This is a genomic window from Campylobacter sp. P091 (genome assembly GCF_002138935.1).
GTDB classification, from domain to species: Bacteria; Campylobacterota; Campylobacteria; order Campylobacterales; family Campylobacteraceae; genus Campylobacter; species Campylobacter devanensis.
Genome location: NZ_MJKZ01000001.1, coordinates 57672 through 288357 on the forward strand (window position 1 = coordinate 57672; position 230686 = coordinate 288357).

The 230686-nt window shown below is 33.8% G+C and carries 222 protein-coding genes, 11 tRNA genes and 5 pseudogenes (2 of these 238 only partly in view); 97 read left to right on the plus strand and 141 right to left on the minus strand.

Annotated elements, in window-relative coordinates:
• Both recG and CIGNP91_RS00310 read left to right on the plus strand, forming a co-directional pair.
• On the plus strand, positions 1 to 1183 hold the 3' portion of the coding sequence (gene recG / locus CIGNP91_RS00305) for an ATP-dependent DNA helicase RecG (RefSeq protein ID WP_236848349.1). Its footprint begins 617 nt before the window's first position; the window shows 1183 of its 1800 coding nt (coding positions 618-1800); its start codon lies beyond the left edge, outside the window; its stop codon occupies positions 1181 to 1183.
• A 55-nt stretch (positions 1184 to 1238) separates the two neighbouring features.
• Positions 1239 to 2513, plus strand: coding sequence for an aminotransferase class V-fold PLP-dependent enzyme (locus tag CIGNP91_RS00310; protein ID WP_086253059.1), 1275 nt, complete (start codon positions 1239 to 1241; stop codon positions 2511 to 2513).
• Between the two features lie 48 nt (positions 2514 to 2561).
• Here the strand turns inward: CIGNP91_RS00310 and CIGNP91_RS00315 are convergent, their stop codons facing one another.
• Positions 2562 to 5126, minus strand: coding sequence for a hypothetical protein (locus CIGNP91_RS00315; RefSeq protein ID WP_086253060.1), 2565 nt, complete (start codon positions 5124 to 5126; stop codon positions 2562 to 2564).
• 233 nt (positions 5127 to 5359) lie between these two features.
• Between CIGNP91_RS00315 and groES the strand changes: the two genes are divergently transcribed.
• Positions 5360 to 5623, plus strand: a complete 264-nt coding sequence (groES, locus tag CIGNP91_RS00320) for a co-chaperone GroES (protein WP_086227752.1) — start codon at positions 5360 to 5362, stop codon at positions 5621 to 5623.
• Positions 5624 to 5638: 15 nt separating this feature from the next.
• Positions 5639 to 7276: a chaperonin GroEL gene (gene groL, locus CIGNP91_RS00325; RefSeq protein WP_086232376.1), complete on the plus strand. Its 1638-nt coding sequence runs from the start codon at positions 5639 to 5641 to the stop codon at positions 7274 to 7276.
• 919 nt (positions 7277 to 8195) lie between these two features.
• Here the strand turns inward: groL and CIGNP91_RS00330 are convergent.
• From CIGNP91_RS00330 to CIGNP91_RS00390, 13 genes and pseudogenes are all read right to left on the minus strand, one after another.
• On the minus strand, positions 8196 to 8735 hold the full coding sequence (locus tag CIGNP91_RS00330; protein ID WP_086253061.1) for a GNAT family N-acetyltransferase: 540 nt from the start codon (positions 8733 to 8735) through the stop codon (positions 8196 to 8198).
• A complete protein-coding gene (locus tag CIGNP91_RS00335) occupies positions 8728 to 8940 on the minus strand; it encodes a hypothetical protein (RefSeq protein WP_086253062.1) in 213 nt (70 codons plus the stop codon). Before CIGNP91_RS00335 ends, CIGNP91_RS00330 begins: the two co-directional genes overlap by 8 nt.
• Before the next feature lie 10 nt (positions 8941 to 8950).
• Positions 8951 to 9916 (minus strand): ketoacyl-ACP synthase III, encoded by a 966-nt coding sequence (locus CIGNP91_RS00340; protein WP_086253063.1) that lies wholly within the window; start codon positions 9914 to 9916, stop codon positions 8951 to 8953.
• Positions 9917 to 9960: 44 nt separating this feature from the next.
• Positions 9961 to 10719, minus strand: a complete 759-nt coding sequence (locus tag CIGNP91_RS00345) for an SDR family NAD(P)-dependent oxidoreductase (RefSeq protein ID WP_086253064.1) — start codon at positions 10717 to 10719, stop codon at positions 9961 to 9963.
• Positions 10709 to 11410, minus strand: coding sequence for a CDP-alcohol phosphatidyltransferase family protein (locus CIGNP91_RS00350; protein ID WP_086227762.1), 702 nt, complete (start codon positions 11408 to 11410; stop codon positions 10709 to 10711). The genes CIGNP91_RS00345 and CIGNP91_RS00350 overlap by 11 nt, the downstream gene beginning before the upstream one ends.
• Entirely contained in the window at positions 11407 to 12132 is a 726-nt protein-coding gene (locus CIGNP91_RS00355; protein WP_086253065.1) for a hypothetical protein, read from the minus strand. Before CIGNP91_RS00355 ends, CIGNP91_RS00350 begins: the two co-directional genes overlap by 4 nt.
• Before the next feature lies 1 nt (position 12133).
• Positions 12134 to 12361 (minus strand): phosphopantetheine-binding protein, encoded by a 228-nt coding sequence (locus CIGNP91_RS00360; protein WP_086224063.1) that lies wholly within the window; start codon positions 12359 to 12361, stop codon positions 12134 to 12136.
• Positions 12354 to 13826, minus strand: coding sequence for an amino acid adenylation domain-containing protein (locus CIGNP91_RS00365; RefSeq protein WP_086253066.1), 1473 nt, complete (start codon positions 13824 to 13826; stop codon positions 12354 to 12356). The genes CIGNP91_RS00360 and CIGNP91_RS00365 overlap by 8 nt, the downstream gene beginning before the upstream one ends.
• A gap of 101 nt (positions 13827 to 13927) precedes the next feature.
• On the minus strand, positions 13928 to 15790 hold the full coding sequence (gene rpoD, locus CIGNP91_RS00370; RefSeq protein WP_086240202.1) for an RNA polymerase sigma factor RpoD: 1863 nt from the start codon (positions 15788 to 15790) through the stop codon (positions 13928 to 13930).
• Positions 15791 to 15948: 158 nt separating this feature from the next.
• A complete protein-coding gene (prpD, locus tag CIGNP91_RS00375; protein ID WP_086253067.1) occupies positions 15949 to 17403 on the minus strand; it encodes a 2-methylcitrate dehydratase in 1455 nt (484 codons plus the stop codon).
• A 9-nt stretch (positions 17404 to 17412) separates the two neighbouring features.
• A complete protein-coding gene (locus CIGNP91_RS00380; protein WP_086241118.1) occupies positions 17413 to 18540 on the minus strand; it encodes a citrate/2-methylcitrate synthase in 1128 nt (375 codons plus the stop codon).
• The gene (prpB, locus tag CIGNP91_RS00385; RefSeq protein ID WP_086227768.1) at positions 18537 to 19421 is read right to left on the minus strand and encodes a methylisocitrate lyase; all 885 of its coding nucleotides are present in this window, start codon (positions 19419 to 19421) and stop codon (positions 18537 to 18539) included. The genes CIGNP91_RS00380 and prpB overlap by 4 nt, the downstream gene beginning before the upstream one ends.
• Positions 19422 to 21328, minus strand: a pseudogene (locus CIGNP91_RS00390) (propionyl-CoA synthetase); the annotation flags it as partial. It abuts the gene before it with no gap.
• 242 nt (positions 21329 to 21570) lie between these two features.
• Here CIGNP91_RS00390 and CIGNP91_RS00395 point away from each other — a divergent pair.
• The 12 genes and pseudogenes from CIGNP91_RS00395 (at position 21571) to CIGNP91_RS00450 (ending at position 32357) form a co-directional block, all read left to right on the plus strand.
• Positions 21571 to 22494, plus strand: coding sequence for a hypothetical protein (locus CIGNP91_RS00395; RefSeq protein WP_086224070.1), 924 nt, complete (start codon positions 21571 to 21573; stop codon positions 22492 to 22494).
• Between the two features lie 205 nt (positions 22495 to 22699).
• Entirely contained in the window at positions 22700 to 23956 is a 1257-nt protein-coding gene (locus tag CIGNP91_RS00400) for a major outer membrane protein (RefSeq protein ID WP_086253069.1), read from the plus strand.
• Positions 23957 to 24166: 210 nt separating this feature from the next.
• Complete coding sequence (locus tag CIGNP91_RS00405; protein WP_086224072.1) at positions 24167 to 24739, plus strand: c-type cytochrome; 573 nt, start codon at positions 24167 to 24169, stop codon at positions 24737 to 24739.
• A gap of 15 nt (positions 24740 to 24754) precedes the next feature.
• A pseudogene (locus CIGNP91_RS00410) lies at positions 24755 to 24889 on the plus strand (major outer membrane protein); the annotation flags it as partial.
• A gap of 132 nt (positions 24890 to 25021) precedes the next feature.
• The gene (locus CIGNP91_RS00415) at positions 25022 to 26140 is read left to right on the plus strand and encodes an ABC transporter substrate-binding protein (protein ID WP_086224073.1); all 1119 of its coding nucleotides are present in this window, start codon (positions 25022 to 25024) and stop codon (positions 26138 to 26140) included.
• A gap of 236 nt (positions 26141 to 26376) precedes the next feature.
• Positions 26377 to 27426, plus strand: a complete 1050-nt coding sequence (locus CIGNP91_RS00420) for a flagellar basal body P-ring protein FlgI (RefSeq protein ID WP_086238560.1) — start codon at positions 26377 to 26379, stop codon at positions 27424 to 27426.
• Positions 27426 to 27719 (plus strand): rod-binding protein, encoded by a 294-nt coding sequence (locus tag CIGNP91_RS00425; protein ID WP_179186957.1) that lies wholly within the window; start codon positions 27426 to 27428, stop codon positions 27717 to 27719. The genes CIGNP91_RS00420 and CIGNP91_RS00425 overlap by 1 nt, the downstream gene beginning before the upstream one ends.
• Positions 27720 to 27779: 60 nt before the next feature.
• Positions 27780 to 27980: a flagellar biosynthesis anti-sigma factor FlgM gene (locus tag CIGNP91_RS00430; protein WP_086253070.1), complete on the plus strand. Its 201-nt coding sequence runs from the start codon at positions 27780 to 27782 to the stop codon at positions 27978 to 27980.
• Between the two features lie 37 nt (positions 27981 to 28017).
• Positions 28018 to 28461 carry a flagellar export chaperone FlgN gene (flgN, locus tag CIGNP91_RS00435; RefSeq protein WP_086224077.1) on the plus strand — a complete coding sequence of 148 codons (444 nt, stop codon included), beginning with the start codon at positions 28018 to 28020 and terminating at the stop codon, positions 28459 to 28461.
• 1 nt (position 28462) lies between these two features.
• Positions 28463 to 30319: a flagellar hook-associated protein FlgK gene (flgK, locus tag CIGNP91_RS00440; RefSeq protein WP_086224078.1), complete on the plus strand. Its 1857-nt coding sequence runs from the start codon at positions 28463 to 28465 to the stop codon at positions 30317 to 30319.
• A complete protein-coding gene (locus CIGNP91_RS00445; RefSeq protein WP_086224079.1) occupies positions 30319 to 31092 on the plus strand; it encodes a TIGR02757 family protein in 774 nt (257 codons plus the stop codon). Before flgK ends, CIGNP91_RS00445 begins: the two co-directional genes overlap by 1 nt.
• A gap of 50 nt (positions 31093 to 31142) precedes the next feature.
• Positions 31143 to 32357 (plus strand): glutamate-5-semialdehyde dehydrogenase, encoded by a 1215-nt coding sequence (locus tag CIGNP91_RS00450; RefSeq protein WP_086241122.1) that lies wholly within the window; start codon positions 31143 to 31145, stop codon positions 32355 to 32357.
• Here the strand turns inward: CIGNP91_RS00450 and CIGNP91_RS00455 are convergent, their stop codons facing one another.
• The 17 genes from CIGNP91_RS00455 to CIGNP91_RS00535 form a co-directional block, all read right to left on the minus strand.
• Positions 32358 to 34724, minus strand: a complete 2367-nt coding sequence (locus CIGNP91_RS00455; RefSeq protein WP_086253071.1) for a tetratricopeptide repeat protein — start codon at positions 34722 to 34724, stop codon at positions 32358 to 32360. It lies immediately after the preceding gene.
• A gap of 11 nt (positions 34725 to 34735) precedes the next feature.
• Entirely contained in the window at positions 34736 to 35980 is a 1245-nt protein-coding gene (gene serS, locus CIGNP91_RS00460) for a serine--tRNA ligase (protein ID WP_086253072.1), read from the minus strand.
• 9 nt (positions 35981 to 35989) lie between these two features.
• Entirely contained in the window at positions 35990 to 36958 is a 969-nt protein-coding gene (gene trpS, locus CIGNP91_RS00465) for a tryptophan--tRNA ligase (RefSeq protein WP_086224083.1), read from the minus strand.
• Positions 36959 to 36961: 3 nt separating this feature from the next.
• The gene (locus tag CIGNP91_RS00470; protein ID WP_272888518.1) at positions 36962 to 37498 is read right to left on the minus strand and encodes a shikimate kinase; all 537 of its coding nucleotides are present in this window, start codon (positions 37496 to 37498) and stop codon (positions 36962 to 36964) included.
• A complete protein-coding gene (gene der / locus CIGNP91_RS00475) occupies positions 37482 to 38867 on the minus strand; it encodes a ribosome biogenesis GTPase Der (RefSeq protein WP_086253073.1) in 1386 nt (461 codons plus the stop codon). Before der ends, CIGNP91_RS00470 begins: the two co-directional genes overlap by 17 nt.
• A gap of 475 nt (positions 38868 to 39342) precedes the next feature.
• Positions 39343 to 39419 (minus strand) — tRNA-Asp (locus CIGNP91_RS00480).
• A gap of 19 nt (positions 39420 to 39438) precedes the next feature.
• Positions 39439 to 39514: transfer RNA gene (locus CIGNP91_RS00485), tRNA-Val, on the minus strand.
• Positions 39515 to 39520: 6 nt separating this feature from the next.
• A tRNA-Glu gene (locus tag CIGNP91_RS00490) sits at positions 39521 to 39597 on the minus strand.
• A 10-nt stretch (positions 39598 to 39607) separates the two neighbouring features.
• Positions 39608 to 39683, minus strand: a tRNA-Lys gene (locus tag CIGNP91_RS00495).
• A 5-nt stretch (positions 39684 to 39688) separates the two neighbouring features.
• Positions 39689 to 39765, minus strand: a tRNA-Asp gene (locus CIGNP91_RS00500).
• Positions 39766 to 39784: 19 nt separating this feature from the next.
• A tRNA-Val gene (locus tag CIGNP91_RS00505) sits at positions 39785 to 39860 on the minus strand.
• A 4-nt stretch (positions 39861 to 39864) separates the two neighbouring features.
• A tRNA-Lys gene (locus CIGNP91_RS00510) sits at positions 39865 to 39940 on the minus strand.
• Positions 39941 to 40089: 149 nt separating this feature from the next.
• Positions 40090 to 40431, minus strand: a complete 342-nt coding sequence (locus CIGNP91_RS00515; protein ID WP_180383189.1) for a helix-hairpin-helix domain-containing protein — start codon at positions 40429 to 40431, stop codon at positions 40090 to 40092.
• 278 nt (positions 40432 to 40709) lie between these two features.
• Complete coding sequence (gene argH, locus CIGNP91_RS00520) at positions 40710 to 42101, minus strand: argininosuccinate lyase (RefSeq protein ID WP_086253074.1); 1392 nt, start codon at positions 42099 to 42101, stop codon at positions 40710 to 40712.
• 65 nt (positions 42102 to 42166) lie between these two features.
• Positions 42167 to 43741, minus strand: a complete 1575-nt coding sequence (gene pckA, locus CIGNP91_RS00525) for a phosphoenolpyruvate carboxykinase (ATP) (protein WP_086253225.1) — start codon at positions 43739 to 43741, stop codon at positions 42167 to 42169.
• 150 nt (positions 43742 to 43891) lie between these two features.
• Complete coding sequence (locus CIGNP91_RS00530) at positions 43892 to 45691, minus strand: biotin/lipoyl-containing protein (protein ID WP_086253075.1); 1800 nt, start codon at positions 45689 to 45691, stop codon at positions 43892 to 43894.
• A gap of 13 nt (positions 45692 to 45704) precedes the next feature.
• On the minus strand, positions 45705 to 47078 hold the full coding sequence (locus CIGNP91_RS00535) for a sodium-dependent transporter (protein WP_086253076.1): 1374 nt from the start codon (positions 47076 to 47078) through the stop codon (positions 45705 to 45707).
• Positions 47079 to 47253: 175 nt separating this feature from the next.
• On the opposite strand from CIGNP91_RS00535, the gene CIGNP91_RS00540 reads away from it, so the two are divergent.
• From CIGNP91_RS00540 to hemH, 7 genes are all read left to right on the plus strand, one after another.
• The gene (locus tag CIGNP91_RS00540) at positions 47254 to 47550 is read left to right on the plus strand and encodes a TFIIB-type zinc ribbon-containing protein (RefSeq protein WP_086227778.1); all 297 of its coding nucleotides are present in this window, start codon (positions 47254 to 47256) and stop codon (positions 47548 to 47550) included.
• 91 nt (positions 47551 to 47641) lie between these two features.
• Entirely contained in the window at positions 47642 to 47860 is a 219-nt protein-coding gene (locus CIGNP91_RS08885; protein WP_086243130.1) for a glycosyltransferase, read from the plus strand.
• Positions 47861 to 48319: 459 nt separating this feature from the next.
• Positions 48320 to 50131: an invasion protein CiaB gene (ciaB, locus tag CIGNP91_RS00550; RefSeq protein ID WP_086253077.1), complete on the plus strand. Its 1812-nt coding sequence runs from the start codon at positions 48320 to 48322 to the stop codon at positions 50129 to 50131.
• 99 nt (positions 50132 to 50230) lie between these two features.
• A complete protein-coding gene (locus tag CIGNP91_RS00555) occupies positions 50231 to 50533 on the plus strand; it encodes a F0F1 ATP synthase subunit C (RefSeq protein ID WP_086224097.1) in 303 nt (100 codons plus the stop codon).
• Positions 50534 to 50571: 38 nt separating this feature from the next.
• Positions 50572 to 50656: transfer RNA gene (locus CIGNP91_RS00560), tRNA-Leu, on the plus strand.
• A 153-nt stretch (positions 50657 to 50809) separates the two neighbouring features.
• Entirely contained in the window at positions 50810 to 52822 is a 2013-nt protein-coding gene (locus tag CIGNP91_RS00565) for a hypothetical protein (RefSeq protein ID WP_086253078.1), read from the plus strand.
• Positions 52823 to 52876: 54 nt separating this feature from the next.
• Complete coding sequence (hemH, locus tag CIGNP91_RS00570) at positions 52877 to 53812, plus strand: ferrochelatase (protein ID WP_086253079.1); 936 nt, start codon at positions 52877 to 52879, stop codon at positions 53810 to 53812.
• Positions 53813 to 53814: 2 nt separating this feature from the next.
• Here the strand turns inward: hemH and CIGNP91_RS00575 are convergent, their stop codons facing one another.
• From CIGNP91_RS00575 to CIGNP91_RS00610, 8 genes are all read right to left on the minus strand, one after another.
• Positions 53815 to 54903 carry a CinA family protein gene (locus CIGNP91_RS00575; protein ID WP_086229501.1) on the minus strand — a complete coding sequence of 363 codons (1089 nt, stop codon included), beginning with the start codon at positions 54901 to 54903 and terminating at the stop codon, positions 53815 to 53817.
• A gap of 10 nt (positions 54904 to 54913) precedes the next feature.
• Positions 54914 to 55507, minus strand: coding sequence for a hypothetical protein (locus CIGNP91_RS00580; protein ID WP_086253080.1), 594 nt, complete (start codon positions 55505 to 55507; stop codon positions 54914 to 54916).
• A gap of 85 nt (positions 55508 to 55592) precedes the next feature.
• Positions 55593 to 56687, minus strand: coding sequence for a methyl-accepting chemotaxis protein (locus tag CIGNP91_RS08810; RefSeq protein ID WP_086229499.1), 1095 nt, complete (start codon positions 56685 to 56687; stop codon positions 55593 to 55595).
• 212 nt (positions 56688 to 56899) lie between these two features.
• Entirely contained in the window at positions 56900 to 57130 is a 231-nt protein-coding gene (locus CIGNP91_RS00590) for a YdcH family protein (RefSeq protein WP_086224103.1), read from the minus strand.
• 62 nt (positions 57131 to 57192) lie between these two features.
• A complete protein-coding gene (argJ, locus tag CIGNP91_RS00595; protein WP_086253081.1) occupies positions 57193 to 58380 on the minus strand; it encodes a bifunctional glutamate N-acetyltransferase/amino-acid acetyltransferase ArgJ in 1188 nt (395 codons plus the stop codon).
• On the minus strand, positions 58373 to 59503 hold the full coding sequence (locus CIGNP91_RS00600) for a potassium channel family protein (RefSeq protein WP_086226492.1): 1131 nt from the start codon (positions 59501 to 59503) through the stop codon (positions 58373 to 58375). The genes argJ and CIGNP91_RS00600 overlap by 8 nt, the downstream gene beginning before the upstream one ends.
• A gap of 20 nt (positions 59504 to 59523) precedes the next feature.
• Complete coding sequence (gene rpmB, locus CIGNP91_RS00605; protein WP_086224106.1) at positions 59524 to 59715, minus strand: 50S ribosomal protein L28; 192 nt, start codon at positions 59713 to 59715, stop codon at positions 59524 to 59526.
• 80 nt (positions 59716 to 59795) lie between these two features.
• A complete protein-coding gene (locus CIGNP91_RS00610; protein ID WP_086253082.1) occupies positions 59796 to 60569 on the minus strand; it encodes a MetQ/NlpA family ABC transporter substrate-binding protein in 774 nt (257 codons plus the stop codon).
• Positions 60570 to 60648: 79 nt separating this feature from the next.
• On the opposite strand from CIGNP91_RS00610, the gene thiD reads away from it, so the two are divergent.
• Positions 60649 to 61431, plus strand: coding sequence for a bifunctional hydroxymethylpyrimidine kinase/phosphomethylpyrimidine kinase (thiD, locus tag CIGNP91_RS00615; protein WP_086226490.1), 783 nt, complete (start codon positions 60649 to 60651; stop codon positions 61429 to 61431).
• Between the two features lie 218 nt (positions 61432 to 61649).
• Here the strand turns inward: thiD and fumC are convergent, their stop codons facing one another.
• Positions 61650 to 63047: a class II fumarate hydratase gene (fumC, locus tag CIGNP91_RS00620; RefSeq protein WP_086253083.1), complete on the minus strand. Its 1398-nt coding sequence runs from the start codon at positions 63045 to 63047 to the stop codon at positions 61650 to 61652.
• Positions 63048 to 63182: 135 nt separating this feature from the next.
• On the opposite strand from fumC, the gene CIGNP91_RS00625 reads away from it, so the two are divergent.
• The 19 genes from CIGNP91_RS00625 to hypA all read left to right on the plus strand — a co-directional run bounded on the left by CIGNP91_RS00625 (position 63183) and on the right by hypA (position 82562).
• Positions 63183 to 65804 (plus strand): valine--tRNA ligase, encoded by a 2622-nt coding sequence (locus CIGNP91_RS00625; RefSeq protein ID WP_086253084.1) that lies wholly within the window; start codon positions 63183 to 63185, stop codon positions 65802 to 65804.
• 4 nt (positions 65805 to 65808) lie between these two features.
• Positions 65809 to 66315: a hypothetical protein gene (locus CIGNP91_RS00630; protein WP_086234311.1), complete on the plus strand. Its 507-nt coding sequence runs from the start codon at positions 65809 to 65811 to the stop codon at positions 66313 to 66315.
• The gene (locus CIGNP91_RS00635; RefSeq protein ID WP_086253085.1) at positions 66305 to 67120 is read left to right on the plus strand and encodes a hypothetical protein; all 816 of its coding nucleotides are present in this window, start codon (positions 66305 to 66307) and stop codon (positions 67118 to 67120) included. The genes CIGNP91_RS00630 and CIGNP91_RS00635 overlap by 11 nt, the downstream gene beginning before the upstream one ends.
• Entirely contained in the window at positions 67121 to 68089 is a 969-nt protein-coding gene (locus CIGNP91_RS00640; RefSeq protein ID WP_086253086.1) for a methionine ABC transporter ATP-binding protein, read from the plus strand.
• Complete coding sequence (locus CIGNP91_RS00645) at positions 68086 to 68727, plus strand: methionine ABC transporter permease (protein WP_086253087.1); 642 nt, start codon at positions 68086 to 68088, stop codon at positions 68725 to 68727. The genes CIGNP91_RS00640 and CIGNP91_RS00645 overlap by 4 nt, the downstream gene beginning before the upstream one ends.
• A 54-nt stretch (positions 68728 to 68781) precedes the next feature.
• The gene (locus CIGNP91_RS00650) at positions 68782 to 69009 is read left to right on the plus strand and encodes a hypothetical protein (RefSeq protein ID WP_086224115.1); all 228 of its coding nucleotides are present in this window, start codon (positions 68782 to 68784) and stop codon (positions 69007 to 69009) included.
• Between the two features lie 535 nt (positions 69010 to 69544).
• Positions 69545 to 70696, plus strand: a complete 1152-nt coding sequence (locus CIGNP91_RS00655; RefSeq protein WP_086253088.1) for a hydrogenase small subunit — start codon at positions 69545 to 69547, stop codon at positions 70694 to 70696.
• Between the two features lie 3 nt (positions 70697 to 70699).
• Positions 70700 to 72421 (plus strand): nickel-dependent hydrogenase large subunit, encoded by a 1722-nt coding sequence (locus CIGNP91_RS00660; RefSeq protein WP_086243031.1) that lies wholly within the window; start codon positions 70700 to 70702, stop codon positions 72419 to 72421.
• 9 nt (positions 72422 to 72430) lie between these two features.
• Positions 72431 to 73108 (plus strand): Ni/Fe-hydrogenase, b-type cytochrome subunit, encoded by a 678-nt coding sequence (cybH, locus tag CIGNP91_RS00665; protein ID WP_086238582.1) that lies wholly within the window; start codon positions 72431 to 72433, stop codon positions 73106 to 73108.
• A complete protein-coding gene (locus CIGNP91_RS00670; protein WP_086253089.1) occupies positions 73109 to 73648 on the plus strand; it encodes a HyaD/HybD family hydrogenase maturation endopeptidase in 540 nt (179 codons plus the stop codon).
• Positions 73645 to 75084: a hypothetical protein gene (locus CIGNP91_RS00675; RefSeq protein ID WP_086253090.1), complete on the plus strand. Its 1440-nt coding sequence runs from the start codon at positions 73645 to 73647 to the stop codon at positions 75082 to 75084. Before CIGNP91_RS00670 ends, CIGNP91_RS00675 begins: the two co-directional genes overlap by 4 nt.
• Positions 75071 to 77293, plus strand: coding sequence for a carbamoyltransferase HypF (hypF, locus tag CIGNP91_RS00680; protein WP_086253091.1), 2223 nt, complete (start codon positions 75071 to 75073; stop codon positions 77291 to 77293). Before CIGNP91_RS00675 ends, hypF begins: the two co-directional genes overlap by 14 nt.
• Positions 77294 to 77333: 40 nt before the next feature.
• Positions 77334 to 78089 carry a hydrogenase nickel incorporation protein HypB gene (gene hypB / locus CIGNP91_RS00685; RefSeq protein WP_086224122.1) on the plus strand — a complete coding sequence of 252 codons (756 nt, stop codon included), beginning with the start codon at positions 77334 to 77336 and terminating at the stop codon, positions 78087 to 78089.
• Positions 78089 to 78367 (plus strand): HypC/HybG/HupF family hydrogenase formation chaperone, encoded by a 279-nt coding sequence (locus CIGNP91_RS00690; protein WP_086253226.1) that lies wholly within the window; start codon positions 78089 to 78091, stop codon positions 78365 to 78367. The genes hypB and CIGNP91_RS00690 overlap by 1 nt, the downstream gene beginning before the upstream one ends.
• Before the next feature lie 6 nt (positions 78368 to 78373).
• Positions 78374 to 79402, plus strand: a complete 1029-nt coding sequence (locus CIGNP91_RS00695; protein ID WP_086253092.1) for a DNA cytosine methyltransferase — start codon at positions 78374 to 78376, stop codon at positions 79400 to 79402.
• Complete coding sequence (locus CIGNP91_RS00700) at positions 79381 to 80136, plus strand: Eco47II family restriction endonuclease (RefSeq protein ID WP_086253093.1); 756 nt, start codon at positions 79381 to 79383, stop codon at positions 80134 to 80136. The genes CIGNP91_RS00695 and CIGNP91_RS00700 overlap by 22 nt, the downstream gene beginning before the upstream one ends.
• Positions 80136 to 81224 carry a hydrogenase formation protein HypD gene (hypD, locus tag CIGNP91_RS00705; RefSeq protein ID WP_086224128.1) on the plus strand — a complete coding sequence of 363 codons (1089 nt, stop codon included), beginning with the start codon at positions 80136 to 80138 and terminating at the stop codon, positions 81222 to 81224. Before CIGNP91_RS00700 ends, hypD begins: the two co-directional genes overlap by 1 nt.
• Positions 81225 to 82208, plus strand: coding sequence for a hydrogenase expression/formation protein HypE (gene hypE / locus CIGNP91_RS00710; RefSeq protein WP_086253094.1), 984 nt, complete (start codon positions 81225 to 81227; stop codon positions 82206 to 82208). It abuts the gene before it with no gap.
• Between the two features lie 12 nt (positions 82209 to 82220).
• Positions 82221 to 82562 carry a hydrogenase maturation nickel metallochaperone HypA gene (gene hypA, locus CIGNP91_RS00715; protein ID WP_086224132.1) on the plus strand — a complete coding sequence of 114 codons (342 nt, stop codon included), beginning with the start codon at positions 82221 to 82223 and terminating at the stop codon, positions 82560 to 82562.
• Here hypA and CIGNP91_RS00720 read toward each other — a convergent pair whose 3' ends face one another.
• The 5 genes from CIGNP91_RS00720 to rpsO form a co-directional block, all read right to left on the minus strand.
• Positions 82563 to 83585, minus strand: coding sequence for a hypothetical protein (locus CIGNP91_RS00720; RefSeq protein ID WP_086253095.1), 1023 nt, complete (start codon positions 83583 to 83585; stop codon positions 82563 to 82565).
• Complete coding sequence (gene queA, locus CIGNP91_RS00725) at positions 83585 to 84604, minus strand: tRNA preQ1(34) S-adenosylmethionine ribosyltransferase-isomerase QueA (protein WP_439097821.1); 1020 nt, start codon at positions 84602 to 84604, stop codon at positions 83585 to 83587. Before queA ends, CIGNP91_RS00720 begins: the two co-directional genes overlap by 1 nt.
• Positions 84594 to 85346, minus strand: a complete 753-nt coding sequence (gene tatC / locus CIGNP91_RS00730; protein WP_086253096.1) for a twin-arginine translocase subunit TatC — start codon at positions 85344 to 85346, stop codon at positions 84594 to 84596. Before tatC ends, queA begins: the two co-directional genes overlap by 11 nt.
• The gene (tatB, locus tag CIGNP91_RS00735; RefSeq protein ID WP_086226472.1) at positions 85346 to 85894 is read right to left on the minus strand and encodes a Sec-independent protein translocase protein TatB; all 549 of its coding nucleotides are present in this window, start codon (positions 85892 to 85894) and stop codon (positions 85346 to 85348) included. Before tatB ends, tatC begins: the two co-directional genes overlap by 1 nt.
• 107 nt (positions 85895 to 86001) lie before the next feature.
• Positions 86002 to 86274, minus strand: coding sequence for a 30S ribosomal protein S15 (gene rpsO, locus CIGNP91_RS00740; RefSeq protein ID WP_086224655.1), 273 nt, complete (start codon positions 86272 to 86274; stop codon positions 86002 to 86004).
• A gap of 194 nt (positions 86275 to 86468) precedes the next feature.
• Between rpsO and ileS the strand changes: the two genes are divergently transcribed.
• The 9 genes from ileS to CIGNP91_RS00785 all read left to right on the plus strand — a co-directional run bounded on the left by ileS (position 86469) and on the right by CIGNP91_RS00785 (position 96850).
• A complete protein-coding gene (ileS, locus tag CIGNP91_RS00745; RefSeq protein WP_086253097.1) occupies positions 86469 to 89222 on the plus strand; it encodes an isoleucine--tRNA ligase in 2754 nt (917 codons plus the stop codon).
• 96 nt (positions 89223 to 89318) lie between these two features.
• Positions 89319 to 90680, plus strand: a complete 1362-nt coding sequence (gene gatA, locus CIGNP91_RS00750; protein ID WP_086253098.1) for an Asp-tRNA(Asn)/Glu-tRNA(Gln) amidotransferase subunit GatA — start codon at positions 89319 to 89321, stop codon at positions 90678 to 90680.
• Position 90681: 1 nt separating this feature from the next.
• The gene (gene guaB, locus CIGNP91_RS00755; RefSeq protein WP_086253099.1) at positions 90682 to 92133 is read left to right on the plus strand and encodes an IMP dehydrogenase; all 1452 of its coding nucleotides are present in this window, start codon (positions 90682 to 90684) and stop codon (positions 92131 to 92133) included.
• Positions 92133 to 93236 carry a homoserine O-acetyltransferase MetX gene (metX, locus tag CIGNP91_RS00760; protein ID WP_086235786.1) on the plus strand — a complete coding sequence of 368 codons (1104 nt, stop codon included), beginning with the start codon at positions 92133 to 92135 and terminating at the stop codon, positions 93234 to 93236. Before guaB ends, metX begins: the two co-directional genes overlap by 1 nt.
• Positions 93229 to 93417: an exodeoxyribonuclease VII small subunit gene (xseB, locus tag CIGNP91_RS00765; RefSeq protein ID WP_086253100.1), complete on the plus strand. Its 189-nt coding sequence runs from the start codon at positions 93229 to 93231 to the stop codon at positions 93415 to 93417. The genes metX and xseB overlap by 8 nt, the downstream gene beginning before the upstream one ends.
• Entirely contained in the window at positions 93410 to 94210 is an 801-nt protein-coding gene (locus CIGNP91_RS00770; protein WP_086251394.1) for a carbon-nitrogen hydrolase family protein, read from the plus strand. Before xseB ends, CIGNP91_RS00770 begins: the two co-directional genes overlap by 8 nt.
• Positions 94207 to 95505: a UDP-N-acetylmuramate--L-alanine ligase gene (murC, locus tag CIGNP91_RS00775; RefSeq protein WP_086253101.1), complete on the plus strand. Its 1299-nt coding sequence runs from the start codon at positions 94207 to 94209 to the stop codon at positions 95503 to 95505. The genes CIGNP91_RS00770 and murC overlap by 4 nt, the downstream gene beginning before the upstream one ends.
• A complete protein-coding gene (locus tag CIGNP91_RS00780; protein WP_086226465.1) occupies positions 95502 to 95834 on the plus strand; it encodes a hypothetical protein in 333 nt (110 codons plus the stop codon). Before murC ends, CIGNP91_RS00780 begins: the two co-directional genes overlap by 4 nt.
• On the plus strand, positions 95834 to 96850 hold the full coding sequence (locus tag CIGNP91_RS00785) for an oxidoreductase (RefSeq protein ID WP_086253102.1): 1017 nt from the start codon (positions 95834 to 95836) through the stop codon (positions 96848 to 96850). Before CIGNP91_RS00780 ends, CIGNP91_RS00785 begins: the two co-directional genes overlap by 1 nt.
• Positions 96851 to 96945: 95 nt before the next feature.
• Here the strand turns inward: CIGNP91_RS00785 and CIGNP91_RS00790 are convergent, their stop codons facing one another.
• The 5 genes and pseudogenes from CIGNP91_RS00790 to CIGNP91_RS00810 form a co-directional block, all read right to left on the minus strand.
• Positions 96946 to 97446 carry a hypothetical protein gene (locus CIGNP91_RS00790; protein WP_086229476.1) on the minus strand — a complete coding sequence of 167 codons (501 nt, stop codon included), beginning with the start codon at positions 97444 to 97446 and terminating at the stop codon, positions 96946 to 96948.
• A gap of 10 nt (positions 97447 to 97456) precedes the next feature.
• The gene (locus CIGNP91_RS00795) at positions 97457 to 97924 is read right to left on the minus strand and encodes a tetratricopeptide repeat protein (RefSeq protein WP_086253103.1); all 468 of its coding nucleotides are present in this window, start codon (positions 97922 to 97924) and stop codon (positions 97457 to 97459) included.
• A 266-nt stretch (positions 97925 to 98190) separates the two neighbouring features.
• Complete coding sequence (locus CIGNP91_RS00800) at positions 98191 to 98910, minus strand: fumarate reductase iron-sulfur subunit (protein ID WP_086233341.1); 720 nt, start codon at positions 98908 to 98910, stop codon at positions 98191 to 98193.
• Entirely contained in the window at positions 98903 to 100891 is a 1989-nt protein-coding gene (locus CIGNP91_RS00805; RefSeq protein ID WP_086227825.1) for a fumarate reductase flavoprotein subunit, read from the minus strand. The genes CIGNP91_RS00800 and CIGNP91_RS00805 overlap by 8 nt, the downstream gene beginning before the upstream one ends.
• Before the next feature lie 21 nt (positions 100892 to 100912).
• A pseudogene (locus tag CIGNP91_RS00810) lies at positions 100913 to 101626 on the minus strand (fumarate reductase cytochrome b subunit); the annotation flags it as partial.
• A gap of 259 nt (positions 101627 to 101885) precedes the next feature.
• On the opposite strand from CIGNP91_RS00810, the gene CIGNP91_RS00815 reads away from it, so the two are divergent.
• A complete protein-coding gene (locus tag CIGNP91_RS00815; protein ID WP_086253104.1) occupies positions 101886 to 103967 on the plus strand; it encodes a TonB-dependent receptor domain-containing protein in 2082 nt (693 codons plus the stop codon).
• Between the two features lie 22 nt (positions 103968 to 103989).
• Here the strand turns inward: CIGNP91_RS00815 and ybeY are convergent, their stop codons facing one another.
• From ybeY to aspS, 4 genes are all read right to left on the minus strand, one after another.
• Positions 103990 to 104397 carry an rRNA maturation RNase YbeY gene (gene ybeY / locus CIGNP91_RS00820; RefSeq protein WP_086226456.1) on the minus strand — a complete coding sequence of 136 codons (408 nt, stop codon included), beginning with the start codon at positions 104395 to 104397 and terminating at the stop codon, positions 103990 to 103992.
• A 61-nt stretch (positions 104398 to 104458) separates the two neighbouring features.
• Positions 104459 to 104977: an inorganic diphosphatase gene (ppa, locus tag CIGNP91_RS00825; RefSeq protein WP_086227828.1), complete on the minus strand. Its 519-nt coding sequence runs from the start codon at positions 104975 to 104977 to the stop codon at positions 104459 to 104461.
• A 3-nt stretch (positions 104978 to 104980) separates the two neighbouring features.
• Complete coding sequence (locus tag CIGNP91_RS00830; protein WP_086224167.1) at positions 104981 to 105556, minus strand: adenylate kinase; 576 nt, start codon at positions 105554 to 105556, stop codon at positions 104981 to 104983.
• On the minus strand, positions 105556 to 107352 hold the full coding sequence (gene aspS / locus CIGNP91_RS00835) for an aspartate--tRNA ligase (RefSeq protein WP_086243829.1): 1797 nt from the start codon (positions 107350 to 107352) through the stop codon (positions 105556 to 105558). The genes CIGNP91_RS00830 and aspS overlap by 1 nt, the downstream gene beginning before the upstream one ends.
• Positions 107353 to 107511: 159 nt before the next feature.
• Here aspS and CIGNP91_RS00840 point away from each other — a divergent pair, with 159 nt between their 5' ends.
• The 16 genes from CIGNP91_RS00840 (at position 107512) to CIGNP91_RS00915 (ending at position 120979) form a co-directional block, all read left to right on the plus strand.
• Positions 107512 to 108369, plus strand: coding sequence for an NAD(+) kinase (locus tag CIGNP91_RS00840; protein ID WP_086253105.1), 858 nt, complete (start codon positions 107512 to 107514; stop codon positions 108367 to 108369).
• Positions 108366 to 109886, plus strand: coding sequence for an AAA family ATPase (locus CIGNP91_RS00845; protein ID WP_086253106.1), 1521 nt, complete (start codon positions 108366 to 108368; stop codon positions 109884 to 109886). Before CIGNP91_RS00840 ends, CIGNP91_RS00845 begins: the two co-directional genes overlap by 4 nt.
• Positions 109887 to 109950: 64 nt before the next feature.
• Positions 109951 to 111174, plus strand: a complete 1224-nt coding sequence (locus tag CIGNP91_RS00850) for a GGDEF domain-containing response regulator (protein WP_086253107.1) — start codon at positions 109951 to 109953, stop codon at positions 111172 to 111174.
• On the plus strand, positions 111171 to 111932 hold the full coding sequence (locus CIGNP91_RS00855) for a TatD family hydrolase (protein ID WP_086243825.1): 762 nt from the start codon (positions 111171 to 111173) through the stop codon (positions 111930 to 111932). Before CIGNP91_RS00850 ends, CIGNP91_RS00855 begins: the two co-directional genes overlap by 4 nt.
• 8 nt (positions 111933 to 111940) lie before the next feature.
• The gene (locus tag CIGNP91_RS00860) at positions 111941 to 113137 is read left to right on the plus strand and encodes a lytic transglycosylase domain-containing protein (RefSeq protein ID WP_086253108.1); all 1197 of its coding nucleotides are present in this window, start codon (positions 111941 to 111943) and stop codon (positions 113135 to 113137) included.
• Positions 113121 to 113948, plus strand: a complete 828-nt coding sequence (locus CIGNP91_RS00865) for a septal ring lytic transglycosylase RlpA family protein (protein ID WP_236845412.1) — start codon at positions 113121 to 113123, stop codon at positions 113946 to 113948. The genes CIGNP91_RS00860 and CIGNP91_RS00865 overlap by 17 nt, the downstream gene beginning before the upstream one ends.
• A gap of 8 nt (positions 113949 to 113956) precedes the next feature.
• On the plus strand, positions 113957 to 114529 hold the full coding sequence (gene hisB / locus CIGNP91_RS00870; RefSeq protein WP_086224186.1) for an imidazoleglycerol-phosphate dehydratase HisB: 573 nt from the start codon (positions 113957 to 113959) through the stop codon (positions 114527 to 114529).
• Positions 114526 to 115014: a KdsC family phosphatase gene (locus CIGNP91_RS00875; RefSeq protein WP_086224188.1), complete on the plus strand. Its 489-nt coding sequence runs from the start codon at positions 114526 to 114528 to the stop codon at positions 115012 to 115014. The genes hisB and CIGNP91_RS00875 overlap by 4 nt, the downstream gene beginning before the upstream one ends.
• Positions 115005 to 115520, plus strand: a complete 516-nt coding sequence (locus CIGNP91_RS00880) for a hypothetical protein (RefSeq protein WP_086253109.1) — start codon at positions 115005 to 115007, stop codon at positions 115518 to 115520. The genes CIGNP91_RS00875 and CIGNP91_RS00880 overlap by 10 nt, the downstream gene beginning before the upstream one ends.
• A complete protein-coding gene (locus tag CIGNP91_RS00885; RefSeq protein ID WP_236844743.1) occupies positions 115505 to 115978 on the plus strand; it encodes an LptA/OstA family protein in 474 nt (157 codons plus the stop codon). The genes CIGNP91_RS00880 and CIGNP91_RS00885 overlap by 16 nt, the downstream gene beginning before the upstream one ends.
• Positions 115975 to 116571 (plus strand): ribosome biogenesis GTP-binding protein YihA/YsxC, encoded by a 597-nt coding sequence (yihA, locus tag CIGNP91_RS00890; RefSeq protein WP_086226441.1) that lies wholly within the window; start codon positions 115975 to 115977, stop codon positions 116569 to 116571. Before CIGNP91_RS00885 ends, yihA begins: the two co-directional genes overlap by 4 nt.
• The gene (locus CIGNP91_RS00895; RefSeq protein WP_086224192.1) at positions 116568 to 117026 is read left to right on the plus strand and encodes an N-acetyltransferase; all 459 of its coding nucleotides are present in this window, start codon (positions 116568 to 116570) and stop codon (positions 117024 to 117026) included. Before yihA ends, CIGNP91_RS00895 begins: the two co-directional genes overlap by 4 nt.
• On the plus strand, positions 116993 to 117481 hold the full coding sequence (locus CIGNP91_RS00900; RefSeq protein ID WP_236845044.1) for a hypothetical protein: 489 nt from the start codon (positions 116993 to 116995) through the stop codon (positions 117479 to 117481). The genes CIGNP91_RS00895 and CIGNP91_RS00900 overlap by 34 nt, the downstream gene beginning before the upstream one ends.
• On the plus strand, positions 117478 to 119289 hold the full coding sequence (mrdA, locus tag CIGNP91_RS00905; RefSeq protein ID WP_086253110.1) for a penicillin-binding protein 2: 1812 nt from the start codon (positions 117478 to 117480) through the stop codon (positions 119287 to 119289). The genes CIGNP91_RS00900 and mrdA overlap by 4 nt, the downstream gene beginning before the upstream one ends.
• Before the next feature lie 9 nt (positions 119290 to 119298).
• The gene (gene putP, locus CIGNP91_RS00910; RefSeq protein ID WP_086253111.1) at positions 119299 to 120810 is read left to right on the plus strand and encodes a sodium/proline symporter PutP; all 1512 of its coding nucleotides are present in this window, start codon (positions 119299 to 119301) and stop codon (positions 120808 to 120810) included.
• Between the two features lie 92 nt (positions 120811 to 120902).
• Positions 120903 to 120979: transfer RNA gene (locus CIGNP91_RS00915), tRNA-Ile, on the plus strand.
• A 329-nt stretch (positions 120980 to 121308) separates the two neighbouring features.
• On the opposite strand, the gene CIGNP91_RS00920 is transcribed toward CIGNP91_RS00915, so the two are convergent.
• From CIGNP91_RS00920 to CIGNP91_RS00935, 4 genes are all read right to left on the minus strand, one after another.
• Positions 121309 to 122160, minus strand: coding sequence for a hypothetical protein (locus CIGNP91_RS00920; protein ID WP_086229456.1), 852 nt, complete (start codon positions 122158 to 122160; stop codon positions 121309 to 121311).
• A gap of 13 nt (positions 122161 to 122173) precedes the next feature.
• Positions 122174 to 124018: a site-specific DNA-methyltransferase gene (locus CIGNP91_RS00925; RefSeq protein ID WP_086253112.1), complete on the minus strand. Its 1845-nt coding sequence runs from the start codon at positions 124016 to 124018 to the stop codon at positions 122174 to 122176.
• The gene (locus CIGNP91_RS00930) at positions 124008 to 126896 is read right to left on the minus strand and encodes a restriction endonuclease (RefSeq protein ID WP_086253113.1); all 2889 of its coding nucleotides are present in this window, start codon (positions 126894 to 126896) and stop codon (positions 124008 to 124010) included. Before CIGNP91_RS00930 ends, CIGNP91_RS00925 begins: the two co-directional genes overlap by 11 nt.
• 263 nt (positions 126897 to 127159) lie before the next feature.
• On the minus strand, positions 127160 to 128377 hold the full coding sequence (locus CIGNP91_RS00935; protein WP_086253114.1) for an ammonium transporter: 1218 nt from the start codon (positions 128375 to 128377) through the stop codon (positions 127160 to 127162).
• Between the two features lie 235 nt (positions 128378 to 128612).
• Between CIGNP91_RS00935 and CIGNP91_RS00940 the strand changes: the two genes are divergently transcribed.
• Positions 128613 to 130190 carry a flagellin B gene (locus CIGNP91_RS00940; protein ID WP_086240294.1) on the plus strand — a complete coding sequence of 526 codons (1578 nt, stop codon included), beginning with the start codon at positions 128613 to 128615 and terminating at the stop codon, positions 130188 to 130190.
• Between the two features lie 223 nt (positions 130191 to 130413).
• Entirely contained in the window at positions 130414 to 131586 is a 1173-nt protein-coding gene (locus tag CIGNP91_RS00945; RefSeq protein ID WP_086253115.1) for a UDP-N-acetylglucosamine 4,6-dehydratase, read from the plus strand.
• Between the two features lie 282 nt (positions 131587 to 131868).
• Here the strand turns inward: CIGNP91_RS00945 and CIGNP91_RS00950 are convergent, their stop codons facing one another.
• The 20 genes and pseudogenes from CIGNP91_RS00950 to CIGNP91_RS01040 form a co-directional block, all read right to left on the minus strand.
• Complete coding sequence (locus CIGNP91_RS00950; protein ID WP_086253116.1) at positions 131869 to 133440, minus strand: flagellin B; 1572 nt, start codon at positions 133438 to 133440, stop codon at positions 131869 to 131871.
• Positions 133441 to 133844: 404 nt separating this feature from the next.
• Positions 133845 to 134858 (minus strand): annotated as a pseudogene (locus CIGNP91_RS08890) (methyl-accepting chemotaxis protein); the annotation flags it as partial.
• 441 nt (positions 134859 to 135299) lie between these two features.
• Positions 135300 to 135905: pseudogene (locus CIGNP91_RS08895) on the minus strand (cache domain-containing protein); the annotation flags it as partial.
• A gap of 130 nt (positions 135906 to 136035) precedes the next feature.
• On the minus strand, positions 136036 to 136569 hold the full coding sequence (locus CIGNP91_RS00960; RefSeq protein ID WP_086228270.1) for a DUF2393 family protein: 534 nt from the start codon (positions 136567 to 136569) through the stop codon (positions 136036 to 136038).
• A complete protein-coding gene (locus tag CIGNP91_RS00965) occupies positions 136569 to 137093 on the minus strand; it encodes a DUF2393 family protein (RefSeq protein WP_086232332.1) in 525 nt (174 codons plus the stop codon). The genes CIGNP91_RS00960 and CIGNP91_RS00965 overlap by 1 nt, the downstream gene beginning before the upstream one ends.
• Entirely contained in the window at positions 137083 to 137820 is a 738-nt protein-coding gene (gene hisIE / locus CIGNP91_RS00970; RefSeq protein WP_086233388.1) for a bifunctional phosphoribosyl-AMP cyclohydrolase/phosphoribosyl-ATP diphosphatase HisIE, read from the minus strand. The genes CIGNP91_RS00965 and hisIE overlap by 11 nt, the downstream gene beginning before the upstream one ends.
• Before the next feature lie 10 nt (positions 137821 to 137830).
• Complete coding sequence (locus tag CIGNP91_RS00975) at positions 137831 to 138916, minus strand: SPFH domain-containing protein (protein ID WP_086232331.1); 1086 nt, start codon at positions 138914 to 138916, stop codon at positions 137831 to 137833.
• 10 nt (positions 138917 to 138926) lie between these two features.
• Complete coding sequence (locus tag CIGNP91_RS00980; RefSeq protein ID WP_086253117.1) at positions 138927 to 139850, minus strand: branched-chain amino acid transaminase; 924 nt, start codon at positions 139848 to 139850, stop codon at positions 138927 to 138929.
• A gap of 209 nt (positions 139851 to 140059) precedes the next feature.
• On the minus strand, positions 140060 to 141076 hold the full coding sequence (gene mnmA / locus CIGNP91_RS00985) for a tRNA 2-thiouridine(34) synthase MnmA (RefSeq protein WP_086253118.1): 1017 nt from the start codon (positions 141074 to 141076) through the stop codon (positions 140060 to 140062).
• Positions 141077 to 141353: 277 nt separating this feature from the next.
• The gene (locus CIGNP91_RS00990; RefSeq protein ID WP_086229432.1) at positions 141354 to 141872 is read right to left on the minus strand and encodes a TIGR00730 family Rossman fold protein; all 519 of its coding nucleotides are present in this window, start codon (positions 141870 to 141872) and stop codon (positions 141354 to 141356) included.
• A complete protein-coding gene (gene ribD, locus CIGNP91_RS00995; protein WP_086253119.1) occupies positions 141869 to 142891 on the minus strand; it encodes a bifunctional diaminohydroxyphosphoribosylaminopyrimidine deaminase/5-amino-6-(5-phosphoribosylamino)uracil reductase RibD in 1023 nt (340 codons plus the stop codon). The genes CIGNP91_RS00990 and ribD overlap by 4 nt, the downstream gene beginning before the upstream one ends.
• A 2-nt stretch (positions 142892 to 142893) precedes the next feature.
• Complete coding sequence (gene rimP / locus CIGNP91_RS01000; protein WP_086225371.1) at positions 142894 to 143319, minus strand: ribosome maturation factor RimP; 426 nt, start codon at positions 143317 to 143319, stop codon at positions 142894 to 142896.
• On the minus strand, positions 143316 to 143684 hold the full coding sequence (gene rbfA, locus CIGNP91_RS01005) for a 30S ribosome-binding factor RbfA (protein WP_086227221.1): 369 nt from the start codon (positions 143682 to 143684) through the stop codon (positions 143316 to 143318). The genes rimP and rbfA overlap by 4 nt, the downstream gene beginning before the upstream one ends.
• Positions 143681 to 146230 carry a translation initiation factor IF-2 gene (infB, locus tag CIGNP91_RS01010; RefSeq protein ID WP_086253120.1) on the minus strand — a complete coding sequence of 850 codons (2550 nt, stop codon included), beginning with the start codon at positions 146228 to 146230 and terminating at the stop codon, positions 143681 to 143683. The genes rbfA and infB overlap by 4 nt, the downstream gene beginning before the upstream one ends.
• Positions 146217 to 146459 (minus strand): hypothetical protein, encoded by a 243-nt coding sequence (locus CIGNP91_RS01015; protein ID WP_236848350.1) that lies wholly within the window; start codon positions 146457 to 146459, stop codon positions 146217 to 146219. The genes infB and CIGNP91_RS01015 overlap by 14 nt, the downstream gene beginning before the upstream one ends.
• 25 nt (positions 146460 to 146484) lie before the next feature.
• On the minus strand, positions 146485 to 147366 hold the full coding sequence (thrB, locus tag CIGNP91_RS01020; RefSeq protein WP_086253121.1) for a homoserine kinase: 882 nt from the start codon (positions 147364 to 147366) through the stop codon (positions 146485 to 146487).
• Between the two features lie 9 nt (positions 147367 to 147375).
• Positions 147376 to 147774, minus strand: a complete 399-nt coding sequence (locus CIGNP91_RS01025; protein WP_236844772.1) for a glycoprotease — start codon at positions 147772 to 147774, stop codon at positions 147376 to 147378.
• A 44-nt stretch (positions 147775 to 147818) separates the two neighbouring features.
• Positions 147819 to 148703 carry a UDP-3-O-acyl-N-acetylglucosamine deacetylase gene (lpxC, locus tag CIGNP91_RS01030; protein ID WP_086228281.1) on the minus strand — a complete coding sequence of 295 codons (885 nt, stop codon included), beginning with the start codon at positions 148701 to 148703 and terminating at the stop codon, positions 147819 to 147821.
• 58 nt (positions 148704 to 148761) lie between these two features.
• Positions 148762 to 150111, minus strand: a complete 1350-nt coding sequence (locus CIGNP91_RS01035; protein ID WP_236848351.1) for a M23 family metallopeptidase — start codon at positions 150109 to 150111, stop codon at positions 148762 to 148764.
• 60 nt (positions 150112 to 150171) lie between these two features.
• The gene (locus CIGNP91_RS01040) at positions 150172 to 151002 is read right to left on the minus strand and encodes a prephenate dehydrogenase (RefSeq protein WP_086233394.1); all 831 of its coding nucleotides are present in this window, start codon (positions 151000 to 151002) and stop codon (positions 150172 to 150174) included.
• Between the two features lie 119 nt (positions 151003 to 151121).
• Between CIGNP91_RS01040 and bamA the strand changes: the two genes are divergently transcribed.
• Positions 151122 to 153392: an outer membrane protein assembly factor BamA gene (gene bamA, locus CIGNP91_RS01045; protein WP_086253122.1), complete on the plus strand. Its 2271-nt coding sequence runs from the start codon at positions 151122 to 151124 to the stop codon at positions 153390 to 153392.
• Positions 153393 to 153428: 36 nt separating this feature from the next.
• Here the strand turns inward: bamA and CIGNP91_RS01050 are convergent, their stop codons facing one another.
• The 24 genes from CIGNP91_RS01050 to mqnP all read right to left on the minus strand — a co-directional run bounded on the left by CIGNP91_RS01050 (position 153429) and on the right by mqnP (position 171147).
• Positions 153429 to 154907 carry a Ppx/GppA phosphatase family protein gene (locus tag CIGNP91_RS01050; RefSeq protein WP_086234920.1) on the minus strand — a complete coding sequence of 493 codons (1479 nt, stop codon included), beginning with the start codon at positions 154905 to 154907 and terminating at the stop codon, positions 153429 to 153431.
• Positions 154908 to 154923: 16 nt separating this feature from the next.
• Positions 154924 to 156135 (minus strand): sensor histidine kinase, encoded by a 1212-nt coding sequence (locus CIGNP91_RS01055; protein WP_180383190.1) that lies wholly within the window; start codon positions 156133 to 156135, stop codon positions 154924 to 154926.
• Between the two features lie 38 nt (positions 156136 to 156173).
• Positions 156174 to 156845, minus strand: a complete 672-nt coding sequence (gene hsrA / locus CIGNP91_RS01060; protein ID WP_086225363.1) for a homeostatic response regulator transcription factor HsrA — start codon at positions 156843 to 156845, stop codon at positions 156174 to 156176.
• Positions 156846 to 156926: 81 nt separating this feature from the next.
• The gene (locus CIGNP91_RS01065; RefSeq protein ID WP_086245376.1) at positions 156927 to 157244 is read right to left on the minus strand and encodes a dihydroneopterin aldolase; all 318 of its coding nucleotides are present in this window, start codon (positions 157242 to 157244) and stop codon (positions 156927 to 156929) included.
• Positions 157241 to 157858 carry a glycerol-3-phosphate 1-O-acyltransferase PlsY gene (gene plsY, locus CIGNP91_RS01070; protein WP_086225361.1) on the minus strand — a complete coding sequence of 206 codons (618 nt, stop codon included), beginning with the start codon at positions 157856 to 157858 and terminating at the stop codon, positions 157241 to 157243. Before plsY ends, CIGNP91_RS01065 begins: the two co-directional genes overlap by 4 nt.
• Before the next feature lie 5 nt (positions 157859 to 157863).
• Positions 157864 to 158850, minus strand: coding sequence for a beta-ketoacyl-ACP synthase III (locus CIGNP91_RS01075; protein WP_086253123.1), 987 nt, complete (start codon positions 158848 to 158850; stop codon positions 157864 to 157866).
• A complete protein-coding gene (gene plsX / locus CIGNP91_RS01080; RefSeq protein WP_086225359.1) occupies positions 158847 to 159839 on the minus strand; it encodes a phosphate acyltransferase PlsX in 993 nt (330 codons plus the stop codon). Before plsX ends, CIGNP91_RS01075 begins: the two co-directional genes overlap by 4 nt.
• Before the next feature lie 8 nt (positions 159840 to 159847).
• Positions 159848 to 159994, minus strand: a complete 147-nt coding sequence (rpmF, locus tag CIGNP91_RS01085) for a 50S ribosomal protein L32 (RefSeq protein WP_086225358.1) — start codon at positions 159992 to 159994, stop codon at positions 159848 to 159850.
• Between the two features lies 1 nt (position 159995).
• Positions 159996 to 160361 carry a hypothetical protein gene (locus CIGNP91_RS01090; RefSeq protein WP_086225357.1) on the minus strand — a complete coding sequence of 122 codons (366 nt, stop codon included), beginning with the start codon at positions 160359 to 160361 and terminating at the stop codon, positions 159996 to 159998.
• A gap of 10 nt (positions 160362 to 160371) precedes the next feature.
• The gene (gene ndk / locus CIGNP91_RS01095; protein WP_086228287.1) at positions 160372 to 160785 is read right to left on the minus strand and encodes a nucleoside-diphosphate kinase; all 414 of its coding nucleotides are present in this window, start codon (positions 160783 to 160785) and stop codon (positions 160372 to 160374) included.
• An 89-nt stretch (positions 160786 to 160874) separates the two neighbouring features.
• Positions 160875 to 161159, minus strand: coding sequence for a 4Fe-4S dicluster domain-containing protein (locus tag CIGNP91_RS01100; RefSeq protein WP_086225355.1), 285 nt, complete (start codon positions 161157 to 161159; stop codon positions 160875 to 160877).
• A gap of 82 nt (positions 161160 to 161241) precedes the next feature.
• A complete protein-coding gene (gene motB / locus CIGNP91_RS01105; protein WP_086227235.1) occupies positions 161242 to 161958 on the minus strand; it encodes a flagellar motor protein MotB in 717 nt (238 codons plus the stop codon).
• Positions 161959 to 161966: 8 nt separating this feature from the next.
• Complete coding sequence (gene motA / locus CIGNP91_RS01110; RefSeq protein WP_086225353.1) at positions 161967 to 162737, minus strand: flagellar motor stator protein MotA; 771 nt, start codon at positions 162735 to 162737, stop codon at positions 161967 to 161969.
• Between the two features lie 69 nt (positions 162738 to 162806).
• A complete protein-coding gene (gene polA / locus CIGNP91_RS01115) occupies positions 162807 to 165431 on the minus strand; it encodes a DNA polymerase I (RefSeq protein WP_086253124.1) in 2625 nt (874 codons plus the stop codon).
• Positions 165409 to 165717, minus strand: coding sequence for a hypothetical protein (locus tag CIGNP91_RS01120; protein WP_086228291.1), 309 nt, complete (start codon positions 165715 to 165717; stop codon positions 165409 to 165411). Before CIGNP91_RS01120 ends, polA begins: the two co-directional genes overlap by 23 nt.
• 24 nt (positions 165718 to 165741) lie before the next feature.
• Positions 165742 to 166398, minus strand: a complete 657-nt coding sequence (locus CIGNP91_RS01125; RefSeq protein ID WP_086253125.1) for a 16S rRNA (uracil(1498)-N(3))-methyltransferase — start codon at positions 166396 to 166398, stop codon at positions 165742 to 165744.
• Positions 166395 to 166802 (minus strand): hypothetical protein, encoded by a 408-nt coding sequence (locus CIGNP91_RS01130; RefSeq protein WP_086253126.1) that lies wholly within the window; start codon positions 166800 to 166802, stop codon positions 166395 to 166397. Before CIGNP91_RS01130 ends, CIGNP91_RS01125 begins: the two co-directional genes overlap by 4 nt.
• Complete coding sequence (locus CIGNP91_RS01135) at positions 166799 to 166978, minus strand: hypothetical protein (protein WP_086225348.1); 180 nt, start codon at positions 166976 to 166978, stop codon at positions 166799 to 166801. Before CIGNP91_RS01135 ends, CIGNP91_RS01130 begins: the two co-directional genes overlap by 4 nt.
• Positions 166978 to 167559 (minus strand): 6-pyruvoyl trahydropterin synthase family protein, encoded by a 582-nt coding sequence (locus tag CIGNP91_RS01140; protein ID WP_086227239.1) that lies wholly within the window; start codon positions 167557 to 167559, stop codon positions 166978 to 166980. The genes CIGNP91_RS01135 and CIGNP91_RS01140 overlap by 1 nt, the downstream gene beginning before the upstream one ends.
• Before the next feature lie 3 nt (positions 167560 to 167562).
• Positions 167563 to 168372 (minus strand): 7-carboxy-7-deazaguanine synthase QueE, encoded by an 810-nt coding sequence (locus tag CIGNP91_RS01145; RefSeq protein WP_236848352.1) that lies wholly within the window; start codon positions 168370 to 168372, stop codon positions 167563 to 167565.
• The gene (moaA, locus tag CIGNP91_RS01150; protein ID WP_086225346.1) at positions 168290 to 169261 is read right to left on the minus strand and encodes a GTP 3',8-cyclase MoaA; all 972 of its coding nucleotides are present in this window, start codon (positions 169259 to 169261) and stop codon (positions 168290 to 168292) included. The genes CIGNP91_RS01145 and moaA overlap by 83 nt, the downstream gene beginning before the upstream one ends.
• Positions 169261 to 169788, minus strand: coding sequence for a DUF6115 domain-containing protein (locus CIGNP91_RS01155; protein ID WP_086227240.1), 528 nt, complete (start codon positions 169786 to 169788; stop codon positions 169261 to 169263). The genes moaA and CIGNP91_RS01155 overlap by 1 nt, the downstream gene beginning before the upstream one ends.
• Positions 169778 to 170284, minus strand: a complete 507-nt coding sequence (locus CIGNP91_RS01160; protein ID WP_086253127.1) for a hypothetical protein — start codon at positions 170282 to 170284, stop codon at positions 169778 to 169780. Before CIGNP91_RS01160 ends, CIGNP91_RS01155 begins: the two co-directional genes overlap by 11 nt.
• Positions 170278 to 171147 carry a menaquinone biosynthesis prenyltransferase MqnP gene (gene mqnP, locus CIGNP91_RS01165; protein WP_086253128.1) on the minus strand — a complete coding sequence of 290 codons (870 nt, stop codon included), beginning with the start codon at positions 171145 to 171147 and terminating at the stop codon, positions 170278 to 170280. The genes CIGNP91_RS01160 and mqnP overlap by 7 nt, the downstream gene beginning before the upstream one ends.
• A gap of 118 nt (positions 171148 to 171265) precedes the next feature.
• Between mqnP and miaA the strand changes: the two genes are divergently transcribed.
• A complete protein-coding gene (miaA, locus tag CIGNP91_RS01170; protein ID WP_086253129.1) occupies positions 171266 to 172153 on the plus strand; it encodes a tRNA (adenosine(37)-N6)-dimethylallyltransferase MiaA in 888 nt (295 codons plus the stop codon).
• Here miaA and CIGNP91_RS01175 read toward each other — a convergent pair.
• From CIGNP91_RS01175 to CIGNP91_RS01205, 7 genes are read right to left on the minus strand one after another with little or no spacing between them, the layout of a single operon-like run.
• Positions 172136 to 174511, minus strand: coding sequence for a tetratricopeptide repeat protein (locus tag CIGNP91_RS01175; protein WP_086253130.1), 2376 nt, complete (start codon positions 174509 to 174511; stop codon positions 172136 to 172138). The two genes, miaA and CIGNP91_RS01175, sit on opposite strands and share 18 nt — an antisense overlap.
• A 12-nt stretch (positions 174512 to 174523) precedes the next feature.
• A complete protein-coding gene (gene tsaD / locus CIGNP91_RS01180) occupies positions 174524 to 175528 on the minus strand; it encodes a tRNA (adenosine(37)-N6)-threonylcarbamoyltransferase complex transferase subunit TsaD (RefSeq protein ID WP_086252235.1) in 1005 nt (334 codons plus the stop codon).
• Positions 175525 to 176817, minus strand: coding sequence for a M99 family carboxypeptidase catalytic domain-containing protein (locus tag CIGNP91_RS01185; protein ID WP_236848353.1), 1293 nt, complete (start codon positions 176815 to 176817; stop codon positions 175525 to 175527). Before CIGNP91_RS01185 ends, tsaD begins: the two co-directional genes overlap by 4 nt.
• 56 nt (positions 176818 to 176873) lie before the next feature.
• Positions 176874 to 177965: a 1-deoxy-D-xylulose-5-phosphate reductoisomerase gene (gene dxr / locus CIGNP91_RS01190; RefSeq protein WP_086253131.1), complete on the minus strand. Its 1092-nt coding sequence runs from the start codon at positions 177963 to 177965 to the stop codon at positions 176874 to 176876.
• Positions 177962 to 178705: a phosphatidate cytidylyltransferase gene (locus CIGNP91_RS01195; RefSeq protein WP_086253132.1), complete on the minus strand. Its 744-nt coding sequence runs from the start codon at positions 178703 to 178705 to the stop codon at positions 177962 to 177964. Before CIGNP91_RS01195 ends, dxr begins: the two co-directional genes overlap by 4 nt.
• A 55-nt stretch (positions 178706 to 178760) precedes the next feature.
• A complete protein-coding gene (locus tag CIGNP91_RS01200; RefSeq protein WP_086233410.1) occupies positions 178761 to 179072 on the minus strand; it encodes a hypothetical protein in 312 nt (103 codons plus the stop codon).
• Position 179073: 1 nt separating this feature from the next.
• Positions 179074 to 179427 (minus strand): hypothetical protein, encoded by a 354-nt coding sequence (locus tag CIGNP91_RS01205; protein ID WP_086228304.1) that lies wholly within the window; start codon positions 179425 to 179427, stop codon positions 179074 to 179076.
• A gap of 128 nt (positions 179428 to 179555) precedes the next feature.
• Between CIGNP91_RS01205 and CIGNP91_RS01210 the strand changes: the two genes are divergently transcribed.
• The 4 genes from CIGNP91_RS01210 (at position 179556) to CIGNP91_RS01225 (ending at position 183049) form a co-directional block, all read left to right on the plus strand.
• The gene (locus CIGNP91_RS01210; RefSeq protein ID WP_086253133.1) at positions 179556 to 180488 is read left to right on the plus strand and encodes a D-2-hydroxyacid dehydrogenase; all 933 of its coding nucleotides are present in this window, start codon (positions 179556 to 179558) and stop codon (positions 180486 to 180488) included.
• 2 nt (positions 180489 to 180490) lie between these two features.
• Entirely contained in the window at positions 180491 to 180988 is a 498-nt protein-coding gene (locus CIGNP91_RS01215; RefSeq protein ID WP_086229409.1) for a YajQ family cyclic di-GMP-binding protein, read from the plus strand.
• A gap of 10 nt (positions 180989 to 180998) precedes the next feature.
• The gene (locus CIGNP91_RS01220) at positions 180999 to 181664 is read left to right on the plus strand and encodes a disulfide isomerase (protein ID WP_086253134.1); all 666 of its coding nucleotides are present in this window, start codon (positions 180999 to 181001) and stop codon (positions 181662 to 181664) included.
• A 74-nt stretch (positions 181665 to 181738) separates the two neighbouring features.
• Complete coding sequence (locus CIGNP91_RS01225) at positions 181739 to 183049, plus strand: coproporphyrinogen III oxidase family protein (RefSeq protein ID WP_086253135.1); 1311 nt, start codon at positions 181739 to 181741, stop codon at positions 183047 to 183049.
• 1 nt (position 183050) lies between these two features.
• On the opposite strand, the gene CIGNP91_RS01230 is transcribed toward CIGNP91_RS01225, so the two are convergent.
• Positions 183051 to 183878: a peptidylprolyl isomerase gene (locus CIGNP91_RS01230; protein ID WP_179187010.1), complete on the minus strand. Its 828-nt coding sequence runs from the start codon at positions 183876 to 183878 to the stop codon at positions 183051 to 183053.
• A 71-nt stretch (positions 183879 to 183949) separates the two neighbouring features.
• On the opposite strand from CIGNP91_RS01230, the gene gltX reads away from it, so the two are divergent.
• Together gltX and CIGNP91_RS01240 are read left to right on the plus strand one after the other, a co-directional pair.
• Positions 183950 to 185329 carry a glutamate--tRNA ligase gene (gene gltX, locus CIGNP91_RS01235; protein ID WP_086229406.1) on the plus strand — a complete coding sequence of 460 codons (1380 nt, stop codon included), beginning with the start codon at positions 183950 to 183952 and terminating at the stop codon, positions 185327 to 185329.
• 190 nt (positions 185330 to 185519) lie between these two features.
• On the plus strand, positions 185520 to 186767 hold the full coding sequence (locus tag CIGNP91_RS01240; protein WP_086253136.1) for a malic enzyme-like NAD(P)-binding protein: 1248 nt from the start codon (positions 185520 to 185522) through the stop codon (positions 186765 to 186767).
• A gap of 130 nt (positions 186768 to 186897) precedes the next feature.
• Here CIGNP91_RS01240 and CIGNP91_RS01245 read toward each other — a convergent pair whose 3' ends face one another.
• Complete coding sequence (locus tag CIGNP91_RS01245) at positions 186898 to 187338, minus strand: DUF411 domain-containing protein (protein WP_147499070.1); 441 nt, start codon at positions 187336 to 187338, stop codon at positions 186898 to 186900.
• Between the two features lie 62 nt (positions 187339 to 187400).
• Entirely contained in the window at positions 187401 to 189170 is a 1770-nt protein-coding gene (locus CIGNP91_RS01250; RefSeq protein WP_086253137.1) for a hypothetical protein, read from the minus strand.
• 385 nt (positions 189171 to 189555) lie between these two features.
• Between CIGNP91_RS01250 and CIGNP91_RS01255 the strand changes: the two genes are divergently transcribed.
• Complete coding sequence (locus tag CIGNP91_RS01255) at positions 189556 to 190230, plus strand: MqnA/MqnD/SBP family protein (protein ID WP_086253138.1); 675 nt, start codon at positions 189556 to 189558, stop codon at positions 190228 to 190230.
• A gap of 118 nt (positions 190231 to 190348) precedes the next feature.
• Complete coding sequence (gene gdhA / locus CIGNP91_RS01260; RefSeq protein ID WP_086225327.1) at positions 190349 to 191713, plus strand: NADP-specific glutamate dehydrogenase; 1365 nt, start codon at positions 190349 to 190351, stop codon at positions 191711 to 191713.
• Positions 191714 to 191955: 242 nt separating this feature from the next.
• Here gdhA and CIGNP91_RS01265 read toward each other — a convergent pair whose 3' ends face one another.
• From CIGNP91_RS01265 to CIGNP91_RS01275, 3 genes are read right to left on the minus strand one after another with little or no spacing between them, the layout of a single operon-like run.
• Entirely contained in the window at positions 191956 to 192960 is a 1005-nt protein-coding gene (locus tag CIGNP91_RS01265) for an alanine racemase (RefSeq protein ID WP_086243159.1), read from the minus strand.
• A complete protein-coding gene (gene cmeU, locus CIGNP91_RS01270) occupies positions 192953 to 193195 on the minus strand; it encodes a CmeU family protein (protein WP_086225325.1) in 243 nt (80 codons plus the stop codon). Before cmeU ends, CIGNP91_RS01265 begins: the two co-directional genes overlap by 8 nt.
• 2 nt (positions 193196 to 193197) lie before the next feature.
• Positions 193198 to 194163, minus strand: a complete 966-nt coding sequence (locus CIGNP91_RS01275) for a L,D-transpeptidase family protein (RefSeq protein WP_086253139.1) — start codon at positions 194161 to 194163, stop codon at positions 193198 to 193200.
• A 120-nt stretch (positions 194164 to 194283) separates the two neighbouring features.
• Between CIGNP91_RS01275 and CIGNP91_RS01280 the strand changes: the two genes are divergently transcribed.
• Both CIGNP91_RS01280 and pseB read left to right on the plus strand, forming a co-directional pair.
• Entirely contained in the window at positions 194284 to 194715 is a 432-nt protein-coding gene (locus CIGNP91_RS01280) for a copper chaperone PCu(A)C (protein WP_086229400.1), read from the plus strand.
• 15 nt (positions 194716 to 194730) lie between these two features.
• Positions 194731 to 195726: a UDP-N-acetylglucosamine 4,6-dehydratase (inverting) gene (pseB, locus tag CIGNP91_RS01285; RefSeq protein ID WP_086227258.1), complete on the plus strand. Its 996-nt coding sequence runs from the start codon at positions 194731 to 194733 to the stop codon at positions 195724 to 195726.
• On the opposite strand, the gene CIGNP91_RS01290 is transcribed toward pseB, so the two are convergent.
• The 3 genes from CIGNP91_RS01290 to CIGNP91_RS01300 are packed head-to-tail and all read right to left on the minus strand — an operon-like array spanning position 195727 to position 198142.
• Complete coding sequence (locus CIGNP91_RS01290) at positions 195727 to 196497, minus strand: metal ABC transporter permease (RefSeq protein WP_086232344.1); 771 nt, start codon at positions 196495 to 196497, stop codon at positions 195727 to 195729.
• Positions 196498 to 196523: 26 nt separating this feature from the next.
• Entirely contained in the window at positions 196524 to 197285 is a 762-nt protein-coding gene (locus CIGNP91_RS01295) for a metal ABC transporter ATP-binding protein (protein ID WP_086228315.1), read from the minus strand.
• Entirely contained in the window at positions 197282 to 198142 is an 861-nt protein-coding gene (locus CIGNP91_RS01300) for a metal ABC transporter solute-binding protein, Zn/Mn family (protein ID WP_086253140.1), read from the minus strand. The genes CIGNP91_RS01295 and CIGNP91_RS01300 overlap by 4 nt, the downstream gene beginning before the upstream one ends.
• A 101-nt stretch (positions 198143 to 198243) precedes the next feature.
• Here CIGNP91_RS01300 and CIGNP91_RS01305 point away from each other — a divergent pair, with 101 nt between their 5' ends.
• The 5 genes from CIGNP91_RS01305 to CIGNP91_RS08550 are packed head-to-tail and all read left to right on the plus strand — an operon-like array spanning position 198244 to position 204006.
• The gene (locus CIGNP91_RS01305; protein WP_086253141.1) at positions 198244 to 198960 is read left to right on the plus strand and encodes a class I SAM-dependent methyltransferase; all 717 of its coding nucleotides are present in this window, start codon (positions 198244 to 198246) and stop codon (positions 198958 to 198960) included.
• A 38-nt stretch (positions 198961 to 198998) separates the two neighbouring features.
• Entirely contained in the window at positions 198999 to 201386 is a 2388-nt protein-coding gene (locus tag CIGNP91_RS01310; RefSeq protein WP_180383191.1) for a sensor domain-containing phosphodiesterase, read from the plus strand.
• A 47-nt stretch (positions 201387 to 201433) separates the two neighbouring features.
• Positions 201434 to 202069: a carbonic anhydrase gene (locus CIGNP91_RS01315; RefSeq protein ID WP_086225428.1), complete on the plus strand. Its 636-nt coding sequence runs from the start codon at positions 201434 to 201436 to the stop codon at positions 202067 to 202069.
• Positions 202032 to 203870 carry a mechanosensitive ion channel family protein gene (locus CIGNP91_RS01320; RefSeq protein WP_086253142.1) on the plus strand — a complete coding sequence of 613 codons (1839 nt, stop codon included), beginning with the start codon at positions 202032 to 202034 and terminating at the stop codon, positions 203868 to 203870. Before CIGNP91_RS01315 ends, CIGNP91_RS01320 begins: the two co-directional genes overlap by 38 nt.
• Positions 203854 to 204006: a hypothetical protein gene (locus CIGNP91_RS08550; RefSeq protein WP_179187280.1), complete on the plus strand. Its 153-nt coding sequence runs from the start codon at positions 203854 to 203856 to the stop codon at positions 204004 to 204006. The genes CIGNP91_RS01320 and CIGNP91_RS08550 overlap by 17 nt, the downstream gene beginning before the upstream one ends.
• 106 nt (positions 204007 to 204112) lie before the next feature.
• Here the strand turns inward: CIGNP91_RS08550 and CIGNP91_RS01325 are convergent, their stop codons facing one another.
• Both CIGNP91_RS01325 and CIGNP91_RS01330 read right to left on the minus strand, forming a co-directional pair.
• Positions 204113 to 204613, minus strand: coding sequence for an isochorismatase family protein (locus CIGNP91_RS01325; protein WP_086253143.1), 501 nt, complete (start codon positions 204611 to 204613; stop codon positions 204113 to 204115).
• A 9-nt stretch (positions 204614 to 204622) separates the two neighbouring features.
• Positions 204623 to 205381 (minus strand): exodeoxyribonuclease III, encoded by a 759-nt coding sequence (locus CIGNP91_RS01330; RefSeq protein WP_086253144.1) that lies wholly within the window; start codon positions 205379 to 205381, stop codon positions 204623 to 204625.
• Positions 205382 to 205522: 141 nt separating this feature from the next.
• Here CIGNP91_RS01330 and CIGNP91_RS01335 point away from each other — a divergent pair, with 141 nt between their 5' ends.
• On the plus strand, positions 205523 to 207043 hold the full coding sequence (locus tag CIGNP91_RS01335) for a phosphoethanolamine transferase (protein WP_236848354.1): 1521 nt from the start codon (positions 205523 to 205525) through the stop codon (positions 207041 to 207043).
• 11 nt (positions 207044 to 207054) lie between these two features.
• Positions 207055 to 207294 carry a replication/maintenance protein RepL gene (locus tag CIGNP91_RS01340; RefSeq protein WP_179186995.1) on the plus strand — a complete coding sequence of 80 codons (240 nt, stop codon included), beginning with the start codon at positions 207055 to 207057 and terminating at the stop codon, positions 207292 to 207294.
• Here the strand turns inward: CIGNP91_RS01340 and CIGNP91_RS01345 are convergent.
• From CIGNP91_RS01345 to rpsT, 3 genes are read right to left on the minus strand one after another with little or no spacing between them, the layout of a single operon-like run.
• On the minus strand, positions 207283 to 207840 hold the full coding sequence (locus tag CIGNP91_RS01345; protein ID WP_086253146.1) for a manganese efflux pump MntP: 558 nt from the start codon (positions 207838 to 207840) through the stop codon (positions 207283 to 207285). The genes CIGNP91_RS01340 and CIGNP91_RS01345 overlap by 12 nt on opposite strands.
• Positions 207840 to 208907 carry a peptide chain release factor 1 gene (gene prfA / locus CIGNP91_RS01350; RefSeq protein ID WP_086225313.1) on the minus strand — a complete coding sequence of 356 codons (1068 nt, stop codon included), beginning with the start codon at positions 208905 to 208907 and terminating at the stop codon, positions 207840 to 207842. The genes CIGNP91_RS01345 and prfA overlap by 1 nt, the downstream gene beginning before the upstream one ends.
• Before the next feature lie 8 nt (positions 208908 to 208915).
• Complete coding sequence (gene rpsT / locus CIGNP91_RS01355; RefSeq protein WP_086225312.1) at positions 208916 to 209182, minus strand: 30S ribosomal protein S20; 267 nt, start codon at positions 209180 to 209182, stop codon at positions 208916 to 208918.
• Positions 209183 to 209350: 168 nt separating this feature from the next.
• Here rpsT and glmM point away from each other — a divergent pair, with 168 nt between their 5' ends.
• The 6 genes from glmM to CIGNP91_RS01385 all read left to right on the plus strand — a co-directional run bounded on the left by glmM (position 209351) and on the right by CIGNP91_RS01385 (position 212235).
• Positions 209351 to 210691, plus strand: a complete 1341-nt coding sequence (gene glmM, locus CIGNP91_RS01360) for a phosphoglucosamine mutase (RefSeq protein WP_086227268.1) — start codon at positions 209351 to 209353, stop codon at positions 210689 to 210691.
• Entirely contained in the window at positions 210684 to 211130 is a 447-nt protein-coding gene (gene lspA, locus CIGNP91_RS01365) for a signal peptidase II (RefSeq protein WP_086253147.1), read from the plus strand. The genes glmM and lspA overlap by 8 nt, the downstream gene beginning before the upstream one ends.
• Entirely contained in the window at positions 211130 to 211498 is a 369-nt protein-coding gene (locus CIGNP91_RS01370) for an NINE protein (RefSeq protein ID WP_086253148.1), read from the plus strand. The genes lspA and CIGNP91_RS01370 overlap by 1 nt, the downstream gene beginning before the upstream one ends.
• A 50-nt stretch (positions 211499 to 211548) precedes the next feature.
• Complete coding sequence (locus CIGNP91_RS01375; protein WP_086229387.1) at positions 211549 to 211995, plus strand: CopD family protein; 447 nt, start codon at positions 211549 to 211551, stop codon at positions 211993 to 211995.
• Positions 211996 to 212071: 76 nt separating this feature from the next.
• A tRNA-Val gene (locus CIGNP91_RS01380) sits at positions 212072 to 212147 on the plus strand.
• Positions 212148 to 212158: 11 nt separating this feature from the next.
• Positions 212159 to 212235, plus strand: a tRNA-Met gene (locus CIGNP91_RS01385).
• 392 nt (positions 212236 to 212627) lie between these two features.
• Here CIGNP91_RS01385 and CIGNP91_RS01390 read toward each other — a convergent pair.
• The 5 genes from CIGNP91_RS01390 to CIGNP91_RS01410 form a co-directional block, all read right to left on the minus strand.
• Complete coding sequence (locus tag CIGNP91_RS01390) at positions 212628 to 214166, minus strand: DUF2779 domain-containing protein (RefSeq protein WP_086253149.1); 1539 nt, start codon at positions 214164 to 214166, stop codon at positions 212628 to 212630.
• Between the two features lie 97 nt (positions 214167 to 214263).
• Positions 214264 to 215097, minus strand: coding sequence for a BspA family leucine-rich repeat surface protein (locus CIGNP91_RS01395; protein WP_086253150.1), 834 nt, complete (start codon positions 215095 to 215097; stop codon positions 214264 to 214266).
• Positions 215098 to 215099: 2 nt separating this feature from the next.
• Positions 215100 to 216845, minus strand: a complete 1746-nt coding sequence (locus CIGNP91_RS01400) for a DUF262 domain-containing protein (RefSeq protein ID WP_086224912.1) — start codon at positions 216843 to 216845, stop codon at positions 215100 to 215102.
• Positions 216846 to 216971: 126 nt separating this feature from the next.
• Positions 216972 to 217481, minus strand: a complete 510-nt coding sequence (locus CIGNP91_RS01405; RefSeq protein ID WP_180380941.1) for a WYL domain-containing protein — start codon at positions 217479 to 217481, stop codon at positions 216972 to 216974.
• Between the two features lie 65 nt (positions 217482 to 217546).
• Positions 217547 to 217846, minus strand: a complete 300-nt coding sequence (locus tag CIGNP91_RS01410) for an HTH domain-containing protein (protein ID WP_086253152.1) — start codon at positions 217844 to 217846, stop codon at positions 217547 to 217549.
• A gap of 300 nt (positions 217847 to 218146) precedes the next feature.
• On the opposite strand from CIGNP91_RS01410, the gene CIGNP91_RS01415 reads away from it, so the two are divergent.
• Positions 218147 to 218887 (plus strand): SIMPL domain-containing protein, encoded by a 741-nt coding sequence (locus CIGNP91_RS01415; protein WP_086253153.1) that lies wholly within the window; start codon positions 218147 to 218149, stop codon positions 218885 to 218887.
• Between the two features lie 28 nt (positions 218888 to 218915).
• Here the strand turns inward: CIGNP91_RS01415 and CIGNP91_RS01420 are convergent, their stop codons facing one another.
• From CIGNP91_RS01420 to CIGNP91_RS01480, 13 genes are all read right to left on the minus strand, one after another.
• On the minus strand, positions 218916 to 219359 hold the full coding sequence (locus tag CIGNP91_RS01420; RefSeq protein WP_086253154.1) for a GatB/YqeY domain-containing protein: 444 nt from the start codon (positions 219357 to 219359) through the stop codon (positions 218916 to 218918).
• A complete protein-coding gene (locus CIGNP91_RS01425; RefSeq protein ID WP_086253155.1) occupies positions 219356 to 220201 on the minus strand; it encodes a Ppx/GppA phosphatase family protein in 846 nt (281 codons plus the stop codon). The genes CIGNP91_RS01420 and CIGNP91_RS01425 overlap by 4 nt, the downstream gene beginning before the upstream one ends.
• Positions 220188 to 221282, minus strand: a complete 1095-nt coding sequence (locus CIGNP91_RS01430) for a CCA tRNA nucleotidyltransferase (RefSeq protein ID WP_086253156.1) — start codon at positions 221280 to 221282, stop codon at positions 220188 to 220190. Before CIGNP91_RS01430 ends, CIGNP91_RS01425 begins: the two co-directional genes overlap by 14 nt.
• A complete protein-coding gene (locus tag CIGNP91_RS01435; RefSeq protein ID WP_086228332.1) occupies positions 221242 to 221778 on the minus strand; it encodes a CiaD-like domain-containing protein in 537 nt (178 codons plus the stop codon). Before CIGNP91_RS01435 ends, CIGNP91_RS01430 begins: the two co-directional genes overlap by 41 nt.
• Entirely contained in the window at positions 221775 to 222026 is a 252-nt protein-coding gene (locus CIGNP91_RS01440; RefSeq protein WP_086224919.1) for a hypothetical protein, read from the minus strand. The genes CIGNP91_RS01435 and CIGNP91_RS01440 overlap by 4 nt, the downstream gene beginning before the upstream one ends.
• Complete coding sequence (gene leuB, locus CIGNP91_RS01445; RefSeq protein WP_086224920.1) at positions 222023 to 223093, minus strand: 3-isopropylmalate dehydrogenase; 1071 nt, start codon at positions 223091 to 223093, stop codon at positions 222023 to 222025. Before leuB ends, CIGNP91_RS01440 begins: the two co-directional genes overlap by 4 nt.
• Positions 223094 to 223101: 8 nt before the next feature.
• Positions 223102 to 223578, minus strand: a complete 477-nt coding sequence (locus CIGNP91_RS01450) for a 3-isopropylmalate dehydratase small subunit (protein ID WP_086228333.1) — start codon at positions 223576 to 223578, stop codon at positions 223102 to 223104.
• Positions 223579 to 223623: 45 nt separating this feature from the next.
• Positions 223624 to 224448, minus strand: coding sequence for a polyphosphate kinase 2 (gene ppk2 / locus CIGNP91_RS01455; RefSeq protein ID WP_180380602.1), 825 nt, complete (start codon positions 224446 to 224448; stop codon positions 223624 to 223626).
• 121 nt (positions 224449 to 224569) lie between these two features.
• On the minus strand, positions 224570 to 225115 hold the full coding sequence (locus CIGNP91_RS01460) for a DJ-1 family glyoxalase III (protein WP_086253157.1): 546 nt from the start codon (positions 225113 to 225115) through the stop codon (positions 224570 to 224572).
• A 13-nt stretch (positions 225116 to 225128) separates the two neighbouring features.
• Entirely contained in the window at positions 225129 to 225908 is a 780-nt protein-coding gene (locus CIGNP91_RS01465) for an ABC transporter ATP-binding protein (protein WP_236846926.1), read from the minus strand.
• A complete protein-coding gene (locus tag CIGNP91_RS01470; protein WP_086253158.1) occupies positions 225889 to 226890 on the minus strand; it encodes a FecCD family ABC transporter permease in 1002 nt (333 codons plus the stop codon). Before CIGNP91_RS01470 ends, CIGNP91_RS01465 begins: the two co-directional genes overlap by 20 nt.
• Positions 226887 to 228026 (minus strand): ABC transporter substrate-binding protein, encoded by a 1140-nt coding sequence (locus CIGNP91_RS01475; protein ID WP_236846176.1) that lies wholly within the window; start codon positions 228024 to 228026, stop codon positions 226887 to 226889. The genes CIGNP91_RS01470 and CIGNP91_RS01475 overlap by 4 nt, the downstream gene beginning before the upstream one ends.
• A gap of 86 nt (positions 228027 to 228112) precedes the next feature.
• Positions 228113 to 230686, minus strand: partial view of a S8 family serine peptidase gene (locus CIGNP91_RS01480; protein WP_086253159.1) — the 3' portion only. The gene runs 897 nt beyond the window's last position; only the last 2574 of its 3471 coding nucleotides appear in the window; its start codon lies beyond the right edge, outside the window — the gene reads right to left on this strand; its stop codon occupies positions 228113 to 228115.

The following is a 230686-nucleotide window of genomic DNA, read 5'->3' on the forward strand; positions in this document are numbered from 1 at the left end:
CTATAATATCACGCATTGGCTTAGCTCATTGCCTTTCATTCCTACAAGCGATCAGATAAAAGCATTAGAAGATATTAAGGAAGATTTAGCTAAAAGTATAGCAGCAAAGCGTGTAGTAATGGGTGATGTAGGAAGTGGTAAGACTTTGGTAATCTTGGGCGCAGCACTACTTAATTATCCAAACCGCTCGATTTTGATGGCACCTACAACTATTTTAGCTACACAGCTTTATAGCGAGGCTATGAGGCTTTTGCCTAATTTTGTGAGAGTAAAATATCTACAAAAAGGGGCAAAAAATGTAAATTTAAATGACGCAGATTTGATCATTGGTACTCATGCTTTACTATATCAAGAGCTTCCAAAAAGTACTCTTATAATGATTGATGAGCAGCATAGATTTGGTTCTATTCAAAGACAAAAAATAGATGAATTAACGCGCGATGAGAGCTTAAGGGCGCATTTTTTACAGTTTAGCGCCACACCAATTCCTAGAACGCTTTCACTCATTGAGTCTGAATTAGTAAGCTTTAGCTTTTTAAAAGAGATTCCATTTGCTAAGCAAATTAGCACACATATTATTCAAAATAGTGGATTTGGCGCACTTTTAGAACATATCAAAGAGCAAATATCACAAAATAAACAGACGATCATTGTTTATCCGCTAGTAGAAGAGAGCGAGGTAAGCAATTATCAAAGTCTAAGTGTAGCTGCACCATTTTGGTTAAATAAATTTCAAAAAGTCTATGTAACACATGGTAAAGATAAGCAAAAAGATGATATCTTAGAACAGTTTGCAAATGATGGAAATATTTTATTAGCTACGACTATTGTTGAGGTTGGAATCTCTCTTCCACGGCTTTCAACTATCGTCATTGTAGGTCCTGAAAAGTTAGGACTTGCTTCACTTCATCAGCTGCGTGGTAGGGTTGGTAGAAATGGTGGGCGAGGTTGGTGTTATTTGTATACTAAGCTCGCAAGTATTCCAAGTAGATTAAATGAATTTGCTCAGACGCTTGATGGATTTGTTGTAGCTAAAATTGATTTAAAAAACCGTCAAGCTGGTGATATTTTAGATGGAACAATGCAGCATGGAGCTACATTTGAATACTATGATATGGACGAGTTAATAACTCAACGAGCTAAAAAACGACTAGCAGATTTTAAAGCTCAAAATGTAGTATAAATTTATATTTGGTAAAAATTTAGTATAATAAGATAAAAAATCTAGGAAAAAGCCATTGAATATCGATAAAATTCGCCAAAATATCATATTAAAAGATGGGATTTATTATTTTGACTGGACAGCTAGTGGGCTTGGGTATATACCAATTGAAGATGAAATTAGGCGAATGCTTCAAACCTATGCTAATACACATAGCGAGTGCAGTGAATGTTCTAATATTACTACAAACTACTATGAAAATGCACGTACTGGAATAAAAAGATTACTAAGATTACAAAGTGATTTTTTGCTTTTACCATGCGGGCAAGGTAGTAGTGCTGCGATTAAAAAATTTCAAGAGATAATGGGAATTTATATCCCACCAGCAACTAAAATGGCTTTAAATATTGATTTTGATAGTATTAAAAAATCTTTACCACTTGTGATTGTAGGACCTTATGAACATCATAGTAATGAGATTAGTTATAGAACTGGGATGTGTGAGGTAGTTCGTATTCCATTGGCTAGAGATGGTGGGCTTCACTGGGGTGAGCTTGATAAAATTTTAAAAATTAATGCTAATAGAAAAATCATAATTAGCATAAGCGCTGCTTCAAATGTAACTGGTATAAAGACAAATTTGGCTATGCTAAATGCAGCTGCTAAGCGATATGGCGTTATAATTGCTGTAGATGCCTCAAGTCTTATTGCTTATGAAAATGTAGATAGCTCGCTTTGCGATGCGATATTTATCTCGCCACATAAGCTGCTTGGCGGTGTTGGGAGTTGTGGTATTTTAGCAATTAGAAAGTCGCTATTTAGCTCAAATTTACCGACATTTTCAGCTGGTGGAACAGTAGGCTATGTCAGTAAAAAAAGTATTCATTATCTAGAAGATATAGAGAAAATTGAAGATGCTGGAACCCCAGCGATCACTCAGTTAGTTAGAGCATATTTAGCATTTGAGCTTAGAAATAGGGTTGGTTTAGAGTTTATAAATGAGCAAAAGACTTTGCTTATGGATAAATTTGAGCTAGGGCTTTCTAATATAAAAGGTGTGATAGATTATGTGCCTAAAAATTTAGAAAGGCTAGCTATTTTTGCTTTTAATATTAAAGGTATTTCACCTTTTGATTTAGCTCAGGTTTTAAGTAAAAAATTTGGAATTCAAAGTCGTGCTGGATGTTCATGTGCTGGGCCATATGGTCATGATTTATTGGGATTAAAAGATGATGAACCTTTAAGTTTTAAGCCAGGCTGGTTGCGTGTGAGTTTGCATTGGTCTCATAGTTTAGATGATGTGGATTATTTGCTTAATGCTATTGGGCAAGCTAGAAAAGATTTGATTTAAAATTTAGTATTAATTTGAGACTTGTATTTAAGTCTCAAATTAATGATTTTAATTAAATAGATTTTGCAAGCCATTTATCAGCTCTTTAGCGCCTTGACTTTTTTCCTTATCGTTATCAAAAAGTTTATCTATCCCTTTGCTAATTTCTTCATTTATTTTCTCTTTGATATAGTTTGAGCTGATAGAATATTTTGGTTCATCGCTTGTGCCAGTTATCTTTATATCGATATCTGTTTTTTCTATATTGGCTGTTATTGGAATATTGATAGCTTTTGTAGCAGTATCTAAACTACCATTAGCTATACTGATATTTGCCTTTTGCGAGTTAAGCTGAGTTATAAAATTTATTAAATTTAGATCAATTGTTCCTTTTAAATAGCCATCTTTAAATACTTCTTTTGTGATATCTTTTTGAATTGCTGTGCTTATTAGCGTAGTTAACCCACTTCTTGCTAATTGACCTTTGGCTATATCGGCATTAAAATCTCCTTTGGCGCTATCTAGATTATAGTTAGCATTTAGCGTAGCTTGACCCTCGTAAAATGGCATAAAATCTAAAAATTCAAGCAATTTTGCAATCTCAAATGTTGATAGATTTAAATTTGCTTTATTATCTTTGATATCAATTTTTAGTTTTGAGCCTATAAAATCGCTATTTAATGTGGCGTTTACACTCTCATTGATTGATATTTTTCCGCTTGGATTTAGTGCGCCATTTAACTTCATTCCAGTTAAAAACTCAAGTTTTGCAAGGCTTGGTATATCTGCGCTATATAGTGCTTCTAGGCTATTTTTATTAATATCGTAGCTTCCATCAAATTTATTTATTGTAGCTAAATTTGAATTAATTATGGAGGCAAAATGCACGGTTGAGTTGGTAAATGTTGGTTTGATATGTGCGTTTAGTGTTGTATTTTGCGGAAATTCTTTATTAGTTAGTTCTTTTAAATTAGCCGCATTTAATACACCATTTTCAAGCTTTATATCGCCTTTTCCATTTAGATTTGCTATATCAATGCTATCTAAATTTAGTTCACCATTTAGTTCACCATTTAAAAGTGGTTTTTGTCCAATCATCAAGAATATATTTTGAACTAGGATATTTTGAATTTTAGCCTTTAGTTTTCCATTATCAAGATTTGCTGTGATTATGCCATCCATTGCTTTAATATCTACATTGGCGCTTTTTAGTGGTGATTTTTGATTATTTAAATTGGCATCTATATCTGCATTTAGAGCGATTTGGCCAGATAGTTTTGCGCCTGAGATATTGCCAAACTTAGCTAAATCTGGTACTAGTGCTTGGGCATTTGCTTTGGCAGTATTTTGGGCTAGATTGTAGCTAGCATCTAGATTGTTTAGGTTTAAAATCTCAGATATTAAATTTGCTTTAAGTTCTGCATTATCACCTTTTAGTGCGGCTTGAATATCTGAATTAAAGCTTACATTTTTAGGTAGGCTTGCACCTATCATTTTATTTAATTCATTAGCATTAATTATTCCACCATTTATATTTATACTTACATTTCCAGCTCTTTTGTTTGGATCATTTAGTGCGGTAATTAAAGCAGCCCCATTAATATTGCCATTTAAAATTGCTGGCATTGAAACTAGCTTTAAAAGCTCATTTAGTTTTATCTTTTTGATATCAGCGTTTATTTTATTATCTGCCATTTTAGCAGTTATAACCCCACCTAATCCGCTTATATCAGCATCTAAAAACTCTAAATTTCCATTAGATATTTTTGTATTGGCTTTGGCTGTAATTTCTCCGCTTAGTTTTTGGCCAATTATTGGCTCTAGCTTGGCTAAGTTTGGGATATTTAAATTCAGATCACTATTTAATACATTTTCATCTATATTGTATATAGAATTTAGAGCTGCTGCAACAGCAATTGGTGTGGTAATTATACTTTTAGCTTTAGCTGTGCGACCTTCTAGATTTAGATTTGAATCAGCCTTTATAGTAAAATTATTTGGTAAATTAATTCCATAATCAGTTGCAATTAACTCATTATTTGTTATAGCTTTTGGTATATTTAGGCTAGCTGTTCCACTATATAGTGTGTCCTTGCTAGTGATATCAGCTTGGATATTCATATTGCCTGTTATGTATGGTTTGCCTAGAGCAATAGCTGTGATTTGAGCTAAATTTAATGATTTAGCATCTAGCTTTATCTCAAGTGGAGCAAAGTCCTTGATTCTAGCTGCAAAACGTAAATTTGATCCAACAATCTTGCCGCTACCATCGGCGATGAAGTTGCTAAGTTTACCAATGACCTTACCTTTTAGGTTAATATCATCTTTTATAGCTATTCCAAGGTTGCTCAAATCGCTTGTAGCTGCGGTATAATTAAGGTCAAGCGCTTGACTAAATAGGCTATAATTACCATAAACTCTAGCTTTTAAGGCGTTATTGACATTAGCAGTTATATCAAGATTGCTAATACCAAGCTTAAATTCGTCAAGTCTAATATCCATTCCACTTTTTTCAGAAGCGATTTTTTCTATATATGGCTTTATAATGCTATTGCCAATGCTAGTAAAAAGCAGTGTATAAATAGCAGCCAAAACCACCACCAAAATACCTAAAATCCAATATACAACTCTCATTTAAATTCCTTAAAAAAAATTATTTAATTATACTCAAATCAAGCTTAATAAATTAAATTTTTAAGTTATGGATAAATTTTATTAAACTTGAGTGGCTTAGACTAAATGTTTTTGATAAATTCTATTTAAATTTGCTCAAAATTTATTGACATATATATAAAATTATGATATATTTTCATCACTCAAATATATAGAGTGCTAATTTTTAAATCAGATTACATGAAAGGATCAAAATGAATTTTTTACCATTAGGTAAGCGTGTGCTTATAGAAAGAGAGGAGGAGCTTAAAACTACAGCTTCAGGTATTATCATCCCAGATAATGCGTCCAAAGAAAAACCAAGCGAAGGCAAAGTTATTGCTGTTAGCAAAGAAGTAGAAGGAATTAGCGAAGGCGATAGAGTTGTATTTGCGAAATATAGCGGTAGCGAAATTACGCTTGATAACAAAAAATATTTAGTATTAAATACAGATGATATCTTAGGTATCATAAAATAATAAAAAGGATAGAAAATGGCAAAAGAGATTATATTTGCAGATGATGCTAGAAATAGATTATATAATGGCGTTAAAAAATTAAGCGATGCGGTTAAAGTAACAATGGGTCCAAGAGGTCGCAATGTGCTTTTACAAAAAAGTTTTGGTGCGCCAACAATAACAAAAGATGGCGTTAGCGTGGCTAAAGAGATTGAACTAGCTGATACTATAGAAAATATGGGCGCAGGCCTAGTAAGAGAAGTAGCTAGCAAAACCAACGATGAAGCCGGCGATGGCACTACTACAGCTACTGTTTTGGCTCATGCTATATTTAAAGAAGGTTTAAGAAATATCACAGCTGGAGCAAATCCAATCGAAGTAAAAAGAGGTATGGATAAATTCGCTACTGCGGTGATAAACGAGCTTAAAAACGCATCTAAAAAAGTAGAAGGCAAAAAAGAAATCGCTCAAGTAGCTACAATCTCAGCTAATAGCGACACAAGCGTTGGTGATCTAATAGCCGAAGCTATGGAAAAAGTAGGCAAAGATGGAGTTATCACAGTTGAAGAGGCTAAATCAATCAATGATGAGTTAAATGTAGTTGAGGGTATGCAGTTTGATAGAGGCTATCTAAGCCCATATTTCATCACAAATGCAGAGAAAATGCAAGTTGAGCTAAGTAGCCCATTTATACTATTATTTGATAAAAAAATATCAAATTTAAAAGATCTTTTACCAGTTTTAGAACAAATCCAAAAAACAGGCAAACCTCTACTAATCATCGCCGAAGATATAGAGGGTGAGGCTTTAGCAACTTTAGTTGTCAATAAACTTCGTGGTGTGCTAAATATCTCAGCAGTTAAAGCGCCTGGCTTTGGTGATAGAAGAAAAGCTATGCTAGAAGATATCGCTATTTTAACTGGTGGTGAAGTAATTAGCGAAGAGCTAGGTAGAACTTTGGAGAGTGCTAGCTTAAATGATCTAGGTCAAGCTGATAGAGTAGTAATCGACAAAGACAACACTACAATCGTAAATGGCGCCGGCTCAAAAGAGGCGATAGACGCTAGAATCAGCCAAATCAAAGCTCAAATAGCTGAAACTACAAGCGACTATGACAAAGAAAAACTTCAAGAAAGATTGGCTAAATTAAGTGGTGGTGTAGCAGTTATCAAAGTAGGAGCCGCTACTGAAACTGAAATGAAAGAGAAAAAAGATAGAGTAGATGATGCTCTAAACGCTACTAAAGCAGCAGTAGAAGAGGGCATCGTGATAGGCGGCGGTGCTGCTTTGATTAAGGCTGGAAATAAAGTAGATTTGAATTTAAAAGGCGATGAGCTAATCGGCGCTGATATCGTCAAGCGTGCTTTATTTGCTCCACTTCGCCAAATAGCTGAAAATGCTGGATTTGATGCTGGTGTGGTAGCTCACGCAGTAAGCAGTGCTGATAAGGCAAATTACGGATTTAACGCTGCTAGCGGAGAGTATGTAGATATGTTTGAAGCTGGTATTATAGATCCTGTTAAAGTAGAACGCATAGCACTTCAAAATGCTGTTAGCGTAGCTAGCTTGCTACTTACTACAGAAGCTACAGTAAGCGAAATCAAAGAGGATAAACCAGCTATGCCAGCAATGCCTGATATGGGCGGTATGGGTGGAATGGGCGGTATGATGTAAGCCCTTAAAATATAGAATTTTATAATTCTAACCTCAAAGCTTGGGAATTTTAATTTCCAAGCTTTGATTGCGTGAGATTTGAACTATTTTAAGTTATGTGATTTATATATTATTGATGATTCTTTTAAAATTTAGAATTTAACATAAAAATATTTTATCTATTTCAATTTTTCTATTATTATCCTATATTCTTTATAACTTTTATTGTAAATTTGATAATTAATCATAAAATAAATAAAGTAATAATTAATATTAGCAGTGAGCATTTCTTATGCTTTTTATCATAGATAAATTAGAATATTATATGCTATAATTTTGTTATGGGGATATGCCATAGGGCTGGACCCCTACGGCAAATTCTGTCTCCATAGAAAGGAGAAAGAATAAAATGCTAAAATTTGTATTTGCGATAATTATACTACTTTGTATAATTGTTGTCAAGGCTTATTAGCCTTGCCCCACGAAAGTGGGGAAATACAACCCCCTATGGCTTTAGACAAAACTTCATCTTTTTATGATTTTAGATAAAATCTAAATTTTGATTATCCATAGTAACTTTAATAAACACTAAAACAACGCTAAATTTAAGATAAATTAGAAGATCATAATGCTATAATTTTGTTATGGGGATATGCCATAGGGCTGGAACCCCTACGGCAAATTCTGTCTCCATAGAAAGGAGAATAGTATTTTGTTAAATATTGCATACTTACACATAATTATACTACTTTGTATAATTGTTGTCAAGGCTCATTAGCCTTGCCCCACGAAAGTGGGGATGCAATCCCCCTATGGCTTTATACAAAACTTCGTCTTTTTAGGATTTTGAATATATGGATTATTACTATAAGATTTTTAATCAAAATATATAGCATTTAAAAGCGTAAAAATTATAAGATTAATCCCACGCCATTCCCAATCATGATAAGCCAAGTTTAGCTATCAGGCTATCTCGCATTTGGTAGTAATCATCTTTGTCAAGCTCAAAATATACGCATTGATTATCTGTGTGAGTGGTTTGGAAATTTAGCAATCTTGCCATACGGATGGCCCGTTTGTTTTCTAGTTTGCAATATGCTTTTAACTTTTTAAAACCTAAATTTTCAAAGCCCATATCATAAATAGCGCAGTATGCTCCAAGCGTGATTCTAGCTTCGTCTAGGTGCTGTGGTATGGAGATGATTTCGCCTGGTATTGCTGTGTGAGCTTGCCAATCAATTTGCTGAAAACAAAAATACCCAATAGCTACGCCACCCACAAAAGCCATGTAATATAGTGAATTTGGCTGATTTTGGATAGAGTTAAACCATTTTAATTGCTCTTCTTTGGTTATGTGTGTGCCATTTTGGTTTAGCATTAATTTAGCGATTTTTGGGTCATTTCTCCAATTACGCAAAATCTCTATATCTTTTAGCTTTAATTTTTCGATTTTGACGCCATATCTATTAAATTCACTCATTCATCAAATCCAAAATATCACCAACAATACTTAGTTTTTTTAACTCATCAAATGTAAGTGTATAACCATAATCACCAGCCAACATTACAATTGTACTAATCTTACCCATTGAGTCCCACTCGGCTATGGAGTCTAGCGGGGTTTGCGGTGTTAGAGTCTCATCACATTCTATTACATCTTGAAATTTTGCTATTTTTGTATCCATTTTTATCCTTTTAGATCTCTATTACTGTAGCACTCCATGCAAGCCCAATGCCAAAACCAGCTATTAATACCTTAAAACCTGGTTTTATAGTGCCATTTTCTATGGCTCTTTTTAGGGCAATTGGCACACTTGATGATGATGTGTTACCTATATTTTCTATATCAAAAATTACCTTTGAGCGCTCAAGTTTAAGCGATTTAGTAATGGCTTCTAAAATTAATAAATTTGCTTGATGAAAGACAAAAAAGTCAATATCATCACTGTTTAAATTATTTGCTTTTAGAGTTTGCCTAACTAAATTTGGTACCTCTCTAATAGTGAATAAAAAAACCTCAGGGCCATTCATTGTTAGGGCTATATCTTTTGGATCTTGCCCATTAAATGGACTAGCATAACCTCCATGGTGTTTATACATACTAAAAAATCCACTCCCATCTGTACCGCTAATCACCTGAGCAATTTTATGAGCGTTACTCTCATCAATTATCGTAGCACTAGCTCCATCACCAAAGAGTATCCTTTGAGCCATATCGCTATGCTCAAACATTTTAAAACACATATCAGCTGTACATAGTAGTACTTTTTTAGCGCTATTAGATAGTATTAATGATTTAGCCACTAATAGACCATGAATGTAGCCACTACACGCTATATTTATCTCCATAGCGTTTGTTGTTTTAGGTAAATTTAGCTTATGATGAAGTAGATAGACAGTTGCTGGTTGTAGAAACTCAGGAGATTGAGTGCAAAGCAATAGCGTATCTATATCGCTAAGGTCTATATCATACTCTTTACTTAAATTCAAAGCAGCTTTAGCAGCTAGGTCGCTAGTTAGCTCATCATTAGCAGATTTTTGGCGGCTTAAGATACCAGATTTTTTATAAATTTGTTCGCAGCTCCACTCATCGCTATTAGCTAAGGTTGCAAAATATTCATTATCTACACGCTCATTTGGTAGATAGTATGCAATTTTCATATATTGCTTTCCTTTTTAACACTCAAATTTAGAATTACCAAAGCCTAAATCCCCCCCCCTGAGCTGATTTTAAGACACTCTCCAGTAATTCTACTAGCTTTAGAACTAAGCAAAAACAAAACCGAATCAGCCACCTCTTTAGGTTCAATCAACCCAAGTGGCATTATCTCTTTTAATCGTTCATTTTGAGTTTCTTGAGATATAAATTCGCTAGTAAAGCTCTCATACATTGGTGTATTGACAAATAATGGCGCTACAGCATTTATGCGAACTCCTTTTTTAGAATACTCTTTAGCCAAACTTCGTACAGCTGAATTTAGTGCAGCCTTACTAGCGCTATATACGCTTAGACCAGGCTCAGCACCAAATGCAGCCATAGAGCTAATAGCTACTATACTAGTGTCACCCTTGATATATCTGCTATGCTTTAGTGCAGATTTTGCAAGCGCAAAAAATGTTAATAGATTTATATTTATCAACTCATGCATTTTGGCTAAATTTAGATCACGCAGTAGCATTGGATTGAGAGCTCCAGCGCTATGAATAAAGCCATTTAATTTAAATTTGCTAGCAAATTCAGCCACGGCGCTCTCAATACTATCTAAATTATTAGAGTCAAAAACTGCTACATTATGACTGGTTTGACTTATTAAGCTTAGTTCATTTTTGAGTGAATTTAATCTTTTAATATCCCTACCAAGCAATAAGAGTCTAGCGCCCTTTTTAGCTAGAGTACGAGCTATACATCTACCTATACCTGATGTGGCACCAGTTATGATATAGGTTTTGTCTTTAAAGTCCATCTACCCCCCCCCCTAATTTTTTTTGTATTTTGAAATTCAAATTTAACTCAAAAAGTCTATAAATGATATCTGAAATATATATCATCCCAAGGATATAAAAGCAAATTTCAAACTCACCACTAAATATCCCAAATGCTAAAATCCACGCTAATAAACTCGCATCAATCCCAAGTAAAAACCCACGCTCTAAAAGCCACTTTTTTAACCCAAATCGGTGGATATTTTTAAGCTTTTTTAGACGAGGATGGATAAAATGCTTACAAAATTGCTGATGAAAAAGTAAAATAACACATATAAAGCTCACTAAAAAAGCATTAATATCATATAAATATCCAGCCAAAACTATTAAACCAAACCACGCTATATAATCACTAGCATAGTCCATATAATGACCCAAAGTGCTACTTTGTCCCCTAAGCCTAGCAAGCATTCCATCTGTATGATCAGCTAAGCTATAAATAATATAAAAAATTCCACTAAGAACATTATATCCGTTATAAAGCAAAGCAAAGCTTAGCAAAGTGCAAGCCATACCAAAGATTGTAATTAAATTTGGCGTAATAGCTGTATGCAAGAGTGAAGGCAAGATAAATCTTTGGATTATCAAAACTCGCCAAATATACTCAGTTATATAGTAAGTCGGACGACTCTCTAGGCGCTCAGATTTTTTTAGTTTTTCATCTAAATTCATGGTTCAATTGGTAAAAACTCACCCCAAATTTGGGCTACGCTTTTATATGTTTTTTCTATATCAAAGGCAAATTCATGCGTATTCCACGCATGTCTAAGCACCATTGCCATCTCTACTTCATTCCAAAACTCAGCTAACTTATTAGGCGCTATATCATCAATGATATATGTGCCAAATTTAGCTTTTATATAGTTTTGCAAATGCTCTACTGCGATATTTGCTACCATAAATATAAATATATAATTTGGATCTTTTAAAAGATCTTTTAAATTGGCTTTTAGCATATCTTGAGTTTCTTGTCTATTTTCTCTTATAAGAGTACAAGGATGAGATTTATCACTAAAGAATAGATCAAAAATCGTACCATTAAAAAATCCTAAAATCTCACCATTTGGGCTAACTTTAGGTAAGATCGGGTATAACTTGCAAACTAATGGACGATTGGCGTGAGGATTACAAAGCCCCTTTTTATCGCAGTGAAGCCAGTGTAGGATTATTGTTTGTCCGCCTTTTAATTTAAATTTTTCACTCTTTTTGGCTACTTCCATGCCATTTATAGCACCTGCTTTTAGATACTCTTGATACTCTATATCAAAAAGTGGTAAAGCGATGAAATTTGAGCGAATTAGCTTAAAATTTGGATTAGTAAATCCAGCACAGCAATACCCAGCGCAACTCTCATAGCACTTTGGGGCGTAAATATACTCTTTTTCATAATTCATTTTATACTCCATATGCCTCTTTTATCATCTTATCTAATGCAGCGATACTTTGGAAATTCTCTGCACTTAAAAATTTTGCATCTAAATCCTTCCCATATCGTGCCGCCATAGCAGCAACTAAGGATATAATATCAATGCTATCAATTAGCCCACAATCTAATAAATTTGAGCTATCATCATTAATATCATCTCTACCAATCTCATTTAATAAAATTTTAGCTTCACTCATTTTTTAGTGCTTCCTTGTCAATTTTTCCATTTTGATTTAGTTTGAATTTATTTTTATAGATAAATTTGCGTGGAATCATATACTCTTGGAGTTTTGATTTTAAAAATTCTTTTAAATTTGTAATCACATTAGCACTCTCATAAAATGCAATGATTTGATAATCTTTAAAAATGCACGCAACTCTATAAATATCAGGATGTGCTCCAAGTACTGTCTCAATCTCGCCAAGTTCAATTCTAAAGCCGTTAAGTTTAATTTGCGAATCTTGTCTACCATAATATATCAAATCACCATGTTCATCATATGCTACGATATCGCCAGTTTTATAGATTGGCTCAGCGTAGCTACTTTGTAAAGGATTTTGAATAAAAGCCTTAGCTGTCTTAACTGGGTCGTTATAGTAGCCATAGCTTAGCCCTGAACCTCTAATGTATAGTTCACCTTTTATATTTGGTTTAGTAATAAGTTTCATATCTTCATCAAAGACTAAAAGTTCAGTATTACTAAAAGCCTTGCCAATTGGTAAAATTTCATCATCTCTAAGCTCTCTATTAACCATATAGTATGAGCTTGCTAGAGTTGTTTCAGTAGGGCCATACATATTATAAAATTTAGCATTTTTAATGGATTTTATCCAGTAATTTAGCTGTTTTGTAGGCATCATCTCGCCGCAAGATATTATCATTTTAAGGGATAAATTCGCTCCATTTAGGGCATTAGAATTAGCAAAATATACTAACACACTTGGCACCCAAAGAATGGTAGTAACGCTATTTGTGATTAGATACTCAACTACTTTAAGCGGAAAAGCAAAAATAGAGCTTGGTAAAATATGAGTAGTAGCACCAACAAATGTATTAACATAGATATCAAAAACGCTTAAATCAAAATAAAATGGCGCTTGATTGGCGATTATATGACTATCATCGATTGCTAAATCATTCACACAAGCAATGGTAAAATCTATTAGGCTTTTATGGCTGATACTAACGCCCTTTGGCTCGCCAGTGCTTCCGCTAGTAAATAGCGTATAGGCTAAATCTGTATCAATAATTTTAACACTATTTAGAATGGTTTGATCAGGTTTAAAACCTGGTAAGTCATCAATAAAAATGGTTAATAAATCCAAATTTAGCGCTAAATCCTTGCTAGTAATAAGCAAAGCAGGGCAGAGTGTGCGAATTATTTTATCAATTCTCTTAAGTGGCATATTTTCATCTATTATAGTATAAAAATTACCACTTTTTAACACTCCAAAAAAGCTAATAATAGCCTCAATTCCCTTTGGTAGAATTATTAAAATTGGTGATTTATTGATATTTAAATTTAAAATTTGTGTAGCTAGGGCGCTACTTTTCTCATCTAGGCTAATATAAGTTATAGAGTCACTAGGGGTGATAAATGCTAGTTTTTGCGGCATGGCCTTAGCGCTTTGGCTTAGTATTTTGTGAGCTGAGTTTAGCATATTTTCCCCTTAAAATTCAGAAAATAGGGGGGGGGTAGAGCCTTTAAATTTAATTTTTTGGCATAGTGATTTAAATTTCAAAGCACATAACCCTTGCAAATTTACCCCTCAATATAGTTTTTTAGTTTGCGACCAACTTTTGGGTGTTTTAGCTTTTTGATTGCTGAGCTTTCAATCTGTCTGACACGCTCTCTAGTTACATTTAATTCCTTGCCAATCTCTTCAAGAGTTCTATCGCTCTCATCATCTAATAGACCAAATCTCATTCTAATTACAGCTTTTTCTCTATCATTTAACTGGTCTAAAACTTCATCAATTTGCTCTTTTAAATCAGCTTTTAATATTGCTTCCATCGGGCTTAATGCGCTTCTATCCTCTACAAAATCACCATATTTACCATCATCTTCGCTACCTATTGGAGCTTCTAGGCTGATAGGTTCTTTTGTGATTTTTATAACTTGTTTGACCTTGTCAACACTTAGGCCAACCTCTTTAGCAATAATTGAAACATCTGGCTCTTTGCCTTCTTCTTGGACATATTTTCTATTGATTTTATTAATGCGATTTATGGTTTCTATCATGTGAATTGGAATTCTAATAGTCCTAGCTTGATCGGCGATAGCTCTGCTGATAGCTTGTCTTATCCACCATGTGGCGTATGTGGAGAATTTAAATCCCTTTTTATACTCGAATTTATCCACAGCTTTCATAAGGCCTATATTACCCTCTTGGATAAGGTCTAAAAACGGCAGCCCACGATTAGTATATTTTTTGGCTATGCTGACAACTAGGCGTAAATTTGATTTTGCCATTTTGGCTTTAGCATCATCGCTGATATTTTTGCCTTTTTTGATCTGATTTAAGATATTTTTTAAATCTTTTGGATCTAGGTTAAAGCCGGTTTTGCTCGCTTCTTTGGTTTGAAATAGCTTTTTGATCTCCATATATGTAGATACCATTGTAGCTTCTGGGACTCTAGCTGTTACATCTTCTTTGCTTAGTTTGGTGATATCTTTTAAGATTTGTTGGTGATTTTTTCTTAGTTCAGCGCTAAACATCGGAAGTCTATACTCAAGTCTTTTAAGCTCTTTATCAAAGTCAGTATCGCTTTTTAAAGCAGTTTCAATAGACTTTACAATCTCATTTATTAGCTTGCTTGTTGGGCCTAAATCCATTAATTTATCTTTTAAGACCTTTTTTTTGAATGTTAAATTTAGTTTTGCACTTAGATCAACTTCGTTTTCTATAGAGATATTTTGTTTTGAAGCGATTTTTAGCCAATCTTTTTTAGCTTTTTCAAGTGCTTTAAAGCTCTCTATTACCTTTTCAGCTCTTTTATCAAGCTTTTTAGGCTGTTTTTGTGTCTCATTTGACTCATCATCTTCTATGTAATCCTCTTCGATATCATCGTCATTTTCTTCATCAGTTTCTTCCTCATCAAAGCTTCTAAATAGCTCTTTAACTCGGCGCTCTCTATTGATTAATGGCTCTTTATAGTCTAAGATAAAATCAATTAGATATGGAACAGAGCAAAATGCATCAATGATAATATCTTCGCCTAGTTCGATTTTTTTACTAATTTCAATTTCCTCTTCTTTGCTAAGAAGTGGGATCTGTCCCATCTCGCGCAGATACATACGAACAGGGCTATCTGAGCGACTCCACTCAAGTAGATCGCTCTCGCTACTTAGGTCAAATTCATCCTCTAAATTAGCTTCACTAGCTTTTTGCGGGTCGGTTATAGCGGATTTTTTTGCTTCTTGAATGGTCTTTTGCTTAGCAGCTTCTACAGCGCTTATAAGCTGAATTTTGTGTAATTCAGCTAGGGATTCTATCTTTTTGATCAGTCCTGCGGTTGGGGCTTTGTCAAATAGTCTTACTAACTGCTCAAATGTTACATAGCTTTTTGCATTTTCACGAAATAGCTCTTCAATTTGCGCAAACATCTCTTTGGCTGCACTCATCAAAATATCCTTTGTATAGGCAAAATAAAATTAAGGATTATACCCAAAAATTGATTAAATAAATTTGAAATTAATAAAATAAAATATAAATAAGGTTATAGGATGGATTTTGCGAATTTGGCTTAAATTTAGCCTAGGATTGCTCCTAGGCCTTTAGATTATCCTAGCCAAAATAGATCGCTAAATTCATTGAAATTATAGCTTTCTAAAAGCTTTTGATTATTTACTAAATTCTCTATTATTTGGCAAGTTTTTGGGCTAAATCTTGTAGCTAGATTGGCTTTAAATTTAGCTTTTAATAGTGGAATTCCCTCATCTCTTCTTCTTTTGTGGCCGATAGGGTATTCTACTTCTACTTTTTTGGATTTTGTGCCATCTTTGTAGTAGATTTCAACTGCGTTTGCGATACTTCTTTTATCGCTATCTAGATACTCTTTTGTGTATCTTGGATCTACTTCTACTACCATTTTATCTCTTAGGGCATCGATGCGTGGATCTTTGGCTACGCTATCTTCATAATCATCAGCCACTAATCTACCAAATATCAAAGGCACAGCCACCATATATTGGATACAATGGTCACGATCGGCAGGATTGGCTAATTCGCCGGTTTTATTGATGATTCTATGGCCTGATTCTTGAGTGGTGATAACGATTTTTTCTATCTCATCTAGGCGATCTTTGACCTCATTATGAAGTGCCATAGCACACTCAACTGCTGTTTGAGCGTGGAATTCAGCTGGGAAGCTAATTTTAAATAGCACATTTTCCATTACATACGAGCCAAATTCTTGTGGAATTACTAGCTTTTGACCTCTCATTTTGACATCTTCAAAGCCCCAGAATTTCGCACTTAAAGCTGATGGATAGCCCATTTCACCTGTTTTGGCTTTTAGTGCTAGATCCACCCCACGACTAGATGCATCGCCAGCAGCCCAGCTCTTGCGACTACCTGTATTTGGTGCGTGGCGATAGGTTCTTAAGGCTCCCCCATCTATGAAGGCATTTGATACTGCATTGCGAATTTCATCATAGTTACATCCTAAAAGCTTAGCCGCAACCGCAGTAGAGGCGATACGAACTAATAAAACATGATCTAGTCCAACTTTATTAAAGCAGTTTTCAAGTGCTAAGATACCTTGAATTTCGTGTGCTTTTATCATAGCTTCTAAGACGCTTTTGACCTTTAATGGGGCTTTGCCTTGAGATAAATTTTTGCGACTTACATAATCAGCCACCGCCCAAATAGCACCTAGATTATCGCTTGGATGTCCCCATTCAGCCGCTAGCCAAGTATCATTATAGTCTAGCCATCTTACCATAGCTCCTACATTAAAGGCCGCACGAATCGGCTCAAGTTGATATGAAGTGCCTGGAATTTTGCTACCTAATGGGCGAAATTCCGCCCCTTCAACACTTGGTCCAAGCAGTTTAGCGCAAGCTGGATATTTAAGGGCCAAAATCCCACATCCCAAAGCATCAATCATAGTATATTTAGCCGTTTCATACGCTAACTCACTAGTAATCTCAAAGCTATCAGCATACTTTGCGATTTTACTTAGCAACTCATCAAATTCAGGGCGTTTAGCCTCTAATATTCCCATATTACTCATTTTCTCTCCTTATCTTTGGTGTATTTGTATAAATTTCATTGGCTCAGGCCCTATGTAGTTGCTACTTGGGCGAATGAGCTTGTTATTGGCTCTTTGTTCTTTTATGTGAGCGCACCATCCACTTACTCTACTCATTATAAATATAGGGGTGAAATACTCAGTTGGTATCCCCATAAAGTGATATGCTGACGCACTATAAAAATCCGCATTTGGTGGCAAACTAGGGCGTTTTTCTTTCATTACACCCTCAATGGCTTCACTAATAGCAAATAGCTTGTGATTATTGCTTAGGGCTTTTGACCATTTTTTGATAACGGCGTTTCTAGGATCACCGCCAACTCCATAAACCCTATGCCCAAATCCCATTAATAGCTCTTTATTAGCTAGTTTTTGATTTACTCCATTTATAGCATCTTCTACATTATCAAAGCTAGAAATTAGCCCAAACGCCGCCTCATTAGCCCCACCATGAAGTGGCCCACGAAGAGCACCTATAGCACCAGCAACGGCCGAAAAAATATCGCTTTTTGTAGAAGCACAAATCCTAGCTGTAAATGTAGATGCGTTAAATTCATGCTCAGCATATAAAATTAGTGAGCAATGCATAGCTTTTACAAATTCAGCCGGTGGCGTTTTTTGGTGTAATTTTTCTAAGAAATATCCAGCTATTGTATCTTCTTTACTCTCAAAATCTATCTCTTTACCGCTATTTATATAGTTATGCCAAAAGCAAATAACGCTAGGAAGAACTCCAAGAAGGCGGATAATCTTATCATCTTGATCGCTAAAATCATCTTTTTCAGCTTCTAAAGTCCCAAGCAAAGCAACCGCACTTTGACATACATTCATCGGATGAACGCCTTTTGGTATGAGCTTTAGCATAGCTTTAAGCTCAACGCTAAGAGGGCGAGAGGCTATAATTTTGCTCTTATAATCTTTTAACTCATTTGCGTTTGGAAGTTTAGCATATTGTAATAAATATGCAACCTCTTCAAATTCACAATGCTCTGCTAAATCTTCAATAGCATAACCATAATAATTCAACCCATTGCCAGTCCCGCAAGTACATATCGCACTCTCACCAGCTATAACTCCGGCTAATCCGCCTTGTTTTTTTGATGCTTCGCTGATACTCATTTTTTATCCTTTGCAAATAGTTGGTCTAATTTATTTTCAAATTCATAATAATCTAACATTTGATATAGCTCTTCACGAGTTTGCATGATATCTAAGACATCTTTTTGATGGCCGTTTTTGATAATGCTATTAAAGACTTCAACGGCGGCTTTATTCATCGCTCTATTAGCTGAAAGTGGATATAGCACCAGTTTTATACCTACACTTGCTAGCTCACTTTGGGTAAAATATGGAGTTTTGCCAAATTCAGTTATATTAGCTAAAACAGGCACTTTAAGAGCCTTTGTATACTCTTTATACTCTTCTAAGGTATGGACAGCCTCAGCAAATATCATATCAGCCCCAGTAGCTTCATATGCTAAGGCTCTCTCTAGAGCTTTTTGCTGACCCTCCATAGCGTGTGCGTCTGTTCTAGCCATGATTACGAAATTCTCATCAGTTCTAGCATCTAGGGCAGCTTTTAATCTATCTGTCATTTCAGATATGCTTACAAGCTCTTTATTTGGTCTGTGCCCACAACGCTTTTGAGCTACTTGATCTTCTATATGGCAAGCGGCCGCTTCGGCTTTTATAAGCTCTTTTATTGTCCTAGCTATATTAAAAGCACCACCAAATCCAGTATCAACATCCACCAAAAGCGGAGTATCTACTCTTGAAGTTATGCGTCTTACATCGATTAAGACATCTTCAAGGCCTACAATCCCAAGATCAGGCAGACCATAGCTAGCACTAGCTACGCCACTACCTGATAGATATATAGCTTTTGCTCCAAGCTTTGTAGCTTGAAGGGCGCTATAAGCATTTATAACACCTAATACCGCAAGTGGGTTATTTGAATTTACAGCTTCTCTAAAGCTTTTTCCTGGACTTTTTATACTCATTTTTTCTCCTTTATTATTGGGTAACCTAATGTCGCAATCACCTCTTTACAATGATCTAAGACGCTAGGATCTTCTATTGTTGCTGGAATTTTACATTCAACGCCATCTGCTAACTCTTTTAAGTTTTTGCGCAAAATCTTGCCACTTCTAGTTTTTGGCAAGGCATTAACCACGCAAGCTAATTTAAAACTAGCAACCGCACCGATCTCTTGGCGAATTAGAGCTATGGCTCCATCTACTATTCCTCTATGATCTCTTTCAATTCCTTGTTTTAAGACTATAAATCCCATAGGAACTTCACCCTTTAAATCATCATTTACACCAATTACGGCGCACTCTGCGATATCAGGATGCTTAGATATGATCTCCTCCATCTCGCCAGTAGATAGCCTATGACCTGCTACATTGATGATCCCATCCATCCTACCTAAGACATATACATAACCATCTTTATCTATATAGCCTGTATCGCCTGTGAGATAGTAACCTTTGAAGTGATCTAAATATCCTTTTCTATATCTCTCATCATTTTCCCAAATTCCCATTAAACAAGCCGGCGGAAGTGGTAATTTAAGGCATAAGGCTCCTTTTTTACCAGCTCCTAACTCTTTGCCATTTTCATCAAGGACTTTTAGATTAAATCCCGGCATTGGCTTTGTAGGGCTACCTGGCTTTATAGGCATCTCTTCTAATCCTAATGGATTAGCGGCAATAGCCCAGCCGGTTTCGGTTTGCCACCAGTTATCTACTACTATCTTTTTGGTAACTTTCATTATCCACTTTAGTGTATCACTATCACATCTCTCACCGGCTACGAAGATTGCTCTAAGGCTATCTAAATTATAATTTTTTATTAACTCGCCCTTAGAATCTTCTCGCCTAATAGCACGAAATGCAGTAGGCGCTGAGAACAATACATTTACCTTATACTCATCTACAATTCGCCAAAACGCAGCTGGATTTGGCGTGCGAACTGGTTTGCCCTCATATACTATAGTGGTACAACCATTCATAAGTGGCCCATAAACTATATATGAGTGGCCAACAACCCAACCCACATCACTAGCAGCGAAGAATACATCGCCAGGTTTGGCATTATAGATATTATCCATTGACCACTTCATAGCTACGCTATGACCGCCATTTGATCTTATAACTCCTTTTGGTGAGCCTGTGGTGCCTGAAGTGTATAAAATATATAGCGGATCAGTAGCTAGCACCGGCACACAATCCACGCCTTTGGTTTTCTCTTCTTCGCTCTCCCAATCGATATCACGCCATGGGAGCATATTTGCTCTATATTGTGGTCTTTGCCAAATCAGACAAGTTGTAGGCTTATGCGATGATTGCTTGATGGCTTCATCTAAGATTGGTTTATATGGTATTATGTTGCTTACTTCGATACCGCAACTAGCACTTATCACAACTCTAGGCTTAGCATCTTCGATTCTAGTAGCAAGCTCATGAGCAGCAAACCCACCAAATACCACGCTATGGATAGCGCCTATCCTAGCACACGCTAGCATCGCAATTACAGCTTCAGCCATCATCGGCATATATATCACAACTCTATCGCCTTTGACAACGCCTTTATTTGTTAAGATTCCAGCGACTTTGGCGACTCTATCTCGAAGTTGTCTATATGTATATTTCTTCTTAGTATCAGTAACAGGTGAATCATATATTAAAGCGAGTTGATCCCCTCTGTTATTGTGTATATGCAAATCTAGGGCGTTATAGCATGTATTCATACACCCGCCAACAAACCATTTATAGTGATCCCCACTATCATCTAAAACTTTATCCCATTCATTATACCAATGAACTTTTTGAGCGGCTAATGCCCAAAAATTTTCTGGCTCATTAATGGAGAGATCATAAGACTCTTGATAAGGGCTAGAACTCATAGTAATCCTTTCTTGTTTTGTTAGTGCAATTATAAGGGTTTAAAAAATAAATTAAAATGTTAAATTTTGTTACAATTTGTAAATTTATGCTCATAAAATTTGAAAATTGCATAAAATTTATACAAAATTTAGTTAAAATGTTGCATAATTTAGCAAGAATTTTGAGATAAAATTTGCGTAAAATTTGATTAAATTTTTTAGTATGTTACGATTAGTAACATTTAATAAATATGGAGGTTAAAATGCTAAATGCGATGGAGAGATTTATAATAATATTTGAAAAATCTAAGTTATCAATGAGTAAATTTGCAACAATTTTAGGGAAAGATCGCCGAACTTTACTCTCATGGATAGAAAATAGCGATAAAAAATCCCCAAGCGATGAGGTAAAGTCGCTTATTTGTAGCCATTTTCGTTATAGTAAAGATATTTGGGAGTGCGATGAGAGCGAATTTTATCGCTATATTGATGGGCTTGATGATGGAGATTTACGCCTTATTGATGATGGTTATGAGAATTTACTAAAGTATATTTATGAAAATGAAAATGAAGGCTCGCTGATTTTACACCCTACATTTCCAAATCCAGCATATAGAGATTTTGTAACTAGTAGCGTTTATAAAGATTTTGATAGCGATGAAGCTGCACAATATCGCAAAAAGCGTGGCCTAAAAATGCGTGCATATAGTTTTGGGGCGGCTGAGTGGTATAGTATTAAGTCTTTGTTGGAATTTTGCTTTGCAAATATTGGAAATTTCTATACAAAAGAGCAGAAAATTCAAATTCTAGAGTTGATGATTGTTACTTTTCGTGACAATCTTAATAAATCTATATATTTTTTTGATTCATATGATAAGAAAATTTATGGCCTTGATATGTTTTATCTATCGGTAAATCCTAAAGAAAAACGAATGTTTTTAAAACTTCCTCTTGAGACTGCAATTGTTGAGATTAAAAATAGCGATCTTGTTACTAAAATACACACTCACTACACACACGCTAAAAAATGCCCCACTCATATCGATCCAAAAGATGCAGTTATGATTATGGAGTTGATTTTAAATTCTTTAAAAGATGATGAGAGTTTAGAACAAACCTGCGATAAAATAGATAAATTTAGCCCTTATGGAGCGATTTTTAAAAAGGCAATTAGTAGAAAAGTTTAAAAATTAGTAGATTGATTGTATATAGTATAATTGCGTTATGGGGATATGCTAACACCCATATTTTATAATCAGCCTACTTACTGCTTAAATCGCTATAAAAGAGTAAAATTTGGTAAATAGTCGGTAATAATTTGGCAAAAATTCAGTAAACATTAAGTAAAAAATCATTACAATTCTCAATCCAATATTTTAATAAGGAGATAAAATGAAATTATTTAAACTAAGCTTAGCTGCAATCGTAGCTGCAGGTGCTTTAACAAGCGTAGCGAGTGCTGCATCACTTGAAGAAGCTATTAAAAATGTAGATGTATCAGGTTATGCAAGATATAGATTTGATAGCAGAAACACTACAACTGTTGCAGGACAAAATACTGCAAACGCTCACAGATTTACATCTGATATAGATTTCAAAGCTGCACTAGATGATAACTTCTTTGGTGTTATCGGATTTAGATATGATAGCGTTGATGTGTCTGGTGAGAGAGCTGGCGCTCAAACCAATGTAGGCGTTAATGATAATGGCTTTGGTGAATATGGTCAAACATTCAATGTTCGCCAATTCTACCTAGGATATACAGCGGGTAACACAACTGTCCAAGCTGGTCGCCAAGTCCTAGGTACATTCTTCACTGATGATATGGTAGGTACTGGTATCAAAGTTCTTAATAGCGATATCAGCGGTCTGACTCTAGCTGCTATAGCATTTGATAACCTACAAGGCAATGATGGTGATATGGGTACAAGAAATTTATTTATCGGTTCAAATGGCTCTAATGAGCATGTATATGATAGAAACCTATATGGTGTAGCTGCTATCGGCTCATATGATCCAGTAAGCTTCCAAGCATGGTATGCAGCTCTAGATAGCGTAGCTCAACTATACGCTCTTGATGTAACACTAGGAGCTAACCTAGGTGGCGCTGACCTAAGCCTACAAGCTCAATATGCTGGCTCAAGCGTATGGAGTAATAATGTTAGAACTTCACAAGCTGTACCAGGTTTGACACCATCATTGACACCAGGCGCTGTAGTAGAACTAGATGATGCTCAATTCTTAGCTGTTAAAGCTGGTGCTAAAGCATTTGGCTTTGATGGTAGCGTAGGATATGTAAATATCAATACTCAAGGCAGTGGTGCTTCTCTAATCTCACTTGAAGACCAAGGTGCCTTCATCACAGCTGGTGAGGATCTACTAGACTATACATTGATCGGTGCTGATCAAAGTATCTACTTCGTAACTGCTGGCTATACATTTGCTGATAAAGTAAGAGTAGGTGCTGACTATGTAGGTTCTAGAGCTGAGGAAAGAGGTAATTATGTAGATGCATACGAAGCAGTAGCTAGAGTAGATTATAAATACAGCAAAAAACTTAACTTCAAAACTTGGTATTCATACATTGATAGAGACAACAATGAAGCTGATGCTAAACACCTAAGATTTGAAGCTAGATATAACTTCTAATATAATTAGGGTTTAAATCTCTTGGGGAGCCTAGCTATCTAGGCTCCCTTTTTTATACTTTTTATCCATTAAGTTCAATCACAAATTCAAATTTCTTAAAGTCAAATTTAGATAAAATCATACCTTATAGTTGCTAATTAAAATTTTGCAATGTCTTATAATTGTAGTAATAGTAAATTGATAATAGCATATTAAAACAAAAGGAAAAAAATGAAAATAACAAAATGGGCGATACCATTACTAATAGCCTCAAACCTAATAGCTGCAAATGATAGCTATATAATAGAAGCTGATGGAGAGTTTGGCAAGGAGTTAAAAGCCCTAGTAGAAAAACACGCCAAAGATAATAATCTAAGCGTAAAAGTATATGAAAATAGCAATAAGCAATCATCTAAATTTGATGATGATGAAGATGATAGATTTATAAATATCGGTATAAATAAAAATGCTAATTATAACAGTGATAAAGGTAAAGAGCTATATGAGAAAAACTGCAAATCCTGCCACGGCGAAAAAGGCACTAAAAGGGCTATGTCAGTTTCAGAAAGATTAAGCGATATGAGCGGAGATGATATAGCTGACTCAATGGCTGGATATAGAGGTGATGCTCAGTATGGTGGTAGATTAAAGTATATAATGAGACCTATTGCAATTAGGATGAGTCTAAAAGATTTAGGCCATATAATAGCATATTTAAAAGGTGATAATGCCTTTGCCGTAGATGAGGATGAAAATGATGATATCAAAACTACCCCAACTACTCAAGGTAGCTATTTAGAGTAAATTAATACAAAGGTAATAAAATTAGTTAAACTAAGCTTAGCTGCTATTGTAGCTGCAGGTGCTTTAACAAGTGTAGCAAACGCTACATCACTTGAAGAAGCTATTAAAAATATAGATGTATCGGATTATGCAAGATATAGATTTGATAGTTAAAATGCAAAACTAGCATCTTTTGAAGATGCAGATAAACATAATCATAAATTCAAATTTATTAAAGTCAAATTTAGATAAAATCTTGCTTTATCAATCGAAATTTTGTAGTAAAATATATAAAGGATACAAATGAAAAAGCTTTCATTAATTGCTTTGGCTGCTGCGGTGGCTATTAGCTCAGCTGCTGCTAAAGAGATTAAAATCGGTGTAGTTTTACCTATTACTGGTGCTGTAGCAGCATATGGTCAAACAGCATGGGCTGGTATTAAACTAGCTAATAAATTAGAACCAACACTAAAAAATGGAGATACTATCACTCTAGTCTTAGTAGATAATAAAGGCGATAAAGTAGAGACAGCTACAGCTACTACAAGACTAGTAAGCGAAGATAAAGTAAGCGGTCTAATCGGTGCAATGGTTACTGGTAACACTCAACAAGTATTACAAATCGCAGATGAAAAAAAGGTGCCTATGATAGCTCCAGCCGCCACAGCTGATAAGCTACTAGATCGTGCTAAATACGGTGCTAGAGTTACATTTATGGATTCATTCCAAGGGACTAGTTTTGCTTCATGGGCAGTAAGTCAAAATATGAAAACAGCTGTGTTAGTAGTAGATCAATCTACATCATATTCAATCGGTCTAGCAAGAGCCTTTAAAAAAGAGTTTGAAAAACAAGGTGGCAAGCTACTAAAAGAGTTAAAAATTAGTAGTGGTGATAAGGATTTTAAAGCGATAGTATCACAAATAAATAGTTTAAATCCTGATTTAGTATATATGCCATTTTATCATCCAGAAGCTGCGCTACTAGTACGCCAAGCTAGACAAATAGGGGTAAAATCGCAATTTGCTAGTGGTGATGGTGTATCAAATGACACATTTATCGAGCTTGCTAGCGATGCATCAAATGGATATCTATATACAGATGCATTTGATAGCTCAAACCCACCAACAGCTAAATCAAAAGCCTTTGTAGAAGCATATGCAAAAGAAAATGGAGATAACAATGTCCCTGGATTTACAGCACTTGGTGCTGACTCATACTATTTAATGATAGATGCGATGAATAGATGTGCTGATGGGGCTGATAGAGAGTGCGTAAATAAAGAGATCAAAAATAGCAAAAACTTTGAAGGCGTATCAGGTATAATCAATATAGATAAAAAAGGCAACGCAGAACGCTCAATAGTAATCAAAGAGATTGCTGGTGGCAAAGCGATGTATAAAGATACTGTAAATCCTAAGTAATACTTTGAACTTTTACATAAATTGGTGGGGCTAAAGCCTTTATTCTCGCAACAAAGCCAGCGATAGTTAGTATCGCTGTGCCTTTATGTTGCTCGGGTTCTTTAGTGGCGACTTTGTTGCCACGCTAAAAGAACATTAAAATAAATTTTTATATAAGATAATCAACCTTATTAAATTTGGAATAAAAATTGCTTTACATACAAGAAATTATTTGAATTTACAAATAAAGGACTTGTATGAAAGCGATTAAAATATTACTTCTAGCATTATTTATGGCACTTAGTGCACAGGCTGCTATGATTAAAGAGTTAGCTAGTGTTGTAGGTGTTCGTGATAACCAACTAATCGGTTATGGATTGGTTGTTGGTTTAAATGGCACAGGCGATGGTAGTAGTAGTGAATTTACCATTCAATCGCTATCAAATATGCTTCAAACGGTCAATGTCAAAGTCGATCCAAATGATATCAAATCTAAAAATACAGCTGCTGTTATGGTTACAGCAAAGCTTCCTCCTTTTGCTCGTCAAGGTGATAATCTAGATGTTACAGTTAGTTCCATTGGTGATGCTAAAAATTTAATTGGCGGAACGCTTTTGCTTACAGCACTTAAGGGTGTTGATGGTGATATTTACGCTCTAGCTCAAGGCGCTTTAACGCTTGGTGGCTCAACTGCAAAAGGCGGAAATCATCCAACGGTTGCAACTATAATGGATGGTGCTTTGGTTGAAAAAGAGGTAGTATATGATATCTATAATAAACCAAATGCAAATTTAAGTCTAAAAAATTCAAGCTTTCAAACTGCAATAGATATGCAAAATACTATCATATCTAAATTTGGTGCTGGTTCGGCAATGGCGCTTGATCCTAGAACCATTACTTTAACTAAGCCATCTGGTATTAGTATGGTGGAGTTTTTAGCTAGTGTGCTAGAGACTGATATGAACTATAAGGCTGAAGAGAAGATTATAATCGATGAGCGTACAGGTACGGTAATAAGCGGCATAAATATCAAGGTTGAGCCTGTTATAATCTCTCATGGCGCTATTACAATTCAGATTGATGGAAGCGGATTTGATCCGGCTGCACCTGCTGCTGGTGATGTAGATATCGGTAATGTAGCGATTAATACTAATACAAACACAATTAAAATGAATCAAGGAAATGTCACAGTAGCTAATATCACAAGGGCTTTAAATAAGCTAGGTGCAACACCAAAAGAGATTATAGCAATTATTGAGAATTTAAAACGAGCTGGAGCGATCCAAGCTGGCGTGGAGGTGATATGATGAGAGTAGATACTAGCGCAGCACTTAGTGCGTATAATGCTGCAAGTACGCAAAATATAGGCAATACAAAACCTGTTGATGATGTAGCGCTTAGAGAGCAAACTGATGCTTTTGAGGCATTTTTGGTTAAGGAGGTTTTAGATATTGCATTAAAAAATGAAAATCCGCTATTTCCAGAAGATCCAGGCGATAAGATTTATAACTCTATGTATAATGATGCAATGAGTAAGGCGCTAAGTGGTGGATTTGGATTTTCTGAGTTGTTATATAATTTTTTAAAAGAGAGAGCCTAAATAAAAGTTGAATTTTTCCGATTTAGCTTAAATAAAATAATTAGCTAAAAAGGATTTACGATGATAGGTTCTATAAAAGCAGGTGCTATTTATAATAGCATTGTAACACCAAAAAACGAAGAGAAAAAAAACGAACAATTAACACAAACTCAAAGTAGTGGTAACTCTAAGATAAAAGAGCTAACTGCGATGATACAAAAAGGCGAGTATAAAGTAGATATAGACGTCCTTTCTAAAAAAATCGCAGACTCTTTGATCTAAATTTAACTGCTTCTTTGAGTAATCAAAGGAGCAAAATATGGTAAAACACTATCTAGACGAGGCTATATCGGAGCTTGGTGAATTAATAGCAATCACTAAGCAAGATATAGAAAATATTCAAAAAGCTGACCACTCACATGTAGATGACCACAGCAAGAAAAAAACCGAATTAGTCCGAAAATTTGAAAAAACTAAATCTCAGCTTGATAATGAATTAGTCAAACTAGCTCAAGCTAATGCTGGTACAGATTTAGCTAGTATATTATCTGATGAGATAAAAGATAGATTAGCTCAATTAAGAGACTCATTAGAAACTCTCCAAAAATTTAATAAAGAGTATGCTAAATCAGTAGTTGTGGTCAAAGAATTCTATGACTCACTACTAAAGACAATGCTAGGCGCACAAAATCCAAGCTCATATGGAGATGGGACAAAATCTAGCCTAGCAGATGCTGAAAAACTACTAAAATTAAGGATTTGATATGGGAATTTTTGATTCTTTATACACAGGCGTGAGCGGTCTAAATGCAGCTCAAATTCAAATTCAAGTAACAGGGCAAAATATCACCAATGTAAATAGTGATTACTATACTCGCCAAAGGGTGGTTCAATCAGCTGCTAATCCGCTTCATGCAACTCCTGGCGATATTGGGCTTGGAACTAGAGTTGATACGATTGTAAGGATTCATGATGAATTTACCTTTACTAAACTAAAAACTGCATCATCAAATAAAGAGTGTACATCTTATAAAGAGGATATTTTAAAAGAGATTACTCAAAGATTTCCAGATTTGCAAGATACAGGGTTGCTAAATGATATCCAAAACTACTATCAAGCGTGGAATAATTTTGCTTCTCACTCATATGAATCTAGTCAAAAAGAAAATTTGCTAAATATTACAAATACGCTAACTCATAGAGTAAATGATACTGCGCTTCAGCTACAGACTATACATAAAAGTATAAATGATGATATCGTAATAGCAGTAGAGGAGATAAATCGCTTAGGTCAGCAAATAGCAGATATAAATAGGCAAATTCAATCAGTTGAGGGTAAAAGTGGCTCAGTTAATGCTAATGATCTAAGAGATAAAAGAGACCAGCTAGAATCTACAATGGCAAATTTAGTTAATATCTCAACATTTAAAAATGATATTATGTCTGATAGTAGATATGGTGGTGCAATGACTGACCAAGGCAAAGATTATACTCTAGCAATTGATGGTATAACGCTTGTTGAAGGGGTAAATTTTCACCCATTAAAGCTAGATACGCAAGCTTCTAAAGATGGATTTGCTACTATATACTATGAGTTAAATGATGAAACTAGAGTAGAAATGAGTAATAAAATCACTAATGGCAAACTAGGTGCTATGCTTGATTTGCGTGGTAGAAATGTAGATGAGCATGGTGAATTTATGGATGGAACTATTACTGATTTTAGAAATAACCTTGATACATTTGCTCAAACTATGATTGTTCATACTAATAATATCTATGCGTTATCAGCTCAAGATAAGATGCATAGTATAGATTTAAAAGATATGGATAAGGATATGACGCTACAAAACTATAGCTCATATATACAAAGTGGGAGCTTTGATGTAGTTGTCTATAATGCTTCAGGCAAAGAGGTCGCTAGAAAATCTATAAATATCGATGCATCAACTACTATGAATGATACAACACAAGGAACATCAATCGTTTCGCAGTTTAATTCAAATGTCGATGGTAATGGCAATAATAATACAAATGATGATTTAGATGATTATTTTGAGGCGATTTATACATTTGACCCAAAAATAGGAATGGGAAAACTAGGCTTTATTCCAAAAGGTGCTGAGGGTGAATATACAATCTCAATTGAAGATAATGGGACAAATTTTGCTGGTGTTTTTGGTATGAGTCAGTTCTTTGAAGGAACTAAAGCATCAAATATGCAAGTTGAACAAAGTCTAAGAGCTGATAGTTCTAAAATACAAGGTAGCAAAGCTCCAATAGATGGCGATAATACTATGGCAAATGAGATGGTATTGCTACAAACTAAACAAGTAGATTTTATCAATAAAGATGGTAGTATAAAAAATGAAACAATCAGCGGATATTATCGTTACTTAACATCAGATATCGCTGGTAGAACTGAATCAGTAATTGCACTAAACTCAACTAATCAATCTCTATATGCTAGTGTATATGCTGAGCATCAAAGCATTAGCGGGGTAAATATTGATGAAGAGTTATCAAATTTAATTCGTTTTCAAAGTAGCTATGGCGCAGCAGCAAAGATCATAACTACAGTCGATCAGATGTTAAATACGCTCCTATCTACAAAACAATAATGAATAGACTAAAACTCGCCCTAGATGATGAACTCTCTAGGGCAAATACTACAAATGGCCTTTATAGTGCTGCTGATCCACTTCAAATCGCTACTAAATTTAAAACCGATCCAGTAATAACGCTTATTTGTGCGCTTTTTGCTTATGGTAATGCTAGGGCAATTGTGAAGTTTTTAAGTGGATTGGATTTTAATATTTTAAGCTTAAGCGATAAGGATATTTTAGATATTACTTTGGAGAAAAAATATATCTATAGATTTCAAAATAGCTTAGATGTGGCGCAAATTTTTGTAACGATGGCAAGAGCTAAAAGGGAGTTAGATTTAGAAAATATAATACAAAAAGGTTCTCAAGATAGTGCTATTATTTATGGTATAAATATGCTTATTAATGAAATTTATAGGCTTAATGAGTACCGCTCAAGTGGGTATGAGTTTTTCTTTGGTAAAGAGTTTAAAACTGAACCTAAAAGCCCATATAAACGCTATAATATGTGGCTTAGATGGATGGTAAGAGATAGTGATATTGATCTTGGATTATTTAAAAATATTAATAAATCAAATTTAATCTTACCGCTTGATACACACACTCACAAAGTAGCTCAAGCAATTGGCCTATGTAGCCGCAAAAGCTATGATTATAAAGCAGCTAAGCAGATTACTGATAATTTAACTCTATTTGATCCAAATGATCCAATTAAATATGATTTTGCTTTATATCGCATAGGTCAAAGCGGTAATTTACAAAAATTTTTAGAACGCATAAAAGGGTAAATTTAATAAAAACTTGCTAATATAATAGCTAAAAATTAAGCGAGTAAAATATGGAAAATAGACTAAAAGAGTTAAAAAAAGCTACTAAAAAATTACAAATTTTAAATCAAAACCAAAGAGCAAATTTAATACAAAAAATAGCTGATGTAATAGAAAATAATATAGCTAAAATTATGGAAGCTAACGCAATAGATTTACAAAATGCTAAGGATTTAAGTCCAGCTTTGCAAGATAGATTAAAGCTAGATGAAGTGCGTATAAAGTCTCTTGCAGATGGGATTAGAGATATAGCAATGTTAAAAGATCCAATTGGTAAAATTCACGATGGCTGGAGTGCTAAAAGTGGATTAAAGATAGAAAAGATTAGCGTTCCACTTGGCGTGATTGCTATGATATACGAATCTAGACCAAATGTCACAGCTGAAGTAGCTGCTCTTGCTATTAAAAGTGCTAATGGCTGTGCATTAAAGGGTGGCAAAGAGGCTATAAACTCAAATTTAGCCCTTGCAAGTATAATCAAAAATAGCCTAGGTGAGTATGGTGGCTGTATAGAGTATTTTGATATTAGCAGAGATGAGGTGCTAGAGTTTATTAGAATGGATAGATATATAGATTTAGTAGTTCCTAGAGGAGGGGAGGGGCTGGTAAAATTTGTAAGTGCTAACTCCTCTATACCTGTATTAAAGCATGATAAGGGAGTCTGTCATATCTATGTTCATAAGGCTGCAAATATTCAAAAAGCATTAGATATCTGCGTAAATGCCAAATGCTCTCGTCCAGGTGTTTGCAATGCTGCTGAGTGTGTGCTAGTTGATGAGAGTATTGCTGCTGATTTCTTGCCACTATTAAAAGCCAGACTTGATAAATTTAGTGTAAAAATTCACGGCTGTCAAAAGAGTGTTAATATAATAAATTGCTTTGAAGCTACAGACAAAAGCTATTATAATGAGTATTTAGATTTTGAGCTGAATTTAAAAATTGTAGGTAGTTTGTATGAGGCGCTAGATCATATTGATGAATATAGTAGCGGACATAGTGAAGCGATTATAAGCGATGATTATGCTGCTTGTGAGGAATTTTTAAGCCGTGTTGATAGTGCGTGTGTCTATGCAAATGCTTCAACTAGATTTAGCGATGGGGGAGAGTTTGGCTTTGGTGCAGAGGTTGGTATTAGCACTTGCAAAATGCATGCTCGTGGTCCTGTAGGCGTAGATGAACTAACGACTTACAAATATATTATTAGAGGTCAAGGCCAGATTAGATAACTACTCTAGCCTAAAGGTGAAAAATTGGCTGTGATATTTGCTATCACCTAATCCACTATACTGTGTGATGGCTGCGTCAATATTTCCAACTTCTTGATATAAAAATCCAAGTGCTAGCCTAGCCTCGCTATAGGTTGGGTTAGTAAGTTTAGCAAGTTCAAGATAAGCTATGGCACTATCAGGATGATTTGCCCCAATACTTGCAACGCTGGCTAAAAATAGCGTGTTTGCATCCTCTTCTTTTTCAGTATTTACTAGCTCATTATAGATAGTATAGGCCTCTTCATAGTGTCCTGTAAATAGGCTTAAATATGCTAATGTGTGTAAAATATCCTTAGTATTATCAGATGAGATTTTTAAGTCTTTAATAATACTTTCACGCTCTATATTTAGCAATCCTGCGATTTGTAAAAGTTTAATATATTCAGTTTTGATAATGGTTGCACCGCCATAGAGAGTACCTTTATCTAGTTTGGTTGTTAGGAATTTAACTTGGATATCTTTAGCGTAGTTTTTGATATTTTTTACATCAAAACGAGTAACTGAGTAGATTATATTAGTTAGTACATCGTTTGGTAGCTTTTGGTTTAGCTTATCAGTAGCTAAGATTACAATATCATTTCTATCTGTAATATAGGCACATATAATGTTAAATACGATATTTAACACGCTTTCATTATAGTTTTTATCTAGCCAATCATTTAGTGCGCCTTGATTTCCTTGGGTTAGCTGAATCATTGCTTTATAGATATTATCTTGGTCTAGATTTGTATCTGTATCCATTGTATCCATTACTTCTTTTGTAAGGCGCTTAGCATCTCTACCTATCATTTTAGCAGCCATTATAGCGTATGCGCCAGCTATGTAGTTAGATGGGTCTAGGTGATAGCTAGTTACAAAGTGCTTATATGCTTGGGCAAAATCGCCTAACTGAGCAAATGTAAGAGCTAGATTAAACTGAACAATTGAGTGGTTTGGATATAGTTTTGTAATCTCTAAAAAGTCGCTATTAGCTTCTCTTAGTTTATTATTTAGTGCTTTAAAAATCGCTTGAGATAGCATTACATTAGCTTTAGATACTATACCACTAGTCTCTAGATACTCATCAGCTATACTACTTTCATCAACAAATAGGCTCAAGCCACCTTTTCTTATATATTCGATTGTTTGCTTAGGATTAAAGGCCTTGTATGGAGTGAAATAAAATAGAATTTGATAAAGGCTATTTTGGTCAAAAAATTTAGTTAAATCATAGTTATTTTGGGCTAAATTTATATCAAAAAGCTCTGGATTTAAAACTGTCTTAATAGGATATGTATCACGTACAAAAGTGGAGTTAAAATCATTTAACATTTTTAAAGTTTTAGCTGCTGAGCCAAATTCTCCTGTTTTTAAATCAATTAGAGATATGGCTAGATATGTTGATGGAGCATTTTTTTCATCAACTAGCGCTTTATTTAGATACTTTTTAGCCTCTTTATACTCTCCAAGTCGTGCATGAAGAAGTCCAAGAGGCAGGCTAATATCATAATCTTCAACTGCTTTAATAGCTTGAATAGCCTCTTGATCTTCGTGTAGGTAGCTTAGAATTTTTGATCTAAGATACTCTTTTTGACTGGTATAGTATTTTGAATTTGATAAATCTAAAGCATGTAAAGCTTCTATATAGTAGCCTCTATAGTAGTTTACAAGGGCATTATAAAACTCATATAAATTGACATCACTATCTCTATTTATAAAGGCATTAGCTAAATCAATATAGTATTCAAAAAGCCTTTCATCATTAATTTCTAGTGCGCAAACGGCTACATTTATAGCACTTACGGCTATATTTTCATTATTAGCAATAGCATCTTTAAATGAATTAATCGCATCTTTAAATAGCCCTTGATTCATCTTTGATACGCCTAAGTTGTAGTTTGATAGAGATTCGTTATAAACAGCAATATTTTCATATATTTTTAGAGCTTCGGCTTTGTTCCCGCTCTCGTAGAGTTTGTTAGCTTTAATTAACATACTATCTATTTTTGAGCTTTGGAATTTTTGAGTTATGGTTGGCGGTGTGATAAGTTTTGGCTCTTCTAACTCTATAACTTGCGATTCTGGTTCATCTGAGCCAGAAAATGCCGCAATTAAAGCAGTAATGAGTAGAATAAAAATTAAAATGCTAGCGCCAATTAGCATTAAAAGCTTTTTGGTTAGTTTGAATTTAGATTTAGCCCCCTCAGACTCTTGAGGTGTCTCCTCCTTTGTCTCTTGCTTTTGCTCCTTGGCTCTCTCATCAGAAGACTCTATTGGAATTATATCTTCATTTGGGTCTTTTTCTTGGATTACTACTTCTTGTTGTTCTTTTAACTCATCTGCCATTTAAATTCCTATTAGAAATATTTTTTGAGCACTTCTGGAATTGTTATGCTACCATCGCTATTTTGATAATTCTCCATTATAGCAATTAGCGTCCTACCAACTGCTAGGCTAGAGCCATTTAGCGTATGTGCTAAGATATTTTTCTTATCATCTTTGTATCTGATTTTGGCTCGTCTAGCTTGAAAATCACGAGTATTTGAAATAGAGCTAATCTCTCTATATTTGCCCTGACCTGGTAGCCAAACCTCTAAATCAATTGTCTTAGCCGCACTAAAACCCAAATCCCCACTACACAACATCATATGGCGGTGCGGTAAACCAAGAGCACTTAGCATATCACTAGCACAACTTACCATCTCATCTAGCATAGCTTCGCTACTATCAGCTTTGGTGATTGCTACTAGCTCTACTTTTTCAAATTGATGCTGTCTTATCATCCCCCTAGTATCACGACCCGCACTTCCGGCCTCTTGTCTAAAGCAAGATGAGTAGCAAGTCATCTTAATAGGCAATTTTTCAGCAGGAATAATCTCATCATTATAGATATTAGTTACAGGCACTTCGCTAGTAGGGATTAAATAGAGATCTTCTCCATCTACTTTATATAAATCATCAGCAAATTTAGGTAACTGTCCAGTACCATATAGTGTGTTAGAATTAACCAAAAATGGCACATTAACAAGCTCAAATCCACGGCTCATATTAAAATCAATCATAAAATTTACAAGCGCTCTTGATAGCCTAGCCCCATCACCCCTAAGAACTGTAAATCTACTCCCTGATATCTTAGCCCCAGTAGCAAAATCTAGCCAACCAAGCGCTTCACCTAATTCATGATGCTCTTTTGGCTTAAAGTCAAATTCCCTAGGACTCAAAACGCTTAAAATACAGACATTATCATCTTCATCCTTGCCTAATGGGACATCATCATCAATGATATTTGGCACACTTTTGGCAATTTTTTCTAAATTTAATTCTAGCTCATTGACTATATTTGATAGAGTTTGAAGCTCTTTTTTATTGATCTCTAGCTGAGCTTTTAGCTCGCTTACATCTTCTTTATTTTTAGCTTTTATGCCAAGTTCTTTACTCTTTGCATTTTGTATGGCTTGGATATTTTCAAGCTCAAGCCTTTTGGATTTAAGGTTATTGTAAGCTTCTAAAAGCTTAGCTAGCACCCCATCATCTACTTTTTTGGCTTTTAATTTGGCATTTAATTCATCATAATTTGTCTCGATTAATCTTAAATTTATCATCTTTTTTCCTTAATAAATTCCTACAGCATCTCTTACTTTTGCCATAATCTCATCAGAGGTTTTTTTGGCCTTTTTAGCACCGTGATGTAGTATATCTATAATCTCATTTTGATTATTCATATAGTATTGAAATTTCTCTCTAGCAGGTGCGAAATAGTTCCATGTAAGCTCATTTAAATACATTTTAAAATGGCCATAACCTTCACCGCCTTTACTATATCTATCTTGTAAATTTGCTTGTTCTTGTTCATTTAAAAATAGTTTGGCAATTGCGTAAATATTGCAGTTTTGCCAATCTTTTGGCTCTTCTAAAGGAGTACTATCAGTTACAATTGAGCTACACTGCTTTTTTAGTGTTTTAGCGTCGCTGAATATATCAATTGTATTTTTATAGCTTTTACTCATTTTAGCTCCATCTGTACCTGGTACGGTAGCTACATTTTGAGCAACTTGTGCTTCAGGTAGAGTAAAAATTTCCCCATAAGCATTATTGAATTTAAGTGCTAAATCTCTAGCTATCTCTACATGCTGAATTTGATCTTTGCCTACTGGAACTTTTTGAGCATTAAATAATAATATATCAGCAGCCATTAATACTGGATAACTAAACAGCCCGTGATGAGCCTCTAATCCTTTGGCAACCTTATCTTTATATGCGTGTGCTCTCTCTAATAATCCCATTGGAGTAAGCTGAGATAGTATCCAGTAAAGTTCTAATACATCTTTGATATCACTTTGCACCCAAAATGTAGAACGCTGCGGATCTATCCCTAAAGATAAAAAGGCAGCCGCAGCTTCTAATGTATTGGCTTTTAGGCTTTTTGCATCGCTTAGAGATGTCATTGCGTGGTAATTAGCTACAAATATAAACATCTCATCATCGCTATTATTTTGTTTTTCAATCATAGGTTTAATGCTAGCAAAGTAGTTGCCTAGATGAAGTTTGCCAGAGGGCTGAAGTCCTGTTAGAGTTCTCAAATTTTATCCTTTTAGATGTTTGCGATTTAGTAGTTTAATGATTTTAGCAGCTACTTGCTGTGGAGTTTTATCCTCTACATTTATGATAAGATCAGCTTTTTTAGCATATGCTTCATCTCGCTCTTTATGCAAGGCTTTGGCTCTATTTAAGTCGCTTAGAAGTGGTCTTTTGGCTAGTTTTTTATCTGCATTTGGAGCATTTAAAATACGCTCCATTATCTTATCAAAACTTGATTTTAGGTAGATTACCGTGCCTATTTTGTTTAAATTTTTAACCTTATAAAATCCACCACCAGTAGAAATTACTACTCCATTTACCGATTTTTCTAGAAATTTAGCTAAATTTTTCTCTATCTTTCTAAACTCAGCCTCACCATCTTCTTCAAAAATTTTTTTAATTTTTTTATTAGCAAAGCTCTCTATTAAATCATCTCCATCAATAGCAAAAACTCCCATTTTGCGTGCTAAAACTCTAGCTACGCTACCTTTGCCAACACCCATAAATCCTATTAATATTATATTTTTATATGTCTGTCTCACTTTTACCCTTATTTTTTGGTATTAGAACTACTGGAGTCCCATTTAGATTAAATCTCTCTCTAAGCTTATTTAACAAGTATCGCTTATAACTAAAGTGTAAAGATCTTGGTTTATTCATTACCAATGCAATTTTAGGAGGCGCAAACCCAAATTGAGCCGCATAAAAAATCTTGACAATCTTACCATGATCTCTAGGAATTGGGTGAGTTCGCACAGCCTCTTCTATTAATGCGTTTAGTTCAGAGGTTTTAATCCTTTGTGTGTAGTTTTGATATATCTCTTGGATTAAAGGGTAGAGCTTGTGGATTCTTTTGCCACCAAGGGCTGAAACGCTTATAATTGGAGCGTAAGCTAGGAATTTAAATCTATCTCTAATCTCAAAGGCTACCTTATCAAACTCACCATGATCCTTATCCCATTTATTTAGTACAATGATTACGCCAAGCTCAAATTTGCCAACTAATCCAGCTATTCTCTCATCAAGCTCAGTAAATGGCTCACTAGCATCTAAAACTAATAGCGCTATATCTGCTACTTCTAAAATCTTTTGAGTGCGATTTAGAGCGTATTTTTCTATACCTTCTATCTTTCCGCGCTTTCTAATGCCAGCAGTATCGACAAACTCAAAAACTCTATCATTATATACAAAGCTCTCATTTACCGGATCAATTGTTGTGCCAGCAATACTACTAACTACGGAGCGATTATCATTGACAAGTGCGTTTAATAGGCTTGATTTACCTACATTTACACGACCTACGATACCGACTTTGATGTTTTTATTTTCATAATCTATGGCTTTATTATCAAGGTCTAGTTCGCCTTGTTCATTAAAATCTTCTAAAAACTCATCAAAATCATCAGTATCGGATTTTAAATTTGCTTGTGGTAGCTGCTTGTAAATCCACTCGCACAGCTCATCAACCCCACTAGCGTGGCTTACAGAGATATTAAATACTACGCTAGCACCAAATTCATTAAATTCCCAACTACGCTCTTCATCTTTTTTGCTATCTACTTTATTTATTACTAGCGCTATTGGCTTATTTAGCTTTAATAAACTATAAAATAATTTTTTATCTGCATCATCTGGTAGCATCTTTCCATCTACCATAAATATTATTATATCAGCACATTTTGCAGCATTTAGAGTATTGTTTTTGACATTGATAAAAAGCTCATTACTATCATCTATTCCACCGCTATCTATGAGTATGCAGCTTTTATCATCGATTTGAATTTGAGTTTTATTTGTATCTCTGGTAGTGCCGCTAACATCGCTAGTTATGGCAATTCTTTGCTTTGCTAGACGATTAAAAAGCGAGCTTTTGCCGACATTTGGACGGCCTACTAGTATCACTTCCTTCATAAGTTTCCTTGAAAATTATTGGGATAGATTATATCTAAAAGCGTATTAAGCATTTATAAAATTGGAATTTGAGAGTGCAATTTTTAGACATTTATGCAGAAAATCAAAATGATTTTTTATAAATTTCATATAATAGATTTTAAAATATTGCATATTATAACAAATTTAGTTGTTATAAAATAGGCTTTATATAAGTATTATTAGTAACTGTAATAAGTATGGCAATTTATATTAATTTACTTTTTAAATCAACAGTAATTGCAAATTTAATACTATAAAATACTGATTAAATGAATAGAGCTTAAATTTTGTAAATTAATATTTATTAAAGATCACTATAATTGTTAAATCAATAATATTTTTTGTAGTAATGATTAATTTGATAGATTAGAGTAAAAAAAATTATCATTTAAAATTTATATAACGAATAACTTACTAAAACAACCAAGACATTTTAAATTTTGAATGAAAAAGATGGCGCGGCGGACGGGGCTCGAACCCGCGACCTCCGGCGTGACAGGCCGATATTCTAACCAGCTGAACTACCGCCGCACCTAAATTTAAGAATAAATGGTGGTCGCTATAAGACTCGAACTTATGACATCCACCTTGTAAGGGTGGCGCTCTACCAACTGAGCTAAGCGACCTTGCAATGGCGACCCTTGCAAGATTTGAACTGGCGTTTTTGCACAGAGAATGCAATGTCCTGAGCCGACTAGACGAAAGGGTCTAATAAAAAGTGGTGTCCTGTGTTGGATTCGAACCAACGGCCACCTCCTTAAAAGGGAGATGCTCTACCGGCTGAGCTAACAAGACACGAATGGCGCGGCGGACGGGGCTCGAACCCGCGACCTCCGGCGTGACAGGCCGATATTCTAACCAGCTGAACTACCGCCGCACCTAAATTTAAGAATAAATGGTGGTCGCTATAAGACTCGAACTTATGACATCCACCTTGTAAGGGTGGCGCTCTACCAACTGAGCTAAGCGACCAAAGTGGTGTCCTGTGTTGGATTCGAACCAACGGCCACCTCCTTAAAAGGGAGATGCTCTACCGGCTGAGCTAACAAGACACTTAAAAAATGAAGTTGAATTATACAAAAAATATTTCTATTTGTCAAGGCATAAAAGCAAATTTTAGCTAAAATTTGTTAATTTTTTTATTTTAGCTAAAATTTGGATACAAAAGTAGTCAAAATCACTACAACTATGTCAAATTTAACTATTTTTTTGTTAAATTATTATCTTTGTTGACTTTGTTGTTGTCTTTTTTAGTTAGTTTTTTATTTTCTTTGTTTAGACTTTTTAAATTTGTTGTATTAGTTGCACCACTTGTAATTAGATCTATTTTGATATTTTCGTAAATTTTATCACCTATTCCAGAGACATTTTTAATCTCATCAATACTATTAAATTTGCTTTTTTGTCTGTATGATATAATCGCTTCGGCCTTGCTTTCGCCAATACCTGGAAGCTCCATTAGCTCATTTTTACTGGCTGTATTAATATTTATGGCTGCCCACATCATACTTGCACTAATTGCAACTATAGCTAACGCTTTCATTAACTCTCCTTAAAGTAAAATAACTTTATTATATCAAATTTTTATTATTTTTGTGAAAAAAATTAATTAAAATTAGATAAAATTTAACTAATTTTTTACCATATTTATTTTTTGGTTTAAGTTTATATTTTAAATTATTAAATTTTTAATAAAAAGCTTCAGTTGAAATTATAATTTAACGTCATAATATTTCAAATTAAAAGATTATTATGCTACGCCCATGATGATAAAATTTGATAAAAAGATATTTTGTAGCAAAATAGGGCGTAGCAAAGTTGTTATATTTCTTGTGATTTTATAAATTTATCAATTAGCTCAAGCTGGATATCTACACTATAATCACTTGTTCCTCCAAGGCTTTTTCTAGCCTCTTTAGAACTTTCTAGCGTTAAAAGTTCTAAAACATCGGTACTAATATTAGGCTCTATACTTTGTAACTCATTTAGACTTAACTCACTTAAATCTTTGCCAAGACTTTCAGCTAGGGCAACACATTTACCAGTTATAAAGTGTGCTTGACGGAATGGAATAAACTTTTTCTTGACCAAATAATCAGCTAAATCAGTAGCGCTTAGGTGTCCAATTTTAGTTGCTTTTAACATATTTTCTTTATTAAATTTAACTTCTTCTATCATCGCATTTAGTATAATTAGTGAGTTCTTGGCATTTTTTACGCTATCAAATACACACTCTTTATCCTCTTGCATATCTTTATTATAAGCTAGTGGTAGAGATTTCATAGTAGTTAGTAAAGATATTAAATTACCATAAATTCTACCAGTCTTACCTCTAATTAACTCAGCCACATCTGGGTTTTTTTTCTGTGGCATTATGCTTGAACCAGTGCTAAATTTATCACTAATTGTAATATATCCAAACTCACTGCTACTCCATAAGATTAATTCTTCGCACAATCTAGAGGTGTGGGTAAATACTACGCTAAGATTAAATAATAACTCTAATGCAAAATCTCTATCACTTACACTATCCATCGCATTTGGCGTAATACCATTAAAGCCTAATTCATTAGCAACCATCTCGCGGTCAATTGGGTGTGGTGTTCCAGCCATTGCACATGATCCAAGTGGGCTTAGATTGTTGCGTTTGTGGCTACTAATAAGCCTATCATAATCCCTACTAAACATAAATGCATAGGCTAGTAAATGATATGCTAGACTAACGGGTTGAGCGTGTTGGAGATGCGTAAAGCCTGGCATTAGGGTAGATTTATGTTCTTTAGCGATACTATTTATAGTTTTAATAAGATTTAAAAGTAGTTTAGCTAGATCTAAATTTGCTTCTAAAACAAAGAGTCTAAAATCAAGAGCTACTTGATCGTTTCTACTTCTTGCAGTATGTAATTTACCGCCAAATTCAGCTCCAATAATTTGGCTAAGTCTTTTTTCAACTGCCATATGTATATCTTCATCGGCTATGTTGAATTTAAATTCTCCATTTTCTATCTCAGATTTTACTTGATCTAAACCTTCTAAGATTTTATTTACAGCCTCATCTTCAATGATTTTGCATTTACCTAGCATCTTTGCGTGAGCTTTTGAACCAGCAATATCTTGAGCATACAGCTCTTTATCAAATTCAATCGATGCGTTAAAAGCTTCTAATAGCTCACTACTAGCCTCGCTAAATCTACCTTGCCACATTTTTTGCATGAAAAGAATCCTTAATAAAATAATAAAAATAGTAGAAGAATCCGCCCAAAATAGGGCGGAGTAGGTTAGTTTATAGGGCCAGCCTTGGCAAATTGTACGCCTTCAGCTACATCCTCATAACGTTTAAAGTTACTAATAAACATATTAGCTAGATTATCCCTTGCAGCGATATATTCATTTTTATCAGCCCATGTGTTGATAGGATTTAGCAGATTAGTTTCAACACCATCAAGTGATTTTGGTATAGCTAGATTGAATTTTTCAAAGTTTTCAAATTCGCATTTTTGAATACTACCATCTAAAATAGCGTTGATACAAGCACGGGTAGCTTTTATACTCATTCTTTTGCCAATACCGTAAGCACCGCCACTCCAGCCGGTATTTACTAGATAGACATTTACTTCGTGTTTGTCTATTTTTTCGCCCAATAGTCTTGCATATACGGTTGGATGAAGCGGCATAAATGGTTCTCCAAAGCATGCTGAAAATGTTGCTTGAGGTTCAGTAATGCCACGCTCGGTGCCAGCAACTTTTGCTGTATAACCACTTAAGAAGTAATACATAGCTTGTTCTTTTGTGAGTTTTGAAACTGGTGGAAGTATCCCAAAAGCATCAGCTGTAAGGAATATAATATTTCTTGGGTGGCCGGCTTTTAGGCTTGGTTCATGATTTGGAATGTGTTCTATTGGATAGCTTACACGAGTATTTTCTGTTTTTGAATCATCGCTGTAATCTACTATACCATTTTCATCTATACAGACATTTTCTAATAGCGCATTGCGTTTGATAGCAGCATAAATTTCAGGTTCGCTTTTAGGATCTAGGTTGATACATTTTGCATAGCATCCACCTTCAAAGTTAAATACCCCTTCATCATCCCAGCCATGCTCATCATCGCCTATTAAGGCTCTATTTGGGTCTGTGGATAGAGTTGTTTTACCTGTTCCGCTTAATCCAAAAAATAGAGCGGTATCGCCATCTTTGCCGACATTTGCACTACAGTGCATAGATAGTTTATTTTCTAGTGGTAGCCAGTAGTTCATCATAGAAAATATTCCTTTTTTCATCTCGCCACCATACCATGTACCGCCGATAACTGCGATATTATCTTCTATATTAAATATTACGAAAACTTCTGAGTTTAATCCATCTTTTTTATACTCATCATTTACGCATTTGCAAGCGTTATATACCACAAAATCAGGAGTGAAATCAGCAAGTTCAGACTCGCTTGGGCGGATAAACATATTTTTGACAAAGTGCGCCTGCCATGCTACTTCAGTTACAAATCTTACGCTTTTGCGACTTGCTAGGCTAGAGCCACAATATGCATCTTGGATATAGATATTTTTACCACTTAGTTGGGATTTTGCTTTAGCAAGGAGTTTATCAAATGTCTCTTTTGCCATAGGTTGATTAACTTTACCCCATGCTAGATATTTATTACTTGGATCTTGATTTACAAAATATTTATCTTTAGGACTGCGACCTGTGAAAATTCCAGTATCCACACTAAAGGTTCCATTATCTGTGACATAACCTTCATTGTTTGCTTTCTCATGAGCAAAAAGCTCATCATAGCTTAGATTATGATAAATCTCTTTGATATCACTTAAGCCTAGCTTATCTAAATCCTTTATCATATTTTTACCTTTTTATAGAATTAAATTTAATGTTCAATTTTAGTATTTTTTAGCTTAATCTTTGGTTTGATTTTGTAAAAGATTTGTAAATTTTAATAATAAATTTTATAATTTAGTAAAAGTCGCCAAATTTTGGCGACTTTTGGATTATTTTAGCTTGACTAATAGCTGGCCATCTTCTACGGTTTGGCCTTGTGAAATTAGAATTTCCTCAACCTCTCCATCGCATCCAGCCTCAATTGGAATTTCCATTTTCATTGCTTCTAAAATTACTACTGTTTGACCTGCTTTTACGCTATCGCCAATATTTACTAGGATTTTAAATACTCCAGCTGACATTGTAGCTGTAATTTCATTTGATGCTCCAGTAGAGCTTACTGCTTTTGGCTCATCTTTTGGTTGACTAGATTCTTTAGCAGGAGTAATAGATTTTAAAGTAAAATTATCAAATCCATCTGCAACTTCAACATTATAATTATGGCCATTTACTGTAACACTAAATTGATTTGAACCAGATTTTGTAGCTGGTTTTATAATATCGCTATTTTTGCGTACCATTACTTTGCCTTCGCCTTTTAGATATGCGATACCTTTTTCTTTACAAGCTGCTGCAATAAAGATATTTTCTTCTGTTGCTTCAATACCTTCTTTTTCTAATATAGCTTTAGTATAGGCGATTGATTTTGTCTCATCTTGGTCTGCAATATCTATAGCTGGTGCAGTAGTAGGCTCTAAATTTAGCTGTTTAGCAGCAAGTTCTACAATATCAGCACTTGGAGTTACAGGAGTTTTGCCAAAGTAGCCTAAAACCATTTTACCATAGCCTTCAGCTATCTTTTTCCATGGGCCAAACATTACATTATTAAATGCTTGTTGGAAGTAGAATTGACTAACAGGGGTTACACTTGTTCCATATCCACCTTTTTCTACTACTTCTCTCATAGCTTTGATAACGGCTGGGAATTTATCTAGGATATTATTATCTCTCATCATTTGTGTATTAGCTGTTAATGCACCACCTGGCATTGGTGAAAATGGAATTAATGGGCTTACTTGAGTAGCTTCAGGTGGCATAAAATAGTCTTTTAAGCAATCGTGCAATACATCTTCATATTTTAAAATTTTATCAACTTCTAATCCACCTAGATCATAATCTTTACCTTTTACAGCGTGAAGCATTGTAAGAATATCTGGCTGACTAGTTCCACCACTTACTGGACTAGCAGCTAGATCTATACCGTCTGCACCAGCCTCAAGAGCCGCTAAATAACAAGCTATGCTAACACCAGCTGTTTCGTGAGTATGTAGTCTTAGATGCACATTATCACCTAGTAAGCGTCTTGCCATTTTGATTGTTCGATAGACTTTTTCTGGGCTACTTGTACCGCTTGCATCTTTAAAACAAACGCTATCAAATTCAATTCCACTATCTAGAATTTCTCTTAAACATTTTTCATAAAATTCAGCATCGTGAGCGCCAACGCAGTTTGGAGGTAGATCCATCATTGTTACTACAACTTCGTGTTTTAGGCCGTGGTGCTTGATTCTTTGAGCGCTATATTCTAAATTTTTAACATCATTTAGGGCATCAAAGTTGCGGATTGTTGTAGTTCCATGTTTTGCAAATAACTTTGCGTGCATATCTATTAATTCTCTACTACCAGTATCTAAAGTTACAGTATTTACGCCACGAGATAGAGTTTGTAAGTTTGCATCTTGACCAGCAGCTTCTCTGAATTTATCCATCATTGTAAATGCATCTTCGTTTAAGTAGAAGTATAGGCTTTGAAATCTAGCACCACCGCCAAATTCAAAGTGATTAATTCCAGCTTCTTTAGCTGCACTTACAGCAGGTAAAAAATCATTCATTAATACTCTTGCACCAAATACAGACTGGAAACCATCTCTAAAAGTGGTATCCATTATATCTATAAATTTCTTTGCCATATTTTTCCTTTTATTAAATTTTACTTATAATTTTATAAGCCCCAGTAGACAAAATTGCGAGCGGGGCAACATAACGGAGTGTAAAATACCAAATTTCAAACCATCTCCTAGACATAAAACCTGAAAATATAGTGAATAATCCTTCCTTTTTAATAATATATCCAGCAAAAATGCTAAATGTCAAAGCACCAAGTGGCATTAAGATATTTGAAGTTAGCAAGTCTAATATATCAAAAAACGCTATTGGTTTTTCATTGCTTATAGCTAATGCTGGAATGCTAAAATAGCTACTTGTAACCTCATAGTGTGATAAAATACAAAATATACCTAAAATATATACAAATATTCCAATTATAAATATAGCTCTATTTCTACTTAATTTAAATTTATTTATCAAATATAAAGTAAAAGGTTCTATCATTGAAACAGCTGAGGTAATCCCCGCAAAAAGCAGTGAAGTAAAAAATGCAATTGCAAGAATATTTCCCGCTGCTCCCATTTGAGCAAATAAAGATGTAAGTGATATAAATATAAGCCCAGGCCCATCACTAACGGGTTGATCATCAATTATAGGTATAAATGAGAATACCACAAGTCCCATCATAATGCCTATTAATACATTGATAAAGACAATTGATAGTGTAGATTTAACCAAATTTGTATCATCTGATAAACTAGCAGCATAAGTAGCTACATTCCCAACACCCATTGACATAGAGAAAAATGCCAAGCCTAGGGCTTGTAGTATTAACTCAGCATTTAAAAGTTTGCTAAAATCAGGGATAAATATAAAGATTAAAGCTTGAGTAAAGTTACTACTAGCAAATATTGCATATAATAAAAGCCCTATAAGAAGAATAAATAGTGATGGCATCATCCATATATTTAGTCTTTCAATTCCACTTTTAATCCCTTTAGAAACTACATAAAACACAGTTAAAAAGACTATACTAAAACAGATAAATACACTTGAAAAATCCCCTTCAACAAGACCGCCAAACATAGCTCCAGCTTCTTGTGCCGTGCTTGGCAGGGTGCCAAATGATAGGAATATATATTTTAAAATCCAACCAATAACAATCATATAAAATGAGGCTATTAAAATTGCTGTAAGCATAAAAAATCCAGCAAATCCCCAAGCGCGTTTATTTTTTGGTGCTAGATTTTTGAGTGAATTTACAATGTCAGTTCCGCCAAGCCTACCAATTGCAAGCTCTGCTAAAAAGACCACTACAGCTACTCCAAGAGTAAGTATAATATATAATAAGATAAAGGCTGAACCGCCGTTATTGCCGACCATTGTAGGAAATTTCCATGCATTGCCTAGACCTACAGCACATCCAGCCATTGCTAGAATAAATCCAATTTTTGAAAATTTTTCTACCATATTCCACCTAAATACAAAATACGCTAAGTTTATCAAATTTTTTCTTTTTCTATACTTTTATTTTATAATTTTTTTTAATAACTTAGATTTTTTTTAGTTTGTGTAACTTTTTGAAATTTAGTATTAATTTTTTTTGGTTAGAATTTTGTCAAATTTAATTAAAAAGAGGTGCAATATGAGATGTCCAGTGTGTAAAGATGTAGATTTGGTAATGAGTGAAAGAAGCGGAGTTGAGATAGATTACTGTCCTAGTTGTCGTGGTGTTTGGCTAGATCGTGGAGAGTTAGATAAGATTATAGAAAGATCGGCATCAAATTCAAGACAAAATGAGTATTTTGGTAGCAAAAGAGAGTATGAACCACGCAAAGATGATAGAAGATATGATGATAAGAGATATTATGACGATGGCTATCACAATGGATATCGCAAAAAGAAAAGAGAGAGCTTTTTATCTGAACTTTTTGATTTTTAGAGTTTGTATTAAGCATAAAATCTAAAATTTAGGAGAAAATTGTGGAAAATATTATTAAAAAAATGGGGGGGGGGTAGATCTATCTTTTGTAGTGCCTTGCTACAATGAAAGTTTAAATTTAGATAATTTTTACTTAGAAATTTTAAATCAAATTAATATTATAAATGAACAAAATTCTAAGCAAATTAATTGCGAATTTATATTTATAAATGATGGTAGCATGGATAATACTTTAGAGATTTTAAAAAAATTAGCATTAAAAGATAATAGGGTTAAAATTTTAAATTTTTCAAGAAATTTTGTTTGCTAAATACTTTGTAGTGATTTTACGAGTTTATTGGAGTTTTTTGATATATTATTTTTTGGATAAAATCACTACTTTAACCAAGCATTAAATCCTAATTATTCAGATATATTTGTTATTTTTCTCATCTTTTTTTATTTTTTAAAATGATATAAATTTAAGTTTTATCACTGGATTATAGCTATCTTATTCTATTGTCATTGCTATGATTTTTGCAAAACATATCTATGTTAGTGTAGTATTTATTTTAATATTATTAATGATAAAAAATTGGTTTTAAAAGATAAATTTTTACTATCTTTTTGTTCTATTTTTGCTTTGGATTTTTATGAAAATTGTGTTTTTTAGACCTACTCAATGTTTATCTGGTGTAATATATACTATTATTGGATTTATACTTTGTAGATATTTTGTTTTTTTAAAATAGATATAATTTGCTTTTTTAAATACAATATAAGGTCAAATATGAGTTACAAAAGATTAAATGAGATATCAAAATCCTTTAAAAATGAGTTAAATCAGCTATATAAAGATATGGATAATCCTATAATTTTACAAGGATTAAAGATAACAAATTTAGCAAATAACAGCCAAACTAAAATAGCTATAACAGATAGAATAGTCTCGCTTAGAACCACAAGTGTAGAAAATGAGTTAAAGAGATTGGGCTTAGATAAAGGCCAAATTAGAGAAGTTAGTTCAAATTTATATGATTTTGTAAGCAAATTTTATATAGATAGATTTGCTAAAATGCTTAATCTTGTGAGCCAAGAGGGGCTTTTGAGCGAATTTGAAATGGAGCTTTTATGGAGTGTGCATAGAGTTGGGATCGTGATTACAAATATGCATAAAGTCTGGCAAAGCCATATAATTGATGGGATAAATAATGAGTTTGAAACTAAATTTGATAATATCGCTCAAGCTATGAAATTTATCAATGATAATGGATTGTATCAGCTTAGCGATGGTCTAAAATGCGATAGAGTTTATGGTGCTGTAATAAAAGATATAGATGGATACAAAATGACCCCTTATATCCTAGCATTTCCTAGTGAGTGCGCAGCGGTGGTGAGTGAATTTCAAAACTCTATAAATTCGCTAAAATCTCTAGCCAAAAGCGATCAAGATATGGCATATATAGAGTATTTTGAGGCTTTGAAACTTGCTTTTAGTGAGTGTGAAAATGATAGAGTAATATCAAAATGGCAAGATGCTGAGAGAGCCTGGATGCAAACCCGCTCGGCTATACAGATCGGCCATCCTTTGGAGTATTATGAAGATGCTTATACTCACGCTGTAGCCTTAGAGTGGGATGTGAGATTGAGCGATCAAAGTGGGATTGATGAGGGTGAATTGAAAAATCAGATAAAAGATAGCTTTGATCAAATTTACTCTCAAATAGAGCCTAAAAACTCAAATATGGCTAGTTTAGTCCATTCTAATATTGATAAAACTCAGCTTTATATCAGCATTCCTATGCTCTATTATGGAGCGGAGTTTAATGGGCTTTTTTCGGCTCAAGTGGTGCCAAATGATGAGATAGTAAGTGGCGAGTGTGGTAAGAAGATTTTTGCTTTTGTGGATTTTGTCTATCAAAGCTCTAAGGCTAAGCCTTTTATGAAGTTAGCAAGTGAGATTTTTGATAAAGAATTTTTAGATTATGGTCGTGAAATTTTGTTTAATAATGAGAAAATTTGGAAGCAAGTTTATGAAATTTCCACAATTGGGCATGAATTTGGGCATATATTATTTATGGATAGTGATAGTGAAAATTTGATGAATATTGGCGGGGAATTTAAATTTATAGAAGAGTATAAGGCCACAACGGGTGGGCTAGTTAATTTCTTTTTACATGAAAAAAATGAGCTAATTTTGCCTGTTTTTGCTGAGCTTATTAAGCGAAGTGTAGGGTTAATAGCGTGGCAAAAGGTGGTTGAGACTAGGGCGTATTATTGTGAGGGTTTGATACATTTGACGCTGCTATTTAGGGCTGGGGTGCTTGGGTTTGATGGAGAGAGATTAAGATTAAGCTTTAATAAGCAAAGTTATGAGAAATTCAAAAGCTTAACTTTGGAAAATTATATCGATCTAGCGAGTTACTATACCAAAAAGATAAATGCTAGTGAATTTTTGGCTAAATTTGCATATTTTGATGGAGAAATTTACCTGCCAAATGATGCTGAGGTGGCGAATTTTGTGAAATATTATTATAATAGATATGAGATGATCGGCAATGAAATTGACGAGAGTGGCGAGTGGCAAAAGTGGCAAAATTAATGAAAAATTAAAAGAAAATTATGTATAATTTTGCGTTTTGAATTCTAAGTAGGGAATTTATCCGAACTAATTCAAACAATATTTTTTTAAGGAACTACTATGAAAAAGATTCTTTTTCTTCTTGTGGCTTTAACAGGCTTAGCATTTGGTGCTGATGGCGAACAGATTAAAGCATTTTCAGTTGTAGCTGCTGGTATCGGTCTTGGTGTGGCTGCTCTTGGTGGTGCTATCGGTATGGGTCATACTGCTGCTGCTACTATCTTAGGTACAGCTAGAAACCCAGGTCTTGGCGGCAAACTACTTACTACAATGTTTATCGCTCTTGCGATGATCGAAGCACAAGTTATTTACGCACTTGTTATCGCTCTTATCGCACTTTATGCTAACCCATTTTTAGGTTAATCTTTAGCCCCGTTTTGGGGCTTTTTGAATTTACTTTTGCGATCATGGTGGAATGGTAGACACGCTATCTTGAGGGGGTAGTGCCGCTACGGTGTGCGAGTTCAAGTCTCGCTGATCGCACCATTTTTATTAAGTTTAGATAAATCTTAAAAAATTTTTAAATAATATTTATAAATAACGCTATTTAAATTCTCATAATTATTAAAAAGCTTAAAAATTAATTATTATAAGTTAAATTTAGTATTTTTGGATATAATTTTAGATATTAGGATGGTTATGAGAGTTCTATTTTTACTTATATTTTTGGTAGTTTCTTTGGTGGCAGATTGCGATATATCTAGTGTTGTGCGTTTAGAGCGTGATGGGATAAGCCTTAGAGATAAGAGCATTGTAAATCAAAATATACAAGAGTACTATAAAATCAAAACTAGCAAAATCGAATCAAATAAGCAAGTTGTAATATCGATAACGGCGCAATTTGATACCTTAGTTAGCGTGAGTTTCACTAGTGCTACAATGGCGAAATTTGATTATAAAATCTCAAATTCCATCCAAAATAGCCATCTTATTTGTAATAATACTTATCAAAATGATGGCTATAAATCTCAAGATATTATATTAAAAAGTGGAGAAAATCTCTTAATAACCTTTGGTGTGGCTGATATAGGGCTAAGCGATTATGAGTTTGAGTCTGAAATAGCACTAAATATGCTAAGCCCAAGTCAAAACTCAAATAGTTATGAGAGTTTCGGTGAAATTTATACACAGATTATAGGGCGAGAGTTTGAAGTGGAATTTCAGACTACTAGCGTTGTGAGTGATTTTGAAATTTGGCTTAATAATAGATATAAAATTTATCAATCTAACACTTTTAGCGGTGGTAAAATCCCACTTATGATTCCAAATTTGCCAACGATAGATTATAAAAATTTATATCTCATAGCCAAATACAAAGACCAAAAAGCCAACTCAAAGCAGATTCAATCATCTAAATTTAATGCTCGAGTGGCTAAATTTAAGCTAGAAAATATCCCACAAAATCCAAAAGGCGGAGTGAAATATAGAGATTTTAAGCTTATAGCCTTGGACTATAATGGCAATGTAGTAACTGGATATAATGGCCATTATAGCGGTGATTTTATAGGCCATATCTTGGAAAATTGCGTGGCAAATCTCTCATCTGAGACTATCGAATTTAAAGATGGGGTAGGGGTGATTAGTACGGATAAAGATGGATTTATTTATCCTGATATTGGTGTGGCTAGGATTGAGTTTATAGATAGGCAAAATAGCGATAAAATTCATCAAGGTTGCTTGATAAATAGCTTTACAAATGTTCCAAATGAGCTTGGTTTGATAGGTTGCGATGCTGGAATTTCTAAGGATATCGCATATTTTGACTATGATAAAATCGTTCATACAAATACTATTTTTGGCTCCAAATTTGGATTATTTGGGGTTACGGATGAGAATTTAAGCCTTAGTCAATATAGTGATTTTATGGGTGTTAGTGCGAATTTGGAATTTCAGGTTCGCCTAAGCGATAATAGCGTAGCTAAGCTTTTTAGCGCTGGATGCTATGGGGATGATGTGAGTTTTGGTAATTCTAGTAGGCTATCTTTACACGCTTTAAGTGAGTCAAATGATGATCACATATATAAAAGTAGTGAAAATAGCTATATAATTAGCAAAAATAGCTTTAAAAATGGTATTGCTAAAGCTTGGTTGAAGGTATCTTTGCCACGAGAAAAACCGCAAAATCCATATAAAATTCTATCAAGCGATATTGATTTGAATTTAACTCAAAAGCCAAATTTATCGCAAGATTATAGCTATTTATACTATGCTAAGGCTTATGGGGATAAACTTAGTCAAGCGGTGAATTATCCATATATTGCTAAGATATATTTCGCTATTTTTTGTGATAATGAGTGTCAAAATATAGCTAAAAATAGTAGTGAGTATAGTCCGGTTTTGGATGAAAATATGAGTGGGGTATCTGAGTTAAGGGATTATTTTGTCTTTAAAAATTTTAATGCTTCAAAAGATATTGTGAAATTTAATTCTACTCTAAATTCTAGCGATGTGATTGATGGCGTGATGGAAATTGAGATTAATAGCGAGCAAAAGAGCGAATTTGAGATTAAAAATACTCATTTTTATGGGAGTGATTTTGTTTGGGTGAGGTTGTTTAAGGATAGCTCTTGGGTAGGCGTGGGGGATTTTGGCGAGGTGATGGGGATACAAAATGGTCAAAATATCCGCTATAATCATACTATTGAGTGGTAGAAAATATTAAGTTTTTTTAAATACAATTAGTCAAATTTAGCCAAGAGGTAAAAAATGAAAAGAGTAGTTATACTGCTAAATATGGGCGGAGTAGATAATCTAAGTCAAGTTAGGGTATTTTTAACTAATATGTTTAATGATCCATATATTTTAGGAATTAAAAATAGATATTTAAGAGCTTTTGTAGCGTGGATTATAACAATGATGAGATTAAAGCCAGCCACTCAAAACTATATTCAACTAGGCGGCAAGTCCGCTTTAGGCGATATAACACGCTCTTTGGTAGCTAAACTAAATACCAAATTTGGCTTTGATAATCTAATCTTTGATTATGCTATGAACTATACACTGCCATTTGCGTCTGATACTCTTGCAAAATATAAAGATGCTGATGAAATAATACTTTTTCCACTATATCCTCATCATTCAGTTACTACAATTACATCAAGCTTAGATTCTGCTAAAAAGGCTATAGATGAGCTCGAAATTGGCGCTAAAATAAGTATTATAGATTATTTTTATAATAATGATAAATTTAATGATATTATTATTGCTGATATTATTAAAAGCCTTGGAGATACTAATGCTAGGCAGATTGATTTGATATTTTCAGCTCACTCTCTTCCGCAAAAAGTAATTGATAAAGGCGATTTATATGAGCGTCATCTAAAAGATCATTTAGAGATTTTAAAATCCAAATTAAGTATTGCTAAATTAGAGTTTAATAGCATAACTTTAGCCTATCAATCTCGTCTTGGGCCAGTAAAGTGGCTAGGACCAAATTTAAGCGAAGTACTTCCAAATTTACCAAGTAAAAAAGCATTAATATATCCAATTAGCTTTTGTATTGATAATTCCGAGACTGATTTTGAGCTAGCGATTGAGTATAAGCATATTGCTGATGAGAATAAATTTGAGTATTATAAGGTGGTAAAAGCACCAAATGATAGCGATGAATTTGCTCAATTCATCGCCAAAAGCGTCATTTAGCACTATTTGCAAAGTTCAGGATATTGGCGAAGTAGCAAAGTAAAAGCGTGTAGAACACTTTGTGTTCTTATATAGTTGCGATCGCCACTTAAAAGCAGTCTTAGTGAGGCTACATTATTTGCAGATGCAACTGCTATAAATACTGTACCTACTGGCTTTTGCGTGCTTCCGCCATCTGGGCCAGCTATTCCGCTAATAGCTATAGCATAATCAGCCACTCCTAATCCTAGCGCTCCGCTAGCCATAGCCTCAGCACACTGTGCGCTAACAGCACCAAAACTATCTAAAATATCTTTATCAACACCTATCCAGCTATTTTTAATCTCATTAGAGTATGTTACTAGCGAACCACTAAAGGCTACGCTCACGCCTGGTATATTGCCAAGTGCTGCAGCACACATTCCTGCGGTACAAGATTCTGCAAAGGTTATCTTTTTATCATTTTGAATGAGCTTTTTAGCTGTAAATTCGATAATATCATCAGCTGGAATTATTTTACCAATAAATAAATTAGCAACGCTATCAATAAAGCTATCGATATGTCCATATCTACTAGTGCTAACTTTGACCTTGGTTAGGCCATCAATTATTGTAGTTAGAGTAATATTTACATTATAGCTAGCAGTGAGTGGCTCAAGTAAAATTTGTGCGCTCTCTTTGTCAATATCGATAATATGAAAGATTTTAGATTGTTGGTCATCTTGAGTTAAAATCTCAGGTAGTTCTTTGATTGGTTCGGCTTTGATTAAATTTATTTGAGAGTTATTTAGGGATATTAAAAAACTATTTTTACTAAATTTAATCACTTGAGACGGCATAAGTGTTTCAAATTTAAGCTCAATCGTATCAGTTGTAAGTGTAGCTAAAATCTTACTAAGCGTATTAAATCCATTTTCATTAGCACAAATAGTAATATTATCATACTCTTTGGTAAAATTTTCTATATAAAATGGTAGTTCCTTATCATTGTTTTGAATATAATAAACTGAAGCAAGAGCACCAAATTTTTCTTTATAAGATGTAAAAAAATAGTCTAAAAATGGGCGATTTATCTGCAAATCCTCACCCAGGATTATGATTAAATTTTTCATATTTAAGCCTTTAGTAATTAAGTGTAAATTTAGTATAAAAACTATTTGTACTTTGAGTATTATAAAATGACAAATCTAGATATAAATTCTTATAAATTTTAGTATTTATATAGTAGCTTGTATTATACTGCTTGGTCTCATCTTGATAAAGCATAGTTCCGATTTTTGTGTTTTTAAGCAGCTTAGCACTAAGGTTTGTAGAGTGCATATAGGCTGTTGGAATATCAAGTGAGTCATCATAGGTAGTATTTAGAGAGTTTGTTAGTTTAAAAATATCTAAATTTAAATCATGTGATGCAGTATAAATACCATAAAAGTTATAATTTTTTGTATGAGTATTTACAGCTTGAAATATATTTATACTAAAATCCCTAGTTGTCCAGTGGTCAAATTTAATCGCTTCTATATTGATTAAATCAATACTATTTAAAATCTGGGTATTACCATGAAGCTCTTTATAATGTGATGTTAGTAGCTTACAAGTTTGAATATCAAATGAGCCTTTTGATAGCTTTGATGCTAGATTGACTGGAGTATTCTTCTGTGCAGCCTCAAAACCATTTAGCATCAAGCAAAGCAAAGAAACTAAAATAATTAGCCTCAAATTTGATCCTTAATTTTTGTAATTTTACCAAGTTTTAAATTTGATTTTGATTAAAAGAGTAGAGTGAGAGCCAAAGCTCTCAGGTTTATTGCATCGATTTTGCTTTAGCAAGCACCATCGAATCAAATATTTCAAACAATCTAACAGAATATTCTTCAGAAGTTTTAAATTCTTTAATGATTACTGGAGAGTTATTTAAGAAATCTTTACTTGCAAGGTCGATTGCAGAATTGACATATTTATGCACCATACTATGCGGTTCAAGAATTTGATTAAACTCAGCAGTATCACCAAATATAGCTTTACCACTATCTTCACACCATTTACCAAGACGGCACATTGTATGGTCTGGCATCTGTTCGAAGTTTTTAGTGTAAATTTGATTATAGCCATTTGTTTTAAATAGCATATGATCGATCTTAACAAGGCTTGTAAAGATATCATAAGAGATAAGTTTTGCGTTATGTTCTATATCTTTAGTATTGTTTACTAATAGATCAAATTTAGCGATAAAGCCTTCAATATGTTTATTTGATTCAATTGAGATAGTCTCAACTTCTTCACTTTGAGCAAACATATCGCTAGCATTTTGTTTTAATAGATTGATATTCATCTCTACTTCTGCAGTTGCTTTTTGAGTTCTTTCAGCTAGTTTCCTAACCTCATCAGCAACAACGGCAAATCCACGACCATGCTCACCAGCACGAGCCGCCTCTATAGCGGCATTTAGCGCTAGAAGGTTTGTTTGATCTGAGATATCTTTGATTAGATTTATTACATTAGTAATCTCATCAACACTTTTGTGTAGGTTTTCAGCTGCTGTGCGAGTTTTGTTGCTTGAGCTTGTGATCTCATTTAGAGAATCTATCAATTTGTTGCTAGAATGGCTTAATTCGGCAATGTTATTTAGATTGAAATCAATTTTATCTATAGATGCACGAGATAGCTCCAGATTTTTCTCTATACCTGATTGGATATTTCTTGAATTTGCTTTTACGCCTTCAATCATATTTTGAGCTATTTCGGTTATTATTTCGCACTGTTTTAGATTGGTTTGAGAAGCCATAAGCTTTTGTAACTCAGCTCGAAGCTTGCTATTTTCAGCATTTTTTGCTTCTAGCTCTTTTTTTAGAGCGACGATTTGTTCTTCATATTGAGCGATTTTTTTTGAACCAAACATATTTTTCCTTTTAATTTTTTAACTCTTTAAACTTGTTAAAGCCACAAGCTATTTAATTATAGAGCTATTAGAACTATGGTATATTGTATAATAAAAATATTTAAATTTCGATAAAATATAAAAAAGAATTATTATTATAATAAACTGATAAAGTATATTTTTTATTAATGATTGTCAATCGAAGTAAATTTGGGCAAAAAGCCCAAATTTACTTAGCTATTTGCTTTAGATTTTTTATATTCCATTAAGATATGGTAAGCTTCATCTTTTAGTCTTAATTTCTCTTTTTTAAGAGTTTCTAACTCAAATTGATCCATATGTTCACGACCTTCTTCTGCATCTAGAATTCTTTGGTCTAGTTCATTGTGTTTGTTAAATACAGCATCAAAATGTGCATTTTTGCCCTTTAATTCTGTGATTAAATCTCTATATTCGTGTAGCATTTATACTCCTTTTAAATTTAAAATCTCGACATTATACAAAAAAGATACTTAAACCAAGCCAATTATGATCTATAATCGGCATTGATTTTAACATAAGTATGCCCTAGATCGCATCCATATGCAGTAAATTTACCATTTGCAATACCTAAATCACAAATGATACGATAACTATCCTTTTTCATTACTGTGTGCGCTTTTTGCTCTCTTGCTTCATCTAGCTCAGGGTGATCTTTATCATATACTAGTACATCATCATAGTATATAGCTAATTTAGTGCTATCGCATTCTATGCCGCTAGCGCCGATTGTGGAGGCTATCCTACCCCAGTTTGGATCCTCTCCAAAAATAGCTGTTTTGACTAAAAGCGAATTTGAGAGCGCCTTAGCTGCTTTGCTAGCTTCATCATCGCTAGCAGCACCTTTTACTTCAAAGGCGACAACTTTGGTGCTTCCTTCACCATCTTTGACTAAATTTAGAGCCATTTCTAATGTGATTTTATCTAAGGCAAATTTAAAAGCTTCTTTATCATATACGCCACTTTTGCCTGAACTAAGTAGCATTAGTGTATCATTAGTACTAGTATCTCCATCTACGCTTACAGCATCAAAGCTATATTTTGTCGTCTCTTTTAGTAGTTCATCCATATCGCTTTGCAGTATAGCTGCATCAGTAAGAATAAAGCAAAGCATAGTGGCAAATGCTGGATTTATCATACCTGCACCTTTGCAAATGGCTGCAATATTAAAGCTTTTGCCATTTTCAAGCTCAACTCTAAAAGCTATCTCTTTTTTAAAGCTATCAGTAGTCATAATTGCCCTTGCTACAGAGTCACTGCTTTTTTGATTAAGATCAAATTTATCAAATCCAGATCTGATTTTTTCTTGATTTAATCTATATCCAATCACTCCAGTAGAGCTCATAATTGGATTTATTAGCGGGGTTTTTTGATTTAAAATCTTAAAAAGTTCATCAATATCATCTACGCCGCTTTGCCCTGTCATTGCATTGGCATTTTTTGAATTTAGTAGTAAGAAATTTGATTTAAATCCTTTTTCATAACGTTTAAAATGGACAATAGGTGCAGCTTGAAATTTATTTGATGTAAATTTAGCTGAAATCATAAATGGCTCATCGGCTCTGATAAATCCAAGGTCGTTATCACCATTTGGTTTAAGCCCAGTGCTAACGCCACCAAAGAAAAATCCATCTACATTTTCAAGGCCGTTTTTAAGACTGATTAGGTTAAACATATTTTAGCTCCTCTGGTTTGTATTTGCTAAAAATTAGCCGTTTTGTTGCTCTGATGCTCTCAGCAGTTCCAATTACTAATAGCTTTGAGCTAGTGCCAATTAAAGTATCGCCATTTGGCATTGGATTGAACTTACCATTTTGGTCTGTGATACCGACGATATCAGCATTTGTAAGTTTTCTTAAATGAGTCTCTTTTATTCTTTTAAATCTCATCCATGAAGCCTCTGGGACTCTAATCTCCTCCATATCTATAGGAGAATCTTTTTTGTATAAAAATTGCTCTAGGATGTTTTCCATATCAGGGCGTACACTCATAGCTGAGATTCTTTGAGCGACTAGCTTTGATGGGCTTACTACTGAGTCTGCGCCTAGTTTTATTAGCTTTTGGGTGTCATTATCATTATCTGAGTTAGTCATAATAAAATATGGTTTAATCCTACCAAGCTCTTTTTCGTATAATCTAACTGTAGCAATAAGGGCGATATTATCGGCTATGTGCGGGCTTAGAGTGATTAGGCCTTTAGCGCTAGAGAGGTGTGATTTTAAGATAGCTGATTGGGTATGAGGTTCATCTATTATATAGTATGGATATTTATATGTTTCAGCTATTTGAGCTAAATCTTCTCTGCTATCAATAACTACAAATGGAATGTGGTTTTCTCTAAATTGCCTTGAAAGCTCGATAGTATAGAGATTATGATAGCAGATTACGAAGTGATTTTTAAGTCTTGCGATCTTATATATCATGCTTCTTTCCTTTAAAATCCTAGTTAAGACACCTTTTTTAATAATCTCGATAACAAGACCCATAGAAAATGTAAACAAACAAAATCCTATAAGTATAAAAACGATGGTAAAAAGACGTCCAGTGGTAGTGATTTGTGAGACTTCGGTAAATCCAACAGTTGTAAATGTCATTCCGGCTTGATATATCGCATCTATTAGTGTAAAACCGCTAGTAATCATATATCCTAATGTACCAAATAACATCATTAGTACGACAAATATTAATGGAAGTCGGAAGGCTTTTAACTGTTGATAAAGTTCAGTATTTAGATCATATTCGGGTTTGGACTCATCAGTCCAGTGGAGGAACTTTTTAATCTTTTTAATCAAAGACATAAATTCCTCTTTTTAAATGGTTATTTTGATTGTTTTTTCATTGTTCTTAATGTAGAAGCTGCAACTCTGATTTTTCTAGTTGTTCCATCTTCTAATGTTACACGCACTGTGCGAAGGTTTGGCATAAATCTTCTTTTTGTTCTGTTGTTAGCGTGGCTTACATTGTTTCCAACCATAGGGCCTTTGCCTGTAATTGCACATCTTTTTGACATTTTATATCCTTAATTTATAAAAATTTGGGGTTAATTATATCTAAAATAACCCCAAAATTAGCTTAAAAATGATTTTAAATTTAGAAAGCTGGAACTATAGAGCCTTTATATTTTTCAGTTATGAAATCCTTAATAGCTTGAGTTTGCAATGCTTTATTAAGAGCTTTTATACCATCTTTATTTTGATTTCCATCTTTTACAACTACAATATTTACATATGGACTCTCTTTAGATTCGATTACTAGAGCATCTTTTGTAGGGTTTAGGTTTGCATTCATTGCAAAATTTGTGTTAATAACTGCAATATCTACATCATCTAAAGTACGTGGCAAAGTAGCTGCTTCTATCTCTTTAAATTTGAGATTTTTAGGGTTTTTAGTAATATCTAAAGGAGTGCGTAGCTTTACATTTGTATCAATTTCTATTAATTTAGCAGATACTAGTACATCAAGCGCACGGCTTTCGTTTGTAGGGTCATTTGGAATGCTTACTATTGCACCATTTTTTAACTCGCTTAAAGATTTAATTTTTTTACTATAAACACCCATTGGTTCTAAATGGACACCAACAGTTTTAACTAGGTGAGTGCCTTTATTTTTATTAAATTCGTCTAAATATGGTATATGCTGGAAAAAATTAGCATCTAAATCACCATCTTCAACTGCAATATTTGGGATTACATAGTCGTTAAATACTTTTATCTCCAAATTTATACCTGATTTTTTCAACTCTGGAGCTATAAATTCAAGTATTTCAGCGTGAGGAACCGGAGTGGCGCCAACTTTTAGAGTTGTAGCAAGTGCAGAGCTTACAAGGCTTGCAGCAACAAGGCTTAAAGCTAGTAGTTTTTTCATTGTTTTATCCTTAAATGTTAAATTTGACTTGCTATTATACAAAACTGATTATAAATTTCAGTTAATATAAAGGAAAAATATGAAAAAAGTACTATCTATAGCAGGTTCAGATCCATCAGGCGGGGCAGGGATTCAAGCTGATATAAAAACAATTACAGCTCATAAGCACTACGCAATGGCAGTAATAGTCTCGCTAACTGCACAAAATACTACAGCAGTTAGTGGAGTTTTGAACTGTTCGCCTGAGTTTGTAGAGGCACAAATAGATTCAGTTTTAAGTGATATAACTCCAGATGCAATAAAATTAGGAATGCTCTCAAATGCAGATATTATGCGTTCGGTTGCTAAAATGCTTAAAAAATATAACTGTACAAATATAATTTTAGACCCTGTGATGGTGGCAACAACTGGAGGAAGATTAATGGATGAGAGTGCTCTAGAAGTTTATACTAAAGAGCTTTTTAATCTTGCAAGTGTAGTAACGCCAAATTTACCTGAAGCAAGTGTATTAAGCGGTATGGAGATAAAAAATATGGATGATATGAAAGCTGCAGCTATTAAAATTAGTAATTATGGCTGTAAAAGTGTATTAATAAAGGGTGGTCATTTAAGAGAAGATGCTGCAGTTGATTTGCTCTATGAAAATGGTGAATTTAGCCAATTTTGTGTTCCTAAAGTAGATACTAATAATACTCATGGTACAGGTTGCACTCTATCTTCTGCTATTGCGTGTAATATCGCTAGTGGGTCAAGTATTAATCAATCAGTAAAAAATGCTAAAGAGTATGTAACAAACGCACTCAAAAGCGGTCTGGTTATTGGTCATGGAAATGGGCCAATTAATCATTGTTGGAACTTGTAGTAAATTTAAATATAGATTTTTACATCTTCTTTAAATCTTTTAGAGTTAATTTTAATAGATGGTATTTTTACTTAGGATTACTTTGTATTGAATGCTGCTTTATGAATTAAAATAAATTTAAAAGATCTGTTTGGAAGTTGCAAGCAACTTCCTTGCAATGACATATAGGGTAGTAAATTCATAACTAATTTTATGTCATTGCAAAATTAAATCCACCTCTATTTCTTAGGAGCGGTCATATCTTCAGGTTTTACCCACTCATCAAACTGAGCAGCTGTCAAAAGACCTAAATTTATAGCTTCTTCTTTTAAGGTTGTGCCATTTTTGTGAGCTGTTTTAGCTATTTTAGCAGCATTTTCATATCCAATATGTGGATTTAGAGCAGTTACAAGCATAAGGCTTTCGTGAAGAAGTTTATCGATTTTAGCTTCATTTGCGGTAATTCCGATAGCGCAATGGTCATTAAAGCTAACCATAGAATCGCTTAACAATCTAATGCTCTCTAAAATATTGTGAGCAATTACAGGCTTAAATACATTTAACTCAAAATTACCTTGAGATGCGCCCATTGCTACACTTACATGATTGCCTGCTACTTGGACTGCTACCATGGTCACGGCCTCACATTGAGTAGGATTGACTTTACCTGGCATGATAGAGCTTCCTGGCTCGTTTTCAGGGATATTTATTTCGCCGATACCGCATCTTGGGCCACTTGCTAACCATCTGATATCATTTGCGATTTTCATTAAATTTGCCCCAAGACCATTTAAAGCACCACTTAAAAATACTTCAGCATCGTGGCTTGTAAGGCCGTGAAATTTATTTGGATGAGATTTAAATTTAAACTCAGTTTTAGTTATCTCATTTAAAACTTCACTCACCATAGGACTAAAATCTGGATGGCTATTTAGCCCTGTTCCCACCGCTGTTCCACCAATAGCAAGCTCTTCTAAAAATGGAATAGTAGCTAGAATTTGATCTTTACTAGCTTTTAGCATGTGAACATATCCACTAAACTCTTGACCTAAGGTTAAAGGTGTGGCATCTTGTAAGTGAGTTCTACCGATTTTAACAATATTAGCAAACTCTTTGCTCTTTGCTTCAAGTGTAGCTAAAAGCTTATCAATAGCTGGGAAAAGCTGTTTTTGAAGCTCTAAAACAAAAGCAATTCTCATAGCTGTCGGATAAGTATCATTTGAGCTTTGACCTTTATTTACATCATCATTTGGATGGATTAATTTTTTAACTCTAAAATCCTCACCCAAAATCTCAGTAGAGCGGTTAGCGATAACTTCGTTTAAATTCATATTTGATTGAGTTCCGCTACCTGTTTGCCATACTACAAGCGGGAAATTGCCATCTAATTTACCGGCTAGTACCTCATCGCAAGCTTGAGAAATAGCCTTTGTTTTAGCATCATCTAAGCGGCCAAGTTTGTTATTTACGATAGCGCAAGCCTTTTTAAGATAGGCAAAACCTTCTATAACCTCACTTGGCATTGTGCCTTTACCGATTTTAAAATTTTCTAAACTTCTCTCGGTTTGAGCTCCCCAATATTTGTCATTAGGCACCTTGATCTCACCCATTGTGTCTTTTTCAATGCGAAAATCCATCTTAATCCTTTCATAATTTAAAATTCCAAAGTTGCTATTATCCATTAAAATGGCTTATAGCTTCATAAATTTTATTATTTATTTATATAAATTTAGCTAAAATCGCACATTTTTATCTATCACTAAAGGCAAAAAATGGCTGAATTTTATGATCCAAAAACAATAGAAGAGAAATTTTATAAAATCTGCGAAGAGCGTGGATATTTTGAGATTGATGGGAATAAAAATATTCAAGAAGATAATAAAACTTTTTGTATCATGATGCCACCGCCAAATGTCACAGGAGTCCTACATATAGGGCATGCGCTTACCTTTACTTTACAAGATATAATTACAAGATACAAAAGGATGGATGGCTATAAAACCCTTTGGCAGCCAGGACTTGACCACGCTGGGATAGCTACTCAAAATGTAGTTGAAAAGCAACTTCTAGCTAGTGGGGTTACAAAAGAGCAAATCGGTAGAGAAGAATTCCTTAAAAAAACCTGGGAATGGAAAGAAAAAAGCGGCGGTCAAATCGTCTATCAAATGCGTCGCCTTGGGATAACGCCTGCTTGGAGTAGAGAGAGATTTACTATGGATGAAGGGCTTAAAAATGCTGTGAGAAAAGCCTTTGTAAGCTTGTATAATAAAGGGCTTATAATCCGTGGAAATTATATGGTAAATTGGTGTACGCACGATGGAGCTTTAAGCGATGTAGAAGTCGAGCATAAAGCAAATAAAGGCAAATTATACCACTTAAAATATCCATTAGCCGATGAAAAATCTAAATTTGTAGTAGTTGCTACAACTAGACCAGAAACATATTTTGGCGACACTGCTGTAATGGTAAATCCAAATGATGAAAGATATAGAAATTTAATAGGCAAAGAGCTGATTTTACCACTAATTGAGCGTAAAATCAAAATTATAGCCGATAATCATGTAGATATGAGCTTTGGTACTGGCGTAGTCAAAGTAACTCCGGCGCACGATACAAACGACTATGAAGTAGGCAAAAGGCATAATTTGGAGTTTATAACAATCTTTGATGAAAAGGGAATTTTAAATGATTATTGTGCTAAATTCAAAGGCTTAGAAAGACTTGAAGCTAGAGATATGGTAGTAGCCGAGCTAGAGAGCAAGGGCTTTGTAGAAAAGATTGAGGATTATGAAAACCAAGTTGGGTATTGCTACCGCTGTAAAAATGTAGTTGAGCCATATATCTCTAAACAATGGTTTGTCAAATCCGCTATCGCCGATGAAGCTATCAAAAGTGTAAATGAAGGCAGAGCAAAATTCTACCCATCACATTGGATAAATAGCTTTAATGCTTGGATGAGAGAGTTAAAAGATTGGTGTATAAGCCGTCAATTATGGTGGGGGCATCGAATTCCTGTATTTTACTGCGAGTGCGGACATGAGTGGGCAGATGAAGATGAAAAACCACTCAAATGCCCAAAATGTGGTGGAGATAAATTCACCCAAGACCCCGATGTGCTTGATACTTGGTTTTCTAGTGGGCTTTGGCCTTTTAGCACGCTTGGCTGGGGAAATGGTAATGCGCTTAAAAATGAGAAGTGGCTTGAGAGTGATTTAAGCGAATTTTATCCAAATTCCATGCTAATTACCGGATTTGATATACTATTTTTCTGGGTGGCTAGAATGATGTTTCAAAGCAACAACGCCTTAGGAGAGCTACCTTTTAAAGATATATATCTACACGCTCTTGTCAAAGACAAAGATGGCAAAAAGATGAGCAAATCAAGTGGAAATATAATAGACCCACTAGATATGATCGATGAGTATTCAGCCGATATACTTCGCTTTACGCTAACTATCTTATGCGCTCAAGGTCGTGATGTCAGAATGAGCGATGAGCAGATGGTTTTAAGCCGAAATTTCACCAACAAATTATATAACGCTACCAAATTCTTGCGTATGAATGTAGATAAATTCAGCGATCTTGATGAAAATGCCGTGCATACAGAGCTTGGCAAATATATACTAAATCGCTTTAAAATCGCTATAAACGAAACAAGAAAAGCACTTGATAGCTATAGATTTAATGACGCAGCAGATAGGGTGTATAAATTCCTATGGGATGAATTTTGTGATTGGGGGATTGAGCTATCAAAAGCCGATAAGAGCGCAATTAGCGAGCTTGGCTCTATTTTCAAAGAGAGTATGAAATTATTAAGCCCATTTATGCCTTTTATCAGCGAGTATCTATATCACGAATTAAGTGGCACAAATTTAGAAAATTCTACCTCCATAATGATCTCTAAATACCCAAAAGCTAGCAAAATAGATGAAGCTATCATATCTAAATTTGAGCTAATAATCGAAGCCATAATAAGCATTCGCCGTGCTAAAGCAACGATAGACCAAGGCAACGCCAAAATCTCAAAAGTCTTTATAAAATTAAATAGCAATCTTGATATCGCTAGCTACCTAAACTTTATCAAACTACTTGCTAAATGTGAAAATGTAGAGATAACAAAAGATATTATCCCTAATTCCGCTAGAGATGTGAGCGAGAATTTAGAGAGCTTTATACCGCTTGCTGGCGTGGATACAACGGCCATTATAGCACGACTAAACTCACAAAAATCAAAGCTTGAAAAAGAGATAGCTAAACTTGAAAATATGCTAAATAATGAAAAATTCGTAGCCAACGCACCTGAAAGTGTGCTTAAAACCAATCAAGAAGGTCTAGCCACCGCAAAAGCTAAATTTGAAAAAGTATGTAGTGAGCTTGGAAATTTAGGGGAGTAAATTTTTGTATTATATTTATGTTTTGTTATCTTTGACGCCTATGTTGATTATTTTTTTGCTAAAAAGCGATTTAGCTTATTGGCTTTGGGCTTTATTAATTTGCATAGCTGGATATGGATTTTCTAATTTTTATATATATTTACAAACCAAAAAAACTAATGATGAACACGCAAATATAGAATCAATAGAAATAGCAGAACCGAAATATATACCAATTTATATAGCGTATTTTGTAATTTCGTTAAGCATAAATGATATTATATTATTTTTTATAGTGTATGTTATAGTTTTTTTATTTGTTATAAAAGGTAAATTTTCATATTTCAATCCGTATCTTTTGCTATGCTATAATTTCTATGAAGCTGAGATTAAAAATAATAAATCCGCAAATTATAAAATATTTTTAATCTCAAAAAATATAATCAAAAATGTCAATAAGCAAACTAATTTAATAAGATTAAATGATTTTGTATTTTTAGAACATTATGAAAAGGAGAGAAATGAAAATTAGTTTATTTGGAAAAACAAAAGATAAATTTATAAAAATTTTGGACATTGATAACAAACTTTGGGATCAAAATATTATTGAAAACACAGAGGAAAAAAAGTTTGATGCTAAATGTAAATTATTAGAAGAAAATCAAGTTTTTTTTATAAATTATGAAAATGAAGATATAGATGATGGCTTTATAAATACTACAAATACTAAGTCAATTAAAGAAGATGATTTTTTAAATTTAAAAGTCATCTATTATAAACTTGGCGATCTTATATATTTTCAAAGAATCTTACCATCTGCTTTAATAACCTCTTCTTGGCTAACCTTTGATACCTTGGACAAAGGTCAAAAAGGTGTAAAAGTAGAAACAGATCAAAAAAAAAGAATAAAATTTGAAAATAGAACAGATATTATTTTAGATGCAAAAAATAAAAAGATTTATTTCAAAGTTTTTAATGATTTAGAAAAAGTATTTCCAAATTTTTCTAAATATTATAGGGAAGCTAGTGAAAAAGAGTTTGACAAATTTAAAACTAATGAATTATTAAAAGTCAATTTAGATTTTAAAGATTTAGGAAAAAGACAACTTATAAAAATAGCTCAAATCATGAAGAAAGAGGAAAATAAAATAGGTTATTTTCAAACAAATATTGAAGCTTATAAAAAATATGCAAAAGACTATGATATAACTTTTGAAATAAATACAAAAGATCAGATTGATGAATTTCATGCTTTAGTTTTTGAAAATTTTTACAAAACCCCCATAAGTCATGTAAAAAGAATGTCAAACTCTAATATAAAAGTTAAAGATAAATAGATGATACAAATACAAAATTTAAAAAAATATTACGGCAAAAATCTCATCATAAATGATGTTAGTTGTGAGATAAATAAGGGTGAAATTTTCGCTATCGTCGGTCATAGCGGTGCTGGTAAAAGCACACTTTTACGCTGTATAAATGGGCTTGAGAGCTATCAAGGTGGTAGCTTGAAGGTGCTAGGGCGTGAGATAAATTCATTACATGAAAACGCTCTTAGGGAGCTTAGAAAAGATATCGGTATGATATTTCAACACTTTGCTTTAATGAGTAGAAAAACGGTTTTTGATAATATCGCTATGCCACTGCGTGTGTGGGGCTATGATGAAAAAGCTATAAAAATCCGTGTTGATGAGCTTTTGGAGCTGATAGGATTAAAAGATAAATCTAGAAGCTATCCAAGTCAGTTAAGTGGCGGCCAAAAGCAAAGAGTTGCTATAGCTAGGGCTTTAGCACTTAACCCAAAAATATTATTAAGCGATGAAGCCACAAGTGCGCTAGATCCAAACACCACAAAGCAAATTTTAAGCCTACTTAAAGAGATAAATGAGCGCCTTGGCATCACAATCGTGCTAGTCACACACGAGATGGATGTGGTAAAAAGCATAGCCAATCGAGCTATTTTATTCGAACAAGGCTTAATCACAAATTCAGGCTCAATTGTAGAGCTATTTTTAAATCCTAATAAAAATATGAAAAACTTCCTAGGCGAAGAGGAGATTTTGCCAAATACTGGCGTAAATATTAAGATATTTTTCCCGCCAAATGTAGCGATGCATAGCATCATAACCAATATGGCTAGAAAGCTTGATATTGATTTTAACATAGTTTGGGGAAAATTAGAAAAGCTAGGTGGTAGCGTTCTTGGTAGCTTGGTTATCAATGTAGAACCAAAATATGAGCTTAAAGTAGAAGAATTCATCAAAAATTCAGGTGCTCTATATGAGATTATAAAGGAGAGTAAATGATATCAAAATTGCTTTTTGAAGCCACGATTGATACCTTATATATGGCTTTTGTATCTACGCTTTTGGCTTTTATTATAGGTCTTGGACTGGCTATAATCTTAGTTATAACCTCTAAAAATGGCCTAAAACCAAATAAAGCAATATACAATGCATTGGATATTATAGTAAATACGCTTAGAAGTTTTCCATTTATTATTCTTATAATTGTCTTATTTCCATTTACTAAATTTATTGTTGGCACCAGTATTGGCACGACAGCAGCCATAGTCCCGCTCACTATCGGCTCAGCGCCATTTATCGCTAGATTAATCGAAAATGCGATGAATGAAGTAGATAGTAGCATTATAGAAGCAGCATTAAGCTATGGAGCCACCAAAACGCAGATAATATTTAAGGTTATATTTATAGAAGCGTTGCCAAGCATTATAAATGCTATCACACTTACGCTTATAGTTGTGATCGGATTTACCGCTATGGCGGGCGCCGTTGGCGGTGGTGGCCTTGGCGATGTAGCTATGAGATATGGATTTCAAAGATTTCGCCCAGATATTATGGCATATACGGTAATTATCTTGATAGTAATGGTTCAAATAATCCAAAGTAGCGGAAATTTTTTATATAAAATCACCAAAAAATAATAAAATTTATATTTTAGTCGATTATACTTATGACTAAATTTTAAGGAGTTAAAAATGTTAGCAGGTATGAGTGGAAGTGCAGAGGCTAGTTTAGTAGCTAGCACAATGGTGCTAAAAAAGTCAATCGATGTCGAACAAAATATGATGGCAAAACTGTTTGGTCAAACAGCAGATATCAATATGCAAACTCCAAACATAGAAGCACCTACAAGAATAACTAATCCTACACAATTTATTCAAAATGAGGCTTTAAAGCTTGGCAAGCTAGATATTTATGCTTGAATTTATCCAAATTAAAGAGGGTTATGCTCTCTTTAATTTTTAAATAACTTTCTTTTATATTATTTTTTAGATTTATGTGTGCTAATTATAATAATAATTTTGATGACCTATGTTTAGTAAGTATGAAATTAATAATATTTGGCTTTAGATATTTACAGTGATTTGTTTTTTGTTTTATGCAGTCTTACAAATGTGATGAAAAATAGCCTAATAATTATAACAGTACCAATGATCTTATGCATATGTATTGTTAATTTTATTAATATATAAAATTTAAATAGTGAATTTAATACTTCAATTTAACTGGGATAAAGTTTGTATTATTAACTTTTTGTTTTTTAAATTTGCAATAAAAACTGCCTATTTAGTCCTAAATTTGTAGCAAAATAGCCGATTTTAGCCCATTTGTATTAATTTAACTTTAAAATTAAAATTTAATTTTGATTTATCAAATTTATTAAGTTAAATGATAGTAAAATAACAGGTAAAGAATTTATTTTTAAGATAAATTTAATCTCAATTAAAGGGGAAATTTATGGTAGATAATCATAATATAACCACCATACAAAATAGGCTATCAGAATTAGCCAAACTTCCAAAAATGAAAGCAAATAGCTCTATTATGGATGTTTTAAACGAACACGGCTTTACTCGTAGAGATTTTATGAAATGGGCTGGAGCGATGACTGCTCTTATGGCCTTGCCGGCTAGTTTTGCACCTATGGTAGCTCAAGCAGCTGAGCTTAGCGATAGATTGCCTGTGATTTGGCTCCATATGGCTGAATGTACCGGCTGTAGCGAGAGTCTTTTAAGAAGTGATGCACCTACAATTGATAGCTTAATATTTGATTATATCAGTTTAGAGTATCATGAAACAGTTATGGCAGCTTCTGGTTGGCAAGCTGAAGAGAATTTAGAACAAGCTATACAAAAGTATAAAGGTAAATATGTCTTAATGGTAGAAGGGGGAATTCCAGATGGCGATAGCGCCTTTTATCTAACAGTAGGCCCAAAAGGCACGACAGGTAGAGAACATGCTATCCACGCTAGTGATAATGCTCTTGCTATCTTTGCTATCGGGACTTGCTCTAGCTTTGGTGGTATTCAAGCTGCAGCCCCAAACCCTACAAACGCAAAACCACTTCACAAAATCACAAATAAACCAGTAATCAATGTCCCAGGCTGTCCGCCAAGTGAGAAAAATATAGTTGGTAATGTCTTAAATTTCTTACTATTTGGCACACTTCCAGCGCTTGATGTCTATAATAGACCAAAATGGGCTTATGGGCTTAGAATTCACGATCTTTGCGAGAGAAGAGGGCATTTTGATGCGGGTGAATTTGTTCAAGAATTTGGCGATGAAGGTGCTAAAAATGGCTATTGCTTATACAAAGTCGGCTGTAAAGGGCCATATACCTTTAATAACTGCTCTAGAGAGAGATTTAATCAACACACTAGTTGGCCTATCCAAGCAGGTCATGGATGTATCGGCTGTTCTGAGCCTGATTTTTGGGATCAGATGGGGCCATTTGAAGTGCCACTAGGCGATAGATTATATCATACTGTATTTGATGGGCTTGGGGCAGATGCTATAAGCGATAAAATTGGTATAGGTGTATTAGCAATTACAGGTGTAGCTGTCGCAGCTCACGCACTTATCGCTACTGCAACAAAAGAGAAGGAGTAAAATATGAGCGAACAAAGAATAGTAGTAGATCCTATTACAAGAATTGAAGGCCATCTTCGTGTAGAAGTAATCGTAGATGAAAATAATGTAGTTAAAGAGGCTTATAGTGGCTCAACTCTTTGGCGTGGTATTGAGGTAATTGTAAAAGGTAGAGATCCTAGAGATGCTGGATTTATGACACAAAGAATTTGTGGTGTATGTACATTTTCACACTATAGAGCAGGTATAGAGGCTGTGGAAGATGCTCTAGGAATAGTCCCTCCGCTAAATGCAAAACTAACTAGAACACTTATGAATGCGGCTCTATTTTTACATGATCATCCGGTGCATTTTTATCAACTTCATGCGCTTGATTTTGTTGATGTGGTAAGTGCTCTTAGTGCTGATCCAAAAAAGGCTAGCGAAGAGGCATTTAAATATTGCGATACTCCATATGCATGTGGCGCAGATCAGTTAAAATTAGTTCAAGATAAAGTAAAAAAATTCGTAGAAAAAGGCAACCTTGGGCCATTTGCTAATGCTTATTGGGGTCACTCTACATATAAATTTACTCCAGAGCAAAACCTAATTGCTCTAAGTCACTATCTTGAGTGCTTAAGACTTCAAAGAACAATCGCTCAAGCTATGGCGGTATTTGGTGCTAAGCAGCCCCACCCACAAAGTCTAACTGTAGGTGGCGTAACATGCGTTATGGATCTTCAAAGCCCAGCAAGATTAGGTGAGTATATGGTTAAATTCCAAGAGATGGCTGACTTTATTAATCGTGCTTATTGGCCAGATCTTGTAATGGCTGCTAAAGCCTATGCTAATGAACCAAGTGTGGTAAATGATGTAGGAACTCCAAATTTATTAACATATCAAGATTTCCAAATTGGTGCTAATGAGTATCTATTTGATGGTGGTTATATCTTAAATGGTGATATATCTAAGGTATTTGAAGTAGATGAGAGCAAAATCACCGAAGAAGCGACTCGCTCATGGTATAAAAACGACGCTCCACTTCACCCTTATGATGGTGATACTACGCCAAATTACACAGGATTTAAAGATGCTAAAACCCTGAATGCTAAGGGCGAAATGGAAGATTCTAAAGTCTTTGATTTAGATGGTAAATATAGCTGGATTAAAGCCCCAAGATATGATAGTTTGCCTATGCAAGTTGGCCCACTCGCAAATATAGTAATAAATTACGCTAAAGGCAATAAAAATGTAGTGCCAGTAGTGGATAAATTCCTAGCTGAAACTGGCTTACCAGTAAGTGCTGTTTTATCTACTTTAGGTAGAACTGCATGCAGAATGATTGAGGCAAAAATCATTGCCGATAATGCTCTAAAAGCATTAAATAATCTAATTGAGAATTTAAAAATCGATGATAGCACTTGCGCTAAATATCAAATTGATGCTAATAAAGAGTATAAAGGTAGATTTATAGGTAATGTGCCTCGTGGTATGCTAAGCCACTGGTGTAGAATTAAAAATGGAGTGATTGAGAATTGGCAAGCTGTCGTTCCATCTACTTGGAATGCTAGCCCAAAAGATGCTAAAGGTCAAATGGGTAGCTATGAGGCTTGTTTGATTGGGCTTAAAATCGCTGATTTAAAACAGCCTTTAGAGATAATACGCAAAATTCACTCTTATGATCCTTGTATAGCGTGTGCTGTCCATGTGATGGATACAAAGGGCAATGAATTAAGTAGCTATAAAGTTAATCCGAATTTAATCTAAGGAGCAGATATGAAAAATAGTAAAAAACATATCGCTGATTATGAATTTAGCATAGGATTACGCCTTACGCACTGGATTAGAGCTATATCTATTGTAGTTTTGAGTGTGAGCGGATTTTATCTTGCTTATGTCTTTGTAAGTCCTGCTATAACAGGTGAGCCTATAAATTTTATGAATGCTAAATGGCGTGCTGTTCATCAAATAGCTGGATTTATACTAATAGGTTGTTTTATCTTTAAGATATATCTATTTTTCTTTGATAAACAAAGCCATATTGAAAGAGTGAGTGTAAAGAATTTTTTAGATATTAAAGTTTGGATTGCTCAAATTAAATATTATCTATTCTTAGGTAAGCACCCGCATATACAAGGAACCTATAATCCACTACAATTTGCCTCTTATATATTCTTTTATATTGTGCTTTTTGTGATCTGCTTGACTGGCTTGATTTTATATGTCAATGTATATCATGAAGGACTTGGCGGGTTGCTTTATACGCCTATGAAAGTTATTGAGGCTTGGATGGGAGGACTTGCTAATGTGCGTCAAATTCACCATATTGCTATGTGGATTATCTTTATTTTTATGGTAGTTCATATCTATATGGCTGTATTTAACGCTATAAAAGGCAAAGATGGTGCTATGGATGCAATAATTAGCGGCTACAAATTCCCAAAAGAGAAGTAGATGCGTGTTTTAATCCTAGGAGTAGGAAATGTAATGTTCGCCGACGAAGGTGTCGGCGTTCATTTTGTTAAGATGATTGAGAATAACTTTAAATTTAACTCCAAAGAACATAGTTTAAAATTTGTAGATGGCGGTACTTTAGCAAATCATTTAACTCCGATAATGGCTGATAGTGATTATCTCATTGTTGTTGATTGTATTGATGCTGATGATGGGCAGATTGGTGATGTATATTTTTTTGATTTTGAAGATATGCCAAAGAGTATAAAGTGGTCTGGCTCAGCTCATGAGATTGAGATGCTCCAAACCATAGAGATGATGGATTTGGTGGGTGATAGACCGCAAACTAAAATAATAGGTGTAATACCTAGAAGAATTGTTCCAATGAGTTTTGAGCTTAGCGATGAGATTAAAAAATCTACGAATTTAATGGAAAAAATAATCTTAAAAGAGCTTTCAAATTTAGGTTTTAGCTATGAAAGGATAGATGATAAAAGTGTGCAAGATATGGCTGATGAGTGGAAAAAGGAGCAATTTTGATACTTTGCTTTGAATTTAGTTGTGCAAATGATGGCTCGGTTTTAGCGTTTTTTTTAGATTTTTGGGCTAAAAAAAGTGCTTTAAAATACTCCATTACAGCTCAAAATAGATCTATAAAATTATATGTAGAAGGCAATGAAAACGAGCTAGCTAAATTTAGCGATGAGTATATAAATTTAGTTCCGCACTCAATTTTTATTGAAGAGTCCAAGGTTAGTTTAGCTGATGAATTACCAAAAAATAGCGAATTCGAGTTTGATTTTAGTTTTAAAAATATTACTCCAAATGCTTTAAAATCAGATGAAAATGAGTTTGGTTTTAAAAGTGATAATATGTTTATAGCTAATGCTATAAAAGATATAATGGCTGGTAAAACTGTAAATTATGATGGTTATGAGATATCTAAATTTAGTAGTTTTGATTATGATTATATACTACCAACAAATCTTAAAAATGCAGCTAAAATTTTTGTATGCGATGAAAAATCTCTAATCGCTCTTGCTAGTTTTGAAAAGCCGGTTATAAATTTGCGTACTAATGCGATATATCGCAGTAATCACAAAGATGCACCGCTATATTTTGATGTTAGAAGCGCTTGGGATATCAATGTTTATAAGATTACTCAAGCCCTAAGTGAAAATGGGATAAATTTTTTATCTATTAAAAGTTTAAAAAATGATATGAAAATATCAATCTTAGACGAGAGAATTTTAATTATTAGAGCTGGAGAGTTTATAAAAACTAAAGAGATGGAGTTTATAAACTCATTTGATGATAAAAATTATGCTCTTTTTGGTCTTTGTGTAAGTGAGTTAGGTGTAGCAAATTCTACAATCGCTAGAGTATTTTTAAGTCAAAAATATAGCGACTTTATCAAAGTTTATAAGGGTGAAGATGTATTTGATATGCTTAGAATTAATTTACCAAAGAGCTTTGAAGAAATTTGGCAAAAAATTTCCGAATTCGATGGTGGCGATAGGTTACTTGCAAACTATCAAAAAGAGTACAAGCTACCAAATGGTACTATAGATTTACCTAATAATTTTTATTCGCTATTTATGATAATTGATCAAATTCTAGGATACAATGGCCAAATTTTAAACTACGCTAGGGATTATAGTGGTTTAAAAGGGGTAAGAATTGATTATAAGATGAGTAGCAAGAGCGAATTTGATTGGGTAAGAGCTATTAGAAGCACGATGAGTTTTAGGCTAGCTGGTGCAGATGCGAAAAATATTAGCTTTGGCTGTTTGGAGAGTTTGGCATTTTTTTTAAGTGATTTTGGTGATATTTTAAAAGATGAGCTAGAGTGCGAATGTATGATATTTAGCGGAAATCTCTTTGCTAATCCTGTAATTGCAAATTTGGCTTTAAAGTTTTGTAATTCAAATTATAAAAGTAAATTTAGCGGACACTATCCACTTGAGATCAATTAAGATTGAAGTTTTTGGGCTGGTTCAAGGTGTTGGATTTCGCCCTTTTGTCTATTCATTAGCTAAAAATCTTGAGCTAAATGGAACTGTATTAAATGATTCTAGCGGTGTGAAAATTGAGCTTTGTGGCGATGAGAAAAATATTGATGAGTTTATATCTAAGCTTAAAATAAATTTGCCTCCACTAGCTAGAATAGATAATATTATTATTAGCAATAGCGATAAAAAATATGATGATTTTAATATAATTAGCTCGCAAGAAAGTTATAAATTTGCACCGATTTTACCTGATTTTGCTATATGTGATGAGTGTAAATCTGAATTAAAAGATCCTACAAATAGACGATATAATCATCCATTTATCAACTGCACAAACTGCGGCCCTAGATTTTCTTTAATTAAAAGCTTGCCATATGATAGAATAAATACTACAATGGGCAAATTTAATATGTGCAAACAGTGCCAAGATGAGTATAAAGACCCAACCAATCGCCGTTATCATGCTCAACCAGTAGCATGTAAAAACTGCGGTCCAAAGTTAAGCTATAAGAGTTTAGATGGCAAAATTCTTGCAAATGATCAAGAGGCTCTTAAAAGATGTATAGATGATTTAAAAGATGGTAAAATCATAGCTATTAAAGGAGTTGGTGGATTTCATCTTGTTTGCGATGCTCTAAATAGTGAGGCTGTATCATCTCTAAAAGAGCGTAAAAGGCGTCCGCATAAACCTTTAGCCATAATGTGTAAAGATCTTGATATGGCTTGTGATTATGCTTATATTAATGAGAGTGAAGCTAAGATTTTAAACTCGAATTTAAAACCTATTGTTTTATTAAAATCCAAAAATAATCTACCTAAGTCAATATCTAGTGGCGTAGGAAGTGTTGGTATATTTTTACCGCCAACTCCACTACATATAATGCTATTAGATAGATTAAATTCTCCAATTATAGCCACTAGCGCAAACCCAAGCAAAGAGCCTATTTTAACAAACTTTGATGAGCTTGCTAGCAGACTTGGTAGTGTGTGTGATTATGCTCTTGATAATGATAGAGATATTGTAAATCCAAGCGATGATAGCATCTGTTTTGAGCTATTGTCAAAGCCAATTTATATTCGAACTTCTCGTGGATTAAAGCCTAATATTACACCTTTAAATTTAGGATTAAAAGATGTGCCAAAAGGGTGTTTTTTAGCGCTTGGGAGTTTGATGAAAAATCAATTTGCTATCTATAAAGATGGCCTTATCTTTAGCTCTCCATATATTGGCGATATGGGCTCTTTAGCAGTAACTAAAAGATTTGATGAGCTGCTGGAGAGTTTTAAGAGTATTTATGGGTTTGAGTTTGATTTTATCATTGGTGATGCTCATCCGCATTTTGGATTTGTAAATAATTTTAAAGATAAAGGGATTTATAAGGTCTATCATCACCATGCTCATGCTCTTAGTGTAATGTTAGAAAATGGCTTAGATTGTGAAGTTTTAGCTCTTAGCTTTGATGGAACTGGATATGGCCAGGACGCTACTATATGGGGTGGCGAAGTGCTAAGATGCAAAGATAATGAGTTTAAAAGAGTTATGCATTTTGATAATTTTGAGCTTATTGGAGCAGATAAAGGGATAAAAAATATCTACTATCTAGCTTACGCAATAGCAAAAAAATACAATCTAAACTCACCAAAAATAGATGCCATAGTACCTCAAATTCAAAAATCTAATCTAGATAAAATCTTAAAAAATAGATTAAATATAGTAGATACTAGTTCGCTTGGTAGAATTTTTGATGCATTTGCTGCAATTGTGCTAAATTTGCCAGTTATTACCTATGATGCGCAAGCCCCTATGACGCTTGAGGCTTTATATGATGAAAACATAAATGCGGCCTATGAATTTGAAATAGATAAAGATGTAATTAATTATAAAAATGCATTTATAGGCGCTTTAAATGATCCTATGAAAGTAGCAGCTACTGCTTTTATAAATGGAATTTCAAATTTAGCTCTAAAGATTGCTAAAATGCATAATCTTCCAGTTGTTTTATGCGGTGGAGTATGGCAAAATAGAGCTTTGTTAAAAAGAACTATATCTGAGTTTAGACGCCATGATATTAAATATTATTTGCCAATTAATGAGCCTATGAATGATTCTGGTATTGCTATGGGGCAGATTTACTTTGGCTTAAATCTGCTTAGATATAATACTAAGATTTAATATATAAGATTATTAATTGTTTTAAAATTAAGGAGATATTATGTGTAAAGATTGTGGTTGCAGTATGGGTGGATCGCATCATCATAGTCACGATGATCATCATAATCATCACCATCACGGTCATCATGACCATCCGGTGTTAAATGAAAAAAAGACTATTGAAGTAGTAGAGAAAATATTAAAAGATAATGATCACGAAGCTGCTCACAATAGAGCGCATTTAGACGAATATGGGCTATTGTGTGTGAATTTGATGAGTAGCCCAGGAGCGGGAAAAACCACGCTTTTAGAAGCTACTATAAAATCAAGCGGCCTAAGAGTTGGGGTAGTTGAGGGGGATTTAGAGACCAATATGGATGCTAATCGCATTATAAACGCAGGTGGCAAGGCTCATCAGATTAGCACCGGCCAAACTTGTCATTTAGATGCTTTTATGGTACATAATGGCTTACACCACTTGCCGCTTAAAGAGCTTGATTTGGTATTTATAGAAAATGTGGGAAATTTAGTTTGCCCAGCTAGTTATGATGTGGGTGCTCACCTTAATGCTGTCTTAATCAGTGTGCCAGAAGGGAGCGATAAGGTGGCTAAATATCCTGTTATGTTTAGGGCGGCTGATATAGTGGTGATAACGAAAACTTCGCTATTAGAGCATTTTGATTTTGATATCAATGAGGTGAAAAAAGAGGCCAAAAAACTAAATCCAAAAGTTGATATAATAGAAGTCGATAGTAAAACGGGTCTAGGCATAGATAAGTGGATAAACTATCTAAAAATGAAAAAGGAATTAAAGTAATGTGTCTTAGCATACCTTCAAAAGTGATATCAATAGATGAGAATAATTTTGCCATTGTTGAAACTCTCGGCGTTAAGCGTGGGGTGAGTTTGGACTTGATAGCCGAGCCTGTATCGGTGGGGGATTATGTGCTGATACATGTGGGCTTTGCGATGGAGAAGATAGATACCAAATACGCTTTAGAAAGCTTAGAGATTTATAAGCAAATAGCAGATGATATGAATAGTGGCAAAATACCATCTGATGAAGGCGATATGGGCTTAGCAGCGTTGAAGTAGAGATTGATGCTTAAAAGTATTGAGTTATTTGCTGGTGGCGGTGGTATGGCTCTTGGATTAGAAAAAGCCGGTTTTGCCCATATAGGTTTGATAGAAATAGATAAATCATCTGTTAAAACTTTATTGGCAAATAGACCCAATTGGAATGTTATTTGTGATGATATTGCTGAAATTTCATCTTGTGATTTAGAGAGCAAATTTAATATAAAAATCAAAGAGTTGGATCTATTATCTGGTGGATCGCCTTGTCAGAGCTTTAGTTACGCAGGTAAGAGGCTTGGCCTTGAAGATACTAGGGGGACTCTATTTTATCATTATGCTTTGTTTTTAAAAAAATTACAACCTAAGATGTTTTTATTTGAAAATGTCAAAGGACTTTTAACACATGATAAAGGCAATACTTTTAAAATAATTTGCGATATTTTTTGCGAACAAGGCTATAATATAGAATATAAAGTGCTAAATGCGCTTGATTATGGTGTGGCGCAAAAAAGAGAGCGATTGATTGTAGTTGGAATTAGAAAAGATTTGCAAGATAAGGTGTTTTTTGCTTTTCCTAAAAAGCACGATAAAAAGCTGGTTTTGAGAGATATTTTACAAAATGTCCCAAAAAGCCAGTGTGCTAAATACTCAGACCAAAAAGCGGCTGTTTTTGCTCTTGTGCCTGCTGGTGGGTATTGGCGTGATATAGATCCAAATATTGCTAAAGCTTATATGAAAACTTGCTGGAATATGGCTGGTGGTAGAACTGGAATTTTAAGGCGACTTAGCTTTGATGAGCCAAGCCTAACTGTGCTTACAACACCGCAAATGAAGCAAACTGACAGGTGCCACCCAAGTGAGATTAGGCCATTTAGTGTAAGAGAAAATGCTAGAATTCAATCCTTTCCAGATGAATGGCAGTTTTGTGGCTCTATGGCAGAACAATACAAGCAAATAGGTAATGCTGTGCCTGTGAATTTGGCTTATGAAATTGGTAAAGAGATAATTAAATCATTAAATGGAGAAACGAAGTGGGGCGAGAGTTTATTTTAGACTTTATATCGCAAAGTGATTTTGAAAAACATGTTTTGCAGACTTTAAACGAGTATCAAGAAGTGTTAAAAAGTATTGATTTAAGCAAATTTAACTCAAATATAATCGACCCTATAAAATTGCTTTTTGATAAACATATTTATGTTAAAAGTTATGAAGAGATTATAGACTTGGAGCTACAAAGACAAAGAGATAAATCAAATAATAACTCTATTGGATATTTTCATCAAAATATTTTTCAGTATATTAAAGGTTGCGAAGTTCCAAAAAGTGGCTGGGATATAGTCTTTAAAGGCGAAAAAAACTCATATTTTATCGAGCTGAAAAATAAACACAATACCATGAATAGCTCATCAAGTCAAAAAACATTTATGAAAATGCAAAATCATCTTTTAAATTCTAAAAATTCCAAAGATATTTGTGCTCTTGTAGAAGTAATAGCTAAAAAATCAGCAAATGAGCCTTGGATAATAAGTCTTGATGGACAAAGGCAAACTAGCAATGAAAGATTACGCAGAATTTCTATTGATAAATTTTACGAAATTATAACAGGTGATAAATTGGCTTTTAAAAAACTTTGCGAACAACTGCCAAAAACTATAGAAAAACTACTAAAGCAAAACCTACATTTGCAACTACAAAAAGATAGTGTTTATAATGAACTTAAAAAGATTGATAAAGATATTTTAACAGCTCTTTATAAGTTAGCATTTAAAACATATGAAGGATTTTAATGGATTTGATAAATAGTTTTAGAGATAAAGATAAGATTTTAGCCTTAAGTCAGATAATCAAGCAAAGAAGCAAAAAGCCATTAAATATCATGGAGATTTGCGGCGGTCATACTCATAGTATAATGAAATTTGGCTTACCGCAATTAGTAGGAGAGAATATCAATTTCATCCACGGCCCAGGCTGTCCTGTGTGTATAATGCCTAGAAGTCGCATTGATGAGGCTATAGCGATTGCTAGTATAGATGGGGTGATATTTTGTACCTTAGCTGATATGTTAAGGGTACCAGGGAGTAAAGGCTCTCTATCCGAGCTTAGAGCTGATGGGGCTGATATTAGGGCTTTATACTCGCCACTTGATACAATCACAATAGCCAAAGAAAATCCAGATAAAAAGGTTGTATTTTTTGCTATTGGATTTGAGACCACCACGCCTATGAGCGCAGTGGTGGTAAAACAAGCTGTTGAGTTAAATTTACAAAATCTATTTATACATATAAATCATGTCACAGTCCCAGCACCAGTAAGGGCTATAATGAGCGATAAAGATGTGAAAATCGATGCGTTTTTGGGTCCATCGCATGTGAGCGTGATTACTGGTAGTAAAATTTATGAAGAGCTAGCAAATGAGTTTAAAACGCCTATTGCGGTAAGCGGATTTGAGCCTTTGGATCTTATGGATAGTATATTAAATTTAGTCAATCAGCATGAAAATGGCACCCATAAGGTCTATAATGAGTATGCTAGAGTGGTTAGCAAAGATGGTAATTTAAAGGCCAAAGAGCTAATAGATAGATATTTTCAGCCGTGTGATTTTGAGTGGAGAGGGCTAGGCGTTATCAAAGATAGCGGATTAAGACTAAGAGATGAGTTTAGCTACTTGGATGCTAAAAAATATTTTAATGTAGAAGTTGGCGAATCTAAGGAGTCTAAGGCCTGTATCTGCGGTGAAATTTTGCGTGGTAAGGCTAAGCCGTATGATTGTAAGGTTTTTGGCAAGGTGTGTAATCCACAAAATCCTATTGGTAGCTGTATGGTAAGTGGCGAGGGCGCTTGTGCGGCGTATTATAAATATAGCAAAAGAGGATAGATGAAAAAGATATTATTAGCTCATGGTGGTGGTGGGCAAGAGATGAATGAACTCATAAATGGGTTGATTTTTAGGATTTTTGATAATGAAATTTTAGCCCAAAGCAATGATAGTGCGATTTTAAATTTAAGTGGAAAACTCGCATTTAGCACCGATAGCTTCGTAGTAAGCCCTACTAAATTCCCAGGTGGCGATATCGGTAAAATCGCAGTTTGTGGGACGATAAATGACCTAGCAATGGTAGGGGCAAAGCCTAGGTATATTAGTTGTGCTTTGATTATAGAAGAGGGGCTTGGTATTGATGAGCTTAAAGAGATCTTAAATAGTATGAAAAGCACGGCTGATGAGGCTGGAGTTAGCATAGTTTGCGGTGATACTAAGGTGGTTAGCAAGGGGAGTTGTGATAAGATTTTTATCAATACTTCAGGTATTGGAGAGATTATCAAAGAGTCTAGAGTGGGGAATTTAAAAAGTGGTGCGAAAATCCTTTTAAGCGGTGATGTAGGTAGGCATGGTGCTGTGATTTTAGCAAATAGAAATGAGCTAAATTTGGATTTGCAAAGCGATTGTAAGCCTTTAAATAATGTAGTTGAAGCGCTTTTAAATGCTAATATCGCTCCTCTTGCTATGAGAGATGCTACTCGTGGCGGACTCTCAGCAGTCTTAAATGAGTGGGCGAAGGCTTGCGGATATGATATTAAAATCAATGAGGAAAATATCGCTGTAAGTGATGAGGTGATGGGAATTTGTGAAATTCTTGGTTTTGAGCCTTATGAGCTTGCTAATGAGGGAACCTTTGTTTTAGCTATTGATCCTAAAGATGAGATTAAAGCGCTTGAGATTTTAAGAGAATTTGACTCAAATGCAAATACTATTGGCGAGATTTTAGATAGCAATAAAGGTGATGTAATTATACAAAATAGCTATGGAGCATCTAGATTTATGGAGCCACCAAAAGGTGAGTTACTACCTAGAATTTGCTAGAAAGGAGAGTCAATGCATGAACTAGCTATAGTCCAAGATCTATTTAAATTGTGCGAGACAAATGCTATGAAGCATAATGCTACAAAGATAAATAAAGTAGAGATTGAGATAGGAAGATTAAGCGGAGTAGAAGCACACTATTTACAAAGTGCTTTTGATGCTTTTAAAGCAGATACAATCTGTTCAGACGCTAAGCTTATAATTCATCCAAAAGATATTACGATTAAATGCAACGAGTGCGGTGCTCAAAGTGTGCTTTTAGAAAATGAGTTTCTTTGTCCAAAATGTGGTTCAAATTCGCTAGATGTTATTAGCGGTGAAGATATGTATCTAATGCGTCTAGAGATGGAATAGCTAGCAAATTACGCTAGCTAACTCATCTATAGTATATGGTTGGTATAGTTTTGTATCACCAAAGCTGCTTGCGACATCATCAAAATGAGAATTATCACTTATTATAACAATCTTAAAGCCCTTAATCTTTTGCCACTCTTTGATTAAATTCAACTCATTATATGGAAGTTTTTTAACAATTTTTGCTTGAATAAATAAAAAATCAGGTTTATAAAGCATATCTGTTATATGGTTTTTAACACTCTCCCAGCTTGATTCTGGTTGGATATATATCCCAAAAATACTAAGTCCAGCTACAAGAGCAAAAAATCCAGTCTGACTCTCATAGGCTACTAAGGCACTCTTTTGCTCATTTGGTTCGCTGATTTGTGGCTCTTTTAGCTGATGCATTGTAGCGTTAAATGAAAAGATTGAGCTATTGGATTTTACGCTAAATTCAATCTTTGAACCGATTTGTTCAGCATAGCTTGAAGCGATAGAGAGAAATTTATAATTTATATTTCTATTTTTATATTCTAATGCGCTTATAATCTCACTAGTATTCATTTGAGCTGAAGTTTTAATTGAAATTTGATATTCATCTTGATTTTTGGTTGGTTTTATAGTAAATAAAATTGAGCTATTTTTTATGCTTTTATTTACAAAACAAAGAATATTATGAGTTGCATTTGTGATAGCTTTAAAATTTGCACTAAAATACCTAGCTTGTCTTGGAGGGTAGTTAAAGATTATGATATTTTGGTTTTGCGCAGCTTTATCATGAAGTACTCTAAAAAATAACCCCAAGCGCTCGATAATATCACCATTTTCAAGCCTATTATGGAAAAATCTTAAATTTAGTTTAGCTAATCTTTTATCTGATGTACGGATTAGTTTTTGATTTCTATTTTGTACTGGTTTCCTGCTAATTACGATTAGTAGCATTACAAAGAAAAATAGTACGCTAAAAGCGACATATTCCTTAATATCTACGCTATTTGCCATTGCAAATTCAGCCATTAAAAGTAAAAATAAAATTCTCATCATATCACCAACATCGCATCACCATAGGAGTAAAATTTATACTCTTTTTCTATAGCTTGTTTGTAAATTTGTTTGACATTTTCTAAGCCCACAAAGCTTGCTACTAACATAATTAATGTAGATTTTGGTAAGTGGAAATTAGTTAATAGATAGTTTTGTCTTTGTGGTGGATTAGCTGGATGTAAAAATAGATCACATAGTCCATCTTTTACTCCAGTTCTATAAAAGTATTCAATACATCTTGTAACTGTCGTTCCTACGCCAAGAATAGGCTTATTGCTATTTATAGTATTTATCGCCTCATCGCTTATAGTATAGATCTCGCTATGCATTTTATGCTCTCTAATATCGCTAACTTCAACACCTTTAAATGTTCCAGCTCCTACGTGTAGAGTAATATATGAGATGTTGTGTTTGTTTTTTATATCTTGTATCATTTGTTGGCTAAAATGCAAACTAGCAGTTGGTGCAGCTACTGCTCCATCATTTTTAGCAAATATACTTTGATACCATATCTCATCGCTTTTTTGATCAGCTCTTTTGATATATGGAGGGAGTGGGATATGTCCTATTTGATTTAGAATTTGGTATAAATTTTCTGTTTTAATTTCATTACCATTTTGATTAAATTTAACAATTCGATACTCATCTAAAAGCTCTATAACTTCACAACTTAGCCCATTATCAAATTCTAAAATTGTCCCAGCTTTTACTCGACCTTTAATTAAAGTGCTAAATTTACCTTGGCCTAAAGGTTGATTTAATAATAACTCTACAGCTCCGCCACTGGATTTTTTGCCATAGATTCTAGCTTTGATAACTTTAGTATCATTAAAAATAATATCACAATCTGGTAAAAATTCCATCAAATTACCAAATTTTGTATGCGTTATTTTATTGTTAGAGCGTTGATACACTAATAGATTAGCACTCTCTTTTGGATTAGCTGGAGATGATGCAATTAAGCTAGAGGGAAGCTCATAATCATAACTATCTAGATCAAATATATTATTTTTCATCATCAATTTCTTCTTCATCTTCATCTATATCTTTTGGTGCTGGATTTACCATTTTAGCTATTAAAATTGATAAAGAATATAGTCCAATTAATGGAATAGCTAGCATAAATTGACTAAGCACATCTGGTGGAGTCATAATCGCTGCAAAAATAAATATCCCAACAATCGCATATCTAAAAAATCCCTTTAAACTCTCATCAGTAATCATACCAATCTTAGCTAAAAAAAATGTAACAACTGGTAGCTCAAAGCTAATTCCAAAAGCTACTACAATCTTAGTAAAAAATCCTACATAATCCCCAATGCTAGGGAGTGCTTGAAATAGTGTTCCACCAAAATTTATAAGAAAAGCAAAGCCAATAGGCACTACAAAATAGTAACAAAACGCAGCCCCTACAATAAACATAATTGTAGCACTTAGCACAAATGGAATTACATATTTTTTCTCATTTTCATATAGTCCTGGAGCTACAAATAACCAAAATTGCCAAAAGATTATAGGCAATGCAAGCAAAAGTCCAGCAAAAAATGCTACTTTCATCGCTGTAAAAAATGGTTCAGCTACTTGAGTAAATATGATGTTGCTATTATCTGGCAATACAGCCTTAAGTGGCGCAGTCATAAAATCAAGCAAAGGCGCCCAAAAATTAAAACATATGATAAAACATACTATAACCGATAATGCACTAATTAACAAACGCTTTCTAAGCTCGATTAAATGCGGTCTTAAATCTTCAAACATTATGCCTCTTTTGTGTTTTGAATTTCATTTTTTAGCTCTTTTTGGTTGGAATTTAGGTTGCTATTTATGCTATTTAATGAGCTTAAATTTGGTTTTGGTGGATTGCTTATATTTGCTGGATTATCAGTTATTGTATTTTTGGGTTGTTGTGATTGATCTTCTTCATCATTAAAGTCAAAACCAGCATTTAATTTATTTATAGGATTTAAATTTGATATCTCATTTTGGATATCAGCTAGTGATTTTTGTGTTGAACCTGCTATATTAGTTACATTGCTTTTTAACTCATCAAGCTCTTCAAATGTTAGCTTTTTTCTTACTCCATCTATGCCGCTAGTTAAGCTATCTTTATACTTTTTAGCATCCTCTTTTAATTCAGCTATTTTTATCTCTTGTTCAAATGTGCTTTTAGCTCCATTTATAGTTTGTTTAAATATCTTAAAAAACTTTGCTATATTAACCATAGCACTTGGTAGTTTATCAGGACCTAAGACTATTACAGCAATAATGGCGACTATTAATATTTCACCGATTCCCATTCCTAGCATAAAAATTCCTAAATTTAAATTTAAGCTAGTATTCTACAATTTTTTTGCTTAATAGATATTGATTTTATAGTGTATAGAAGTAAAAAGCCCCAAAAAGGGCTTATGAATTATTTATCTCTTAGACCTAGTTCAGCTATTAATTTAGTATAAGTTTCATATTTAGTAGCTTTTAGGTATTTTAATAGTCTTTTGCGACGACCAACTAGTTTTAATAGACCTAATCTTGAGCTAAAGTCTTTTTTATTTACTTTTAGGTGTTCTGTTAGTTCTGCTATTCTTGTGCTTAGCAGTGCAATTTGAACTTCTGAAGAGCCTGTGTCTCCACTTTTTCTAGCAAATTTTGCAACTATTTGAGCTTTTTTAGCCGTATCTAAAGCCATATTTGACCTCCTGAGCGGTATATAAAATTGAGCGGTGATTATATCATAATAATCAAAAAGTTTGCTTAAAAATAGCATTTGATAGGTTAAATTTGAATTATAAAAATTTATATAGATTAAATTTAGCAATTTTTACTTAAGTTTTATATACTTTTTGCTAAAATCAAAAAATTTTTTACTATTAAAGGTGTTATATGGATTATAAAGATACTCTTTTGTTGCCGGTTACTGATTTTGCAATGAGAGGCAATTTGCCACAAAATGAACCAGCAAGATACGCAAAATGGGATAAAAATAGAGTCTATGATAAGATGAAAAAAGCTCGTCAAAATGCATCTGCGAGTTTTAATATTCATGATGGCCCACCATATGCAAATGGTCACCTTCACATAGGTCATGCATTAAATAAAATTTTAAAAGATATAATAGTTAAAACTCACTACTTTTTTGGAGAGAGTGTTAGATTTACTCCAGGATGGGATTGTCATGGATTACCAATTGAACAACAAGTAGAGATGAAACTTGGTGATAAAAAAAAGAGTATGAGTACCGCAGCTATTAGAAGTGAGTGTAGAGACTGGGCTAGTGAATTTATAGAGATTCAAAAAGCTGAGTTTAAATCTCTTGGCGTCATAGGGGATTGGGAAGAACCATATATGACGATGAAATTTAAATTTGAAGCAAATATATATAGAACCCTATGCGAAGTGGCTAAAAAAGGTCTTTTAATAGAAAGAAGTAAGCCTGTATTTTGGAGCTGGGCGGCTAAGAGTGCGCTTGCTGAGGCTGAAGTAGAGTATGCTGATAAAGAAGATTATAGTCTATATGTAGCTTTTGAATTATCAAAATCAGCATCTAAAGCAATAGGAGTTGAAGATGCTAAAGCAGTAATATGGACTACTACTCCATGGACATTAGTAGCTAATCAAGCAATTAGTTTAAATCCAAATGAAATTTACTGTATTACAAAAGAGAAATTAATTTTTGCTAAGCCTTTACTTGAGGTTTTAGTAGCTCAAGGCATTACAAGTGGAGAGATTATTAGTGAGTTTAATTCGCAAAAATTAGAAAATTTACACGCTATAAATCCACTTAATGGCAGAGAGTCTAAATTTATTCTTGGCGAGCATGTCTTAATGGATGGCGGTACAGGATTAGTCCATACTGCACCTGGTCATGGAGAAGATGATTATTTTGCTAGTCTTAGATATGGTATAGAGGTTATAATGCCAGTTGATGAGGCTGGGCTATATGATGAGACGCTAAAACATAATGGTTTATTGCCAGCAGATGTTGTAGATGAGTTTATAGGTATGCATATATTTAAAGCTAATGAGAAAATTATAGAGCTTTTAGACGATGCAGTAGTTAAAGTAAGTAAATTTACTCACAGTTATCCATTTTGCTGGAGAACGCATAAACCTGTAATTTACAGAGCAACAAAGCAGTGGTTTATTGCTATGGATGAGCCAAAATTAAGCGGCAAAACTCTGCGTCAGACCGCTCTTGAGGCGTTAAATAGTGTGAAATTTTATCCAGAAGCTGGGATTAAAAGAATATCATCAATGATAGAAAATCGTCCAGATTGGTGTATTAGTCGTCAGCGTGATTGGGGTGTGCCAATTGCATTTTTTAGAATTAAATCTACTAAAGAAGTTATTTTTGATAGTGAAATTTTAGATCATATAGCTAAGATTTTTGATGAAAAAGGTGCTGATGCGTGGTGGAGTATGAGTATCGATGAGCTATTGCCTAATGGGTCTAAATTTAAGGCTGATGAATTAGAAAAAATTAGCGATATTTTAGATGTTTGGTTTGATAGTGGCTCAACTTGGAATGCTGTGTTAAATAGCAGTGATTATGATGCTGGTGAATATAGTGCTAGTATGTATCTTGAAGGAAGCGACCAGCATCGTGGGTGGTTCCAAAGTTCTCTACTATTAAGCTGTGCTGTAAATGAAAAAGCACCATATAAAAGCGTATTAACTCATGGATTTACCGTAGATAAAAATGGCGAAAAGATGAGCAAATCCAAAGGCAATGTAATAGCTCCAGATGCAGTTGCTAAGGAATTTGGTGTTGAGATCTTGCGTCTATGGGTTAGTTTAAGTGATTATTCAAGTGATTTAAAAATAGGCAATGATATCTTAAAACAAGTAGCCGAACAGTATAGAAAGATTAGAAATACTATAAGATTTTTACTAGCCAATATTAGCGATTTAAAAGAATTTAATTATGAATTTGGTTTGCTAGATAGATGGATTTTAGGCAAGGCAAGTGCGTGCTTTAATGAAGTTAGTAGCTGTTTTAAAAATTATGAGTATTCAAAAGGATTTAATATTTTATTAAATTTTTTAAGCGGCGATTTAAGTGGTATTTATCTAGATATATGCAAGGATAGATTATACTGCGATGCTGCAAATAGCACTAAAAGAGCAAGTTCGCAAACTGCTATGGCTTTAATAACTAAGGCGCTTTTACCGCTTATTGCTCCAACTCTTACATATACAGTAGATGAGGTTATGGAGTATGCACCTAGTATAATCAAAGATGGTAAAAGCGATGTTTTTGATCTAGTTTATGAACCAATTAAATTTGATAGTGCAATCGATGATACATTGCTTAGAGAGAGTAAAGAGAAATTTAATGAAATTATTGACAATCTAAAAAAAGATAAGCTAATTAAAGCTACTTTAGAATTAGAAATTCAAACTAGCAGTGATTCTATATTGGCTCTTGATAAAGATGAAGTAGCTGATTGGTATATGGTAAGTAATTTTGGAGTATTTAGAGTTGATAGTGATATTTTAGCAGAGTTTGTAGTAGATGATCATAGATTCGTTGTTGCTCGTTCGGCTAAATTTAAATGCCCAAGATGCTGGAAATTTAGCGCTCAAAGTGATGAGTGTCTATGTCCTAGATGTGCTGAGGTGATGAGTGCTAACTGAACCAGTTGGGGTTATAACTATAGTTGTTACAATTGCAGTTTTACTAGCCGTTACTGCTGTAGGAATAATTTTGGTTAATATATATAAGGAGAAAGAGTGATAAGTCTAAAAGAGGCTATGAAGTTAAGTTCTAGCGATCTAGAGCTACTTCGTAAAGAGCTGATTAATAAAATAGAAAAAACTAAAGAGATAGGTGCATATGTTGAGCAATTGACAAATAGTCCAATTGATGAGAGTTTTGCTGGTGTGCCAATTGCTATAAAAGATAATATTCAAGTAAAAAATTGGGCAATTACAAGCTGTTCAAAAATTTTACAAGGCTACAAAGCACCATATAACGCAACTGTAATTGAGAAGCTAATCTTAGCTGGTTTAGCTCCATTTGGTAGAACAAATATGGATGAGTTTGCTATGGGAAGCACTACTGAGAGTTCATATTATGGTAGAACGCTAAATCCGCTTGATCACTCTAGAGTTCCAGGCGGAAGTAGTGGCGGAAGCGCAGCGGCTGTAGCAGCCGGTATAGCTATAGCGGCTCTTGGTAGTGATACGGGTGGTAGCATACGCCAACCAGCGGCGTTTTGCGGTTGTGTGGGCTTTAAACCTACATATGGTAGGGTCAGTCGATATGGACTTAGTGCCTATTCTAGTAGCTTAGATCAGATTGGGCCAATTACGCAAAATGTAGAAGATGCTGCAATATTATATGATGTTATTGCTGGACATGATAAACTAGATAGCACTAGTGCAAATGTAGATTTTACTCCAGTGGCTCCAAATTTAAATCCAAATAGAAAATTAAAAATAGCTGTAATTAAAAACTATGTTGATGAAGCAAGCGCTCCAGTTAAAGATGCATTAAATTCAACCATAGAGAAGTTAAAAAATGCCGGTCATGAAATTTGCTATAAAGAGTTAGCTAATTCTAAATATGATATTGCCGCATATTATATCATTGCTACAGCTGAGGCTAGTGCAAATTTGAGTCGCTATGATGGCGTAAGATATGGCAATAGAGCTAGTGCTGATTCTCTTGGAGCGATGTATGCAAATACTAGAGGTGAAGGTTTTGGTGCTGAAGTTCAGCGAAGAATGTTGCTTGGGACATTTGTTTTATCAAGTGGATATTATGATGCCTACTATATAAAAGCACAAAAAGCAAGAGCATTTATCAAGCGTGAATATGATGAGATTTTAAATGAAGTAGATATAATTTTAATGCCAGTTGCGCCATCTGTGGCATATAAATTTGGTGAATTAAAAGATCCTTTGAGTGCGTATTTGAGTGATATTTATACAATTGGAGTGAATTTAGCAGGCCTTCCAGCTATCACTGTGCCAGTATCAAATGATGAAAATGGATTAAATATTTCCGCTCAATTAATTGGTGGAGCGTGGCAAGAACAGACAGTTTTAGACACAGCTTTAAGCTTAGAGAATATAATAAAAGGAAAATAGTATGAAAATCATAAAACGAGCCTTAACATTTGAAGATGTTTTATTAGTCCCGCAATACTCTGAAATTTTGCCAAAACAAGTTGATATTAGATCTAAATTTAGTAAAAATATCGAGTTAAATATACCTGTAGTATCAGCAGCGATGGATACAGTTACAGAGCATAGAACGGCTATTATGATGGCTAGACTTGGTGGAATTGGGGTTATCCATAAAAATATGGATCTAGAATCACAAGTAAAAGAGGTAAAAAAGGTTAAAAAAAGTGAAAGTGGCGTAATAATGGATCCTATATCAATCACCGCTGATGCTAGTATCAAAGATGCTTTGGAGTTAATGAGTGATTATAGAATTTCAGGTGTGCCAGTAATTGATGAAAATAGTGTATTAATAGGGATTTTAACAAATCGTGATTTGAGATTTGAGCATAATTATAGTAAAAAAGTAGGCGAAGTGATGACAAAAGCCCCACTCATTACCGCTCCATCGGGATGTACTTTAGATGATGCACAAAAGATATTTTCTACAAATAAAGTTGAAAAGCTACCTATAGTAGATAAAAATGGTAAATTAGAAGGTTTAATAACCATTAAAGATCTTAAAAAACGCAAAGAGTATCCAAACGCTAATAAAGATAAATTTGGTCGCCTTAGAGTGGCTGCAGCAATTGGCGTTGGTCAAATAGATAGAGCCAAAGCTTTAGCCGAAGCTGGGGTTGATGCTTTGGTAATGGACTCTGCTCATGGCCATAGCAAAGGGATTATAGATACCTTAAAAGAGATTAAATCTCAAATAACTGGAGTAGATATCATAGTAGGTAATGTAGCAAATCCTAAAGCTGTAATAGATCTAATCAAAGCCGGAGCTGATGGAGTGAAGGTAGGTATTGGGCCAGGTTCGATATGTACTACTAGAATTGTAGCAGGAGTTGGAGTGCCACAAATTACAGCTATTAGCGATTGTGCTGAGGCGGCTAAGGAATTTAATGTGCCTATTATAGCTGATGGTGGTATTAAATATAGTGGCGATTTTGCTAAGGCTTTAGCAGCCGGTGCTAGCTGCATTATGGTAGGTAGCTTACTTGCTGGTTGTGATGAGAGTCCAGGTGAGTTAGTAACCTTCCAAGGGCGTCAATATAAAAGTTATAGAGGTATGGGAAGTATCGGTGCTATGACTAGAGGTAGCAGTGATAGATATTTTCAAGAAGGTACCGCTCAAGATAAGCTAGTTCCCGAAGGGATCGAAGGTCGTGTGCCATATGCTGGTACAATTCGTGATGTGATTCATCAGTTAGTAGGTGGATTGAGAAGCTCAATGGGATATTGTGGTAGCAATGATATTAAAACTTTTCAAGAGAAGGCTGAGTTTGTAGAGATCACAAGTGCAGGATTAAAAGAGAGCCATGCTCACGATGTTATCATAACTCAAGAAGCACCAAATTATAGAGTAAATTAGTGGAAATATATAGAGCTGTAGAGCATTTTGATGAGCCGTTGCATTTAGAAAGCGGGCGAATTTTAAGCGAATTTGATTTAGCTTATGAGTGCTATGGCAAACTAAATGAGAATAAAAGCAATGCTATAGTCGTATGCCATGCACTCACTGGTTCAGCTCATGCCGCTGGAATTTATGAAGGCGATAGAAAAGCTGGCTGGTGGGATGGCGTAATAGGTGATGGAAAGATTATTGATACTACTAAATATTTTGTTATCTGTGTAAATATCTTAGGTAGTTCATTTGGCTCTACAAATCCTCTAAGTATAGAGCCAAGCACTAAAAAAGAGTATAGACTTCGCTTTCCTGTGCTTGTAATAAGCGATGTGGTAAGAGCGCAGATGAGGTTATTTGATAGGCTAGGCATTAAAGAAGCTTACGCAATAATCGGTGGTAGCCTTGGTGGAATGCAAGCTCTGTGCTTTGCTATAGAGTTTCCAAATTTTGCCAAAAGAGTGATAATGCTAGCTACTACATATGCTACTAAAGCTTGGGCAATTGCATTTAATAAAATCGCTATTGAAGGCATAGTAAAAGACCCAAATTTTAAAGGCGGCTACTATGATAAAGATGATATAGCAGCAAATGGCTTAACAGGTATGGCACTTGGTAGAATGGCTGGGCATATTAGCTTTTTAAGTCCTGCTACGATGGATAAAAAATTTGGTAGAAAATATGTAGAAACTGATGGTTTATACGAGCTTTTAGGTAGATTTGAAGTAGATAGGTATATGGAGTATAATGGCAATAACTTCCCTAAAAGATTTGATCCATTATCATATCTATATGTTGTTAAGATGATGAATAATTTCGATTGTACTAGACACTACGGCTCACTTAATGAGGCTTTGATGCTTACTCGTGCTAGGCTAACATTTATCTCATTTAGTGGGGATATTTTGTTTCCGCCAAATTTGATGCTTGAGATGTATGAAGCGCTAGTTAAGATAGGTCAAGGGCATAGAGGAAGATATATATGTGTTGATAGTGATTATGGGCATGACGCATTTTTAGTCGAGATAGATAAGATAGAAAAACATATTAAAAAGGCATTAGATGAGTGAGAGTTTTGAAAATAAAATAGATAAAATTGAGAAGCTTTTAGAGAGTTTAAATAATGAGAATTTAGCGCTTAGTGATAGTATAAAACTATATAAAGATGGATTAAAGCTAGTTAACGAGGCTAGAGCTATGCTAGAAAATGCTAAGCTAGAGATTACTCAAATAGGAGAAGAGAGTGAGTAAGGTAGCAGCTTTACAGTTGTATACTTTGGCTATGAGCGATTCAAGAATCGATCATTATTTAAATTTAGCAGCTAAAGGTGGAGCTAGCGTAGTAGTGCTTGGTGAATATGTGATCAATTCGTTTTTTAATGAGATTATAAAGATGCCAAAATCTATGATAAAAGAGCAGAGCGAACACAAAAAGACTAGTCTTTCAGCCATGGCAAATAGATATAATCTAACGATAATAGCCCCACTTTTACAAATCAAAGGCAAAGAGTGTAAAAAGGTCGTAGCTAAATTCAGCCCACAAAGCACAAAATATGAAGAGCAAAATATTTTAATAGACTATCCTCACTGGAATGAAGCGAAATTCTACTCTAAAAAAGATAGCTTTGGGATAATGAGTTTTAGTGTTGATAGGATTAAATTTGGGGTTGTTTTTGGCTTTGAGGCGCATTTTGATCGAATTTGGGCTGAGATTGTAGCTAAAAAGGTCGATTGCGTGCTATTGCCAAGCGCTTGTACGCTAAATTCTAATGAGCGATGGAATGAACTTTTAAAGATGAGAGCGCTTACAAATAATATATATATCGTTCGTGTAAATCGTCTTGGCAAAACTAAATTTGGCGAGGTTGAGAGTGAGTTTTATGGGCAAACTATGCTTATAAATCCACATGGAGAGATTGAAAATAGCTTAGATTCTAATGAAGGAATGCTAATGTGTGATATAGATAAAAAGCTAATTACACAAGCTCGCTCAATATGGAAATTCCGTCAAAAAGCTGAAGCGTTATTAGGATTAAATATATGAAAAAAGTTCATTTCATCGGTATTGGCGGGATTGGAATTTCAGCGATTGCTAGGTTTTTAAAAGAGCGTAATTTTATAATCAGTGGCTCAGATATTGCTGATAGTGCTATTACTAAAGAGCTTAGAGCTAGCGGTATGAAAATCACCGTACCACACTGTAAAAGTGCTATAGAAGATCCTGATTTTGTAGTATATAGTGCTGCAATTAAAGGTGATAATGTAGAACTTTTAGAGGCTAGAAAGCGTGGCATTGAGTGCCTATCAAGGAAGGAGGCTTTGCCATTTATTTTAGAGGGTAAAAGAGTCTTTGCTGTAGCTGGAGCACATGGTAAAAGCACAACTTCAGCTATGCTTGCAGCCCTTATGGAAGGTAGCGCTATAATTGGTGCTATAAGTAAAGAATTTGGCTCAAATATGAAGTATGAAGCTAGTGATAATTTGATATTTGAAGCTGATGAGAGTGATAGTAGCTTTTTAAATTCCAATCCATTTTTAGCTATTGTTACAAATGCTGAACCTGAACATATGGAGCATTATGATAATGATATTGAGAAATTTCACGCTGCTTATAAGGGGTTTTTAGAAAGAGCTAAGATTCGTATTATTAATGCTGAAGATGAGTTTTTAAGCACTATTAAAATGGACGCTATTAGATTAGAAAGAGGCGATATAACCAATCTTCAAATGGTGCTTAGAAATTATGAGCCATATACAAGTTTTCATCTCAAAGGACTTGGCAAATTCGAGGCTTGGGGCATGGGAGAGCATATCGCTGTGGATGCGAGTCTTGCTATTTTGGCGGCTAATTCTATGATGGGACTTGAAGAAGTTAGGGAAAATCTTAAGAAATTTAAAGGGATAAAAAAGCGATTTGATATCTTAGTTGCTAATGAAAAGTTTGCCTTAATCGATGATTATGGTCATCATCCAACAGAGATTAAAGCGACTCTAAAAAGTGCTAAAGAGTATGCAAAGCTGCTTGGGCTTGAGAGCATTACAGCGATATTCCAACCACATAGATACTCAAGATTAATGGCAAATTTAGATGGATTTAAAGCGTGTTTTAGTGATGTTGATGAGCTTGTGGTATTGCCTGTTTATGCCGCTGGTGAAGAGCCAAATAATATAGATTTAAAGAGCGAATTTAAGGGTGCTTTATTTGCTGATAGCATTAAACGCAACGGCAATAGTATTGAATTTTTTGATAATTTTGGCGTTAAACATAGCTTAGCTAGTGGCCTTGTGATCGGCTTTGGTGCCGGAGATATCAGCTATCAGCTAAGAGGCGAGAGATGAGAATTTTGCTTTTTTTAGTTTTTATCCTTGCTATTTTGATCTTTCTTGCTGTGTTTAATGATAAATTAAATTTAAAATCCAAGATATCTATTTTAGCGCTTTGTAGTGCTATATTTTTTGTTGGGTTTTTATATAATGAGATGGATAATCAAAGAAGCATTGATATAAATGAGCTTTTGTATAAATTTAACTCAAAAGAGATTATAAAATGCGGAGATTATAATGTTACTAGTGCGAAATTTAATTATGAATTTGGCACCAGTAGCTTTGTCTCTAAAGAGCAAAACGGTATAATAATACCGATAGAAAAATGTTTAAAGGAGAACTAATGTCTATATTATTTGAATCTATTAAAGTTGGTAATTTCACACTTCCAAACCGCATAGCTATGCCACCAATGTGTGTTTATAAGGCTAGGGATTATAGCGGATTGCCACGATGTTTTCATAGATTACATTATCCGGCTAGATCGCTTGGTGGAGTTGGATTTATCATAGTTGAAGCCACAGCGGTATCACCAGAGGGTTGTATATCTAAAAATGATTTAGGATTATGGAGTGATAATCAAATAGAAGCACACACTAAGCTAAATTATGAGATTAAAAAATATACTTGCAAAACTACAGCCGTGCAGCTAGGACACGCCGGAGCCAAGGGGACTTGCGATAATATATTAAGCCCTAGTGGAATATGCTTTAGCCCTGAATACCAGCATCCAAAGGCGCTAAACACTCAAGAAATTTATGAAATCGTAACTAAATTTAAAGATGCCGCTATAAGAGCCAAGGCTGCTAATTATGATATTGTAGAGATACACGCAGCGCATGGGTATTTGATTAGCGAGTTTTTAAGCCCACTAACCAATAAACGAGATGATGAATTTGGCGGAAGTATAGATAATAGAATGCGACTTCTAAGCTTGATTGCTCAAGAGATTTCACCTATTATCCCATTTGGTGTTCGCATTAGCGCTGATGATTGGGAGGTGGGCGGAAATACCATAGAAGATAGCAAAATCATAGCCAAAAAATGTGCCGAGCTAGGTGCTTGCTATATCAGTGTATCGGCCGGTGGCGTGGTAACTAAGCCAAGCCTAGTTCCAGAACTTAAGCCTATGTATCAAGCAGGTTATGCAAAAGCTATTAAAGAGGTGGTAAATATACCAGTTATTGGAGTAGGATTAATCACTACTAAAGAGCAGGGCGAGCAGATGATAGAGGGCGGATACTGCGATATAGTAGCCTATGGTAGGGAGCTTTTACGCAATCCAAATTTCGCTCTATACGCAGCTGCTAGCGAGGGTAAAAATGAGCTTATAGACTTCTCATACCAAAGGGCATTTTAAGTAGTGTTGTGTTAATTTAATTGGCCATAGGTGTTTGTCATTGTCAAGGCATTATTCGTAACGCCTTGACAATCTTTTATAATTTTAAAATTTATCTAACTAGCAAAATTACCATAAAAGCTCAATACTAATATAATAAATGCCACATTTGGTATATACTCAGTTAAGTAAGTTTTAAATTTAGGTTCATTTTTTTGCATTTGGCTAACCGCATAAATTATTATGCATATAACAAATGCAAAAATATTATGTATTATAGAACTCAAATACCAAAAAACATAACTAAACAAACTGCCAAAATTCATTTCTATATTACGCTTAAAAAGTCTAAATATTAACATTAAAATACCACTAACAACCAAACTAAACCCCAAAGTCAATCCTATTACCAGCATAGAAAATCCCTGTCCATGGCCTAGATTGATGAGATACTCACTTTCTACGCCTAACGCTTTAGCAACACTCCACGATAGAACTAAGCTCATTATAAAATAATACCCAATATAGATATAAATCCTAGCAACTCCTATTTTAAACTTTTGCACTAGATAGACTAGCACAAAACTAAATAGTGTCAATATAGCACCGATACCCATTTACATATCTTTATTGATTTAATCTTGCGTAATCATCGCAACCCTTTTGTAAACCCATATCACAAGCTTTGCCATAAAGCTCTTTAGCCGTAATATTATTCTGTCTTACTCCGTAACCTGTTTCATATAAAGCTCCAAGCATACCGCAACCCTCAGCAAGTCCACCATCGCAGGCTTTTTGTAAGAGTTGAGCAGATTTTTTATAATCTTGCCTTACACCTTCGCCTTGAAAATATAAATTCCCAAGCATACCGCAACCCTTAGCAATTCCACCATCGCAGGCTTTTTGTAAGAGCTGAGCAGATTTTTTATAATCTTGTCTTACACCTTGACCTTGATAATATAAATAACTAAGAAGAATACAAGATACCATGTCGCCTTTATTGCAATTAGTTTCTAGTTCTTTTGGATTGAGATTAGAATCTTTAGCTACACCTATGCTAAAAAGCAGCATAATGATTATGGCGATTTTTTTCATGATTTTTCCTTTTAATATAGTATTTTAAGGATTAATTGTAGTGAATTTGAACTTAAGCATTTATATATTCTATCAATAAAATTAATATTTTAGTTAAATTTAATTTTATAAAGGTAGATGAAATTGAAATTTTGCTGATGAATAAAAGAGTAAAAATAAAAAATGATAAACAAAAAATAAAGAATAAAAATAATAAAAAATCCCAAATTCTAATAAATTTGGGATTTTAAAGCCACGCTATCAACGAGAGCAAAAGCTAAATTTGTTTATTTTACAGTGGCTAGTTTGCGTCTCATATAGGCTATTTTGCTTTGAAGTGGCAAGTGTTTAGGGCAGTTGTCTTCACAACCAAGCAAGCTCATACAACCAAAGACACCATTATCATCACCTACAAGCTCATAGAAATCTTCATCTGTTCTATTATCTAGTGGATCGACTTTAAATCTAGCTACACGGTTTAGACCTACAGCACCGATAAAGTCAGGTCTCATAAGAGCCGTTCCACAACTTGCTACACAGATACCGCACTCGATACAACGATCAAGCTCAAAGGTCTCTTGAGCTGCGTCTGGATCTACTTTTTCTTCCATTTTGCTAATATCAGTAGTGTGATTTGAGTGTATCCAACTCTCAACTCTTTTACTCATATTATTCATCCAGTTACCTGTATCAACGCTTAAGTCTTTAAGTAGTTTAAATGCAGGTAGTGGCATAAGCTCTATAACGCCACTTGGATAGTCTTTGGTAAGAGTTCTACAAGCTAGTTGTGGGCGACCATTTACGACCATACCGCAGCTTCCACAGATCCCAGCACGACACACAAAGTCAAAGCTAAGACCCGGATCAAATTTTTCACGAATTTGATTTAATGCGATAAAAAGTGTCATACCATCGGTTTCTTCTAGTTCATACTCAGCAAAGTGCGGTTTGCTAACTTTACTTTGAGGATTGTATTTAAATGCTCTAATTTTTATTTTTCTACTCATAGCCTATACCTGCTCTTTCGTTTAATGCTTTGTATTTTGGTTGAAGTTCATAGTGCATTAAAGCATCTTGAATTTCATGTCTATTTTTGCCTTCAGCTTCAAGTTTTGCTCTAATAGCATCAACCTCTTCTTGACGTTTAGCTGATAGTGGATTTTCTATTATATTGCCTTTAGCACCATATCCACGGAATGCTGGTGGCATCTCCATTTTCATAATATCTAGCTCTTCATACTCTAGTGTTGGGAGTGTATCGCCTTCTTTCCAATATGCCAAAGTTCTCTTACACCAGTTAGCGTCATCTCTTTTTGGATAGTCCTCTCTATAGTGTGCGCCACGACTTTCAGTTCTTTGAAGTGCGCCATAAGCCACACATAGAGCTAGTTTAAGCATTTTAGGCACACGATAAGCCTCTTCAAGCTCAGGATTACCATATAGCTCTTTATTTTCTAATTTGACATTTGTGCTCTCTTTGTATAGCTCTTCTAGCTCTTTTACAGCTTTGGCTAAACCATCGCCAGTTCTAAAGATAGCCACATGTTCCCACATTATATCTTTCATCTTATTTTTGATCTCAAATACATTGTATTTGCCATCTTTGTTGATGAGTTCATTTAGATATTCTTTGCTTTTATTGATAAAGCTCTCTATTGTTTTGGTTTGGATATCTACTTCATTTTTATCGCAATACTCAGCGAAATAATCACCGATAATCATACCACTTACTACGGTTTCAGCAACGCTATTTCCACCAAGGCGGTTAAATCCATGCATATCCCAACAAGCTGCTTCACCACAACTAAATAATCCTTTTAAGGTTTGGCTCTCACCAGTTGGTTTGACACGAATTCCGCCCATTGAGTAGTGTTGCATTGGTAGAATAGGCGCCCAACCTTTTGGACCTTCATCAGCTGGATCTATACCATTGAAAATTTGGCAAATTTCTTGGACATCACGCAAGTTTTTCTCTATATGCTCTCTACCAAGAATGCTAATATCTAGCCAGACATGCTCGCCATAAGGGCTTTTAACCCCTTTGCCATTTCTGATATGCTCCATTATACGGCGACTAACGACATCACGGCTAGCTAGCTCTTTTTTCTCTGGTTCATAATCAGGCATAAAGCGGTATCCATCAACATCTCTTAATATCCCACCATCACCACGGCAACCTTCGGTTAATAATATACCGCTTGGGACAATTGGAGTTGGGTGGAATTGGACGGCTTCCATATTGCCAAGTCTAGCAATACCAGTCTCAAGAGCGATAGCAGCGCCTGTGCCTTCACAGATTACGGCATTTGTAGTGTGTTTGTAAATTCTACCATAACCACCAGTTGCGATTAGGGTGCCTTTGGCCACATAAGCTGTGATTTCACCAGTTACTAGATCACGTACAATCGCACCATAGCAGCGGTTATTTTCATGTATAAGAGCTATAGCTTCTTTGCGGTCATGAATTTCTACATTGCGTTTTAAAGCTTCATTTGCTACACCAAATAGCATTGTATGGCCAGTAGCATCAGCAGTAAAGCAAGTTCTCCATTTTTTAGTACCGCCAAAGTCACGGCTATGGATTAGACCATGTACGCTCTCTTTTTCATCAATTGTAGTTTTTTGTGCGTTTATGATAGCACTTCTTTTGCCTTTTGTGATTCTAGTCCAAGGCACGCCCCAACTAGCAAGCTCACGAATTGCTTTAGGTGCGGTTTGGACAAACATTCTAGCAACTTCTTGATCGCATCCCCAGTCGCTACCTTTGACAGTATCAGCAAAATGCACATCTTCATTATCGCCTTCACTCATTTTTGAGTTACCAAGGCTTGCTTGCATACCGCCTTGAGCGGCAGCAGAGTGGCTTCTTTTGACAGGACATAGGCTTAAAACTACGGTGCTAAGACCCTTATCAGCAGCGGCTACAGCAGCTCTTAAACCAGCTAGACCACCGCCGATTACTAATGCATCATAATATTTTACATTCATACTATACTCCTAGTTCATAGCGATTTTAAGAAATGCCCCAAGGCTTAATAGTCCAAGAGCTATAAAGAATACGCTTAAAATCCATTTAGCTTTTTTTAGATTTTTACGAGTTGCTTTGGCATCTTTGCCCTCAAACCATCCCCATTTCACGCATAGTCTGTATAGACCGATACTTCCGTGAAGTTCAACAGCAAAAAGCAATACTAGATAAAATAACCACATAAAATGGCTATAAACACGCTCAGCTGATCCAAGTGTGCCATCAGCTAGTAGGGCGATTTGATCTGAATTTGTGATGATGATGATTAGGTGTGCTGACCCAAGGAAAAACATAATAAATCCAGTACAAGCCTGAATCCACCAAAGTGTTGTATCTTCGTGTTTCATACGAGTTGCGTGAGCACGATAAATTTGCCATTGTCTAAAATTGATAGGCATTTTTCTCATACCAAGCGCAGCATGGACAAAAAAGATTACAAGCACACAAGCTGCCAAAAAGCTAGTAACATAGCTCATATTTGGGCTATCATACATAAATCTAAGCTCTAAAATATGCACAACTTGATTATAGACATCTTCACCAAATAGTATGGTAGATACAAACAGCATATGTGCCCACATAAATAGTCCTAGGAATAGCCCAGTTCCACTTTGAATAAGATCGAGTTTTGCAGGAATTCTACTTTTCTTGCGATCCTCGCTTATACCAAGAAACCCTTCGATTTGCTTACTCATAAGCTCCCCTTATAATTTGAAATTTAGACGGATAATTTGTAATTATACATTAGCTAAACTTGATATATTATTAAATTCATCTATTAAATTATAATCAAAAGCATCTAGTTTTAGGCTTTTGAATCGAATTTTAAATAATAACTTAGATAATATTTTGATTTATTTGATATTTAAATTTAGTTAAATTTGGCTTGCTTTTAAATCTATTTTAATAATTATTATCATATAATTCCACTATTAATTTTTTAAAGGTGAATTTATGAATAAAAAATATTTACTTTCTGTAGCTGCAATCGCATATATATCAAATTGCGCTCTAGCCAGTGATAAATACGCATTAGATGAGGTGGTTGTTACGGCTTCGGGATTCTCTCAAGAGATTAAAGAAGCTCCAGCAACAATGAATGTCATTACCAAAAAAGATTTGGAAAGAAAGCCATATAGAGATGTAGCTGAGGCTATATCTGATATACCAGGAGTTGATATATCAGCACCTGGCAAAACTGGTGCGAATAATATATCTATACGCAGTTTAGGTAATGGATATGTACTAATCTTAGTCGATGGAAGACGTCAAGGTATTAGTGGCGATATAGGACCAAATGGATTTGGTGAGGTGATGAACGCATTTTTGCCGCCACTTTCTAGTATTGAAAGAATTGAGGTTATAAAAGGTCCTATGAGTACCCTATATGGCTCAGAGGCATTAGGTGGCGTGGTAAATATCATCACTAAAAAGGTTGGCGATGAGTGGGGTGCTTCATTTGGATTAAATACCTTAATAAATGAGGATAATCAGTGGGGAAATTTATATGGATTTAATATCTATGCTGATGGTCCATTAATAGAGAATAAACTAGGCGCTACATTTAGATACTCTCAAAGCTATAGAGAGCAATCAAATGTAATATATAGAAATGAACATGGTAAAGAATTAGATAGAAGTCAAGGTGAAAGCCCAACAAAGGCTAATAACTATAATATAGGCACAAGATTAAACTATATGCATGATGATGCAAATACATTTACATTTGATATAGATTATGCTAGAAATCACTATGATAATAGAGAGGGGCAGCTTGGTACAGTAGGAGCAAAAGGCGGCTATGAACCAACTATGGATGTAGAAAAGTTAGTAACCTATCTAACGCATGAGGGTGTGTATGATGGATTTACTATAAATTCAGGTATTCAGTATAACCGCGTAACTAATGATAGTAGATTAGTTGTAGCACAAAATCCATATAAAGGACAAAATAGAGATATCTTAGCTCAAGACTATATAGCTGATACTAAGGCTGTGATTCCAATTGGTCAAAGTAATATATTAAGCGTTGGGGCTGAGTATAAACTAGAAAAAATGCAAGATAAGATAGCTAGTCCAAGCAGATTTAGCCAGTATGCTATAGCGGCATTTGCTGAAGATGAGTATTCGATATTAGAAAATTTAAGATTAACACTAGGTGCTAGATATAACTACCATGAGACATTTGGTAATAATATCTCTCCAAGAGCGTATCTAGTCTATAATCTAAATGATAACTTCACATTTAAAGGTGGTGTATCAACAGGCTTTAAAGCTCCTACAGCAAATAAGCTAATAGCTGGAGAGTATAACTATAGCGGTCAAGGCAAAACCCCAACATACGGTAATCCAGATCTAAAAGAGGAGACATCGATAAACTATGAGCTAGGCATGGGCTATAGTGATGATATATTTGATATGGCTGTAACTGGATTTATCACTGATTTTAAAGATAAAATTTCAAGCACATCATACAATCAAGGCGAAGCTATACCTAATATAGGAAATTGTAACGCAAGTGCTACTGGAGGTAGCTCATGCTCTCAAGCTATAAATCATGGTGAAGTGCAGTATATGGGTGTAGAAGTTAGCGCTGGACTTAGACCTATTAGTGATATGAATTTAAATTTGTCCTATACATATCTAGATACTGAGATTAAAGATAGTGCTACTAAAGATAGCATAGGCAAACCAGAAGAAGGAAGCTTAAAGCATAATATAGTAGCTAAAGCTGACTACTCTATAACTAAAAAAATCACTCCATGGATAAAAGGTGAGTGGCAGATAGATAGATATATGGGGAATGATAATATAAATAGGGAGTATTATCAAAATGTATTTTTAGCCTCTTTGGGTGCTTCATATGAGATAAATAAAAATTGGAGCCTAAATGCTGGAGTATATAATCTATTCGATAAAGATTTTACAGATGGATTTGAAACTTATAAAAACAAAGGTAAAGATGCATATGTAAATACATATGATAGAGTAGATGAAGGTAGAAGATACTATCTATCACTAAATGGTAGATTCTAAAAGATAGTAGGGCTAATCCCTACTACTCATCTAATGTTCTTACTATTAGGCTATCTGGTAAATTTAGCTCATTTAAGATTTCAATTTCTTTTCTTCTCATCTGTCCATCATCGTTTTCATGGTCATATCCAAGAATATGAAGTAATCCATGAGTAAAAAGTAGAGCTATCTCTTCATCTATTGTGTGTCCTAGTTCATTGGCTTTAGTCATTGCTAGGTCTGTATTTATAACTATTGAGCCGATTGGAAAATGTGGGATATAGTGGAGCGGAAAGCTTAAAACATCTGTTGTTTTATCTATTTTGCGCTCTTTTAAATTTATTTGATGCATAGTATCGCTATCAACTAATAAAAGCTCTATATCAGCAGTTGTGAGCTTGGAGGCGATAATGTCTAAAATCTCTGGATAGGACTCTTCGCAGATTATCATTTTAATCCTTTAGTTGATAATTTAAATTTAATTAATGTGGCAAGATTTTGCCACATTAAGGTTATTTGTAAGCTTTGATAGCTTTGTCTAAGATATCTTGAGCTTTTTTAGCATCTTCGAAACCTTTGACTTTTACCCATTTATTTGGTTCAAGCATTTTGTAAGTTTCAAAGAAATTTTTGATCTTATCAAGCGTGGCTTTTGGTAGGTCATCTATGCTTTTGATACCATCATATCTAGGGTCGATTTTGGTTACTGGGACCGCTAAGAGCTTTTCATCCATACCGCTCTCATCTTCCATTACCAAAACGCCAATTAAGCGACAAGGTATCACACTACCGGCTTGAAGTGGGTATTCGTTTAAGACTAAAACATCAGCTGGATCGCCATCATCAGCTAGAGTTGATGGGATAAATCCATAATTAGCTGGATAAAACATAGCTGAGTATAGCACGCGATCTACCACGACAGCACCGCTATCTTTGTCTATTTCGTATTTGATATTTGATCCATATGGGATCTCGATTACTGCGTTTAGTTTATCTGGGTTACTACCAGCTTTGATTTTACTTATATCCATAATTTACTCCTTTATCATAGTGTTTAATAAATTTGCCATATCGCTTACGATCTCTTCGATGGTTCGTTCGCCATTAATATTGCGAAGCAGGGATTTGCTACTATAAAAATCTCTAATCTCTTTAAGTGGGGCTAGATAGACTTTCATTCTGTTATTAAAGACTTCATCATTATCATCAGCGCCTCTAGCTCTGCCTAAGACTCTCTCTCTTGCGACTTGTTCGCTTACATCCACTTCTATAACGCCACTTAGTTTAACATCATTTGTATTTGATAAGACCTTATCAAGTTCTAACATTTGCTCTACACTTCGTGGATAGCCATCTATTAAAATATACTCTGTAGGGCTAGATTTGATAGCACTAACTATGGTATTTACAACCACATCTAGTGGAACTAGATTGCCTTTAGAGATGAAGCTATCTATCAAGCGACCAAGATCGCTACCACTAGCTACTTCAGCTCTTAATAGATCGCCTGTTGAATAGTGGCTAAATTTAGAATCGTTTTTAGCTATTATGCTAGCGTCTGTAGTCTTTCCGCTGCCTGGGGCGCCTATTATTAAAAATAGCTTTTTCATTATTTTTCCTTTTCTCTTAATCTTAATCCTAAATCTCTTAACTGATGAGCATCTACGCCACTTGGGGCTTGAGTCATTAGACATGAGGCTTTTTGAGTTTTAGGGAATGCTATAACATCTCTTATACTTGATGAGTTTGTAACTAGCATAATAAGTCTATCTAAACCTATAGCAAATCCACCATGCGGAGGCGCACCAAAACTAAGCGCATCAAGTAAAAATCCAAATTTCTCTCTTTGTTCGTTTTCATCTATTTTAAGAAGTTTAAAGACCTTTTGTTGGATATCATTTTTGTGAATTCTAATGCTTCCACCGCCAAGCTCAACACCATTTAAGACAACATCATAAGCTATGCTCGTGATATCTTCTAAATTTGGCTCATCTGGGTTATTAGGCATTGTGAACGGATGGTGCATCGCTGAGTAGCTACCATCATCATTTTGCTCAAACATAGGGAAATCTACAACCCATAAAAATTCTAATGATTTTTGATCTATTATACCAAGCTCATTAGCTAAGAAAATTCTAAATCGCCCCATATAATCAAGCACGGTTTTTTTCTCTCCGATACCGAAAAATACGACATCACCGATTTTAAGATCTATTCTAGAAACTAGCTCTTTTAGATCGCTTGGATCAAAAAATCTAACTAGTGGCCCTTTTAGGCTAAGTCCATCAAAATTTACGCAGTTATCTTGTCCGGCTGTATCTTTTGGATCTTTTATTTGGATAAATGCTAAGCCTTTAGCGCCAAATTTACGGACAAATTCTTCAAATCTTTGCATTTGGCGTTTGCTAAATATATTATCTCCATTTGGGACTTTTATAGCTTTGGCTCTATTTTTCTTTGGATCTTGTGCTGGAGTGCTAAAAATTTGATTATTTGATTTAGCGAAGATATCGATTACATCAACCATAGCTAGATCAAATCTAAGATCTGGCTTATCACTACCATAAAGCTCCATAGCATCTTTATAACTCATTCTTTTAAATGGAATTTGAATATTATGCCCACAAGCTGCAAATATATCTTTTAACACCTCTTCGCCAACTTTTATCACATCTTCTTGATCGCAAAAGCTCATTTCAACATCTATTTGAGTGAATTCAGGTTGGCGATCAGCTCTTAAATCTTCATCTCTAAAGCACCTTGCGATTTGAAAATACTTATCAAATCCAGCACACATTAATAGCTGTTTAAAGAGCTGTGGGCTTTGTGGTAGGGCGTAGAATTCGCCAGGATGAACACGGCTAGGCACTAGATAATCCCTTGCGCCCTCAGGTGTAGCACGAGTTAGCATAGGGGTTTCAACCTCTAAAAATCCTAATCTATCAAGGGCATTTCTACACGCTATGCTAGCTTTTGAGCGAAGTTGAAATTTACTTAGGCTATCTTCATTTCTTAAATCCAAAAAGCGATATTTAAGCCTAATATCTTCACCAACGCTATTATCGCCGATTACAAAAGGTAGTGGAGCGCTCTCATTTTCAATGATTAGCTCATCTATTATGACTTCAATCTCGCCGGTTTTTAGCTTTGGATTTACTAGTCCCTCACCCCTAGCTCTTATCTTGCCTTTGGCTCTTAAGACATATTCATCTCTAACTTTTGATGCTATTTCGTGTGCTGATTTGCTGTCTGCTGGATCGCATACAAGCTGGATAATTCCACTTCTATCACGAAGATCTATAAATATAACGCCGCCGTGGTCTCGGTATGAATTTGCCCAACCACATAGACTGACGCTTTTACCGATATCTTGTGCGTCTAAGTCGGTGCAGTAATGACTCCGCATATTAATCCTTTCGTTTGTAAAAAGTGGCAATTATACATTAAATTTTATAAAACTTTTATTAGAAATTTTGACTAGTGAGCGGGTAAAGTTAAATTTCATTTTATTATTATACTTTATATTATATTTTTTTGTGTAGAATTTGGCTTTTAGGGGAGAGTTATGTCTAAAATTCATAAAAATTTAAATACTATAGCAATTACAACTAGAGATCCAATAGAGCAAAAAGATGCGTTATTAAAGATTATAAAGATTATAAAAAGTCGCTCAATTGATGTTATATTTGAGTCTCATGTGGCTAGTAGTCTTGGCATGAAAGGATATGAGTTTGATGAGCTAACTAAAAGAGCTAGAGTTATTATCTCTTTAGGCGGCGATGGTAATTTCATAGCTACTTGCAGGAGAGCAGCACAAAGCGAGGCTTATATATATGGGGTTCATACTGGGCATTTGGGATTTTTGACTGATTCTACCTTGGATGGATTTGGTGGATTTTTAGATCAATTTTTGGCTGGAATTTATGATGTTGAGCGTCCATATATGCTTAGGGCAAATTTCAATAAAAATGGCAAAATAACTACAAAATTAGCCTTTAATGATATTGTTTTAATGCGTAAAAAGATCGATACCACTTCGCATATTGACGCGTTTTTAAACTCAAAGTATTTTAATTCATATTTTGGTGATGGGGTAATAATTAGCTCTGCGATGGGTTCAACTGCATATAATATGAGCGCTGGAGGGCCTATTATCCATCCTTTGTGTGATGCTTATAGCGTTACGCCGATATGCTCTCATAGCCTTACTCAAAGGCCGCTTGTTTTACCTAGGGAGTTTAGGCTGGAGTTTAGAAGTAATGATGATGTGGTGGTGCTAATAGATGGGCAAGATAGATTTGATTTGATTGAATTTGATAGTGTGGATATCGGCGTGAGCGATATTAGAGTGAATTTACTAAGGCAAAAGGGGCGGGACTATTTTGGTGTATTAAAAGAGAAATTAAGATGGGGTCAGCAGTGATAGAGAGAATTTATCTTAAAGATTATTTAAGTTTTAATGAATTAGAGCTTAAATTTGGCTCTGGGCTTAGTGTATTTACAGGTGTGAGTGGTGCTGGAAAGAGCGTTTTGATGGGGGCGATATTAAGCGTTTTTGGCTACAAAGATAGTGATGCTAGACTAATTGAAGCTGATATAGAGTGTAAGTTAGGATTAGATGAGTTTGGGATTGAAGAAGAGAGTATAAACTGCTTTAAACTCTTAAAAGATAAGAGTACAAGATACTTTATAAATAATCAATCAATATCGAAAAAAAATTTAAATTTAGTTGCTAGTCGCCATTTAAAATATCTAAGCGCTAGAGATATTACAGAGTTTGAAAATAGTAGATTGCTTAATCTTTTAGATATTTTAGCTAGTAAAAAATCTAAAAATCATAATCAGAATTTAATCAAATTTAAAGAGAAATTTGGTGAATTTTTGAGCGTTAAAAAAGATCTAGATAAGATAAATGAAGAGGAAAAAAAGATCGATGAGCTTAGAGATTTTGCTAAATTTGAGATAGAAAAGATCGAGCAAGTTTCTCCTAAGGTGGGAGAATTTGAAGAGCTTAATGCTATTAAAAAGCGTCTTAGTAAAAAAGATAAGATAGAAGAGGCGTGGAGTAAGGCTGAAGCGATATTTGCCTATGAGAAAGCAGTAATGGACGCTTTGCATATTAGCGAGATTGATAGTGGATTTTTTAGCGATGCTTTAAATGAGCTTAAAATAGCTAGAAGTAGTGTGGATTTTGATGAGTTTGAAGGATTGGACATTGAGGAGATTTTAGATCGCATAGAGAGTTTAAATGCTTTAATAAAACGATATGGAAGTATAGAAGAGTGTCTAGAGATATTAAAAAAAAGAAAGAGTGAATTAGCCCATTATGAAAATATAGAGTTTCAAAAATCTGATTTAGTATCTAAATTTACAAAATTATCAAATGAGCTTAAAAGCTCTTCAGAAGCTATAACAAAAGAGCGTTTTAAAGCTATAAAAGAGCTAGAGAGTATGGTAAATGGATATCTAAAAGATCTATATATGGATAAGATTGATATGGATTTAAATAGTAAAAATTTAGATATAAATGGTGCTGATTTAGTAGATATAAATTTAAATAGTTCAAATTTAAAAACTCTAAGTAGTGGAGAGATAAATCGTTTAAGATTAGCTTTTATCGCTAGTGAAGCTAAGATTAGCGGTCTTGGTGGTGGAGTGTTAATCCTTGATGAAATAGACGCTAATCTAAGTGGCAAAGAGGCTATGAGTATAGCAAATGTATTGATAGAACTATCAAGCTTATATCAAATTTTTGCTATTTCACATCAGCCTCAACTTAGCTCAAAAGCCCATCATCACTTTTTAGTACAAAAAGATATAAAAGGCTCTACTGCAAAAGAGTTAAATATGGATGAAAGAGTAATGGAGTTATCGCGTATGATAAGTGGTGAAAGTATAACGCAAGAGGCGACTGAATTTGCTAAGAAGTTATTGCTTTAATGAGTGTTAAAGTCTAATTTGAGTATAATCAAGGCTTTGAATATTAAATTAAGATGGGGTTATCATGCGTGAGAGAGTCCTTATAGTCGAGGATAATAAAGCCTTAGCTAAGCTAATAGCTAAAAAGATGAACGCACATGTTGATATGGATATCGTAGTAACACATAGTTACGCAGAGGCGATTGAGGCTATTGAGGAAAATGATGACTTTTTTATTGCTTTACTTGATATTAATTTACCTGATGCACCAGATGGTGAAGTGGTTGATTATGTACTATCTAAAAATATCTTAGCTATTATTTTAACTGGTAGTGTAGATGAGAATTTAAAAAAGCTCTTTATGCAAAAAAATATTGTTGATTATGTAGTAAAAGATAATCTTGATGCGATTAATTATATCTTTGAAACAATTAATAGACTATGTAGAAATCGTAGCTATAAGGTTATGATAGTCGAGCCGTCTATGAGCGTGAGAAATCAGCTAAAAGAGATTTTAAATTCGCAACTTTATAAAGTTTTTACTGCAGCACATGGCGAGGAGGCGTTAAATTATTTAGAGGATAATCCAGATATTAAACTAATTTTAACAGCCTATAATATGCCAGTTATCAATGGATTTGATTTAATGCGTCAAATTCGCCAAAATAAAAATAAAAATCATCTAGGCCTAATCGTAGTAGCAGCTAGCGATAACGATGTGGCGGCAAAATTTCTAAAAAATGGTGCAAATGATTTTATCTCTGTGCCTTTTAGTAAAGAGGAGATTATATATAGAGTAGATAGCAATCTAAAAGCTATGCAAGATGAGATTAATATCGAACTATATAAAAAATATGATCCATTAACAAAGTTATTTAATAGGCGTTATTTTTTTAATTATGTAAAAAATTTAGCAGAGCGAAAAGCAGAATTTAGCATCGCAATTATTGATATTGATGGATTAAGAGATATAAATGCTAAATTTGGCTTTGATCTATGCGATAGAGTTATAGCGCATGTGGCATCTATGCTTAGAAATGAGCTAAAGGGAATGATTGTAGCGCGCCTTAGCGGTGGTGAATTTGGTGTGATTTTAGATAAAGTTAGCTTTGATGAGAGTGTAAGAATTATGGCGCAAATTAGATCAAAGGTTGCAAATTTAGTAGTCGCCTCAGCTATTCGCCCAACTATTTCAGTAGGAGTTTGTCTTTTTGATAATTCGCTCAAAATTGATCAAGCAATAAATATAGGATATAAAGCTTTAACAAAAGCAAAATTAAATGGTAAAAATAGGGTAGAAATTTTATGATTATAGATACACATTGTCATCTAGATGATGCTAGATTTGATGATATTAGTAGCGTAATAAAAAGTGCATTTGATAGCGGAGTGCAAAAGATTATAATTCCAGGAGCAGATATAAATGATCTGCCAAAAGCGTTAGAAATAGCAAATTCAAATGAAAATATATACTTTGCTGCTGGAGTGCATCCATATGAAATCGATGGGTATGATATAGATATTTTGTGTAAATTTGCTAAAGAGTCAAAATGTATAGCTATAGGCGAGTGTGGACTAGACTATTTTAGACTACCAGCAACAGATATAGATAGTTATAAAGCCAAACAAAAAGAGGCTTTTATCAGTCAAATTGAATTAGCCGTGGAGCTTGGTTTGCCGCTTATTGTGCATATTAGAGATGCAAACGAGGATAGTCTAAAAATTTTAAAAGAGTACGAAAGTAGGCTAGTTGGCGGAGTTTTGCATTGTTTTAATGCTAGTCCTATCTTGCTTGAATTAAGCAGTAAATTTTATTATGGAATAGGTGGCGTTTTAACTTTTAAAAATGGAAAAAAATTAGTTGAAATTTTACCTAAGATTCCGCTTGATAGACTTGTGCTTGAAACTGATGCGCCATATCTTACTCCTGAACCTCACAGGGGTAAGAGAAATGAGCCAGCATTTACGACATATGTAGCTGATAAAATGGCTGATATTTTAGGACTTAGCAGGAGCGATGTTGAGAGTATTACAACGCAAAATGCAAATAGATTATTTGGAATTTAAGGAGAGAGATGAGAATATTTGCCATAGTTTTATTTATACTTTTAAGCTGTAGTTGCTCATTTGGGTTTATGGTTTCAGATTATAATTTTCAAAAAGAAATTAGGGTATTAAAAGAGCTTGATATTGACCCAAAATATATAAACGATGAGCATTTTTTACTACTTAAAAATGTTCGAATGGATATGACAAAGAAAGAATTTATAAATACAATAACTAAAGAGTATAAGCATGCTGCTATAATAAAAGATGTCTTAAAAGAGCGAAATGCTCCAAATTTTTTATTATATTTAGCTATTGTAGAATCTAAGTTATCAAATAGAGCAACCTCTGGAGCTAAAGCAGCTGGAATTTGGCAGTTTATCCCTAGTACTGCAAAGCTGCATAATTTAGAAGTTGATAAGTATGTAGATGAGAGACGAGATCCATTGCAAGCTACACATGCCGCTATTGATTATTTAGAAAGATTAAAAGATAGGTTTGGCAAGTGGTATCTAGCTATTTTAGCTTACAATGCAGGAGAGGGAAAATTAAGCAAAGCTATAAAATTAGCTGGAAGTGATGATATAATGGTGCTTTTAAACCCAAAGAAAAAGTACCTTTCGTTAGAAAGCAGAGATTATCTACGTAAAATTATAATGATGGCATATGTGGCAAATGATAGTGATTTTCTAATCTCAAAAGATAGTTCAATGCTAAATTCAGCTACATATATAGGTATTAAAAGAGTTGAAATTCCAGGTGGAACTAGCTTAAGAGATGTGGCTGTATCTATCGGATTTAGTTTAGAAAATCTTAGCAAATATAATACTCATTTAAGATACAGCTTTACTCCGCCAAATAGGGAGACTTATTATATTTATATCCCAACAATTAAAAAAGAGGAGTTTGTCGCTAATTATAAAGAGGGGTCAAAGAGTAAAATTTATAATACTAAAAAAGGTGATACTTTTGAAATTATTGCTAAAAAGTTAAATATTAAAGCAAGCGATATTAAAGAGTATAATAATATAAGTAAGATAAAATCAAACTATAAACTTGCCGTCCCAGCAAATGCTAAAACAATCTATGAGTATCAGGTTAAAAAGGGTGATACACTTGGAATGATTTCACGTAAATTTGGCGTAGAAGTGGATGAAATTATAAAGGCAAATAGCAAAACAAATATGAAATTAGCAATAGGAGAAAATCTTGTCATACCTCACTAAATTATCAGTCATAGCGCTAGCGGGTGCATTATTTAGCGGATGTTCTACAAAGAGTATCCCACACTACTCAGGTTCGGGGTATTCAGGTGGCTATTTAGGCTCAGGATATGGTTCAAACTACTCAGGTTCAGATTTTGAAACTATACAAAATGGTGGTGCTAGCAATCAAGAATCTACAATGAGACCATATACAATAAATGGTAAAACATATTACCCAACAGTAGTAGAAGTAGGTGATACAGCTACAGGTATTGCTAGCTGGTATGGACCAAATTTTCATGGCAAAAAAACAAGCAATGGCGAAACATATAATATGCATGCTCTAACTGCAGCTCATAAAACCTTGCCAATGAATACAATGGTTAAAGTTACAAGTTTAAAAAATGGCAAAACAACCACAGTAAGAATAAATGACAGAGGACCATTTGTAGCTGGTAGGGTTATTGATTTATCTAAAGCCGCAGCTTTAGAAATTGCTATGATTGCTGATGGAACAGTTCCAGTAAAGCTTGAAGTTATAGGATTTTACGGACAGGTTGAGACTCCGGCTAATAAAACGGCTAAAACCCACACATATACAGGCGGTAATTTTATGGTGCAAATTGGCGCATTTAGACGCCTTGCTGGAGCAAATACCTATAAAACTCAATATAATAATACAAACGGAATTTATAAAACAACAGTTCGTGAGTATAGTTTAAATGGTGAGCCAATTTATAGGGTATTTTTAACAGGATTTAGAAGCGAAGCTGAAGCTCGTGATTTCATATCTAGTGGTCAGTTTAAAGGTGCGTTTATAGCTAGAGATTAGGAAATATAATGATAAAAAAACAAAGAAAAACAAAAGAGACTGATATTAGTTTAGAGCTTGAAATTTATGGAAGCGGTAATAGCGATATAGATACTGGTATTGGATTTTTTGATCATATGTTAACTGCATTTGCAAAGCACTCTTTAATGGATATTAAGCTTTATTGCAAAGGAGATTTACATATAGATGATCACCATAGCGTAGAAGATTGCGGTATCGTACTAGGTCAAGCTATCAAGGAAGCTCTATATCCGCTTGGTAGCGTGGAGAGATACGGCAATGCAGTTGTAGTTATGGATGAGGCTGCTGTGGAGTGTGCTTTGGATCTATCTAATAGACCTTTTTTGGTCTATGAATCACAGATGAATCCAAAGATTGGAAACTTTGATAGCGAGCTTGTAGAGGAGTTTTTTAGAGCACTTGCAATGAATTCAAGCATTACCTTACACATAATAAAGCAAAGAGGTACAAACTCTCACCATATAGCAGAAGCTACATTTAAGGCTTTTGCTGTGGCATTTCGTAGGGCTGTGGCTAAAAATGATAAGATAGGAATTCCAAGCACCAAAGGCGTATTATGATAGAGATAATATTTTTAGATGTTGATGGATGTATGAGTGATGGTGGTCTTTATAAGACTAATTTATCTGATGAATTTAAAAGATTTGATGTAAAAGATGGATTTGCCATACAACAGTGGAATCGTATGGGTAAAATTTCGGCCATAATTACAGGTAAAAGCTCTCAAATCGTAGCTGATAGAGCCAAAGAGCTAGAGATTAAGTATTGTTTTCAAGGTGTAAGCGATAAACTTGCTAAGGCTAAGGAGATTTTAGAATTAGAAGGACTAAGCTTAGAAAATGCAGCTGCTATTGGCGATGATTTAAATGATATGAAATTGTTAAAAAATGTAGCTATTAGTTTTGCACCAAATGATGCTTTTGAAGCACTTACTCCAGATATAAAATTAAGTAAAAATGGCGGTTATGGTGCAGTTAGAGAGATGATAGAAATTATCATTGATAGAGAAAATTTACGTGATGAGTGGATTGGGCGTTGGCTATAAAAATTTTTTATTTTGTTGTGGCTCTTTTTAGTATGAGCGTAGTGGCGTTAATGTTACAAAACCCATATGAAACTAGCCTGCAAAGTAACAGTATAAAGGTAGCAAATATGCAAGCAGATGGAGTAATAAGCTATGAGATAAATTCTACAAATACATATGCTAAATTTACATCTAAAAGTGTTATAGCCTATGATGATTATAATGAATTTATTCAGCCAAATGTTACCTTTATCCAAAAAGATAGACACAACATCACCTCAAATGAGGCTATTTATAAAGATAATAATATAACATTTTTTGGCGATGTGAGATATCTAAATTTAGATACCAATTTGCGCTACAACTCTAGTGAAATTCAGTATCTAATGATGGAGAAAACATTATTAAGCAGTGTCCCATTTGAATTATTGCAAAATAGTGATAAAATAGTAGGAAAAAGCGTGATATATGCACTTGATAGTAATCATATCGTTGCAAAAGGAGTTAAAGGTTGGTTTTACAAATAGTTAAATCTTTTATAGTTGTTGCATTCTTTTATGGTGTAGTAAGTGCAAATCAGGTCGAAGTAAGCGCTGATAGCTTCTATGCTGATGAGAAAGTAGGACTTGGAGAACTTGTAGGTAATGTATTAATTAAAAAAGGTAAAAGCGATACATTAACTGCAAATCGTGTTAAAATTTACTTTGATAAAAATCGAAAACCGCAAAAATATGAGGCAATAAGTGATGCCAAATTTAGTATCTTACTAGATGGTAAAAAGTATAATGGTAGTGGCGATTTACTAACCTATGAGCCAAAAGGGCAAATTTACACCTTAAAAGGTAGTGCATTTTTGCATGAAGTTGATAGTGATAAGAAAATTTTTGGTGATGAAATTATAGTAGATCAGTTAAAAGGTGTTTATAGTGTCAAAAGCAAGGATAAAAAGCCAGTTAAATTTATATTTCAGGTAGAAGATAAATGAGAATCGTAAGTGCTAAGTTTTTACTCTCAGCTCAAGGAGTTGATGATTCTCCTGAGTTTGGTATAAGCGAAGTGGCGTTTTTAGGGCGTAGTAATGTTGGTAAAAGCTCTATTATTAATGCACTAACTAATCACCATGGCTTGGCTAAATCTAGCTCTACACCAGGTAAAACTCAGCTAATTAACTATTTTGAGGTTATAGTCGATAATGGCGAGGATAAGGTTCCATTGATTTTTGTGGATTTACCTGGGTTTGGTTACGCTAAAGTTAGTAAAAGTATGCATAATGCATGGCAAAAAAATCTAGATAAATATTTGCGTGAACGTATTAGTATAAAGGCTTTTATCCATTTGATAGATTCTAGACATGCGGGGCTGCAAAAAGATGAAAATCTTGGTTTGTATCTAAATGAATTTGTCCGACCTGACCAGAATGTATTAAATATTTACACAAAATCAGATAAACTAAATCAGAGTCAAAAGTCAGCTGTTTTAAAGATTGATCCAGCTGCTATTTTGGTCTCAAGTAGTAAAAAAACCGGTATAGATAAAGCGACAAAAGCGATATATAATGCAGTATTTGGTGTAAAATGATAGAGTATAAAAAAGCAAGATTAAAAGATATAGCTAGTATGCAGATTTTGGTTCGCCCTGAGATTGAAAATGGGGTGATTTTGCCTAGAAGTGATGATGAGATAGCTACTAATATTCGCTCATATACATTGGCTTTTGATGATGATAGGCTCATTGGATATAGCGCTCTTCATATTCACGCAGCAAATTTAGCTGAGGTTAGAAGCTTGATAGTTGATGGGGCCTATAGAGGCAAAGGCGTAGGTAGTGGACTAGTAAATGCCTTATTAGCTCAGGCTAGAGAGCTTGAGATTGCTCAAGTTTTTACTCTTACTTATAGAAGTGAATTTTTTAAAAACTTAGGGTTTGAAGAAATTTCTAAAGAGAAGCTTCCAGCGCAAAAAATTTGGGCCGATTGCATAAAATGCAAACACTTTCCAGTATGCAACGAAATAGCACTAATTCACAATCTCTAAGATTTAGCCTTTTTTGTATATCTGTTATAGGCTATGAGATATTTAGTTTAACATCGCTATTTTTACCATCTCTTATAGGGATATTTTTTGCTTATTTAATAATACTTAGTGATGAGATTGAGCGAACGCTTGGGGTAAAAGATAAAAGATGGTATCTAACTGTAGCCTTTTTATTTTTTGCTGAACAATTAAATGGATTTGAGTTTTGCTCGGTGCTTTTAGCATGGTTGTTATTTTACTATCTTCTTGATGATTGGCTAAAGACAAATATCAAATGGAGAAAGCTATTAATAACTATATATGTATTTTCAGGCTATATTCTTACTTTGGTTATGAGTAATATTGCGCTTTATATACTTAATCAGCCTCGCCTTGAGCTAAGCTATGAGTATTTGCTATATGCTGCGATAGAATCACTAATAGCACTTGTAATATTTAGAGGGCGGGTGCTATGAGACTAACTATTGTGTATGGAATTATCGTTCTTGTATGGATTATTTTGCTTACTCGTATCTATTATTTAAGTATTAAATCAAATGAGTATTATGAGCAGATTGCCGAAAAAAATGCAATAAAAACTGAAGATATTGCTCCGGTTCGTGGTCAAATTTTAGATAAAAATGGCCAGCCTTTAGCAGTAAATAAATTAGGATTTGAGATCTCTATTAAGCCACATTTAAGACGAAATTTAAAAGTATTAGATGATGAGATAAACTTTATAATCTCAGTGTTTCCAGATTTAAATGCTACAAAGCTAAAAAGAGAGTATATCAAAAACGACTCTCCTTATTCACAAGATTTTGTAAATGTTGTAAATTTTTTAGATTATGATAGAGTTTTACCACATTTTGCTAGGCTAAATTTGCGTGAAAATACCTCGGTAAATCCAGTTTCTATCCGTCATTATCCATTAGGTGAGTTAGCTAGCCATGTTATTGGATATGTTGGTAGGGCAAATTTAAAAGATATAGAGGCAAATCCGCTTTCAAAACTGACTAACTATACAGGTCGTAGTGGAATTGAGCGCTATTATAATGAAATTTTACAAGGAGTAGAAGGTCAAAGAACTACCAAGGTTACTGCACTAAATAAGGTTGTAGAAGAGATTGGTTATATTAAGCCAAGCAGTACTGATATATCTTTAACTATTGATTTGGAATTACAAAAGTACTTATATCAAGCTTTTGATCGTCCAGCTGGTGCAGTAGTAGTTATGGACGGAATTGATGGATCTATTTTAGCAGCAGCAAGCTTGCCAGAGTATGATTTGAATCAATTTGTAACTGGTATTAGTCAAAGCGATTGGAATGAGATGATGAATAATCCAGATCATCCATTTACTAATAAATTAATAAATGCACTATATCCACCTGGAAGCGTTGTAAAGATGGCGATGGGTATGGCATTTTTTGAGAGTGGAAAATATGCGCCAACATCACGGATACTTTGCGATCCATATCTTGAGCTAGGTGATAGAAAATTTAGAAATTGGAAAAATTATGGCTCTGAGATGATGACTATAGTCGAGGCTTTGCGTGATAGCTGTGATACATATTTTTATCGTGGAGCATATAATGTAGGAATTGATATTATGGCGCCAGTTCTTAGACGCTATGGCTTTGGAGTTAAAACTGGAGTTGATTTGCCAAATGAGTATATAGGAATTGTTCCAGATGCTCAGTGGAAAAAAAATAGATTAAATCAGCCATGGTATCAAGGTGATACTATTAATACTAGTATAGGTCAGGGTAGCTTCTTAGCAACTCCTATGCAAGTAGCTAGAGATACGGCAATTTTTGCAATGGGGCATGATGTTACACCGCATTTTATTGGTAGTATTAATGGAGTGCCTCAAGAGTGGCATGCTAGAGATATTTTAAGCCAAAAAGAAAAATCAGCTCTAAAATATATAAGAGAAGGAATGCATGCAGTAGCTAATATTCCAGGCGGTACAGGATTTAGAGTATTAAGCCCATCAAAGGTTACCATAGCGGCTAAATCAGGTACTGCTCAAGTAGTAGGAATTAGTCAAGAAGATAAGGTGCGCATAAAAGAGGTTGATATGGAATACTATGAGCGCTCACATGCATGGATGACAGGATATGCTCCATACGAGAATCCTAGATATATAGTAACTGTATTGGTAGAACATGGTGCAAGCGGTGGAGGTGCGGCTGGACCGATACTTACTAGAATTTTTGACAAGCTTGCAGATATGGGTTATATAGATGAAAAATATTTAAAGAAAAAAAACAGTAAATAAGGAGAGAATTTGGATTTTACTACCTATTTAGCTATTGGGCTATATTTTGCGGTGCTTTTGGTGATTGGTCGCCTAGCTTATAATAAAAAGTCAAATTTAAATGAGTACTTGCTAGATAATCGCTCTTTAGGGCCATTTATGACCGCATTAAGTGCTGGCGCTAGTGATATGAGTGGTTGGATGCTTCTTGGATTGCCTGGAGCGTTGTATCTAAGTGGAATTTGTAATGCATGGATTGCTATAGGACTTAGCATTGGTGCGTGGGCGAATTATAAGTATTTAGCCAGTAGGCTTAGGGTATATACTGAAATTTCTGGCGATAGCATTACTATTCCTGATTATTTAGAAAATAGATTTAAGGATAAAACAAAAGTCTTACGCATAATTTCAGGAATTTTTATTTTGGTATTCTACACACTTTATGTAAGTAGTGGTATCATCGCAGGAGGTAAGACATTTGAGAGCTTTTTTGGTTTAGATTTTGCTCTTGGTGCTGCAGTAACTCTATTTATAGTGGTATTTTATACATTTTTTGGCGGATTTAAGGCTGTGTGTCTAACTGATGCATTCCAAGGTATTTTAATGTTTTTAGTGTTGGTCTGTATCCCATTAGTAGCATATTTTAGTATTGATATTCCAGAAGGCTCAAGCTTTTTTGCGCTTTTAAATGAGTATAGTCACGCAGCAAATTATGACCATTTAAATATCTTTGCCGGACAGACATTTTTAGGTATTTTGGGGCTTTTGGCTTGGGGATTTGGTTATTTTGGTCAGCCGCATATTATTGTGCGGTTTATGGCTATTAGAGATGCTAAAGAGCTTAGCTCGGCTAGACGCATTGGAATTTCATGGATGGTTATTGGCTTAGTTGGTGCGATGGCTAGTGGGCTTATTGGTTTTGTATATTTTTCGCAAAATGGCAATCCTTTATCTGATCCAGAGACTGTATTTTTAAAGCTTGGTGACACTTTATTTCACCCATTTATTGTAGGTGTGATTATTTCAGCAGTTTTAGCAGCCATTATGAGTACTATATCATCTCAGCTTTTAGTTAGCGCTAGTTCTGTTACTAGGGATTTTATCTTTGCTTTTTATAAACATGATGTAAGCGATAGAACTCAGGTATTGACGGGGCGAATTTCGGTTATAATTGTAGCTGTGATTGCTACAATTATTGGATTTAATTCTAGCGATACAGTACTTGGAGTTGTGGGTAATGCATGGGCTGGATTTGGTGCGAGCTTCGGACCTGTTTTATTATTTAGTCTATATTCACGTCATATGAGCGCCTTATCTGCGCTTGCTGGAATTATAATCGGTGGTGTAACGGTACTTTTATGGATATTATTTGGTCTTTCAAGTATAGTTTATGAATTATTGCCTGCATTCTTGCTATCATCTCTTGTAATCTGGCTGGTAAATCGCTATAACAATATGTTAGAAAGAATGTCGCAAGAGCCAAATTCATCTGTTATTAATGATGAATTTAATAAAATGAGAGATAAACAAAGTCAGCTTTAAAGATAAATTTATCTAGTCTAATTTTAATTTTTAGAGTTGTTTTATATAGATTTAAGGAATTATTCTGTATAATTTCAACTCTTATTTCAAGTGGGTTTATAGCTCAGTTGGTTAGAGCATCCGGCTCATAACCGGATGGTCCCAGGTTCGAGTCCTGGTAAACCCACCAATTAAATTTCTTTCAATCAATCTTTTTTAATTCTGTTTATTTATCTCAAATTCCTATTTTAGGGCTTTATAGTTATTTTTGATTATTTTTAATTTCAGTTGTGATTTAATTATTTCCAAATAATTTGGTAAGTATCTATAAATATAGATAAATCCAAGTGGGATGAAGACTTTGGCTAGAATATCAAATAAATAAATTTAAAAATAGGTGAGTTTAGAGAAGGCATTTATATCGTTATTGGCAATCAGATAAAATCGCTTAGTTTTTATATTTTTATATATACAAAACTACTTTGGCAAATTTAACGATTTAACCCTCTTATTATAAATTCAATCCAAAATCTCCCCAGCAAAATATATCTTAGCGTAAATAAAACTATCAATTTGTGGTGGATTTGCTTCTTTCCAAATATCTTTTGTTATAAGAATTTCCATATCCATAAATTCACTTGAATTCACAGTGATACAATCAACACTACATATAAAAGCTTCAGTCCCGCAAAAATCTAAATCTATTTTTCTTATAGCGTTAATTCTGCCTGTGATAGTATATTCATCTATATCGCTTACATTTTCATCGCCACAAATGCAACTTCGCATTTGATTAGTGTGTAAGATAATGCTTTCACCTATTTTTTTATCAAATATCTTAGCTTCTTCATCAGTTTTGATATCAAAGGTTATCTCTTCATCTTTTAATTCGCAAGCTAAAAAAGCAACACCATAAATTCTAGCTTGAAACTCTTTATTTGGCATATACTTTTCTCTTTGAGATAAAAAATTTGTATCTAAAAATTCTATACTATGATCATCAGATATTTCAAAACCTATTTGCGCATTTACACCATCTTCCCAAACATATATAGTATAAATTTCTGCTTTGTATATAAGCCCTATATTATTAAAAAATGGATAGATAGAAGCCAAAATACTTTGCTCTTCTACTTTTGCTATTTTAATTATTAATCCACTATTTTGGCTTAAATCTTTATAAATAAGACAAGCGCCGTTTTTATATAGATTAGTTATATATCGATCTTTTTTACTCATGTCATTAAGCATTATAGAATCATTGATAAATTTCTCTAAATTCTCTGGATTTTTCTCTAAATCTACCCCTAGTATCTCATTTCTAGAGCCCATATAATGCTCTTTCGTTGTTAGTTCAAAAAAATTTCCCAAAATATCTCCTTTTTTAATACACTACATTTAATCTATCTTTTAAAACGCTTTGTAAATTTAAAAAATCATCTATTTTGATATCGTTATATCCACTTATATAAACAGGCTTATCTGTGGTTGCTTCTAGGCTTTCTAGCACATTTTTATCGTAGCTTATAATATAGTAGCTATCATCAAATTTATAAAGTTTATCTTTGCAAATTTCTTCAGACTTTATATCAATCGTTTTTCCACTTTGAAGAGCTAAATTTAAGGCTTTATCCAAAGGGGTTAAATCTCTGTTTAGATATAATTCTAATGAGCCATCACTTTTTTGTATAAGAGTATCTTTATCGGTTAAATCATAGACGCAAAATCCTGTGTCTAAATTTGGTTTTTCAAGTTTATTTCCTGCTCTTTTGACTCTTTCAATCGTAATATCGCTAATTACAGGCTCCTTGCTTCCTAGCTCATTTTTACAAAAGTCAAAGGCGGTTTTGCTCTTTTTCTCATCGATCTTTTCATCAAGCTGAACTAGGATAAATTTGCGATTTCCATTATCTTGTGCGTTTTGTGCCATTACAGCGTGAGCGGTAGTACCGCTTCCTGCAAAGAAGTCTAGGATGATATTGTTTTCAGTTGGATTTGTAGCTAATTGAATTATATTATTTAATAATTTAGTTCCTTTTGGATCATTAAAAATTCCTTTACCTAATAAAGCTGCTAATTCTTCATTGTTTGAGTGAGTATGCCCAAAGTTATCATAGTGCCACAATGTTCCGCACGATATCCCATTCCTAACCTCGGATAAATATGTTTTTTTATCTACGCCACCATTTGCATTAAAATATAATTCTCCATTATTATATAATTTTAATAAATTTTCTTTTGAATATCTAGGATATCTACCTTTTGGGGCAGTCCAAGAAATGCCATTTGGGAATTCTATTGTATAAATATTGCTATCGTTACCGCTTCTAGCATGAAGTGGGGTAGGCTTCCACGCACCTTTTGGATCGTTATCCTTATTTTTATAACTAATATTTTGTTTTTCTGTTCTAGGCAACAAATTGGCATTAAACACAGCTCTGTTTTTTGCAAAGCATAAAACATATTCGTGCTGATTTGATATATCTGTGTCATTTGCAGTTGTATATTTATTCCACCAAATAAAATCAGCTACAAAATTCTCTTCCCCAAAAATCTCATCACAAAGTAGCTTTAAATTCGCTTGTTCGTTATCATCAATGCTGATAAATATCACTCCATCATCTTTTAGCAAGTCTCTTGCTAGTTTAAGGCGTGGCAACATAAAGCTAAGCCAACCGCTATGGCTTTTGGTGCTTGTTACGCTAGTGAAAAAATCCATAGCTTCGCTTAGCACCTCTGTTTCATTGCCAAATTCATCTATTTCTATTTTGATAAGTCCTGTTTCTATACAAATTTGCTTATAATCCTTTCTAAAATCATCAGGATAGATAAAATCATCATTTTTGGTATTATAAGGTGGGTCTATGTAGATCATTTTTATCTTTTCATAATATGCTGATTTAAGTAGTTTTAGTGCGTCAAGATTATCGCCTTTTATTATTATATTTTGGGTTGAGTTTGTGTTTTTGCTTTTATCAGCATTAAATTTAAGTTCTTTATCACAAGGCGTGTTATAAAGGGCATTTGCTAGACCTTTGCCTATCCAGTTTAACTCATAGCCTTTGATATTTTCTTTTACTTTGATATCTAAAAGCATCTTTATAGCGTCAAAATTTATCGCTCCATCGCTATTTATGGTTTGAGGAAATTTGCTTTTTAAGAGTTCATAAAACTCATTTTTTACAGGCTCTTTTATCTTTGCTTCTTTGATTAGGTTTTTATCTATCATTTTGTAGTACCTCTTGTAAAATTTCTATTAATTTTTGTTTGTTTATGCGTGTTTGAAAACTAACTTTAATATCGTTTAAATCACGCTCTAAACTTTCAAAAAATTTCTTAGCGTAATCTATCTTTTTTACTTCATCTGGTGGAATTTGTTCTTTTGTATCATAGCCTTTTGTCTCACAAATAAAAAATATCTTTTTGCCATTTTTGTCTTTTAGCAAATAGGCAAAATCAGGCTCATAATCTTTAAAAGGTGTAGGAATGCTAAATTTAGGAAGTTTAGCAAAAACTCTAATTTCAGAGTTTCCTACGCTTTTGATATCTTCAAAGATAACTTCTTCTTCTAATTTTGAGTCCCACACGGCTGTTTCATACAAATACGCACCGCTTGGGGCTTTGTCTTTTGTAATGTATCTGCCTAGTTTGTGTGCTTCTATACTACTTTTAGGCTCACCAAAGCTGTCATATAAGGCATCTTCTATGCTTGAATTTGAGAATTGATTTTGACAAAATTCATAAGATACAGAAGATATAAGGCTAGTGTGTAAGCTATCTTTTATTATATTGTTTAATAGCTCAAATGCTTTTTTGGGATTGTTTTTGATGATATTTTTGTCTAGTTTATTATAAATTTCTACGCAAAAATTTATCGGTAATTTTTGAGCGGTACAAAAATCTTTTAAAAGCTCTAATATTTTTATATTTTTATGAGTTATTTTATCTATTATTTGAGTGTTTTCAGTGATGATTTTATTTTTTTGCGTGTCGTATTTTTTGGTCTCTAAGTAGATGAAATTTGGCTCTATTTTTTGATTGTTAAATTTAGTTACTACGGCGTTTATAAGCTCATCGTTTTTTATATTTTTATAGACGATTTTGGATTTTTTATTTATAGTTTGCCAAAGCTCTTTAAACTCTTTTGCTAAATTTGTCTTTATTTTTATCATTTTTTGATTTAAATTTTTGTTTATTATTTGACTTGTTTTATTTGGTGAGTCTTTGAAAACTTCTAGAATAGAATCAAATTTATCTTTTAAAATATTTTTTATAGTTTCGTTATTTTGCATATACTCATAAATCGGTGAAATGATATTATAGCTGTCATTTTCTTCATCAAATTCTAAAATATTATTATCTTCTAAATTGATGAAAAATCTCATTATTTGATTTGAATTTAACTCAAATACATTAAGAATATTTTTATACAAAACGCTACCATTAAAGCTAAAACTAGAATTTATTATCTCATTTTGTAAGCCTTCTATATAGCTTCGCTCACTTCCGCTTACTACCATATCAAGCGAGTTAATATCGTAAAACAAGCTATCATTGTAATTCATAAAGTTGTGCGTAACTCTCTTGCCACTTGTATTTACACAAAGTCTTAGCCCACGGCCGACTTGTTGGTGGCGACTGATATCGCTTGAGCTACTTGCAAGTTTTGTGAGTGTAAAAATATTTGGATTGTCCCAGCCTTCTTGTAGTGCCCAAACGCTAAATATAAAACGCAAAGGTGTATCAAAGCTAATGAGCTTTTCTTTTTCTTCTAAGATAAGTCTTATATCTCTTGCTTCTTGGCTCTCTTTGTCTGTGTTTTTTTCGCCTTTACTTGGCTTAGCATCACCGCTAAAATAGCCTTGATGAACGCATAAATTGCCCTCATCATCAAAATCACGCATAAGATAAGCTCTATACTCATCACTTATATTTTGCTTTAAAATCTCTTCTCTTTTTGCTTTATAAAGCTCTTCAAATTTGGTTTTGATAAAAGGTTTTTCGCCTCTAAAATCATCTATGTTTGGGATAAAAAATAGGCTTAAAGCTTTGATATTTTGAGTAAATAAAAGCTCTTCTTTTTCAAAATGTAAATCTATAGATATTTTTAGCAAATTTGTTATCTCATCTTGATTTAATCTATAAGATGATTTGGTTTCTATTATATTACCATCGCTTAAATGGGCTCTGTTTTTGGTAACTTTTTGGAGGGTTATGCCACGAAATTTAGAATCAATTAATCCCAAATCATTGCCGTAATGTAAAGTAATTTTTTTGTCTATTCCTGAAACGAAATAAGAAAATATAGCTTTTTTAGCTTTGGTGTTTGCTTCTAATAAAACAAGATCATCATCTATGCTAGTTATTTGGCTTACTTTTATCTGTTTTACAAGATAGTTTTTAAACGCTGATACGCTATCAAGTATATAGGCCACATTTGATAGTTTAAATTCATCTTCATTTGGAAAAGTCGCACCAAATCTAAAATAGAGCGTATTTAATTTAGAAAAATTCGCACTAAATTTATCGCCCTTTAAAAGATGAGGCTCATCGATAATAGAAATAGGCTTTAAATTTATAATATTTTCAAATACACTTCCATCATTAAATAAATTTTCGCTTCTACGATTTAGGATATTGTCCTTTTTATCTATAGCACTATTTGTAAGGATCAAAACTGAAAGCTCATCTTCGTTTTTTATATAGTGATTTATGATAGAAGACTTGCTTTTTGTATCGCTGTAAATGTAGGTTTTGAGATGTTTTTTATAGATATTATAAAAGTAATTTTGAGTAAGCTTGATATTTTGTTTTACTGATTCTAAAATCGCCTTTCTAGGGACGAAAATAATAAATTTATTTTGTTTATAGGTTTTATTTAATTCAAATATCAAATTTAAATATGTAAATGTCTTACCAGTACCAGTCTCCATAAGGATATCTAAATTTAATTTATCGCTAGTAGCTTTATAAGGTAATGGATAATTTTTATAAAATTTTTTTAGGCACTCTTTAAGATTGTCTTGTTCTTTAAAATTAAAATCTTGAAGAATGGCTATAATATTATTTATACACTCTTGCTGAAAATCTTGTCGCTCAAAAATCATCTTAAAACCTTAAAAATATTATAAAATACAAGCTTATTATTTTATAATATTTTTCTTGTATTTTAATTGAAATCTCTAAATTTTAGACTCAAATATGATTAAAACCATATAGTTTAAAAATAGCTCAAATAATGATATTTACTGGTATTATAAAATCGATATAATTTGATTTAAGAATTTTGGAATTTAATTTCGCAGATTTAGTGAGTTAAATACCATTAATCTGCGAATTTCATAGTAAATAAAGATAGTTTAAACTCAATCTATCTTTTATAAGCGCTCTCGCCGTGTAGGCTAGCATCTAGACCCATGCTCTCATGCTCACTATCTACACGAAGTGGGGTAAAATATGATATAACCTTAAATATCACAAAGCTAATAATAGCCGAAACCCCAAAGCAAACCACAACTCCCATAATCTGCTCTAAAAGTAAATGCGTATTAAAGCTTACAAATAATCCTTCAAATTCAATACTAGGATTTATCTCTTTAGTAGCAAATAACCCCACACACAAAGCGCCCCATATACCGCCAAATCCATGTAATGAAAAGGCGTCTAATGAGTCATCTAGTTTGAGTTTGTATTTGATAACTATCAACCCCCAAAAACAGACAATAGCTGTGCTAGCGCCGATTATTATACTAGCTGCTATGCCTACATATCCGCAACCTGGTGTGATACCTACAAGTCCAGCTACTAAGCCACTTAAAGAGCCTAATATACTAGGTTTTTGTTTGTTTAAAATTTCCATAAATATCCAAGCTATATATCCGCTAGAAGCTGAAATAATAGTAACTATAAAGGCATTTACGGCGATCTCATCTACCTTTCCAGCGCTACCTGAGTTAAATCCTAACCAACCTATAAATAGCAAAATACCACCTAAAAAGGCATAAGGTATAGAGTGAGCTTGCTCACTGATATGTGCTATCTCTTTTCTAGCGCCCACCATCAAAACGCCGATTAACCCAGCTGTCCCAGCACTGATATGAACGACACCGCCACCAGCAAAATCTAGTCCACCACGAGTTAGTAAAAATCCTTGCTCATCCCAAATCATATGAGCCAAAATAGCATAGACCAAAATACTCCAAAAGATCAAAAATATCGCCAAAACACCAAGCTTTACACGCCCAACAAGCGATCCTGTGATAACGGCACTTGCTATTAGGGCAAACATCATTTGATATATCACATTGAGAAGTTGCGGGACTCCATTGGCATTTACACCTTCGACATTATTTAAAAAAGCAGCCGAAAGATCACCTATAATACCAAGGTAATCACCCTCATAAGCTAATGAAAAGCCAACAAATATCCAAGTAAATGATACTAATCCAAAGACTATGAAGCAATTCATTATAGTATTTAATGCGTTTTTAGCCTGAACTAGCCCAGAATAAAACATTGCTAGTGATGGAGTCATTAGCAAAACCAATAGCGAACAAAGCATTATAAATAGGGTGTTTATCGCATCCATTTATACTCCTTTTTTAAAAATATTTGGCATAATATCAAAAACTCTATAAAAATTTACTTAATTAAGAAATTTTTAATATAAATTTTATGAGATAATTTAAAATTTACTCTAAATTCAATTTTGATTTTCATATATTTGGGTATAAAAATTTAAATTTTTGATAAATTTCAAATTTTGGAACACACATTGCTTATACCCCATCGAACTTTTAATTTTTTAAGAAAAGGACTTAAAGATGAGTTTTAGAATCAACACAAATGTAGCAGCCTTAAATGCGCATGCTAACTCTGTAGTAAATGATAGAGCACTTACTGGCTCTCTTGGTCGCCTTAGCTCAGGCCTTAGAATTCAAACAGCAGCTGATGATGCTTCTGGTATGGCGATAGCTGATAGTCTTCGCTCTCAAGCTAACTCCCTAGGTCAAGCCATTGCTAACGCTAATGATGCTGTAGGTATCATTCAAACTGCAGATAAAGCTATGGATGAACAGATTAAAATACTTGATACTATTAAAACCAAAGCTATCCAAGCAGCTCAAGATGGTCAAAATGCTGATTCTAGAAGAGCACTTCAAAATGATATTAGCAGACTTCTTGAAGAGCTAGATATGATAGCTACTACTACAAGCTTTAATGGCCAACAACTACTAAATGGAAATTTTTCAAACAAAAACTTCCAAATTGGTGCTTATAGTAATGAAACAGCTAAAGTAAGCATAGGTGCTACAAACTCAAATACAATTGGGCATACTAGGTTTGAGACTACAAATAATGCAAGATATTCATCATTTAGTACAATTTCCAATGTGAGTGCTAGTGTAAAACTTAGCGGAATTGATGGATATCCTAATGGCTATGAATTTGAAAAACTTGATTATAAGATTTTTAGAACTGAAGGCTATAAAGCAATTGCTGATATGATGAATGGTGTAAGCGATAAAACTGGTGTAAGAGCAAAAGTTAATAATACTCAAATCTTTAGCAATACTATATCAGCTGGTTCTATTAAAGGCTTAATTATTAATGGTATAACTATTGGAAATATCACTACAAAAACAAATGATAGCGATAATGTTTTAATCGGTGCAATCAACGCTAAAAAAGATGAAACCGGAGTAGAAGCTAGTTTGCAAAATGGAAAACTAGTTTTAGCTAGTAAAGATGGTAGGGCTATTAGATTAAATATTTTATCTGGTGCAAGCTTTATGGGTGGATATACTGCTGGTACAAGCGCTCTTTATTCTACATCTGGTGGTGCGTTATTATTGGGCCAAATAACATTTATCCGCCAAGATGCTAGAGATATTAAAATTGGCTTGCAAGGTGGTCTATCTGCTATTAGCGGTATGTCTGCAGCTCCTATTAGTGAGGCAGTATCTGCTTCGGCTACATATAATGCTGCTAGCGTAAATTTAAAATATATGAACTCAGGAACAATTAGTGCAGCTATTGCTAAAGCAATGGGGTATTTTGATGGTGGAGCCTCTAATGCTGGTCAGTTGACAGACCAAAATGGTGGTGTAAATACTTATGGTGGTGCTCAGGCTATGGTTGATGTAGCTGAATCAGCTAGAAAAAGTCTAGATAGAATCAGAGCTGACCTAGGTTCAGTACAAAACCAATTAATAGCTACGCTAAATAACATCACAGTTACTCAAGTAAATGTAAAATCAGCTGAAAGCCAAATTCGTGATGTAGACTTTGCTAGTGAGAGTGCAAACTTCTCTAAATATAACATTCTAGCCCAAAGCGGAAGCTACGCTATGAGTCAGGCAAATGCTGTACAACAAAATGTCTTAAAGCTGCTACAATAAGTTAGTTTTAGTAATATACATTTCATTGCTATGCAATGATAAAAGCCTCTTAACTCTACTCACGGTGTGCGGTCGTTCGTAGAGTGATTTAATCAACTCGCACTTTAAAACTCATTAAACTTTACAAGTCCTTTTTACCTCTGGGAAACCAGAGGTAAAAGAGTATTAAATTTACTAAATTCAGCTATAAGTTGGTAAAATATAATCAAAAAAAGAGTATAAAATGATTGATGTTTTAAATCTTATAGGTAGGAGTGAGTCGCTATTTGATAGTGATATGGCTAGACTTAAAGATGAATTAAATGAGCGTATTTCTAGTTCTAAATTTTTAGTAGTTGGTGGCGCTGGTAGCATCGGCTCAGCGGTAGTAAAAGAGATATTTGCTAGAGAGCCAATGCGTCTTGATGTAGTTGATATTAGTGAAAATAACTTAGTAGAGTTAGTGCGTGATATTAGAAGTAGTTATGGCTATATACAAGGCGAGTTTGCTACATATGCTATAGATGCTGGATCGCAGATATTTGCTGATTTTATGGATTCTAAAGAGTATGATTATGTGCTAAATTTAAGCGCTTTAAAGCATGTAAGAAGCGAAAAGGATCCATATACATTAATGCGACTAATCCAAACAAATATATTCAATAGTGATGAATTGATGAAACGCTCAAAAAGATATTTCACTGTTAGTAGCGATAAAGCGGCCAATCCTGCTAATATGATGGGGGCTAGTAAACGAATTATGGAGATGTTTGCATTTTACAGATCAAATTTAACACCAGTAAGTATGGCTAGATTTGCAAATGTCGCCTTTAGCGATGGAAGCTTATTACACGGATTTGAACAACGAATCAAAAAGCTCCAGCCAATTGTAGCACCAAATGATGTTCGTAGATATTTTATAACGCCTAAGGAATCTGGCGAATTATGTTTATTAAGTGCGATATTTGGAGAAAATAGAGAGATTTTCTTTCCAAAGCTAGATGAGAAGCTAAATTTGATAAAATTCAGTGATATAGCTGTGCGTTATCTACATTTTAGAGGCTATGAGCCATATATATGTAAAAATGAAGATGAGGCTAGAGCAAAGGCTGCTCAACTAGCACAAAATGGACAATGGGCGTGCCTATTTGGTAGTAGCGATACAACCGGCGAGAAAGATTATGAGGAGTTTTACACAGATAATGAGCAGTTAGATATGGAGCGGTTTGCTAGTATTGGCGTGATAGAGAATGAGCCGGTGATAAATGGGGCAGGTCTAAATACATTTGAGGCAAATATAAAATCAATGATAGCAGATGGAAAATTTGATAAAGATGCGATAATGGCGGAATTTATGCAAGTTTTACCTGAGTTTAATCACATAGAAAAAGGGAGATATCTAGATGCAAAAATGTAAATATAGCAAACCACTATGCAAAGAGATAGTAAGATTTATCAAAAATGAATACAATAGTAAAAAATTCCACTATACTCTCCAAGGCTTCTAGGTAGAGATGGAGTATCTATGGCAGTGTATTGATACTGGATATGTATCGAGCATAGGTGAATTGGAATGGTCTGTGAGATTGATGAGATAGCACAAAGCTGATAGGATTGTAAATATCCCTAGTAGTGTGATTAGTTAAATTTATATAAAAGATTACTACGCCTTGTGTTTAGGCGTAGTACTAAAACTAACTTATTGTAGTAGTTTTAAGACATTTTGCTGTACAGCATTTGCCTGACTCATAGCGTAGCTTCCGCTTTGGGCTAGAATGTTATATTTAGAGAAGTTTGCACTCTCACTAGCAAAGTCTACATCTCTTATTTGAGATTCAGCTGATTTTACATTTACTTGGGTAACTGTAATGTTATTTAGCGTAGCTATTAATTGGTTTTGTACTGAACCTAGGTCGGCTCTTAGCCTGTCTAGAGTTTTTCTAGCTGCTTCAGCTACATCAACCATAGCTTGAGCGCCTGCATATGTGTTAACTCCTCCAGCTTGAGCTGTTCCAGTAGATGCTTCGCCACCTCTAAAAAAGCCCATTGCGTTAGCCGTATCTGAAACAATTGTTCCTGCGTTCATATATTTTAAATTTACTGAAGCTTGAGCATAACCAGTTGATGCATTAGCAGCGGTTATCATAGCGTCACCAGCAGTAAAACCAGATACTAAGGATATACCACCTAAACCAACTTTAATATCTCTAGCATCTTGGCGAATAAATGTGATTTGACCTAAATAAACCGTACCAGCCGAATGCGCATCTCCAGCTAATGAAGCACCCGTTTTAGCACCAAATACAGTAGTAGCACCAGTAGATGTTGAACCAAGCCTAATAGCTCTACCATCTTTAGCAGCTAGGACTAGTCTACCATTTTCTAGGCTTGCTTCTACTCCAGTTTCATCTTTTTTAGCGTTAATTGCACCGATTAGAGCATTGTCAGAATCATTAGCTTTTACAGTAATATTTCCGATTTTAACACCATTAATCATAAAATCTTTAATTGTACCAGCAGCAATTGCTTGGCCAAAAATTTGAGTATTATTAACTTCAGCTCTTATACCAGTTTTATCGCTTACGCCATTCATCATTTCAGCTACAGCTTTTAAACCATCTGTTTGTAATGTTTTTGCGCTAATCGTTTGAAATACATAACCACCCGGATAACCATCAATACCACTTAGCTTAACAACTGCATCTGCCATTTGAGAAATATTAGAAGCTACCACATTTTTTAGTGTCTCAAACCTAGTATGCCCAATTGTATTTGAGTTTGTAGCACCTATACTTACTTTTGCAGTTTCATTACTATAAGCACCTATTTGGAAGTTTTTGTTTGAAAAATTTCCATTTAGTAGTTGTTGGCCATTAAAGCTTGTAGTAGTAGCTATCATATCTAGTTCTTCAAGAAGTCTTGAGATATCATTTTGTAAAGCTCTTCTAGAATCAGCATTTTGACCATCTTGAGCTGCTTGGATAGCTTTAGTTTTAATAGTATCAAGTATTTTAATCTGTTCATCCATAGCTTTATCAGCAGTTTGAACAATACCAATTGCATCATTACCATTAGATATGGCTTGACCTAAAGAGCTAGCTTGGCTTTTTAGTGAATCAGCAATAACAAGACCTGATGCATCATCAGCTGCTGTTTGAATTCTAAGACCTGAGCTTAGGCGACCAAGTGAGCTAGTAAGCTCTCTATCTGTGATTTGTGAGTTTGCGTGAGCATTCATCGCTGCGATGTTAGTATTTATTCTAAAGCTCATAACTTTTCCTTTGTGTTAAGATTTCCCTATAAAACTTAAATCCATTTAGGGGTTGTTTTTATTATATCGAACCAAATATTAAAAAGTTTATATATGGGGGGGGGGATTTTGATAAATTTGAAGAAAATATTGCAAATTTTTTAATAAATTTGAGTAATTAATTAAATTTAGATTATATATTATAGATTTAGGCTAAGTGATTTTATAATTTTTAGAGTGGAATTTAGATTGGATTGGATGAGATATTAAAATATTATGGGGGTGTGATTTATTTGAGGGGATGGGGGAGGTTAGAGTAAAAATATATATTGTGATTGATTTAATGAGAGCGCCCCACAATAGAGTGGGGGCTTTAATAGTATAACTTTTAATAGTAAGAGTTGTTACAATATAAAAAGCTAAATTTAAAATTTCTTTTTCTTAACCTCTTGCACAATTGCATTTGCAATCATATCAACTTCATTTGCTACTACATTGCTATCTTGTGCGATTTGTGTATTTTGTCTAGTTAGACCATCGACATTTACTATAGCTTCGTTGATTTGGTTTATAGCTGTTGTTTGCTCGCTGATACTTTGGCTCATCTCATTTATGCTTTGGCTTAGGATATTGACATTTGCTTCGATTTCGCCTAGGGATTTTTGAGTTCTTTCAGCTAGTTTTCTGACCTCATCAGCCACCACGGCAAATCCCCTACCATGCTCGCCAGCACGAGCTGCTTCGATGGCTGCGTTTAGGGCTAATAAATTTGTTTGGTCTGCGATATCTCTAATTATTGTAATAATATTTTTGATATCTTCGCTTTGTTTGATAACTTCACTAGCTCTATCATTTATAGAGTTCATTGAGCTACTCATCTCTTCAACCGCTGCGGCGCTCTCTTGTAGGGATTCGCTTTGAGATTTAGCACCTTCGTTTAGTGATGCGACAAAGCCTTTTAGCTCATCGGCTTTATTTTGTAGGTTGTTTGCTTGTTCTAGATTTGCCCTTAGCATTTTAGTAACTTCATCGCCAAGTAGATTGGTAACTATCTCGACTTCGCCTTTTGGGTTTTCTATTCTTACGGTGAAATCTAGCTGTTTGAATTTATCAAATACACTTTGGATGGCGTTGATATCGTTACCTACTTTTTGCTCTAAGACATCTAGCATTTTGTTTAGGACATTTTTAAGTTTTAATAGCTCTGGTGAAGCTGGGTTTAGAGTGATTCTAGCGGTTAGATTTCCGTTTTCTACTTCGCTAGCTCTTTTTAGAGACTCTTCAACGGCTTTTGAGTCTTTGTCTAAATTTGATTTTACGATTACGATATTATCGTTGATAGCCTTAGCCATTTGGCTGATTTCATCGTTATTGGTAATTACTGCTAGGCGAGCGTCGGCTCTTTTGTGGTTTAAGAAATCGAAGAAATCTGATAGTAAAGCTCTGATATTTTCTATTCTAGTAATTAGCATTTTTGTAGCGAAGAATAGGAAAAATCCACCGATTATAGCGACTATTATGCCTACAATTATTAAGCTATTTCTAGCTGATGAGATTTCAGCGAAAATCTCTCTAGTAGGAACTAGTGTAGCAAGACCCCAATTCTCATCCATATTATGCATATTTACTCTGGATAGGTTGAAGTGAGCGTGTTCTTGTATGCTTTTGCTCATAGCTGCTACTGTAGCGTAATCAATTTCTTTGTTATTTAAAACTGGTAGTAGTTGAGCTAGATTTGGATTTACTTGTTGGATAGCTAATCCCCTATTTTGTGGGTTAGGACTGGCTACCATTATACCTTTGTTTGAGACTAAGAAGCTTGTATCGCTTTTGTATAGTTTAATCTCTTTTAATCTATCTATAAAATATGTTTCTAAATCCAAATCAGCACCGATTATACCTATTGTTTTGCCTTTGTATTTCACAGGAAAAGTCATAGAAGCCATTGTTATGTTTTTACCCTCTATATGGTCGCTAAAAGGCTCGGTTAATCTTGGTTTATTTAGGCCATTTGCGTAATAATCTTTGCTTTTGAAGTTATCTTCGATACGCTCAAGTCTGTTGTGATAATTGACATATATGGCTAGATCGCCAGCTTGGGTATATCGTGGGTCGTTTGAATTTGGGTTTTTGGCGTATATGCTGTCATCTGTAGTGTAGAAAAATATCCCAGCGGCTATTTTTTGATCTTTTATGGCTTCGCTTAACATATTTGTTATGATATCAACAGGCATAGCTATACCGGAATTTAATGATGATTCCATAGCTATTTTATAAGCATTTAAAGCATCGGAAATTTTGTTAAATTCAGCAGCGATGTAATTTGCTTGTGATAAAGAACCAGCTTCCATGAAGGCAGCAGAATTCGACTCGACTCTATTTATGGCTTGATATGTGGCGATACCAGCAACGGTAGCTACTATCAAGGCAGTAAATACAAAACCCGCAAAAGCAAGTTTAACTGATAGTTTCATATTTTTGAACATATTTATCCTTTGAAATTTTTTATTATATATTTTAGCTCATATTAGATTTATAATAACTTAAAATAGACAGATTAATTATTATAAGAAAATTATATATAAATATTTAAGCCAAATTTAAATTTGACTTAAATTATTTACAATCTAGCGTATAATTTGTAGTATGGTTTTTAAAGTGAGCAGGATATGGCATTGTAAAGCTAAAGCCTCTTTGATCACCGCTTGGAAGGTCTTTGAGTATTAAAAATTCACCTTTTTGTGAACCTTTTTGGCTATGATTACTACCAATATAAGTATCAAAAAATCCACGATTTTCAAAATTGCTAGCCTCTAATCCTTTTTCTGGAGTATTGATTAATTCAATATTGATTGTACATGAATTAATATAACCATAACCAACATTTTTAATAATACCACTATAACTAATAGTCTCATTGATTAAGGTGCGCCTACCCTCTAAATTGATAATCTCAGCAACTTTGGTATATTTATCAATTAGCATCATTGAAATCATAGCCAAACAACTCATAATAGCAACATTAACAATAAGTAGACTAATAGCTTGTTTAGTGCGGTGTTCTTTTAGGATTATTAAATAGGTAAATAAACCAAACATCGATAAAATCAGTATCAATACTATTATATGAAATATATTAAAATAGCTCATTAAAAACACTCCGTTCTTAGTGTGGTGGTATAGTTTTGTGGGCGAAATTCTTTCATAACGAATTTGATTTCCCCAGTTTTGCCAGGTTCAATCTGCTCAGTTATAATTACCTCTGTATGAAATGGGTTAAATTTAAATTTTAAATTTTCAAATTTGCTTTTTCCGATATTGTGAAAACTTAGCTTTATTCGGCACTTTTTAAATGGTTGTTTGGATTTATTGGTTATATTTATATCAGCTATCATAACATCAGAGTAAAATAACTGACGAAGTGGGGCAATATTTACATCTTTTGGGCGTGTTACATCATCAATAAATTTAAGTGAATAATTTATACCAGCACCTAGCCCTACAAAGCTAAGCAAAAATAAAATTATAGCAAAAAATGGACGCTTAAACATCATATAAATGGCTAAAATAAATAGCGCCAAAAATAGCAAAATTACCCACGAAACTGCGACATAATCATAAAATCCAAAGTTGCTTACATAAAATTTAATGGTAGAAAATATACTATTTGTCACGGGCTTTCTTCTCTTCTATTCCGCTTATACCTTCACGGCGTTTTAGTTCTTCTAGTACTGCATTTGGATGAATATCATAATCAGCTAACGCAACAATCATATGAAATAACACATCAGCTGCCTCGTAAATAGCGTCATATTTTGGCTGACCTGGTTTATGCTCACCAAAACTCTCTTTGTTCATATTTGCATATAACTTAAAGCGCTCTAAATCTTTAATTGCAAGAGCAAATTCACACGCTTCTTCAGATATTTTTTTAAGATAACTATCTGGAGATTTTGTATAAAGTTTAGCAATATATGAATTTGAACTTGAATTTAGCTTTCTATTAAGTGCAATATGATAAAGATGATCTAAGATATCATATTTTATCTCTTTATTTAAATTTGGCCTGCTGTTTTGTTCTAAATTTAAATGATTAAAAAAGCAAGATTTCTCTCCAGTATGACACGCTACACCACCTATTTGTTCTATTTTTAAAAGCAAAGCATCACTATCGCAATCAAGGCTAATGGATTTAACAATTTGAAAATTACCGCTCTCTTCGCCCTTTTTCCAAATTCTAGATTTAGTGCGTGAGTAGTAGTGAGCTAGACCAGTACTTTTAGTAAGCTCAAAGGCTTCTTGATTCATATATGCAAGCATTAAGACCTCACTAGTAGTAGCCTCTTGGACTACTACTGGGAGCATACCATTAATCTTATCCCAATTTACACTCACGCTCATCTAAAAATCCTTAATTTTGTGTTGAAGTTTGTTTTTGTTTATCTTTGGTATCTACCCAGATATTTGGAACAGCTCCACCAGGAGTTAAGAAAATTTTCGCATCTTGATTGGTTTTTAAAGCTTCGTTAAACCCTTTTTGAGTCTCGATCTGTTTGAGTTCTAAAAGATTATTTGTCAAGCTTCTTGCGATTTGTGAATTTGAGTAGGCTTGCGCATCGGCTTCGATTTTAACGGCATCGGCTCTACCTTGGGCTTCGATTTTTACAGCTTCGGCGGTACCTTTAGCAAGAGCAGCTTTTTTAAGAGCTTCTTGATTTGCACGCTCAACTTCATATTTAGTTCTTTCAGCCTCTTGTTTTGCTATTTGAACTCTTTCAATCTGCTCTTTTACTTTTGGTGGCAATATTATCTCTCTTAGCTGAACACTAGCTAATTCTACAGGTTGATTTGGCTGTTTATCAATATCAGAGCGAATTCCCATATCGATAGCTGCGGCGATATCGTTTCTACGCTCTGGTAGCTCTTCTGCTGTGTATTTACCTGTTACATTTCTTACAACATTTCTTACAACTGGGTCTATTATTTTATTTTCCCAGCTAAAACCCCACGCAGCAATGGTTTGTGGTGCATTTTGTGGATTTAGGCGATACTGAACAGTAATATCCATACTAACAGGAAGTCCACGAGAGTCTAAAACCGATATAGTATCTTTAGTTTCAATTCCGCTACCACGGAAATTTGTCTCATTTCTACCCTCTGTAGAGGTGTAATTAATCTGACGAACTTTAGTATCAACTATGCGTACCTCTTGAATAAAAGGTATAAAAAAATGAAATCCTGGTTGAAGTGGATTTGGGTCAAATTTACCAGCAGTAGATTTAATACCTACCTCACCTGAGTTAATAACCACAAATGGCTTAGCTACCACCAAGATAACAATTATAGCAATTAAAGCATATATAATACCACTAAATTTACCTAAACCTCCGCTCAAATTTGGTACATTTGGCTTTTTAAAATTAAAATTTGGCTTCCTCTCATCGTTATTTGAGTTACCATTTTTTTTATTAAAATAGTCATTTAAATCTGCAGGCAATTCTTGTCCTTTAATTAATATAAGTAAGTAGATGTTCGTATTTTGGATTTTTACCCATTACTATATCAAAATACGCACCTTGAAGCTCATGCGATACTGAACCTCTTTTGCCGCTACCAATTACTCTACTATCTATACTACTAATTGGCGTAACCTCTGCTGCTGTTCCAGTAAAAAATGCTTCATCAGCGTTATAAGCTTCATCTCTAGTAATTCTTTGGCGAAGTACTGTATAGCCTAAATCTTTTGCTATTTGAATCACATTTTTTTGAGTAATACTCTCTAAGCTAGTGTCATTTGGTGGGGTGATTATCACGCCATCTTTGACTATAAAAAAGCACTCGCCGCTACCTTCAGCGATAAATCCTTGCGGATCAAGCAGCAAAGCCTCATCGCAGCCTGCTTCGTGTGCTTCGAAATTTGCCATTTGAGAATTAAAGTAATTAGCGCTTGCTTTGGCCTTTGCCATCATAGAAAATGGTGCTGGCTTCATCCAAGAGGCGATTTTGACTTTTATACCATTTTGCAGAGCTTCTTCGCCCATATATGCACCCCACTGCCACGCTGCAATAGCGACATTTACTGGGCATCCAATATGACTAACGCCCATTTTACCATAGCCTAAAAATACAAGTGGACGAATATAGACATTATCTGTGTAGGTGTTGCTTTTTAATAGGTCAATGTGTGCTTGATTGATCTCTTCAGCGGTAAATGGAATTTTAATCCCACAAGCCTTAGCAGATTCAAATAGCCTTTTTGTATGTGCTTCAAGGCAAAGAATAGCTAAACCCTTTGGTGTCATATAAGCTCTAACGCCTTCAAATACAGCATTGCCGTAATGTAATGAGTGAGTTAAAACATGAGTTGTAGCCTCGTGCCATTTGACTAATTTGCCATCATACCATATATGTTCTGCTTCTGGTAGTGCCATTGTAACCTCTTTATAAAAAAATTTTAGGCAATATTTTATCTAAATTTAATTAATAAACCGATAAAAATTAATATAAAAGCGATAAAAATGATAAATTTAGCCTTGCTTTTGCAAATTTAGCATAGTATAAATTTAAACAATTACTATACACGGCAGGCACAAGACATATAATAATATCTAAACTCAAAAGAATAAATTGACTAGCAAATTTATTCTATAAATCCGCTAGCTAAAACCCTTTGATTTTCATCATAAAATACAGCTAACTGACCACTAGCAACAGCTCCAGCATTGCTCTTTAGTTCTACAGTTGCTACTCCATTGCTTACATGAACAACACATAAAATAGGCTTTGAACGATATCTAATTTTTACATAAGATTCAAATTCGCTCAACTGAGTAAAATTATTAAAATTACGTGTTTTAAATTCATAGCACTCTAATTCATCTTTTTTACCTACGATAATCTCATTAGCTCTAGCATTGATATTAGTTACATAATGAGGATCATGCGCACCATTGATTTTAAAGCCTTTGCGCTTGCCAATTGTATAATGCATATAGCCATCATGAGTACCGATAGCATCGCCATTTGAATTACGAACAATACCTGGAAGATTGGTATTATAGTGCTGCTTTAAAACATCAATATATGTAGTCTCAACAAAACAAATCTCACTACTTTCCTTTTGTGAGGCCAACGATGCAATCTGTGGTATTTGCGAAGCCTGGGCTTTTATATCGACTTTGAGCTTATCTCCGAGTGGAAAGATGATGTAAGGTAAAATTTGCGGGTCAAGATTGGCTAAGAAATAACTTTGATCTTTAGTCTCATCAATAGCAGATTTTATTAAGCCATTTTCTATTCTAGCATAATGACCAGTTGCGATTTTATCACAGCCTAGACTCTTAGCAAATTCCCAAAGTGCACCAAATTTAATCAAGCGATTACAGTGAGCGCATGGATTTGGCGTAATTCCATCCTTGTATGAATTAACAAATAGATCATAAACCTCTTTTTTAAAAGTCTCTTGCAGATCTAAAACATGAGTCTCTATCCCTAAAAACTCACATACTTTTTTGACATTCTCAATATTATGTCTATGGTAATCCTCTCTGCCGTGTAGCTTCATATAGCAACCTACTACACTATAACCCTGATCTTGTAAATATTTGGCACTCATTGAGCTATCTACACCACCGCTTAATGCTATTAATACTTTCAAAATAATCCTTTTATCGCTATTTTTTGATGATTATACAAAATATTTCTAAATATAATAAAACGAGATAGTAAAAATTTATATAATATATTTAAATAGTATATTATATAAATTTAGAATTAGTTTGAGCAAATCTAATCTTATACAAAACCTTAATAATTTTATCTTAAAAATACAAGTTTTTAAAACTCATTTAGCCAAATTTGTCTTGTATAATCTAAGTAAATTGACATTTAGCATACATAATATAGCAATAAGCTAGCACTGCTTTATATTTATGCTATAAAAGTAAAATATCCATAATCTCATCTATATTATCAGCACTATAATAGCTATTTTTATTAACCAAACCCAAATTCACAAGATTATCTAAAAAGTTAAAAAGTGGCGTCCAAAAATCTCTTTGAACAAAAATCACCTTATGATCTCTAAGCCTTGCCTGCGCCAATGTAATAACCTCAAAAGCCTCATCAAGCGTTCCAAAACCACCAGGAAAAATAATAAAAGCAAAACTATCTTTTATTAAAGCGTTTTTTCGCTCGCTTAAACTATTTAATGTCTGCGATTTGGTGCAATAAGAATTGAGCTGTTGCTCATTTGGCAATATAACATTTATCCCTATACTATCCCCTCTAGCTTCAAATGCTCCACGGTTTGCTGCTTCCATAATGCCGCCACCTCCACCAGTGATAACCCCATATCCAGTAGCTGCCAAAGCTTTTGCGATTTTATATGCTTTTTGATAATGTTCACTGCTAGCATCTAATCTGGCTGAGCCAAAAATAGTTACATATTTCATGCATTAATTCCTAAATCTAGTCTCTTGCACCACAAAAGCTCTCCATCGCCAAAAATACTTCTATGTAATATTTTAACCTTCATATCTAAATTTATATTATTAGCACTTTTGAATTCATTTGAGCGATAAATTAGAATCCAATCTACTCTAGAATCTAAATTTTTTAAGAAATTCTCGCCACCTTCTATCATCACAAATCTCTTTTTAAAAGCCGGTTCTATCGAATTTGAGATTTCAACTTTACGATTTGGTATATTAAAAAGCGGTATTTGTAAATCAAATTCAGTTTTAGATGAGTAGATTAAAATATCTGGTGCACGCCCACTAATTAGCCTAGCATCTAGCGTTGATCTATCTGTGCAAACTGTAGCTCCGCCAACTACCATCAGTTCAGCAAGCGCTCTAAGACGATGTGTATGAGTACGACTGGCTAAATTTGATATTACTCCACCAGTTGCTACGCCATTTTGCGTTAAGGCAATTTTAAAAAATGTAAAATTTCCACTTTGCCATCTAAGAAATGGCTCAAGCAACTCATCACACTCCTTAGCACAAACTCCAATATCTACCTCCACGCCATTATCAGCCAAAAGCTTAGCCCCGCCCTTAGCATGCTCTCCTAAATCCTTTGAGCCGATTACAACTCGCCTTGCCCCCATAGCAAGAATCAAACTCGCACAAGGTGGCGTCTTACCTTGGTGAGCGCATGGCTCTAGCGTCACATAATAGGTGGAGTTTTTAAGCAAATTTCGGTGATTTTGGATTATTAGATTATATAGCTCATCTGGATTTTTAGCGGCGGCAAATATGCTTTTTAAACTGCTATCTTTGCTCTCTAAGGCCTCTTTTGTCGCATTTAATTCAGCGTGAGCCTCTCCAGCTTTTTGATGAGCACAAATAGATAAAATCTTGCCATTTTCATCTAAAATCACAGCCCCGACTGCAGGATTAGGATAGGTCAAAAGCTGATAATCCCACGCCTTATCAATGGCTAAAGATAGATAAAACTCATCACCCATAGTTACCACTGGATGAAGGTTTTGGCTTTTTTGATATTATTAAAATTTAAATTTATATTTTGTGTGCCATCATTGATTACGATATCATCACCATTTGCACTTACTATTGTGCCAATTATCTCACTTTTATCGCTTAATATAATCTTTGCCATCTCAGATATACTCTTAGCAAAATGTTCTGGTTTGCTAAGTTTTCGCTCAAGCCCTGGACTAGAAACTTCTAAAACCCAATCCCCACTAACTGGCGGCATAACATCATAAATAGGCGATAAAAGCTTACTAACAACCTCGCAATCATCCAAGCTCACACCACCACTTTTGGTTATATAAACTCTATAAATTTGGCGGCCATTTTCGTTGGCTATCTCTGTATCATACAGAGCCACGCCGCAATCATTTAATAACTTTTCTAACTCTTCTAAATTCACTTTTTACCCTTTTGTAACTCATCAGCAACCTTAGCAAATAGAGCGTCTATATGATTTTGATACTTTAATCTATCATCAAAAATAAAATGAAAATTTGGAGCCCTATACCACCCCTCGGCTGCCATACAATGATTTTGGATATGGCGACTAATCTTTTTAAGATGAGATAATATATAGGCTTGTTCCTTCTCATCAAAATTCATCTTATCTAAATATACAAAGGCATCATATCTACCCTTTTTACACTCAACATCAGTAACACAAAGTCCCTTTAAATATTCATCTTCAAGAGTGCTTAGGGCTTCTGGAATTAGCTCTTTTAATATGCTTTGGGTGCGAAGTCTTTTTAACTCAGCAGGATTCATATCTCAGCCTTATTCTCTACTTCTTTATAACTCTCGATATAATCGCCCTCTCTCATATCATTATAGCCTTCAATCCCTACGCCACACTCATAGCCCTTTGCTACCTCTTTGGCATCATCTTTAAAGCGTTTAAGTGAGCTGATATTGCCTTCAAATACCACCACGCCATCACGAATAACACGAATTTTCGCACCCCTGCTAATAATACCTTCAGTCACCATACAGCCAGCGATTTGACCGACTTTTGGTACATTTATAACTTGTCTAATCACTGCTTGACCAAGATCCTCTTCAGTGATAACTGGGCTCATAAGGCCACTTAATAAAGCCTTAACATCATCTAAAAGATTGTAAATTACATTATAGGTTTTGATCTCGACAGCTTTTTCTTTGGCTTTTTCTTTGATATCACCAGTTGGTCTGATATTAAATCCTAATATCACGCAATTTTGACTAGCACTAGCTAGAGATATATCGCTTTGAGTGATACCGCCTACACCAGAGTGGATAATGCTAACTTTAATCTCATCATTTCTAAGCTTCTCAAGACTAGCTTTAATAGCCTCTAATGAGCCTTGGACATCGGCTTTGATTATTACAGGTAGGTTTTTCAGCTCGCCTTCTGCGATTTTGGCGCTTAACTCATCTATTGTAACTTTTGTAGATTTGCTTAACTCTTTTTGGCGTAGATACTCATATTTTTTCTGTGCGTATTCACGGGCTTCTTTATCGCTTTTTACGCTAATTAGCGTCTCACCAGCTTCAGGCACTTCGCTTAGACCTATTAATACCCCACACTCTCCTGGCTTAATAGCCTTTAAGCTTCGACCCTTATCATCGCTTAAAGCTCTTACTTTACCATACGCCACACCAGCCACTATAGTATCACCTACTTTTAATGTGCCGTTTTCTACTATTACAGTAGCTACTGGGCCACGGCCTTTTTGCAATGAACTCTCTATAATTGTAGCTTTGGCCTCTCTATTTGGATTGGCTTTTAGCTCTAAAATTTCAGCTTGTAAAAGCACTATTTCTAATAAATCTTCTATCCCCATCCCCGTTTTTGCTGACACTGGGACAAACTCATAAGACCCACCCCACTCTGTAGGCATGATATCAAGTTCTGCCAAACCACTTTTGACCAAATCAGGATTAGCACTCTCTTTATCCATTTTATTTATTGCTATGATAATTGGCACACCCGCTGCCTTAGCGTGAGCTATAGCCTCCTTGGTTTGAGGTTTAACACCATCATCAGCAGCCACTACGATAATAACAATATCAGTAACACTAGCTCCCCTAGCTCTCATAGCAGTGAAGGCCTCATGCCCTGGCGTATCGATAAATGTGATATTTTTGCCATTTTTTTCTACCATATATGCGCCAACATGTTGAGTGATGCCACCGGCTTCGCCACTTGCTACTCTAGAGTTTTGGATATAATCAAGTAAGCTTGTCTTACCATGATCGACATGCCCCATTATCGTAACTACAGGCGCTCTAGGCTCGGAGTGTTGATCATCTTCACCCTCATAAGCTTTGACATAGTCAAATTCCTCTTGAGTATCTACAATATTAATCTCAATACCAAACTCAGCACCTAAAATTTCAATCTCATCTTCTTCTAAGAAGTCATTTTTGGTAGTCATCTTGCCAAGCATAAAAAGCTTACCAATAATCTCACTTGGGGATTTTTTGATTTTGTCAGCAAATTCATATACTCTAATCTCTTTTGGTATATCTACACTTGTTATGCTCTCATTTTGATTATCTTTAGGTAACTTTTTATGTTTTTTACGGCTACTTCTTTGGATTCCACCATCAAGATTAAAGCCACTATTTTGCGCAGGTTTATAAACATTTAGAGGTTTTTTAGTAGTTTGAACCCTTTCAGTTTCAATCGGTTTTACTGTGAGGTCTGGTAGCACTACAACATCTTCATCATCGATTACAATATCATCACCAAATTCACTAAGACCCATTAAATCAAGCTTTGATGAGCTCTCTTTTTTAGTGGCTTGAAATTGTTTTTTATCTTTTTTCTTCTTTTTAAAACTCTCCTCACCACTACCAAACATAGATTCAAGTGCTTTATTATTTATCATTGTTGGGCTGCTAGATTTTTCTACTTTTGGCTGTTCGTCTTTTTTCTTTTTAACAATTACTAAGCCACGCCTTTTATTTATACTTGAATTTGCTAGACTCTCAGGTTTTGATTCATCTTTTTGGTTGGATTCTGGCTGCTGTTTTGACTCTACAGCTACTACTTTTACTGATTCAGGTGCTAGCTGAGTTTTGAGTGACTCATCTTTTATAGTTGGTTTTGACTCCTCTTTTAGCGACTGTTTAACTGCTGGCTTTTTAGCCGATTTAGCCTCTGGGATTATACCAGATTGGACATAATCATAAAGCTTTGCAGCATCTTCTTGACTTACAGCGCTTGAGACAGTAGTCACCGCAAAACCTAGCTCTTTTGCCTTCTCTAAAATTTTTTTAGATGATGAGCCTAGCTCTTTTGCTATTTCGTGAATTCTAACCTTTGCCATTGACTATTATCTCCTTTAAATTTATACTATTTTTACCAAATTTTGTAAGTGGTTTTCTAAGATCTTTTATATCTTTTTGGATACAATTTTCACAGATATAAAATGATCTGGCGTTACCTAAATTTAAGATTATTTCGCCATTTAATGATCGGAATTTATAAAGCTCTTTTTGGTAAAATCTGCCCTTGCAAACCACGCACATTCTAATAGGTTTATGAAATTTTCGCACTATTATATCTTAGTTTTCTTTATTTTTAGCTTTTTATATTAAATCCATCGTTGTCAATATCTAAAATTACAACTCTAAATTTACTAAACTCACTCTGCAAAGCCTGCGCTAAAGCTTGCGCTCTATCATCATAGGTTAAATTCAAAAAGCTTGATCCGCTTCCTGAGAGTGTACTCATTAAAGAACCATTAGCATATGCTACTTCTTTAACCCTAAAAAGCTCTGGCAAAGCACTCATTCTGCACTCTTCATGCATTTTATCAATACTTGCAAGACGTAAATTATTATAATCTTTTTTAATAAAACAGCTACTTAAGTAAGCAGCATGACTAAGATTGCTTACGCACTCGCTCATTGTATAGTTTGCCGGGAGTTTGCCACGGCTTTGCTTGGTATTCATCGGCTCATCTGGAATAACAACCACAGCTTTTAAATTTGAATCAATATCTGTTCTTTGAGTAAAAACTGAATCGCCACTAACAATATTTACTGTAAATCCACCCCAAACGGCTGGCGAAATATTATCAGGATGATTTTCATACTGTAAAGCTTTATCCAAAATTACGCTACGCTCAACCTTAAATCCTGCGATATAATAAGCAGCCGCAATAGCGCCAACTATAACCGAACTAGAGCTTCCTAATCCTCTTGAAAAGGGAATATTGTTTACAAAGTTAAATTTATAATTTAAACTCTTACCATTTAAGCTAGCAATAGTTTCATTAAAAATATTCACAAATGTATTATTTTTTTTCAAAGCAATTTTATCGCTTCCTTCACCTATAATATTAATAGAGCTAATCTTTTGTTCAGTGATGCTAACCTCATTATAAAGCTTTAAAGCTAGACCCAAAGAGTCAAATCCAGGCCCCAAATTCGCACTTGTTGCTGGTGTAAATATTGTCATTATAATCTCCTAAACTGCATCTATAACATAATTTGGCAATGCATCAGCTATCAACTCCAAACCATCTAAACTTATTGGCAATTCAAATTCATACGGTTCAACTCTTTGTAGACTAATAGCCCCATTTTTTAGCACAAAACTCATATTTTTATTGGCTCTAATTGGCTTAGCCCCATTTAAAGCAAATCCATCAACTCCATAAAACTCTAACCCACGAGCCACGCAAAAAGTACAAAGTGTCAAATAAGCAACCTTTAGCCCCATAAAGCTTCCTGGCCCATTAGCATAAATAATTTTACTAATCTCAAATTTAGCACTTAGCAAACCCAAAATCTCTCCTAAGGATTCGCTTGCTTTTTCATCGCTCTTAATCTGCTCAATTAAATTTCCACCTAAATATACACCCACAAGCAAAGGTGAACTAAGGCAAATTACTAATATATCAACCTTTTTTATGCAAATGCCTTTTCATACTCTTTTTGTGTTGCTTCACTTAGAGTTATAATCTCATAATTTTTCTCATCGCTTAATAGTGCTACAGTTAATTTATGATTTAAATCATGACTTCCAGCAAAAGCTTCATAATCTCCAATCATAGGTGCTCCAAGTAAGCTTATATCGCCAATTGCGTCTAAAATTTTATGACGGACAAATTCATTTTCAAATCTTAACCCCTCAGGATTTAATATTTTACCACCATCTATTACTACAGCATTATCTAAGCTTCCGCCCAGTGCTAGCCCCATTGAATTTAGTTTTTGTACATCTTTTAAAAATCCAAAAGTCCTAGCCCTTGCTATTTGATTTATAAAATTTTCTTTACTAAATTCAAAAGTATAACTTTGTAAGCCAATTACTGGATTTTCAAATTTAATTGTATAGTTAAATTTTGGATTAGTTGATGGAGTTAATTTGACATATTTATCGCCCTCTCTTACCTCTACTTCTCGCTTAACTACTATCACCTTTTTATCGGCTTCTAGCTCGACTATACCAGCCTCATCGAGCATCATACAAAAACTAATAGCACTTCCATCCATCACTGGTACTTCATTTGCATCTAAAATAACTCTGATATTATCAATTCCATAGCTATTTATCGCACTCATTAGGTGTTCGATAGTTGATACTGTAGCCTTTTCATTGCCAATTACTGTAGCCATCTGAGTATTTAATACACTACTTGGCTCAGCTTTAAAACTTGTAGCCTTATCACTTCTATAAAATACTACTCCGCTATCAGCTTCTAAAGGCTCTAAAATCAGCTTAATTGGCTCACCTTTGTGAAGACCAATTCCGACTCCTTCTACTCGTTTTCCTATAGTTCTTTGTTTCACAATATTCCTTAAAATTTTGCAAATTATAATCATAAAAGGATTAAAAAATCTTAAAATTTCAGCCTTTTATAGCTTTTTTGGCTGAATTTAAAATATCATAGATATTATCTTTCATCCATTTTCTATCCATCCACTCCTCAGGCCTAACCTCAACGCCTTGAATTAACACCCCAAAGTGCAAATGATCGCCAAGCGCTAATCCGCTAGTGCCAGTTTTACCAATTATATGCTTAGCTCCAATATGCTCACCAGGTTTAACCAAAGTACCATTACAATGCCCATAAAGTGTATAAAGTCCAAATCCATGATATAAAATAATATTCTCACCATAAATTCCATTTAAATCATTATATGCCACAAAAGCTGCATTTTGCGTATCAATTGATGCCATAGCTGTACTAGCAAGATCTAGCCCCATATGCCAGCTTTGACTTACATCTTCTCCATTATAAGTATAAAATCTATGATCTCCAAAACTTGCTACTGCTGCACCATTTCTAAGCGGATAGAATGGTTCAATATAAAAGCTATCTATAATCTCCTCTGGCACTGCTGAAGTTATCTTATGAATCATATCTTCGTTTGAATCCCTTAGAGTTTCATTTACAAATTTAAACTTTGCAAGTCTATCAAGCTCTGGATAATTTTGAGCATATTGGTTGGCTAGCTCATCAATTTTACCATCTAAAAATCTATCACTCAAAGCAATTCTAGACTCTTTATATTTACGATCTTGCAAATAGTAGCCAATACTTGAGAAACTCTTATTACCGGCTTTATCTACAGCCACAATTCTAGCTTTAAAATTTGGGCTTTGTAAATCCCATGCGAGCAAAGAAGCCCAGTAACCATCTTTTACAAATTTAGTTGGTTTAAAAATTCGATCTCCGTTTTGGATATAAACACTTTGTAAATTCTCATCAACTGCTTTAAAAACTACAACAGCTGAGCCACCTTTAGTAATTTTATATGATTGGTTTATGAGTTGAATTTGAGGATTTTTACTATCAATTATCAAATTTACCTTTTTACTAGCTACATTTCCACCTAAAAAACTAGAATCCTTTGCTTCTATTAATAGCTCATATGCACGATTTTTATCTAAAATTAGACTTTTTGGAAATTTTAAATTTATCTGTGCTTGATTTTGTGGTTCATTAAATTTTTCATCCATTATAATATGAGCGCTTTGTCCATCTACTAATGTAACTTTAAATGATTGTAGTGTACCATTATCACTAATATTTAGATCAATTGGAGTCTTTTGATTCCAGTAAATTTCACTATTTATAGATATTTTTGGTGGTTCTGAATCCATTGAATTTGAGTTTAATACTCCAACAACACCAAAAATAAGTCCGATAAAAATCAATGCAAATATAAAAGTTTTAACCTTTGAACCTCTCACAACTATCCTTTACTAAATTTAAATCGCAAAATTCTATCTAAATAAATTCAATAAATAGTATTAAAGTATCTCTCTTAAAGCGCGTGCAGTCTCCATCCACTCTTTTAACTCATCCCACTTCTCGTTTTTTATCATATTTTCGCAAATTTCAAGTTCATTTTTAAATGATGTAATTGCTTCTAAAAGATTATCTTTATTTTGTTTAAAAATATCACTCCACATTTGCGGATTAGACTTTGCTATTCTTGCCATTCCACTAAAGCTACCAGCTGCTAAAAGTAAAATATTTCGTTTATCTTCCTCTTTTAAGGTCGAATTTACCAAACTATAGCTAATTACATGTGGCAAATGTGAGATAATTCCTACATGATGGTCGTGACTTTTTGAATCCATAAATACAATCTTCATCCCAGCATGACTTAAAATCTCAACAACTCTTTTAATATGAAATTCTCCAGCGCTTTTATCATCACAAATTACTACTACAGCGCCATTTAACAAAGTTTTAAAAGCAGCCTTTGGTCCTGAATTTTCTGTTCCAGCCATAGGATGAGCTGCAACAAAATTGCTCCTAATTTCAGTTGGACATGAGCGTAAAATCTGCTCCTTTGTTGAACCAAGATCAACAATTGTAGTATTGCTTGGGATATCTTTTAAGTTTTGCATAACCTTAATAATGGCTTCAACTGGAATTGCTAAAAATATCATATCACAGCTTTTTTTCATCTCTTCAAAGCTTATAATATCATCAACAAGCCCTAAATTTAGTGCATCATTTTCATTATTTTTATCTAAATCATATCCACTAACCTTGGCAATAAGCTTCATATCTTTTAGTGCCAAACCTAAAGACCCGCCAATAAGCCCAAGTCCAATAATCCCTACATGCATAGTGTTTCCTTAGAAATTTTTAGCGTGCGATTATATCAAATTTAGTCCAAAAGGCTACTTAATCAAAAGTTAAAAATATTTATGATACCATTTTACCCATTTTATTTTTAGGTAATTTTATGAAAAAAGCAGTACTTTCAAGCTTTATTGTAGCAGCCGCTTTGGAGGCTACTCAGATTCAGAGTATTACATTTAACGGTCTTTTACATCTCTCTAATGAGAGTGCAACTGATATTAGCGGGCTAAAAGTTGGTAGTAATTTTAGCGATGAGATCGCTAATCGTGCTATTATAAATTTATACAAACAAGGGTATTTTGAAAATATTACTATCGAAGAAAATGCAGGCAATATAATAGTAAATTTGGTCGAAAAGCCAGTAATTGCTAAAATTGATATTAATGGTGTTGTTACAAATGATCAAAAATCCATTGAACAAATAATAGATATCAAAAAAGGTCAAATGTATGATGAGTTTGCACTAAATAATACCAAAATTAGAATTCGTCAATTCTATGAAGCTAGAGGTTATTTTGATACTGTTGTAACTACCGATATTGTACCAATAAATGAGAATAAAAACTCACTTCATATAACTCTAACAGTAAATAGAGGTGAAAATATCATAATCGAAAATGTAAATTTAGTAGGAGCTAAAGCATTAGATTATTCAGATATCGAACCAGCCGTAGCAAATAAAAGTAGAGAATTTATGGGATGGATGTGGGGATTAAATGATGGCAAAGCTAAAATTTATGAACTCCCAGGTGATAGTGCCAAAATTCAAGATGAATATCTAAAAAAAGGCTACTTAGACGCTAGCGTCTCAGCACCAAATTTAAACGCTCATTTTGATAATTACAAAGCTGATTTGACCTATTATATCAGTGAGGGTGAAATTTATAAAGCTAATCAAATTAGTATTAAAGCGCCTGAGTTTTTAGAACTTGATACAGCTGAAATAATTGATGATTTTAAGCTGCAAAAAGGTGATATATTAAACTCATCATGGATGAAATTAGACATTAGCACTCTAGAAAATATAGTAGCAAATAAGGGCTTTGCTTATGTAAAAGTTCATCCAAATATTACAAAAAATAGCGATTATACTGCTGATATAGTCTATGAGGTAATTCCTAAAGAAAAGGTATATATAAGAGATGTGATAATAAGCGGAAATGATCGTACAGCTGATCGGATTATTAGGCGTGAGCTATATTTAACAGAAGGGAATTTATATAATAAAACCGATCTTATAGACTCTAAAAATGCATTAAAAAGAAGCGGTTATTTTGAAGATGTCCAGATAATCGAAAAACGTGTAGATAAAGACCAAATCGACTTAGAAATAGCCGTAAAAGAAACCTCAACTGGTAGTATTGTAGGCGGTATAGGCTATGGAAGTAGCGATGGATTGCTATTAAATGCCGGAGTAAGCGACTCAAATGTATTTGGCTCTGGATATAAAGGCAGCATTATGGTTGATAAAAGCGATGATACATTAAGTGGAAATATAAATTTAACCAATCCACGTGTAAATGACTCAGCTTATAGTCTTGGTGGGGGGCTGTTTGCTAATGATTATAGCTGGGATGAGTATGATGAGCAAAACTATGGAGCTAATATTATAGGAGGAAGACAGTTAGGCAGATATATAAACGCATATTTAAGCTACCAAATTGAGCGTAGCGAGATAGATGGGTTAGATGCATTTTATAGAGATGCTGGATATCAAAATGGCGTAAATATTAAAAGCGCATTAACTCCTAGTATATCATTTAACAATACCGATGATTACTATGTTCCACGAAGTGGTATCATTGCATCAACTAGCCTAGAGTATGCTGGCCTTGGAGGCGATATGGAGTTTATCAAAAGCCGAACTACATTTAATATTTATCAAGGTTTACAAGACTATATAGATATGGATTTAATTTTACGATATAAATCTGGATTTGGATATATTTATAATGATGATAGCTCAAAATTGCCTATTAATGAAAAGCTATTTTTAGGTGGAATTAACTCAATTAGAGGTTATGATAGCAGATCAGTTACACCAAAGAAAAAAATCTGCAATCCTAAAAATAGCAATGGCACTGTAATAAATGGCTGTGAAATTATTGAAACTGGCGGTAAAATCAGCTTCAATAACTCATTTGAACTAAGCTTTCCAATCATTAATCGCCTTAAAATGCGTGGAGTGATTTTCTATGATTATGGTATGATTGGTCATAGTGATATTAATGAGATTAAGCGTTCTAGTGCTGGAGCTGGTATTGAGTGGATTACTCCTATTGGACCACTTCAATTATTTTACGCTCAAGCTCTAGATGATAAAAAAGGCGATGACACAAGCAGCTTTGAATTTACAATTGGTAGAAGATTTTAAGGTATTTGGTTGAATTTGACACCTATCAAATTCAACCTACTCAAACGAAATCACAAAAATCTCAGGCTTTATTAGTTTTCTTATCTCATTTTTTAACATAAAAAAATTCTTTGCACCTTTAATATATAAAGTATTTGAATTAAATTCAAAACTAATATTTGGACTAAGGCTCAATGCTCCAGCAAGTCCAAGAATAAAGCTAAGCCATCTAACTACATCAATACTAGGAAGCAATTTTTCAAATTCACCAAGACTATTTATAGCCTTACCCTGATACTCAATCATAGCAGCGATTAACGCCTTTTGCTGATGCGTGTAGCCGTAATTTAGAGCATTTTTCACAAGATATCCACTATGAGAATTCTCCAAATAAAAACCAACACTTCTACCGATATTATAGAGTTTAGAAGCAATTATAAGCTCATTTAGATAGCTTGGATTAAGCTTATGAAGTGGAGCTAAAATCTCAAATAGAGTCTTTACATGCTTTGTAGTAATACTATTATCACGCTTAGCAAATCTATCTTGAAGGCTCCTAAGACTTGGATTAAAGCCTTTTGGAAAGGCTATTTTATACTTTTGTGGCATTTGGATTAGCTCTTTGGATTTTAAATTTGGCCTTAGAAGATTAGCCAAAAATACTCCCTCTCTAATCCCAACACCACTAGTATAGACCATCTTAGCCTCAAGCGCTCTAGCAGCAGTGCTAAAAATTAACGCACCTTGCCTAATAGTATCAAATCGATCTTTTTTAATGGCTATATTTTTTAAATCAAATTCCTTATCTGTAGCAATTTTACTAATTAAATTCAGATAATTTTTATACTCATAAGTAAAATTATGCACTAATCTAATTGGATGATTTTGCAACTGCATAATCGCACCAGATATAGCTCGTAAACTTCCGCCAATTGCTATTATATTTTCATTTATAAAGTGCGATGGAATTTGAGCAATTATCTCTTGAGTAAATTTAATTGCTCCATCTATATCTCCCTTATCAAAAAATAGCTCTTTTAATCTAACTGTACCAATATCAAGCGAAATGATATCTACGATTTTACCATCTTTGATTTTAGCCAGCTCAGTCGAGCCGCCTCCAATGTCAATCGTAGTAGCCTCATTTAGAGGGCTAAGTAGATTTAGTGCTGCAAGCCCTCCATAAAAAGCCTCCATATCTCCACTTATCACTCGCAAATTTAATCCTAGCTCTCTTTTTACCATATTAATAAAGATATTCGAATTTGGTGCGTCACGCAAAGCTGAAGTACCGGTACATAAAACCTTACTAACCTTATAAATTCTCAAAAAATGCTTAAATTCACTAAATGCATGTAAAACATTATCCATTGCTTGAGGCTGCAATACTCCACCACGCTCATAAGCGCCCTCTCCAAGACGTACCTTTACCTTATACTCACGAAGAATAAAAAACCCAAGCCTACTAGTCCGTTCAAATATCGCCATTCTAGCCGAATTTGATCCAAGATCAATAACTGCAACTCTTTTTGACATTAAATCTCTTTTAAATTTATTTTTTATATTTACTATTTCGTATAGGTAGCGTTAGCGTCGCTATCGTTCCACTTCTATCTATGCGATTACGCAGTTCAATCCTTCCGCCAAGTGCTTGTACTGCTCCCTTAGCTAAAAACAATCCAAGTCCAGCCCCGCTGCTATTTCCATAGCGCTTAAATGGAGCAAAAAGATCCTTGCTCTCATCAATTCCAATCCCTTCATCAATCACACGAACGATAAATTCACCGTTTGCGAGTGTAGAATTTATCTCAATCGTGGCACCTTTTGGAGAGAATTTAATTGCATTTTGGACAAAATTTTGCAATACATGTAAAAATAGAGTTGGCTGGATCATAATCTTAAGACTATGAGGGCGCAAACTCATTCTAATATTTTTATCATCACCTTTTGCAAGAATTAAGAAATTATTACCAATCTCATTTATATAAGCAATCATATCAGTCATCACTGGCTGTTCAAACTGTGCGCCTTCTTGTCTACCAATCTCCAAAATTGAACTAATCATTTTATTCATCTGATTTATAGATTCATTATTGTTTTTTAATGTATCAATATATTTTTGAGTATCACGCTCTTTAATAAGGGTAACTTCGTTTTTAGTTTTCATTACTGCCAGTGGTGTTTTTAGCTCATGCGCAGCTCCAATAAAAAGCTCCTTTTGATACTGTACAAAGGTCAAAATCCTACCAATTAATCTATTTACTCCATCACCCAAAGGCTTAAATTCTACCGGCAATTCATCTGTCTCAACTTCTTGAAGAAATCTCTCATTTAACTGCCCAAGCTTTAGACAAAACGAACGAAGAGGCGCTAGCAACATTCTAGATAGAAATAGCGCATAAAATAAAATTAAAAATATTGCTGTGGAATTAATGATTAAAATATCAACTAAAATTTGATCTACTATTAAACTATATTCGCTAGTATTTTTAGTTAATACTAAAAGACGGTTTTGATATGGATAATATAGCGTTAAATATGTAGCATTAATATCTTTAGTTGAGACAAATTCAGGCCGAGTGAGATTATCATCATTTAAGACTATTTTAATTAGATCAAAATTACTATTTTTATACTCAAGACTCTCATTCTCATTCATTGCAGAGATATTCTTAGCCTCCAAAGTTAGACTTTGGACTATATTTTCAAAGATTGTAATCTTAATATAGTGGTATAACATCACCGAAAATATAACAATTAGCATCGTAGAAGCCGATGCTAATTGTAGGGCAAATTTAGCCCTTAAGCTTTTTTGGGGAAGCAAAATCTATATCCACGACGTCTTACTGTTTCAATTGTGGAAATATTAAGTGGTTTATCCATTTTTTGGCGAATTTGATTAATAGCAACTTCAATTACATTTGGCGTAACTAGCTCAGGCTCCTCCCAGATAGCATCTAAAAGTTGTTCTTTGCTTACAATCTGGTCGCTATGGCGTGCTAGATGAGTTAAAACCTCAAATGGCTTACCTTTTAATTCAATTTCTGTGCCTTGATATGTAATCTTTTCTTCATCTGGATCAATTGTTAAATCATCAATTTTAATCACATTTGTACCGCCAAAGCGAAGTCTAGCCTCAAGTCTAGCAACTAAAATATCAAAATCAAATGGCTTTTTAATATAATCATCAGCACCAGCTCTAAAAGCTTTTATTTCACTTTCTTTATCATCTTTTGCTGAAATAATTACTACAGATGTGCGTGGAGATTTTTGTTTGATAACATTAATTAAATCAATTCCATCACCATCTGGAAGCATAAGATCACTAAGCACAAGATCATAATTGCGAATACCAATAAAATATTCTGCATCATTAAAGTTTTCTGAATTATCTGTTTGGTAGCCAAACTCTTGCAAACCTTCGGCTATAGTTTTGCCTAGCGTAGTCTCATCCTCTACTATCAAAATTCTCATTAGCTTTTCCTTAAAAGTAAAAAATTTAATGCGAGATTATAGCAAAATTTAAGCCAGAATTCAAGAAAATTTAAACAATTTTTAATAATTCTTTATTATTTTTGCACCTACAGTAGCATTTTTAATAATTTGAGTTTTGGAAATTTTCATATAAAAACTATTTAGACTTGGGTACTTTTCTTTGAATTTAATAGAAAAATACTCTAGTGCATCCTCTATTTTATAAAATTTTTGCTCTTTAAATTCACTTTGTGTAACTTCACAGACCTTAGCATAATCTATAAATTCATCAGCGCTAAATTCCATATCAATACAAACTCTTTGAGCTTCGACTCGTTCAAAATCTAAAAGACCAATTATTGTATCAAACTCAAGGCTATCAACAAAAACACTAATCAAATAACCTTGCCCTCAGAACCACTTAATAGGCGTTTAATATTTGGCATATGCTTATAAACTACAATGAATGCAATAATTAAAATTGGCGCATGCGTGTTAATTTCAGGTATATCATAGTGGAATATAAATGATGATACAACCATTGCAAGAAGCGCTATAAGTGAAGCTAAACTAGAAATCTTAAGCACTTTACCAGCAATAAACCATACAATAACAGCAATAATCAACTCAAATGGTAAAAAACACGCCAAAACGCCAGCTCCAGTAGCAATTCCCTTGCCACCTTCAAACATCAAATATGGTGAAAAACAATGCCCTACAACAGCCAAAACTCCCATCGCCCAAAGAGTAGCTATGTCAAGTTCAAATATAAATTTACCAACCAAAATAGGTATTACACCCTTAAGCGCATCAAACACAACAGTTAAAATAGCAAGTTTTTTAGCAAGCGCAGGATTGCTTTGTTTAATTACTCTTAACACATTTGTAGCACCAATACTTTTACTGCCACTTTTTTTAATATTTATTCCACCAAAAAGTAAGCCAAAAAGTAAACCAAAAGGCACTGCACCAATTAAATAAGCAATTAAATAGGCTATTAAATTCTCATTCATATCAACTACTTTCCGCCAAAATAAAGAAGCGCTGAACCCCAAGTAAATCCACCGCCAAAAGCATCAAGTAATATTAATGAGCCATTTTTAAGTCTACTATTCTCATAGGCATCATTCATCGCCATAGGAATAGATGCCGAGCTAGTATTACCATACTTTTGCACAGTTACAACACATTGAGAATCGCTAAAATTTAATCTTTGTTTTACGGCCTCTATAATTCTTAAATTTGCTTGATGCGGGATAAAAAGATCTATATTATCTGATGAAATTTGGTTTTTCTCTAAAATATTAACCACATCTTTTGTTAGAGTATTTACGGCGATTTTAAAAACATCGTTACCAGACATTTTCATAAAATTTAGTCGATTTTCTATAGTATCCTTATTTGCAGGATTTACAATAGCACAACCCGGAGTTATTAATAGCTCACCTTTGCTTCCATCGCTTGAAGTATGTACATCTAAAATTGGATTGTTATCTCTTGCGCTAACTACGGCTGCACCTGCTCCATCACCAAAAAGCACACAAATACTACGATCACTCCAGTCCATAATCGCACTAGTTTTCTCAGCTCCAATAATTAAAATATTTCTCTTAGCACCGCTTTCAATCATAGATTTAGCTAACTCTAAAAGATAGATAAATCCTGTACAAGCCGCACTAATATCAAAGGCTGTTACATCTTTTAGGCCTAGTTTATTTGCGATCACGCAAGCAGTTGAAGGCATGCAAAAATAGTCTGGTGTAATAGTAGCGCATATTACAGCATCGATATCACTCTTATCTAATCCTGAGCGCTCCAAAGCTTGCAAAGCCGCCCTATAACCTAAGTCGCTTGTAAATTCATCCTTAGCGATACGACGCTCTTTAATTCCAGTACGCTTAGTTATCCATTCATCGCTAGTATCAACTATCTTTTCTAAATCATAATTTGTAAGAATATCTTTAGGAGCATAAGCACCAATTGAAATTAACGAAGCTTTAGTCATTTTGCAAACTTTGTAAGCTCATTTGAAATAACCTCATTTATGCTAGATTCTGAGAATTTAAGAGCTTGGAATATTGCATTTTTAATAGCTTTTGAACTTGATTTACCATGGCTGATGATTACACAATCTTTTACACCAAGAAGCGGTGCACCACCATATTCATCATAATCAATCTGGTTCTTAAGCCCTCTAAATACACTCTTCATCAAAATCGCACCTAAAATTGCAAGCGGAGATTTTTTAACACTTTGTTTGATAATTTTAGTAATTGCACTAGCAACACCTTCGCTGGTTTTTAATAAAATATTACCAACAAATCCATCGCAGATGATAACATCAACACTTCCATCAAAAATTTGATTACCCTCTACATTTCCGATGAAACTATCGAGTTTTTTAAGCATTTCAAATGCATCTTTTGTAATTTCATTACCTTTGCAATCCTCTTCACCGTTGCTAAGTAGACCAATTCTAGGATTATCAATCCTCATAATCTCTTTAGCATAAGCATAGCCCATAATAGCAAATTCAAATAAATTTTCTGCCTTACAATCAACATTTGCACCAACATCTAAGACCAATGTTTTTTGATTAGCCTGTGTTGTAGGCATTAAAGTAGCAATTGCTGGCCTACTAATACCCTTTACTCGTCCAAGACGTAAAGTTGCTAAACTCATACTAGCACCACTATGACCGGCTGATACTACTGCTTTACAATCTCCACTACGAACTAGCTCGACAGCTTTGAATATCGTACTTTCTTTACGTTTTAGCGCATCAGTAGCACTCTCATCCATAGCAAACACTTCGCTAGATTGAACAAAAGTAATAAATTTAGAGTATTTATGTGGAATAAGGGATTTTAGCTTACTCTCATCACCTACTAAATAAGCTTGAAACTCTCTTTGTTTTAAAGCTTCAATAACTCCAGCTATAATTGGCTCAGCACCAAAATCCCCGCCCATAGCGTCAATTGCTATTTTAATCATCGTTTATATTAGTACTCGCCAGTTGTTCTATTTACACGGTGAGGCATTTTCCAGCTGCCGTCTTTATCTTTTACCGGCATTGGTAATGTAACTTTATAGTGGGTTCTACGCTTTGCAGCTCTTGTATGACTCACTCTACGCTTAGGTACTGCCATTTTACTCTCCTTCTAAAATTTTACACTTATCACAATAAAAATAATCGCTTTTAAAGGCCTCTAACTCACCAATTAAGATCTCATCTGTATCTATTATACCACCAAAAAATTCTATGGTATTGCTTAGCTCATTATCACTATCTTTATAGATACCATCGCTTAAAATTAGATTTAGTTCTTCATCTAGGCTTAAAACTATATCAGTGCCACAACTATCACAAATATGCTCTAATTCACCGATTAATCTACCGCTGCACTTGGCTAAATTCAGAGTAGTTTTTTTAATACTACCGCTAAATTTAACTCCATCAATACTACTTTCAAAATTAACTGGCGTAGTAGTTAGCTTATCAAAGCGAATTTTCAATTAAATAACCTTAGCAGATCTCTCTACTAGCAAAGAAAAATGCAATCTCAATTTTAGCATTTTCTAAACTATCGCTACCATGGACTGCGTTTGCGTCAATGCTCTCAGCGAAATCAGCTCTAATAGTACCAGGTGCCGCCTCTTTAGGGTTTGTAGCGCCCATTAATTCTCTATTTTTTAAAACAGCATTTTCGCCCTCAAGTACCATTACTACCACTGGGCCACTAGTCATAAATTCGACTAAATCATTGTAAAATGGCCTACTAGCATGTACCTCATAAAATTTTTTAGCATCTTCAACGCTTAATTGTACTTTTTTAGCTGCTGCGATTCTAAGCCCATTGCTTTCGAATCTATCGATAATTTTACCTATTACGCCCTTTTTTGTCGCATCTGGTTTAATTATTGATAGAGTTTGTTCCATATCGATCTCCTATTAATCAGGTTTTAAAAATCGTGATTATATCAAAACTAAGCTTAAAAAAATAGTAATCTTTTTTAATTATAGTTAGATTAAGCTACTACAGGGTTTGTGCCATCTCTTAAATTGGCACCAATGTCATCTCTGCTTGGCTGACCTTCTACTATATCACTCCAAACAATACATCCATCAGTTGGACAGGCGTTAGCACAGGCTGGTTCATCATTATGACCTACGCATTCAACACATTTATCAGCATAAACATAATAAGTATCTTCACCAGTTGGATTATCTACGTCATCCACAATTGCGCCAACTGGACACTCATCAATACAAGAACCACAACTAATGCATATATCAGTAATTTTTACTGCCATTTTATACTCCTTAAATTAAATTTAACCCGTAGGTTATCAAATTTAAACTTATATATAACTTAATATAAAATGATAATGATTTTTATTTAAGCTCACTAAGTATATCTAAAACTGATTTTTGAAGCGCTTTATCTTTAACATCAATCTTAAAATATATTTTAGCAATTTTTAAATCACTATTTATAATATTTACACTATCACCAAATGATGTTATACGCATTCTTTTAGTATCTACACCGTTGTTTGCCAGCATTGCAAACACGCTATAAGCACGCTCGATTCCTAGCCTATAATCAGCAGTGTAATCGCCAAAATCATCAGCATAACCTCTAATATCCACAGCTACAGAAGCTGGAATTTTATTTATAATCATAGATACAATATTGATAAAGTTTATCACATCTGGATTATAAATTTTTGAACTTTGATGATCAAATTTAATGTTTGCTGGCAAATCAATCGCCACTTGATTTTCTGCTTGATCTAGTGTAACTTTATATCTTTCATTATTTACATTTACATTTGTTGGCGCATCATTTTGTACTTGCATTGTAATACTAGGACTATCAAATTCCTTATCACTTCTTGATGGTTTTTTAGTATCTTTTAATGAGTGAGTATCAGGAAAATCAAAAATCTTTATAAATTCAGTCTTTAATGCCTCTATTTTGGCTTTATTAATTGCTGAAATTGCATAAAGTGCAATAAAAAGTGCCAAAAGCAAAGAGAGAAAATCCGCATATGGAACAGCCCATTTCTCACCTGCTGGACACTCTTGTGCTTTTTTCTTTTTTGCCATATTCTACCTTAGTTAAATTGTGAATTTCTTGGTTCATTTTTATCTAGGAAGTTAAATAATTTTGCTTCCAAGCTTCTTGGATTTGCTCCTTCAGCAATACCGATTAACGCTTCTAGGATCATCTCTTTTTCTTTTATGATGTCTTTTGCATTGTTTAGCATTTTATTACCCCACGGAGCAAAAATAGCATACGAACCCATAATACCAGTAACAGTCGCTGTAAATGCCGAAGCAATACCAGCAGCCATCGCAGCAGGATTATCAAGTAGTTGTAATGCAAGCATAAGACCCATAACCGCCCCAACTAGTCCAAATGTCGGGCAGCTCTCACCAGTTCTAATCCAATAATGCGCACACTCGTGATAATATTCTTCAGTTGTCTGAATAGATAACTCTAGATGCTCTTTGACTTCATTTATAGGTTGACCATCAACTAACATATTAAGCCCGGTTTGCAAAAATTCATCTTCAACCGCCATAGCCTTTTGTTCTAAAGACAAAATTCCATTTTTTCTAGCTAGCGTACTATACTCTACTAGCTCTGCAATCCTAGCACTCATATCTACACCAGAGCCTTTAAATACAATCTTTAGCTCTTGAAAAGTAGCCTTGATATATTTTTTGTTTGTAGCAGTCATAGATGAGAACATCGCTGTAGGTATAACAATGAGTACAGAACTAAGATGCAAAACATGCAAAGGATTACCACCTTCTAAAATATCTCCAACCGAGATACTTGCGATGGAAAAAACCATCCCTAAAATAGTAGAAATATCCATAAAGACCCCATTTTAAAAATTATTTAATTATTACATAATTTAACAAAAATTTAACTGAATTTTACCAAATTACTTTAGATTAGCCCAATTTTTTGCTATATTATAGTTCACGACCAATGGAACATTTAAATTTACAACACTGCTCATAACATTAGCCACTTGTGCTCCAAACTCCTGTGCTATATCATCACTAACTTCAAAAATCAACTCATCATGAATTTGAAGCAACATCTTTGCATCGCCTAACATTGGGCGAATTTTAAGCATTGCAAGCTTAATAATATCTGCAGCACTGCCTTGAAATTTGCTATTTACTGCTTCTCTTTCATACATTGCAACCTGCATAGCTGAGGCATTAGAAAAATCAAAATACCTACGCCTATTAAGTAAAGTCTCTACAAATCCATCTCTTTTGGCGCTATCTTTTATACTTTGAAGATAATCTTGAACGCCACTAAATGCATTAAAATATCTAGTAATATACTCTTTAGCTGCCTTTTTGTCAATATCTAAATTAGCACTAAGTTTATTCACTCCCATACCATATATTAATCCAAAATTTATAGATTTTGCAATTGCTCTATTTTGCTCATTTGACTCACCAAAGATATTTATAGCTGATTGAGCATGAATATCTTTACCACTTTTAAATGCCTCTACAAGTGCTACATCCTCACTAAAATGTGCTAGCAATCTAAGCTCAATTTGGGAGTAATCAAGACTTAAAAGACTATAACCATCTTTTGCTTCAAATACTGCTCTAAACGGCTTAGCATAACTTCCACGAGCTGGGATATTTTGCAAATTTGGATTTTTGCTAGCTAACCTACCAGTTGCTGTACCAGTATGAATAAAACTGGTATAAACCCTGCTATCAACATCCTTTTGAGCTAAATTTAAAATCGGCTCACAATATGTACTTTGTAGCTTATAAAGCTCTCTATACTCTAAGATTTTAGCGACGCATGGATGAAGCTCTACTAACTCACTAAGCACACTCTCATCGGTGCTATAACCAGTTTTTGTCTTTTTTTTGCTAGGAAGCTTTAGTTCATCAAACAGCACTTCACCTAACTGTTTAGTAGAGTTTATATTAAATTTTATTCCACATAGCTCATAAATTTGAACCTTTAAGCTCTCTAACTGGATATTATTTTTATCAATTAACTCCCTAAGCTTAGATTGATTTACTTTAATTCCATTATCTTCCATATCAAGTAAAGTTAATATAAAATCAAATTCAATCTCTTTTGCAATTTTTAGCATATTAGGCTCAAGTTTCTTACAAAAACTGTTATAAAATCTAAGCGTTATCCACGCATCTTCAGCTGCATATTTTGCTGCGCTCTCTAGTTCTACACTAGCAAAGGTTTCACCCTTTTTTACAACGCTTTCAAATTTAATCGTATCATAATCATAAAGTTTTTTAGCTAGTGCATCCATTCCTACACTTGTACTTGGATTATCTAGCCATGCCATTATCATCGTATCAGCATAATTTTTCGGTGGTTTTATGCCAAAATTATTTAGTATAATTTTAAAATCATATTTTAAATTCTGCCCAATTACAAAAGCTGAAAAAATCTGCTCAATTGCCCAAGCTGCCACTTTATAGCTAACCATATTAGGTACACCAAGATAGCTATGATTTATAGGAACATAGTAACTCTTTTGTTCATTAAAACAAAAGCTAAATCCTACAATTTTAGCTTCTCTAGCCTCTATGCTAGTTGTTTCAGTATCAAAAGCAATTAGCGTATCACTACTAATACCCCCTAAAATCCTTTCTAGCTCATACTCATCAGTAATCAAAACCGGCTCAAAACTTAGCTCCTTTACTGGCTCATCACTTCTAAGATTAGCTAAAAGGCGATTTAATGAGTACTCTTTTAGAATATCTTGTATATTTATAAGTGGATTGTGTTGAGGAAATTTGGCATTTTGTAAATCAGGTGTTTTAAGCCCATCATATAAACTTGCGAGTCTCTTAGATATAAAAGCACTCTCTTTACCATCAAAAAGCAAATTTTTAGTTCGCTCATTTCTGACTTGATTTAAATTCTCATACAAATTCTCAATAGTTCCAAACTCATCTAAAAGCTTCTTTGCGCCCTTATCTCCAATACCCTTAACACCTGGGATATTATCGGCACTATCACCAGTTAATGCTAAAAAATCTCTAACCTGCTCAGGATATATGCCATATTTTTCATAACAACCATCCCTATCATATAACTCCTTTTTAGCTGGACTATAAATGCTTACTCTATCATTGATTAACTGATATAGATCCTTATCATGAGTAACTACTTTAATTAATAAATCATCTTGTGGATTATTTTTGATAAAACTTGCAATAATATCATCAGCCTCATATCCTTCAACTCTTAGGCTACATAAGCCCATTCTCTCAATCATATCAATACATATTGGAAGCTGCTCTTTTAGCTCCTTTGGAGCTTCTGAGCGGTTAGCTTTATAATTTGGATCTATATCATTTCTAAAAGTTTTACCTCCGCTATCAAGGGCAAAAACAATATAATCACTATGAAATTCTTGCTTTAAATTTGCTATAAAATTAGCAAATCCATGAATCATTCCGCTTGGTTTGCCATCTTTATTTTTCAAACCACTCATAGCATAATATAGACGAAAAAAGAATCCAAAAGTATCAATTATTGTTAGAGTTTTCACGCTTTCTCCTAAATTTATCACAAATCTTACAAAGGCCGAATTTTTTAGCCATATTTCTAAGTCCTATAAAGATAAAAGCCCCTATATAAATTCCGCCAAAATCCTCTATAAATCCAATTAAAATTCCCCAAAAACCTATCCCTTCAGGCCTTGTAAATGCTAAATATAAACTAAACATAAAAGCACAAGCTAAAAATATATACTTTTTACGCTCTTGCAAATCATAAAAAAATCCAAGAATAAATCCAGGTAACGCACATATAATTGCACGCGCTAAACATATCATTAAAATTACTATAACTTCCATAATCTATATCAAAATCTTACTAGCAACGCCGATAATGGCACTATTTGAACGAAGTATATATGGAGAATTTAGAGCAAATTTAATTCTTATTTTATCTCTTTCATTTTGACTAAATCCACCTTCTGGCCCGATAAAAAGCATCTCTTTGCCCTCATATCCAGATAAACTCGCCCCACCAAAATCAATAAGTGCTACATCGCTTTTATAAGCTAAAAGCTCATCAATACTATTAAAAACCACAATCTCCATGATAGAATTCCTACCGCACTGCTGAGAACTACTAATTAAAATCCGCTCTAATCGCTCTAAATTTATCTTAATATTTCGCTGAGAAAACTCACAATATACTAAATTTAAACGCCCTACACCAAGCTCGTTTAGACTTGGCAAGCTCTTTTCTATTACGCTAGGATCAACTACTGCCCACGCTAGCTCAAATTTATGCTCTACAAAAGGGATTAATGATTTAAACACTAATTCCGAGCTAGCTCGCCTTCTATCCATACTAATAATCTCATAAATATAGCTATATCCATCTTTTAAATTTCTTATATCTACTCTTTTACCTTGAGTCAATCTAAGAGCTTTTAAATGGCTAAAGCTATCGCCATCAATATCTATATTCTCGCTTCCAGCACCAGCATGATATATAAATTTCATAATACAATTCCAATAAATGTCCCAAATCCAACAATAGCTATTTCACAAAATATTTTTATAGCCATAAATTTCTTAAATTTACCAAATTCCTTATTAACCCTTACTGCTTTTAACCGCTTAAACCCAATCGCACCAAGCGGAATTAATCCTATCCAGCATACAATCATTATCCAAATCGATAAACTCATACTAAAGTGTAAAATAGCCAAATTTAGCATTCCAGTAAAAAATATAAATGCCATAAAAACATAATAAGTCGGTAAGAAAAGCATAAGTCTTTTAATATAACCAAATTTAGCTGTATCACCGATAAACACAAGCCCTAGATGAACTACAAGCAAAGCTAAAAGTATCTTTATAAATACAAGGTGCAAGCTAGCACTAAGCGCATATGTCTCAATCATTCTGCTACCGGCATTGGTGGAAAGTCGCTATCAATTGTTGCATTACCATCGCTTTTAGCAATTGGCACATCTGGTGGCGGAATTTCTATAGCGTCATTTTTATTAGTTTGTGATGCTTTATCCTCACAACCACAAAAGCTAACAATTAATAAAATTATCAAGGATAATTTTCTCATTAACACTCCTTTGGATTTATAAATTTATTGCCATTTTTAAGCTGTTCGTAAAAATCAAAATCATTCCACTCATTTTTAATCTCATCGCTAAAGATTATCTCATCTAAATTTATAAGCCCCATTTTTGTGCTATATGCATCTTCTCTAAAACACTGCGCATAACCAGTAGCTGTTTCATGCACAATAATACTATAAAGCTCTACACCTTTTTCACCATTTTGCATAACACACTGACTAAGTAGCTTATCAATTAATACAAAAAATATACGGCTAAAATGTTCAGCACTTGGGTTGTATGGAAGCTCTATCCAGCGTTTAGAATGCTTTTTCATATCATTTTTATACTCATCGCTATCTTTTGCATATAATGTGGTCGTGTGATCAAAACTATCAATAATCATTCTAATGTGCTGTTTCATAAGCCCAAAATCATACACCATTCCAGCAGCATCAAGATAATCAGACTTTAATAACACCTCACATCTATAGCTATGACCATGAATACTCTCCTTGCAGCGCTTAGAACTACAAAATCTTACGATATGTGCATTTTCAAAATCATAAATTTTTCTAATTATCATACATTAAACTCCATTTAAATCATTCCAAATTCGAATATGCAATCTATCGCTATAATTAAATCCATTTTCTATACATAAATTTACTACATTTTTAGCGTTGTATTCTAGCTCATTTTGGTCTCTTGCTAAAGGCATACACCAAACATCGCCATTTTGTAAAGCTAAAATTTCTTTAATTTCATCAATCTGCTTACCAGTAGTTACAAATTTATAAAAACAACTAGCGTTGCTAAATAGTGATTTTAACGCTTTTTTATTAATTCTTTTATGGGCTGGTTCACCACTTAGGGCTAATTTTACACTTACAGCAAAAGTGCATTTTTTATATATTGGAAATTTAGCAAAATCAACATCAATTGTTCCATTTGTCTCAAACTGTACGCTAAATCCCACACTAATAGCATATTCAAGAAACTTAAGCAAATCACGGTCGCTATAATAGATAAGCGGCTCGCCACCAGTGATAATGATTAAAGGTTTATGTTTTAACCCAAGAAGTAAGCTAATTAAACGCTGAGAGTCAAATTTTTCATACTCAAAATGCGATGATTGTGCGGCTCTAATAGTATCGCACCCTAATAACATCTCTCCAGTTTTTGGTGAGCGAAGAGAACAACCAAACCCAACACATTTAAGATTACATCCACCAAGACGGATAAAAAATGCATTTTTACCTTGAAATTTTCCCTCGCCCTGAATCGAACTAAAATACTCAACAATCTCAACCATATTATCCACCAGTTTGATAAAATGCCCTACTTGAGATCTCGCCTTTACCGTCATTTTCCCATTTGTTCTTCTCAGGTTTTGCATCTAAGACAGCTTTTAAAATCTCTCTAGCTTTTGTATAATCTCTAGCTCTCATAGCTTCTTTTATGCTTTGACCATCTTCATAGTATAAACATGGAATTAAAAGCCCATCAGCACTTAGGCGTAAGCGGTTACAACTAGCACAAAAATCATGCTTATGTGGATCAATTATTCCAAATTTATACCCATCGCTGGTTTCAAATAGGCTTGAAGGGCTGTTTGGGCTTTTTGTAATCTCTTTTATGCTATACTTTTTAGATAATATTTCTAAAATATCATCCTTTTTAAGTCCCTTTAAATCACTAGCAGCGTGGGTATTTTCCATAAATTCGATATAACGAATTTGAGCATTTTTGCTTTTTGCAAACTCTAAAAGTTCTATTAACTCTCCATCATTTACTCCACGCAAAGCAACAGTATTTAGCTTTATTACAAATCCTTCATTTACTGCCTCATCAATTCCAGCTAAAACATAACTTAAAACTTCCTTTCTAGCTAGAAAATTGGCCTTTTTAGCATCTAAAGTATCAAGCGATATATTTAATCTTTTTAATCCAGCCTCTCTTAACTCTTTAGCTTTTTGCTTTAAATAATATCCATTTGTCGTCATCGCCAAATCAAGACCTGGCTTATAATCATTTATCATTTTAACAAATTTTTGAATATCTTTTCTTACTAGCGGCTCACCACCTGTGAGTCTAACCTTTTTTACTCCATTATCAAGGCAAATTTTAACAAATTCAAACATCTCTTCGTAGCTTAAGATATTATCCCTACCAATGTTATTAAATTGATTATCTTCTGGCATACAATATCTACATTTAAAATTACATAGCTCAGTTACAGAAATTCTTAAATAATCAATCACTCGACCAAATTTATCAACTAGCATTACATCTCTTTTTTAAATTTCAAAATCATCGTAACTTGTCCTACGCCTAGTTGAAGATCTTTAGCAATCATCTCAGGACTTTTTCCAGCCCTATACATCTCAACTACCTTGCTCTCATTGCTTACTTCAAAACTTGGCGGTGTAATTTTGCTTATACTTTTAGTTCGTTCTTCAAGGTTGTATAGCCTATCTAATTGATCATCTTTTATCTCATTTACAGATTGTTCTATTATGCGAACATTTTCTATTATTGGAGCGATTTTATGACTTAATCCTTCGCTAATTTTAATATCAATTTGATGCTCTATCTGACTCATATCAACTGGATTTTGTAGCACTGGTGGCGGAGTTTGTGCTAATTCTGTTAGTTGTTTTTTGAGCTGATAATTCTCTTTTATTAGACCCTCTATTGCTAATTCAAATTTAGCAAATTTTAGATTTACTTGCTTATCTCTTAGCCAAAATATCGCTCCAAACACACCCAATAATAGCACAAATGCTACATAAAGTAATAACTCATTGCTCACTATTTTTAACCTTCCTTATCTCTAATCTCTCGCTCTCAGCTACAAAAGCGTTCCACTCACGCTCATTACCTCTTGAAATTTTTAAAATCTTAGCACACTTTGGCGTAATTGCTTTAAAATATACCATAACTTCACGCTTGATAAATAATGGCAAATTTACCCTAGCAAAATAACTAGTCCCAATTTCTAAACAATCTGTATCAAATTCAAATCCCTCATATCCGATTTTACTAGTAACAAGGCAAAATTTAAGTGGCTTTGGTGGAGTGTGCTGATTTTTAATGATATTTGATAATTCTTCTACTTTTTTATATAGTTCAACTAAAAGCTTTATAGTTAGCGGATCGCTATTCTCACCTTCACCCCTAGCCATCTCGATGCTTAGCCACTCATCGATATTGCTCCTACCTTGATTAAACTCACTCTCGTGCGCCCCATCCATATCAGGTTCAAACTCAATCTCAACCCTACTACTAATCAATCTAAAATCTACCATAAACTCACCAATACAAAGATAAAAAATATAATCCCTAAATAGCCATTTAAAGTAAAAAATGCTCTATCAATCTTACTAAAATCTCGTCTAACAATTCTATGTTCAAGATATAAAATAATTCCACTAACTACTACACCTATACATCCTATTATTCCAAGCTTTGCACTAATAGCAAAAAGTAGCCAAAAAAGTATTGTGAGAAAATGAAAAAGAGCACAAATAAACATCGAAGCCTGCGCCCCATAAATACTAGGAATACTAAATAATCCCTTTTTTTTATCATAATCCATATCTTGCAAAGAGTATAAAATATCAAATCCGGCCACCCAAAAGACAACCCCACAAGATAACAAAATTACCCACAAAGGTATATCAGCAAGCACTGCAATAGCCCCAGCAATTGGTGAGAGCCCAAGACATATCCCAAGAACTACATGTGCAAGGCTAGAAAATCTTTTAAAGTACGAATATGCTCCTAGAATTGCTAAAATCGGAAAGCTTAACCAAAATGCAAGTGAATTTATAAAATATGCTACAACTACAAAAATTAATGCGTTTAACCAAATAAAGATTAATAAATTTTTACTGCCAATTCTACCATCTACACTTGGACGAGAAGCGCAACGTGGATTATCTTTGTCAATATCTCTATCTAGATAACGATTTGCTCCCATAGCAAAATTTCTAGCACTAACTGCACAAAATAACCCCAAAATCAACAATTCAAAACCAAACCAAACCGAACCATTTGCATTTTTTGAAGCCACAATCATCGCTACAAAGATAAATGGCAAGGCAAAAACAGAATGTTTAAATACAATTAATTCATTAATATCTTTTAAAATTTGTATAAATTTCGCCATATTTTTCCTTTAAGTTATTATTTTAGCAAAATTTATCTAAATTTTGATTGATAAATAGCTATTTTAAGCAATTTAAGGTGATGGTTTAGATAAAATACACAAAAATAAAGAGTGTAAAATGTTTTATGAATTTGCAATTATTGGCACTACTGCAAGTGGAAAAAGCGACTTAGCTATTAAGGTTGCAAGAGAGCTTGATGGAGTGATTTTAAGTCTTGATTCATTATGCCTATATAAAGAAATTAATATCGCTAGTGCTAAGCCAAGTAGCGATGAATTAGCTCTTGTTAAGCATTTTGGAATTGATATAGCTAGTCCTAATGATGAGTTTTGCGTAGGGGATTTTATCGCTGAATATAAGCAAGCTTTAGCATATGCAAAAAATCTAGATATTCCATTAATAATTACTGGTGGAAGTGGGTTTTATCTAAAAGCTATGCTAAGTGGCCTAGCGCCTAAAACAAAGTCAATCAAAATAGATATAAGTGATGATGAAATTTGGAATTTAGCAGTAAAAATTGATAGCAAATTTTGCTCTAAATTTAGCAAAAATGATAAATTTCGCCTACACAAATGGTATCAAATTTACACCCAAACTAGCGCCATTCCATCGCAATGGCTACGAGATAACACAAGCCAACCGGTGATTAAAAACTTACCAATTTTTGAATTAGTTTGGGATAAAATAGAACTAATAGAACGCATAAAAATCCGCACCAAAAATATGCTACAAAATGGCCTAATAGATGAGGCTGAGTATCTATTTAAACACTATAATAACTCTTTAAAACCGCTTAATTCCATTGGTCTAAAAGAGTGTAAAGAGTATTTAAATGGCAAGATTAATCTAAATGAACTAGAAAATCTAATAATTATTCATACCACTCAGCTAGCTAAACGTCAAAGAACATTTAATAAAGGCTTTGATAGTATAAAACTTGATGGAAAAAATCTAGATTTAAGTGTGGTTTTAACTCAAATCAAATCGCTAAATTCCATCAACTAATAACTTTTGCTCAGTGCAAAGCCCACGCCACTGGCTATCACCTGCAATCTCTAAGCATTCATTTATATATTTAGCTGCTTCTTTTAAATTATTTTGCGAGATTTCAATTTGAGCTATTTTATGCAAGGCCCTAGCACGGTTATGCGGTTTTAAATTTAGCGCAAAAATCTCCTCAAGCTCATTTTTTGCCTCTTGAAGTTTTGACCTTGCAACTAAACTATCTATATATATAAAATTTGCTTCTGGGCTAAATGTATTAATATTTAGCTTTTTTTGTAAATTTAACACTTTTATAGCATAATCTACTGCGATTTGATTTCCTTGTTGATTAGCATAATGCATAGCAGTATCATAAGCCTCAATCAACATCAAATCAATACCTCTTTTCCCATCTAAGGTTTTAAGCGCAGATATAGCCTCATCAAATCTATTAAGCTTTAAAAGTGAATAAAATCTATATATAATCGCCTCACTTGGATCACTATATGGCACTTTGCTAGCTAGCTCAACAGCCTTAAAACTAGTATCGATAGCATTAGTATAACGAGTAATTTTATAATTTATTTTAGTAAAATTATTTAACCAAACAACACGATTATTTAAATTTGGCTCATTAAGATGTTGTTCGGCCAAATTATATGCTTGAGTATAGCGCCTCATTCTATCATAGCAGTTAAATAATTTTAGTTTATCAGAAATTTTATCTTCTAATCCATATTCATCTATTAAAGCTATAAGATCTATACAATCTGAGTTTTGATTGCGGTTATTGGCTAAATTTAATGCTGCAGCATTCATTACATCAGCAACCTTACTCTCATTTAAATCAGCTATAAGACCACGCAATTTTAAAATATCGCCATATTTTTTCTCTTTAAAGCTTAAATCAACTTCAGCCTTAAGAGCCATTTTAGCTAACTCTTGTCCAGGATAACGCTCTAGCAAATCAGCATAGTGAGCGTGTTTTTCTTCGCTGCTTGTATTTGGCAAATCAAAAAATAGCGTATCTATAGCCTTATCTATTTCGCTAGTAAATTCATTATCAGGATACTCTTTTTTATATCTTTTTAAATATTCATGAGCGCTCACAGGGTCGCTTCCACGAACTAGTGTAGTACCTAAGCGACGAAGGCTAATTTCATAATGTCCATCATGTAAGGTTGAATCTTCAAATATCACTCTATAAAGCTTGGAGGCTGTATCAAATAGACCATTAGCACGTAATTCATCAGCAACCTCTATACTATAATCTTTATTATCTAAAATATATTTTGAATTTGCCGTAACAACTCTATCGATATAATGCGCTGCTTCAGTAAATCTTTGCTGCGAAAGATAAATTTTAACTAGCTTTAGCGAGGCTTCACTAGCAATATCTGGATCATTTGAGCTATATAAAACATCTTCATAAAATCTCATTCCATCGCCTAGTTTGCCTTGGGCTACTAAATAATCAGCATAACCCATAATTGCTCGCTTGGTCCATTGATCTTCACTATATTCAGTCATTAACATATCTAGTATATACTCTGCATCTTCACGCAAATCGCTATTTAAATGTGCCATCATATTGATGTATAAAACCTCAGGATAATTTCTATCAGAACCATTAAATCTCATCCATAATTTGGCTGAATCTATAATAGTTTGATTAATTTTTTGAGTAGATTGGTACTCTGCTTCTTGGATTACTAGCTTATCCATAGCACGAATTTGATATAGCAAAAACTCTCCTAAGAATATACTATCTGGGTGCATATTCATCGCTTTTTGACTTTCATGAATAACCTCTCTATAACCTTTACGCTCATAGCTCTTTTTAATCGAGAGATATATACCCATATCGCCATTTTCGTTATATGTAATTGGTTCTTTATTTAAATCTAAAGCACCTACACTTGGATGTATTAAATTTGGATATTTTATAGGAAAATTTATCCCATTAATATAGCTAGTATCTAATTCATTAAGGTGTTTATTTATATTAATAGTAAAATGTTTTGAATGGCTATCTTTATCAGCTTTAGCATTATGCGAATCAAATAGTTTATTACTTGCATTAAAGATTCTAGAGGACATTTTGGGCTGAATAACCACTGTAAATCCATCGCTTACAGGATGGAAACTAATTCTAGCAAATGGTAAATCTTGATTTTTTAAATTCTTTTCAAATTTAGCAAAAACCTTACAACTATATACTTTATTCTCTTCATTATTGCGTTCTTCGCAAATTATCTCCTTATCATCTTGAAGATGGATTATATAGTATGAATCGCCATGATACTTACCAGCATTTATACTTAATGTAAAAGCATGCAAACTAACACAAAAAAACAGGAAAAAAATTACACATCTCATATGCTTATTATATCACAAGTAAATTGAGCTTAAGCTTGAACGAGGGCTAATTTTTAGCTCTTTTGATTGGGTAAATTTATTTTTTTTAAATTTTGCCAATCCAGCTCTTGCTATCATAGCAGCATTATCACTACAAAATTCCATTGGTGCTACTAGTAAATTTATATCAAATTTATCACACAACTTAAGAAGCATACTGCGTAGATATATATTTGCGCTTGCTCCGCCTACTACGCCTAGATTTTTAAATTTATATTCTATACAAATCCTATTAAGCTTATCTATAATATGTTCACATGCAGCCCTTTCAAATCCAGCTGCGATATCGGCAAAATCAATATCTTGGCTGTTATTTTCTACACTCTTTTCTATTTCTAATCTAACTTGATTTTTAAGCCCTGAAAAGCTATATTCTAATCTTTTATCACCCTTTAATGGAATAGTAAATTTATATCTATGACTATTTGATTGTTTAGCTAAATTCTCAATTGCCACTCCACCAGGATAACCTAGTCCCATCATTTTAGCAACCTTATCAAAACTCTCGCCAAAGCTATCATCGCTAGTCGAAGCTAGTGTGGTAATATCTCCATTTTCATCAACATATAAAATCATAGTATGACCGCCACTAACTAATAAAACACCAAGAGGCAGCTGTTCAGATTCTTCTAAAAATAGCGAAAAAATATGTCCTACTAAGTGGTTTACCTCAATTAATGGTAAATTTAATCCAATAGCAAGTGCTTTTGCTACACTTACTCCACCAACAAGACTTACACTAAGACCGGGTTGATTTGTTACTGCAATTGCTTTAATATCCTTAAAATATGGCTGAATCTCTTTAATCAAATTTGGTAATGCTGCGGTATGAAGTCTTGCAGCTAGCTCAGGCACAACACCACCATATTTGCTATGTTCTAATTCTTGGCTAATTTTTTTATGATATTTTAGCTCTAAATCTAAACCCAAAAGTGCTACTGAACTATCATCACAACTACTCTCAATCCCTAAAATCACTTTACAAACTCCACCAAAATCATACCAATAAATTTATCTTTTGAGTCTGTCTCTTCATAAAATTCAACCCTATAAATTGACTCATCTTTATCCATAGAAAAGCGTGATTTTATCATATCTTTACTAATTTTTATACCGCTTTCATCTACTGGGGTTGTGCCATAGCCTATTATATTGGTTCTTACCCCATCTCTTTTGATTATCTCAAAGCTATTTTTAGCACTAATTTTTTGTCCTAAAATTACAAATTTAGGCTCTCTTTCATCTATGCGAATTTCAATTTCATTAATCAAATTTGAATACTCAAAAAACTGCGGCGTAAATCTTGTTACAATCTTATTGCCATAATGGATATTATATTCATCTTTATTTTTAGTAAGAGCAACTAAAGCATTATCACAATCAAACTCTAGCTCGCCATCATTTGAAAGCGGAATATAACCTAAGCGAGATTTTGGCGAATAAAACATAAACTTTCCGCACACTAAAACAGATAAATCCTCATCAAGCGCCTTTTTAACGCCTTGCGGTGTTAGCTTAAATTTACGCTTAAATTCGATCCCGGCTAGCTTTAAATACTCTTCTACTGCAATTAAATGATAATAAACTCTCTCATGCACCGGCAAGGTTTTACTCGCTTCATTTGCATATGCTGCCTTACCATTTTTTATCGCAAAATATGAAAGGCTCTTTAACATCTCTTTATCACCTTTGGCTGTATGCGTGTTGCGTAAATGGTATTTATGCTTTGGATCTAAAAGGTGCTTATTTAACTCTTTTACTACCTTATTTGCAGTAGCTTCTAAATCGCCATATATAGCATTTGGCAGAGTTGCTTGGTCAATAATAGCAATATTTCCCCAGCGATTTGGATTCATCATTTTATTTATATATTTTGGACGATAAAAACCACTTCCATCGTGCAAATTTATAAGCATAGTAATATTAGGTTGTAAAACTAAAGATTTAATCTGTTCTACTATATCTTTTTCAGGGTCTTTATCTGAAAGTATATCAAATTTGCGATTCATATCTCCATTTATGCCACGAGATTTTTTAATAATGCTTGGCATATTTAAATTTGGCACTACATATAGCGATCCTGATGTAATCTCATATCCACGAGCTAATAAATTAGCAGACATAAATCCACCTGGTTCATCGCCTTGAATTCCGCCAGTTACAAGTACAGTATTGTTATTATCAATGCCAAGTTTTATTAAAGAAAACTCGCCATAAGCATAACTAGCAAATATAAAAATAGTTAAAAATGCAATAATTTTACGCAATATAATTCCTTTAATTTCTCATATTTTAATAATTTTTTGTTAAAAATTGATAAAATTTAACTAATATATCTATGTTTTACATACTCTCTTACTTTTTGATTTATCTCGATTACAGACTCTAAGCTATCTAGTTTAAAACAAGAAAATCTATCCAAAGCATCAAAAATCGCACTACTAATGGAGTTAAATTTAACCTTCTTACTTAAAAATCCTGCTACTATTTCATCATTTGCAGCATTTATAATTGCACCAATTTGTGGATTTTGCAAGAGATTATCTTTTAAACTAAAAGCCCTATATCGCTCTAAATCAATTGGCTCAAGAGTTATATTTTGTAATTTTGCAATATCTAAATTTTCAATAATTCTTTGATTATTAAGACCTATGGCATGAGCAATAGCTAATCTCATATCTGGCTTTGATATATGCGCAGTTGTAGAGCCATCTTTAAATTCGATAAGTGCGTGAATTAAAGACTTTCTTTCTATATATGCTTCTATATTTTGGCATCCATATAGCCAAAACGCTTCAATAATCTCAAATAGCTTATTTACCATTGTAGCGCTATCAATAGTAATCTTTGCCCCCATATTCCAATTAGGATGTTTTAATGCATCTTCTACACTAGCATCTTTTAAACTAGAAATATCACGCCCATAAAAGGCACCACCACTTGCTGTAATAATCAATCTATGCAACCGTGGGCGATCTTTTAGCAAAAATTTTAGTCCGAAATGCTCACTATCAATTGGCGTAATCTTTGAACAATCTAAGAATTGCCCACCAGCTACAAGACTCTCTTTATTTGCCAAAGCCAGATCAAATCCCAACTTTAAAGCCATCACACTAGGCACTAATCCATCAAATCCTACAAAAGCATTTATAAGTTTTGAGCCATGACTTTGCTCATCACATGCTATTAAAAATTTCTCTATTCCATCTTTTTTGCTAAAAACAAATTTGTGATTTACCAAAGGTTTTAAGCTATCATCATCTATATATACTAATTTTGGAGAAAATTCCTCTATTTGTGCATTTAATACTTTAAGGCTACTTTTACATGCTAAAGCATCGACTTTTAAGTTATACTCTTTGGCTAAATTTAATGCATTTAGACCGATACTTCCACTGCTACCAAGAATTATCATACAAGCACCATATACATCGCCAAGACGCCAAATAGATATCCATCCATTCTATCTAATAATCCACCCTGTTCACCTAGTATTACACCACTATCTTTAACACCAGCTAAACGCTTTAAATAACTCTCAAATAGATCTCCAAATATCCCAAAAATTACCACACTAACTGAACATAAAATAACAATTAAAAAGTCTATATCCATCAAAAATAACCCAGCAGCCACACCAAATACAGACCCAATCACAAATCCGCCTACAACACCTTCAAGAGTCTTATTTGGGCTTGAAGCACTAAAATTTCTTTTGCCAAAAAATTTTCCTATAAAATAGGCCCCACTATCACTAGCCACCACGCTAAAAATAAGCCAAAATAGTGCCTCAATTCCATAACTTTGATAAATTGCAAAGAGTATAAACATTGGTGCAGTTGGATATATAAATGGCAAAATTATCTTTAAATTCTCATTTTTAGTATATGCTAAAACACTAGCTACTACAATCAAATTTAGAAGTATTATCTTAAAAATATCTTGAATTCCACCAATAAAAGGTAGTAGTGTAAAAAATGCCACTGCAATCACTGCAAGCGACTTTTCCTTAAGTCCATAAAGCTTTAGACTCTCTAGCACAGCAATAGCCAAAAGTACGCCAAAAATAGCAAAATTTAGCCAAAAAATATCTAGCACCACAACTGCCAAAAAGGCCGCAAACAAAGCGACCCCAACAAAAATTCTCTTTTTCATAAACAATCCTTAAAAGCTGTGATTTTACCCAAATTTAGCTAAAATTTAACCAAATTTAGTTGATGAATTTGGCTACTGTTTGACGCTTATTATATGTATCAAAATATTTTATCTCAACCTTTCCAGCCCTATTTGGTAGCTTACATTGCAAAGCCCACTGCCTTACTACTCTATCTAGCAAACTGCTAACTCCATCAATGCGACAGCTCTCTATCCTCTCTCCATCAAAACTTACTATAACATTACTTGTGCCAGCTCCATAAATATATGCCCCAAGCATTCCACGCTTAGCTACTACAATATCTATTTTGTTAATATCTCCAGCTTGTAATGCTATACAAAAAAGCGCTAAAAATATATATCTCATATTACACCACTATATCTAATCTTTTAAACTCAATCCCATCCATTTCATCAAATTCGCCATCATTACTCTCATCAAGCTCAAATTCATCACTTTCTTTATCATTGTGCTTTGGCTTGTGATTTTGCCCATTTAAATCCTCTTTTTGCGTCTGTTTTTCATGCTCATTTTCTGGATCAATTCTGTAGCTCTCCTCAGTTGGGCGAGTTTCTTCGATCTCTTTTTTCTTTTCAGTTGACGCTGCAGCATTCATTGCCATTTGCATATCTAACTTAGATTGAAAATCGCTTTGCACTGATGCTGCAACTGGAGCATTTTGATTTACATATACCATACTTGCTACTGGACCTATTGCCATGATTTTACCTTTTATTTTTATATATTCTACCAAATAGATCGGCAAAATTTGTAAATATTTGCAAATTTAGCGCTCAAAATTAATAAAAAAATGTTAATATTAAAGCCATTGCTTATAAAAGGAAAAATATGAAAATAGTATGTCTAGATGCTGATACATTAGGTAATGATGTAGATTTAGATGCTGTATTTGGCAAATTTGGTGAGTTTGTTAGCTATAATATGACTGAGGCTAATCAAACAGTTCAAAGACTTCAAAATGCAGATATAGTATTAACAAATAAAGTATTAATTACAAAAGATGTTATTGCTCAAACAAATTTAAAATTAATCTGCGTAACCGCAACAGGGGTAAATAATATCGATTTAGAAGCTGCAAAAGAGGCTAATATTCCAGTTAAAAATGTAGCTGGCTACTCCACTAGTAGCGTAGCTCAACAAACTTTTGCCAATATCTTAGCCATTAGAAATAGTACAAGCTACTATGAAAACTATGGCAAAAATAGCGATGGTTGGGCAAAAAGTCCAATATTTGTAAATTTAGATAGACCAATTTTCGAACTTAGCGGTAAAAGATTTTGCGTAGTTGGTCTTGGCACAATCGGTCTTGAAATAGCTAAAATCGCTCAAGCTTTTGGTTGCGATGTTTGCTACTATTCAACAAGTGGAAACAACTCAAATAGCAAATTTAAAAGAGTAAGCTTTAAAGAGGCTTTACAGTGCGATATAATAAGCATTCACGCTCCATTAAATGAAAATACAAAAAATCTATTTGATGCTAATGCCCTAAACCAGCTAAAAGATGGCGCAATGCTTGTAAATAGCGGTCGTGGCGGTATAATAGATGAGGAAAAAATCGCCCAAATTATAGATGAGCGTGAAATTTATTTTGTTACTGATGTGCTTGAAAAAGAGCCAATTAGAGCCGATCATCCTTTATTAAAAGTAAAAAATAAAGATAGATTAATGATTACTCCACATATTGCGTGGGCAAGTGTAGAAGCTAGAAGAAAATTAATCGAGCTAAGTGCTAAAAATATAGAAGATTTCATAAAGGGGTAAAAATGGCTGATGAACATAGCTTTGATATAAGTGCAAGTGTCGATATGATGGAGGTCAAAAACGCTCTAGAAGTAGCTAAAAAAGAGGTTGCAAATAGGTTTGATTTTAAAGGGTTAAAGGCTGAAATTGAGCTAAATGAAAAAGATAAAACCATTACTCTTTTAAGCTCTAGCGACTCTAAAATAGATGCGCTAAAAGATATAGTAATAAGCAAATTAATCAAACGAGAAATACCACCAGTTGCACTTAGCGAAAAAAGCAGAGAAAACGCAAGTGGCGGTAATACAAAATGCATACTAAAACTAAATGATACCCTTGATAGCGATAATGCTAAAAAAATTACAAAAGCGATAAAAGAGGCTAAAATCAAGGTAAATGCATCAATTAGAGGTGATGAAGTAAGAGTAGTAAGCAAGTCAATTGATGAGCTTCAAAATACAATAAAGCTAGTAAAAGGTTTAAATTTAGAACTACCACTAAGCTTTAAAAATCTAAAATAAAGAGGTTAAAATGAAATTTAAAAAATTTATCACAGCATTTTTACTTTTACTAGCAGTAGGGGCAAATGCTATCACTGAAGGTAAAGAGTATATCAAACTACCTTCTCATGCGCAGTTTAAAGATGCTCAAAATAGCGTTATAGAGATCTTTAGCTATGGATGTATTCACTGCTATAATCACTTTAGGGCTGGGACACTAAAGTTTATATCTGAAATCCTGCCGGATCTTAAATATGATGAGTGGCAAGTGCGTCAAATGGGCGAATTTGGTTTTGTGATGAGCGAGGTTTTAGGCTATGCTAAGAGCATAGATGAGAAAAATAGAATAAATAGCCTAAGTGCAAAATCGAATTTTCATCAAGTATTAAAAGGCTTTTTTGAAGATGCTTTTGTAAATAAAAAAATATATAAAAATGGCGAAGAATTCTACCAAAGAGCTGTAAGCATTTTAAAAGCAAATGGGGTGAAAAATGCTAGCATACAATCTATCTTAGATTACGCAGATTCAAATGAGGGTAAAGAGTATGCTAAATTAACTAACCAAGCTTTAGAGGTAGCTAAAATTAGCGGTACTCCTGGATTTATAGTAAATGGTAAATACCTTATCAATATTGAACACATAAATAGCCAAGAAGAGCTAGTAGAGGTAATATCTGAGCTTATAAAATTAAAATAAAGTTAAATTTAATATTTAATTTAAAATATCTGCTATAATTTGCGATTTAAATCAATTTTAAAGAGTTATAGCAGATGAAATCTCTCTCCATAGTCCAAAATTTAGCGCTCAAATATGCAAAATATTCGTTAAATAGATCTTTAAAAACTCAACTAAATTTAGATATATTACAAAATAGTAAAACCAAACTTCCAGATCCAAATATAAATTATATGCTATATGCGCATATACCATTTTGTCATACATTTTGTCCATATTGTTCATTTCATAAATATGCCTATGATGAAAACCTTGCTAAAGAGTATTTTAAAAATCTTCGCCAAGAAATGGAGCAAATCCATGAATTAGGATATAAATTTAACTCAATGTATGTTGGCGGTGGCACAACTCTTATAAATGAAGATGAGCTGATAAAAACCTTAGAGCTAGCCAAAAAGCTTTTTAATATAGATGAGATATCATGCGAGAGCGACCCAAGCCATATAAAACCTGCAAATCTTAAACGCTTTAAAGGATTAATTAGTCGGTTAAGTATTGGTGTGCAAAGCTTTAATGATGATATTTTAAAGCGTGTTGGCAGATATGAGAAATTTGGCTCAAGTGTTGATTTAGTAAATAAACTAAAAAATGCAATTAATATCTTACCGGTTACAAGTATAGACCTAATCTTTAACTTTCCAAATCAAACCAAAGATATGCTACTAAATGATATAAATCTAGCCAAAAGTATTGAAGCGCAGCAAATTACATTTTATCCGTTGATGAAATCAAATTTAACCAAAGACAAAATTGCTTCTACTTTAGGCAATAGTTACAAAGATAACGAGTATGAGTTTTACTCTATTATAGAGGAGAATTTCAAAGATTATCATAAAAATAACGCCTGGTCATACGCTAAAGAAAAATCTAGCCTAAATGATGAATATGTAAGCTCAAAACATGAGTATTTAGGAATTGGAAGTGGTGGATTTAGTTTTCTTGGTGGGGAGCTTTTTATCAATGCGTTTAATCTAAATAAATATAATGAAAAGATTCAAAACCAACAAAGTTCAGTAATTGCAAATTGCAAATTTAGCTCAAAAGAGCGGGTAAAATATCTATTTTTGACCGAAATTTTTAGTGGATTTATAGATATTGATAAATTTAATCAAACAAACAATATAAATCTATATAAAACTCTAAATTTAGAACTCAATCTCTTAAGGCTTGTTGGTGCGATAAAAATTCAAAACAACCATATAGAATCAACTCAATTTGGTAGATATTTATGGCTTAGCTTGATGAAGGAGTTTTATATCGGCATGGATAAGGTCAGAGCTATTTTCAAAGATGATGCAAAGCTTCAAAATAGCTCTAAAATAAATGTAATAAAGAGTCAAATTTAGATTATTTTATATATTTTATATTTGCTTTTACCTTTAATTTATTAAAATAATCCATTATAGCAATCTCTCTTTCTTGTTCTACCATTGCATTTACTACAGCTTGTTCTACTACTTCAAATGGCGGTAAAACTGAGCCACTTTTAGCTACTATATAAAATCTTTCTAACCCCATTGGTCCTTCTAAAATCGGTGTAAATTCACCATTTGGGGTAGTATTAAAGATATAAACTAACCCAGGAGCAATCTCAGATGAACTTAGACTTAAATTCTCTTTTTGCACTCCATTTATTTTTGCTTTATAATCTTTAGCTTGCAAATTTAAAGCCTGTGGATCATTTGAAGTATAACGAATTAGGCTAACCTTATCAAATTGCAAAAACATTCCAGAATTATTTTCATAAAATCTTTTAGCATTTTGTGGAGTGATATTTTGGTTTGGAGTATTTAAAATTCCAGCATAAAGCTTCTCTTTTTTAATCGATATTTCCATATTTTCACGCATTTGTGTTTCACTTGTACCACGAGATTTTATAACTGATTTAAATGTTTCAACGCTCATTTTATTTGCACTGGCTAACTGGGCGATCTTTTGTTCTATTTCTAATTGACTTGCAGTTATATTTAGCTTTTTTATTTGAGCAAGCTCAAGTTTATCTTTTATTAGTAGATTTAGTGCAGCCTCTTTGTTTAGATTCATCTTAGTCATCGTAGTGTTTAGCTCATAAGTCGTAATAGGTTCATTATCTACAGTCGCAACTAAACCACCTACAAATCTAGCATCGGCACAAATAGCCAAAAATAGTGCTGTAAAAATTAAATTTTTTATCATATAAAACCTTTATTAAAGCAAATTTGAGCTAAAATTATATCCAAATTTAAATAAATAATAGGATAATTATAATGCTAACTACAAGATTTGCTCCATCTCCAACTGGATTTTTACACATTGGTGGGCTTAGAACTGCACTATATAGCTATCTTTATGCTCGCAAAAATGGCGGTAAATTTCTACTTCGCATAGAAGATACCGATCTTAAAAGAAACTCACAAGAGGCTACAATTGCTATTAGAGAAGCCTTTAATTGGTGTGGGTTGGATTATGATGGTGAAGTAGAGTATCAATCAAAAAGATTTGATATTTATAAAAAATATATTGATCAACTACTAAAAGATGGCAAAGCCTATAAATGCTACACTACTCAAGAAGAGCTAGCACAGATGAGAGCCGAGGCTGAAGCCAATAAGCAAAGACCAAAATATGATGGCAGATATAGAGATTTTAATGGCACACCACCACAAGGCATTGAGCCTGTAATTCGTATAAAAGCTCCACTTGATGGAGTAATTGAATTTACCGATGGAGTAAAAGGGTATATTAAATTTAACTGCGAGGATATCTTAGATGATTTTATCATCGCTAGAAGTGATGGGTCGCCTACATATAATTTTTGTGTTGTGATAGATGATGCATTGATGGGAGTTACACATATCATTAGAGGCGATGATCACCTAAGCAACACACCAAAACAGATTATACTATATGAAGCACTTGGATTTAAAATTCCAGAGTTTTTTCATGTAGCTATGATCAATGGAAGCGATGGAGCAAAACTAAGCAAAAGACACGGCGCAACAGATGTAATGGAGTATAAAAATATGGGCTATCTACCTGAGGCATTGCTAAATTTCTTAGTGCGTCTTGGCTGGAGCCATGGAGATGATGAGATATTTAGTATGCATCAAATGTTAGAGCTATTTGATCCATATAATTTAAGCAAATCAGCCTCTACATATAATCCATCAAAACTAGAATGGCTAAATGCTCACTACATAAAAACTTTACCATTTGAAAGATTAGCTGATGATATGCTATATTTTGGATTAGATTTTAGGGCAATAAATAAAGGTCAAATGCTACTAGATCTATTAAGAGAGCGTTCAAAAACTCTCTTAGAACTAAAAGCTTCGGCTCTTGCTATCATCAATCAACCAACAAATTATGACCAAAATGCTGTGAAAAAATTTATAAATGATGATAATAAGCTACTTTTAAGCGAATTTGCCAACTCTCTTGGTAATGCCAATATGGATGCTAAGGCAGTTGAGGAGATGACAAATGAATTTCTAACTCAAAAAGGCAAAAAGCTAAAAGATCTAGCCCAACCAATTAGAATAGCAATCACAGGTAGTGCGGTAAGCCCAAGTATCTTTGAAGTTATAGAATTTATCGGTCTTGATGAGTTAAAATCAAGAATCCAAAACTTCCTAAAATCTTTATAAAACTTAGCTAGAGCTTAAGGCTCTGGCTTTTATTTTATTAAATATAGCTTAAATTTACCATTTAATTTACCAAAAGTAACATATAAATAATAAATTTTATCTATTATTTAAATATTTACCTATAATGAAATAAATTTAAGTTATAATTCTATATTATTTTAAAATTTAAAGTTAAATTTAAGGAAAGAATATGAGTTTAAAACAAAAAGCTCTTGATTATCACATAGATGGCAAGATAGAAATCAATGTCAAAAAACCTTGTGTGAGTGCTGAAGATTTAAGTCTAGCATATAGCCCAGGAGTTGCTGAACCTTGTATGGAGATAAGTGCAAACAACGAATTAGCCTACAAATACACAAACAAAGGCAATCTAGTAGCCGTAATCACAGATAGCACGGCGGTTTTAGGCCTTGGCGATATCGGTGCTATCGCTGGAAAACCTGTTATGGAGGGCAAATCTGTTTTATTTAAAAAATTTGCCAATGTAGATGCCTTTGATATCGAACTTGACGAGAAAGACCCAGATAAGATAGTTGAAATTTGTAAAGCTCTAGCCCCAACTTTTGGTGGTATAAACTTAGAAGATATCGCCGCACCAAAATGCTTTTACATAGAGAAAAAACTTCAAGAAAGCGTAAATATCCCTGTAATGCACGATGATCAGCACGGCACAGCTATCATCACAACAGCGGGATTATTAAATGCTTTAGAGATAAATGGTAAGGATATTAGCAAAATTAAAGTTGTAGTAAGCGGTAGCGGAGCAGCCGGAATAGCATGTGCGAAAATGTATCAAAGCGTTGGTGTTAAAAATATAATTATGTGTGATAGCAAGGGAGTTATCCACTCAAAAAGAGATGATTTAACCGAGCAAAAAATGGAATTTGCCATAGATACAGATGATAGAACTTTGGGCGATGCTTTAAGAGGTGCTGATATGTTTTTAGGTCTTTCTAAAGCTAAACTTCTAACGCCTGATATGGTAAAAAGCATGGCAAATAATCCTATAATCTTCGCTCTAGCCAATCCAGAGCCAGAGATCAGACCAGAGATCGCTCATGAAATTAGAGATGATATCATCATCGGCACAGGCAGAAGCGACTATCCAAATCAGGTAAATAATGTCTTAGGATTTCCATTTATATTTCGTGGTGCGCTCGATGTAAGAGCGACAAAGATCACCGAAAATATGAAAATAGCCGCCGCTATTGCCCTAGCCAAACTAGCCAAAGAGAGCGTCCCTAGCGAAGTTTGTAAAGCTTATAATGTCAGTCAAATTAAATTTGGCAAAGATTATATAATCCCAAAACCATTTGACCCTAGGGTTTTATTCACAGTTGCGCCAGCCGTGGCAAAAGCTGCTGTAGAAGATGGAGTGGCACTGGTAAAAGAGTTTGATGAGAGTGCTTATATACAAAGGCTAAAAAATTTATTTTAACTTATAAATTTAGTGATAACTGCTTATAATCATGCAGTTATCACTATCAAAATTAAATTTCATTAATATTTTATATAAATTTTTTCTTAATTTAAATTTATTTAATACTAAATTTAAATTTCATAACAAATTAAATCTTTTTATCACCCTTATAATATCCAAAAATCTCGCTTGAGCCATCCTTTTTCATCAAAATTACAGGATATTTCTCCTCTATTCCTTGCTCCATTCCAGGGCTCCCCATAGGCATACCAGGGGCTGAAATTCCTATCACGCCATTAGGCTTATTTTCTAATAACCAATCCACAGCGCTACTAGGCACATGCCCTTCAATAGCGTAACCATCGATAACCCCTGTGTGACAGCTTTGATACTCATCTTTGATATTTAATTTTTCTTTAATTTTTATAAAATCCTCACTAGCATGAGAACTGATCTTATAGCCATTTTTCTCCATATAACTTTCCCAAAGCCCACAACAACCACATGATGGCGACTTATAAACATGGATTAATCTCTCTTGAGCAAACAAAGGTAAAACCAAAGCAAGAGCAAAAATATACTTTTTCACTATTTTTCCTTTTATATCTTTATAATAATACTTTTTTATAATAAACAGATACTAAAGCTATTTTAAACCCAAATTCTAAGCGGTTTTGGGTAAAATTTATCCTTATCATCTATTAAATTTATATCATTTTGATTATTTGGCATAAATCTAGTGTAAATTTGATCTATGATTATGGTTTTACCATCGTTTGTTTGGAGTGCGAATTTGTTATTTGATAACTTTTTGATTATCTCTACGCCTAGATCTTTTAGGGATTTTATCTCGATTTGCCCTGTGATTTTATCTTGGATTTTAGCTGCGCTCACCACCAAATCTATATCTTGATTTAGCTCTATTTGAGTGGCGAATTTAGCATTTAAATTTAGCTCTATATCAAAAGCCTTACCGCTATCTTTATAAAGCTCATTTACGATTATCTCCCTTCCGCTGTTAAATTTAAGGGTAAATGTGCCATTTTTATTAATTCTTATAGCTGTTAATGCGTCTGTGTCTTTAAGCATATTTGCGGTATTTGCTCTATCTTTTTCAAAGCTATCTTTAACTTTTTGTAGATTTTCTAAGGTGAAGTTAAGTCCGGTCGCAGAGCTAAATTCACGCTCTATAGACAGCATAACGCTAGATTTTACATTTTGATACTTTGCCTTTGTTTCATCATCAAATTCATTTATATAATCATCTCTATTTTTAAGCTCGCTCATATAATCATTATATAAATTCATAAATCTCGTGTATTGTTGATTTTGATAAGAGTTTTTATCGCTATCTCGCCAATAGTACTCTTTGGTTGTTGTATCAAATACATTATTAAAGCCAAAATTTGTAGTATGCGGATAACTCGATAACTCTTCTAATCTATAACTCCCATCAACTCCTTGCTTAGCGTAAGCAATCCCAAGCAATCCATTAAAAGCTCCTGAATTTGAATTTATATCTATCCAGCCATCTTCATCGGCTAATTTTGAGAGCTCGTTTATATCATTCTCATTCATACTTTCATATCTTACTTCAGGCTTAAAAATAGAGTATGGATTATAATCTTTTAGCGATTGTAATGAGTTTTCATAAGCTTCTATTGTTCCATAATTATCTTTTTGAGCTTCAAGTTTTTTCAAGGCATTGCTCTTGCTATCTATGAAATCTTTTAAATTTATACTATCAACTACTTCGCTAAGTTTTTTGATAATCTCATTTCCATCTTTATCATAAGCTCTTATTTTTAATTTATCAAAGTAGGTGTCATTTTTATCTACAAATCCATTTCCATCACTATCAAATCTAAAAAGCTGCGAATTTGAGCTAAAGCTTCCAACCCCTAATCTATCATTATCTCCAGCTAAATCTAAAAATAGCTCCGCTTTACCAAATTTAGTATCAATTAAATTTGAGTTTGCGTAGGAATTTAGGTAGTACTCTTGCGGGATTTTGCCATATTGATAATAATTATTATGAAAAAAATATCCACTATCAAATGTTGGATACTCAAAATCCTCTATGGTCGCAGTGTGTTCTCTTACTTCTGATATACCTTTTATATCTGACACACCAAATGTTGAATTATACAAAGCACCATCTAAAATACTCTTTGTTTGTCTAGTGATAAATTCATCCAATGCTTCTTCTTTGGTTTGTGTTGTTGTTCCATATTTTTGGACTATATTTATGTCTCCGTAAGATCCTGCATAATAATCATAATACTCTATTTTTCTACCAAATCTATCAGTGTTTTCATCTTGTTTTATTTGCTCTGTTTGAGCGAAATTTAGCTCTATTTTTGGCAATTTTTGATTAATTTGAATTTGAAATGTATTTGATGATAGCAAGCTAATATTCATTTTAAACCTTTCTTGCGTTGAGCTTTAGGCGAATTAATCGCCCAAAGTTAATTAATATGCCCTAATATCAGCAACTCTAAGTTCGCCATTATTAAAATAAAAGATAAAATTATCTGCTGAAAAAAGAGCAAAAACTAAAAAATAGTTGCTAAAGCAAATTTTTTCATAAAATCTCTTTTTATTTGAAATATAATCCATAAATCGGCGATAAGAAAAATAGCTTAATATATTTTGATTATTTTAGATACAATCCCTTGCGCTAAGGCTCAAAAATTAAGCAAATTTGGGGTATAATCCATATATTTAATCCAAATTTTAAGCCATAAAGGCTATAAATCTCAGCCCTTAAAGACGCTGAAGATAACACACTATAAAGGGTTTAAATATGCTATTTGGCAAGATTGATTATCTAAATTTGCTTCCATTTCATGTATTTTTAAAGCGCTACCCGCTAAGCAATCAAACTAAAAAATCTATTGAATTCAAAAAAGGCACCCCGGCAAAATTATGCGAAGATCTAAGCAAAAGGCGAATCGATGCTGCCATCATCTCAAGCATAGAGAGCAGAAATCCAAAATACACAAAACTAAATTTAGGAATATGCGCCAAAGGTGCGGTAAAATCAGTCTTAGTGCGTAAAAATAGCCCCAAAAAACTAGACCCCGCATCTAAGAGTTCAAATATGCTTGGTAAAATTTTGTCGCTTAATGGAGAGATAATAATAGGAGATGAAGCATTAAGACAATATATAAAAGATGGTGGGGATAAATTTTATGATATGGGTGAAATTTGGTATCAAAAAACGGGATTACCTTTTGTTTTTGGACTATTTTGCTGTAATAAAAATCAAAATTTGTATAAAAAAATTATTAATCAATTCTTAAGGCAAAAAATAAAGATACCAAAATACATACTCAATGAATATTCAAAAAGTAGAAATATATCACCAAGCCTGATTTTATGGTATCTAGAGCACATTAGTTATAGTGTGAATACCAAAGAAAAAAGAGCTTTAAAAAAATTTATCTCTCTAGCAAAAAAGCATAATTTTTACCCATAAAGTGGGTAAATTTGTAACAATATAACCAAAAATTATCCCAAATTTTTCTATATTCAGATTAAATTTAAGAAAAATTAAATATAATCCAACTACAAACATTTTCACAATAGGAGTTACAATGTCAGTACATGAGTATATCAACCAAACACTTGAAAATATCAAAAAGTCAAGTCCAGGTCAAACAACATTTTTACAAGCCGCTACAGAGGTTTTACATACTTTAGAACCACTTTTAGAAAAAGAGAAAAAGTATCTAGATCACAAAATCATAGATCGTATTGTAATGCCTGAAAGAACTACGATGTTTAGAGTGACTTATATGAATGACAAAAACGAACCTTGCTCACACTTCGGATATCGTGTAGAATTTAACTCTGCTCTTGGACCATATAAAGGTGGTTTGAGATTTCACCCATCAGTATGCCTTGATATCATCAAATTTTTAGGCTTTGAGCAAATCTTTAAAAACTCACTCACAGGTCTTAATATGGGCGGCGGTAAAGGCGGCGCAAATTTCGATCCAAAAGGCAAAAGCGATGGCGAGATTATGAGATTTTGTCAAGCTTTCATGAATGAATTATACAAATTAATCGGCGATGTAAAAGATGTCCCAGCTGGCGATATCGGCGTTGGTGGTCGTGAAATTGGCTATATGTTTGGTCAATATAAAAAACTAACAAATCGCTTTGATGGTGCTTTGACTGGTAAAGGACTAGACTGGGGTGGTAGCTTAGTAAGAGTAGAAGCTACTGGTTATGGCTCAGTATATTTCGCTCAAGAGATGCTTAAAAAACAAAATAGCAGCCTAGAAGGCAAAAAATGTTCAATAAGCGGTGCTGGCAATGTGGCTATATATACAGCTCAAAAACTATATCAACTTGGCGCACTTCCTATAACAGTTAGTGATTCAACAGGATTTATCTATGATAGCGAAGGTATCGATGTAGAGCTATTAAAACGCATTAAAGAGGTTGAGAGAAAAGGCCTTAGCGAATACGCAGCGGCTAAACCTAGTGCGAAATTCACTCCTGTTAGCGAGTATAAAGCTGGTACAAATGGCATTTGGAGCGTTCCATGTGATGCTGCATTCCCAAGTGCTACACAAAATGAGCTAAATTTAGAAGATATCAAAACTCTTTATAATAATGGTTGTAGATTGGTCTGTGAAGGCGCAAATATGCCTAGCACACTTGAGGCTATTGACTTTATGCTTAGCAAAAAAGATTTCTTATTTGGCCCTGCTAAGGCTGCAAATGCTGGTGGTGTGGCAACTAGTGGATTAGAAATGGCACAAAACGCAAGTATGCAAAAATGGACTTTCGATGAAGTAGATAGCAAACTTCACCGCATTATGACAAATATCTTTGAAGCTAGTTATGAAACTTCTGTTGAATTTGGCGTACCGGGCAACCTTGTTCTAGGCGCAAATATCGCAGGATTTAGAAAAGTCGCTGATGCGATGATCGATCAAGGATATGTATAACGACTCTAGCCGACAATGCGTCGGCTGAGCCATTATGTGGTTCAAAATTAAAAATCAAATAACCAAAGAAATTTAATCATCTAAAATCTAAATTTAAATAACAGAATTTTATTAACCTAAAATCACTTAATCTAAAAAATTGATTTGAATTTAATAATCTAAAAATTTATTAACCAAAATTTGGTTAATCTAAATTTACTTAGTCAAAAAATTTAATAATCTAAATCTAAAAATTTAAACAATCACTCTACTACTCTTCTAGCAATCGTAGGGCTAAGTTTGACTAAAATATCATAATTAATAGTCCCAAAAAATTCCGCCCAAATATCAGCATTATCAAATACACAGATTCTCTCACCCATATCAGTAGAACTAAAACTATCCATAGACATCTTGCCTAAAATTGGCTCGCCATTGGCTAAATATAACTCGCCTTTACCATTATAACGAAGCAACCCATCTCCATAGCCAAGGTCATATGTAGCAATATTCATATCATATTTAGCTGTAAATACGCCACCATAGCCCACGCTTTGACCAGCTTTTAATACTCTAGAGCTTACACGATTTGCATATAGCTTTAAAACTTTTTTTAATCCTAAGCTCTCATCAAATCCAGAATACCCAAATTGTGCCATCCCAGCACGAACATACTCATCACCTACATCGCTAGCTCTTTCTATTGCTGCGGAGTTATGAGAATGAAATATAAGTTCTTTATTAAATAGCTCTCTTATCATAATTTTAGCTAGCTCAAAATTATCTTTTTGCACGAAGTAATCTGCCCCATGCTCATCGCTAGCTCTAAAGTGAGTAAAAGCACCTTTTAGATCTAAATTTCGTCTTTTAATAATCTCTATAGCGCTTTTAATCTGACTTACATCTATACCGTTTCTATGCATTAAAGTATCAATAGCAAGATGAATTTGAGTACCAGGCCTAATAATCTCTAAAGCCCTAATATCATTAATAGCATAAATAAACTCACTACTTTCATTTCCAGTTGGCAGATGAGAAAGCACTATAATACTCTTAAATAATCCAGCTAGTTCTCTAGCTTCTATCTCGCTTTTTACGCAGGTTATCTCTATGCCAAACTCTTTTGCAATTTTCCCCATTAAAAGCGCCCCATGCCCATAAGCATTATCTTTTAATACAGAAATTATTCGTTTTTTAGAGCCTACTTTTTTAGCAATTTGAGTAAGATTATGCTCATAAGCACTCTTAGAGAGTAAGATCTCAGACATTAAAACTCAAATCAAATTTTTTATAGATATGTGGTAGCATCTTTCTTACAGCATAATCATATGCGTAAAACTCTTTATATAGTGCTTTTAGACTTGGTTCATTACAAGCATCAAAGTCAAAAGCCGTGCTATTGCCCTTTTTAGGCACACTCGCATCCAAAACTTCAAAAAATCTACCCCTTGCAGCTAAAAACTCTTCTATTTGCTTTTTAACTAACTCTTTATCATCGCTCATTTTTACTCCTCTATTAATATTTTCATCTTATTATTTTCTACAGCCACATATAGCACCTTTTGCCCATCAAAATTATATGTATCAGCTCTATATCTCTCATCAAAGCTCACACGATAAATATTTTTACTATCAGTACTAGGATATGGTACGATTGTAAAGTTTTTAAATTCAATTATCTTGCTTTCATTCTTACTAAATACTCTTTTTTTCATCGCCGAGAATTCGCTTAATTTCATTCCATCAAAACGGCGAAAATCACTACTATAAAAGCTTAAATATCTATCCAAATCGCTTATCGTCCAAGCTTCCTTCCACGCAAAAAGTCCAGCAAAAATCACTGCAATATCTGAAGTTAAAGCTTGCGGATAGCCTTTTTCACTAATTATTACAATGGATTTATTATTTTTTACGACATCTTCAAAGGCTATTAACAGATCATTTTTCATCGCCACACAACCTCTAGTTTCTACTTCGTTTTCTCTTACATCGCCCTCCATCGGATAGCCGTGAATCCAAATCCCGCTACCGGTTCTACTACGCATCTTATCGTATAAATTTGGATATGAAAGACTAAAGGCAACTGGCCCATAATATGTTGTTGGCGGGGTAAATCTACGAGTAATCTCATATGCGCCTACAGGTGTTTTTAGATCACCCTCGGCTAGTTTTTCGCCCATTAATCCAGTGATTATCTCATTGCTTTTTAGCACCTTAATATTACCATTTTCATATCTATTTATTGAAATTTGCTTTGCAGTTTTATCCACTGCAATAATAAGTCTATCGCTATTACTATAGTAGCCGTATGTCAAGTTCATATCTTTTAAATTATTATTCCAGTATTCTGGATTTTGAAGATTTTTTTCTATCTTTTTTTGCACTGCTGTGATACCACCTTGAAGGTATAAGTCTTCTAATTCACCAGCAATCATACAAGCTGAAATTAGTAGCAAAATAAGCTTTTTCACTCTGTTTTTCCTTGAATTTTATAAATTTTTAAATTCCAAAATTATATCAAAATCGGTTGAAAATTAATTTAAATTCCTGTATAATTTGGCCTATTTAAATTTTTATATAAGGATATTGTAATGTTCAAATATTTCTCTTTAGCAGCTATAACTATGCTTACTTTACAAGCTGAAGTTTTATTAGTTGACCCATATGCCAAAGCAACTCCACCAAATGCTAAAAATAGTGCTGCATTTATGAAAATTAAAAATACAAGCAATAGCGATGTTGAATTAATTTCAGCTAATAGCAATATAAGTAAAGTAACTGAACTTCACACTCACATAGAAGAAAATGGTATGAAAAAAATGATACAAATTCCAAGTATCAAAATCCCAGCTAATTCATCAGTTGAACTAAAACCAGGTGGACTTCATATAATGTTTTTAGGTATTCAAAATCAAATCAATGAAAATAGCAATATAGACTTAAATTTAACCTTTAGCAATGGCAAAACTTATGAACTAAACCAAATTCCGGTTAAAAAAGTAATTCCAGCTAAGATGCATTAATATTAGGAGATAGCAGTGTTTAACAATAAAAATATTTTGATAACTGGTGGAACTGGTAGTTTTGGTAAAAAATATACCAAAATATTGCTAGAAAATTATAAACCAAACAAAATAATAATCTACTCACGAGATGAATTAAAACAATATGAAATGGCACAGGAGTTTTCAAGCTCATCAATGCGATATTTTATCGGTGACGTGCGTGATGAAAATAGACTAAACACTGCTATGAATGGTGTAGATTTTGTCATCCATGCTGCTGCGATGAAGCATGTACCAATCGCAGAATATAATCCAATGGAGTGTATTAAAACCAATATTCATGGCGCTCAAAATGTAATTAATGCTAGTTTAAAAAATAGAGTAGAAAAGGTAATTGCTCTAAGTACTGATAAAGCGTGCAATCCTGTAAATTTATACGGTGCTACTAAACTTGCAAGTGATAAACTCTTTATAGCAGCCAATAATATCGCAGGCACAAGCCCAACTAGATTTAGTGTTGTAAGATATGGTAATGTTGTAGGCTCAAGAGGTTCGGTAGTTCCACTATTTAAGCACCTAATCGCAAATGGCGCAAAAGAACTACCAATCACAGATGAGAGAATGACTAGATTTTGGATTACACTTGAAGATGGGGTTAAATTTGTTCTTAAAAACTTTGCTAGAATGCAAGGTGGTGAGCTATTTATCCCTAAGATTCCATCTATGAAAATTATTGATTTAGCTGCGACTCTAGCGCCAAATTTACCTATTAAAATCATTGGAATTCGTCCAGGCGAGAAACTTCATGAAATAATGATAAGTGCTGATGATACTATGCACAGCTTGGAATTTGATGATCATTATGTAATTGGGCCATCTATTAAATTTTATGATAAAGAGGCTGATTTTGCTATTAATAGGCTTGGAGAAAAAGGTCGTGCCGTAAGTAACAATTTTGAATACCGTTCAGATAATAATACTCAGTGGCTCGATAAAGCTTGGCTAGAGACAATGATGAAGAGGATTTAATCACCCTCTTTTATAAAACTCCACTACAAAAAATACCACAGTAGCTACTGCGATAATTGCTGCTCCGCTAGTAAGATCAAAATAGTAGCTAAGTATCAACCCACAAAATATAAATATAGCTGATAAAATCGCAGATAAAACCATCATTATGGCCAAATTTGGACTAAATTTCTCAGCAATATATGGTGGAATACTAAGCAAAGCAATTACTAAAATAAGTCCTACAACCCTAATAGTACTAACTACACAAAGTGCGATTAATGCGCTCATTAAATAGTATAAAAAGTTAACATTTACTCCACGAAGCTTAGCAAACTCACTATCAAAGCAAAAAGCACAAATTTGAGTGTAAAAAAGCAAAGCAAAAGCTATAAAAATAGCATCCAAAATACCCATAAATATCAGATCTTCTGTGCTTACAGCTAAAATCGAACCAAATAGATAGCTCATCAAATCAGCATTATATCCTGGACTAAGATCAACAAAAATAATCCCAACAGCCATCCCAAACGCCCAGATAGCACCAATTACGCTATCTATTCGATCACGATTTTGTCCACTAATAAATGCGATAAGTAGCCCAATTGCTACTGCAAACCCAGCCGCTCCAAGAAGTGGAGATGCGCCTAAAAAAAAGGCTATTCCAATCCCGCCATACGCCCCATGTGCAACACCACCAGCGATAAATGTCATCTTATTTATCACAATAAGTGAACCAATCACACCGCACGCTATACTAACTAAAATCCCAGCAACTAAAGCATTTTGCATAAAGCTAAAGCTTAAAATCTCCACTACTACTCCTTATGTGAAGCACAACCACAACTATTAAGCGCTAGTTCAACATCGCAAAAATGTGTATGACTCTTACTAAGATGATTTATAAACTCTCTATTATCCAAATTTGAAATATCATGAAGCACTACGCTACCACTATTTACATAGGCAACTTTAGTAGCAAAATTCATAGCCATATTTATATCATGACTTATGGCAATTACTCCTACATTTGATTGGTTTATCTCTTTTAATACAGAATAAATTTGAGCTTGGCCTTGCGTATCGATACTAGCCGTTGGCTCATCTAGCATTAAGATTCTAGCCCCACTTACTAATGCCCTAGCAATATAAACTCTTTGTCTTTGACCGCCACTAAGTGCGCCAATTCCCCTGGTGCTAAAATCTTGCATACCTACCATCTTAAGAGCTTGCATAGCCATATTTTTATCTGCTTTTGAATAGAACTTAAATAGCCCACTACGCAGTCTTCCCATCAGTACAACTTCTAAAACACTCATTGGAAAGGTTTTATTAACTGGAATATACTGCGGAACATAGCCAATTAGTTCTTTTGCTAATTTTGGCGGCTTAGAATCTATACTAATTTTACCAGATTGTGGCTCTAATATTCCAAGCATTAGCTTTAAAAGTGTACTTTTGCCTCCGCCATTTGGTCCAATAATTGCTAAAAAATCTCTACTATGGTAGCTAAAATTTAAATTTTTAAAAATATTACCATCATCATAGCCAAAGCTTAAATTTGTAATCTCAATATTCATAGCGAACTTTTAAAAATATCAGCAATTGTATACATATTTTCAAGCCAATTTTTTGATAAATGATTGATTTCTATTAACTTTGCGCCAGTTTGTTCTGCGATTAATTTAGCTGATTTTTGACTAAACTCAGGCGAGATGAAAATCACCTTGATATTTTCACTCTTTGCCATTTTAATAAGCTTTGCAAGGGCAGCAGGCTTTGGCTCTTTGCCACCTGATTCTATAGCGATTTGAGTTAGATTATAACGCTTAGCAAAATATCCCCAAGATGGATGAAAAACCATAAATTTTCTATTTTTTAAATCTTTTAAACTATCTTTTATATAACTATCTAATTTATCAATTTCTTGATTAAATTTATCCAAATTTTGGCTATAGAGTTCGCTATTTTGTGGATATTTTTGACTTAAAGCATTAGCAATTATTTTAGATTGTTCCTTTACCATTATAGGATCTAGCCATATGTGAGTATCAAATTCATGCTTATGTTCTTCATGTTTATGATCGCCATGTTCGTGGTGATCATCATGAGTGATTTTATCATATTTTGGTGTTTTGCCTTGAGTTTTTATAACTTTTAAATTTGGAAATGTCTTGCTAAATTTAGGCAACCAAACATCCTCATATTCTATTCCAACTGCAAAGAAAAGATCGCTATTTTCAAGCTTTTTCATATCGCTAGCTCGAGGCTCAAACGAGTGTGGATCGGCAAATTCTTGAACAATCGTATTAACCTCAACACTACTAGCACCAATTTGCTCAACAAAAAACGCCGTTGGCAAAATACTTGCACTCACTACCGGCTTAGCCCAAATCACTCCAACCAAAAATGCCAAAATCAAGCTAAATCTAACCATATTTTCTCCATAAAATTAAGTGTAAAATTATATCTGATTTGACTTAAATTTATTTAAAGCAAAAATTGATAAAATTTAGCAAACAATCCTAAGGTAGTTATATGCGTGAAATTTGGAATAAAAAGTCCAAAACATATCCTAAATTTAGCCCCATTATGCGTCCATTTGAGACGGAATTTTTCGCTTTTTTGGATGAGTGCGGGGTTAGCTTTGCTGATAAAAGCGTAATTGATATAGGCGCTGGAACTGGCGTATATAGCTTACATTTAGCCAAAATGAGTAAAAGCGTTTTGGCCTTAGATATCAGTGATTCTATGCTTGAGATTTTAAGTTTAAGCGCCAAAGAACACAATATAACCAACATACAAACCGCAAATAACCAAATAAACGATATCAAAGATAATAAATTTGATATAGCATTTTTGACTATGTCGCCCGCACTTAGGAGCGATGAGGATTTTGAGATATTTTATAATCTTGCTAATACGCATATATATATGAATTGGCTCAAACCTAGAAAATCAAATTTATTAGAGCTTTTTAAAAGTAATTCTAATAGACCTGATATGTCAGCACCTATAGCTAAGCTTGAAGAGTTTCTAAAAACCAAAAATATCAAATTCAAATCCAAAATTATAAATGAGAATAGAATTGCCACAAGAAGCTTAGATGATATGGTGGAGAATTTGGCCTGGCATTTAGAGATTAGCGGTAAAAACTACACAAAAGATGAGATAAAAAACAAGATAATAAACCTAGCAAAAGGCGATGAGATCAGTGAGAGCATCGCCACTTGCGTGAAAGTTATGATATTTTGAAAGCAAATATTTTAAAAACTAATATTATAAGAATTGTATTGATATTTTTTGTCTTGGTATGCCTTTATTTTATCATATCAACTGGGCAAATTTTATTAAAAACAGATGAGCGATTATATGATTTTGCCGAATTAAAGCGCTTAAATGAGGAATTGTATCTGCAAATTGACCTCCAAAATATCCATACGACAATTGAAAATACCGAAAATAGTATTAATGAAATCAACACTTTAATGGATAAAATCAGCTCAAATTTTATTATTACAAAACTATTTTATAATGTTGAACATGTTGAACTTTTAGACACATTAAAAAGCAGATTAAAAACCAGAAATGATATCATTAGAAATTATTATATAATCCGTCAAGATATCTCTAAAAGTCTATTTGAGCTAAACAAAGAACTACCAAATACTATAGATTTTAAACAAATGGCACAAGCTTATGCTTTGTTAATCAACTCAAGATTTATATCTGATTTTAATAGAGATGAGTTTGATAGGTATCTAACCAAGCTAATTAACGAGCCAAGGGAGCAGTTTGATTATGAATTTTTAATCAAAATTCAGCATGTAAATGATAACTTAATCACTATTCCAAACCTTAAAATCCAAAACAAAGCACTAAAAATTGAAAGCAAAATTGACCAACTCCTAAATCACTCAATAGAGCATTTTAACTCTGCTTTATATGCGCTTATTACATGTTCAGTATTTTTACTAGTTGTAGCATTTTTAGCTTTGACTAAAAATGGGATTTTAAGCAATCAAAATCGCAGTAATAAAGCTAAGCTAAAGCAGCTTGCCTATCTTATTGATAGCAACCCAAATCAAATAATAATCTTAGACAAATTTGGAAGAATATCAAGTGTAAATAATTCATTTATAAATTCAAGCAGTTTTAGCCAAGAAGATATTATAAATCAAGAGCTAAGTGCATTAAATATGAATATGCAAGGAACTGATATATTTGATGAAATTTGCCAAAGCAAAGATGTTAAAACATATAACGAATTTGTGAGCAAATCAAAAGATGGAATTCTTATCTACGAAAATATAGTTGCGATACCAATGTTAGATGAATTTAATGATATTAGTGGAGCTATAATCCTAAAACGTGATATCACAAAAGAGAGATTAACTAGTAAGGAATTAAACTTCAAAAACGCTCAACTACAAGAGAGTTCAAATATTGATAATCTCACAGGATTAAGAAATTTAACCTCACTCAATGATGCTATCAAAGCCAACCAAAATGGCACACTAATTTATCTAATGATTACAGATTTTGTAAATTTAAGATTTTTTTACCGCTCAGATTTAATTGATTTAATATTTGTAGCAATTGCTAACTCTATCAAACTAGCTATTAGCACTTATAAAATCGACGCTATGGCATATAGAATGCAACTTGATGAGTTTTGTATCTGGTATAAAGGCGATAATATCAAAAAAGATATAAAATATCTTTTAGAATATTTCAAATCCAAAAATATCACCATTCAGACTGAGGGCGGATTTGAGATTTTACCAAATATTTCTATTACCATTGGTATTAGCTCAAATGAAGATAAGCCAAATTTAAATAGACTAACTCAAGCTATTTTAGCTGCTCAAGATGCTAAGGATAAAGATTTAAGTTTTAGTTTTTATAATCACGATAACCCAATAGAGAAAAACTATCAAAAAAACGCCACCATTACACGACTAATTCAATACGCCTTAAATGAAAATAGAGTAATTGTCGAGTGTCAAGGAATATTTGATATTAGAGAAAATAAACCAAAAATTAGCTCATATGAGATTTTAATTCGTATTTTAGATCAACAAAATCAAATTCACTATCCAAATGAGTTTTTAAGTGTGGCCAAGCTAACATCGCTATATCTAGCACTTACCAAGCAAGTTATCAATCGTGCTTTTGAACTTTTAGAGAGATTTGGGGATAAAAAGAGATTTTCTATCAACCTCTCAAGTGTAGATATGATGAATGAACCAGTCAAAAATTTATTTATTCAAAAGCTAGATAGCTGTTCTAATCCACAAAATCTTACCATTGAGATTTTAGAGAGTGAAGGGGTTGATGATTATGATGCTATAAACCCAATTATTCAAGAGATTAAAAATTATGGCTGTAGGCTTAGTCTTGATGACTTTGGTAGCGGGTATTCTAACTACTATAGAATGCTTGAATTAAATATAGATTATATCAAAATAGATGGTTCTATCATATCTAAATTACCATTTGACAAAAATGCTCAAAGCGTGGTAATGACGATTGTAGATTTTGCTAAGCGTCAAGGATATGAAACCGTGGCTGAGTTTGTCTCTACTCCACAAATTTTAGAGATTGTCAAAAATTTAGGCATAGACTACGCACAAGGCTATCTATTAGCTAGGCCGGTATTGCCAAATAATATAGAATAATAGGAGCAAATTTGCATCACAATATAATAAACGGCGCAGTTAAATTCATGGAAGAAAACTTCATAGAGCACAAAGAGCTATTTGAACATCTAAGTAAAAAACAAGCGCCACACACGCTATTTATCGGTTGTTCTGATTCTAGAGTTGTCCCAAATTTGATTACCAATACCTTGCCCGGTGAGCTATTTGTCGTGCGAAATATCGCAAATATAGTCCCACATTATAGATTAGTAGATGAATTTTTAGCTACAACGGCTGCTATTGAGTATGCGATACATACTCTAGGGATTAAAAATATCATAGTTTGCGGACATAGCAACTGCGGTGGCTGCGAAGCGCTATATCAAAGCGATGATAAGCTAGCTAATACACCAATTGTCAAAAAGTGGCTTATGATAATTGAAGATATCAAAACTGAAGTTTTAAAAGACAAAAATATCACACCAGCCAAAAGAGCTTGGGTAACTGAAAGGCTAAATATCATTAACTCACTTCAAAATATCATGACCTTCCCAGGCGTGATAGACAAGCTCAAAGCCAAAGAGCTAAAACTATATGGTTGGCACTACATTATAGAAACAGGAGAATTATACAACTATGATGACACTACAAAAAGCTTTAAATTATTAGAAAAGAGCATCAACTATGAAGAAATTTACTCTCAAATTTTTACTGATTTTTAATCTATTTTGTAATATCTTATTATCAAATGAGCTAATTAGCGTAAGTGATAAAATCATATCGCTAAATTCTCAATTAACCATAATAAAAGAGCAAAATGCTAGCATTAATGATGAGATATCCATTCTACAAAAAGAAAAAGATAACCTTATCAAGAGCCTACCAGCACTCATAACTAGCAGTAGCGACTTCAATCAAACACAGATAAACTCATACATAAAAGCACTAAATAAAGAGCTTGCAAAATATAAGCCTAGCTCTAATCACTATATCAAAACTCAAATAAATTTAGCATCTATAAATTTAGACAAAATTTACTACCTAACTCTATCTCAAATTTCAATAGCCTTCAAAGACTACGACCAAACTCCAGATGAAGCCTTGATAGATGCTATAACTCAAATTCAAATCTCAAACTACCAAGAGATAAAAGCCCTAAGCCAAGACCAAACTCAAATTTATAAAGATGATATAGAGGCCTTAGAGCTAAAAAGGCAAACTTATAGCGAAATTCTCAACTATTTAAAGGATAATTCTGAACTATTTGATAGTAATTTTGTGTTAACTAGCCTAAATTTACAAAGCATAATTGACAAGATAAACTCATCTCTAAACCTCAACTCAAATTCTATAAATATCGGCAAAATAGCGATTATAATCTTAGTTTGTATATTTTTTATCTTAATACCAAGACTAACCTCACTTTTGCTTTATAGGATATTTATCACCATCTTATCACGCCATCAAAATACGCAAAATCAATTTAAAGAGCAGTTTGTAGCCGCTATAAGGCTACCGGTATTTACATTTTTTATTGTTTATGCTTTGAATTTGTCTTTGATAATTGCCTATTATCCTTCCACCATAAATATAGAGATGAAAAACTACTTCGATATCGCTTATAGCGTGGTTATAGCGTGGTTTGTGATAGGTGCCCTTGATGGATATGGCATAATGCTATTATCTAAAATCGCTCAAAAATCAGGCCGAAAAGAGGTGATAAATCTCATAATCAAAGTGCTATATTTCATCGTTATTCTCATTACAATTTTGATAATTTTAAGCAAAATTGGCTTTGATATCAGCACCATTATCGCCTCCCTTGGTATCGGTGGATTAGCCGTAGCACTAGCAACAAAGGATATTATAGCCAACTTTTTTGCCTCGATTTTACTGCTTTTTGATAGCTCATTTAGTCAAGGCGATTGGATAGTTTGCGCTGGAATAGAAGGCACCGTAGTAGAAGTAGGACTTAGAAAAACCACTATTAGAACCTTTGATAATGCCTTGGTATTTGTACCAAATTCAAAAATCATGAGCGAAAGTATCAAAAACTGGAATCGTCGCAAAGTCGGCCGCCAAATCAAAATGCAAGTCGGCCTAAGCTACACTACAAGCAAAGAGAGTATTCAAAACTGCATAAATGATATAAAACAGATGCTTTTAAATCACCCTGGCATCGCTAAAAGCGGTATAGATAGTGCCCTAAATAGCAATGACGCACGGATAAAATATCGCCAAAGTATGGTTTCAGTCGATGACCTAGATGGATATAAGAGCAATCTTTTTGTAGTGCTTGATGAGTTTGGCGATAACTCTATAAATATCTTGATATATTGCTTTAGCAAAAGCGTGATTTGGGGCGAGTATCTAGCTACCAAAGAGGATGTAATGCTAAAAATAATAGAGATAGTAGAGCGATATGATGATGCGAGTTTCGCTTTCCCTAGTAGAAGTCTATACATAGAATCCATCCCAAAAATTCAAATTTATAAAGGAGAAAATGATGACAAACAGATTTGATGATGATCTAGATGAAGATCTGCAAGATTATGAAGATGAGGAATTTTCTTATAAAAATTCTCGTAGTTACAACTATGATGAAAATGACTATTCATATGATAATGAGGACGAAGAAGATAGCTATGATATGGAGTAAATATAGTTAAATTTGTTAGTTCTAACTGCTGCTTTTATCTCTTGCAATATTAGTAAAACTTATTTTCTTTAGTGGCAATTTGCTATCACTAAAGAAAATAATAAAACTATTTTATCAATTTTGAAATAACCTTAAAGCTTGAGTGTTCAGCACTTTTGAGTAATTCAAATGCCACCATTTCAAGTGGTTTTACACTTATATTTTTTAAATTTGCATATGCAAGGGATTTATTTTTTGGATCTCTAGAACTAATACACTCATCAATTAGCGTAACATTATGGCCATTTTTTATTAAATCCAAAGCTGTTTGATATACACAAATATGTGCTTCAATGCCAATTATATAGATATTATTTACCATTGTTAATTGATCTTTTATAGCATTATAAGCGCTAAATTCCATCTTTTGGAATTTTTCATCTATAAAACAATCTAAACTATCTATAGTATTTCCAAGTCCTTTTGGATATTGCTCAGTTGCAATGATTTTTATTCCAAGCTCTTTAGCAATTTGTAAAAACTTTAACGAATTTGCTACTAACTCTTCTGCGTCACTCATCGCTGAAGTTAATCTCTCTTGAATATCTATAACCAAAACTAAACTCATAAAATTCTCCTACAAATCAATATCAATCCCAACTGGAGCGTGATCACTACCCTCGATATCACTTAATATAAAAGCATCTTTTAATCTATCTTTTAACCCTTGCGAGACAAAAAAATAATCAATCCTCCAGCCGACATTTTTAGCCCGTGCGTTAAATCTATAACTCCACCACGAATACGCATCTTTTACATCGCCATTTATAAACCTAAAACTATCTATAAATCCACTTTCAACAACCCTATCTATCCACTCCCTTTCACAAGGCAAAAATCCGCTTGTTTTAGCATTAGCCTTTGGATTTTTTAGATCAATTTCTTTATGAGCGGTATTTACATCACCGCAAAATATCACCCCTTTGCCCTCACTAACCAAAGCATTGATATAAACTAGAAATTTATCATAAAAATCCATCTTATACCCTAGTCTCTCATCACCTTGCTGACCATTTGGGAAATATATATTAAAAAGATGGATATTATCAAATCTATGCTCCAAAACTCTACCCTCATCATCATCAAAAAACTGCGATTTTAGATTTTGTGTTTTTAAATTTGATAAGCTCATCACACCCGAATACCCCGCTCTTTTAGCTGAATTTACAGATATATTCTCAAATCCTAGATTATAAATTTCGGCTGGTATCTTATCCTCGCTTGCCTTTATCTCCTGTAAAGCCAAAAAATCTGGCCTATACTCACCAAGCCACGAAAATCCATCTTTATTTACAACAGCCCTAAGCCCATTGACATTCCACGAAATCAATCTCAAATTTAATCCTTTTTTAATCTCATTATAATTCAAATTTTAAAATATTTTTTAAAATTTACAATCATTAACCATATTTTTATCATTAAATTACTAATTAACTATATAATCTATCTTTTTTAATTTAATTCAAAGGAAATTATATTGAGCTCAAACAAATTTATTCTATATTTTGCCCTATTTATCACAGTATTAAATTATAAATTTTTTGCCTTTGGGTTTGAAAATTTAAATTTCTCTGAAAATATCTCTACTTTATTAACCTTACCGATACTATTTTACTCGTTAATAGTATTTGTATTTGGCTTAATATTTTTGCCCTATATCACAAAGGCTTTAGCAATATTTGTAACCATCGTTGGCGTTGTTGGGGCCTATTTTATGAATGCCTACTCGGTAATCATCGATAGCGAAATGATAAGAAATGCTCTTCAAACAGACGCCAAAGAGGTTCAAGATCTATTAAATTTAAATATGATATTTTGGATATTTTTAGCCATTGTGGCTGTATTTTTGATAATAAAAGTCAAAATAACCAAAACCAATATCTCAACAGCCTTAAAAAATCGCACCATACTCATAATCTCTTCATTAGTAGTTTTTGGCTCTCTTTTTGGTATTTTAAGCAAAGATTATATCCCATTTTTTAGAAATTACAATCAAATAAGATTTTACACAACCCCATTTTATTCACTATACTCAAGCTACAAATATATAAAATCCCTATCACCAAAGGCCGAATTTACTCCTATTGGCCTTGATGCTAAACAGACAAAAGAGACAAAAAAGCTATTTGTCTTTATAGCTGGTGAGACTGCTAGAGCGGCAAACTACTCACTAAATGGATATGATAAATATGATACAAATCCATACTCAATAAAAAATGGGCTTTTAAGCTTTTCTAAGTTTAGTTCATGCGGGACCTCAACTGCTATAAGTTTGCCTTGTATGTTTTCAAATTTAAATAGAGATAATTTCTCCGTTGATATAGCCCAAAATAGCGGAAATTTACTAGATGTCTTAGAGACTGCTGGGATAAAAGTAAGCTGGATAGGAAATAACTCTGGATATTGCAAAGGCGTCTGCGCTCGCTTAAAAGATACCAAAAATTTTGGCGGCGATAGCTATGATGGCGTTATGCTTGAAGAGATACAAAATAGAATTCAAAATGCCAAAGAGAGTAGCTTTATAGTAATCCATCTCCAAGGTAGCCACGGACCTACATATTTCAAAAGATACCCAAAAGAATTTGCTAGATTTAGCCCGACTTGCGATACCGCTACGCTTAAAAACTGCACCTATGAAGAGATAGTAAATACCTATGATAACACAATTTTATACACAGATTATATAGTCAATCAAATAGTAGATATGCTAGAACAAAGCGATATGCAAACCGGATTATTCTATGTTAGCGACCATGGCGAGAGCCTTGGAGAAAACGGAATTTACCTTCATGGCGCCCCATATTTCTTAGCACCAGATTTTCAAACCAAAGTCCCAGCACTGCTATGGCTAAAAGATCAAAATCAGCTAGAAAGCTTAAAAATATTAAAAGATAATAGCTTTTCACATGATAATATTTTTCACACTATGCTAGGATTTTTTGATATCCAAACAAGCGTCTATAATCCAAACTTAGATATAATGTATCAAAAAGATTAATGGAGATAAATTTGGATAATATAGCTCTATATAAAAGTGTAATTTGTATGATTTTAGGGGATAAAAAATCAGAAATTATTGAGTTTATCATAGATAATTTAGATGATAATAAGAGATTTAAATACACTATAAAAGAGCTATGCGCTACGCTAAATATCAGCAAACCAACGGCCATTGATACCATAAATTTACTAACCCAAAAAAGGGTTATAAAAAAGATCAAAAATGGCCTATACCAACTAAATATCTAAATCAAAAATATGAGTTAATAAAATCTTAAATCCGATAATTATAAGGATAACCCCACCCAAAATAAGCGCCTTTTTCTCTAGCGCTTCACCTAGGTACTTGCCGATATAAACTGCAACAATACAAATAGCAAAACATACTAGCCCTACAACTATTGAGCTAACTGCGATACTACCGCCCTCAAAGCTAAGTGCTACACCAACAGCCAATGCGTCTATACTAGTAGCGATCGCCCCAATTATTAAAAGTTTTAAACTCAAATCAATACTACACTCTAGATTCTCTTCTTCTCTAGAATCTTTTATCATCTTAGCGCCCAAAACAAATAATATAAAAAATGCTATATAATGATCAATGGCTTCGACATATTTAATAAATTCAAGCCCTAAAAAGTAACCAATAAGCAACATAAGGGCTTGAAAAAATCCATAAATAAAGGCAATTTTGCTAATTTTAAATAAATTTAATTTTCCACATCTTGCGCCATTGGCTATGCCTAATGCTGCACTATCCATCGATAGTGCCACAGCCAAAAGCAGCAACTCCATCACAAGCCAGCACTCGCTATTGCATTTGCTTGATAATCAGCAATTAATGGATCGATAATTTCATCAAATAGCCCTCCGGCCATAATCGCATCAAGTCTATATAAAGTTAAGTTTATCCTATGGTCGCTAATTCTATTTTGTGGATAGTTGTATGTACGAATTCTACCACTTCTATCGCCTGTTCCGACTTGATCTTTTCTCTCTTGACTTTGGGCTGCTAGACGCTCTTTTTCTTGCATCTCATACAATCTGGCTTTTAAAACCTTCATTGCGGCTTCTTTGTTTTTATGCTGACTTTTGCCATCTTGGTTGACAACTACCAAACCAGTTGGTTTATGCGTGATTCTTACAGCCGAATCAGTAGTATTTACGCTTTGACCACCATGACCGCTACTGCGCATTACATCGATTTTAAGATCATTTTCATTGATAATAATCTCGCTATCTTGCACTTCTGGCATTACTGCTACTGTGATAGCAGATGTATGTACCCTACCTTGTGACTCAGTTTCAGGTACACGCTGAACCCTATGGGTACCGCCTTCAAATTTAAGTCTTGAATATGCACCATCACCTTTTATTAGCAAAATAATCTCTTTAAATCCGCCAGCACTTCCCTCGCTAGAACTAACAATTTCGAATTTATATCCTCTTTGCTCTGTATAGCGCATATATGCATTTGCCAAATCACCAACAAATAATGCTGCTTCATCTCCGCCAGTACCTGCTCTAAGCTCTAAAAATATATTTTTATCATCATTTGGATCTTTTGGAATAAGTAGAATTCTAATCTCATTTTCTAATCTCTCAAGCGCTGGCTCAAGCGTTTTAAGCTCATCTTTAGCCAACTCACCCAACTCAGGATCACCTAATAATTCACGATTCTCTTCGATACTTGATAAGATACTAAGATACCTATCACTAGCCTCTTTAATCGGTTCTAAATTTCGCTGTTCTTTGGAAAGCTCAGTCATACGAGATATATCACTAATGACTGATGGATCGCTTAGCAAGCTCTCAATCTCGCTAAAACGATCTATGAATGGTTGTAATTTTTGTGCGAGCATAAACTAGCTTACGCAGCTAATGTATTTACTAATTTTGCTAAACGGCTAACTCTTCTAGAAGCTGTCTCTTTTTTCAAGAAACCTTTGTTTACAAAGCTATGGAAGCTTTTATTTACATCTTTTAATGCTGATAATGCTGCTTCTTTATCGTTGTTAGCTACTGCAACTCTTACCGCTTTTGTTAAATTTTTAAGTCTTGTACGGTAGAATCTATTTCTCTCTGTTCTTTTAATGGTTTGTCTTGCTCTTTTTTCAGCAGATTTATGATTTGCCATAACTTACCTTTTTCATAATTTTAGCTCGGAATTATACCAAAATATTATTAATTAAAACTGAATTTAAGTATCTTTTAATATAGTAAAATAGCCAACTCTAGCACTATTTTTGTTAGTTTAACATTTTTAGCTAAAATACGATTAAATTTACAAATTTATGAGGATGATATGAAGCTATTTGGAACTGATGGAGTAAGAGGATTAGCAGGTAAAAAGCTCGATGCAATGACTGCTATGCGCCTAGCGATGGCTGCTGGAATTTACTTTAGAGCGCACTCTAAAACTAATAAAATTCTAGTAGGAAAAGATACAAGAAAAAGTGGCTATATGATAGAAACTGCTATAGTAGCAGGACTTACAGCAGTTGGCTATGATGTAGTGCAAATTGGCCCAATGCCAACTCCTGCTATTGCATTTTTAACTGAAGATATGCGTTGTGATGCTGGAATTATGATAAGTGCGAGTCACAATCCATTTTTTGATAATGGAATTAAATTTTTTGATGGGAGTGGCAATAAACTAGCTGAAGCCGATGAAAGAGAGATTGAAGAAATTTACTTTAATCTAGATTTAATCCAACACAATCAAAAAACTGGCCTAGATATCGGAAGCGCCAAAAGAATAGACGATGTAATAGGTCGCTATATCGTACATATTAAAAACTCCTTCCCAAAAGAGCTAACCTTAAAAGGATTAAGAGTTGTCCTAGATGTAGCAAATGGTGCAGCCTATAAAGTTGCTCCGACAGTATTTAGCGAATTAGGCGCTGAAATAATCGTTTTAAATGATGAACCAAATGGTTCAAATATTAATGAAAATTGCGGCGCTTTGCATCCTGAGAGTCTTGCTACTGAGGTTAAAAGACTTAGAGCTGATATAGGATTTGCATTTGATGGAGATGCTGATAGGCTAGTTGTAGTAGATGAAAAAGGTACAGTAGTCGATGGTGATGCGCTTCTTGGGGTATTGGCTAGCTATTTAGATGATAACAATATGCTAAGCAAAAAAGCAATAGTAACAACTGTGATGAGCAATGCTGCTTTAGATGATTACTTAAGCAAACGCAAAATTGCCCTCAAACGCTCAAATGTTGGCGATAAATATGTCTTAGAGATGATGAAAGAACATGGGATAAACTTTGGAGGCGAACAAAGCGGCCATATCATATTTAGCGACTTTTCTAAAACCGGAGATGGATTAGTCTCAGCACTTCAAGTTAGTGCATGCTTATTAAAAAGTGGTAAAAAAGCTAGTGAAATATTTGGAAAAATCAAACCATATCCACAAAAATTAACAAATTTAAAAATAGTACAAAAACGCCCACTTGATCAAATCAGCGGAATAAAAGAGCTTGAATCCGAACTAGAAAAACTCCATATTAGATCACTATTTCGCTACTCTGGTACAGAGAACTTAATTAGACTACTCTTAGAGGGCAAGGATGAAAATCTAGTCGCTCAAAAGATGGAAGAGGTAGAAAAATTCTTTTTAAAAGCATTAAATGAATAAGGTATTTTTACAATTTTTAGGCTATTTTGCTATCATTTTTGCAGCTGACCAGCTAATCAAATGGCTATTTTTGCAAGGCTTTAGATGGCAAAGCGATTTTATTGATCTAGTGCTAGTTTACAATAAAGGCGTTGCATTTTCAATGTTAGCATTTTTAGAAGGAAATTTAAAATATCTTCAGATTGCATTAATCGCACTTTTAGCTATTTATTTAATTAAGCAAAAAGAGCTTTTAAAGTCGCACACAGCGGCTTTTAGTTTGATTTTAGGCGGTGGATGTTCTAATATTTTTGATAGATTCATACATCCAGGCGTAGTCGATTATATATTTTGGCATAAGTGGTTTGAGTTTGCTGTATTTAACTTTGCTGATATTATGATAAATTTAGGCGTAGCTATAATCTTGCTACAAACCTTAATCCAAAAAAAGGCAAAGTAATGGGACGAAATATCTACATAGCCTATCTGTTATGGTTTTTTCTATCAGCTTTTAGCGCTCATAGAATTTACTGCGGAAAGTTTTTAAGCGGAGTTATGCAGTTAACACTATTTTGGATTGGAAGTGCTACGACAATATTTTTAATTGGCTATATATTTTTAGGATTTTGGCTAATATGGTGGCTAATTGATGCTTTTTTGCTTCATAGCTGGGTGGCAAAAATAAACGAGATAAGCGCATTGCAGCATAGTATTAGTGATATTAAAAATTTAGAAAATATAGAAAAACTTTACGAGCTTTACAAAAGTGGTGCTATAAATTACGAAGAGTATCTAAGGCAAAAAGATATGATTTTAAAAAATATTTAAATTCATTTATAAATCATATGCTAAACTTGCAAAAAAATTAAGGAGAAAATATGGAATTTCAAACCTATTTATGGTTAAAATGGTTGCACTATGCTGCTTTTATATCGTGGATGGCGATGCTTTTTTATCTGCCTAGGCTATTTGTTTATCATGCTGAACATATCGCAAATAACGGCTTTTGTGATGTTGTAAAGATTCAAGAATCCAAACTATTTCATGGAATTGGATGGATTGCGATGATTATTACGATAGCTTCAGGATTATTTATTTTAATTGGCGCTAAACCCGAACTAATGAAGCAAGGATATTTTCATATGAAATTACTTTGTGTAGTGATTTTAGTGATTTATCATTTTAGTTTAGGATATTTTATGAAACAATTTAAAGAAAATCGCTGCACAAAAAGCGGTAAATTCTTTAGAATTTATAACGAAATTCCAACAATCATTATGTTTGTGATTCTTTATGCTATGCTTGTAAAGGCAAATTTGGTATAAATTTTAAATTCAAGCCCAAAAATTTATTCAAATTTAAGGCTTGAATTTGTATAATTCTATTCTTTTTAGCCAAAAAGGTTCTATAGCTCAGTTGGTAGAGCATCACCTTGACATGGTGGGGGTCACAGGTTCAAGTCCTGTTAGAGCCACCATAATCCTTTGTGCCTCGGTAGCTCAGCTGGTTAGAGCGCTGGTCTCATAAGCCGGAGGTCGGGAGTTCAAGTCTCCCCCTAGGCACCAATATTATTTTTTTAGCGCTTTTTTAAATATTTTAAACCCTATAAAATTGATATTTAATTAGATTTAAACTTTGTGTTATTATCTTATTTTGTTTATTTTTGAGTTAAAGCATATCCAAATCAAACCTATAAAAAATTCGAGTATTGATTTAATAACAACACAAACAACTCTCTTGCAATAATAAGCGAGTAGCGTGATAGTCAAACGATACTAATTATCATTTGACGACGCTGCGAGACATAAAGGCAAAGCCCTTATGCGTCATTACGAAGGAGTGAAACGACTGCGGCAATCTCGCATTAAGGTTTTCGAATTTGATTTAAATTTGAATTTTGAGATTGCCACGCTTTTGCCTTTGCCAAAAGCTCACAATGAAAGGCAAATATGAAAGCTTATTCAACTAACTCTTTTAGCCCTTCTAGCACCTTCACCATAGCCAAAGTATCAAGCCCACAATACGCTAAAAGCTGTTTTCTTAACTCCTGTATTTTATCAACGCTTTTATCCTTAAAACTAGGAAAAGCTTGCATAGCTTCACCGCCATTAGAGATTTCTCCTTTTGCTTTCATGGCTTTATATCCTTCATCTATGCTTGGCGCTAGTATAGGTTGTATATCTTTAATAGAATAACCTCCATTTTGCTTATAATCATAAAAATACCTTTTATCAAATGGTAGCATTAAATCTTTTATATTATCATGTATAGCCATCAGATGCTCTGCTAAATTAGGAAAGATACTAGCCAAGCTTTTAAGCACGCCTTTTTCAAATTTAGCATTATAAGCCAATACACATACATCTTTTGGTATGTCATTTACCAATCGCTCTGCTAGCTGCAAACGCGGATCGCAAAACTCATTTGGCAAAAACTCTTTATGTGTAGGAGTGCTTCCATCACCTTTATCTATATGTAAAGAGTATTGAAATGGTATTTGCTCGTATGGTTTAGTCCCACGCCATAGCGGAATAGCTACTTGAAAGGTCTCAAAGTCTAAATGATAGATCGGATAGCTAAGAGTAGATAAAAACTCTCTTATAGCATTTTTATCTACTATTCTTAGTTTTTGCTGGCGAGCTTTGATTTGCGTTAAAAAATAAGGTGGAATTTTATCAAAATTTTTAATTTCATCAATTGTTTTTATATTGTTATGAAATAACTCAAAAAGAGTTTGTCTATTAAACTTTTGCTTACCACCAAGCAAGGCTATATCAAAAACGCTACCTTCTACTAAAGCACCAGCTTGCCTCCAGCAATAATTTTTTGCTTCACACTCATGCGGCTTACCGCACTGTATGCCTATATCGCACTTTGGCTCATCTTTTTGCTCTAAGATTTTCTCAAAATGCTCCACATTTTCTTTTATACTATTAAACTGCTTTTTGGCATTTTGCGTAAGGTCAAGGATATAAAATAACTGATGAATATCAAGCTCATCGCCCCTTATATAATCGCTATTAAGACAAATCAAATTTACATTTTTGACATTATATCCAAGTGAAGCTAGAACAAAGTATTGAAAAGCTGTGTCATTTAAATAAGCTTCATTTGGTCGAGGCCTTGATGGATTAATGGTGCTTGATTTGACTTCATTTATCACCAACTCACCACTAGGCAAAATCTCCAAAATATCCACCATAATCAAAGCGCTTTTAAAACTAAAAGTTGCTTCATAAATATATCGAGTGCCTTTTGCGATCAGCTCACTAGTTTGGGCTATTTTTTCATCAAAAGTAGAGTTTTCCCATTTTATACGCTCACCGCCAGCAAATAGCTCACAAGCTAGCTCGCCCACTTCATTACCACGCTCAAAAATAGCCTCCAAACTAGCATTTGGCTCAAACACCCTCTCATCGCCTTTGCGATGCTTGCTTAGCCACATTAATTTAGGGCATTGAATACCATTTACATAAAGAGATTTTGAAAGACCCATTTTATTTCCTTTAATTAGTGAATTACATTTTATACACTCTTGACATTTACAGACTTTTTAACTCATTTTTTCAAGCATATTATACTTTTTTATTGTTTTAATTTTCTAGCTCTCCATAGGTATAGGCTTTGGCTCCTTCAAACATACCACTCATATCAGTAACTTTAGAGACATTCCAGTTATTTAATGGTTGATTAAAGTTTGTAGCTCCATAAAACATATAGCTCATATTTTCAACATTAGACACATCCCAATTAGATATATCAGAGTTGAAATATTTAGCACCAGAAAACATGCTACTCATATCAGCAACTTTAGATACATTCCACTTTTCAAGTGGTTGATTGAATTTTTCAGCTTCGTCAAACATACAGCTCATATCAGTAACTTTAGATACATTCCAGTTATTTAATGGTTGATTAAAGTTTGTAGCTCCATAAAACATATAGCTCATATTTTCAACATTAGACACATCCCAATTAGATATATCAGAGTTGAAGTATTTAGCATCTCCAAACATACTACTCATATCAGTAACTTTAGAGACATTCCACGCATTCATAAGCTGATTATAAGATTTAGCTCCAAAAAACATATAACTCATATTTTCAACATTAGACACATTCCAATTATTTAATGATTTGTTGAAAGTCTTTGCGAATATAAACATATGGCTCATATCAGTTACTTGGCTTACATCCCATTGCGAAATATCCATATTAAAGAATTTCGCGTCATCAAACATACTAGACATATTAGTAACTTTTGAAACATCCCAATTTTCAATACCGCTAAAATCCTTTCTGTCCGTGCTATTAAACAAATATGACATATCAGTAATAAGGCTTGTATCTATATCACCTAGCTTGATTTCAAGGTTATCTACTAGCTCTTGTAACTCTTCTTTTGTTTTTGGTTGAAATTTTGCCATTTTTACTTCTCAATATTCTCTTTAAAAAACGCCACCAATCTGTCATAGATTTTATCTCTGCGTTTTTCTATATCATCTTTTCGCCAATCGCTTTTATCATATTTGGATAATTCTTGCGCTTCTAAGATCTTTGATTTAGAGTATTGCTCTTTTTTATTATCAAAGTAGTCGTTGCTTGCTTCTATATTTAGCTTTTGTTCAAGCCACATTTGATTGCCAATAGAGTTTATAAGTGGCTTTGCTTCATTTGCCCACTTCTCATAGTCCCTTCTGAATTTTTGCGGAAATATATGCTCTATGTGTAAATTCCCAATCCCTACTTCTTGATCTGGATATTCTAGGTATAGATAGAGTTTTAAAAGAGCTTTTATAAGGCTAGTTGTACTATTAAATTGATCTTTAAACATCTCACTTTCTAAAATCTCTTTTGTATTTGTTTTAAAGTCTATTTTGCCATCTTTGTATAAAGATACATAGGCGTTAAATATTATCGGTCGCACTTCAAATAAAGACTGCTTGTTGATGAGTTTTACAAGAATATTAGCAACAAGTTTAGCCAAAAACTGCTCGTGGTCTTTAAAGTAGTCAAGTCCTTTATCTTTGCAATACATAAAATATACGCTATCAAGGTATTTCCAATACTCATTTGGTATATACTCTAATACTTCATAAAATTGCAAGGATCTATTGCTAAGCTTACTTCTATATTCGCCATTCCAAAATTTACTTAGCTCTTCAATCTCGCTCATTGTTTCATTTTGTGTCAAGATACGACCTTTATCTTCGCTAAAAAATTTTCTTAATCCTATCTCATTGCGATTATTGCCATTTCTAGCTCGTATTAAGTGCATATAATTTCTAAATATGAAATTCATATCTATACCATCGTTTTTATTATCGTCAAGAGACTCTTCGATCTTTTTCCATTTTTCTCCAAAGGCTTCTTTTTCGTTATCGTCTTTGGATTCAAATATAGTGTTTTTAAATATATCAGAATCACTTAGCGGTATGCCACGATTATTGAGTGTATTGAAAATTCTTAATGCGTTTTCGAGCTTTTTGTTCTTATCGGCACCACCGCATTCAATAGTCAATACAATGAATTTTAAAAGCAGCGTTTGACAAAATTCCGGCCATTTCATCACAAGATCTGAATTTTGTATTTTTGAAACGAAAAAAAGATAATTTCTCTCATAAGGCGATTTTGTACTTTTTATCGCTTTTTCTATATTTTTAGGTAGCTCATATTCATCGTGTAAGATTGATTCTAATATCTCTTTATCTTTTTCTTTTGCAACTTTGCTTTCAAGATGAGAGGATTTTTTATCAATTTTATCTGTCACAAAATTAATATCCCACAAACATTTCTCAAAACTTTTTTGTAGTCCTTTTAGATTTTCACTGCCGATGGCATTGTTTCTTGTCTTGTCATACAAAGCTTTAATCAATAGCATTAGCGTAGTTGTCCTTTGCTGTCCATCTACGATATGCTGTTTGCCATCTTGCTTATACATTACAATAGACCCTAGAAAATATTGCTCATCATCTTCTTGGTTATTTTCTTTTTTATCCATTTGAACTTGGAAAAAGCTTTCGATATCACTCCACAATTGCTCACACTCATCTGTCGACCAAGTATAAGGCCTTTGATAAATGGGTATCAAAAACTTATTAAACTTACTCTCATTATTAGGAATATCAGAAAAATATTTTAAAATAGATTTTTGTTCTGTTTTCATTTCTGCCATTTTTTCTCCTTGTTTATTTATGGTTTAATTTTAGAATATTACAATACATTTTTAGACATTAATTGTCTGTATTTTAAATTTCTATGTAGAAAATTGTAACTTTTTATATTTGTAAATATTAATCATCTATGTTTCAAGTTTTTCTATATAGCTTTGCAATTCTTGCTTTATATCATTTGCTAGCCAAAGTGGCTCTAAAAGCGTGATATGTGGTAAATATTCATATATTATAGGCTTTACTTGCATTTTATCGTTTGCGTAGATTTCTATTATTAATGAGCCGTCTTTGAATTTTTCTATAATTCGTTGTGTTTTTAATGGCTTACGAATCAAATATTTAGATATTTGTGAATTTATTAACAGCTTAACGCTAAAGGATTCTGCATTGCTAAACCATACAGAATTAGCATTTCTTAATACATTACTTACATCAGTACAAAGTTTAAAATGTGTATTTAATAGCTCGATATTTTCTAACTCTTTTAAATAAAATGTCTTTACAAAGCCATTTTCTTCGCATACTAAATACCAAAAACCGCCAAAAAGTGCGATTTTTAAAGGATTTATAGTGCGAAACTTACCTGCATAGTTTAATCTAATTTGAAGTTTTTGGTTGATTGCAGATTGTAAAAGCAAGATATCATCAATATTGCGACTTTCTAAATTTTCGCTATTAATATCTGTAAAAAGGGTTGAATCAGCTAGGTTGAGCGCCCCCCCCGGTTACCATGAAGAAATTTATTAACTCTTTTATAAAAATCCAAACCAAGCGCAAGTGAGAGCTTTTTAAGCGTATTTATCACAAAAGAGTTTTGGCTAACTGGCTTTATACTCCAGCTTTGCCCTTTTCTTTGTAATTCGCTCAAAAGAAGCGGACTTTTAAGATCTCTTTCTATGGTTTTGGTGCTTACATTTAGCTTATTAGCAAGTTCTGTAATATTTTGGCTATTTTGAGATAATATTTCATAAATTTTAGCTATTCGCTCATCTTTGCTCGCCATTTCTATCCTTATGTAAAATAGAGTTACAAATTATAATATATTAAACAAAATATAAACTGAATAATAAAAACTAAAAAGTATAATTTATATATCGTATATCTAAATATTTCAAAAAAATTTAAATACAAAAAAATATAAATTTAAACCCATTTGAAGTTAATATAATGTTAGATGGTTTTTTAAGTAATTTTTTTAAAAAAATAGAGCTTAGCTTGGGTAACAAGCTAAGCGGTATAAATTTAACCAAATATTTTATTTTTAGCTGTAAAATACTAAATTATTTTAAAAATAAGGATAAGTATGTTAAATCTTCTTTTTAAGTCGCTTTTTGCTTTGGCTGTGCTTATAGTATTCATCGCTGGTGTGGTATTTGATGCTAAGTTTTTATCTCAAAATCAGTTTAGTGATAAAGAGCTTAAATTTAATCGCACAATTACACAGAGCGTGGAGTTTATTCCGGATCAATTTAGTGCAAATATTAGCTTAGAATCTACAAATGCTTTGCGTACCAAAGACCAAATAGCTCCAAATGAGCTAGAAATTATCACTGCTACACTTGATAAGGCGTTAAAATTAGCCAAAGATAGTCAAATTTGTAAAGCTTCTACCTACTCAATAAATCCAAGCTATAGCTACAACGATGGTGCTAGAATCATCACCGGACAGCTTATAAACTTTGATATTGGATGTAAATTTGATAAAAATAGCATTGATAAATATGATAACTTAATTACTCAATTAAATACGCTATTAAAAAATAATGAGTTTATAAGCATTAATCTACCAGCCATAACTCCATCAGTATCAGATGCCATATCAACACAAAATAACGAGCTACTACACATTAAAGTATTAAATAACGCTATGCAAAAAGCACAGCTTTACTCAAATGAGCTTGGTAAAAATTGTGTATTAAATAGCGTTGATTTTACCGGAACTAGCCACCCAGCAGTATATGCAAACCTAAAATCAACCCAAACGCCAATAGAGTCCAAACATACCCAAACCCTATCGGCAACAACCACATATAACTGCAAATAATAAAGCCCCTAAATGGGGCAAATTTAAATTATGAAAGTGCCTTTTTAGCCGCTTCGCTCATACGCTTACCATCACATGCTGAGCCGATGGATTCTTTGGCTAGTTTCATCAATGCGCCTAAATCTTTAATCCCATTTAAGCTATTTTGCGCTATCAGCTCTGATATTTTCGCCTTCAATTCATCATCGCTAAGCTGTTTTGGTAGATATCTAGAGATTATCTCTATCTCGCCAAGCTCCTTTTGTGCTAGGTCATCTCTACCGCCGTTTTTATACTGCGTGGCTGAGTCATTGCGACGCTTAATCTCGCTTTGTAAAATTGTAAAGATTCTAGCGTCATCTAGCTCCACTCTCTCATCAACTTCAATCTGCTTAAATGCCGAGTTTATCATACGCAAGGTATCTCTCTCAAAACTATTTCCAGCTTTCATCGCTGCTTTTATATCGTTTAAAATTTGTGCTTTTACGCTCATTTTATCTCCTTTAAATTTAATTTTTTTGCTATAAAAAGACCCTCTCGCAAACCATCATCAATCACTATACACGGGTTAAACCCTACTAAATTTGATAAAATCTCACACCCTTTAACAATCAAATCGGCACGATTTTTACCTACTAGCTCATCTTTATTTGGTATAGTTTTTAGCAAATTTGCCGCCCAGTTTAAATCTGTATTTTTAATCTGCACTCCATTTATCAAATCTGCTCTATAATTAGTATAATTTAACCCTTGCTTAAGCGCTGCAACTGTTGTAGGTACGCCAGAAGTTAAAATAATATTGTTAAATTTAAACTGCTTAATAAACTCTATAGCCATTGATATCTCAGCCCTCTTATTGCTCTCTAAGGCTGTGATAATCCCAAAGCTAAAACTACGACTTACCTCGCCAAAACTAATCTCTGTACTAGCTCCACCAAGATCGATTAAAAGAGAATCTTTTAGATTAAGATTTAAAATTTTAGCACGATTTTCTACACCTAAACGGGTTAAATATGCTTCAACTTCACCACTAATAATATTAAATTCGATACCAAATTCAGCTCTAATATCCCTAAAAAATTCGCTAGAATTTGACGCTTGTCTAAAAGCCTCAGTCGCTACTGCTATACTAGAGCTAAATGACGCCTCAGTACAAAGCTGAGCCACTGCTGTTCTAATGCGTTCCATAGCATCTATGGCTAATCCAGTATGGCTTAGCCCACGAGCTGAACCAACTATCCGCTCAAAGCTATAAACGCACTCAAACAAACCGCTACTAAGCAACTCCATTTTACAGGCTCTAATCGTGTTGCTTCCAAGGTCAATTGCAATCATTTAAATAATCCTTTATAGCCTTGATTTTAAGTCTTTTTAGCTCATCGCCATACGCTTTGCCAGTTGTCTTGATACTGGTGGTATCAATATGCGGTGAGAATTTACAATCATAAATTCCCAAATCCTTTGCTATCTTAATTCTAGCCTTGCTATCAAGTCCAAGCCACTGACAAAGCGGCATATCAAGGGCGATTTTAAGTAGTTCAAATTTACTTACTCGCCTTAAAAATGGCTGTTTATAAGATATAGAATAGCAATTTGGCAAAGCAAGTCTAGAGATAAGAGATTTGCCATCAATAGCATAATAGTTAATTAAATGGTATAAAAATGAAGCCTTGTGAGTGTGAATTTTATTTGAAATTTGTTGTATAAATCGCTCATCAAACTCCACGCCAAAAAGCTTTAAATCTAGCCCAAGCTCACTAAGTAACTCCATTGCACGTCTTTTAAATTTAGCTATAAAAAACTTTTCAAGCTCTAAATATATGCGGTTAGCACTTAAATCGCTTATATCTATTTTTTGCATAATCTTAAGACTATCGCTATTACAAACCAAATCAAATCTAGCAGCAAACTGAACTCCACGAAGTACTCGTAAACTATCATCGCCAAAAGTTTTAGGGTTAGTAACTCTTAATCTTTTAGCCATTAAATCACTCACGCCACCCCAAAAATCCAATACCTCACCGCTAAATATATTTACCATAATTGAATTTATTGTAAAATCTCTGCGTGCGCTAGCTATGCGTTCATCATTGCAATACTCTACACTAAAACCCTTATGACCATATCCGCTTTTAGATTCAGTTCGTGGCAGACTTAGATCATAGTTTTTTAACTTATAGACAAAATAGCTCTTACCCACACCTACAGCACCGCACTCTTGCATCAGGGCATCAAATTTATCTGGCGTAATATCGTAAATCTCAATATCATAATCTTTTGAGCCAATTCCTAGTATAGCATCACGCACCGATCCGCCAACTAAGTAGGCTCGTTTTGTATGGTTTAAAAGTAATTTTTTAAGTTCGTCAAAATCGCTATTTTGAGAGATTTGATAGCCTATTGTCGATACTAGCAAGCATAAATTCCAAAAATTTAATCGTCATATCCATCCTAAATTCCCTATTACTACTATCAGCGCTATTTAGCCCCTCAAATAGCACGCCAATTCTCTCTTTTAGCCCTTGTAGATATAACATCTCGCTTGATCCAAGATTTTTTTGTGCTTGTGGCCTTGTCTGGGCTTGTGGTTGGAGTTGCGGCTTTGGCTGCGGTCTTGATCTTAATGGTTCTGAAGTATCCATAGATGCGACTCTAGAAGCTAGCATCTCCTTTATCTCCATAGCATTTTTCTTAGCAGCCTCTTTTTGCGCTATAGTTTGAGCTTTAAACTGGGGCTGCATAGTTTGACGAGGTTCTTGATTAAAATCAAACTCACGCCTTAACTCATTAGATTCATCATTATCGCTTGCTTCTTCAACGATAAAGCCATTTTTAGCCACAGCACTGCTTGTGCCTTGTAGTTGAGCATTTACCTCATCAATAGTAAGCTTGGCAATATCTTCTAATCTCATATCTTTATCAACCACCTTTTAAATTCTCTTATACCAGCATCATCGTTTTCTTTTAAATTTAGATAAAACTCTAGCATCTGTTCATTTGTCTCGCCATTTTTGCGCTTTAGACCACTTAGCCGTCTAATAGCTGAGCGTGCTTCTTGATTGTTTGGATCACGCATTAAAATATTTTTATAAACCTCTAGAGCCTCATCTCTTAGCCCTTGATTTTCGTAAATCAGAGCCTCTGTAATTGTGCCTCTCATTGTTTTTTGATATAGTCACTAATAATTGAGCCGATTTCACTAGTTGTACAGATCTCAACTGCGTCAAATTTAGCGATATCTTTGGTTCTATAGCCATCTTTTAATACAGCTTTTATAGCGTTTTCTATGCAGTTTGCTGCTTCATTTTCACCTAAGGCATATCTTAACATCATTGCAGCTGAAAGAATCATAGCTATAGGATTAGCAATACCTTGTCCAGCTATGTCTGGAGCACTTCCATGGATTGGCTCATAGATTCCTACATCACCACCCATTGAAGCACTTGGAAGAAGACCAATAGAGCCACAAACCATACTAGCCTCATCGCTTAAAATATCTCCAAATAAATTTTCAGTCAAAATAACATCAAATCCAGTTGGATATCTCACAAGTTGCATAGCTGCATTATCTACATACATATACTCAAGCGTTACATCTGGGTAATTTTGTGCTACTTTTGCTGTTACTTCACGCCATAATTGACTAGTTTCAAGTACATTTGCCTTATCTACCATACAAACTTTTTTACGTCTTTTCATCGCTGCTTCAAAGGCAATTTTAGCAATTCTTTCAATCTCGCTAACTGTATAAGTCATTGTGTTATAGGCTCTATCTTCGAGCTTTTCTCTAGGCTGACCAAAGTATAATCCACCAGTTAGCTCTCTAACAACTAAGATATCTACACCCTTTATAACCTCAGCTTTTAATGTTGAGGCGTTAATAAGCTCATCATATATCATTGCTGGACGCAAATTTGCATATGCGTTTAGTGATTTTCTAAGCTTTAATAGCCCACTCTCTGGGCGAAGATGTCTAGGTAGATTATCCCATTTCTCACCACCAATCGCACCAAAAAGTACCGCATCGCTCTTTCTAGCGCCATTTAATGTCTCATCAGGAAGAGGCTCACCAAAGACATCTATTGCTGCCCCTCCCATCAAATAGTACTCATAATTTAATTCAAAATTAAATTTAGCACTCACACTATCAAGAACTTTTATAGCTTCATCAGCGATCTCTGGGCCGATTCCATCGCCTTTTATTACACAAATATTATAACTTTTCATAAATATCCTTAAAGAGTGCTTTTAGCGTAGTTAATTAGTCCGCCAGACTTTACTAGTTCTTGCATAAATTCAGGAATTGGTTCAAATTTATACTCGCAATTTTGGCTTAAATTTTTAATAATTCCACCACTATAATCAATTTCTAATTCATCGCCTTCATTAATACTATCAGTTTGAGCACACTCAAGTATCAATAGGCCTGTATTAAAGCTATTTCTATAAAAAATTCTAGCAAATGATTTTGCGATTACGACACTTATTCCAGCTGCTTTAATCGCTATTGGAGCGTGTTCACGACTACTTCCACAGCCAAAGTTTTCCCCAGCTACGATACAATCGCCAACTTTTACTTTTGAGCTAAAATCTTTATCTGCATCTTCCATTACATATTTAGCTAAAATTTCTGGATCGCTAGTATTTAGGTATCTAGCTGCTATTATGACATCTGTGTCAATATTATCACCGAATTTCCATACTTTTGACATATTTTTCCTTGATAAAATTTTAGGTTGTATTATAACAAATTAACCTTAATCCCTAGCTTTAATGTGTTCTTGGTTGAAATTTTCTTCCATTTTTTGGATTTCAGCGCTTCCGCTTCTATAAATTTCATTATCTACTTTTAGCTCTTTTTGGCTAATTTTGTTATCATAATTTACATTACTTAAAATATGCTTAAATACATTTATTCTAGCCTTTTTCTTATCATTGCTTACAATGATTGACCAAGGCGCATATGGAGTATTTGAAGCTAATAGCATTGAGTATTTAGCAATTGTATATTGATCCCATAATTCTTGACTCTTTTCATCAACTGGTGAGAGTTTATACTGTTTTAATGGGTCAGTGTTGCGCTCTTTAAAGCGTCTTTTTTGCTCATCTTTTGATACTGAGAAATAAAACTTAAATAAAATAATCCCTGAGCTTACTATCATCTCTTCAAATTTAGGAACTTGGCGTAAAAACTCCCTATGCTCTTCTTGCGTACAAAATCCCATAACAGGCTCAACTCCAGCTCTGTTATACCAGCTTCTATCAAAGATTACAATCTCTCCAGCGCTTGGCAAATGATCAACATAGCGTTGGAAATACCACTGAGTTCTTTCAACATCACTTGGTTTTTCAAGCGCAACCACACGACATCCCCTTGGGTTTACGTGTTCGATTAATCTTTTTATCGTACCGCCCTTACCAGAAGCATCACGACCCTCAAAAATTATTAAGACTTTTAAGCCCTCTTTTTTAACATATGTTTGAAATTTTAAAAATTCAACCTGAAGTTTTTTAAGCTCTTCTTCATATTTTAGTTTTGATTTTTTGACTTTAATGGTTACAAAATCTTCTTGGCTACTCAATGTATTACCTCCGTAGATAAAAATTTTAATATTCTATAATTTTTTATATTAAATTTAGCAAAAATTTAGCAAATTTAATATAAAAAGACAAAAAATGCAACTATATTTTTTAAGCTAAAAATTAGGCTAAAAGCCCAGATTTTAGTTCGCTATATTTTTGCTCACCACATAGCTCACGAACAAGCATTAAAGCAAACTCCATAGCCGTAGCTGGACCTCTTGAGGTGATGATATTTCCATCTATTACGACATTTTTATCAGCCCTATATCCAGAGTGATTTACTGTATCTTCAAATCCTGGATAACAAGTATAGTGCTTACCTAAAACCTCAGCAGTGCTAAGCGCCCAAGGAGCTGCACAAATAGCTGCTAACTTCTTGTTATTTGCTTTGGCTTCTTTTAATTTTTGACCAAGTTTATCACTTTTGGCTAGATATTCTGCTCCAGGAAGCCCTCCAGGTAAAACAATCATATCAGCACTAGCAAAATCATACTCATTAAATAATACATCAGCTCTTAGGCTTACGCCATGCGCACCGATTACTTCTAAAGAGTTCTCAAGTGCTACCATACTAGTCTCTACACCAGCTCTGCGTAAAATATCAACCACGCTAAGCGCTTCAATCTCTTCAAAACCATTTGTCATCATCACAGCTACTTTTGCCATTTTTTCTCCTTTATTAATTGATTGAATAGTATATTATTTTTTGATTTGCTAAGGAGCAAATTTTATAGTTTGCTCCATAAATTTGTTCTAATAAAATCTCATTTATTATCTCACTTTTGCCAAATGCTAAAGCCTTTCCATCTTTAATAGCTAAAACCTTAGAGGCAAACCAAAATATATGATTTGGCTCATGGCTACAAATTATTATAATTTTACCATTTTTTGCTAAGGCGTGCATAGTTTTCCAAATCAAAATTTGATTATTAAAATCTAACGCACTAGTTGGCTCATCTAAAATCATTATAGGCGAGTCTTGAGCTATAGCCCTAGCTATTAATCCTAGCTGCTTTTGTCCGCCACTAAGAGAGCTAAAACTCTTATCTTTTAAAGGCAAAATTCCCACAATATCCATAGCGTTTTCTACAACTTTTATATCATCTTTACTAAAACCAAAAACCCCGCCAAAATGCGGCCTTTTTCCCATTAAGACCATATCAAAAAGAGTATAATTAAATGGTAAATTATGGGCTTGGGGAACATAGGATATTAATCTTGAAATTTGACTGATTTTAAGACTTTTAAACTCACTTCCAAATATTTTATACTCATAATAACTAGCATTTAAAAATCCCAAAAGAGAGCGTATCAATGTGGTTTTACCGCTACCATTTGATCCCATCAATCCAAGCAAATCCCCACGCTCAAGCTCAAATGAAATTCCACACAAAATTTGGTTGTTTCCATAGCTAAATTTAAGATTTTCAACTACAAATTTATCCAAATAGTTTTGCACTTCTAACCTTTAAAATCCATAGTAAAAACGGCGCCCCAAGTAGCGAAACAATAATCCCTACAGGAATTTCTCCGCTGCTTAGCGTCCTAGATAAAGTATCACAAAGCAGCAAATAAATCGCTCCCATCAGTCCAGCTACAGGTAAAATCACTCTATTATCAGCACCTACTAGCATTCTAGCAGCATGCGGCATCATTAGTCCAATCCACGCTACAATCCCTACACTTGCTACGCTTAAAGCACTAAGCAAAGTTGCTATAACGATAAAAATAGCTTTATAAATTTGTGGATTTACACCTAGCGATCTAGCCTCTTCATCGCCAAGGCTAAGCAAATTTAGCTTCCACGAAAGAGCAAAAGCAATGATAAAACACGGTATACCAAATAGTCCATTTACAGCTATATCATCCCAACTAGCGTGATATAGTCCACCCATCATCCAAAATGTAATCTCTCTTAATTGAGCATCCTCGCTTAAATACTTCATAATTCCAACAAGCGAACTAAAAATCGCCCCCACAATAACCCCTGAAAGCACAAGTGCAACACTATTTATAACACCTCTTTCAAAAGCTAAAGTATAGGCTAAAAATACCGCCAACAGTCCAAAAGTAAAAGCACTAAGCTCAAGTGAAAAAAAGATGCTTGGCAATAAAATCGCAAGACTAGCCCCAAAACTAGCCCCAGAACTAGCCCCTAAGATAAATGGCTCAACTAAAGGATTTCTAAAAATACTTTGATAAATCGCTCCAGCACACGCTAAAGAAACTCCTACTAAAATCGCTATTAAAATCCTAGGCACTCTAAGATTCCATACCACAATCTCTCCAGTTGCACTTAGCTCTCCTATTCCAAAAAGCTTATAAGCAATCACGCCCATCACATCGGCTACGCTTAGAGCTAAATTTCCACTAAGCAAGGCAAAAATTGATGCGCAAATTAATAAAACAAAGAGCAAAACTACAACTAAAAAAACTCTCAAAACTGCTCAGTCCAATCCAAAATTTGTGCTGAACGAAGCATTTTAGCAGCCTCTATATCTACCCCATATAATTTTTGGTAAAACTCTAGCGCAAAGTTGCCAATATTTATATCAGTAAATTTATCTGGATGCGCTGCTTTTGCAATTATTAAAAGCTCCAAAGGATATTCTAGACGCCTTGAGCAGTTCATCGGCGTCCATGGAAGTGAATATACTCGTTTTTGACGCACAGCCTTTAGCTCTCGTAAATTGGCATAACTCTCATTTTCATAAAGTTCAAATGTTGGATGATAGCCATTATATGTAGGTAGCAATATAACATCAGGTTCAAGAGCATATATCTGTTCTGCACTAATCATTATCCTAGAGCCTTTAGCCAAATTAAATGCGTTTTGAGCATTTATAGTAGTAGTTAAGAGCTGAGATTCTGGAGTATCAATGCCATATGTGATGCCACTAGCACCATTTTTCTTAGCTGCTAGACTTAGGCCTAGATATAGCATTTTTGGCTGATTTGTAGCAGTTTGGGTGCGAGATTTTATTAAATTCTCAATCCCAACTAAATACTCATAGAGTTTTAAGGTTTGCTCACTCTTTCCAAAAATCTCACCAATGATTCTCATTTCATCTTTTATCGTAGCTAAATTTTTAGTATATGTAGGCGAGTATAGTACAACTAAAGGAATTTTGGAGGCTTCTAGTATAGATAATGTTTTTTCTAATGCCGCCTTATCTGCTCCACCAATAGTACAATCCCCTACTCGAACTATAATAAGTTGCGGGGCTGATTGCATTAGGGTTTCATAGTTGATAATATTGCCTTGAGGTGAGTTAAAGCATGGCAAAGCATCAAGCCATGGATGCATAGCTCTCATAGTATTTAATCCAGTAAATTCAAGCTCTTCGTTTATGCCTTTAATCTTATATCTATAATCACGCTTTAGCGACCAAGATGCAATTGCGCTGACTCTGCGAATCTCACCAAGGTGCGTCATAACACTCTCAACAAAGCCATCGCTAATAGTAGCTATTCTATTTAAATTTGATGGAATTTGTACGGTTTTACCACGCATATCAGTAACGCTAATACCAAAAGCGTAGCTAGCTAAAAACATAAAAAAAATAATAAATCTCACAAAAACTCCTTAAAATAAATGTAAGATTATATCTTTTAATAATTAAATTTAGGCTAAAAAGCCTAAAATTATGAAGTAGGTTTTAATTAAAATCTTTTACCAAATGTAACTGAGAGATTATAATTATCACTAGTTGTAGCAAACTCGCTACCAATGCCAAATTTAGCAAAATAACCACTATTAAAGGCGTATTCAGCTCCAACGCCAAGATTTAACCTATTTTTATCTAAGTGATATCTTTGACTAAATTTCTGCCCCTTAAAATCATTAAACTCAGCACTAGCGTCCATATTGTAGCCATCTAGCATTCTTTCATAAATAATATAACCTGTATATCTACTTTTTTCATCGCTACCTTCATAGGCTAAATTTAACCCCAAGCCAACTGTGTATAAATCGTGATTTATACTATCGTAATTTTTAGCAAATATACCACCGCTTTCTTTAAAGCTCTCTTGATAAATTTTACCATAGCCTAAATATCCAAGCGGAGTAACAACAATACTATAATGCCTAAAATCCTTAGCTACACCAAGTTGCAAGCTACTGCTATAACTCTTATAATCGCTACTTAAGGTATTAGCTACTATACGCTCATTTTCATTAAATGAAACCATAAACGAACCGCCACTAAGGAGCTTAAAGCTCTCAAAATCGTGAGTATAATTTAATGCTATATCAAAATTTGAACTCTTAGCTGTTGCACCAATATCAAAATCCAAGCTAGACTTACTAGCACCAACTCCATAAGATATAATCCCATCATCTAATTTATGAGCTAAATTCACACTTACACCGCTTTGATATCCATCAAATCCATTGCCATTATATCTTTTATAAGTTGGATTGATATACCAATAATTTTTTGGTTTTAAACTATCAAATCCCAAATCTATAGCATAATCACTAGCCACAGACGCGACAAAAATTCCACTATCGTATGGATTTGAGTTATAAGAAAATAGAGTTGAACTTACTGGATTTATGCTAAAGAGCATATTGTTTTGGTAAAAACTAGTGTGATTTTGCGTAATAATTGATGTTAAATCAAATACAGAATTACCCTCTATACGGCTCATAGTCTCTTGATATGTATTAGAATCGCTACTATCAAGGGTATTGAAAAATTGATTATATTTACTACTTAAATTTACATTACTTCTGATATTTCTCATAGTTTGACTAAGCGTAGTAGAGTTGCTATTGTAAGCATTTGGTTTAACTACAGGAGTTGCTATTATGCTTCCACTATTTTGGCTATTGCTAGGGGATTGCTGATTGCCATTTTGTTGGTTGTTTTGGTTATTATTAGGAGCTTGTTGGTTATTGTTTTGATTATTATTTGGCTCACTAGGGGCAACTGGTTGTGATGGTGTATTTGGTTGTTCTGATTGCGGTGGGGTTACATTCTCACTAGATGGTGGAGTTGGGTTTTGCGGATTAGATGGCACCTCGGTTTCATGGATTGGCGGTATGGAGATTGGATCTTTATTTATCGTAGTTTTATCGCTATCAAGCTTAATCTCAAAACTAATACTATTATTACTAGCTATCTCAACATTAGCAAAATTACCTATATGAGTAGCCAAACCACCTAATTGAATTTTAATCTCTTTATTAACTGTGTAATACTGCGCTAATGGATTATACTCCAAATTTCCACCACTAATGCTATAATCTTTAGCAATTAATTGCGAGTTATCATCATTGCCAAAGTCCAAAATAAGCTTTGAGTTTTGACCTGTTTGCGTATATGTGCCATCTACTATTAAATCGCTTAAATCTCCATTACCAGGGCGGATGATTGAGTTATCATTTGTTAAATTTTGCTTAATAACCCCATTACCACTTAAGGTTGAGCCACTATTTACATAGACACTTCCAGTAATTTGTGCTGTTTTACTATCTTTACTTAATAGTCTTATACCGCCACCATTTATCACAGTAGCACCCTCATAGCTATTAGCACCACTTAGAGTTAAAACTCCACTCCCAGATTTGATAAGCCCTACATTTAAATTATCTAAATTCTTAGGTAGATTATTAGCTTCAGGGTTATGAGTATTAGCCTCCCATTTTCTTTGGCTTATATCATTGCCAAATTCAGTATCACTGCCCTTAGTATCTAGCGCGTAATATACCGCAGTTTCGCCAAATTCACTTCTTACATCTGCATCGCTTAATCTATTTGCATCTAAGATTCCTATACCTTTTAAAGCCTTATCAATATCTAAAATTCCTTGACCAAATAGATCCTCTTTCGTAACCTCTTGAACCCATGGATAGTCTTCATCATCAATGGCAGCCATACCACTCATACGATCATATTTCCAATTTATACCAAAATATCCAGAATTTAATAAATCCTTCTCAACGGCTTTTTCATTTACACTACCATCTTCGTTTTTTGGAATTTTGCTATCTACATAAAATATTGTGTATCTCTTTGAGCTAGAACAAAGAACATTACCATCACAAAGAGTTTTTCCAGTTACCGTCTCTTTTACTATAATTTTAGGCCCTATATAATCTTTATTAGCAGTAGAGAGCAAGGTATCTGCTATTTGTTTGCCACTCATAAATGGAAATTTTTGAGCTACTAAAGCAGCAGCGCCAGTTACCATAGGGGCTGCCATAGATGTGCCGCTAGAGACTCTATA

Excerpts from the sequence above, each read along its gene's own strand:
- gltX (WP_086229406.1), top strand. The coding sequence starts at position 183,950 with ATGCTAACTACAAGATTTGCTCCATCTCCAACTGGATTTTTACACATT.
- CIGNP91_RS00925 (WP_086253112.1), bottom strand. The coding sequence starts at position 124,018 with ATGATAGATAAAAACCTAATCAAAGAAGCAAAGATAAAAGAGCCTGTA.
- prfA (WP_086225313.1), bottom strand. The coding sequence starts at position 208,907 with ATGCTCGCACAAAAATTACAACCATTCATAGATCGTTTTAGCGAGATT.
- CIGNP91_RS00945 (WP_086253115.1), top strand. The coding sequence starts at position 130,414 with ATGATTGATGTTTTAAATCTTATAGGTAGGAGTGAGTCGCTATTTGAT.
- mrdA (WP_086253110.1), top strand. The coding sequence starts at position 117,478 with ATGAGACTAACTATTGTGTATGGAATTATCGTTCTTGTATGGATTATT.
- ybeY (WP_086226456.1), bottom strand. The coding sequence starts at position 104,397 with ATGATAATCTGCGAAGAGTCCTATCCAGAGATTTTAGACATTATCGCC.
- hypE (WP_086253094.1), top strand. The coding sequence starts at position 81,225 with ATGAAAAAGATATTATTAGCTCATGGTGGTGGTGGGCAAGAGATGAAT.
- CIGNP91_RS01255 (WP_086253138.1), top strand. The coding sequence starts at position 189,556 with ATGCTATTTGGCAAGATTGATTATCTAAATTTGCTTCCATTTCATGTA.
- CIGNP91_RS01265 (WP_086243159.1), bottom strand. The coding sequence starts at position 192,960 with ATGTCTGAGATCTTACTCTCTAAGAGTGCTTATGAGCATAATCTTACT.
- CIGNP91_RS00335 (WP_086253062.1), bottom strand. The coding sequence starts at position 8,940 with ATGGATACAAAAATAGCAAAATTTCAAGATGTAATAGAATGTGATGAG.
- rpmB (WP_086224106.1), bottom strand. The coding sequence starts at position 59,715 with ATGTCAAAAAGATGTGCAATTACAGGCAAAGGCCCTATGGTTGGAAAC.
- CIGNP91_RS01175 (WP_086253130.1), bottom strand. The coding sequence starts at position 174,511 with ATGAGATGTGTAATTTTTTTCCTGTTTTTTTGTGTTAGTTTGCATGCT.
- CIGNP91_RS00850 (WP_086253107.1), top strand. The coding sequence starts at position 109,951 with ATGCGTGAGAGAGTCCTTATAGTCGAGGATAATAAAGCCTTAGCTAAG.
- murC (WP_086253101.1), top strand. The coding sequence starts at position 94,207 with ATGAAAAAAGTTCATTTCATCGGTATTGGCGGGATTGGAATTTCAGCG.
- CIGNP91_RS01415 (WP_086253153.1), top strand. The coding sequence starts at position 218,147 with ATGTTAAATCTTCTTTTTAAGTCGCTTTTTGCTTTGGCTGTGCTTATA.
- CIGNP91_RS01075 (WP_086253123.1), bottom strand. The coding sequence starts at position 158,850 with ATGACTAAAGCTTCGTTAATTTCAATTGGTGCTTATGCTCCTAAAGAT.
- CIGNP91_RS00360 (WP_086224063.1), bottom strand. The coding sequence starts at position 12,361 with ATGAGTGAAGCTAAAATTTTATTAAATGAGATTGGTAGAGATGATATT.
- thiD (WP_086226490.1), top strand. The coding sequence starts at position 60,649 with ATGAAAAAAGTACTATCTATAGCAGGTTCAGATCCATCAGGCGGGGCA.
- rpsT (WP_086225312.1), bottom strand. The coding sequence starts at position 209,182 with ATGGCAAATCATAAATCTGCTGAAAAAAGAGCAAGACAAACCATTAAA.
- serS (WP_086253072.1), bottom strand. The coding sequence starts at position 35,980 with ATGATAAATTTAAGATTAATCGAGACAAATTATGATGAATTAAATGCC.
- CIGNP91_RS01280 (WP_086229400.1), top strand. The coding sequence starts at position 194,284 with ATGTTCAAATATTTCTCTTTAGCAGCTATAACTATGCTTACTTTACAA.
- CIGNP91_RS00635 (WP_086253085.1), top strand. The coding sequence starts at position 66,305 with ATGAAAATTAGTTTATTTGGAAAAACAAAAGATAAATTTATAAAAATT.
- motA (WP_086225353.1), bottom strand. The coding sequence starts at position 162,737 with ATGGATATTTCTACTATTTTAGGGATGGTTTTTTCCATCGCAAGTATC.
- CIGNP91_RS00990 (WP_086229432.1), bottom strand. The coding sequence starts at position 141,872 with ATGAAATATGTAACTATTTTTGGCTCAGCCAGATTAGATGCTAGCAGT.
- CIGNP91_RS01125 (WP_086253125.1), bottom strand. The coding sequence starts at position 166,398 with ATGAAATTTATATATCATGCTGGTGCTGGAAGCGAGAATATAGATATT.
- ileS (WP_086253097.1), top strand. The coding sequence starts at position 86,469 with ATGGATTATAAAGATACTCTTTTGTTGCCGGTTACTGATTTTGCAATG.
- prpD (WP_086253067.1), bottom strand. The coding sequence starts at position 17,403 with ATGAGTAATATGGGAATATTAGAGGCTAAACGCCCTGAATTTGATGAG.
- miaA (WP_086253129.1), top strand. The coding sequence starts at position 171,266 with ATGTTTTATGAATTTGCAATTATTGGCACTACTGCAAGTGGAAAAAGC.
- cmeU (WP_086225325.1), bottom strand. The coding sequence starts at position 193,195 with ATGAGCGATGATAAAGAGTTAGTTAAAAAGCAAATAGAAGAGTTTTTA.
- CIGNP91_RS01250 (WP_086253137.1), bottom strand. The coding sequence starts at position 189,170 with ATGAATATTAGCTTGCTATCATCAAATACATTTCAAATTCAAATTAAT.
- CIGNP91_RS01130 (WP_086253126.1), bottom strand. The coding sequence starts at position 166,802 with ATGATTGAGACATATGCGCTTAGTGCTAGCTTGCACCTTGTATTTATA.
- CIGNP91_RS01050 (WP_086234920.1), bottom strand. The coding sequence starts at position 154,907 with ATGTCAAAAAGAGTTGCAGTTATTGATCTTGGATCAAATTCGGCTAGA.
- CIGNP91_RS01400 (WP_086224912.1), bottom strand. The coding sequence starts at position 216,845 with ATGGCAGAAATGAAAACAGAACAAAAATCTATTTTAAAATATTTTTCT.
- gdhA (WP_086225327.1), top strand. The coding sequence starts at position 190,349 with ATGTCAGTACATGAGTATATCAACCAAACACTTGAAAATATCAAAAAG.
- CIGNP91_RS01320 (WP_086253142.1), top strand. The coding sequence starts at position 202,032 with ATGAAGAAATTTACTCTCAAATTTTTACTGATTTTTAATCTATTTTGT.
- CIGNP91_RS01345 (WP_086253146.1), bottom strand. The coding sequence starts at position 207,840 with ATGGAGTTGCTGCTTTTGGCTGTGGCACTATCGATGGATAGTGCAGCA.
- CIGNP91_RS01145 (WP_236848352.1), bottom strand. The coding sequence starts at position 168,372 with ATGCAAAACCTGAGAAGAACAAATGGGAAAATGACGGTAAAGGCGAGA.
- dxr (WP_086253131.1), bottom strand. The coding sequence starts at position 177,965 with ATGATAATTCTTGGTAGCAGTGGAAGTATCGGTCTAAATGCATTAAAT.
- CIGNP91_RS00340 (WP_086253063.1), bottom strand. The coding sequence starts at position 9,916 with ATGAAAATTGCATACTATCTACCAAATGAGCGTGTAGATAATGAATAT.
- CIGNP91_RS00355 (WP_086253065.1), bottom strand. The coding sequence starts at position 12,132 with ATGAATTATGAAAAAGAGTATATTTACGCCCCAAAGTGCTATGAGAGT.
- groL (WP_086232376.1), top strand. The coding sequence starts at position 5,639 with ATGGCAAAAGAGATTATATTTGCAGATGATGCTAGAAATAGATTATAT.
- hemH (WP_086253079.1), top strand. The coding sequence starts at position 52,877 with ATGAAAAGAGTAGTTATACTGCTAAATATGGGCGGAGTAGATAATCTA.
- CIGNP91_RS01295 (WP_086228315.1), bottom strand. The coding sequence starts at position 197,285 with ATGAATATTGAGATTACAAATTTAAGCTTTGGCTATGATGATGGTAAT.
- xseB (WP_086253100.1), top strand. The coding sequence starts at position 93,229 with ATGAGTGAGAGTTTTGAAAATAAAATAGATAAAATTGAGAAGCTTTTA.
- CIGNP91_RS00950 (WP_086253116.1), bottom strand. The coding sequence starts at position 133,440 with ATGAGCTTTAGAATAAATACTAACATCGCAGCGATGAATGCTCACGCA.
- CIGNP91_RS00645 (WP_086253087.1), top strand. The coding sequence starts at position 68,086 with ATGATATCAAAATTGCTTTTTGAAGCCACGATTGATACCTTATATATG.
- CIGNP91_RS01215 (WP_086229409.1), top strand. The coding sequence starts at position 180,491 with ATGGCTGATGAACATAGCTTTGATATAAGTGCAAGTGTCGATATGATG.
- CIGNP91_RS01440 (WP_086224919.1), bottom strand. The coding sequence starts at position 222,026 with ATGAGAGGCACAATTACAGAGGCTCTGATTTACGAAAATCAAGGGCTA.
- CIGNP91_RS01195 (WP_086253132.1), bottom strand. The coding sequence starts at position 178,705 with ATGAAAAAGAGAATTTTTGTTGGGGTCGCTTTGTTTGCGGCCTTTTTG.
- CIGNP91_RS01140 (WP_086227239.1), bottom strand. The coding sequence starts at position 167,559 with ATGATAATTAGAAAAATTTATGATTTTGAAAATGCACATATCGTAAGA.
- CIGNP91_RS01460 (WP_086253157.1), bottom strand. The coding sequence starts at position 225,115 with ATGGCAAAAGTAGCTGTGATGATGACAAATGGTTTTGAAGAGATTGAA.
- CIGNP91_RS00600 (WP_086226492.1), bottom strand. The coding sequence starts at position 59,503 with ATGTCTTTGATTAAAAAGATTAAAAAGTTCCTCCACTGGACTGATGAG.
- CIGNP91_RS00855 (WP_086243825.1), top strand. The coding sequence starts at position 111,171 with ATGATTATAGATACACATTGTCATCTAGATGATGCTAGATTTGATGAT.
- aspS (WP_086243829.1), bottom strand. The coding sequence starts at position 107,352 with ATGCGGAGTCATTACTGCACCGACTTAGACGCACAAGATATCGGTAAA.
- rpoD (WP_086240202.1), bottom strand. The coding sequence starts at position 15,790 with ATGAGTGCAGCCAAAGAGATGTTTGCGCAAATTGAAGAGCTATTTCGT.
- guaB (WP_086253099.1), top strand. The coding sequence starts at position 90,682 with ATGAAAATCATAAAACGAGCCTTAACATTTGAAGATGTTTTATTAGTC.
- mqnP (WP_086253128.1), bottom strand. The coding sequence starts at position 171,147 with ATGGCGAAATTTATACAAATTTTAAAAGATATTAATGAATTAATTGTA.
- prpB (WP_086227768.1), bottom strand. The coding sequence starts at position 19,421 with ATGAGTATAAAAAGTCCAGGAAAAAGCTTTAGAGAAGCTGTAAATTCA.
- fumC (WP_086253083.1), bottom strand. The coding sequence starts at position 63,047 with ATGGATTTTCGCATTGAAAAAGACACAATGGGTGAGATCAAGGTGCCT.
- CIGNP91_RS00555 (WP_086224097.1), top strand. The coding sequence starts at position 50,231 with ATGAAAAAGATTCTTTTTCTTCTTGTGGCTTTAACAGGCTTAGCATTT.
- CIGNP91_RS01135 (WP_086225348.1), bottom strand. The coding sequence starts at position 166,978 with ATGAGAAAATTATCCTTGATAATTTTATTAATTGTTAGCTTTTGTGGT.
- CIGNP91_RS01205 (WP_086228304.1), bottom strand. The coding sequence starts at position 179,427 with ATGGCAATAGGTCCAGTAGCAAGTATGGTATATGTAAATCAAAATGCT.
- CIGNP91_RS08810 (WP_086229499.1), bottom strand. The coding sequence starts at position 56,687 with ATGTTTGGTTCAAAAAAAATCGCTCAATATGAAGAACAAATCGTCGCT.
- argH (WP_086253074.1), bottom strand. The coding sequence starts at position 42,101 with ATGCAAAAAATGTGGCAAGGTAGATTTAGCGAGGCTAGTAGTGAGCTA.
- CIGNP91_RS00780 (WP_086226465.1), top strand. The coding sequence starts at position 95,502 with ATGAGAATTTTGCTTTTTTTAGTTTTTATCCTTGCTATTTTGATCTTT.
- CIGNP91_RS00535 (WP_086253076.1), bottom strand. The coding sequence starts at position 47,078 with ATGGTAGAAAAATTTTCAAAAATTGGATTTATTCTAGCAATGGCTGGA.
- infB (WP_086253120.1), bottom strand. The coding sequence starts at position 146,230 with ATGGCAAAGGTTAGAATTCACGAAATAGCAAAAGAGCTAGGCTCATCA.
- leuB (WP_086224920.1), bottom strand. The coding sequence starts at position 223,093 with ATGAAAAGTTATAATATTTGTGTAATAAAAGGCGATGGAATCGGCCCA.
- hisIE (WP_086233388.1), bottom strand. The coding sequence starts at position 137,820 with ATGAGCGTGAGTGTAAATTGGGATAAGATTAATGGTATGCTCCCAGTA.
- CIGNP91_RS00445 (WP_086224079.1), top strand. The coding sequence starts at position 30,319 with ATGAATAGACTAAAACTCGCCCTAGATGATGAACTCTCTAGGGCAAAT.
- CIGNP91_RS00575 (WP_086229501.1), bottom strand. The coding sequence starts at position 54,903 with ATGAAAAATTTAATCATAATCCTGGGTGAGGATTTGCAGATAAATCGC.
- CIGNP91_RS00610 (WP_086253082.1), bottom strand. The coding sequence starts at position 60,569 with ATGAAAAAACTACTAGCTTTAAGCCTTGTTGCTGCAAGCCTTGTAAGC.
- CIGNP91_RS01390 (WP_086253149.1), bottom strand. The coding sequence starts at position 214,166 with ATGGGTCTTTCAAAATCTCTTTATGTAAATGGTATTCAATGCCCTAAA.
- CIGNP91_RS00565 (WP_086253078.1), top strand. The coding sequence starts at position 50,810 with ATGAGAGTTCTATTTTTACTTATATTTTTGGTAGTTTCTTTGGTGGCA.
- CIGNP91_RS01120 (WP_086228291.1), bottom strand. The coding sequence starts at position 165,717 with ATGATATGTTTAGCGCGTGCAATTATATGTGCGTTACCTGGATTTATT.
- CIGNP91_RS00650 (WP_086224115.1), top strand. The coding sequence starts at position 68,782 with ATGTTAGCAGGTATGAGTGGAAGTGCAGAGGCTAGTTTAGTAGCTAGC.
- CIGNP91_RS01425 (WP_086253155.1), bottom strand. The coding sequence starts at position 220,201 with ATGATTGCAATTGACCTTGGAAGCAACACGATTAGAGCCTGTAAAATG.
- tatB (WP_086226472.1), bottom strand. The coding sequence starts at position 85,894 with ATGCTAGGAATGGGAATCGGTGAAATATTAATAGTCGCCATTATTGCT.
- CIGNP91_RS00655 (WP_086253088.1), top strand. The coding sequence starts at position 69,545 with ATGGTAGATAATCATAATATAACCACCATACAAAATAGGCTATCAGAA.
- CIGNP91_RS00380 (WP_086241118.1), bottom strand. The coding sequence starts at position 18,540 with ATGAGTATCAGCGAAGCATCAAAAAAACAAGGCGGATTAGCCGGAGTT.
- CIGNP91_RS00450 (WP_086241122.1), top strand. The coding sequence starts at position 31,143 with ATGGAAAATAGACTAAAAGAGTTAAAAAAAGCTACTAAAAAATTACAA.
- glmM (WP_086227268.1), top strand. The coding sequence starts at position 209,351 with ATGAAGCTATTTGGAACTGATGGAGTAAGAGGATTAGCAGGTAAAAAG.
- CIGNP91_RS00530 (WP_086253075.1), bottom strand. The coding sequence starts at position 45,691 with ATGGCAAAGAAATTTATAGATATAATGGATACCACTTTTAGAGATGGT.
- CIGNP91_RS00540 (WP_086227778.1), top strand. The coding sequence starts at position 47,254 with ATGAGATGTCCAGTGTGTAAAGATGTAGATTTGGTAATGAGTGAAAGA.
- CIGNP91_RS00690 (WP_086253226.1), top strand. The coding sequence starts at position 78,089 with ATGTGTCTTAGCATACCTTCAAAAGTGATATCAATAGATGAGAATAAT.
- CIGNP91_RS01100 (WP_086225355.1), bottom strand. The coding sequence starts at position 161,159 with ATGGCAGTAAAAATTACTGATATATGCATTAGTTGTGGTTCTTGTATT.
- rbfA (WP_086227221.1), bottom strand. The coding sequence starts at position 143,684 with ATGAATCCTGCTGAGTTAAAAAGACTTCGCACCCAAAGCATATTAAAA.
- hypD (WP_086224128.1), top strand. The coding sequence starts at position 80,136 with ATGGATTTGATAAATAGTTTTAGAGATAAAGATAAGATTTTAGCCTTA.
- CIGNP91_RS01225 (WP_086253135.1), top strand. The coding sequence starts at position 181,739 with ATGAAATCTCTCTCCATAGTCCAAAATTTAGCGCTCAAATATGCAAAA.
- plsY (WP_086225361.1), bottom strand. The coding sequence starts at position 157,858 with ATGAATGAGAATTTAATAGCCTATTTAATTGCTTATTTAATTGGTGCA.
- CIGNP91_RS01230 (WP_179187010.1), bottom strand. The coding sequence starts at position 183,878 with ATGATAAAAAATTTAATTTTTACAGCACTATTTTTGGCTATTTGTGCC.
- CIGNP91_RS00695 (WP_086253092.1), top strand. The coding sequence starts at position 78,374 with ATGCTTAAAAGTATTGAGTTATTTGCTGGTGGCGGTGGTATGGCTCTT.
- CIGNP91_RS01325 (WP_086253143.1), bottom strand. The coding sequence starts at position 204,613 with ATGAGTTTAGTTTTGGTTATAGATATTCAAGAGAGATTAACTTCAGCG.
- CIGNP91_RS00840 (WP_086253105.1), top strand. The coding sequence starts at position 107,512 with ATGTCTAAAATTCATAAAAATTTAAATACTATAGCAATTACAACTAGA.
- CIGNP91_RS00960 (WP_086228270.1), bottom strand. The coding sequence starts at position 136,569 with ATGAGCTATTTTAATATATTTCATATAATAGTATTGATACTGATTTTA.
- CIGNP91_RS01040 (WP_086233394.1), bottom strand. The coding sequence starts at position 151,002 with ATGCATGTAGGGATTATTGGACTTGGGCTTATTGGCGGGTCTTTAGGT.
- argJ (WP_086253081.1), bottom strand. The coding sequence starts at position 58,380 with ATGTTTAACCTAATCAGTCTTAAAAACGGCCTTGAAAATGTAGATGGA.
- CIGNP91_RS00815 (WP_086253104.1), top strand. The coding sequence starts at position 101,886 with ATGAATAAAAAATATTTACTTTCTGTAGCTGCAATCGCATATATATCA.
- CIGNP91_RS01370 (WP_086253148.1), top strand. The coding sequence starts at position 211,130 with ATGGGACGAAATATCTACATAGCCTATCTGTTATGGTTTTTTCTATCA.
- motB (WP_086227235.1), bottom strand. The coding sequence starts at position 161,958 with ATGGCAAAAAAGAAAAAAGCACAAGAGTGTCCAGCAGGTGAGAAATGG.
- rpsO (WP_086224655.1), bottom strand. The coding sequence starts at position 86,274 with ATGGCTTTAGATACGGCTAAAAAAGCTCAAATAGTTGCAAAATTTGCT.
- flgK (WP_086224078.1), top strand. The coding sequence starts at position 28,463 with ATGGGAATTTTTGATTCTTTATACACAGGCGTGAGCGGTCTAAATGCA.
- CIGNP91_RS00395 (WP_086224070.1), top strand. The coding sequence starts at position 21,571 with ATGCTAAATGCGATGGAGAGATTTATAATAATATTTGAAAAATCTAAG.
- CIGNP91_RS00860 (WP_086253108.1), top strand. The coding sequence starts at position 111,941 with ATGAGAATATTTGCCATAGTTTTATTTATACTTTTAAGCTGTAGTTGC.
- CIGNP91_RS01290 (WP_086232344.1), bottom strand. The coding sequence starts at position 196,497 with ATGCAAAATGCTTTAGTTGCTGGGATTTTAGTTAGTATAGCGTGCGGT.
- CIGNP91_RS00800 (WP_086233341.1), bottom strand. The coding sequence starts at position 98,910 with ATGAGTAGAAAAATAAAAATTAGAGCATTTAAATACAATCCTCAAAGT.
- plsX (WP_086225359.1), bottom strand. The coding sequence starts at position 159,839 with ATGATTAAAATAGCAATTGACGCTATGGGCGGGGATTTTGGTGCTGAG.
- CIGNP91_RS00830 (WP_086224167.1), bottom strand. The coding sequence starts at position 105,556 with ATGAAAAAGCTATTTTTAATAATAGGCGCCCCAGGCAGCGGAAAGACT.
- CIGNP91_RS00720 (WP_086253095.1), bottom strand. The coding sequence starts at position 83,585 with ATGAGAATTTTATTTTTACTTTTAATGGCTGAATTTGCAATGGCAAAT.
- CIGNP91_RS01220 (WP_086253134.1), top strand. The coding sequence starts at position 180,999 with ATGAAATTTAAAAAATTTATCACAGCATTTTTACTTTTACTAGCAGTA.
- CIGNP91_RS00790 (WP_086229476.1), bottom strand. The coding sequence starts at position 97,446 with ATGGGTATCGGTGCTATATTGACACTATTTAGTTTTGTGCTAGTCTAT.
- CIGNP91_RS01420 (WP_086253154.1), bottom strand. The coding sequence starts at position 219,359 with ATGAGCGTAAAAGCACAAATTTTAAACGATATAAAAGCAGCGATGAAA.
- CIGNP91_RS01200 (WP_086233410.1), bottom strand. The coding sequence starts at position 179,072 with ATGAGATATATATTTTTAGCGCTTTTTTGTATAGCATTACAAGCTGGA.
- CIGNP91_RS00640 (WP_086253086.1), top strand. The coding sequence starts at position 67,121 with ATGATACAAATACAAAATTTAAAAAAATATTACGGCAAAAATCTCATC.
- CIGNP91_RS01305 (WP_086253141.1), top strand. The coding sequence starts at position 198,244 with ATGCGTGAAATTTGGAATAAAAAGTCCAAAACATATCCTAAATTTAGC.
- CIGNP91_RS00660 (WP_086243031.1), top strand. The coding sequence starts at position 70,700 with ATGAGCGAACAAAGAATAGTAGTAGATCCTATTACAAGAATTGAAGGC.
- CIGNP91_RS00670 (WP_086253089.1), top strand. The coding sequence starts at position 73,109 with ATGCGTGTTTTAATCCTAGGAGTAGGAAATGTAATGTTCGCCGACGAA.
- ndk (WP_086228287.1), bottom strand. The coding sequence starts at position 160,785 with ATGGAACAAACTCTATCAATAATTAAACCAGATGCGACAAAAAAGGGC.
- yihA (WP_086226441.1), top strand. The coding sequence starts at position 115,975 with ATGAGAATCGTAAGTGCTAAGTTTTTACTCTCAGCTCAAGGAGTTGAT.
- CIGNP91_RS00400 (WP_086253069.1), top strand. The coding sequence starts at position 22,700 with ATGAAATTATTTAAACTAAGCTTAGCTGCAATCGTAGCTGCAGGTGCT.
- CIGNP91_RS00455 (WP_086253071.1), bottom strand. The coding sequence starts at position 34,724 with ATGGCAGATGAGTTAAAAGAACAACAAGAAGTAGTAATCCAAGAAAAA.
- CIGNP91_RS00430 (WP_086253070.1), top strand. The coding sequence starts at position 27,780 with ATGATAGGTTCTATAAAAGCAGGTGCTATTTATAATAGCATTGTAACA.
- CIGNP91_RS00935 (WP_086253114.1), bottom strand. The coding sequence starts at position 128,377 with ATGGATGCGATAAACACCCTATTTATAATGCTTTGTTCGCTATTGGTT.
- CIGNP91_RS00415 (WP_086224073.1), top strand. The coding sequence starts at position 25,022 with ATGAAAAAGCTTTCATTAATTGCTTTGGCTGCTGCGGTGGCTATTAGC.
- CIGNP91_RS00900 (WP_236845044.1), top strand. The coding sequence starts at position 116,993 with ATGCAACGAAATAGCACTAATTCACAATCTCTAAGATTTAGCCTTTTT.
- moaA (WP_086225346.1), bottom strand. The coding sequence starts at position 169,261 with ATGCTAGTTGATAAATTTGGTCGAGTGATTGATTATTTAAGAATTTCT.
- CIGNP91_RS00980 (WP_086253117.1), bottom strand. The coding sequence starts at position 139,850 with ATGGCACTACCAGAAGCAGAACATATATGGTATGATGGCAAATTAGTC.
- CIGNP91_RS00365 (WP_086253066.1), bottom strand. The coding sequence starts at position 13,826 with ATGCTAAACTCAGCTCACAAAATACTAAGCCAAAGCGCTAAGGCCATG.
- ppa (WP_086227828.1), bottom strand. The coding sequence starts at position 104,977 with ATGGATATAAGTAAAATCAAAGCTGGTAGTAACCCAGATAAACTAAAC.
- cybH (WP_086238582.1), top strand. The coding sequence starts at position 72,431 with ATGAAAAATAGTAAAAAACATATCGCTGATTATGAATTTAGCATAGGA.
- flgN (WP_086224077.1), top strand. The coding sequence starts at position 28,018 with ATGGTAAAACACTATCTAGACGAGGCTATATCGGAGCTTGGTGAATTA.
- CIGNP91_RS01450 (WP_086228333.1), bottom strand. The coding sequence starts at position 223,578 with ATGTCAAAAGTATGGAAATTCGGTGATAATATTGACACAGATGTCATA.
- CIGNP91_RS00785 (WP_086253102.1), top strand. The coding sequence starts at position 95,834 with ATGTCTATATTATTTGAATCTATTAAAGTTGGTAATTTCACACTTCCA.
- thrB (WP_086253121.1), bottom strand. The coding sequence starts at position 147,366 with ATGACAATATTTACACCAGCAACAAGTGCGAATTTGGGGCCTGGATTT.
- CIGNP91_RS00930 (WP_086253113.1), bottom strand. The coding sequence starts at position 126,896 with ATGATTTTTGAGCGACAAGATTTTCAGCAAGAGTGTATAAATAATATT.
- CIGNP91_RS00940 (WP_086240294.1), top strand. The coding sequence starts at position 128,613 with ATGAGTTTTAGAATCAACACAAATGTAGCAGCCTTAAATGCGCATGCT.
- CIGNP91_RS08550 (WP_179187280.1), top strand. The coding sequence starts at position 203,854 with ATGACAAACAGATTTGATGATGATCTAGATGAAGATCTGCAAGATTAT.
- CIGNP91_RS01315 (WP_086225428.1), top strand. The coding sequence starts at position 201,434 with ATGGAAGAAAACTTCATAGAGCACAAAGAGCTATTTGAACATCTAAGT.
- CIGNP91_RS01375 (WP_086229387.1), top strand. The coding sequence starts at position 211,549 with ATGGAATTTCAAACCTATTTATGGTTAAAATGGTTGCACTATGCTGCT.
- CIGNP91_RS00405 (WP_086224072.1), top strand. The coding sequence starts at position 24,167 with ATGAAAATAACAAAATGGGCGATACCATTACTAATAGCCTCAAACCTA.
- CIGNP91_RS00625 (WP_086253084.1), top strand. The coding sequence starts at position 63,183 with ATGGCTGAATTTTATGATCCAAAAACAATAGAAGAGAAATTTTATAAA.
- der (WP_086253073.1), bottom strand. The coding sequence starts at position 38,867 with ATGAAGGAAGTGATACTAGTAGGCCGTCCAAATGTCGGCAAAAGCTCG.
- tatC (WP_086253096.1), bottom strand. The coding sequence starts at position 85,346 with ATGTTTGAAGATTTAAGACCGCATTTAATCGAGCTTAGAAAGCGTTTG.
- hisB (WP_086224186.1), top strand. The coding sequence starts at position 113,957 with ATGATAAAAAAACAAAGAAAAACAAAAGAGACTGATATTAGTTTAGAG.
- CIGNP91_RS01395 (WP_086253150.1), bottom strand. The coding sequence starts at position 215,097 with ATGGCAAAATTTCAACCAAAAACAAAAGAAGAGTTACAAGAGCTAGTA.
- CIGNP91_RS00515 (WP_180383189.1), bottom strand. The coding sequence starts at position 40,431 with ATGAAAGCGTTAGCTATAGTTGCAATTAGTGCAAGTATGATGTGGGCA.
- CIGNP91_RS00795 (WP_086253103.1), bottom strand. The coding sequence starts at position 97,924 with ATGAAAAAAATCGCCATAATCATTATGCTGCTTTTTAGCATAGGTGTA.
- hypB (WP_086224122.1), top strand. The coding sequence starts at position 77,334 with ATGTGTAAAGATTGTGGTTGCAGTATGGGTGGATCGCATCATCATAGT.
- CIGNP91_RS00350 (WP_086227762.1), bottom strand. The coding sequence starts at position 11,410 with ATGAATTTAGATGAAAAACTAAAAAAATCTGAGCGCCTAGAGAGTCGT.
- CIGNP91_RS01300 (WP_086253140.1), bottom strand. The coding sequence starts at position 198,142 with ATGGTTAGATTTAGCTTGATTTTGGCATTTTTGGTTGGAGTGATTTGG.
- hypA (WP_086224132.1), top strand. The coding sequence starts at position 82,221 with ATGCATGAACTAGCTATAGTCCAAGATCTATTTAAATTGTGCGAGACA.
- CIGNP91_RS00425 (WP_179186957.1), top strand. The coding sequence starts at position 27,426 with ATGAGAGTAGATACTAGCGCAGCACTTAGTGCGTATAATGCTGCAAGT.
- queA (WP_439097821.1), bottom strand. The coding sequence starts at position 84,604 with ATGAAAAATAATATATTTGATCTAGATAGTTATGATTATGAGCTTCCC.
- CIGNP91_RS01055 (WP_180383190.1), bottom strand. The coding sequence starts at position 156,135 with ATGCTAATTGTTATATTTTCGGTGATGTTATACCACTATATTAAGATT.
- CIGNP91_RS00420 (WP_086238560.1), top strand. The coding sequence starts at position 26,377 with ATGAAAGCGATTAAAATATTACTTCTAGCATTATTTATGGCACTTAGT.
- CIGNP91_RS00315 (WP_086253060.1), bottom strand. The coding sequence starts at position 5,126 with ATGAGAGTTGTATATTGGATTTTAGGTATTTTGGTGGTGGTTTTGGCT.
- CIGNP91_RS00330 (WP_086253061.1), bottom strand. The coding sequence starts at position 8,735 with ATGAGTGAATTTAATAGATATGGCGTCAAAATCGAAAAATTAAAGCTA.
- groES (WP_086227752.1), top strand. The coding sequence starts at position 5,360 with ATGAATTTTTTACCATTAGGTAAGCGTGTGCTTATAGAAAGAGAGGAG.
- bamA (WP_086253122.1), top strand. The coding sequence starts at position 151,122 with ATGAAAAAAGCAGTACTTTCAAGCTTTATTGTAGCAGCCGCTTTGGAG.
- CIGNP91_RS00895 (WP_086224192.1), top strand. The coding sequence starts at position 116,568 with ATGATAGAGTATAAAAAAGCAAGATTAAAAGATATAGCTAGTATGCAG.
- CIGNP91_RS00590 (WP_086224103.1), bottom strand. The coding sequence starts at position 57,130 with ATGCTACACGAATATAGAGATTTAATCACAGAATTAAAGGGCAAAAAT.
- CIGNP91_RS01435 (WP_086228332.1), bottom strand. The coding sequence starts at position 221,778 with ATGAGATTAGAAGATATTGCCAAGCTTACTATTGATGAGGTAAATGCT.
- CIGNP91_RS01410 (WP_086253152.1), bottom strand. The coding sequence starts at position 217,846 with ATGGCGAGCAAAGATGAGCGAATAGCTAAAATTTATGAAATATTATCT.
- CIGNP91_RS00805 (WP_086227825.1), bottom strand. The coding sequence starts at position 100,891 with ATGAATGTAAAATATTATGATGCATTAGTAATCGGCGGTGGTCTAGCT.
- CIGNP91_RS01160 (WP_086253127.1), bottom strand. The coding sequence starts at position 170,284 with ATGGTAGATTTTAGATTGATTAGTAGTAGGGTTGAGATTGAGTTTGAA.
- CIGNP91_RS00875 (WP_086224188.1), top strand. The coding sequence starts at position 114,526 with ATGATAGAGATAATATTTTTAGATGTTGATGGATGTATGAGTGATGGT.
- CIGNP91_RS01240 (WP_086253136.1), top strand. The coding sequence starts at position 185,520 with ATGAGTTTAAAACAAAAAGCTCTTGATTATCACATAGATGGCAAGATA.
- ciaB (WP_086253077.1), top strand. The coding sequence starts at position 48,320 with ATGAGTTACAAAAGATTAAATGAGATATCAAAATCCTTTAAAAATGAG.
- CIGNP91_RS01210 (WP_086253133.1), top strand. The coding sequence starts at position 179,556 with ATGAAAATAGTATGTCTAGATGCTGATACATTAGGTAATGATGTAGAT.
- lspA (WP_086253147.1), top strand. The coding sequence starts at position 210,684 with ATGAATAAGGTATTTTTACAATTTTTAGGCTATTTTGCTATCATTTTT.
- hsrA (WP_086225363.1), bottom strand. The coding sequence starts at position 156,845 with ATGAGAATTTTGATAGTAGAGGATGAGACTACGCTAGGCAAAACTATA.
- ribD (WP_086253119.1), bottom strand. The coding sequence starts at position 142,891 with ATGGGTGATGAGTTTTATCTATCTTTAGCCATTGATAAGGCGTGGGAT.
- rpmF (WP_086225358.1), bottom strand. The coding sequence starts at position 159,994 with ATGGCAGTACCTAAGCGTAGAGTGAGTCATACAAGAGCTGCAAAGCGT.
- CIGNP91_RS00345 (WP_086253064.1), bottom strand. The coding sequence starts at position 10,719 with ATGGACTTTAAAGACAAAACCTATATCATAACTGGTGCCACATCAGGT.